At 47.3% G+C, this 230,686-nt stretch carries 161 protein-coding genes, 15 tRNA genes, 6 rRNA genes, 1 pseudogene and 1 riboswitch (2 of these 184 cut by a window edge); of the genes and pseudogenes, 135 read left to right on the top strand and 48 right to left on the bottom strand.

Features of this window, described 5'->3' with window-relative positions; all coding sequences use genetic code 11:
• From dusB to OCV37_RS13975, 8 genes are all read right to left on the bottom strand, one after another.
• Nucleotides 1-268: the beginning of a tRNA dihydrouridine synthase DusB gene (gene dusB / locus OCV37_RS14010; RefSeq protein ID WP_051680908.1), read on the bottom strand. It extends 653 nt beyond the left edge of the window; only the first 268 of its 921 coding nucleotides appear in the window; its start codon is at nucleotides 266-268; its stop codon lies off the left edge, out of view.
• 191 nt (nucleotides 269-459) lie between these two features.
• On the bottom strand, nucleotides 460-1,344 hold the full coding sequence (gene prmA, locus OCV37_RS14005; protein WP_038185963.1) for a 50S ribosomal protein L11 methyltransferase: 885 nt from the start codon (nucleotides 1,342-1,344) through the stop codon (nucleotides 460-462).
• Between the two features lie 133 nt (nucleotides 1,345-1,477).
• Nucleotides 1,478-2,824, bottom strand: coding sequence for an acetyl-CoA carboxylase biotin carboxylase subunit (gene accC / locus OCV37_RS14000; protein ID WP_038185966.1), 1,347 nt, complete (start codon nucleotides 2,822-2,824; stop codon nucleotides 1,478-1,480).
• A gap of 13 nt (nucleotides 2,825-2,837) precedes the next feature.
• Nucleotides 2,838-3,299: an acetyl-CoA carboxylase biotin carboxyl carrier protein gene (gene accB, locus OCV37_RS13995; protein WP_038185969.1), complete on the bottom strand. Its 462-nt coding sequence runs from the start codon at nucleotides 3,297-3,299 to the stop codon at nucleotides 2,838-2,840.
• Nucleotides 3,300-3,362: 63 nt separating this feature from the next.
• Nucleotides 3,363-3,812, bottom strand: coding sequence for a type II 3-dehydroquinate dehydratase (gene aroQ / locus OCV37_RS13990; RefSeq protein ID WP_038185972.1), 450 nt, complete (start codon nucleotides 3,810-3,812; stop codon nucleotides 3,363-3,365).
• Nucleotides 3,813-4,360: 548 nt separating this feature from the next.
• On the bottom strand, nucleotides 4,361-6,310 hold the full coding sequence (acs, locus tag OCV37_RS13985; RefSeq protein WP_038185975.1) for an acetate--CoA ligase: 1,950 nt from the start codon (nucleotides 6,308-6,310) through the stop codon (nucleotides 4,361-4,363).
• A 293-nt stretch (nucleotides 6,311-6,603) separates the two neighbouring features.
• A complete protein-coding gene (locus OCV37_RS13980) occupies nucleotides 6,604-7,227 on the bottom strand; it encodes a 3'-5' exonuclease (RefSeq protein WP_038185981.1) in 624 nt (207 codons plus the stop codon).
• Nucleotides 7,228-7,231: 4 nt separating this feature from the next.
• On the bottom strand, nucleotides 7,232-9,058 hold the full coding sequence (locus OCV37_RS13975; protein ID WP_038186095.1) for a DUF294 nucleotidyltransferase-like domain-containing protein: 1,827 nt from the start codon (nucleotides 9,056-9,058) through the stop codon (nucleotides 7,232-7,234).
• 397 nt (nucleotides 9,059-9,455) lie between these two features.
• Between OCV37_RS13975 and OCV37_RS13970 the strand changes: the two genes are divergently transcribed.
• Together OCV37_RS13970 and OCV37_RS13965 are read left to right on the top strand one after the other, a co-directional pair.
• On the top strand, nucleotides 9,456-10,631 hold the full coding sequence (locus OCV37_RS13970) for a 3-phenylpropionate MFS transporter (RefSeq protein WP_038185984.1): 1,176 nt from the start codon (nucleotides 9,456-9,458) through the stop codon (nucleotides 10,629-10,631).
• Between the two features lie 152 nt (nucleotides 10,632-10,783).
• Nucleotides 10,784-14,239 carry a PAS-domain containing protein gene (locus OCV37_RS13965; protein WP_038185987.1) on the top strand — a complete coding sequence of 1,152 codons (3,456 nt, stop codon included), beginning with the start codon at nucleotides 10,784-10,786 and terminating at the stop codon, nucleotides 14,237-14,239.
• A gap of 159 nt (nucleotides 14,240-14,398) precedes the next feature.
• On the opposite strand, the gene gppA is transcribed toward OCV37_RS13965, so the two are convergent.
• Both gppA and rhlB read right to left on the bottom strand, forming a co-directional pair.
• Entirely contained in the window at nucleotides 14,399-15,895 is a 1,497-nt protein-coding gene (gene gppA / locus OCV37_RS13960) for a guanosine-5'-triphosphate,3'-diphosphate diphosphatase (RefSeq protein WP_038185991.1), read from the bottom strand.
• A gap of 8 nt (nucleotides 15,896-15,903) precedes the next feature.
• Nucleotides 15,904-17,226, bottom strand: coding sequence for an ATP-dependent RNA helicase RhlB (gene rhlB / locus OCV37_RS13955; RefSeq protein ID WP_038185993.1), 1,323 nt, complete (start codon nucleotides 17,224-17,226; stop codon nucleotides 15,904-15,906).
• 112 nt (nucleotides 17,227-17,338) lie between these two features.
• On the opposite strand from rhlB, the gene trxA reads away from it, so the two are divergent.
• The 6 genes and pseudogenes from trxA (at nucleotide 17,339) to fre (ending at nucleotide 22,826) form a co-directional block, all read left to right on the top strand.
• Nucleotides 17,339-17,665: a thioredoxin TrxA gene (gene trxA / locus OCV37_RS13950; protein WP_038186096.1), complete on the top strand. Its 327-nt coding sequence runs from the start codon at nucleotides 17,339-17,341 to the stop codon at nucleotides 17,663-17,665.
• Between the two features lie 196 nt (nucleotides 17,666-17,861).
• Nucleotides 17,862-19,121 (top strand): transcription termination factor Rho, encoded by a 1,260-nt coding sequence (rho, locus tag OCV37_RS13945; protein WP_038185996.1) that lies wholly within the window; start codon nucleotides 17,862-17,864, stop codon nucleotides 19,119-19,121.
• Nucleotides 19,122-19,238: 117 nt separating this feature from the next.
• The gene (locus OCV37_RS13940; RefSeq protein WP_038185999.1) at nucleotides 19,239-20,225 is read left to right on the top strand and encodes a hypothetical protein; all 987 of its coding nucleotides are present in this window, start codon (nucleotides 19,239-19,241) and stop codon (nucleotides 20,223-20,225) included.
• A 136-nt stretch (nucleotides 20,226-20,361) separates the two neighbouring features.
• Nucleotides 20,362-21,810, top strand: a pseudogene (ubiD, locus tag OCV37_RS13935) (4-hydroxy-3-polyprenylbenzoate decarboxylase); the annotation flags it as partial.
• Between the two features lie 14 nt (nucleotides 21,811-21,824).
• The gene (locus tag OCV37_RS13930; RefSeq protein ID WP_038186004.1) at nucleotides 21,825-22,094 is read left to right on the top strand and encodes a 2Fe-2S iron-sulfur cluster-binding protein; all 270 of its coding nucleotides are present in this window, start codon (nucleotides 21,825-21,827) and stop codon (nucleotides 22,092-22,094) included.
• A 15-nt stretch (nucleotides 22,095-22,109) separates the two neighbouring features.
• The gene (gene fre / locus OCV37_RS13925; protein ID WP_038186008.1) at nucleotides 22,110-22,826 is read left to right on the top strand and encodes an NAD(P)H-flavin reductase; all 717 of its coding nucleotides are present in this window, start codon (nucleotides 22,110-22,112) and stop codon (nucleotides 22,824-22,826) included.
• A gap of 76 nt (nucleotides 22,827-22,902) precedes the next feature.
• Here the strand turns inward: fre and pssA are convergent, their stop codons facing one another.
• Nucleotides 22,903-24,243, bottom strand: coding sequence for a CDP-diacylglycerol--serine O-phosphatidyltransferase (gene pssA / locus OCV37_RS13920; RefSeq protein ID WP_038186011.1), 1,341 nt, complete (start codon nucleotides 24,241-24,243; stop codon nucleotides 22,903-22,905).
• Nucleotides 24,244-24,391: 148 nt separating this feature from the next.
• Nucleotides 24,392-24,832 (bottom strand): GNAT family N-acetyltransferase, encoded by a 441-nt coding sequence (locus OCV37_RS13915; protein ID WP_038186013.1) that lies wholly within the window; start codon nucleotides 24,830-24,832, stop codon nucleotides 24,392-24,394.
• Nucleotides 24,833-24,896: 64 nt separating this feature from the next.
• Between OCV37_RS13915 and murB the strand changes: the two genes are divergently transcribed.
• Nucleotides 24,897-25,943, top strand: a complete 1,047-nt coding sequence (gene murB / locus OCV37_RS13910) for a UDP-N-acetylmuramate dehydrogenase (RefSeq protein ID WP_038186015.1) — start codon at nucleotides 24,897-24,899, stop codon at nucleotides 25,941-25,943.
• Entirely contained in the window at nucleotides 25,940-26,908 is a 969-nt protein-coding gene (birA, locus tag OCV37_RS13905) for a bifunctional biotin--[acetyl-CoA-carboxylase] ligase/biotin operon repressor BirA (RefSeq protein WP_038186017.1), read from the top strand. The genes murB and birA overlap by 4 nt, the downstream gene beginning before the upstream one ends.
• A 3-nt stretch (nucleotides 26,909-26,911) precedes the next feature.
• Here birA and coaA read toward each other — a convergent pair whose 3' ends face one another.
• A complete protein-coding gene (coaA, locus tag OCV37_RS13900; RefSeq protein ID WP_038186098.1) occupies nucleotides 26,912-27,835 on the bottom strand; it encodes a type I pantothenate kinase in 924 nt (307 codons plus the stop codon).
• Between the two features lie 210 nt (nucleotides 27,836-28,045).
• Between coaA and OCV37_RS13895 the strand changes: the two genes are divergently transcribed.
• The 13 genes from OCV37_RS13895 (at nucleotide 28,046) to rpoC (ending at nucleotide 41,892) form a co-directional block, all read left to right on the top strand.
• Nucleotides 28,046-28,121: transfer RNA gene (locus tag OCV37_RS13895), tRNA-Thr, on the top strand.
• A gap of 38 nt (nucleotides 28,122-28,159) precedes the next feature.
• Nucleotides 28,160-28,244 (top strand) — tRNA-Tyr (locus OCV37_RS13890).
• A gap of 38 nt (nucleotides 28,245-28,282) precedes the next feature.
• Nucleotides 28,283-28,357, top strand: a tRNA-Gly gene (locus OCV37_RS13885).
• Nucleotides 28,358-28,369: 12 nt separating this feature from the next.
• Nucleotides 28,370-28,445: transfer RNA gene (locus OCV37_RS13880), tRNA-Thr, on the top strand.
• Between the two features lie 100 nt (nucleotides 28,446-28,545).
• A complete protein-coding gene (gene tuf / locus OCV37_RS13875) occupies nucleotides 28,546-29,730 on the top strand; it encodes an elongation factor Tu (RefSeq protein ID WP_038181313.1) in 1,185 nt (394 codons plus the stop codon).
• Between the two features lie 216 nt (nucleotides 29,731-29,946).
• Nucleotides 29,947-30,330 carry a preprotein translocase subunit SecE gene (secE, locus tag OCV37_RS13870; protein WP_021021756.1) on the top strand — a complete coding sequence of 128 codons (384 nt, stop codon included), beginning with the start codon at nucleotides 29,947-29,949 and terminating at the stop codon, nucleotides 30,328-30,330.
• A gap of 12 nt (nucleotides 30,331-30,342) precedes the next feature.
• Nucleotides 30,343-30,891: a transcription termination/antitermination protein NusG gene (gene nusG, locus OCV37_RS13865; RefSeq protein WP_001287510.1), complete on the top strand. Its 549-nt coding sequence runs from the start codon at nucleotides 30,343-30,345 to the stop codon at nucleotides 30,889-30,891.
• A 129-nt stretch (nucleotides 30,892-31,020) separates the two neighbouring features.
• Nucleotides 31,021-31,449 (top strand): 50S ribosomal protein L11, encoded by a 429-nt coding sequence (gene rplK, locus OCV37_RS13860; protein ID WP_038181318.1) that lies wholly within the window; start codon nucleotides 31,021-31,023, stop codon nucleotides 31,447-31,449.
• A gap of 4 nt (nucleotides 31,450-31,453) precedes the next feature.
• Entirely contained in the window at nucleotides 31,454-32,155 is a 702-nt protein-coding gene (gene rplA / locus OCV37_RS13855) for a 50S ribosomal protein L1 (RefSeq protein ID WP_038181321.1), read from the top strand.
• 264 nt (nucleotides 32,156-32,419) lie between these two features.
• On the top strand, nucleotides 32,420-32,911 hold the full coding sequence (gene rplJ / locus OCV37_RS13850) for a 50S ribosomal protein L10 (protein WP_038181327.1): 492 nt from the start codon (nucleotides 32,420-32,422) through the stop codon (nucleotides 32,909-32,911).
• A gap of 57 nt (nucleotides 32,912-32,968) precedes the next feature.
• Complete coding sequence (gene rplL / locus OCV37_RS13845) at nucleotides 32,969-33,340, top strand: 50S ribosomal protein L7/L12 (RefSeq protein WP_038181331.1); 372 nt, start codon at nucleotides 32,969-32,971, stop codon at nucleotides 33,338-33,340.
• 239 nt (nucleotides 33,341-33,579) lie between these two features.
• Entirely contained in the window at nucleotides 33,580-37,611 is a 4,032-nt protein-coding gene (gene rpoB / locus OCV37_RS13840) for a DNA-directed RNA polymerase subunit beta (RefSeq protein ID WP_038181332.1), read from the top strand.
• A gap of 78 nt (nucleotides 37,612-37,689) precedes the next feature.
• The gene (rpoC, locus tag OCV37_RS13835) at nucleotides 37,690-41,892 is read left to right on the top strand and encodes a DNA-directed RNA polymerase subunit beta' (RefSeq protein ID WP_038181335.1); all 4,203 of its coding nucleotides are present in this window, start codon (nucleotides 37,690-37,692) and stop codon (nucleotides 41,890-41,892) included.
• A gap of 107 nt (nucleotides 41,893-41,999) precedes the next feature.
• On the opposite strand, the gene OCV37_RS13830 is transcribed toward rpoC, so the two are convergent.
• Complete coding sequence (locus tag OCV37_RS13830; protein ID WP_038181337.1) at nucleotides 42,000-42,494, bottom strand: Rsd/AlgQ family anti-sigma factor; 495 nt, start codon at nucleotides 42,492-42,494, stop codon at nucleotides 42,000-42,002.
• Nucleotides 42,495-42,658: 164 nt separating this feature from the next.
• Here OCV37_RS13830 and nudC point away from each other — a divergent pair, with 164 nt between their 5' ends.
• The 3 genes from nudC (at nucleotide 42,659) to OCV37_RS13815 (ending at nucleotide 45,463) form a co-directional block, all read left to right on the top strand.
• On the top strand, nucleotides 42,659-43,438 hold the full coding sequence (gene nudC, locus OCV37_RS13825; RefSeq protein ID WP_038181340.1) for an NAD(+) diphosphatase: 780 nt from the start codon (nucleotides 42,659-42,661) through the stop codon (nucleotides 43,436-43,438).
• 247 nt (nucleotides 43,439-43,685) lie between these two features.
• Nucleotides 43,686-44,750, top strand: coding sequence for a uroporphyrinogen decarboxylase (hemE, locus tag OCV37_RS13820; RefSeq protein WP_038181343.1), 1,065 nt, complete (start codon nucleotides 43,686-43,688; stop codon nucleotides 44,748-44,750).
• Nucleotides 44,751-44,824: 74 nt separating this feature from the next.
• On the top strand, nucleotides 44,825-45,463 hold the full coding sequence (locus tag OCV37_RS13815; protein WP_038181364.1) for a TetR/AcrR family transcriptional regulator: 639 nt from the start codon (nucleotides 44,825-44,827) through the stop codon (nucleotides 45,461-45,463).
• A gap of 84 nt (nucleotides 45,464-45,547) precedes the next feature.
• Here OCV37_RS13815 and OCV37_RS13810 read toward each other — a convergent pair whose 3' ends face one another.
• From OCV37_RS13810 to rsgA, 6 genes are all read right to left on the bottom strand, one after another.
• The gene (locus OCV37_RS13810; RefSeq protein WP_245609123.1) at nucleotides 45,548-46,675 is read right to left on the bottom strand and encodes a murein hydrolase activator EnvC family protein; all 1,128 of its coding nucleotides are present in this window, start codon (nucleotides 46,673-46,675) and stop codon (nucleotides 45,548-45,550) included.
• A gap of 188 nt (nucleotides 46,676-46,863) precedes the next feature.
• Complete coding sequence (gene gpmM / locus OCV37_RS13805) at nucleotides 46,864-48,393, bottom strand: 2,3-bisphosphoglycerate-independent phosphoglycerate mutase (protein WP_038181345.1); 1,530 nt, start codon at nucleotides 48,391-48,393, stop codon at nucleotides 46,864-46,866.
• Between the two features lie 182 nt (nucleotides 48,394-48,575).
• Entirely contained in the window at nucleotides 48,576-49,457 is an 882-nt protein-coding gene (locus tag OCV37_RS13800) for a DMT family transporter (protein WP_038181348.1), read from the bottom strand.
• Between the two features lie 206 nt (nucleotides 49,458-49,663).
• Nucleotides 49,664-51,079 carry an SLC13 family permease gene (locus OCV37_RS13795; RefSeq protein ID WP_038181351.1) on the bottom strand — a complete coding sequence of 472 codons (1,416 nt, stop codon included), beginning with the start codon at nucleotides 51,077-51,079 and terminating at the stop codon, nucleotides 49,664-49,666.
• A gap of 231 nt (nucleotides 51,080-51,310) precedes the next feature.
• On the bottom strand, nucleotides 51,311-52,174 hold the full coding sequence (gene asd / locus OCV37_RS13790) for an archaetidylserine decarboxylase (protein ID WP_038181369.1): 864 nt from the start codon (nucleotides 52,172-52,174) through the stop codon (nucleotides 51,311-51,313).
• Between the two features lie 85 nt (nucleotides 52,175-52,259).
• Nucleotides 52,260-53,321 (bottom strand): small ribosomal subunit biogenesis GTPase RsgA, encoded by a 1,062-nt coding sequence (gene rsgA, locus OCV37_RS13785; RefSeq protein ID WP_038181353.1) that lies wholly within the window; start codon nucleotides 53,319-53,321, stop codon nucleotides 52,260-52,262.
• Between the two features lie 137 nt (nucleotides 53,322-53,458).
• Between rsgA and orn the strand changes: the two genes are divergently transcribed.
• From orn to OCV37_RS13755, 6 genes are all read left to right on the top strand, one after another.
• A complete protein-coding gene (gene orn, locus OCV37_RS13780) occupies nucleotides 53,459-54,004 on the top strand; it encodes an oligoribonuclease (RefSeq protein WP_038181357.1) in 546 nt (181 codons plus the stop codon).
• Nucleotides 54,005-54,147: 143 nt separating this feature from the next.
• A tRNA-Gly gene (locus OCV37_RS13775) sits at nucleotides 54,148-54,223 on the top strand.
• Between the two features lie 40 nt (nucleotides 54,224-54,263).
• A tRNA-Met gene (locus tag OCV37_RS13770) sits at nucleotides 54,264-54,340 on the top strand.
• A gap of 22 nt (nucleotides 54,341-54,362) precedes the next feature.
• Nucleotides 54,363-54,438, top strand: a tRNA-Gly gene (locus tag OCV37_RS13765).
• Nucleotides 54,439-54,474: 36 nt separating this feature from the next.
• Nucleotides 54,475-54,551, top strand: a tRNA-Met gene (locus OCV37_RS13760).
• Between the two features lie 22 nt (nucleotides 54,552-54,573).
• Nucleotides 54,574-54,649 (top strand) — tRNA-Gly (locus tag OCV37_RS13755).
• Between the two features lie 536 nt (nucleotides 54,650-55,185).
• Here OCV37_RS13755 and queG read toward each other — a convergent pair.
• Nucleotides 55,186-56,301: a tRNA epoxyqueuosine(34) reductase QueG gene (gene queG, locus OCV37_RS13750; RefSeq protein WP_038181262.1), complete on the bottom strand. Its 1,116-nt coding sequence runs from the start codon at nucleotides 56,299-56,301 to the stop codon at nucleotides 55,186-55,188.
• A 196-nt stretch (nucleotides 56,302-56,497) separates the two neighbouring features.
• Between queG and tsaE the strand changes: the two genes are divergently transcribed.
• From tsaE to OCV37_RS13705, 9 genes are all read left to right on the top strand, one after another.
• Nucleotides 56,498-56,959 (top strand): tRNA (adenosine(37)-N6)-threonylcarbamoyltransferase complex ATPase subunit type 1 TsaE, encoded by a 462-nt coding sequence (gene tsaE, locus OCV37_RS13745; protein ID WP_038181266.1) that lies wholly within the window; start codon nucleotides 56,498-56,500, stop codon nucleotides 56,957-56,959.
• Nucleotides 56,956-58,683 (top strand): N-acetylmuramoyl-L-alanine amidase, encoded by a 1,728-nt coding sequence (locus OCV37_RS13740; protein ID WP_038181269.1) that lies wholly within the window; start codon nucleotides 56,956-56,958, stop codon nucleotides 58,681-58,683. The genes tsaE and OCV37_RS13740 overlap by 4 nt, the downstream gene beginning before the upstream one ends.
• Before the next feature lie 4 nt (nucleotides 58,684-58,687).
• On the top strand, nucleotides 58,688-60,640 hold the full coding sequence (gene mutL / locus OCV37_RS13735) for a DNA mismatch repair endonuclease MutL (protein ID WP_038181273.1): 1,953 nt from the start codon (nucleotides 58,688-58,690) through the stop codon (nucleotides 60,638-60,640).
• Nucleotides 60,637-61,584 (top strand): tRNA (adenosine(37)-N6)-dimethylallyltransferase MiaA, encoded by a 948-nt coding sequence (gene miaA / locus OCV37_RS13730; protein ID WP_038181276.1) that lies wholly within the window; start codon nucleotides 60,637-60,639, stop codon nucleotides 61,582-61,584. Before mutL ends, miaA begins: the two co-directional genes overlap by 4 nt.
• A gap of 193 nt (nucleotides 61,585-61,777) precedes the next feature.
• Nucleotides 61,778-62,038, top strand: coding sequence for an RNA chaperone Hfq (gene hfq, locus OCV37_RS13725; RefSeq protein ID WP_021021730.1), 261 nt, complete (start codon nucleotides 61,778-61,780; stop codon nucleotides 62,036-62,038).
• A gap of 33 nt (nucleotides 62,039-62,071) precedes the next feature.
• Nucleotides 62,072-63,361 (top strand): ribosome rescue GTPase HflX, encoded by a 1,290-nt coding sequence (hflX, locus tag OCV37_RS13720; RefSeq protein ID WP_038181278.1) that lies wholly within the window; start codon nucleotides 62,072-62,074, stop codon nucleotides 63,359-63,361.
• A 45-nt stretch (nucleotides 63,362-63,406) separates the two neighbouring features.
• Nucleotides 63,407-64,606 (top strand): FtsH protease activity modulator HflK, encoded by a 1,200-nt coding sequence (gene hflK, locus OCV37_RS13715; protein WP_038181283.1) that lies wholly within the window; start codon nucleotides 63,407-63,409, stop codon nucleotides 64,604-64,606.
• 2 nt (nucleotides 64,607-64,608) lie between these two features.
• Nucleotides 64,609-65,589: a protease modulator HflC gene (hflC, locus tag OCV37_RS13710; protein ID WP_038181286.1), complete on the top strand. Its 981-nt coding sequence runs from the start codon at nucleotides 64,609-64,611 to the stop codon at nucleotides 65,587-65,589.
• A 57-nt stretch (nucleotides 65,590-65,646) separates the two neighbouring features.
• On the top strand, nucleotides 65,647-65,835 hold the full coding sequence (locus OCV37_RS13705; RefSeq protein ID WP_038181361.1) for a DUF2065 domain-containing protein: 189 nt from the start codon (nucleotides 65,647-65,649) through the stop codon (nucleotides 65,833-65,835).
• Nucleotides 65,836-65,867: 32 nt separating this feature from the next.
• Here the strand turns inward: OCV37_RS13705 and OCV37_RS13700 are convergent, their stop codons facing one another.
• Together OCV37_RS13700 and OCV37_RS13695 are read right to left on the bottom strand one after the other, a co-directional pair.
• On the bottom strand, nucleotides 65,868-66,095 hold the full coding sequence (locus tag OCV37_RS13700) for a SlyX family protein (protein WP_038181289.1): 228 nt from the start codon (nucleotides 66,093-66,095) through the stop codon (nucleotides 65,868-65,870).
• A gap of 4 nt (nucleotides 66,096-66,099) precedes the next feature.
• Complete coding sequence (locus tag OCV37_RS13695) at nucleotides 66,100-67,080, bottom strand: WD40 repeat domain-containing protein (RefSeq protein ID WP_038181292.1); 981 nt, start codon at nucleotides 67,078-67,080, stop codon at nucleotides 66,100-66,102.
• Nucleotides 67,081-67,218: 138 nt separating this feature from the next.
• On the opposite strand from OCV37_RS13695, the gene fkpA reads away from it, so the two are divergent.
• The 15 genes from fkpA (at nucleotide 67,219) to rplI (ending at nucleotide 77,198) form a co-directional block, all read left to right on the top strand.
• Entirely contained in the window at nucleotides 67,219-68,004 is a 786-nt protein-coding gene (gene fkpA / locus OCV37_RS13690) for an FKBP-type peptidyl-prolyl cis-trans isomerase (protein WP_038181295.1), read from the top strand.
• A 194-nt stretch (nucleotides 68,005-68,198) separates the two neighbouring features.
• A complete protein-coding gene (locus OCV37_RS13685; protein ID WP_038181297.1) occupies nucleotides 68,199-68,921 on the top strand; it encodes a helix-turn-helix transcriptional regulator in 723 nt (240 codons plus the stop codon).
• Nucleotides 68,918-69,313 (top strand): sulfurtransferase complex subunit TusD, encoded by a 396-nt coding sequence (gene tusD / locus OCV37_RS13680; protein ID WP_038181299.1) that lies wholly within the window; start codon nucleotides 68,918-68,920, stop codon nucleotides 69,311-69,313. Before OCV37_RS13685 ends, tusD begins: the two co-directional genes overlap by 4 nt.
• Entirely contained in the window at nucleotides 69,310-69,666 is a 357-nt protein-coding gene (gene tusC, locus OCV37_RS13675) for a sulfurtransferase complex subunit TusC (protein WP_038181301.1), read from the top strand. Before tusD ends, tusC begins: the two co-directional genes overlap by 4 nt.
• A gap of 8 nt (nucleotides 69,667-69,674) precedes the next feature.
• Nucleotides 69,675-69,950 carry a sulfurtransferase complex subunit TusB gene (gene tusB / locus OCV37_RS13670; protein WP_038181302.1) on the top strand — a complete coding sequence of 92 codons (276 nt, stop codon included), beginning with the start codon at nucleotides 69,675-69,677 and terminating at the stop codon, nucleotides 69,948-69,950.
• A gap of 135 nt (nucleotides 69,951-70,085) precedes the next feature.
• Nucleotides 70,086-70,460 carry a 30S ribosomal protein S12 gene (gene rpsL / locus OCV37_RS13665; RefSeq protein ID WP_038181303.1) on the top strand — a complete coding sequence of 125 codons (375 nt, stop codon included), beginning with the start codon at nucleotides 70,086-70,088 and terminating at the stop codon, nucleotides 70,458-70,460.
• A 111-nt stretch (nucleotides 70,461-70,571) separates the two neighbouring features.
• Entirely contained in the window at nucleotides 70,572-71,042 is a 471-nt protein-coding gene (gene rpsG / locus OCV37_RS13660) for a 30S ribosomal protein S7 (RefSeq protein WP_038181306.1), read from the top strand.
• A 75-nt stretch (nucleotides 71,043-71,117) separates the two neighbouring features.
• A complete protein-coding gene (fusA, locus tag OCV37_RS13655) occupies nucleotides 71,118-73,214 on the top strand; it encodes an elongation factor G (protein ID WP_038181309.1) in 2,097 nt (698 codons plus the stop codon).
• 134 nt (nucleotides 73,215-73,348) lie between these two features.
• Nucleotides 73,349-74,533, top strand: a complete 1,185-nt coding sequence (gene tuf, locus OCV37_RS13650; protein ID WP_038181313.1) for an elongation factor Tu — start codon at nucleotides 73,349-73,351, stop codon at nucleotides 74,531-74,533.
• A 296-nt stretch (nucleotides 74,534-74,829) separates the two neighbouring features.
• The gene (locus tag OCV37_RS13645; protein WP_084717550.1) at nucleotides 74,830-75,018 is read left to right on the top strand and encodes a (2Fe-2S)-binding protein; all 189 of its coding nucleotides are present in this window, start codon (nucleotides 74,830-74,832) and stop codon (nucleotides 75,016-75,018) included.
• A gap of 89 nt (nucleotides 75,019-75,107) precedes the next feature.
• Nucleotides 75,108-75,584: a bacterioferritin gene (bfr, locus tag OCV37_RS13640; RefSeq protein ID WP_038186018.1), complete on the top strand. Its 477-nt coding sequence runs from the start codon at nucleotides 75,108-75,110 to the stop codon at nucleotides 75,582-75,584.
• 196 nt (nucleotides 75,585-75,780) lie between these two features.
• On the top strand, nucleotides 75,781-76,161 hold the full coding sequence (gene rpsF / locus OCV37_RS13635) for a 30S ribosomal protein S6 (protein WP_038186020.1): 381 nt from the start codon (nucleotides 75,781-75,783) through the stop codon (nucleotides 76,159-76,161).
• 8 nt (nucleotides 76,162-76,169) lie between these two features.
• The gene (gene priB, locus OCV37_RS13630; RefSeq protein ID WP_074374473.1) at nucleotides 76,170-76,472 is read left to right on the top strand and encodes a primosomal replication protein N; all 303 of its coding nucleotides are present in this window, start codon (nucleotides 76,170-76,172) and stop codon (nucleotides 76,470-76,472) included.
• 15 nt (nucleotides 76,473-76,487) lie between these two features.
• Entirely contained in the window at nucleotides 76,488-76,715 is a 228-nt protein-coding gene (gene rpsR, locus OCV37_RS13625) for a 30S ribosomal protein S18 (RefSeq protein WP_000090471.1), read from the top strand.
• A gap of 33 nt (nucleotides 76,716-76,748) precedes the next feature.
• Nucleotides 76,749-77,198: a 50S ribosomal protein L9 gene (gene rplI / locus OCV37_RS13620; protein WP_038186024.1), complete on the top strand. Its 450-nt coding sequence runs from the start codon at nucleotides 76,749-76,751 to the stop codon at nucleotides 77,196-77,198.
• A gap of 85 nt (nucleotides 77,199-77,283) precedes the next feature.
• On the opposite strand, the gene OCV37_RS13615 is transcribed toward rplI, so the two are convergent.
• Entirely contained in the window at nucleotides 77,284-78,039 is a 756-nt protein-coding gene (locus tag OCV37_RS13615; RefSeq protein WP_051680899.1) for a DUF481 domain-containing protein, read from the bottom strand.
• A 157-nt stretch (nucleotides 78,040-78,196) separates the two neighbouring features.
• Here OCV37_RS13615 and OCV37_RS13610 point away from each other — a divergent pair, with 157 nt between their 5' ends.
• Nucleotides 78,197-79,609 (top strand): replicative DNA helicase, encoded by a 1,413-nt coding sequence (locus tag OCV37_RS13610; RefSeq protein WP_038186026.1) that lies wholly within the window; start codon nucleotides 78,197-78,199, stop codon nucleotides 79,607-79,609.
• A gap of 44 nt (nucleotides 79,610-79,653) precedes the next feature.
• On the opposite strand, the gene OCV37_RS13605 is transcribed toward OCV37_RS13610, so the two are convergent.
• On the bottom strand, nucleotides 79,654-80,073 hold the full coding sequence (locus OCV37_RS13605) for a secondary thiamine-phosphate synthase enzyme YjbQ (RefSeq protein WP_038186029.1): 420 nt from the start codon (nucleotides 80,071-80,073) through the stop codon (nucleotides 79,654-79,656).
• Nucleotides 80,074-80,382: 309 nt separating this feature from the next.
• Between OCV37_RS13605 and pgi the strand changes: the two genes are divergently transcribed.
• Nucleotides 80,383-82,032, top strand: a complete 1,650-nt coding sequence (gene pgi / locus OCV37_RS13600) for a glucose-6-phosphate isomerase (protein WP_038186032.1) — start codon at nucleotides 80,383-80,385, stop codon at nucleotides 82,030-82,032.
• An 80-nt stretch (nucleotides 82,033-82,112) separates the two neighbouring features.
• Here pgi and OCV37_RS13595 read toward each other — a convergent pair whose 3' ends face one another.
• Both OCV37_RS13595 and zur read right to left on the bottom strand, forming a co-directional pair.
• Nucleotides 82,113-82,574, bottom strand: coding sequence for a chemotaxis protein CheX (locus tag OCV37_RS13595; protein ID WP_038186035.1), 462 nt, complete (start codon nucleotides 82,572-82,574; stop codon nucleotides 82,113-82,115).
• On the bottom strand, nucleotides 82,564-83,046 hold the full coding sequence (zur, locus tag OCV37_RS13590; RefSeq protein ID WP_157635102.1) for a zinc uptake transcriptional repressor Zur: 483 nt from the start codon (nucleotides 83,044-83,046) through the stop codon (nucleotides 82,564-82,566). The genes OCV37_RS13595 and zur overlap by 11 nt, the downstream gene beginning before the upstream one ends.
• A 1,647-nt stretch (nucleotides 83,047-84,693) precedes the next feature.
• On the opposite strand from zur, the gene OCV37_RS13585 reads away from it, so the two are divergent.
• The 8 genes from OCV37_RS13585 (at nucleotide 84,694) to OCV37_RS13550 (ending at nucleotide 123,245) form a co-directional block, all read left to right on the top strand.
• On the top strand, nucleotides 84,694-97,506 hold the full coding sequence (locus tag OCV37_RS13585; RefSeq protein WP_261888099.1) for a non-ribosomal peptide synthetase: 12,813 nt from the start codon (nucleotides 84,694-84,696) through the stop codon (nucleotides 97,504-97,506).
• A gap of 15 nt (nucleotides 97,507-97,521) precedes the next feature.
• Nucleotides 97,522-110,424 carry a non-ribosomal peptide synthetase gene (locus tag OCV37_RS13580; protein ID WP_261888098.1) on the top strand — a complete coding sequence of 4,301 codons (12,903 nt, stop codon included), beginning with the start codon at nucleotides 97,522-97,524 and terminating at the stop codon, nucleotides 110,422-110,424.
• 2 nt (nucleotides 110,425-110,426) lie between these two features.
• A complete protein-coding gene (locus OCV37_RS13575; protein WP_261888097.1) occupies nucleotides 110,427-118,655 on the top strand; it encodes a non-ribosomal peptide synthetase in 8,229 nt (2,742 codons plus the stop codon).
• Between the two features lie 63 nt (nucleotides 118,656-118,718).
• Entirely contained in the window at nucleotides 118,719-120,422 is a 1,704-nt protein-coding gene (locus OCV37_RS13570; RefSeq protein ID WP_038186043.1) for a cyclic peptide export ABC transporter, read from the top strand.
• A 298-nt stretch (nucleotides 120,423-120,720) separates the two neighbouring features.
• Nucleotides 120,721-121,605, top strand: a complete 885-nt coding sequence (locus OCV37_RS13565; protein ID WP_169739388.1) for a fatty acid desaturase — start codon at nucleotides 120,721-120,723, stop codon at nucleotides 121,603-121,605.
• Nucleotides 121,605-122,213: a LysE/ArgO family amino acid transporter gene (locus OCV37_RS13560; protein ID WP_038186045.1), complete on the top strand. Its 609-nt coding sequence runs from the start codon at nucleotides 121,605-121,607 to the stop codon at nucleotides 122,211-122,213. The genes OCV37_RS13565 and OCV37_RS13560 overlap by 1 nt, the downstream gene beginning before the upstream one ends.
• Before the next feature lie 2 nt (nucleotides 122,214-122,215).
• Nucleotides 122,216-122,458 carry a 2Fe-2S iron-sulfur cluster-binding protein gene (locus OCV37_RS13555; protein ID WP_038186047.1) on the top strand — a complete coding sequence of 81 codons (243 nt, stop codon included), beginning with the start codon at nucleotides 122,216-122,218 and terminating at the stop codon, nucleotides 122,456-122,458.
• A 94-nt stretch (nucleotides 122,459-122,552) separates the two neighbouring features.
• The gene (locus tag OCV37_RS13550) at nucleotides 122,553-123,245 is read left to right on the top strand and encodes a B3/B4 domain-containing protein (protein ID WP_038186049.1); all 693 of its coding nucleotides are present in this window, start codon (nucleotides 122,553-122,555) and stop codon (nucleotides 123,243-123,245) included.
• 54 nt (nucleotides 123,246-123,299) lie between these two features.
• Here OCV37_RS13550 and OCV37_RS13545 read toward each other — a convergent pair whose 3' ends face one another.
• Nucleotides 123,300-124,268, bottom strand: coding sequence for a hypothetical protein (locus tag OCV37_RS13545; RefSeq protein WP_157635103.1), 969 nt, complete (start codon nucleotides 124,266-124,268; stop codon nucleotides 123,300-123,302).
• A 397-nt stretch (nucleotides 124,269-124,665) separates the two neighbouring features.
• Here OCV37_RS13545 and dusA point away from each other — a divergent pair, with 397 nt between their 5' ends.
• The 19 genes from dusA to OCV37_RS13450 all read left to right on the top strand — a co-directional run bounded on the left by dusA (nucleotide 124,666) and on the right by OCV37_RS13450 (nucleotide 144,553).
• Complete coding sequence (gene dusA, locus OCV37_RS13540; protein WP_038186052.1) at nucleotides 124,666-125,646, top strand: tRNA dihydrouridine(20/20a) synthase DusA; 981 nt, start codon at nucleotides 124,666-124,668, stop codon at nucleotides 125,644-125,646.
• 146 nt (nucleotides 125,647-125,792) lie between these two features.
• Nucleotides 125,793-125,990: an envelope stress response protein PspG gene (locus tag OCV37_RS13535; protein ID WP_038186053.1), complete on the top strand. Its 198-nt coding sequence runs from the start codon at nucleotides 125,793-125,795 to the stop codon at nucleotides 125,988-125,990.
• 135 nt (nucleotides 125,991-126,125) lie between these two features.
• Nucleotides 126,126-126,362: a hypothetical protein gene (locus tag OCV37_RS13530; RefSeq protein WP_038186055.1), complete on the top strand. Its 237-nt coding sequence runs from the start codon at nucleotides 126,126-126,128 to the stop codon at nucleotides 126,360-126,362.
• 104 nt (nucleotides 126,363-126,466) lie between these two features.
• Nucleotides 126,467-128,299 (top strand): assimilatory sulfite reductase (NADPH) flavoprotein subunit, encoded by a 1,833-nt coding sequence (locus OCV37_RS13525; protein WP_084717551.1) that lies wholly within the window; start codon nucleotides 126,467-126,469, stop codon nucleotides 128,297-128,299.
• The gene (gene cysI / locus OCV37_RS13520; RefSeq protein WP_038186062.1) at nucleotides 128,299-130,032 is read left to right on the top strand and encodes an assimilatory sulfite reductase (NADPH) hemoprotein subunit; all 1,734 of its coding nucleotides are present in this window, start codon (nucleotides 128,299-128,301) and stop codon (nucleotides 130,030-130,032) included. The genes OCV37_RS13525 and cysI overlap by 1 nt, the downstream gene beginning before the upstream one ends.
• Nucleotides 130,025-130,801 (top strand): phosphoadenylyl-sulfate reductase, encoded by a 777-nt coding sequence (locus tag OCV37_RS13515; protein ID WP_038186065.1) that lies wholly within the window; start codon nucleotides 130,025-130,027, stop codon nucleotides 130,799-130,801. The genes cysI and OCV37_RS13515 overlap by 8 nt, the downstream gene beginning before the upstream one ends.
• Before the next feature lie 586 nt (nucleotides 130,802-131,387).
• Nucleotides 131,388-132,929 (top strand): 16S ribosomal RNA (locus OCV37_RS13510).
• A gap of 184 nt (nucleotides 132,930-133,113) precedes the next feature.
• Nucleotides 133,114-133,190: transfer RNA gene (locus OCV37_RS13505), tRNA-Ile, on the top strand.
• Nucleotides 133,191-133,288: 98 nt separating this feature from the next.
• Nucleotides 133,289-133,364 (top strand) — tRNA-Ala (locus tag OCV37_RS13500).
• A gap of 435 nt (nucleotides 133,365-133,799) precedes the next feature.
• A 23S ribosomal RNA gene (locus OCV37_RS13495) occupies nucleotides 133,800-136,688 on the top strand.
• Nucleotides 136,689-136,773: 85 nt separating this feature from the next.
• Nucleotides 136,774-136,889 (top strand): 5S ribosomal RNA (gene rrf, locus OCV37_RS13490).
• Nucleotides 136,890-137,255: 366 nt separating this feature from the next.
• A 16S ribosomal RNA gene (locus tag OCV37_RS13485) occupies nucleotides 137,256-138,797 on the top strand.
• Nucleotides 138,798-138,899: 102 nt separating this feature from the next.
• Nucleotides 138,900-138,975: transfer RNA gene (locus OCV37_RS13480), tRNA-Glu, on the top strand.
• Nucleotides 138,976-138,992: 17 nt separating this feature from the next.
• Nucleotides 138,993-139,068, top strand: a tRNA-Lys gene (locus tag OCV37_RS13475).
• A 29-nt stretch (nucleotides 139,069-139,097) separates the two neighbouring features.
• Nucleotides 139,098-139,173, top strand: a tRNA-Val gene (locus OCV37_RS13470).
• Nucleotides 139,174-139,666: 493 nt separating this feature from the next.
• A 23S ribosomal RNA gene (locus OCV37_RS13465) occupies nucleotides 139,667-142,555 on the top strand.
• An 86-nt stretch (nucleotides 142,556-142,641) separates the two neighbouring features.
• A 5S ribosomal RNA gene (gene rrf, locus OCV37_RS13460) occupies nucleotides 142,642-142,757 on the top strand.
• The 16S, 23S and 5S rRNA genes sit together here with 6 tRNA genes alongside, the layout of an rRNA operon.
• 163 nt (nucleotides 142,758-142,920) lie before the next feature.
• Nucleotides 142,921-142,997 (top strand) — tRNA-Asp (locus OCV37_RS13455).
• A 617-nt stretch (nucleotides 142,998-143,614) separates the two neighbouring features.
• Complete coding sequence (locus tag OCV37_RS13450; protein WP_211252106.1) at nucleotides 143,615-144,553, top strand: phospholipase A; 939 nt, start codon at nucleotides 143,615-143,617, stop codon at nucleotides 144,551-144,553.
• A 68-nt stretch (nucleotides 144,554-144,621) separates the two neighbouring features.
• On the opposite strand, the gene OCV37_RS13445 is transcribed toward OCV37_RS13450, so the two are convergent.
• Nucleotides 144,622-145,938 (bottom strand): cation:proton antiporter, encoded by a 1,317-nt coding sequence (locus OCV37_RS13445; RefSeq protein WP_038185824.1) that lies wholly within the window; start codon nucleotides 145,936-145,938, stop codon nucleotides 144,622-144,624.
• Between the two features lie 191 nt (nucleotides 145,939-146,129).
• Here OCV37_RS13445 and metH point away from each other — a divergent pair, with 191 nt between their 5' ends.
• Together metH and OCV37_RS13435 are read left to right on the top strand one after the other, a co-directional pair.
• On the top strand, nucleotides 146,130-149,804 hold the full coding sequence (gene metH / locus OCV37_RS13440; protein WP_038185821.1) for a methionine synthase: 3,675 nt from the start codon (nucleotides 146,130-146,132) through the stop codon (nucleotides 149,802-149,804).
• A gap of 105 nt (nucleotides 149,805-149,909) precedes the next feature.
• On the top strand, nucleotides 149,910-150,527 hold the full coding sequence (locus OCV37_RS13435; RefSeq protein WP_051680889.1) for a TetR/AcrR family transcriptional regulator: 618 nt from the start codon (nucleotides 149,910-149,912) through the stop codon (nucleotides 150,525-150,527).
• A 50-nt stretch (nucleotides 150,528-150,577) separates the two neighbouring features.
• On the opposite strand, the gene OCV37_RS13430 is transcribed toward OCV37_RS13435, so the two are convergent.
• Both OCV37_RS13430 and OCV37_RS13425 read right to left on the bottom strand, forming a co-directional pair.
• Entirely contained in the window at nucleotides 150,578-151,828 is a 1,251-nt protein-coding gene (locus tag OCV37_RS13430; RefSeq protein WP_084717547.1) for an MFS transporter, read from the bottom strand.
• A 65-nt stretch (nucleotides 151,829-151,893) separates the two neighbouring features.
• Nucleotides 151,894-153,054, bottom strand: a complete 1,161-nt coding sequence (locus OCV37_RS13425) for a Glu/Leu/Phe/Val family dehydrogenase (protein WP_038185814.1) — start codon at nucleotides 153,052-153,054, stop codon at nucleotides 151,894-151,896.
• Between the two features lie 267 nt (nucleotides 153,055-153,321).
• Here OCV37_RS13425 and OCV37_RS13420 point away from each other — a divergent pair, with 267 nt between their 5' ends.
• Nucleotides 153,322-154,329, top strand: coding sequence for a C-terminal binding protein (locus tag OCV37_RS13420; protein ID WP_038185812.1), 1,008 nt, complete (start codon nucleotides 153,322-153,324; stop codon nucleotides 154,327-154,329).
• A 145-nt stretch (nucleotides 154,330-154,474) separates the two neighbouring features.
• Here OCV37_RS13420 and OCV37_RS13415 read toward each other — a convergent pair whose 3' ends face one another.
• Nucleotides 154,475-154,999, bottom strand: coding sequence for a single-stranded DNA-binding protein (locus OCV37_RS13415; protein ID WP_038185809.1), 525 nt, complete (start codon nucleotides 154,997-154,999; stop codon nucleotides 154,475-154,477).
• Between the two features lie 272 nt (nucleotides 155,000-155,271).
• Between OCV37_RS13415 and OCV37_RS13410 the strand changes: the two genes are divergently transcribed.
• From OCV37_RS13410 to OCV37_RS13395, 4 genes are all read left to right on the top strand, one after another.
• On the top strand, nucleotides 155,272-155,919 hold the full coding sequence (locus OCV37_RS13410) for a response regulator transcription factor (protein WP_038185867.1): 648 nt from the start codon (nucleotides 155,272-155,274) through the stop codon (nucleotides 155,917-155,919).
• 117 nt (nucleotides 155,920-156,036) lie between these two features.
• A complete protein-coding gene (gene galU / locus OCV37_RS13405) occupies nucleotides 156,037-156,924 on the top strand; it encodes a UTP--glucose-1-phosphate uridylyltransferase GalU (protein WP_038185806.1) in 888 nt (295 codons plus the stop codon).
• 154 nt (nucleotides 156,925-157,078) lie between these two features.
• Nucleotides 157,079-159,901, top strand: a complete 2,823-nt coding sequence (uvrA, locus tag OCV37_RS13400; RefSeq protein WP_038185804.1) for an excinuclease ABC subunit UvrA — start codon at nucleotides 157,079-157,081, stop codon at nucleotides 159,899-159,901.
• Between the two features lie 86 nt (nucleotides 159,902-159,987).
• Nucleotides 159,988-161,694, top strand: a complete 1,707-nt coding sequence (locus OCV37_RS13395) for a PglL family O-oligosaccharyltransferase (protein ID WP_038185801.1) — start codon at nucleotides 159,988-159,990, stop codon at nucleotides 161,692-161,694.
• A gap of 2 nt (nucleotides 161,695-161,696) precedes the next feature.
• On the opposite strand, the gene OCV37_RS13390 is transcribed toward OCV37_RS13395, so the two are convergent.
• Complete coding sequence (locus tag OCV37_RS13390; protein WP_038185799.1) at nucleotides 161,697-162,827, bottom strand: pyridoxal-phosphate-dependent aminotransferase family protein; 1,131 nt, start codon at nucleotides 162,825-162,827, stop codon at nucleotides 161,697-161,699.
• 186 nt (nucleotides 162,828-163,013) lie between these two features.
• Nucleotides 163,014-163,190: riboswitch (Lysine riboswitch) on the top strand.
• Nucleotides 163,191-163,301: 111 nt separating this feature from the next.
• On the opposite strand from OCV37_RS13390, the gene lysC reads away from it, so the two are divergent.
• The 33 genes from lysC to rraB all read left to right on the top strand — a co-directional run bounded on the left by lysC (nucleotide 163,302) and on the right by rraB (nucleotide 203,045).
• On the top strand, nucleotides 163,302-164,663 hold the full coding sequence (lysC, locus tag OCV37_RS13385) for a lysine-sensitive aspartokinase 3 (RefSeq protein WP_038185796.1): 1,362 nt from the start codon (nucleotides 163,302-163,304) through the stop codon (nucleotides 164,661-164,663).
• Nucleotides 164,664-164,942: 279 nt separating this feature from the next.
• Nucleotides 164,943-165,548 (top strand): 4Fe-4S dicluster domain-containing protein, encoded by a 606-nt coding sequence (locus tag OCV37_RS13380; protein ID WP_038185794.1) that lies wholly within the window; start codon nucleotides 164,943-164,945, stop codon nucleotides 165,546-165,548.
• 1 nt (nucleotide 165,549) lies between these two features.
• Nucleotides 165,550-167,583 carry a hydrogenase 4 subunit B gene (gene hyfB / locus OCV37_RS13375; RefSeq protein ID WP_038185791.1) on the top strand — a complete coding sequence of 678 codons (2,034 nt, stop codon included), beginning with the start codon at nucleotides 165,550-165,552 and terminating at the stop codon, nucleotides 167,581-167,583.
• Nucleotides 167,580-168,536, top strand: coding sequence for a respiratory chain complex I subunit 1 family protein (locus tag OCV37_RS13370; protein WP_390902266.1), 957 nt, complete (start codon nucleotides 167,580-167,582; stop codon nucleotides 168,534-168,536). Before hyfB ends, OCV37_RS13370 begins: the two co-directional genes overlap by 4 nt.
• Before the next feature lie 11 nt (nucleotides 168,537-168,547).
• Nucleotides 168,548-169,987 (top strand): hydrogenase 4 subunit D, encoded by a 1,440-nt coding sequence (locus tag OCV37_RS13365; protein ID WP_038185786.1) that lies wholly within the window; start codon nucleotides 168,548-168,550, stop codon nucleotides 169,985-169,987.
• Nucleotides 169,988-170,009: 22 nt separating this feature from the next.
• Complete coding sequence (gene hyfE / locus OCV37_RS13360) at nucleotides 170,010-170,645, top strand: hydrogenase 4 membrane subunit (protein ID WP_261888096.1); 636 nt, start codon at nucleotides 170,010-170,012, stop codon at nucleotides 170,643-170,645.
• 4 nt (nucleotides 170,646-170,649) lie between these two features.
• Nucleotides 170,650-172,254 (top strand): hydrogenase 4 subunit F, encoded by a 1,605-nt coding sequence (locus tag OCV37_RS13355; RefSeq protein ID WP_261888095.1) that lies wholly within the window; start codon nucleotides 170,650-170,652, stop codon nucleotides 172,252-172,254.
• 12 nt (nucleotides 172,255-172,266) lie between these two features.
• On the top strand, nucleotides 172,267-174,006 hold the full coding sequence (locus OCV37_RS13350; RefSeq protein WP_038185781.1) for a hydrogenase large subunit: 1,740 nt from the start codon (nucleotides 172,267-172,269) through the stop codon (nucleotides 174,004-174,006).
• A 7-nt stretch (nucleotides 174,007-174,013) separates the two neighbouring features.
• Complete coding sequence (locus OCV37_RS13345) at nucleotides 174,014-174,682, top strand: formate hydrogenlyase complex iron-sulfur subunit (RefSeq protein ID WP_084717545.1); 669 nt, start codon at nucleotides 174,014-174,016, stop codon at nucleotides 174,680-174,682.
• A gap of 47 nt (nucleotides 174,683-174,729) precedes the next feature.
• Nucleotides 174,730-175,497: an NADH-quinone oxidoreductase subunit B family protein gene (locus OCV37_RS13340; RefSeq protein ID WP_245609164.1), complete on the top strand. Its 768-nt coding sequence runs from the start codon at nucleotides 174,730-174,732 to the stop codon at nucleotides 175,495-175,497.
• A complete protein-coding gene (locus tag OCV37_RS13335; protein WP_038185777.1) occupies nucleotides 175,484-175,936 on the top strand; it encodes a formate hydrogenlyase maturation HycH family protein in 453 nt (150 codons plus the stop codon). The genes OCV37_RS13340 and OCV37_RS13335 overlap by 14 nt, the downstream gene beginning before the upstream one ends.
• Entirely contained in the window at nucleotides 175,933-176,391 is a 459-nt protein-coding gene (gene hycI, locus OCV37_RS13330; protein ID WP_038185773.1) for a hydrogenase maturation peptidase HycI, read from the top strand. Before OCV37_RS13335 ends, hycI begins: the two co-directional genes overlap by 4 nt.
• A gap of 239 nt (nucleotides 176,392-176,630) precedes the next feature.
• Nucleotides 176,631-177,179, top strand: a complete 549-nt coding sequence (locus OCV37_RS13325) for a 4Fe-4S dicluster domain-containing protein (protein ID WP_038185771.1) — start codon at nucleotides 176,631-176,633, stop codon at nucleotides 177,177-177,179.
• A gap of 43 nt (nucleotides 177,180-177,222) precedes the next feature.
• Nucleotides 177,223-179,367 (top strand): formate dehydrogenase subunit alpha, encoded by a 2,145-nt coding sequence (gene fdhF / locus OCV37_RS13320; RefSeq protein WP_038185858.1) that lies wholly within the window; start codon nucleotides 177,223-177,225, stop codon nucleotides 179,365-179,367.
• 90 nt (nucleotides 179,368-179,457) lie between these two features.
• Nucleotides 179,458-181,539: a sigma 54-interacting transcriptional regulator gene (locus OCV37_RS13315; RefSeq protein ID WP_038185768.1), complete on the top strand. Its 2,082-nt coding sequence runs from the start codon at nucleotides 179,458-179,460 to the stop codon at nucleotides 181,537-181,539.
• A gap of 14 nt (nucleotides 181,540-181,553) precedes the next feature.
• Nucleotides 181,554-182,381 carry a formate dehydrogenase accessory sulfurtransferase FdhD gene (fdhD, locus tag OCV37_RS13310; RefSeq protein WP_038185764.1) on the top strand — a complete coding sequence of 276 codons (828 nt, stop codon included), beginning with the start codon at nucleotides 181,554-181,556 and terminating at the stop codon, nucleotides 182,379-182,381.
• Nucleotides 182,382-182,420: 39 nt separating this feature from the next.
• A complete protein-coding gene (locus OCV37_RS13305; RefSeq protein ID WP_038185761.1) occupies nucleotides 182,421-182,999 on the top strand; it encodes a HupE/UreJ family protein in 579 nt (192 codons plus the stop codon).
• A 71-nt stretch (nucleotides 183,000-183,070) separates the two neighbouring features.
• The gene (hypF, locus tag OCV37_RS13300; protein ID WP_038185757.1) at nucleotides 183,071-185,350 is read left to right on the top strand and encodes a carbamoyltransferase HypF; all 2,280 of its coding nucleotides are present in this window, start codon (nucleotides 183,071-183,073) and stop codon (nucleotides 185,348-185,350) included.
• Nucleotides 185,351-185,417: 67 nt separating this feature from the next.
• Nucleotides 185,418-185,669 carry a HypC/HybG/HupF family hydrogenase formation chaperone gene (locus OCV37_RS13295; protein WP_038185754.1) on the top strand — a complete coding sequence of 84 codons (252 nt, stop codon included), beginning with the start codon at nucleotides 185,418-185,420 and terminating at the stop codon, nucleotides 185,667-185,669.
• Nucleotides 185,670-185,673: 4 nt separating this feature from the next.
• The gene (gene hypD / locus OCV37_RS13290) at nucleotides 185,674-186,837 is read left to right on the top strand and encodes a hydrogenase formation protein HypD (RefSeq protein ID WP_245609163.1); all 1,164 of its coding nucleotides are present in this window, start codon (nucleotides 185,674-185,676) and stop codon (nucleotides 186,835-186,837) included.
• Entirely contained in the window at nucleotides 186,834-187,835 is a 1,002-nt protein-coding gene (gene hypE / locus OCV37_RS13285) for a hydrogenase expression/formation protein HypE (RefSeq protein ID WP_038185748.1), read from the top strand. Before hypD ends, hypE begins: the two co-directional genes overlap by 4 nt.
• A 9-nt stretch (nucleotides 187,836-187,844) precedes the next feature.
• Entirely contained in the window at nucleotides 187,845-188,195 is a 351-nt protein-coding gene (gene hypA / locus OCV37_RS13280; protein ID WP_038185745.1) for a hydrogenase maturation nickel metallochaperone HypA, read from the top strand.
• The gene (hypB, locus tag OCV37_RS13275) at nucleotides 188,188-189,288 is read left to right on the top strand and encodes a hydrogenase nickel incorporation protein HypB (RefSeq protein WP_038185743.1); all 1,101 of its coding nucleotides are present in this window, start codon (nucleotides 188,188-188,190) and stop codon (nucleotides 189,286-189,288) included. The genes hypA and hypB overlap by 8 nt, the downstream gene beginning before the upstream one ends.
• A gap of 413 nt (nucleotides 189,289-189,701) precedes the next feature.
• Nucleotides 189,702-191,636 (top strand): RNase E specificity factor CsrD, encoded by a 1,935-nt coding sequence (gene csrD / locus OCV37_RS13270; RefSeq protein WP_390902294.1) that lies wholly within the window; start codon nucleotides 189,702-189,704, stop codon nucleotides 191,634-191,636.
• Between the two features lie 178 nt (nucleotides 191,637-191,814).
• The gene (locus OCV37_RS13265) at nucleotides 191,815-192,858 is read left to right on the top strand and encodes a rod shape-determining protein (RefSeq protein WP_038185732.1); all 1,044 of its coding nucleotides are present in this window, start codon (nucleotides 191,815-191,817) and stop codon (nucleotides 192,856-192,858) included.
• Between the two features lie 63 nt (nucleotides 192,859-192,921).
• Nucleotides 192,922-193,809 (top strand): rod shape-determining protein MreC, encoded by an 888-nt coding sequence (gene mreC, locus OCV37_RS13260; protein WP_038185729.1) that lies wholly within the window; start codon nucleotides 192,922-192,924, stop codon nucleotides 193,807-193,809.
• On the top strand, nucleotides 193,799-194,287 hold the full coding sequence (mreD, locus tag OCV37_RS13255) for a rod shape-determining protein MreD (RefSeq protein WP_038185726.1): 489 nt from the start codon (nucleotides 193,799-193,801) through the stop codon (nucleotides 194,285-194,287). The genes mreC and mreD overlap by 11 nt, the downstream gene beginning before the upstream one ends.
• Nucleotides 194,284-194,853 (top strand): Maf family protein, encoded by a 570-nt coding sequence (locus OCV37_RS13250; protein ID WP_038185722.1) that lies wholly within the window; start codon nucleotides 194,284-194,286, stop codon nucleotides 194,851-194,853. Before mreD ends, OCV37_RS13250 begins: the two co-directional genes overlap by 4 nt.
• Nucleotides 194,854-194,873: 20 nt before the next feature.
• Complete coding sequence (rng, locus tag OCV37_RS13245) at nucleotides 194,874-196,343, top strand: ribonuclease G (RefSeq protein ID WP_038185718.1); 1,470 nt, start codon at nucleotides 194,874-194,876, stop codon at nucleotides 196,341-196,343.
• 19 nt (nucleotides 196,344-196,362) lie between these two features.
• On the top strand, nucleotides 196,363-200,310 hold the full coding sequence (locus OCV37_RS13240) for a YhdP family protein (RefSeq protein ID WP_051680887.1): 3,948 nt from the start codon (nucleotides 196,363-196,365) through the stop codon (nucleotides 200,308-200,310).
• Nucleotides 200,307-201,140: a carbon-nitrogen hydrolase family protein gene (locus tag OCV37_RS13235; protein WP_038185715.1), complete on the top strand. Its 834-nt coding sequence runs from the start codon at nucleotides 200,307-200,309 to the stop codon at nucleotides 201,138-201,140. Before OCV37_RS13240 ends, OCV37_RS13235 begins: the two co-directional genes overlap by 4 nt.
• Entirely contained in the window at nucleotides 201,137-202,588 is a 1,452-nt protein-coding gene (gene tldD / locus OCV37_RS13230; protein ID WP_038185712.1) for a metalloprotease TldD, read from the top strand. The genes OCV37_RS13235 and tldD overlap by 4 nt, the downstream gene beginning before the upstream one ends.
• 37 nt (nucleotides 202,589-202,625) lie before the next feature.
• Nucleotides 202,626-203,045, top strand: a complete 420-nt coding sequence (gene rraB, locus OCV37_RS13225; RefSeq protein ID WP_038185709.1) for a ribonuclease E inhibitor RraB — start codon at nucleotides 202,626-202,628, stop codon at nucleotides 203,043-203,045.
• Between the two features lie 121 nt (nucleotides 203,046-203,166).
• Here rraB and OCV37_RS13220 read toward each other — a convergent pair whose 3' ends face one another.
• Nucleotides 203,167-204,090, bottom strand: a complete 924-nt coding sequence (locus tag OCV37_RS13220; RefSeq protein WP_038185706.1) for a DMT family transporter — start codon at nucleotides 204,088-204,090, stop codon at nucleotides 203,167-203,169.
• Between the two features lie 313 nt (nucleotides 204,091-204,403).
• Between OCV37_RS13220 and OCV37_RS13215 the strand changes: the two genes are divergently transcribed.
• The gene (locus tag OCV37_RS13215) at nucleotides 204,404-205,435 is read left to right on the top strand and encodes an iron-containing redox enzyme family protein (protein ID WP_038185704.1); all 1,032 of its coding nucleotides are present in this window, start codon (nucleotides 204,404-204,406) and stop codon (nucleotides 205,433-205,435) included.
• Between the two features lie 133 nt (nucleotides 205,436-205,568).
• Here the strand turns inward: OCV37_RS13215 and OCV37_RS13210 are convergent, their stop codons facing one another.
• From OCV37_RS13210 to OCV37_RS13170, 9 genes are all read right to left on the bottom strand, one after another.
• The gene (locus OCV37_RS13210; protein ID WP_051680886.1) at nucleotides 205,569-206,093 is read right to left on the bottom strand and encodes a carbapenem self-resistance protein CarG family protein; all 525 of its coding nucleotides are present in this window, start codon (nucleotides 206,091-206,093) and stop codon (nucleotides 205,569-205,571) included.
• Entirely contained in the window at nucleotides 206,090-206,950 is an 861-nt protein-coding gene (locus OCV37_RS13205; RefSeq protein ID WP_157635096.1) for a DMT family transporter, read from the bottom strand. The genes OCV37_RS13210 and OCV37_RS13205 overlap by 4 nt, the downstream gene beginning before the upstream one ends.
• 98 nt (nucleotides 206,951-207,048) lie before the next feature.
• On the bottom strand, nucleotides 207,049-207,888 hold the full coding sequence (locus tag OCV37_RS13200; RefSeq protein ID WP_038185701.1) for a formylglycine-generating enzyme family protein: 840 nt from the start codon (nucleotides 207,886-207,888) through the stop codon (nucleotides 207,049-207,051).
• Nucleotides 207,888-208,160 carry a 2Fe-2S iron-sulfur cluster-binding protein gene (locus OCV37_RS13195; protein WP_038185699.1) on the bottom strand — a complete coding sequence of 91 codons (273 nt, stop codon included), beginning with the start codon at nucleotides 208,158-208,160 and terminating at the stop codon, nucleotides 207,888-207,890. The genes OCV37_RS13200 and OCV37_RS13195 overlap by 1 nt, the downstream gene beginning before the upstream one ends.
• Nucleotides 208,161-208,871: 711 nt before the next feature.
• Entirely contained in the window at nucleotides 208,872-210,284 is a 1,413-nt protein-coding gene (gene uxaC, locus OCV37_RS13190; protein ID WP_038185698.1) for a glucuronate isomerase, read from the bottom strand.
• Nucleotides 210,284-211,759 (bottom strand): mannitol dehydrogenase family protein, encoded by a 1,476-nt coding sequence (locus tag OCV37_RS13185; protein ID WP_038185696.1) that lies wholly within the window; start codon nucleotides 211,757-211,759, stop codon nucleotides 210,284-210,286. The genes uxaC and OCV37_RS13185 overlap by 1 nt, the downstream gene beginning before the upstream one ends.
• A 12-nt stretch (nucleotides 211,760-211,771) precedes the next feature.
• Complete coding sequence (locus tag OCV37_RS13180; RefSeq protein ID WP_038185695.1) at nucleotides 211,772-214,147, bottom strand: glycoside hydrolase family 31 protein; 2,376 nt, start codon at nucleotides 214,145-214,147, stop codon at nucleotides 211,772-211,774.
• Nucleotides 214,148-214,222: 75 nt separating this feature from the next.
• Complete coding sequence (locus OCV37_RS13175; protein ID WP_038185694.1) at nucleotides 214,223-215,524, bottom strand: TRAP transporter large permease; 1,302 nt, start codon at nucleotides 215,522-215,524, stop codon at nucleotides 214,223-214,225.
• Between the two features lie 10 nt (nucleotides 215,525-215,534).
• Entirely contained in the window at nucleotides 215,535-216,062 is a 528-nt protein-coding gene (locus OCV37_RS13170; RefSeq protein WP_038185692.1) for a TRAP transporter small permease, read from the bottom strand.
• Nucleotides 216,063-216,378: 316 nt separating this feature from the next.
• On the opposite strand from OCV37_RS13170, the gene OCV37_RS13165 reads away from it, so the two are divergent.
• The 4 genes from OCV37_RS13165 to OCV37_RS13150 all read left to right on the top strand — a co-directional run bounded on the left by OCV37_RS13165 (nucleotide 216,379) and on the right by OCV37_RS13150 (nucleotide 220,497).
• Complete coding sequence (locus tag OCV37_RS13165; protein WP_038185689.1) at nucleotides 216,379-217,368, top strand: TRAP transporter substrate-binding protein; 990 nt, start codon at nucleotides 216,379-216,381, stop codon at nucleotides 217,366-217,368.
• 123 nt (nucleotides 217,369-217,491) lie between these two features.
• Nucleotides 217,492-218,259 (top strand): FCD domain-containing protein, encoded by a 768-nt coding sequence (locus tag OCV37_RS13160; RefSeq protein WP_157635095.1) that lies wholly within the window; start codon nucleotides 217,492-217,494, stop codon nucleotides 218,257-218,259.
• A gap of 95 nt (nucleotides 218,260-218,354) precedes the next feature.
• The gene (gene uxuA / locus OCV37_RS13155; RefSeq protein ID WP_038185687.1) at nucleotides 218,355-219,545 is read left to right on the top strand and encodes a mannonate dehydratase; all 1,191 of its coding nucleotides are present in this window, start codon (nucleotides 218,355-218,357) and stop codon (nucleotides 219,543-219,545) included.
• Nucleotides 219,546-219,693: 148 nt separating this feature from the next.
• Entirely contained in the window at nucleotides 219,694-220,497 is an 804-nt protein-coding gene (locus tag OCV37_RS13150) for a glycosyl hydrolase 2 galactose-binding domain-containing protein (RefSeq protein ID WP_038185683.1), read from the top strand.
• A 94-nt stretch (nucleotides 220,498-220,591) separates the two neighbouring features.
• Here the strand turns inward: OCV37_RS13150 and OCV37_RS13145 are convergent, their stop codons facing one another.
• From OCV37_RS13145 to argR, 4 genes are all read right to left on the bottom strand, one after another.
• Nucleotides 220,592-221,032: a universal stress protein gene (locus tag OCV37_RS13145; RefSeq protein ID WP_038185681.1), complete on the bottom strand. Its 441-nt coding sequence runs from the start codon at nucleotides 221,030-221,032 to the stop codon at nucleotides 220,592-220,594.
• A gap of 73 nt (nucleotides 221,033-221,105) precedes the next feature.
• A complete protein-coding gene (locus tag OCV37_RS13140; protein ID WP_038185678.1) occupies nucleotides 221,106-223,658 on the bottom strand; it encodes a TRAP transporter permease in 2,553 nt (850 codons plus the stop codon).
• A 182-nt stretch (nucleotides 223,659-223,840) separates the two neighbouring features.
• Nucleotides 223,841-224,812, bottom strand: a complete 972-nt coding sequence (locus OCV37_RS13135; protein ID WP_038185675.1) for a TAXI family TRAP transporter solute-binding subunit — start codon at nucleotides 224,810-224,812, stop codon at nucleotides 223,841-223,843.
• 336 nt (nucleotides 224,813-225,148) lie between these two features.
• Nucleotides 225,149-225,619, bottom strand: a complete 471-nt coding sequence (argR, locus tag OCV37_RS13130) for a transcriptional regulator ArgR (RefSeq protein WP_021019780.1) — start codon at nucleotides 225,617-225,619, stop codon at nucleotides 225,149-225,151.
• 386 nt (nucleotides 225,620-226,005) lie between these two features.
• On the opposite strand from argR, the gene mdh reads away from it, so the two are divergent.
• Nucleotides 226,006-226,941 (top strand): malate dehydrogenase, encoded by a 936-nt coding sequence (gene mdh / locus OCV37_RS13125; protein WP_038185673.1) that lies wholly within the window; start codon nucleotides 226,006-226,008, stop codon nucleotides 226,939-226,941.
• Between the two features lie 73 nt (nucleotides 226,942-227,014).
• On the opposite strand, the gene ispB is transcribed toward mdh, so the two are convergent.
• On the bottom strand, nucleotides 227,015-227,986 hold the full coding sequence (gene ispB / locus OCV37_RS13120) for an octaprenyl diphosphate synthase (protein WP_038185671.1): 972 nt from the start codon (nucleotides 227,984-227,986) through the stop codon (nucleotides 227,015-227,017).
• A 270-nt stretch (nucleotides 227,987-228,256) separates the two neighbouring features.
• Here ispB and rplU point away from each other — a divergent pair, with 270 nt between their 5' ends.
• The 4 genes from rplU to OCV37_RS13100 all read left to right on the top strand — a co-directional run.
• Entirely contained in the window at nucleotides 228,257-228,568 is a 312-nt protein-coding gene (rplU, locus tag OCV37_RS13115) for a 50S ribosomal protein L21 (RefSeq protein WP_021019783.1), read from the top strand.
• Nucleotides 228,569-228,584: 16 nt separating this feature from the next.
• The gene (gene rpmA / locus OCV37_RS13110) at nucleotides 228,585-228,842 is read left to right on the top strand and encodes a 50S ribosomal protein L27 (RefSeq protein ID WP_021019784.1); all 258 of its coding nucleotides are present in this window, start codon (nucleotides 228,585-228,587) and stop codon (nucleotides 228,840-228,842) included.
• A 183-nt stretch (nucleotides 228,843-229,025) separates the two neighbouring features.
• Complete coding sequence (cgtA, locus tag OCV37_RS13105; RefSeq protein ID WP_038185668.1) at nucleotides 229,026-230,198, top strand: Obg family GTPase CgtA; 1,173 nt, start codon at nucleotides 229,026-229,028, stop codon at nucleotides 230,196-230,198.
• 135 nt (nucleotides 230,199-230,333) lie between these two features.
• On the top strand, nucleotides 230,334-230,686 hold the beginning of the coding sequence (locus OCV37_RS13100) for a threonine/serine exporter family protein (protein WP_038185665.1). The gene runs 409 nt beyond the window's last position; only the first 353 of its 762 coding nucleotides appear in the window; it begins with the start codon at nucleotides 230,334-230,336; the stop codon falls past the right edge of the window.

Raw genomic sequence — 230,686 nt, 5'->3', positions numbered from 1 at the left:
TCACTTTCTTTGCCGGACAACCCATGTTGATATCGATAATTTGCGCACCGTTCTCAACACTGAATTGCGCAGCTTCTGCCATTAACTGCGGGTCGGAACCTGCGATCTGAACCGAACGAATCCCAGATTCGCCCTCATGGACCATGCGCTGTTTCGACTTTGACGTTTTCCACAGTGCCGGATTGGATGACATCATTTCACTGACCGCCATTCCCGCACCATAGCGAAGACATAACTCGCGGAAAGGTCGATCGGTAACACCAGCCATGGGGGCAACGATCAGACGATTCTTGAGTTGGTAGTTTCCGATTTTTAACACGTCATTACAGTTATAAGGCAGCAAGGGCGCGCATTTTACGCATTTTTTCGCGGTGTGAAAAGACTAATATTTGAGCATTTACAATTTGTTTTTGTAAATCGTCGATTTTTCAGTCAATTAGTCAGCCACATTCGCCGTGGTTATTTTTTTCGACCAGAAATTCGGCACCATTCGTTATTTTCAATAATGGGTTCGATATCAAACTGGTTGCGATAGAAGCTGGCAACATCTTCGGCCTGAGTTTCTAATACGCCTGACATTGCCAGTTGTCCACCCGGGCGAACCAGAGACTGAATCACCGGAGAAAGCTCTTTGAGCGGGCCGGCCAGAATATTGGCGACGACGATATCTGCACTGAGGTTATCGGGTTGATTCTGTGGCAGGTAGACCTCTAGCTGGTTTTCAACACCATTGCGCTGAGCGTTATCTTTGGAAGCGAGCAGGGCTTGTGGATCGATATCGACACCAATGACTTGTTTGGCACCTAACTTAATGGCTGCAATCGCCAGAATGCCGGAGCCGCAGCCGAAATCAATCACGGTTTTGCCAGTGAGATCCAGCCCTTCCAGCCATTCTAAACATAAGGCGGTTGTCGGGTGTGTACCGGTGCCGAAGGCCAATCCGGGATCAAGCATCACATTGACTGCGTCCGGGTCCGGGATCTCTTTCCAGCTCGGGCAGATCCACAGGCGGCTGCCGAATTTCATCGGATGGAAGTTATCCATCCATTCCCGTTCCCAGTCTTTATCTTCAATCTGTTCGACTTTATAAGAGAAATCGGCAGGAAGAAGTTGACTGTTTTTGATTTGTGCCACGATGGTATCGGTGTCTGCTTCTGCATCATACAACGCAAGCACATCGGTATCGCCCCAAAGACGAGTTTCTCCCGGAAGGGGTTCAAAGACGGGCGTGTCTTTCGCATCAAGAAACGTGACGGATAACGCGCCTGTCTCTTCCATCAACATATCACCGATGGTTTCGGCATTGTCGTTGTTGGCATTGAGTTTAATTTGAATCCAAGGCATGTGATTGACTCTTTCCGTGGGTTGAATGGCCGAGAGTGTAGCAGATATTCATGTTTTGAATAGGGCTTGCCTGCGCTGAACAAAAAAACCTCCCCGAAGGGAGGCTTAGACTTTTGCTCATCTGCCGAACGGATTAATGATTGATGCCGAGTTTTTTCTCCAGATAGTGGATATTGGCACCACCATGCTGGAAGTTCTCATCATTCATGATTTTCAATTGGAGCGGGATGTTGGTTTTGATCCCTTCCACAATCATTTCATTGAGGGCATTTTTCATCCGTGCGATCGCGACGTCACGGTTTTCACCGTAGGCGATCAGCTTACCGATCATCGAATCATAGTGCGCAGGCACGGTATAGCCAGAATAAATGTGGGATTCCCAACGAATTCCCATCCCGCCGGCTGCGTGGAAGCGCTCGATTTTGCCCGGTGACGGGAGAAAACGTTCCGGATCTTCGGCGTTGATACGACATTCAATTGCATGGCCGCGTAGCTTGATATCATCCTGTGTGAATGACAGAGGCTGACCAGCTGCAACACGCAGTTGTTCTTTAATTAGATCAACACCGGTGACCATTTCTGTAACCGGGTGCTCAACCTGAATCCGAGTGTTCATTTCAATGAAATAGAACTCACCGTTTTCGTAAAGGAATTCGAATGTACCCGCACCACGGTAGCCGATTTCAACACAGGCACGTGTACAACGTTCACCGATGTATTTCCGCATTTCTTCGGTAATTCCCGGTGCCGGTGCTTCTTCCACCACTTTCTGGTGACGGCGCTGCATTGAGCAGTCCCGTTCGCCCAAGTGGATCGCACCACCCTGACCGTCGGCAATGACCTGAACTTCAACGTGACGTGGGTTTTCCAGGAATTTCTCCATGTAAACCATATCGTTGTTGAAAGCGGCTTTTGCTTCGGTACGGGTCATTGTGATGGACTGAATCAATTCAGCTTCACTACGAACCACACGCATACCACGACCGCCACCGCCACCGGAGGCTTTAATGATCACCGGATAGCCGATGCGCTTAGCGATGGATTTGTTTTTCTCGACATCGTCCCCAAGCGGGCCGTCTGAACCTGGTACACAAGGCACGCCTGCTTTCTTCATTGAGGAGATCGCAGAGACTTTATCACCCATCAGGCGGATAGTTTCTGCTTTCGGGCCGACAAAAATAAAGCCTGATTTTTCAACTTGTTCAGCAAAATCTGCGTTTTCAGACAGGAAGCCATAGCCCGGGTGAATGGCAACTGCCCCCGTGATTTCTGCTGCTGAGATAATGCGTGGAATATTTAAGTAGCTATCAATACTACGTGCCGGTCCGATACAGATGGATTCATCAGCAAGTAAGACATGTTTGAGGTCTCGGTCGGCTGTTGAATGGACAGCGACCGTTTTGATCCCTAGCTCTTTACAGGCGCGAAGAATTCGGAGTGCAATTTCACCCCGGTTCGCGATGACAACTTTATCTAGCATAAAATGACCTCAATTATTCAATGATAACAAGAGGCTGATCGAACTCGACTGGCTGACCGTTCTCAACGAGGATTGCTTTGACGACACCGGCTTTATCCGATTCGATTTGGTTCATCATTTTCATGGCTTCAACGATACACAGGGGTTCGCCGACAGCGACTTTCTGGCCCACTTTCACAAAGGGTGCTGAATCCGGGCTCGGAGAGCTGTAGAAGGTTCCCACCATTGGTGACAGAACTTTGTGGCCAGTTGGTTGCGCGGCTTCTGCCGGAGTACTGGCGGCTTCTGCTACCGGTGCAGGGGCTGCAGGGGCTGGTGCAGCTGGTGCAGGGGCATATTGTGCATATTGAACTGGTGCAGCAGGTGCACTGTGACGGCTGATGCGTACCGATTCTTCACCTTCAGAAATTTCCAGCTCAGCAATGCCTGACTCTTCAACTAATTCGATAAGTTTTTTTATTTTACGAATATCCATTGTCTTTTCTCTTTGATCTTGTGAATAAGACAACCCGAACAACTGCCGCGGGATGTCGAGTGTTTATTTTGCCTGCAGTTTTGTCATTGCTGCCGACAACGCAAATTCATAGCCTTGTGCGCCTAAACCACAAATCACCCCCTCTGCCTTGTCTGACAGATAAGAGTGATGGCGGAAAGGTTCACGGGCATGAACGTTAGAAAGATGTACCTCAATAAAAGGAATATTGACCCCCAAAAGCGCATCCCGCAGTGCAACACTGGTATGGGTGAATGCGGCCGGGTTGATAATGATGAAGTCAATGTTCTCGTATGCCTGATGAATCGCTTCAATCAGTTCATACTCACGATTCGATTGTAGATGCTCGAGTGCAACACCCGCTTGATCGGCCTGTTGACGGAGTCGGTCAATAATCTGAGGCAGCGTTTGAGAACCGTAATGTGCCGGTTCACGCAGGCCCAGTAGATTCAGGTTGGGACCATTTAGCACAAGAATGCGTAATTTTGTCGTCATTGTGTCGTCATCTTACTCAATAATGAGGTCTTATTTACATATTCCCATATTTTAGGTTTTTTCACACAATTTTTTTTCAAGAAAATCAAAAAACGGTGAATTGCTCCTGATTATAGCTAATTCAACACAAATGGCAGCAAATTACTGGTCTAATCACCGTTTCGGATGGTGTGAGAGGTCGCTGAGCCCAAGGTTGATGCGCTTTGCGGAAAATTGACCATTATATCGTTATCGTTTTATGACCATAAAGATTTGAAATGGTTTTGTTGAAGCAACAATAAATGATCGGCTCCGGAGACGATACAGAGAACCGTTATATACAAGGGATAACTGCCAGAAGGCTTGATGACACGGCTCTTACGCTACGATCAATTCGGTATCCGTCAGGCAAAAGACGGTTGAATTGATAAATTGTGATGTTCGTTCAGATAAGCGGGGCTGAGGAGTGTTGGCCGATCTGCATCGCGGTTGTTTGGAATGATCTGAAAAAAGTGAAGCCATCGGGCGATGGCTTCACGGTTCAGGAACATTTGTATGAATTTCGGGGGTTAACTTAGTGCCGCTTTCTCTGCAATCAGTTTATCGACCACACTTGGATCGGCAAGTGTTGATGTATCGCCAAGATTACTGGTATCTCCGGTGGCTATCTTACGCAGAATGCGGCGCATGATTTTACCGGAACGGGTTTTCGGCAGGGCATCGGTCCAGTGCAGTACATCCGGTGTGGCAATCGGGCCAATCTCTTTGCGCACCCAGTCTTTGACTTCTTTATGCAATTCAGAAGAAGGGTAGATGCCATCATTGAGTGTAATGTAGGCATAAATCGCCTGACCTTTAATGTCGTGCGGAATCCCGACAACGGCAGCTTCTGCAATCTTATCGAATGCCACCAGCGCGGATTCGACTTCTGCGGTCCCCATGCGGTGACCGGAAACATTGAGGACATCATCGACCCGTCCGGTTATCCAGTAATAGCCGTCTTCATCGCGGCGGGCACCATCACCGGTGAAATACATGCCTTTAAAGGTGGAGAAATAGGTCTGTTCAAAGCGTTCATGATCGCCGTATACCGTACGCATTTGCCCCGGCCATGAGTCAAGAATGACCAGATTACCTTCGGCTGCACCGTCAATGACATTGCCGACATTATCGACCAGCGCGGGTTGAACACCGAAAAATGGTCGGGTGGCTGAGCCGGGTTTTAATGCCGTCGCTCCGGGAAGCGGTGTGATCAGAATACCGCCGGTTTCTGTCTGCCACCATGTATCAACGATCGGAGATTTTTCATTACCGATGGTCCGGTAATACCATTCCCACGCTTCCGGGTTAATCGGCTCGCCGACCGAGCCCATAATCCGCAAACTGTCGCGAGAGGTGCCGTCAATGGCTTCATTGCCTTTGGCCATCAGGGCGCGAATTGCCGTCGGTGCGGTGTAGAGAATATTGACCTGATGTTTATCGACCACCTGACTCATGCGGTTGGTATCCGGGTAGTTGGGCACGCCTTCAAATAAAATGGTTTTGGCACCATTGGCAAGCGGGCCGTAAACCAGATAGGTATGGCCGGTAATCCAGCCGACATCTGCGGTACACCAGAAAACTTCGCCGGGCTGATAGTCGAAAACATATTTAAAGGTCATGGTGGCATAAACCAGATAGCCGCCCGTGGTATGCAATACGCCTTTCGGTTTGCCGGTGGAGCCGGAGGTGTAAAGAATGAACAGTGGATCTTCTGCTTTCATCGCCTCTGGCGGGCAGTGCTCAGAGGCTTTTGCCGTGGCTTCGTGCCACCAGATATCCCGGTGATCATGCCAGTCGATATTGCCACCGGTGCGTTTGAGTACGACCACTTTGCTGATGGTTTTGACATCCGGGTTGGTGAGGGCTTCATCGACATTCTTTTTCAATGGCACCGCTCGTCCGCCCCGGACACCTTCATCGGCCGTAATCACCATTTTTGCATCAGAGTCGATGATCCGTCCGGCGAGAGCTTCCGGAGAGAAGCCACCGAAGACCACCGTATGGACCGCACCGATACGGGTACAAGCCAGCATCGCGACGGCAGCTTCCGGTACCATCGGCATGTAAAGACAGACGACGTCACCCTTACGGACGCCTTGATCTTTCAGGACATTGGCAAAACGACAGACTTCCTGATGAAGTTGATTGAATGTCAGGGTTTTATCGTCATTTGGGTTATCGCCTTCCCAGATGATTGCGACATCATCTCCGTGCGCTGCAAGGTGTCGGTCAATACAGTTGGCTGAGACATTCAGGGTTCCGTCTTCAAACCAGCGGATATCCACATGGCCGGTATCAAATGAGGTTTGTTTAACTTTGGTGTATGGGGTGATCCAGTCAACGATTTTGCCGTGTTCTCCCCAGAATCCTTCGGGGTCGCTCACTGAGCGTTGGTACATCGATAAGTAAGTGTCGTTATCCGCGTGGGTATGTTCTTTAATATTGTTCTTGACCGGATAAACATGAACATCACTCATAGCTTCTTCTCCTTTTGAATGCAGTGATCGCTCCGGTTCATCATGATTGATTGGGCTTGTGATAAAGATTTCCGGAGGATCTGAAATTCTTGTACCCAAATGAACTCGAACTCACCCGAACGGAGTGCTTTGCGGTTACCTAGGTGTAATAACTCTTGTTCAGATACCCCCATTGCACAATTAGACTTTAGGCTAAATGAGATCTGTGAGTAAAAAATCATTGTGATTCAAGGCGTCACATACGTTGGGAATACGGTCTGTGCCGCACCGTTTCGGACGGGAAATCACCGTGTTCAGGCGGAAGAGAAGGCTGGCAGATCTCCTTGCGTCAGGCGGACAAATACCAGAGCCGCAGAAAGCGCATCCTGCAAGGCGTCGTGTTTATTTTGCAGTGGCAGATCCAGATGATGACAAATGGCTTCCAGACTGAGGTCGCAATAGGCATTCGGCAGCATTTTTTCCAGTTGTTCATGATAGAGCTGACTCACTTCAATCAGGCGGTTTGGCAGCGGAAAACCCAGATGCTTCCGGCAGGCAATATCAAGAATGGTCTTATCATAACGGATGTGATAACCAACCAGTGGCCGGTTACCGATAAAGTCCAGCAACTGGATCAGCGCTTGTGCTTCGGTCAAACCATCACTGAGATCCTGATGCCGGATCTGGTGAATACGGACTGAGTCGGCACTCAATGTTCTGGGCGCACATAGTTTCACTTCAAACGACTGACTGGTCAGAATACGATTGCCGATAATTTTCGTCGCAGCAATGGACACCAATTCCGCCTGTTGTGGATTGAGACTGGTTGTTTCACAATCCAGTGAAACAAATTCCTGATGATCCGGGGGTAAAAACAGGCTCCGGTAAGGGGAATCTTTGAGTTTGTAGTACCAGTAACGGCGTGTGATTCGGTTCATGGGCTTATTCTCTGATTTGGTAGTGGTACGACAACCACTGCTTGAATTTTTTGACGATATGCAAGCTGTGACGCAATAAGTCCCGTTCGGTGCTGTCGAGCGATTTGATGTCCAGATGGTTATGACGTTCCGGTTGTTGAAGCTGCTGTCGGAGCCGGAGTTTAAAAAACAGTTTCAGCGCTTCACTCAGATTGTCGGCGGTCTGTTGTTCCAGCACGCGTTTTTGAGTCAGTGCTTCAATGCGCTTAAACGTATTTTGTTCAGTCATTCGATACTCAAGGCTCAGGGCGCGGATGCCGTGGACAATCGGAAAAATCCCGCCTTGCTTGATATCCAGTCCTGATTTGGAGGATTTGACGTTGCCGAATAAGGTCAGCGGCAGGGAGAAGTTGAGCGCCGGGCGGGTGAAGGCGGACAGGATCAGTTCTTGATCGGCCATCAGCCCGGAGAGATGCTCCCGAACGGGCTGTAACAGCGCCCGATTGCCGGCGACGGCCTGAGCATCCGCCATAATGGCAATATTCATAATTTGCTCGGGTTTAGCCTGCTCCACCCATCGGGAGAGTGACGCTTGCCAACCCTTCTGTGTTTTGACCCACTGCGGATTGTTGACCATCACTTTGCCCGGGCAGACCGGATAGCCGAGTTGGAGAAGTGTATGGCTCAGTTTGTCCATGACCCGCTGACAATCCGGCCAGTCAGTTTCATCTTTGAGGATCAACGCGTTGTCCTGATCGGTTTTAAGAATCTGTTCTCCGCGTCCCTCTGATCCTAACACCAGCAGGCAGCACTGTTGTTGCATTACCGGTGGCACCGTGAGTTCAAACGCTTTTTCAATAATCTGTTCATTAACGGCGGCAATCAGTTCCATCATAAAACGGGTTCTGATGCCGTTGCTGACAAGGTTTTCGACCAATTTGTGCTGTTGGTTGGAAGCGATAGTCAGCTCTTCGATACTGGATGCTCTGGCAATGCTCAGCGTCAGCACGTGAGAGTGGGTTGAGAAGGTGCTGAGAATCTGGGTCATATCCAGCATACCGACGGCTTGGTTGCCGTCACACACCATAATTCGCTTGATCCGGTTGCGAATCATCATCACCATTGCATTAAACAAAAATTCCCCGTCATTGACATGCAGTACCGGGAAGGTGGCGATCTGACCGACCGGTGTGTTGACTGGCTGAGCGTCTAATGTCAAGGCATGGAGCATATCCGTCCGGGTGACAATGGCATACCGATGTGCATGTGGGGTTTGCGTCAGTCGAACATCATGCGCCGGGAGTTGTACCAAGGCGGCATCACTGTTGTTATCTTTGAGCAGCCCGGTGACATCCGCGATGGTTTGTGCGGGGGTGACGATGATCGGCGGATGATAAATCTCCCGATCCACTTTGGTCAGGATAAATTCTGCGAGGTTCTGTTGCTGTTGCGCATTTTCGAGCAATGCCTGACGGGTGGCGAGATTACTGTCGAAATACGCGGCAAATTCCCCGTTCTGATGATAAAAATCGACAAAAACTGACTTAGGTAATTGATAGACCAGTGTATCTTCCAGTGCGACGTATTGATGTTTTACCGTTCCGTCAAGCAGGGCCCGGACATCGAAAATATCTTCGCTCGCATAATGGGCAAAGACTTCCTGACCATCTTCTGAACGCTCTTCCACCACCCCTTTGATGAGAATGTGCAGATATTGGCCACTCTCGCCGCGACGCAGCAAGATATCTCTTGACCGAAAGTAAGCGACATCCAGCGCAGAGAGCAACTGCTGCTGTTGCGCCGGGGTCAGGCGGTCAAACGGGGGAGACTGAAGATTGAACTTGTCCGGCATGGCAACCTTTCTGGTCGGGGGCATCTGATTTAATTTTGGCTGAAATCTGATTTGCCTCCAGACGACTTTGGTCTAATGCGACTCAATGGCTGAAGTGACATCACGCACAGGCGACCATATCGCGTTCGGAAGATATTCGGTTCAGGGAGCATTCGGTTCAGGGAGCATTCGGTTCAGGGGATATCGTGTTCAGGTATGACTGTCTTTAGGAAATATGGTCTTTAGGAAAAATGGTATTTAGTAAGCATTATTTTTAGGAAAATGGCATTGAGGGAACCGATATGAGGAAACAAAGAGTTGAGTAATATTCCCTTTTCCTGATATGGCATTCAAAGCATAATAGGCGCGGTTAGCTATCTATATCCGTCATCCATCGCTTTTGCATCAGTAGGTCGTTATGCTCAGTATTTCTCCGTTCCGCTGGATCTCTCAGTATTATTTCGGTTTTTTCTTTGTCTATGGCATCTATACGCCATTTTGGGCTTTGTGGCTTAAAAGTGAAGGTGTCGCCTCAACCGATATCGGACTTATTATGGGACTTGCGTTCGGAACCCGCTGTCTGGCCAATTTACTGGTGACGCCGAGAATCCACCGCGCTGACTGGTATGTGCCGATGCTGAGAGTGCTGACTCTATTGTCGATAGGCTTGATTGCGGCACATCTCTTTGCGGTGCCGCATTTACTGTGGATTGCGCTGGCAACAGTGCTGTTTAATGCCTTTTTTGGACCGATTATCCCGCTGTCGGACACGTTAGCGAACTACTACACCAATATGAAAATACTCGATTACGGTCGCACTCGCTTGTGGGGTTCCGTGGCGTTTATCGTCGGTTCGCTGGTGGTTGGCTGGATTGTTGCGCATTGGGGAAATGACTGGATTCTGTATACGGCTTTGTTGGGGATGAGTGCGACATTTTTAATCAGCCTGCGTGCGCCGAATCCCAAGCCGGTAACGCAAACCGAAACCGAGGTGGTACGGCCTAAACTGGTCGAACTCCTGAAAAACAAACAAGTACTGAAGTTTTTGGCGCTGGTGTCATTGATTCAGGGGAGTCACGCGGCTTATTACAGTTTTAGTTCGGTGTATTGGAAATCGGTCGGACATTCAGAAGAGATTATTGGTTACCTGTGGAGTCTGGGGGTTATCGCAGAGATCTGTATTTTTGCGCTGAGTCGCCGCCTTTTCGGGGCGTGGTCAATTCGCGCTATGTTTCTGCTCTCTTCTTGTGCGGTTGTCGTACGATGGGGGGTGACCGCTTGCACAACGCATCTTGTGGCACTGGTGTTTATTCAATTGCTCCACAGCCTGACATTTGCGGTCGCGCATCTGGCGACGATTCGTTACATTCAACAGGCGGTGCCGGAGAGAATGGTCGCATTACAGTCGTTGTATAATGCCATTCCTCTGGGGGCGGTGATTGCCCTGATGACGGCGATCAGCGGTTGGGGATTTGAGCACTGGGGCGCTCATATTTTCTGGGTGATGGCACTGATGGGGGTGATGGCGCTGTTTGTCCGGCTGGATCCGACGCCATCGGTGCGTCAGATAGATCTGGCGAAGCGTCCCTCCTGATAAAGGGCACCCAGGCTGGCTTTGAGCAAGGGAATCGGTCTCTGAGTGTGGATGGCGGTTCCCAAAATTAAGTCAATATCAGTGACTTAACCGGGCAAGACGTCTATCCTTGATCGAGCATTAATTAGGGCCTGATTACAAGGATCGTTCTCATGCAGTCATGGATTGTCATCCCGGTTTTATTTCTCTATTTAGGACTGCTGTTCTTTATCGCATGGTATGGCGACAAAAATCTCAATTGGCTGGCACGTTTCCGGCCTTGGATTTATAGCTTATCGATCGGGGTTTACTGTACATCGTGGACGTTCTACGGCACGGTCGGACAAGCCACCAATCATGCATGGTCTTTTTTACCCATCTATCTCGCACCCATTCTGGTCTTCGTGTTTGGCTGGCGGATCCTTGCCCGTCTGATGCTGATTGCCAAACGCGAACATATTACTTCTATTGCGGATTTTATCGCCGCACGTTATGGCAAATCTCAAGGGCTGGCTGTGGCTGCAACCTTGATTGCCGTGATCGGGATTCTGCCTTATATCGCCCTGCAACTCCGTGGTGTGACGATGGGAATTCATGTCGTCACGTCTGATTTTCCTTTTCCTGAGCAGTTGACTGAGAGTCATATTTCTTGGTTTGTTGTGGTGGCTCTGGCGGTGTTTACCATGTTGTTCGGGACCCGGCATATTGATAATACCGAACACCACCGCGGTATGATGATGGCAATTGCTTTTGAGTCGTTGGTTAAGCTGGTGGCTTTTTTGTGGGTCGGCTTATTTATTGTCTACGTCGGTTGGCATCAGACATCAATCGATTTGGGAGATATTGTGCTCGAATCAATGGTGATACCGCATTGGCCGACCCTGATTATTCATCTTGTGTTGACGATGCTGGCGATTATTTGCCTGCCCCGTCAGTTCCATACCATGGTGGTTGAGAATGAAAAACCGCAGGATCTCCATATGGCCCGGCGGATATTTCCGGTTTATCTGATTTTGATGGGGCTGTTTGTTCTGCCGATCTCATGGGTTGGTAAGGGGATGATGGATGTCAGTTTAGCGGACTCCTTTGTGATTAGTATCCCCAAGGCGGTTGATTCTGACTTGATGGCGATGATTGCATTTCTGGGGGGAACATCGGCTGCGACCGGGATGGTGATCGTCTCGACCATTGCACTGACAATTATGGTGTCTAATGATCTGGTGGTGCCTTTCTTACTTCGACGGATGCGGTTTTCCCATCAGGGACATCGTCATTTCTCCCGCTTGTTACTCAGAATTCGCCGCGGATTAATTTTAGTTTTACTGGCTTGTGCCTGGGGATTCTACCGCGTATTGGATGCGGTTCCTTCACTGTCTGCGATTGGTTTTCTTTCCTTTGCTGCGATTGCTCAGTTTGCTCCGGCATTGATTGGCGGGATTTACTGGCGTGATGGCAATAAAAAAGGCGTCTACGTCGGTTTGGCGGTCGGATTTTCACTCTGGCTGATTACCTTAATGGTTCAGACGCATTTGTTGGCCGGAGATGCGCAGTCTAACCCGCTGATTTGGCTGATTAGCCCTCCTGAGGCGATTGCCGGTTTAGGCATCTCAAGATCGGACTGGGGCATGATCCTCAGTGTTGTACTCAATGCACTCTGTTACTGGAATATTTCTATCATTACACGTCCGAGCCTGAGTGAGCGCTTACAGTCAGCGACCTTTGTCGGCACACCGTTTCCTGATAACGAAAATATGACGTTATACCAGAGCCGTGTTTCTGTCGCGGAACTGGAGATGTTGGTCGCCCGTTTTGTCGGGCGAGGGCGAATGAAGACGGCCTTCGAGCAATTCTGGGCTCAGCAACACAAGCGTTATTTACCCAACCAGCAGGCACCTGCGGCCCTGATTCGCCATGCAGAGCGGGTATTGGCTGGTGTGTTTGGTGCCTCTTCCGCGAAGTTAGTGCTTTCTTCGGCGTTGCAGGGAAAAAATATGCACCTCGAAGAGGTTGCCGCCATTGTCGATGAAGCATCAGAGCTGTATGACTTCAGCCGAAGCCTGCTGCAAGGAGCGATTGAGCATATTGGGCAAGGGTTGGCGGTGGTCGATAAGCAGTTACGTCTGGTCGCTTGGAATCAGCGCTATCTGGAGTTGTTTTCTTATCCGCCGGGGTTGATTCAGGTTGGCCGGCCGATTGCCGATATTATTCGTCATAACGCACGACAGGGATTGTGTGGGCCGGGCGACATTGAAACCCATGTCCGCAAGCGGGTCGATCATTTAGAGAAAGGGACCCGGCACACATCGTCGCGAGTCAGACCGGACGGGAGAGTGGTTGAAGTACAAGGCAATCCGATGCCCGGTGGTGGGTTTGTGATGAGTTTTACCGATATTACCGCATTCCGGGAAGCGGAAGATGCCCTCAAACAGGCCAATGAGTCGCTGGAAGAACGTGTACATCAACGAACGAAGGAGCTGGAAAAACTCAATCGCCAGTTGGTTCAGGAGACACAACGGGCGGAGCGCGAATCCCGTTCAAAATCCCGTTTTCTGGCTGCGGTCAGTCATGATTTGATGCAGCCGCTCAATGCGGCCCGGCTCTTTGCATCCTCTTTGTCGGAGATCGCCAGAGAAACCGAGGTACAGCGGCTCTCGGCACATATTGAAAGCGCACTCGGAGCGGCCGAAGAATTAATCGGGGATTTGCTGGATATTTCCAGACTCGAATCCGGCAAGCTGGATATCAATATTCACAGCTTTGCGATTCATGATGTATTGGTGAATTTGAATGCTGAGTTTCATGCGATTGCCAGACAGCAGGGGATCGATTTTACGATGGTGCCTTCATCGGTGGTCGTTCAGTCCGATCCGAAGTTGCTTCGCCGCATTATCCAAAACTTCCTGACCAATGCGTTCCGTTATGCACCGCATGGAAAAGTGGTACTCGGTATTCGTCATGTCGGTGAGAACATCCGGATTGAAGTCTGGGACAACGGGATCGGCATTGAGCCCGATAAGCAGCATGAAATTTTTGAAGAATTTAACCGCGGCGGACAAGTCCGTTCAGAGCAGGGGCTTGGTCTCGGATTGGCAATATCGAAAGGGATTGCTTATGTGTTGGGGCATGAAATCTCAATGCGTTCATGGCCCGGACATGGCAGTGTTTTTTCGTTATCCCTGCCGCGCTCACATCCCCGGGATGTCGCAGAAAAAGTCATGCCGGCTGCCAATGACATGACGGATTTGTCGCAAATTAAAGTGTTATGTGTCGATAATGAAGTGGATATTCTGGTGGGAATGTCTGACCTGTTGTCCCGGTGGGGATGTGATATCCGTACCTCAACCAACTTGGTCGAGAGCCTGAGAGCATTGGATGATGCATGGATTCCGGATGTTATCCTCTCTGATTACCGGTTGGATCTCGGGCGGACAGGGCTGGAAGTTCTGCAACAGTGTCGTTTACGTTTAGGTCGACAGTTTGAAGGTATTATTATCAGCGCTGATCGAACCCAAGAGATGATGGATGCGATTCAGTCAAATGGATTCAGCTTTTTACCGAAGCCAGTGAAACCTTTGAAATTACGGGCCGTTCTCAACCGTATCCGACAGCAAACCAGTACGCATGTGTGAGGTGGTGTGCCGGTCAGCGCAGGGGACGCGGATGATTCAGAGCCGGATGGCGGCACAGACCCGACCGGTTCGGTCGGGTCTGTGAGCGGGCGCTTTCTGTAAAGGCCTGTTTGTAAAATGGCTTACTGTGGACAGTAAAACCTGAAACCATTGAATATGTTAGGTGTGGGCGACGACTTCCAGTGGCCATCCCATATCGGTTTGTCGGTTGGCTTCGATTTCCAGCTCTGCTTTCGTCAGCGGGTTGGCATCGAGCCATTGGGCATCAAGAGATAATTGGAGAGCGTCTTCCGAGCATGTCAGCTTCACATGCGGTTCGAGCGCTGAATTGCGTCGATGACTGAGTAAAACGGCAAGACGTAACAGTCTGAGTAAGCGTTTACTACTGGCGCCTGAAAGAGCGTATTGTTCTGGCATTGAGGTGATATTGTCGCGATAACGACGAACCAGTTCACCTAGACAATAACGCTGCGCACGGGTAAAGCCGGGGAGTTCTGAATGCTGGATCAAATAAGCGCTGTGTTCTCCGCCTTTTTTATAATCTACCGCTAAACCAATTTCGTGTAACTGTGCCGCGGCTTTGAGCAGCATCTCGGCTTGTGGTTCAATAATCCATGCTGCACCACCGCACTGGTTAAACAATTTACTGGCGAGGTCGGAGACCTGAGTGGCGTATACCGTATCGATTTGATAGCGACTCTGAATGCTGTGGATTGTGCGCTCCCGGATATTATCCTGACGTAATCCATCAATCATTTCATAAACCAGACCTTCCCGAAGTGCTCCCCCTGCCAGCGTCATGGCTTCGATCTCGAATTCCTCAAATATGGCAATCAGGATGGACAGACCGCTTGGAAAGACCAGCGCTCTTTCCAATGTGAGCCCTTCGATTTCCAGTTCTTCGAGATGATCGGCCCGCATGGCCTGATTTTGTAAACGCTTCAGTTTGGCCAGTGTAATTACTTCGTCCATCCCCTGAGCCAGCATAATCTCTTGCAACGCTTGAACCGTACCACTTGCTCCGACACAGATGTCCCAGCCGATGGTTCGGTATTGTTGTAGGATCGGCGTTAGCGTCATCTTCGCTTTTGCGATGGCATGCTCAAAGTTTTCTTTAGAGAGCTGACGGTCTCTGAAGTGTTTTTCAAGCCAAGTGACACAGCCCATCTTTAAACTGGTTAAGGCTTTGGCCTCGAAACCTTCGCCAATAATCAGTTCGGTACTTGCTCCGCCGATATCGACCACGAATCGGCGTCCGCTTCCGCCCGAGGTATGGGCAACCCCTTTATAGATGGTGGCCGCTTCTTCTTCACCTGAAATGATTTCGATCGGATGTCCGAGTATCTGATTGGCCTGTCGCAAAAATACATCCACATTGATGGCTGTCCGCAGTGTTGCGGTACCGACAATACGAATATTTGCCGTGGGAATATCCTGTAACCGTTCTGCGAACAGACTCAGGCAATCCCAGCCTCGTTGCATTGCCTCCAGACTGAGAGCGTTGTTTTCATCCAGTCCGGCGGCAAGTCTCACTTTTCGTTTAATTTTGGCCATCGTCTGTATGCTGCCTTCAACATGCCGGACAATCAGCATGTGAAAGCTGTTTGATCCGAGATCGATGGCAGCATAGAGTGGTGAAGATACGGCTTGGCTCATAGATTCACTCAGCTATTTCTATTCGGGGTGTTGTTTTGTCGCGGACGTTTTCTGGATGAATGATTACCTCGTCCATTTTGTCGTCCTGATCTTGAACCCCCGGTATTGGTTCTTCTTGATGTTTTTGATGGTGCCAGTCTTAACGGACTGGGTAAATCAGTCAGTAATGCTGATGCATCATAATCAGAAACCGGAATAGAATGTTCGATATACGTTTCGATTCCCGGTAAGTTGATTGCGTATTCTTCGCAGGCGAAACTAATCGAATGACCACTCGCTCCTGCTCGACCCGTCCGCCCAATCCGGTGGACATAATCTTCACTGTCATCGGGTAAATCATAGTTAAACACGTGCGTCACTTGAGGGATATGGAGTCCTCGTGCAGCCACGTCGGTTGCAACTAAAATATCCAATTGACCCTGAGTAAACTGCTCCAGAATACGTTCGCGTTTTTTCTGCGGTACATCACCGGTCAGCAGTCCGACGCGATGACCATCGGCAGCCAGATGTCCCCAGACCCGTTCACATTTATGTTTGGTATTGGCAAAAATGATTGCTCTGTCTGGCCACTCTTCTTCAATGAGGGTTTGCAACAACGCCATTTTGTGCTCATTTGACGGATAAAACAGTTCTTCTTTAATCCGATGTCCGGTTTTCTGGGATGGTTCAACCACCACATGTTCCGGACTGTTCATGTGCTCAAATGCCAATTCCTGGACCCGATAAGAGAGAGTGGCAGAAAATAACATGTTCAGCCGATTCGCCGGTGGTGGCATACGACGGAACAGAAAACGAATATCTTTGATAAAACCAAGATCAAACATTCGATCCGCTTCATCGAGCACGACAACCTGAATATGGTTCAGATGAAAGACTTTTTGTTTGTAGAAATCGATAATCCGACCGGTAGTTCCGATAAGGATATCAACACCTTGTTGTAACTTGGACTGCTGTTTATCGTAACTTTCACCACCATAAGCCAGTGCGACTTTTAAGCCGGTACTTTGCACAAGTGGTTCTGCGTCGTTAAAAATTTGTATCGCTAACTCACGAGTTGGTGCCATAATAATTGCTCGTGGCTGAGTTGGCTCCCGCTCCTCTGGGGCAGGTGCTGTTAGCAGATGATTAAAGGTTGCAGTAAGAAACGCAAGCGTTTTACCAGTCCCTGTTTGGGCCTGGCCTGCAATGTCACGGCCGGAGAGCACTACCGGCAGCGCCAAGGCTTGGATCGGGGTACAATAATCAAACCCTTTTTGTTCCAAACCTGCTGTAACTTGAGGGGCTAACCCCAAGTCGGCGAATTTTTGCTCTGTGATATGCGTCTTTTTCATCACTATAGAATATCAGCTTAAGCTTGCAATACGGAAGTAAATACATTCCAATAGAGCATCAAAATTACTGGTTGTTATGCAACCGGTCCAAGAAAACACATTGGAGTTAAAGATGAGTGATAAGATTTTGCAGCTCACCGATGACGCGTTTGAAAGTAGTGTAATCAATGCTGAAGTCCCTGTGCTTGTTGATTTCTGGGCAGAATGGTGTGGTCCATGCAAAATGATTGCGCCGATTTTGGATGAAATTGCTAATGAGTACGAAGGTAAGCTCACGATCGCTAAATTAAATATCGATCAAAATGCGGGTACACCACCAAGATTCGGTATTCGTGGTATCCCAACATTACTACTGTTTAAAGATGGTAATGTCGCAGGAACAAAAGTTGGCGCGTTGTCAAAGACTCAGCTCAAAGAGTTTTTAGACGCCAATTTATAATGGCTGAAAACCGTACATAGAGATATGTACGGTTTTGCACATGGAAATAAAACAAAATCTAGACTAGTCTGATAAATAGTGCTAGGTTATCGCACACTAATGAATCATATGTTCACTTCTTGGTCAATCCTGAGGCCAAATCCATCTTAACACTACTAAACAGATCCTAATTTTGACTAAACAAGTATCCACCACAATGAATTTAACAGAATTAAAGAACAAACCTGTGTCTGAGCTCGTGCAGCTGGGTGAGAGCCTGGGGCTTGAAAACCTCGCGCGTTTAAGAAAACAAGACATTATCTTCTCTATTTTAAAAGCTCACGCAAAAAGTGGTGAAGACATCTTTGGTGATGGTGTATTAGAAATTCTCCAGGACGGCTTTGGTTTTTTGCGTAGTGCAGACAGCTCTTATCTGGCTGGACCTGACGACATTTATGTGTCACCGAGTCAGATTCGTCGTTTCAACCTGCGTACTGGTGATTCGATTGCCGGAAAGATTCGACCACCCAAAGAAGGTGAGCGCTACTTTGCGTTGCTGAAAGTTAATACAGTCAATGATGATAAACCGGATAACGCCAGAAATAAGATTCTGTTTGAAAACCTGACACCGCTGCATGCCAATGAACGAATGGTGATGGAGCGAGGCAATGGTTCAACTGAAGATATCACAGCGCGTGTTTTGGATTTAGCATCACCGATCGGTAAAGGTCAGCGTGGATTGATTGTTGCACCACCAAAGGCGGGTAAGACAATGCTGCTGCAAAACATTGCTCAAAGTATTGCTTACAACCATCCTGAGTGTATTTTGATGGTACTGTTGATTGACGAACGTCCGGAAGAAGTAACAGAAATGCAACGTCTGGTCAAAGGTGAAGTAGTTGCTTCTACGTTTGATGAACCGGCATCTCGCCACGTTCAGGTGGCAGAAATGGTGATTGAAAAGGCGAAACGTCTGGTTGAACATAAGAAAGATGTTGTGATCTTATTGGATTCAATTACACGTTTGGCTCGTGCATATAACACGGTCGTTCCTTCTTCGGGTAAAGTTCTGACAGGTGGTGTTGATGCGAATGCGCTCCATCGTCCGAAGCGTTTCTTTGGTGCGGCTCGTAATGTCGAAGAAGGCGGTAGTCTGACAATTATCGCGACAGCGCTGGTTGATACCGGTTCGAAGATGGATGAAGTCATCTATGAAGAGTTTAAAGGGACAGGGAATATGGAATTGCACCTGAACCGTAAAATTGCAGAGAAACGAGTGTTCCCCGCAATCGACTTCAACCGCTCAGGAACGCGCCGTGAAGAGTTACTGACCAAAACGGATGAATTACAAAAAATGTGGATTTTGCGCAAAATCGTTCACCCAATGGGAGAAACCGATGCGATGGAATGCCTCATTGATAAACTGGCGATGACAAAGACCAACGATGAGTTCTTTGATGCGATGAGACGTCAGTAACGAGTCTCAATGATTCGTGAGAATAGAGAAGCGCCACCGGAAACGGTGGCGCTTTTTCTTGCATTTCACAAAATATCCACCGAAAATGAAAATTAGATGTTACATGGAGGTTAATACATGCCACAAGGATCGTGGGTATCGCAACTCCTACTCTGTTGTTGTTTTATTTGCTTTTCGGTTTCTGCGCAATCACTGGATGAATCAAGTCGTAACCAACTGCTGCAGGCACCGACGATTCAGCACAAAGTTGCAGCATTCAAACAGCTGATTATCGATGACGAAATCGATTCACTCAATTTTGCTTTGCAACGGTTGGCCTTGCTACAACAAGAAGCCGTGCGCTTTTTGTTACTCCGGACGCTCGAACAAGAAAAAACGATCTTTTCTGCATCGGTTGAACGCTTTGTCGAACAACAGCGTTTGATTCCACCTGTTTATTATCTCACCAATCAAGGGGAAGGGTTCGAATTCTCTACGCCCGCATTTGATTATCCTTCTGTGGCCAGTCGCTTAGTGAAAACCTGGCAACAAGAAAAAGGGATCCTCGACTTTGTGATGAAGGTTGAACAACATGAGCTGTCTTTACCACAATGGTTATCCAAAAATAAACGCCAGTATCATGCCCGGGAATCTTTATTGATCCAGGAGTTGGGGAGCTTATCGGAGTCGGGGGTGGATTACTTGGTAAAGCAAGTCATTGATGCCAGTATTCGTAGCTGGTTACCTTCGACGCGAGTCATGGTCGCGTTGGCCCGGGCAAGTCAGAATCAAGATATCTATCGGTTATTGTGGTTAATGAAATCAGATGAATATTCTGAAGCAGAGTTGACCCGGCTATCTGGTCTGAATGATGACTTCTCTGTACAGCAAGTCATGGCTGCCAGCCATAACCCGAGTCTGAAAGCTCAGGCTATCGAGGCTTTAGTCCAACTCAATCCAATGCCAGAAACGGTCAAAACCTATTTGGTTCAGACATTGAGTCAGGAAGAGGCACCCTATGTCGCACAGATCTTGGTGAAAGCCGGGTATGGTAATTGGCTGGATGAGTTGTTAAAAGCAAACCGCCAGATGAAACTTCGTGTCCTGAGTCAGGCATTGAGATAGTCATACCAGATCGTCCGTTTGCGCGATTGTTTCATGGTTGTGCTACTCCAGAATATCAACAAATAGAAAAAAGAAAATTCAGAGTTGTTTCGTTTTTGTTATACTGCCTTGGATATCACATTCAGGCAGAAGTCTTATGATTTTTAAGGATTTACGCGATTTTATCGACTATTTAGAAAAGCATGGTCAATTGAAACGTATTCAACATCCGATTGACCCTCAGTATGAAATGACCGAAATCTGTGATCGAACTTTAAGAGCAGGTGGGCCTGCACTTTTATTTGAGAATCCAGTAGGTTATGACATGCCGGTGCTGGCAAATCTGTTTGGAACACCCCAACGCGTCGCGATGGGGATGGGACGAGTCGATGTCAGTGAGCTCCGTGAAATCGGTCAGTTGCTTGCTTATCTGAAAGAGCCTGAGCCTCCCAAAGGTTTTCGGGATGCGATCGATAAACTTCCGGTCTTTAAGCAAGTTTTGAATATGCCGGTTAAGCGTTTGAAAAAGGCCCCTTGTCAGGAAATTATCTGGCAAGGTGATGATGTTGATCTGGATAAAATTCCGGTGATGCGTTGTTGGCCGGGTGATGTCGCACCGCTATTGACCTGGGGATTGACGATTACCAAGGGGCCGACCAAAAAACGGCAGAACCTCGGCATTTACCGACAGCAGAAACTCAGTAAAAATAAAGTCATCATGCGGTGGTTTAAACATCGTGGTGGTGCATTAGATTTTCGGGATTGGCAGGTTGAGCATCCCGGAGAACCATTTCCGGTTTCTGTGGCTTTCGGTGCCGATCCGGCAACCATTCTCGGTGCGGTGACGCCAGTGCCCGACACACTTTCCGAATATGCATTTGCCGGATTGTTGAGAGGCAGTAAGACCGAAGTGGTTCAATCGATGAGTAATGATCTGGAAGTGCCTGCCAGTGCGGAAATTGTTCTCGAAGGGTATATTGATCCGAATGAATACGCAGACGAAGGACCTTATGGCGATCATACCGGCTATTTTAACGAAGTTGAGCGCCATCATGTCTTTACTGTGACCCATGTGACAATGAGAAAGCAGCCCATCTACCATAGTACCTATACGGGAAGACCACCGGATGAACCCGCTGTTCTCGGAGAAGCATTGAACGAGGTGTTCGTGCCGATTTTACAGAAGCAGTTTCCGGAAATCGTCGATTTTTATCTTCCTCCGGAAGGGTGTTCTTATCGGATGGCTGTGGTCACGATTAAGAAGCAGTATCCCGGTCATGCCAAGCGAGTCATGATGGGCGTGTGGTCTTTCTTGCGTCAATTTATGTATACCAAGTTTGTGATTGTCTGTGATGATGATATCAATGCGCGAGACTGGAAAGATGTCATTTGGGCAATTACCACACGCATGGACCCTGCCCGGGATACGACTCTGGTTGAAAATACCCCGATCGATTCTCTGGATTTTGCCTCTCCAGTGTCAGGGCTCGGCTCTAAAATGGGATTGGATGCAACCAATAAATGGGAAGGCGAGACGACCAGAGAGTGGGGGAAAGAGATCCGTAAAGATCCGGAAATTGTCAGCAAGATCGATGCGATCTGGGATGAGTTAGGAATCTTATGACCTTTACGGTACGTATGTTACCCGAAAATATTGAGTTTACCGTAGAACGGGGCCAAACCGTATTGGATGCGGCAATTGGTCAGCAAATTCCTTTCCCACATCGTTGTCGGGTCGGTGCGTGTGGGATGTGTTTGTGCAAAAAACTTTCGGGAGACGTTTCCTATCAACTCGAACCGATGCTGACGGAAGAAGAGCAGTCGCAGGGATGGATATTTTCCTGTCAGGCTTATGCTCAAAGTCATTTAGTCCTTACTTGGGATGAGTAAGGAAGAGGAATCACAATGATCATAACATGTAAAGTAAACTCAGTTCAGCCTTTAGCCAGTAATACATATCGTATTCTTCTCCAACCTGCGTCACCCGTTGATTTTCATGCGGGTCAGTACCTGATGGTCGTCATGGCAGAGGGAGATAAACGTCCGTTCTCAATTGCCAGTAGCCCATGCCGGGAAAGTGGCGAACTGGAATTACACATTGGGGCAGCGGAACATAACGCTTATGCCAGTGAAGTCGTTGATGCGATGAAGACCGCATTGCAGAACGATGGCGAGATCACGATCGATGTACCTCATGGGGATGCCTGGTTGAAAGAAGATACGACGCGTCCTTTATTACTGATTGCCGGTGGTACAGGGTTTAGTTATGTCCGTTCTATTCTGGACCATTGCCTGAACCAGAATATTCAGCGTGACATTTTTCTCTATTGGGGGGCAAAAGATGTTCTCCAGCTCTATGCATTAGACGAATTACGTGACTTAGCCTCTCAACATAGCAAACTCACGTTTATACCGGTTGTGGAGATATCAACTGATCCACAGTGGGACGGGAAAGTCGGTAATGTGTTGCAAGCGGTCAGTACGGATTTTGAATCACTGGAAGCATTTGATATTTATATCGCAGGCCGGTTTGATATGGCGGGTGCCGCTCGCGAACAGTTTACTCAAAATAAGCACGCGAAAAGTGAACGTATTTATGGCGATGCATTTGCGTTTATCTGAGCCTCACGGGTCAGCAGCGTATAAAAAGCCTCCGGATGGAGGCTTTTTAATGGGTGAAACAGAGGCTTGGAATCGTCTAAAGAATCTGTTTTAAGATTCGGTCGGCTTTTACCCGACGAATCCGTTTCAATAAGCGCTGAACTTCAGCCGGATAGTTCTCGAAGTCGTCTAACTGCTTATAAGTACAAACTAACTGTGTGTGCTGCAGGATATTGTCGAATTCACGTTCAAACTGCGTTTGCAGATGGGCATGATGATCCTGAATCAGAATGCCATTTTCCAGATCCAGTTTCCACGCTCTCGGATTCAGGTTGTTTCCGGTAATGAGCATATAACGTTTATCGACCCAGACGCCTTTCAAGTGAAAACTGTTGTCATCATGTTTCCACAAATGAATCGATAATTGTCGGCTGGCAATTCTGGCTTCATTCGATTTAGCAAAACGGCGCAGATTCAATTCATATAAGTAGGGTAATCCACCGATAGTCTTAAATGTCTCTTCTGGCGGGATATAAAAATCATTCGCGGTTTTGTCTCCGACGATAATATGAATTTTTACCCCACGCTTGAGAGCCTTTTTGACCTGATTGGCAATATTATTCGGGAAATTAAAATAAGGCGTACAGATCGTAATTTCTTCCTGCGCCTGAGCAATCAGGTGACTGATATATTGATTCAGACGATTACTTCGCTTACCAAGCCCAACCAATGGTGTCAGGCCAATCTGCTCCTGTGTAACAGGCTGATCCGGTACCTGATAGGTTGCTTGTGCCAACTGGGCTCGGAACTGGCGAATCAACGTTTTTAAATCTTTTGTTGCAGGACGTGACGGATTGGCCAGATTATTGACTGCCGGATGAGACAAGAGATGATCACAGATAAATTTGACCATCGCGTCGGCAAGATGTCGGCTGTGAAATGAGTGATAACGATCAAAACGATAACGATTTTGATAATGCAGATAAATGTTGTTCAGACTTGCACCACTGTAGATCACTTCATCATCGACGATGAAACCTTTGAGGTGGAGGACGCCAAACACTTCCCGTCCTCGGACCGGGATACCATACACAGGGATGGGATGTTCACTGTCTTGGGCAAATGATTCATACATCACCGCATTCCCCTGAGAATGCTTCGCACCGATCAGGCCTCGCTGAGCGCGGTGCCAGTCAACGCAAATCACAATATCGAGTTGAGGATTTCTTTGCTTGGCGGCATAAAGCTCAGAAAGAATTTCCTGACCGGCATCATCTGCTTCAAGGTAAAGTGCAACAATATAAATTCTGTGATTGGCCTGTCGAATCGCCTGAATTAAGTGATGCCGAAACTGTTCTGCGGAGTACAGGACTTGAAAATCTTTCGGCTCTAGCGCAATTGTGGGGAGCTGTTCGAATAGATTTCTACGAGCAATCATCGTGGATGCGGTACCTTCAATTCAAGTGGATGCGATATAGCAAAGCCCCGATACTATCAAATTCAATGAATGAATGGCTATATCTATGTCACGTCAGGCCGATCATTTCCGTTTGTCGGCATTGAGCAGAATCAGAAATAATCGTGTCTTATTCCTGAATAGGCGGACAATAGCGCATCGGTATGATATCTCTGCCTTGATGGTGATACCGTTGGTAGAGCGTGTTGATTTCTCCCGGCAGCGCCTGTGGTGCCTGAACCACAAAATGATGACTTTGATAAAAACTTTCTAAATGACGATAAGCAAAACAGAAGACATTGTGATTGAGAACATGGTCCTCGCAGAAGCTCAGTAACTGATGACCGATACCTTGAGAGCGCCGCTCTTTAGCGACTGTCATACCTGTTAACAGCTGAAATGAGGCACCGATATCACGAAAACGCACCACGGCACAGAATTGATTGGCAAGGCTCGCAGTATAAATGCTTTCATGACGTTTCGGTTTTGCTGTCGGGTAGTGCTGCTTATAAAAGCGTTGCACCAAAGGAAGTTTGAGTGGGTCTAACATTTCGAAAGATAAATGATCCATAGGATGTCTGAACGGTCATCATCTGATATAGAATAGTCGTAGTTTATGTGATTTAAAGAAAACCATGCAAATATATCTCAACGAAAATCTCAGTGCTTATCATACCTTTGGTATTCAACAGTCTTGTCAGGTGTTGGTTGTCGTCGACACGGTTGCAGAATTAATGGATGTCTATCGTCGTCCTGAATGGCAATCGTTGCCAAAAATTGTGCTCGGTAAAGGGAGTAATGTACTGTTTACCGAATTCTACCAAGGGGTTGTGATTATCAATCGTCTGCGTGGCATTGATGTCCGCGAAGATGAAAATCACTATTTCCTGCATGTTCAGGGAGGAGAAGACTGGCCTGAATTAGTCAAATGGAGTGTGTCACAACAACTGCCCGGGCTCGAAAATTTAGCCATGATTCCCGGATGTGCCGGGAGTGCGCCGATCCAGAATATCGGTGCCTATGGGATCGAATTTCAGGATGTGTGTGACTACGTTGATTATCTCTGTCTCAAGACTTTTCAAGTCATTCGCTTGAGTCGTGCTGAATGCTCATTTGGCTATCGTGACTCAATTTTCAAACATCGGCTCTACCAGCAGGCGGTTGTTGTCGGGATTGGACTCAAACTGGCGAAAGCGTGGCAGCCTCATCTGAAATATGGACCATTGCAACAACTGGCGGGCAATTGCTCTCCCACCGAAGTTTTTGACTGTATCTGTGATATCCGTACCCGTAAACTGCCCGATCCGAAACAGGTGGGTAATGCCGGTAGCTTTTTCAAAAACCCGGTGTTGACCGAAGCTCAGTTTCAAACGTTGGCCGCCAATTATCCGGATGTTGTGAGTTACCCTGCTTCGTCAGGTGTGAAAGTCGCCGCCGGTTGGTTGATCGATCAGTGTGGCCTGAAAGGTTTCCAAATCGGCGGGGCTGCGATTCACGAGCAACAGGCGTTGGTCCTGATTAATTGTCAGCACGCAACAGCATCGGATGTTATCCGGCTTGCAACCCATGTATACCGTTGTGTCCATGAAAAATACGGTGTCGCTTTGGAACACGAAGTGCGATTTATCGGACGCAGTAGCGAAGTTTATTTGGATATGTGGCTGAAGGAGCAACAGTCATGAAAGAACACCATGTCAAGCTGACTATTTTGTCAACCTTAGCCGATGGTGGTTTTCATTCAGGTGAAGCATTGGGGGCTGCTTTAGGGATTTCCCGGGCTGCAATCAGCAAACATATCCGGGGAATTCAGGCGTGGGGTGTTGATATATTTCGCGTTCAGGGAAAAGGTTATCAATTAGCCCAGCCAATGCAATTATTGGATCAACACTATATTCAGAGCCATGTTTCTACGCCTGTGCATTTGCAGCCGATCATTGACTCGACCAATCAGTATTTACTGGATCGTGTCGGGTCATTAACCTCCGGAACGGTTTGTCTTGCTGAATATCAGCAAAAAGGCCGGGGACGGCGGGGCAGACACTGGCTCTCTCCGTTTGGGGCCAACCTGTATTTCTCAATGTACTGGCGACTGGATGCCGGTATGGCTGCGGCGATGGGACTGAGTTTGGTGGTCGGGGTTGCCGTTGTCGACGCACTGAAAACGCTTGGTGTTGATGACATTAAACTGAAATGGCCCAATGATTTGTATTATCAGGATAAGAAACTGGCTGGTATTTTAGTCGAGGTTTCAGGGCAAGCCGGTGAAGCGGCGCATTTGATCATTGGGATGGGGATGAATTTATCTATGACGTCGCAGACGCAACAGATTGATCAACCCTGGAGTAGTCTGGCTCAGGTAATTGGCTACGAGCATATTGATCGTAATGCGTTGGCTGTGGCTTTAATTCAGTCCTGGGCTCAGGCGCTGGAGACCTACGAGAGAGAAGGCATGACGAATTTCGTTGAAAGATGGAATCAGGTCGATAACTTCATTGGTCGTCCCGTTAAACTATTAATGGGAGAGCGTGTGATTACCGGGATTGAACGTGGTATTAATGCCCATGGCGCCGTGTTATTGGAAACAGAGCAGGGCATTGAAAGTTATGTCGGCGGGGAGATCTCTCTACGTAGTAATGAGCCCCACTAAAAGCTATTGTCGCAGCAAAATTTCTTCAACAGTGTGGTTGATGCCCTTACGTAGGATCAACTGCGCTCTTTCCCGCGTTGGTAGAATGTTTTCCTGCAAGTTTTTCCCATTGATCGCCTGCCAGATATTTCTCGCGATAGAATGAGCTTCCGACTCACTCAGTTTTGTATAGTGACTGAAGTAGGAGCCCGGCCTTTTAAAGGCACCATGGCGAAACTTCATGAAGCGTTCGATATACCATTTTTCAATCAGAGACGATTCAGCGTCGACATAGATAGAGAAATCGAGAAAATCTGAAATAAAAACACGGTGTGGTGCGTGAGGATAATCCATCCCACTTTGCAGAACATTAAGGCCTTCAATCAGCAAAATATCGGGTGCATGAACCGTTTTTAATTCCTCGGTAATATCATAGGTGAGGTGAGAATATACCGGCGCTGTAACATTTTTCTTGCCCGATTTGACATCGGAAACAAATTGCACCAAGCGTTTAATATCATAGGACTCGGGGAATCCTTTTTTCTGCATGATGCCTTTTTCTAACAGCACTTCATTTGGATAAAGGAATCCGTCGGTGGTAATCAGCTCAACTTTAGGGTGATTTTCCCAGCGAGATAAGAGGGCTCGTAGCAATCTGGCGGTGGTACTTTTGCCAACCGCGACGCTGCCTGCGATACCAATAATAAAAGGTGGCGCAATATCGGTATGGCCCAAAAATTGGTTTAAAACAGTATTACGACTCTGTCTTGCTGCCACATACAAGTTTAATAAACGCGCTAAAGGTAAGTAGATTTCAACAGCTTCCTTCATACTTAATGATTCGTTGATACCTTGTAGTTCAACTAAATCATCTTCTGACAAAGTCATGGGAACGGAATTACGTAGATCCGACCACTGGCGTCTGTCGAATGAGAGATAAGGATCCATAATCTTTCCAATGGTTGAAATCGGATAAAAGAGCAACATACCTCAAGAAGAAGATAAAGCAACACAGAATGGCGATATATTTCTTCAGTTTCGACGAAAACTGTTTGAAAAAACAACAAATAGATAAAAACCAGATAAATTTGTATTTTTTTTTCTTGAAACACTTGCAAGCAAAGAAATCATTCAATAGAATTCGCCCCACTTATGTGCGCCGACTTAGCTCAGTAGGTAGAGCAACTGACTTGTAATCAGTAGGTCGCCAGTTCGATTCCGGCAGTCGGCACCATCTTCTTATTCAGTATAGATGAGAAGATTTGAAAATCTGGAGGGGTTCCCGAGTGGCCAAAGGGAGCAGACTGTAAATCTGCCGGCACTGCCTTCGATGGTTCGAATCCGTCCCCCTCCACCATATTCTTAAGGAAATAGCTCTTAGGGTTAAATACGTGTGCGGGCATCGTATAATGGCTATTACCTCAGCCTTCCAAGCTGATGATGCGGGTTCGATTCCCGCTGCCCGCTCCAACCTTTCCGAGTGCTGATATAGCTCAGTCGGTAGAGCGCACCCTTGGTAAGGGTGAGGTCCCCAGTTCAAATCTGGGTATCAGCACCACTCTAAGCAATTATTTCCTTTTGTTATATACTTTACTACCAGTAAATTTTGGTTGCGTGGTCATGAAAGCCACCTTAATCCGTACCTAGAGGGACAACTGATGTCTAAAGAAAAATTTGAACGTACGAAACCGCACGTAAACGTTGGTACTATCGGCCACGTTGACCACGGTAAAACAACATTAACAGCAGCAATCTGTACAGTACTTTCTAAAGTATACGGCGGAGCAGCACGTGACTTTGCGTCAATCGATAACGCCCCAGAAGAGCGTGAGCGCGGCATCACGATCTCTACTTCACACGTAGAGTATGATACACCGACACGTCACTACGCACACGTAGACTGTCCTGGACACGCGGACTATGTTAAAAACATGATCACCGGTGCAGCACAGATGGACGGTGGTATCCTAGTTGTTGCTGCGACAGATGGCCCAATGCCACAAACTCGTGAGCACATTCTCTTAGGCCGTCAGGTTGGTATTCCTTACATCATCGTTTTCATGAACAAATGTGACATGGTTGATGATGAAGAGCTGCTAGAACTTGTAGAAATGGAAGTTCGTGAACTGCTTTCAGAATACGATTTCCCAGGAGATGACCTACCAGTTATCCAAGGTTCAGCACTGGGTGCACTGAACGGTGAAGAGCAGTGGGAGAAGAAGATTGTTGAGTTGGCAGAAGCTCTTGACAGCTACATCCCAGAGCCAGAGCGTGTGATCGACCAAGCATTCCTGCTGCCAATCGAAGATGTATTCTCAATCCAAGGCCGTGGTACAGTTGTGACAGGTCGTGTAGAGCAGGGAATCATCCGAGTTGGTGACGAAGTTGAAATCATTGGTGTGAAAGATACGACGAAGACAACATGTACAGGTGTAGAGATGTTCCGTAAGCTGCTTGACGAAGGTCGTGCAGGTGAGAACGTTGGTGTGTTGCTCCGTGGAACGAAGCGTGACGAAGTAGAACGTGGTCAGGTACTGGCTAAACCAGGTTCAATCACGCCACACACGAAATTCGAATCAGAAGTATACGTGTTGTCAAAAGATGAAGGTGGTCGTCATACGCCATTCTTCAAAGGTTATCGTCCACAGTTCTACTTCCGTACAACGGACGTTACAGGTAGCATCGAGTTGCCAGCAGGCGTAGAGATGGTTATGCCAGGCGATAACATTCAGATGACTGTTGAACTGATTGCGCCAATCGCGATGGACGAAGGTCTACGTTTTGCGATCCGTGAAGGTGGCCGTACAGTTGGCGCTGGTGTTGTAGCAAAAATCATTGCATAATGATTTGACTCCGCACTAGTAAAAAGGGCATCATTTGATGCCCTTTTTCTGCACTGAAGATTTATTTTGACGGTTTGTTAGTCAAAAGTAAAAGGTTTGAAACAGAGAAATTGTCTTTGTTTCTGAAAATAGGCATCGAACGCTTATTTTTGTTAGTTAGCCCTGCAACAGTGGGGTTTATTGTCGTCTATATTTAGATTTGTGACAGGTTGGGTTATGAAAGCAAATCATGCTGAAACTCCTGAGAGCTCAAATGCAGCAGATAAACTGAAATGGTTGATCGCGATTGTTCTGTTGGCTGCCGCTGTTGTGGGTAACTCCTTTTATGGTGAAACGGTTTCTGTCGTTATTCGTTCTGCTGGTGTTATTGTCTTAATTGCTGCCGCATTAGGTATTGCAGCGATTACCGTGAAAGGTAAAGAAGCGGTGAGCTTCGCGCGAGAAGCGCGGATGGAAATTCGCAAAGTAATATGGCCTACACGTCAGGAAACCGTACAAACCACATTAATTGTGTTGGCTGTCTGTGTTGTGATGGCTTTAGCTCTATGGGGCATTGACGGTATTATGGTTCGCCTTGTTGCATTTGCGACTGGAGTATAGAGGGTTTAATTCATGAGTGAAGCTCCCAAAAAACGCTGGTATGTTGTTCAAGCCTTTTCTGGCTTTGAAGGACGCGTGGCACAGTCACTGCGGGAACATATCAAAATGCATGGTATGGAAGAGTTGTTTGGTGAAGTATTAGTACCAACGGAAGAAGTCGTCGAAATGCGTGCCGGTCAGCGCCGCAAAAGTGAAAGAAAATTCTTCCCGGGTTATGTGCTTGTCCAGATGATCATGAATGATGAATCCTGGCACTTAGTGCGTAGTGTCCCTCGGGTCATGGGATTTATTGGCGGGACGTCTGATCGTCCGGCACCGATTACCGATAAAGAAGCTGATGCGATATTGAATCGCTTAGAGAAAGCGAGCGAAGCGCCACGGCCGAAAACGATGTTTGAAGCCGGTGAAGTTGTTCGGGTTAACGATGGACCATTTGCTGACTTCAACGGTACTGTTGAAGAGGTTGATTACGAGAAGAGCCGTTTGAAAGTCTCTGTCTCTATATTTGGTCGAGCAACGCCTGTTGAGCTTGAATTTGGTCAGGTTGAAAAACTAGATTAAAAAACCATCTTTTTAGACTTGTTTAAGGCGCGAAATTTGACTATAATTTCGCGCCTTTTTACAGGTCTTCACTAGAAACGGGGAGCTGATCAGTCGATTAGCGTTAGTACCCATTATGTAGGAAATATCATGGCTAAGAAAGTTGAAGCTTATATCAAGCTGCAAGTTGCAGCAGGTATGGCAAACCCAAGTCCACCAGTTGGTCCAGCACTGGGTCAGCGTGGTGTTAACATCATGGAATTCTGTAAAGCGTTTAACGCAAAAACAGAATCTGTCGAGAAAGGTCTTCCGATTCCAGTTGTTATCACTGTATACAGTGACCGTTCTTTCACTTTTGAAACGAAAACACCACCAGCAGCGGTTCTGCTGAAGAAAGCAGCCGGCATCAAGTCTGGTTCTGGTCGTCCGAATACAGAAAAAGTGGGTACAATCACTGACGCGCAAATTCAGGAAATCGCAGAAACAAAAGCTGCGGATATGACTGGTGCAGATATCGAAGCAATGAAGCGTTCTATCGCGGGTACTGCTCGTTCAATGGGTCTAGTGGTAGAGGGTTAATATCATGGCAAAACTAACTAAGCGTATGCGTACTATCCGCGAAAAAGTGGATGTGACTAAAGAGTATGATATCAACGAAGCAGTTGCATTGCTGAAAGAACTGGCAACCGCGAAATTTGTTGAATCAGTTGATGTTGCTGTGAACCTGGGTATCGATGCTCGTAAATCTGACCAGAACGTTCGTGGTGCAACTGTTCTGCCTCATGGTACTGGCCGTGAAGTCCGTGTTGCTGTTTTCACTCAAGGTGCAAACGCTGACGCAGCAAAAGAAGCGGGTGCTGATCTGGTTGGTATGGAAGATCTTGCTGAGCAAGTGAAAAAAGGCGAACTGAACTTTGACGTTGTTGTTGCATCTCCAGATGCAATGCGTGTTGTCGGTCAGTTAGGGACTATTCTTGGTCCTCGCGGTCTGATGCCAAACCCTAAAGTTGGTACTGTAACTCCTAACGTTGCTGAAGCGGTTAAGAACGCGAAGGCTGGTCAGGTTCGTTACCGTAATGACAAAAATGGGATCATCCATACAACAATCGGTAAAGTTTCTTTTGACGCAGAACAGCTGAAAGAAAACTTAGAAGCACTGATTGTTGCACTGAAAAAAGCAAAACCATCAACTTCTAAAGGCTCTTACGTGAAGAAAGTTAGTCTTTCTACAACGATGGGCGCTGGTGTTGCTATTGATCAGGCAACTTTAAGCACTCAAGCTTAATCTATTTGCTAAGGCGTAAAATTTATGTATAATTTTGCGCCTAATATTTGTGGTTGGGGCTGAACCTTGGTTCTTTGAACTATAATCCAGTCTCCGTCCAAGACCGTAGGCGTCGTCTCTGACGGCTTAATCAAACCTACGTAGATGGTGCCCGAACTGACGAAAGCTCTATTTTTATAACTTTCTTCTTGGACTGCACCTAAAAAGCTCTCACTGTTGATAAAAATGGTGAGTGGTGTAACGACAACCAGGAGTAAATCCAAGATGGCTTTAAATCTTCAAGACAAAAAAGCAATTGTTGCTGAAGTCAACGAAGCAGCCAGTGGTGCACTTTCTGCAGTTGTTGCTGATTCTCGTGGTGTTGAAGTAAGTGCGATGACTTCTCTGCGTAAACAGGCTCGTGAAGCCGGTGTTTATGTGAGAGTTGTTCGTAACACACTAGCACGCCGCGCAGTTGAAGGCACAGACTACGAATGTCTGAAAGATGTATTCGTAGGTCCTACTTTGATCGGTTTCTCTACTGAGCACCCAGGTGCCGCAGCACGTCTTTTTAAAGACTTTGCGAAAGAGAATAAAGATTTTGAGATCAAAGCAGCTGCATTCGAAGGTTCTATCGCTGATGTCGAAGTACTCGCAACGCTACCAACTTACGACGAAGCTATTGCACGTCTGATGATGTGCATGAAAGAAGCTTCTGCTGGCAAGTTGGCACGTACTATCGCTGCTATCCGCGACCAAAAACAAGAAGCTGCATAAGGCTTGCTTTTTACTGGTTGCTTATTAAACTAATTGTTGACTTAGAAGAGAATTGTTATGTCTATTACTAACGAGCAAATCCTAGACGCTATTGCAGAAATGTCTGTAATGCAAGTTGTTGAACTAATCGAAGCAATGGAAGAGAAATTTGGTGTTTCTGCTGCCGCTGCTGTTGTTGCTGGTGGCGCTGCTGCTGGTGGTGAAGCTGCTGCTGAACAAACTGAATTTAACGTTATCCTAGCTTCTGCTGGCGCGAACAAAGTTGCTGTAATCAAAGCAGTTCGTGGCGCAACTGGTCTGGGTCTGAAAGAAGCGAAAGCTCTTGTTGACGGCGCTCCAGCTCCGATCAAAGAAGGCATTGAGAAAGCAGAAGCTGAAGCTCTTAAAGCACAACTTGAAGAAGCTGGTGCAACTGTTGAGCTTAAGTAATTCTTACTTAATCGCTTAGCCGAAAGGCTAATGGCTGGTGGTTTATTGACCACCGGCCTTTTTGCGCTGTAGGGTGTCGATGAATTTTCCTACTGTTTAGTCATTCGACATCCGTGCAAAAAACGTTTATCTCAACGTGGTTAAACGTCACTACAGTAAACAGTTAGTTAGTCACTGCCGTTTCCCTTTAATGTAAAGGCGGGCAGTTTGGGTCACTTATCAGCGAGCTGAGGAACCCCATGGTTTACTCCTATACCGAGAAAAAGCGCATCCGCAAGGACTTTGGTACTCGTCCACAAGTGTTGGACATTCCATACCTGCTATCGATCCAGCTCGATTCGTTCGATAAATTTATCGAACAGGATCCTGAAGGACAATATGGTCTAGAGGCTGCTTTTCGTTCTGTGTTTCCTATCCAGAGCTATAATGGCAACTCTGAGCTGCAATACGTTAGCTACCGTCTTGGTGAGCCAGTTTTTGATGTTAAAGAATGTCAAATTCGTGGTGTAACTTATTCAAAACCTCTGCGTGTAAAATTGCGCTTGGTTATTTTTGATAAAGACGCACCGGCCGGTACTGTCAAAGATATTAAAGAACAAGAAGTCTACATGGGTGAGATTCCACTCATGACGGATAATGGTACTTTTGTAATTAATGGTACCGAGAGGGTTATCGTATCCCAGCTGCACCGAAGCCCCGGCGTGTTCTTCGACAGCGATAAGGGTAAGACCCACTCATCTGGAAAAGTTCTCTATAACGCACGTATCATTCCTTACCGTGGTTCGTGGCTTGATTTCGAATTCGATCCGAAAGACAACCTGTATGTTCGTATCGACCGTCGTCGCAAACTACCAGCTTCTATTATTCTGCGTGCGTTAGGTAAAACAACAGAAGAGATTCTGGATATTTTCTTCGAAAAAATTCATTTCGAAGTGAAAGATCAAACGCTGATGATGGCTTTGATTCCTGAACGTTTACGTGGTGAAACTGCCAGCTTTGATATCGAAGCAAACGGAAAGGTTTATATCGAAAAAGGACGTCGCGTTACTGCGCGTCATATTCGTCAGCTGGAAAAAGACGCCGTTGAATTTATCGAAGTTCCTGTCGAATATATTGTCGGCAAGGTTGCAGCGAAAGATTATGTCAATGAAGCGACAGGAGAGCTGATTGTTGCAGCCAACCAAGAGCTAAGTCTTGAAGCGTTAGCGAATCTCTCTCAAGCAGGTTACAAGCAGATTGAGGTTCTATATACAAATGACCTTGATCACGGCTCATTTATGTCGGATACATTGCGTATCGACAGCACCTCTGATCGTATTTCAGCGCTGGTTGAAATCTATCGAATGATGCGCCCTGGTGAGCCACCAACAAAAGAAGCGGCAGAAACTCTGTTTGAAAGTCTGTTCTTCTCTGAAGATCGTTATGATCTTTCAACGGTTGGACGGATGAAGTTCAACAGTTCTATTGAAAGAGATGATGCAGAAGATCTCGGTACGCTTGACGAATTTGATATCATCGAAGTGATGAAAAAACTGATCGCGATCCGTAATGGTATCGGTGAAGTTGATGATATTGACCATTTGGGCAACCGTCGTATTCGTAGCGTCGGTGAAATGGCAGAGAACCAATTCCGTGTTGGTCTTGTTCGTGTTGAGCGTGCGGTCAAAGAGCGTTTAAGTCTGGGTGATCTAGACAACGTGATGCCACAAGATCTGATCAATGCCAAACCAATTTCGGCAGCAGTGAAAGAATTCTTCGGCTCTTCTCAGCTTTCTCAGTTTATGGACCAGAACAACCCATTGTCGGAAGTGACGCATAAGCGTCGTATTTCTGCATTAGGTCCCGGCGGTCTGACGCGTGAGCGTGCAGGCTTTGAAGTGCGAGACGTTCACGTGACGCACTACGGTCGTTTATGTCCAATTGAAACGCCAGAAGGACCAAACATCGGTCTGATCAACTCATTATCTGCGTTTGCACGCTGTAATGAGTATGGCTTCCTTGAAACACCTTACCGCCGTGTTGTTGATGGTGTGGTAACGGATGAAGTCGAATACTTATCTGCAATCGAAGAAGGTCAATTTGTTATTGCTCAGGCAAACGCAAAACTGACTGACGAAAGTACTTTTGCTGATGAATTGATCACGGCTCGCCAGAAAGGTGAATCAGGTTTGCACCCGCGTGAACACGTCAACTATATGGACGTTGCGACAAACCAGGTTGTTTCGATTGCGGCATCATTAATTCCATTCCTTGAGCACGATGATGCGAACCGTGCCTTGATGGGTGCGAACATGCAACGTCAAGCAGTACCAACTCTGCGCGCTGATAAGCCGTTGGTCGGTACCGGTATTGAACGTAATGTTGCTGTCGATTCTGGTGTGACTGCTGTTGCGAAACGTGGCGGACATGTTCAGTCAGTTGATGCATCGCGTATTGTTATCAAAGTCAATGAAGATGAATTGATTCCGGGCGAAGCGGGTATTGATATCTATAACCTGACCAAATATACGCGCTCTAACCAAAACACATGTATTAACCAGCGTCCTTGTGTGATGCCGGGTGAACCTGTGGCACGTGGCGATGTGCTTGCTGATGGTCCTTCAACCGATCTTGGTGAACTTGCTCTTGGGCAAAATATGCGTATCGCATTCATGCCTTGGAACGGTTATAACTTCGAAGACTCGATCCTTGTTTCTGAGCGTGTTGTTCAGGAAGACCGGTTCACAACGATTCACATTCAGGAGCTTTCCTGTGTGGCTCGTGATACTAAGTTAGGTGCGGAAGAGATTACTGCTGATATTCCAAACGTTGGTGAAGCGGCACTGTCTAAACTCGATGAGTCTGGCATTGTCTACATCGGTGCGGAAGTGAAAGGCGGCGATATTCTGGTTGGTAAAGTCACGCCAAAAGGTGAGACACAACTGACACCGGAAGAGAAGCTCCTGCGTGCGATCTTTGGTGAAAAAGCATCTGATGTGAAAGATACATCATTGCGTGTACCAAACTCTGTTTCAGGAACGGTTATTGACGTTCAAGTCTTCACTCGTGATGGCGTTGAAAAAGATAAGCGTGCACTTGAAATCGAACAGATGCAGTTAAAAGAAGCTAAAAAAGATCTGACAGAAGAGTTCCAAATTCTGGAAGGTGGCTTGCTTGCCCGTGTTAAATCGGTTCTGTTGTCTGGCGGTTATTCTGAAGCAAAACTTGATTCTATTGAGCGCAAGAGATGGCTGGAACAAACTCTGGAAGATGATGAGCTTCAGTCACAACTTGAACAGCTTGCAGAACAGTGGGATGAGCTAAAAGCTGATTTCGATAAGAAATTTGAAGCGAAGCGTCGCAAGATCACACAAGGTGATGATCTCGCCCCTGGTGTTCTGAAAATCGTCAAAGTTTATTTAGCGGTCAAACGTCGTATTCAGCCTGGTGATAAAATGGCTGGTCGTCATGGTAACAAGGGTGTTATTTCAAAAATTAACCCTGTAGAAGACATGCCATATGACGAAAATGGTCGTCCTGTTGATATCGTACTGAACCCACTGGGTGTACCATCTCGGATGAACATCGGTCAGATTCTTGAAGTTCACTTAGGTGCCGCTGCAAAAGGAATCGGTGACAAGATCAACCAGATGGTGAAAGAGCAGCAAGAGATTGCCAAACTGCGTGAGTTCTTGCAGGAAGTTTATACATTAGGTAATGACATTCGTCAGAAAGTGGATATTTCAGCCCTTTCAGATGATGACGTTCGTACTTTAGCGAATAACTTACGTAATGGTCTTCCAGTTGCAACGCCGGTATTCGACGGTGCGACAGAGCCAGAAATCAAGCAACTGCTGAAGTTGGCAGATCTGCCTGAGTCTGGACAGTTGACATTGTTTGATGGTCGTACCGGTGATGCTTTCGAGCGTCCGGTTACTGTCGGCTACATGTACATGCTGAAACTGAACCACTTGGTTGACGATAAGATGCATGCACGTTCAACCGGTTCTTACAGCCTGGTAACTCAGCAACCACTTGGTGGTAAAGCTCAGTTCGGTGGTCAGCGATTCGGTGAGATGGAAGTGTGGGCACTGGAAGCTTATGGTGCTGCTTATACACTTCAAGAAATGCTGACGGTGAAATCTGATGACGTGAATGGTCGGACGAAGATGTATAAAAACATCGTTGACGGCAATCACAGCATGGAACCGGGTATGCCAGAATCATTCAACGTATTGTTGAAAGAGATTCGCTCACTGGGTATCAACATTGAGCTAGAAGACGAAGAGTAATTCTGTTCTGAATCAGAATAGAGTTATCTGGTAGAAAGGCGCGACCTAGCGCCTTTTAACTCCTTACAGGAGCTGATTGTGAAAGACTTATTAAACTTTCTGAAAGCACAGCACAAGACCGAAGAATTTGATGCAATCAAAATCGGTCTTTCTTCACCGGATATGATTCGTTCATGGTCATTTGGTGAAGTGAAAAAACCTGAAACTATCAACTACCGGACGTTCAAACCGGAGCGTGACGGTTTGTTTTGTGCGCGTATTTTTGGTCCGGTAAAAGACTATGAGTGTCTTTGCGGAAAGTACAAGCGTTTGAAACACCGTGGTGTGATTTGTGAAAAATGTGGCGTTGAAGTCACGCAGACTAAAGTTCGTCGTGACCGGATGGGACACATTGAACTGGCGTCTCCAGTTGCGCACATCTGGTTTTTGAAATCGCTTCCGTCTCGTATCGGCCTCTTGATGGATATGCCGCTGCGTGATATTGAGCGTGTTCTTTATTTTGAAATGTATGTCGTTACCGAACCCGGTATGACTGATCTGGAAAAAGGTCAGTTACTGACTGAAGAAGAATATCTGGATCGTCTGGAAGAGTGGGGCGACGAATTTACAGCGAAAATGGGCGCTGAAGCCATTAAGGACCTGTTGGGTTCAATGGATATGCACCATGAAGCTGAAGTGATGCGTGAAGAGTTAAATACAACAAACTCTGAAACAAAACGTAAAAAAGTGACAAAGCGTTTGAAGCTGGTTGAAGCATTTATTGCTTCAGGAAACAATCCTGAGTGGATGATTCTGACCGTGCTGCCTGTTTTGCCACCGGATTTACGTCCTTTGGTTCCTTTGGATGGTGGCCGTTTTGCGACCTCTGATCTGAACGATTTATATCGCCGAGTGATCAACCGTAACAACCGTTTGAAGCGTCTGCTTGAACTTGCAGCGCCGGATATTATTGTCCGTAACGAAAAACGGATGCTACAGGAGTCTGTTGACGCATTGTTAGATAACGGACGTCGTGGACGTGCGATTACCGGTTCGAACAAGCGCCCGCTGAAATCGCTTGCGGATATGATCAAAGGTAAACAAGGTCGTTTCCGTCAGAACCTGCTGGGTAAACGTGTTGACTACTCTGGTCGTTCTGTTATCACCGTTGGTCCATACCTGCGTTTACATCAGTGTGGTCTGCCGAAGAAAATGGCTTTGGAACTGTTTAAACCATTTATTTACAGCAAGTTAGAGACTCGTGGCCTTGCAACGACGATCAAAGCTGCGAAGAAAATGGTTGAGCGTGAAGAGCCGGTCGTATGGGATATTCTCGATGAAGTCATTCGTGAACACCCAGTCCTACTGAACCGTGCGCCAACACTTCACCGTTTGGGTATTCAGGCATTTGAACCTGTTCTGATCGAAGGAAAAGCGATCCAGCTACACCCACTGGTGTGTGCGGCATATAACGCTGACTTCGATGGTGACCAAATGGCGGTTCACGTACCATTGACTCTCGAAGCTCAGCTTGAAGCGCGTACATTGATGATGTCAACCAACAACATCCTGTCGCCAGCATCAGGTGATCCAATTATCGTTCCATCACAGGACGTTGTTTTGGGTCTCTACTATATGACGCGTGAGAAGATTAATGCGCCGGGTGAGGGCATGTACCTTGCTGGTCCTGCAGAAGCAGAGAAAGCATACCGTACTAAATCTGCGGCACTTCATGCGCGTGTAAAAGTCCGCATCACTGAAACTGTTCGTGATGAAGACGGCCATGAAACGACAGAAACCAAAATGGTTGATACGACCATCGGTCGTGCGATGTTGTGGCAAATTGTACCGAGAGGTCTGCCATTTAGCATTGTGAACCAAAAACTAGGCAAAAAGCAGATTTCGAATCTGTTGAATGAGGCCTACCGTAAACTGGGTCTGAAAGATACGGTTATCTTTGCTGACCAGATTATGTATACCGGTTTTGCTTATGCAGCGCTGTCTGGTGTTTCTGTTGGTATCGATGATATGGTTGTACCACCAGCAAAATACACTGAGATCTCTGAAGCTGAAGAAGAAGTTCGTGAAATTCAGGAACAATTCCAGTCTGGTCTTGTAACTGCCGGTGAACGTTATAACAAAGTGATCGATATCTGGGCTTCAACCAATGATCGTGTTGCAAAAGCCATGATGGAAAACTTGTCTTCTGAAACCGTACTTAACCGTGATGGTGAAGAAGAGAAGCAAGAGTCATTTAACAGTATTTATATGATGGCTGACTCCGGTGCCCGGGGTTCTGCTGCTCAGATTCGTCAGTTGGCGGGGATGCGTGGTCTGATGGCTCGTCCGGATGGTTCGATCATCGAAACACCGATCACAGCGAACTTTAAAGAGGGTCTGAACGTTCTTCAGTACTTTATCTCAACGCACGGTGCTCGTAAGGGTCTGGCGGATACAGCACTGAAAACGGCGAACTCAGGTTATCTGACTCGTCGTCTGGTTGACGTAGCACAAGATGTTGTTGTTACTGAGCATGACTGTGGCACACACGAAGGTGTCGAGATGATGCCGCATATCGAAGGTGGTGATGTTAAAGTTGCTTTGACTGAGCTAGCCCTTGGACGTGTTGTTGCTGACGATGTGCTCAAGCCTGGTACGGAAGAGATTCTGATTCCTCGTAACACATTGATCGACGAAAAATGGTGTCAGATCATCGATGAAAACTCAGTGGATCAATTGAGAGTTCGTTCGGTTGTTACTTGTGATTCTGACTTCGGTTGTTGTGCTCAGTGTTATGGTCGTGATCTTGCTCGCGGTCACTTGGTTAACCAAGGTGAATCTGTTGGGGTTATCGCAGCTCAGTCTATCGGTGAGCCGGGTACTCAGTTAACGATGCGTACGTTCCACATCGGTGGTGCAGCATCAACAGCAGCGGCCGAAAACAGCATTCAGACGAAGAACAAAGGTTCTGTGAAACTGAATAATGCGAAATTCGTAACCAACAAAAACGGTAAGCTTGTTATCACTTCTCGTGCGACTGAACTGACGATTATCGATGAGTTCGGCCGGACAAAAGAGAAACACAAACTACCTTATGGTTCTTTGTTGAGCAAAGCTGACGGTGACTTAGTTGACACGGGTGAAGTGGTTGCAAACTGGGAAGCTCACACCATGCCAATCATTACCGAAGTATCGGGTCGTGTTCAATATGTGGACATGATTGATGGTGTAACGGTTTCTCGTCAAATGGATGACTTAACCGGTCTGTCTTCAAGTGAAGTCACAGAAGCGGCTGCCCGTCCTTCTGCCGGTAAAGATATGCGTCCAGCAATCAAACTGGTTGATGAGCAAGGCCGTGATGTGATGATTCCTGGTACAGATATGCCAGCACAGTACTTCCTGCCGGGTAAAGCAATTGTCAACCTAGAAGATGGTGCGGAAGTGGGTGTCGGTGATACGCTGGCTCGTATTCCTCAGAAATCTGGCGGTAACCGGGATATTACCGGTGGTCTGCCTCGGGTTGCGGATCTGTTTGAAGCTCGTAAACCAAAAGAACCTGCGATTCTGGCTGAACACACGGGTACAGTATCATTCGGTAAAGAAACCAAAGGTAAGCGTCGTTTGATCATCACACGTGAAGGTGGGGATACTTATGAGGAAATGATTCCTAAGCATCGTCAGCTTAATGTATTTGAAGGTGAGAAAGTCGAACGTGGTGATGTGATTGCCGATGGTCCTGAGTCTCCACATGATATCTTGCGCTTGCGTGGTATCCATGCTGTGACACAGTACATTGCGAATGAAGTTCAGGAAGTTTATCGCTTACAAGGCGTTAAAATCAATGACAAGCACATTGAGACAATCGTTCGCCAGATGCTACGTAAATGTACCATCACTTTTGCTGGTGACTCTGAGTTCCTCGCAGGAGAACAGGTTGAGTACTCTCAGGTGAAAATTGCCAACCGTCAATTGGTTGCCGAAGGTAAAGAACCTGCACGTTACGAACGCGAACTGTTAGGAATTACCAAAGCATCTTTGGCTACGGAATCGTTCATCTCTGCTGCGTCGTTCCAGGAAACGACTCGCGTTCTGACAGAAGCTGCAGTTTCTGGTAAACGTGATGACTTACGTGGTCTGAAAGAGAACGTTATTGTTGGTCGATTGATCCCAGCAGGTACTGGTTTTGCTTACCATCAGGAACGTCATGCAAGACGTGATGCACAGAAAGAAGGTCCATCTGCTGAACAGGCAACGGACAACTTAGCTGCATTGCTGAATGCGGGTTTCTCTTCTGATGAGTAATCATTAAACAGCACCTAAAAAGGCGCCTTCTGGCGCCTTTTTTATGTCTGTTGATTTAGTGTCGGTGCATGCTGAGTGACGGGTTAGTCACTCGATTGCTCAAGAACTCATGCTCCGGGAGGAACGGATAAGCTATCGGCAATCATCTGGATCAGTTCATCCTCAAGCTCAAATCGTGCCTCTAAAGTTTCCCCCAAATGAGATAAATCGCGGTCAAAATTTTCCAGATGCTCATCGTCTTTAATATCTAAATACTTATCTGCAAAATTGAGCAGGGGATCGGTTGTATCAACAATTGAAAAATAAGTTTGATTGATCTCGTCCGTCGCGGTAAACCCAGTTGATTCCCACTTGGCTTTGACAGTATCGTAGATCTTAAAGTGCCCTGTAGAAATATAATCGACCAGTTTTCGGCAAAACTCGTGAATATCATTGGCTGATGGGAGTTCACTGAGAGCCGCTTTAGAAGTACAGGGCTGCAATGAGGCAAGTTTACAATATTTTACGAGCAACATTTGTCGGGAATCTAGCCATTGATCAATAACATCACTGGAACCTCCCCATTGCTCTTGTATTCTCTTGAATTTTTTAAGCATGGCCATGCCCTCATGATCTGCTCCCCGTGGGGAGAACCTGCTTTGGCAGTTGTGCTCAGAGGCACAATATCTTATTCATACGAGAGGGTTATAACATGGTACACTTCCCACTCTGGTATGAAACTAGATTGCCAGTAAAATAGTCAGACTGCAAGGATATAGGAGCGATCATGTTAGAAAATAGTGAAGTCGGAAACGCTTACTGGTGTGTTGTTTCTGGAAGTGAACTTTGGACTGTAGATAATATGCTGCCCTTTGGAACTGCAGATGATTGGTCTCTCCCTGAAGATCAAGCTGTTAAGATTGCAGACTATGACGGACACCCTGTTTTTTGGTTGAATGAAGCAGACTTGGAGCAGCGTTTGCCAATGTCATCGCTGAGAACCTTACTCAATGTCTCTGAATCATTGTTTCTTGCCGCAAGTAAGGCAGTCCAGTATGGGCACATGACACAAACACAACGGTTTTGTGCACAATGTGGAGGACGAAATTACTTTCATCACCACGAGTTAGCAATGCAATGCCATGAGTGCCGGACGATTCATTATCCACGCATTTTTCCCTGTATCATTGTTGCAGTTCGTCGTGATAATCAAATCCTGTTGGCGCAACATGCCCGCCATCAGGGAGGGATGTATACGGTGATTGCCGGATTTGTTGAGGCCGGAGAGACATTGGAACAGACGGTTGCCCGTGAAGTCTTTGAAGAGACGGGCATCCAAGTGAAGAATATTCGCTATTTCGGCAGCCAGCCATGGGCTTTCCCTTCAAGTATGATGGTTGCTTTTTTAGCAGACTATGCATCAGGGACGATTCAGATCGATGAGCATGAAATTAGTCATGCGAACTGGTTTTCTCCACAAGATATACCGGAGATTGCGCCGAAAGGGACAATTGCCAGAGCGCTGATAGAACAGACACTAGCGGATATTCATTCGGTCAGTGTCTGATCAAAATGATAAAAAAAACCTCCGTATAGACGGAGGGGTAAGTAAGATGTCGTTATGAGATGTTGAGTAGCAAGTACTCTATTTATTATTATTAATAATTTTCATTGTTAAACAAATTTTTAACACTTAAGCTCAATTGTTGCAAACAATCTGATTTTCTTTTCTTCTGGAACATGATCTTGCTTGCAAAGAATTAAAAAATTTATCTGATATAAGAAGCGATAAAGCCCTGATTGGAAGATTAAAAATGACTGAATTAAAGAATGACCGTTATCTGCGTGCGTTATTGAGGCAGCCCGTTGATCGAACGCCTATATGGATGATGCGCCAGGCAGGGCGCTATCTGCCTGAGTACCGTGAAGTAAGAGCTCAGGCCGGGGATTTTATGACTTTATGTAAAAATCCTGAATTGGCCTCAGAAGTCACGTTGCAACCGCTACGTCGTTTCTCTCTCGATGCCGCAATCCTGTTTTCTGATATTTTAACTATTCCAGATGCGATGGGGCTCGGGCTCTATTTTGAAGCAGGTGAAGGGCCCAAGTTTAAGCATCCGATTCAACGCCGGGCAGATATCGATAAAATTGGCATCCCAGATCCTGAACATGAGCTGCAATATGTGATGAATGCGGTTCGACAGATCCGTCATGATTTACAGGGCGAGGTCCCTCTAATCGGGTTTTCCGGTAGTCCTTGGACACTTGCGACCTATATGGTAGAAGGTGGCAGTTCAAAGGCGTTTACCAAAATCAAGAAGATGATGTACGCTGAGCCAGAGACGTTGCATGCATTACTCGATAAACTTGCTGAAAGCGTCATCCTATACCTGAATGCTCAAATTAAAGCGGGTGCACAGTCTGTCATGGTGTTTGATACATGGGGCGGTGTACTGACCCCGCGTGATTATCGTGATTTTTCGCTTCAATATATGCATAAAATCGTCGATGGTTTGATCAAAGAAAATGATGGTTATAAAGTGCCTGTCACGCTTTTTACGAAAAATGGCGGGATGTGGCTGGAACAAATTGCTGCAACGGGTTGTGATGCGATTGGACTTGACTGGACAATCAATATTGAAGATGCCAAAGCCCGGGTTGGCGAACAAGTTGCTTTGCAGGGGAATATGGACCCTTCAATGCTGTACGCGCCAGCGCAGCGAATTCGGGATGAGGTGGCACAAATTCTGGCAGGATTTGGTCAGGGCAGTGGTCATGTGTTCAATTTAGGGCATGGAATTCACTTAGATGTGCCGCCTGAAAATGTTGATATTTTTGTGAATGCTGTTCATGAGTTGTCAGCGACTTACCACAAATAGTCTCAACTCATTATGGGGTACTTCGTGCGGTGCCATGATGAAAACGTGTGGAACTTGGTCAGATTATGTCTGGTATGAAAACGAAAGATCGAATTATTTTTGCAGCGCTGGAGCTTTTCAACGAACAGGGCGAACGTACGGTAACAACAAATCATATTGCCGCTCACATCCAAATCAGCCCGGGGAATTTGTATTATCATTTCCGGAATAAGCAGGAGATTGTCAGAGCGATTTTTGAGCTTTATTCCCATGAACTACTTGAGCGCTTTGCTCCGCCTCATGGGCATAAAGAGAGCCTGTCACTTCTGAAACATTATTTGGATTCTATTTTTACACTGATGTGGAAATATCGTTTTTTCTACGCCAATTTGCCGGAAATTCTCCAAAGAGATGAGATGCTACATGGCTCTTATATTCGTGTGCAGGAAAAACTAAGACATAATTTGGTGAGTATTGTCAATCGGTTCATCGAGATCGAATTGCTTGATATACCTGAGCCTGAGATGGAATCTTTTGTAACGACACTCCATATGATTACTGCAAACTGGTTGAGTTATCGCGCTGCGATGTCACAAAAAGCGCAAGTGACCGAAGAAGTGATTCATCAAGGTATGTTACATGTGATTGCGGTGGTCAAGCCGAGAGCGACAATCGGTGGTGCAGAACAGTTACAGATTCTGGAAGAGGGTGTCAGAGCCATGCATACGGAATAAAGGCCAATTCTATATTGCTTGAGAATCCACAGTGCTGGTGATAAAGACAGCCCTGTGGATTTTTTATCGTGTGGCAAACGTATTTTATTGCAACCAACGCAGTGGATTCGAAGCCTTACTATTTCGACGGACTTCAAAATAGAGTGAAGGAACGGGTTGTCCGCCGGTATCGCCGGCCAGAGCGATCGTTTCTCCTGCGGTCACCTTATCCCCTTCTTTTTTGAGCAGTGTTTGGTTGAAACCATACAGTGTCATATCGCCTTGGCCATGGTCGATTAAGACAACAAGCCCGTATCCTCGTAGATAATCAGAAAAAACGACACTCCCGGGATAAACCGCTTTGACCGGTTGCCCGTATGCGGCATTAATGACAATACCTTTCCAGTTGATCTGACCCGTTTGATGGGTGCCGAAACGGTGCAATAACTTCCCTTGGATTGGCCAAGGAAGTTTTCCTCTCTGTCGAGAAAATCCATCCATTGGGACTTGGTTACGTTTAGCCGCTTTCGCGATTTCTGCTTTCAGTCTGGATTCATTGCGTTGTAATTCCGCCAGATAATTTTTATCACTGGATATTCGTGAACGGATTTTATTCACTGTATTTTTGCGATCGCGCTGGGTTTGTTGCAGTTGATTCCGCTTCTGAGTCTGTTGGGAGAGAAGTGATTGAATCTGTGCCTGTTCTTGTGTGAGTTGTTGTTCATGTTGATGCAACTGCTGCTTTGTTTGTTCTAATTGGTTGATCATCTCTGAACGGGCTTTTGCCAGATGCTGGTAGTACTGGCTCATACGATCTTCATCTGCATCATCTTTCAACAGACCGGATAAATGATTTGACTGCCGCGTGATGTAATAAGTATGCAGCAGTTGTTTCAGTCGTTCTGACTGTGCTTTCTGCTGTTGTGCCAGTGCTGTCATGCGCTCTTTCAATTGGTTCAGATTGTGCGTTGAACGTTTGAGCTGGATCTGAGTCTGGGAGATTTGTTTTTCTAATGAAACGATCTCCAGCTCTTGACCTTTCAGCGTGTTTTGTAAGTTATCCAGCTGTTTCGTCTGAGAATCAAGTGACTGCTGCTGTCGGGATATTTCATTTTTAACCCCTTGTAACTCTTGCTTTGATGCGGCAGTGCTACAAAAGGGGAATAACAGCGTGATGAGTAAAATACTAATATGACGCGGCTTCAAATAACGCGAAAATGTGAAAAATCGAATCGTCAAAAACGGCACCATGCTCTTGTATTATGTTTCATTGAAGAAGATGTTCTTCAGTATACAGAAACAATGAAGCGCCTCGACACTGAAATGTAAAAAACTTTCTCTGGCTCTAAAAATAACAGCCCTATATGTACATACAGGGCTGTTGTTTTTCATTTTCCGGTTTGAGTCTAAAGCATCAACACTTAAAACAAGACTTTCCCGGACATTTCGGCAGGAATTTCCATCTCGGTCAGAGCAAGCATGGTTGGCGCCAAATCTGACAGTTTCCCATTGTCTTTGAGCTGGATGTCTTGATTACCGACATAGATAAGTGGCACCGGCAGATTGGTATGTGCTGTATGTGTTCCGCCGGTTTCCGGGTTGACCATCATCTCAGCATTACCATGGTCTGCAGTAATGAGCAGTTGCCCATCGACTTCTTTGATGGCTTCAACCACTCGACCAATACATTTATCGACAGCTTCACAAGCTTGAACCGCTGCATCGTAAACGCCAGTATGACCAACCATATCGCCATTCGGATAATTACAGATGATGGCGTCGTATTTACCAGAGCGGATTGCGGCGACCAATTTGTCGGTTAGTTCTTCTGAACTCATTTCAGGCTGTAGATCGTAAGTCGCAACTTTTGGTGAAGCAACGAGTTGACGTTCTTCGCCTTCAAATTCGGTTTCGACACCGCCGTTGAAGAAGAAAGTTACGTGGGCATATTTCTCAGTCTCAGAAATCCGGAGCTGAGTTTTTCCTGATTTAGACAACCATTCGCCATAGGTATTGGTTAAAGATTCAGGTGGATAAGCACAGTTAAGTGGGATGTCTGCTGCGTATTGCGTCAGCATCACAAATTCAGCTGCCGGGAATTTCTCCCGTTCAAAACCGGCAAAATCAGCGACAAACGTCCGTGTGATTTCACGCGCACGGTCAGCACGATAGTTCATGAAGATTACCGTATCACCATCTTCAATTGCCGCTGATGCTTCTCCGTCAGCCTGAATAACAGTCGCCTGAACAAACTCATCGTTTTCTTCACGGCTATAGGCAGCTTCAAGACCGGCTACTGCACTAGCATAAGTGAATTCACTTTTTGCCTGCGTGAGCAGGTCATAAGCTTTTTGGACGCGATCCCAGTTATTGTCACGATCCATAGCATAGTAGCGTCCGACTAAGGAAGCTATCCGGCCTTTGCCGAGTTTTGCAAAGAGTTCGTCAAAGCGTTTAAGTGAATCTTCAGCACTGCGTGGCGGTGTGTCACGTCCGTCAAGGAAACAGTGCAGGTAAATCTTCTCTGCACCACGATCCGCGGCCAGTTCAACAGCTGCATAGATATGATCTTCGTGTGAGTGAACACCACCCGGAGACATCAGGCCCATCAGATGAACCGCTTTTCCTGCCGCAACAGCTTTATCAATTGCAGCGACCAGTGTCTCATTGGTCTGGAACTCGCCGTCGGCAATCGCTTTGGTAATCCGAGTCAAATCTTGGTAAACAATCCGTCCGGCACCAATATTGGTATGACCGACTTCTGAATTTCCCATTTGACCATCGGGCAGACCCACATCCAGACCGGAAGCTGAGATCAGGGTATTCGGGTTGTTTGCAACCAGACTATCTAGTACCGGGGTTTTCGCGTTGTTAATCGCGTTACTTGCGTTGTCTTCACGGTAACCCCAACCGTCAAGAATGACCAGAGCCATTGGCTTCTTTGATGACATAGTGATGACCTCGTCAAATATTGAAATCTAAATGAAAAACTAACGTAATTTTACTACATTTTATCCAGTGTGATGAGGGTTAAGATCAATGATTCTCCCTATCAATTCAATCCATAGTACCTTACCGATAATAAATCACACTATTTTATTTTGTTGTTTTTATACTGCCAGAGTGCAACGTATCAGTATACTAACATGCCAGTCCCGAGAACGGCGATGATAGCTCCGACCCAAGCAAACCGGTTCGGACGTTGTTTGGTATAAAACCATAAGATCGGTAGTAACATAATGGGTGTCGTTGATGAAAGTAACGCAACCATTCCCACGTTCCCTTCCCGAAGTGCGTATAGAATCAGGGTCATTCCCAGAGCCATCGCAAGGAAAGCATTGAGTAGTGTTGTAGAAAATATTTTACTATTCATGGCTTGGGTCGGTCTTGCGATCCGCGCGCCGGATAGAAATAAAACACCGTGTGCAATGAATGCTGAAATCATCCGTAGTGCAGATGCAGCAACCGGATCAACCGATGTTTGCATCACCGGTTTGGCCAATATTCCCCCGAGAGCCTGACAGAACGCCGCCAGTAACCCCAGTGCGACTGCGATCCAGACATTACCATGAACCATCTCGAGGGTACCTGGCTGGGATTTACGGAAGAATATGGCAATGATAACCCCACTAAACACAAGTGCTGAACCGAGTAGTTCTCCGGAGGTCATGGTTTCCTGAAACAGGAAGTAGCCGAGAATGGCAGAAAATACGGCATGACACGAAAAAAGTAGACCGGCCTGTCTCGGTCCCATTCGGTTCAGACAGGCAAATAATGCGGTGTCACCGATGAAGATGCCAATGAAACCGGATAGCATCATCGGAATCATATGCGTCGATTCGACAGTGGCCCATCCGTGATTAAACCAGGCAAACAGTCCCAGCATGAGAGAAGTGCAACCCATACGCCAGCGACTATAGGAAAAGGTCCCCAGATGTCGTGCCGGGGTCACTGAAAGTATACCGGCGATAGCCCATAAAAAAGCAGCAGCAAGTGCTAACCACTCGTAACCCATAGATATCTCTCTGCGTGTCGAAACTTGTCAAACAGCGCATCAATATGCCTGAAGCAGATGTGAAAACAAAGTAGTTTATACGGGTTATTTTGACGCCTTTTTAAGGGGTTGGAGAGGGGGAAGGGATGAACTGACGTGTTACTCGGCAAGATAAGTAACACGCCTTGGTTGGGGAGCTTGCCATGTCCTGATGAGGCAGTTGTCGTTCAGGTGAGTATCCAAACTGCAGTATAGACGATCAGCAAGCCAATCATGCCAATGAGTGTGCCGGTTTTCGCCATATCTTTACTTTCAATTAAACCCGTCGAGTAAGCCAATGAGTTGGGTGGTGTAGACACGGGCAGAATCATCCCTAGTGAGGCGGAAAATGCAACCACTACGAGCAATCCTTGTAATCCCCCGATGGTTTGCAGACTCGTCATCGAGCTGCCAATCGCCGCCGCGATAGGCATTAATAAATTCGCGGTTGCCGTATTGGACATAAAATTGGCCATCAGCCAGCAGACCAGCGATAACGAAATCACCACGGACATGGGCGATAGATTTTGATAATTGATTGAATGGGCTAATGCTTTGGCGAGCCCAGTTTCTTCTAAACCAATCCCGATTGCGATTCCCCCGGCGACCAGCCAGAGTACATCCCAGTTAATCTGTTTCAGTTCCTCTTTCCCCATAATTCCCGTCAAGGTGAAGACCGCCAGTGGAATAATCGCAACCACATAGGTATTCATGCCATGGAGGGATGTGGTCATCCACAATAAAATGGTGACCGCGAAAGTGATATAAACGGTCATTGCTCGCCATGTTGTTTTAAATTGTCCCTCCAGATTCAGTATCAGATGGCTTTGCGACGATGGAAAAAATTTTTGCAGTAAAAACCATGCAATAGTCATCTGTATCAACACGAATGGCATCCCCATGAGCAGCCAAGACAGAAAGCTGATGCTATTTTCTCCGGTTAGGTATTGCAGTGCGATTGCATTGGGTGGGGTACCGATTGGTGTCGCGATTCCTCCGGTATTGGCCGCGATTGGAATACAAAGTACCAACGCTTTGATGCCTTTATCTCCCGGTTGGGCAGATGCCACTATCGGCCCCAGTAGTGCCAGCATCATGACCGTTGTCGCTGTATTGGACATAAACATCGAAAAACAGGCCGTGATGAGCATCAGACCGAGCATAATGAATTTGGGCTGAGTTCCGAATGGTCTGAGTAGTACACGGGCTAGATTATTGTCGAGTTCATATTTCGAGGCTGCAATCGCCAGTGCAAATCCTCCCATAAATAAAATGATGATCGGTGAAGAAAAAGCACTGAATATATCGGTATAAGGAATCAGCTCACCAAACGCATGGCCTTCCGGCGGTTTACGGAACCAATGTAAGCCCTTATTTGAAATCATAATGAGTTCAAGCGTGATGATGAGAATTGAGGTGGCGAAAACAGGGACGGGTTCCAGAATCCACAATAGGGCCGCCAATAGGAAAATTGCGAGCAGTCGATGCTGAATCAAGGTCATTTCCGGAATTGGAATCGCATCAATCGGTATCCAGAGCAGAATGAGCGGTGGAAGAAAGCAGAGAAGTAATTTGGTGAGTTTGTTGAGATCGATATTTTTCATAAACGACACCCATATTTGGAATCTACGCATTAGGATAATTTATAGACGGATATCGGTCTTAGAGAGAGTTAATATTTTTTGAGACTCAGCGCCTGAGGATGTGATCCAACGTTGACTAGGAGAGAAAATATATGGATGACCGTTAAGCTGGTTTGGGCTGAATCGTTGAGTCGCTTAGAAAATGCGGTTGTTGAGTCTCAGTTAAGTGATTTAACTGAGACCTGAGGAAGATTACTGTGATTTTCGGTGCGCATAGATACCGCCCATTAGGGTGGGCAGTGTAACATCCATCGCATCATCAAAACGGATTTGATCTTTTGCAAATAAATTGATGACGGTAGAGCCGAGTTTAAATCGTCCCATTTCCTGACCTTTTTTCAGATGAACCGCTGTGTGCCCTTCCGATGGATAATCCCAACGATAAATCGAATTTCCTCGTGGTGGTGTGATACAGCCATCCCAAACACACTCAATGCTGCCGACGATGGTCGCACCAACCAGAACCTGAGCTAAAGGACCAAATGGTGTATCAAAAATACAAACCACACGCTCATTACGTGCGAACAGATTCGGGACATTTTCTGCCGTGAGTGGGTTGACCGAAAATAAATCGCCCGGGATGTAAATCATTTGTCGCAATGTACCATCACAGGGCATGTGAACACGGTGATAATCACGGGGTGATAAATATAAGGTCGCGAACCCACCACCCGTGAATTGCTCTGCCAACGCCGGGTCGCCGCCAAGGAGTTCAAGTGCCGAGTATGTATGACCTTTTGCTTGAATGAGTTGGCCGTCCATGATGGGCCCGAATTGACTGATACAAGCATCCGCAGGATAGACTAATATATCGTCGCCTTCGGTGATGGGTCTGGCTTCAGGTTTCAATTCACGGACAAAGAAGTCATTAAAGGTTTTGAAATGAGACGGCTCAGTGTGCAAGGCCTCATGCATGTTGACGCGATAGTGTTTGATAAACCAGCGGATGACTGAAGTCGTCAGAATTCCGGCCTTTGCGGAAGCAAGTTTTCCCATCAGGCGTGTTAACGCATGTTGAGGTAACCAGTATTGTAATCCAATTTTAAATTTATCCATGGTTTTCATCCGGTCTCAGAGACTCCATATCAATTAAACGGCGGCATGTTACTGAATATCTGTCAGGATGTCAGTAGTCACGATTTTACAGATCCGCTTTTTTATTTCTTGAATACTGTCGATTGGCTTTATGCTCGTTCATGCTTTCCAGAATTCGGTGATAGTTTTCGTAGCGAATCTCACTAATTTCACCGTTTTCTACCGCTTCACGAATAATACAGCCGGGGTCATCATCATGTTTACAGTCACGGAATTTACACCCGCCTAAATACGGACGGAATTCAACATAAGCTTGCGTGACTTCTTCAGGGGTTAAATGCCAGAGTCCGAATTCTCGAACCCCGGGAGAATCGATCAAGTCACCGCCAGTCGGAATATGATAAAGTCTTGCTGTCGTGGTGGTGTGCTGTCCCAATCCGGAATTGGCAGACACATCACCTTCTTCAATCACCGTGTCCAGATTCGGTAGAATGGCATTGACGAGGCTGGACTTACCGACGCCGGACTGACCGACAAACACATTGATTTTGTCTTTCAGGCAGGATTCAAGTTGTTCGAGCCCTTCTCCTGTTTTCCGGCTGACGAACAGAGACGGGTAGCCCAACTGTTCATACGTTGTCATCCAATCTTGAAATTCCAGCTTCTCTTCAGCGTCGAGCAAATCAACTTTATTTAAGACCAAAAGCGGTTGAATGTTCAGGGTTTCCGCAACGATCAAGTATCGATCGATGATGTTCAGTGATAGTTCAGGAAGCACAGAAGAGACAATAATGATTTGATCAATATTGGCGGCGACCGGTTTTAAACCATCATAGTAATCAGGACGGGTCAGAATTGAATGTCTCGGTTCGACGGCTTCAACCACACCGGAAATACCAGCCATGATATCGAGCCCCGCACGCCAGATGACTTGATCGCCGGAGACTAAGGTTTCGATGCCCCGACGCAAGTTACAGCGATGAATTTCCCGGGTTTGTAAATCCTCAATATCGGCATGTTGACCAAAGCGGCTGATCACGAGTCCCTGCTTGGCAGCACCGAGCATCGATTCATCCCATTCCACGGTCGTCTCTTGTTTTAAGCGTTTTGTCTGGTTATGCCGGACACGACGAACTTGCCCTTTCGTTAATTTTTTCTTTTTGCCCACAATATTACTTTCACTGTGTTAAAGCTGAGTGATAAGAACCACTGATTCGCTGATAGCATCACTGGTTCAAACTATCTCACCGCGTATAATTTGGGTATAGTACATTTTTTATTATCAAACCTATACAGGTAAGTGTAATGGCTTTAAATGATCAAAATCTGATTTGGATTGATTTAGAGATGACAGGTCTCGATCCGGAAGTACACAAGATTATTGAAATTGCCACGATTGTGACCGATAGCGAATTGAACATTCTGGCTGAAGGGCCGGTACTCGCGATTCATCAATCAGAACAGGAACTGTCCAAAATGGATGAATGGTGTGTGACTACACATACCCAAAGTGGTTTGGTTGAACGGGTCCGGCAAAGTCAGGTGAGTGAAGCTGAAGCGGTCCGATTGACGATCGCGTTTTTAGAACAGTGGGTTCCCAAAGGAAAATCGCCAATCTGTGGAAACAGTATTGGTCAGGATCGTCGTTTTCTGGTGAAGTATATGCCAGAGTTGGAAGCTTATTTTCACTATCGTTATCTCGATGTGAGCACACTGAAAGAACTCACCAAGCGCTGGCAGCCAGACATTTTGGATGGATTTCAGAAAAAAGGTAGTCATCTGGCGCTCGATGATATCCGAGAATCTATTGCCGAATTGCAATACTACCGGAAAACAATATTGACGATTTGAATGATTTGAGAGCATGACAATGCGATATTGTTCGCTTTTTCTGCAATCTCAAAAAAAACTTAACTTTTTTAAATGAAAAGCTTGCATCACAAAAAAATGCTCTTATAATTCGCAGCCCTGAACGACGTAAAGCGTTGTTTTGTGCGACACTAGCTCAGTTGGTAGAGCGCAACCTTGCCAAGGTTGAGGTCACGGGTTCGAACCCCGTGTGTCGCTCCAGAATTTGTATTATTGCTTGAGTAATAATATCGATCATGGACGCGGGATGGAGCAGCTTGGTAGCTCGTCGGGCTCATAACCCGAAGGTCGTCGGTTCAAATCCGGCTCCCGCAACCAATTTTTATATAGTAAAGAATATGCGACACTAGCTCAGTTGGTAGAGCGCAACCTTGCCAAGGTTGAGGTCACGGGTTCGAACCCCGTGTGTCGCTCCAGATTTCATATTATCGCTTGAGCGGTAATATCACGGACGCGGGATGGAGCAGCTTGGTAGCTCGTCGGGCTCATAACCCGAAGGTCGTCGGTTCAAATCCGGCTCCCGCAACCATTTTTAATTTAGTAAAGAACATGCGACACTAGCTCAGTTGGTAGAGCGCAACCTTGCCAAGGTTGAGGTCACGGGTTCGAACCCCGTGTGTCGCTCCAGTTCAATGGATACTAAATTTTATCACGCTCTTTCTTCATGCTGCGAAGCATAAACTCCTTACAAAAATATCCAGTCAAACAGGGTCTCTTAAAGTACGCCTGTTTTTGCCCAATCTGTACACTGATGAACCCTGATGAAATCAGTGCTGCACATGCGATTCCTAATTTTCGCTAACAGAGTTATCCACAAAATATTTCTTGTGGATAAGTCGGTGGGTAATCTGTTTTTGATGAGTCGGAGAAAGGAGATAGCAAAAGATCTTGTAAAATGACTGAGTTATAGTTGGAAATGCTTATTGTTTTAACTATATGTTTTTTAATAACTTTAGCGGTTGTCTTTCATCACGCTCAGTATTTAAAGTTGATCTTTTGTATGATATGCATTGATCCTTGTCATATCTTTGTAATGTGGTTAACTCTTCCGATAACAAACAAAAAAAGTGAAAGTGAAAGTTTTTTCCACATCAAAATATTTGGGCATCATGTCAAAAAAAGTTGTAATTTTTTCTAAGTGAATCGCTTGACGAGGCAGTGTATCAGGCGTCTCTGGGCAATCCCTTCTGAATAATACGAATCAGCCGCTCATGCTGCCGATTTTGTTCTTGCCGTTGTTTCTGTTGATGTTGCTCTAACGACCAACGGATATGGACATCCAATAATTCTGTTTCCCCCAGCCGCTTTTCTAAGGCTAGCACAATCTGTTCAGAGTAGGGGGCATTCCCCATGGCGATAGCAATATTTCTTAACCATTGTTGGTGACCGATTCGTCGAATCGCGGAACCTTCGGTATTTTGTAAGAAAGTTTCTTCCTCCCATGCAAACAGCTCAACCAAATCAGGGTGAGAAAATACATCTCTACGATGAAAGTCTGGCTGACTGGTGAGATGAGCTGAACGATTCCATGGGCAAACCAACTGACAATCATCACATCCATAAATACGATTTCCAATGGCCTTACGAAACTCAAGCGGAATGACGCCCGAAAACTCAATGGTGAGATATGAAATGCAGCGTCTTGCGTCAACAACACCATCAGCAACGATAGCACCCGTCGGGCAAGAAGTAATACAAGATCGACAAGTACCACATTGGTTCTGGCTGGGCTGATCAACCGGTAGTGGAATATCAACCAGGAGTTCTCCAAGGAAAAACCATGAACCTGCATCCTGATCCAGAATCAGTGAGTGTTTGCCCGTCCAGCCTAGTCCGGCTTTTTGAGCAAGAGGACGTTCCAGAATCGGGGCTGAATCAACAAAAGGCCGATCATTGAGTTCGCCGACTTCCTGTCTGATTTTATCCCCGAGCTTTTTCAGCTGTTTCCTCACCAGCTTATGATAATCACGTCCCAGCGCATAGCGACTAATATAGGCATGTGTCGGTGTATCCAGATTACTGGCAAAGTGAGCTTGTGGTGGTAAGTAATTCATCCGCACGCTGATAACGCGGATGGTTCCCGGATGAAGTTCTTGAGGTCTTGCTCGCAACATCCCGTGACGAGCCATCCAGTCCATTTCTCCGTGATATCCGGCATCGAGCCAGCGTTGCAGTTCTGCCTCATGTTCAGTGAGATCAACATCACAGATACCGACTTTTTCAAATCCAAGCGCCTGAGCCCAGATTTTGATTTTGTCTGCTAATGCCTGATAGTCCATGACGTTCACTCGGTAAAATGGGACAAGGATCTTAACGGATCCATATAGGCAGATCCAGTGAGTGGGCCGGTGAATTATGGAGAGAGTCAGAAACGTTTTTTCCAATCCCTTACAGAAGAATACTTGTCTCTTGATTCCAACCCAGTTTACTATCGGAGACCCTAAATGAATTTGTTAACAATAAGAGATCGAATTGATGAAGACGAAGACACTGTTATTAAAGGATGAGACTGAAACCGTTAGACTGGGCAGTCATCTTGCTTTGATATGTTCTCGTCAAACAACGTTCTATTTGCATGGTGATTTAGGGGCAGGGAAAACAACATTTTGCAGAGGGTTTATTCAAGCGTTAGGACATCAGGGGAATGTGAAGAGCCCGACTTACACTTTGGTCGAGCCATACCAACTCGATCGATGGCAAGTCTATCACTTTGATCTCTATCGTCTGGCTGATCCTGAAGAGTTGGAGTTTATGGGGATCCGAGATTATTTTTCCCCGGATGCAATTTGTCTGGTTGAGTGGCCGGAAAAGGGCGCCGGCTTATTACCCTCGGCTGATATAGAAATAGAGATTCGCTATGACGGAGAGAGCAGGGTTGCTGTTCTGTCTGCAAACAGTGAATATGGACGAACGTTACTGAATCAGTTGGAGTTATGAGAAACGTTAAGTACCTTTATTCTTTTATTTTTGTCTTTTTGGGGTTCGTAACCTTATCTGTTAGCCAGTTTGCGCAGGCGAATTCAATTCAAGGGATTCGAGTTTGGCCCTCTCCGGATGAAACACGTGTTGTTATCGACCTGACTGAAGAAGCTCATTACAGCTATTTCACGTTGAGCCACCCTCATCGGCTGGTGGTTGACCTGCTGGATACGGGCGTTCGGGCTAAGCTTCCGGTCTCAGTCAGTGACAGTGATGTGTTGAAAAAAATCAGAAAGAGTTCTCCGCCAAAGTCGGGGACTTATCGTCTGGTGTTTGAGCTCAAGAAAAAAGTCTCACCACAAATATTTAAACTGGCTCCCACGCCAAAACAGGAATATGGGCATCGTTTGGTGATTGACTTGCCTCATGATGAATCGAGTTCAAATTCAGGTACATCCTCTTCCTCTTCTTCGGCTGCTCAGGTCGCGAAAGATGCATCTCAGTATCAAGGAAATGCCGATATTGTCGTTGCAATTGATGCCGGACACGGCGGGGAAGACCCCGGTTCTATCGGGCCAAAGGGCAAGTACGAGAAAAATGTCACATTAAGTGTCGCGAAAAAGCTGGCTGCTCAGTTGAATGCTGTTCCTGGTATGAAAGCTGTCCTGACCCGTAAAGGGGATTATTTTGTCAATCTCAACCGACGGTCTGAGATTGCCAGAAAGAATAAAGCTCATCTGTTGATTTCCATTCATGCGGATGCTTTTACGTCTCCGCAGCCCAGAGGGGCTTCAGTTTTTGTGCTGAATACTCGTCGTGCCAATACCGAAATTGCCAAATGGGTCGAAGATCATGAACGACAATCTGAGTTACTCGGTGGGGCCGGGCAAGTCTTAGCGAAGAGAAATAACGACAAAAACATTAGTCAGACGCTGTTGGATTTGCAATTTAGTCATTCTCAGAAAGAAGGTTATACCGTTGCCAAAGATATCTTGAAAGAGTTAGGGAAGGTTGCCCGGTTACATAAAAAGACACCGGTCAATGCCAGTCTCGCGGTACTGAAATCTCCGGATATTCCGTCTGTTCTGGTTGAAACGGGCTTCATTTCTAACCCGATAGAGGAAAGACTACTATTTCAGAGTAGCCACCAGAATAAGCTTTCAGAAGCGATCGCTAAAGCGGTTGTCAACTATTTTGAAGACCGGCCACCGGAAGGGACATTGTTTGCCAGCCGTAAAAAAGCCAGAAAACATGTAGTGCAGGCGGGAGAATCTTTATCCGTAATCGCCCAGAAATATGGGGTGACCACCGAGACATTAAAACGTGAGAATCACTTACGTTCATCGACATTGAAGGTGGGACAGGCTCTTATCATTCCAAGTAGTCATACGAATCCGATTGTGGTGCCTGAAATTAAAAACCCGGTTGAAACGGAAGTGATTACTCACACTGTTAAATCCGGCGAATATTTAGGGGCGATTGCCAATAAATATAAAGTGAGCGTTGATGCGATACGTCAAGAGAATCGACTTCGCTCATCGGTGTTACATGTCGGACAAAAGCTAAAAATTACGGTAAGTCTGAAAGACAAGCCATTGCGCAAACACCAAGTCAAACGAGGTGAGTATTTGAGCCAGATTGCTAAAGACTATGGTGTGAGTGTTGACAGTATCCGTCAGGCAAACCAATTACATTCTGACCAGTTAGCCATTAAACAGATACTCATTATTCCTAATAGATAATCCTATGACGATAAAAATTTTACCTGCTCGGCTGGCAAACCAGATTGCGGCCGGAGAAGTTGTTGAGAGACCTGCCTCAGTCGTAAAAGAGTTGGTTGAAAATAGTCTGGATTCCGGCGCTACCCGAATTGATGTTGATATTGAGAAAGGTGGGGCGAAGCTGATTCGTGTCAGAGATAACGGGCATGGCATTGAAAAAGATGAACTGACGTTGGCACTCAGCCGTCACGCAACCTCGAAAATTCATACGCTCGATGATCTGGAAGCGATTATCAGTCTGGGATTTCGGGGCGAAGCTCTTGCCAGTATCAGCTCCGTTTCTCGTCTGTCGTTAACATCGCGTCCGGTCACACAGGATGAGGCGTGGCTGGCTTACAGTGAAGGCCGGGATATGGCGGTGCAATTACAACCGGCTGCCCATCCGATTGGAACAACGGTTGAAGTTTTGGATCTGTTTTTTAATACGCCAGCCAGAAGAAAATTTTTACGGACAGAAAAAACCGAATTTACTCATATTGAGGAAGTGCTCAAGCGGATTGCATTAAGTCGCTTTGATGTCACTATTTTTCTGAAACATAATGGCAAAATGGTACGTCAGTACCGAGCTGCACAGACAGAACAACAAAAAGAAAAACGCATTGCTGCAGTCTGTGGCCAGCCATTTGTCCGGCATATGTTAAAGGTTGAGCTTGAGCATCAAGGCCTGATATTACATGGATGGATCTCGACCCCAGAAGGGGCGAGACAACAAAGTGACTTGCAATACTGCTATGTCAACGGTCGCATGATGAAAGATAAATTGATCAATCATGCCATCCGCCAGAGTTACGAAAGGAGTCTGAACCCAGATCAGTATGCGGCCTACGTGCTGTACATTGAGTTAGATCCAAGACAGGTTGATGTCAACGTCCATCCGGCAAAACATGAAGTGCGTTTTCATCAGGCCCGTCTGGTTCATGATTTTATCTATCAGGCGATCAGCAGTGCACTTGCACAAGGGCAACACATTGATGAACCTGAAGTCAGTCGATCTGCATTTCATCATCAGAATCCGGATGATACGTCAGAACCGGCTAAGCTTTCACCGCAATTACTGAATGCGATTGATAATACCCCTTCTTACCCGGGAAGAGCGAGTTCAGGTCACGCTCGTGATAGTATCCGGGAAAATACGTCTACCCAGCTTTGGCAGCCGCAAAACCGTCGCTCGGTTTCTGCTGCGGGCGGGGGAATTTCAGACCAGCGGCATCAAACCAAAGCGACTTCCCTGAAAGAGGCGAAAATCTATCAGCAATTGATGAGCGTCTCCCACGATGTATCTGATGAGTCATCATCTCCGGCAGAGCAACATGATATTCCGCAAGTGTCTGATCGTATGGAGAGCGGCGCAGTCATGGCATTGGGAAAGGCGGTTGCCGTGATTCAAGGGCAGTTTCTATTAATGAGTTCCGGGACGTCTTGCTGTATGGTTGCACTTGCGAGAGCCAATCACTTGAAACTGCAAAAACAGTTGGATGCAACTTCCCAACCACGTAAAGGCCAACCGCTTTTAGTCCCCCTGTCTTTGAAATTAACGCATGAGCAGTTATCTTGCGCGATATCGTGTCAGGATGTTTTTTTGCGACTCGGTATCGAGCTGAAAAAGCGTTCAACAGATACCCTCATGGTGATGAGTGTTCCGCAACCGCTTCGGCAACAGAATTTGCAGCAATTAATTCCAGATCTGGTATCTTACGCCTCTTGTTTAAACCCGAACGATCCATCTGCAGCGTTAGCCTGTATGACTGAATGGCTCGCTGATTATGCGAATACCGTTCAGAGTGACTACACTTTGTCACAAGCCATTCAGCTCATTGCTGAAGTTGAGCAGCTTTATTTTGAGCAATTGCCTTTAGATGACAGAGCATTTGTTCGACCCGTGGATTTTTCGGCAACGATTACAGCATTTAACTCATGAGCCAACAAAGACCTCTGGCCTTATTTTTAATGGGGCCTACCGCGTCAGGAAAAACTGACTTAGCTATCCGGTTATGTCAGCATTTTCCAATTGAAATTATTAGTGTGGATTCCGCATTGATTTACCGGGGAATGGATATAGGGACAGCAAAGCCTACGGCAGCAGAGTTGGCACTGGCACCCCATCGGCTAATCGATATTCTGGACCCGGAAATGGCCTATTCTGCGGCTGATTTTCGTCGGGATGCGCTTCAGCATATGCATGACATTGTGCAAAGCGGTAAGATCCCGCTCTTGGTCGGTGGCACGATGCTTTATTTTAAAGCGTTACTTGAAGGATTATCTCCCTTACCGGCCGCCGATGCCGAGATTCGACGGCAGATTGAACAAGAAGCTGCCGATTTGGGATGGTCGGTACTTCACCAACAATTGGCTGAGATTGATCCGGAATCGGCTGCGCGGATTCACCCCAATGATCCGCAACGGTTGTCCAGAGCATTAGAAGTTCATCGAATTTCTGGAAAAACTTTAACAGAATTGACGCGAACAAAAGGAGAAGTGCTACCATTTGATGTGGTACAGTTCGCGATTGCGCCTCAGGAACGCTCCGAGCTTCATCGGCGAATTGAAATTCGTTTCAGCAAGATGATTGAAGCCGGATTTGAAGATGAGGTCAAAGCGTTATATGCTCGTCAAGAGCTCCATGCGGATTTGCCTTCTATTCGTTGTGTCGGTTATCGGCAGATGTGGGAGTATTTAGACGGAAGCTGTTCGCTTGATGAAGCAATTTATCGTGGTATATGTGCCACTCGTCAATTAGCCAAACGCCAGATCACATGGCTTCGTAGCTGGAATGATCTGACTTGGCTGGATAGCGAGAATATTGAACAAGCGTATGAAATTATATCGAATTCGATAGCTTCTTATCGAGTACGCTGTGTATAATGTGATCGTTTTTGTGTCGTACATCCTTGTACATCCTTTATGGACATGTCACTTGAAATTTTGGTCCAGAAGCGCCATAACTTGAGTGTCTCAGGATGTTACTTTATTCGTTTAGCTCGGATGCAAAGGCTGCACAAAGCTTGGTGTACCACTAGCTAAATAATTAATACAAATAGAAAATAAGGAAAATAAAATGGCTAAGGGGCAATCTCTACAAGACCCATTCTTAAATGCATTACGTCGCGAGCGTATTCCTGTATCCATTTATTTGGTTAATGGTATTAAACTGCAGGGACAGATCGAATCGTTTGATCAGTTTGTCATTCTGTTGAAAAACACAGTGAATCAGATGGTCTATAAGCACGCTATTTCAACGGTTGTTCCAGCCCGTGCGGTAAGCCATCATGGTGATCGTCCTGCTAACGAGCGTTCATCAGATAAATCGGACGATTAATCATATACAAATATCTTATAAGGAGTTGATAGCTTGTTTGACCGTTATGAAGCCGGTGAGCGAGCCGTACTTGTTCATATCAACTTTACGCAAGAAGGGGAGTGGGAAGATCTCAGTGAATGTGAAATGCTGGTTAGTTCCGCTGGAGTCACGACACTACAAGTGATCACAGGTAGTCGTCAGGCTCCACACCCCAAGTACTACGTCGGTGAGGGTAAAGCTCAGGAAATTGCACAAGCGGTAATACAAACTGAAGCAGACGTTGTCATCTTCAACCATGCCCTTTCTCCTGCCCAAGAGCGCAATCTTGAAAAGTTGTGTCAATGTCGAGTGATTGATCGTACCGGATTGATCCTGGATATCTTTGCTCAGCGAGCACGAACCCATGAAGGGAAGCTTCAGGTCGAATTGGCTCAGCTTCGTCATTTGTCTACACGGCTTGTCCGGGGGTGGACACACCTTGAACGCCAGAAAGGCGGGATTGGTCTTCGTGGGCCCGGAGAAACGCAGTTAGAAACCGACCGACGTTTATTGCGTGAACGAATTAAAGCGATATTACGTCGCTTAGAAAAAGTTGCGAAGCAGCGAGAACAAGGGCGTAGAGCGCGTAACCGAGCTGAAGTACCGACGATATCTCTCGTTGGTTATACGAATGCTGGTAAATCGACACTATTTAACCGCATTACCGAAGCCGGTGTTTATGCTGCCGATCAGTTATTTGCCACATTGGATCCCACATTACGCAGAATTCAACTTGAAGATGTGGGTAATGCAATTTTGGCCGATACAGTAGGATTTATTCGTCATTTGCCCCACGATTTAGTGGCCGCTTTTAAAGCAACATTACAAGAAACTCAAGAAGCTGACATTTTGTTACATGTTGTAGATGCAAGTGATGAGCGTTTTCGCGACAATATAAGAGCTGTCGATGATGTACTTGCTGAAATTGAAGCAGATGAAGTTCCGGTTCTGTTGGTGATGAACAAGATCGACAATATGGAAAGTCAGCAACCCAGAATTGAACGAGATGATGAAGGCATCCCTCGGGTCGTTTGGGTTTCAGCAATGGAAGGACTTGGTATTGAGTTACTTTTCCAAGCGCTGACAGAACGGTTAGCCGGACAAATCGTTCAATATCAACTGTGTATCCCACCTGAACATCAGGGGCGCATGCGCAGCATCTTCTTCAAGAATCGGTCAATTTTGCAGGAATCATATGATCAACAAGGAAATTTATTAATTTCTATTCGTATGCAACAGGCGGATTGGTCTAGACTAGAAAAAAGAGAACACGCAGTTTTGTGTGACTTTATAGTTACTTAAAGGACTGCTACAGTATAACGTCATATCAAATGATGGAGATTACTAATGGCGTGGAATGAGCCTGGTAATAACGGTAATGGTAATAATGACCGTGACAAAGATCCGTGGGGCAATAAAGACCATGGTGATCGTGGTGGACGTGATCAGGGACCACCGGATCTGGATGAAGTCTTCAATAAATTGAGCCAAAAGATTAGCGGTAAATTTGGTAAGAAAGGAGGCGGTAACGGCAATAAAGGTTCCTCTTTTCCCGGTGGTGGTTCTATTGGATTTGGAATCATTGCTGTTATTGCTGTTGCAATTTGGTTTTTCTCCGGATTTTATACTATCGGTGAAGCCGAACGCGGCGTTTTACTGAGATTGGGTAAGTTTGATCACATCGTCAGTCCTGGTTTGAACTGGCGGGCCCGCTTTATTGATGAAGTGGAACCTGTCAATGTGCAGGCTATCCGTTCGTTACGGGCAACCGGTCTGATGCTGACAAAAGATGAGAATGTGGTCACCGTTGCGATGGATATTCAGTATCGGGTAGCCGATCCGTACAAATATCTCTATCAAGTCACAAGTGCTGACGATAGTTTACGTCAGGCAACGGACTCGGCATTGCGTGCCGTCATTGGTGACTCATTGATGGATAGCATTCTGACCAGTGGTCGTCAGCAGATTCGTGAAACGACTCAAAACACATTAAACGACATCATTAAGAAATATGATATGGGCTTAACGATTGTTGATGTGAACTTCCAGTCTGCACGTCCACCGGAGCAAGTTAAAGATGCATTTGATGACGCCATCGCAGCCCGAGAAGATGAAGAGCGTTTCATTCGTGAAGCGGAAGCCTATAAGAATGAGGTACTTCCTAAAGCAACCGGTCGTGCTGAGCGTCTGAAGAAAGAAGCGCAAGGGTATAGCGAGCGAGTGTTGAATGAAGCTTATGGTCAGGTTGCTCAGTTTGCCAAGCTCCTGCCTGAATATAAGGCTGCGCCAGAAGTGACAAGAAATCGTTTGTATATTGATACTATGCAGGCTGTCTATTCTCATTCATCGAAAGTTCTGATTGATTCGAAGTCGAGTGGTAATTTGCTCTATCTGCCAATTGATAAATTGTCAGGGAAGGGGGAAACGCAAACCAAGAGAGATTTGAAGTCATCCCCACTTTATGATCATATCGAACTTGAATCTCAGAAAAGTGATAATCAAGATGATGCTCAGTCACGCACTGGTTCACGACAAGGGAGATACTAAGAATGCGTAAGTTAATAATCCCTGTATTGGTGCTCCTTCTGATCGTTTTCCTCATGTCTGTGTTCGTCATTCATGAAGGAGAACGCGGTATTGTCGTTCGCTTTGGACGCGTTTTAAAAGATGGTGAAATTGCCCGTATCTATGATCCAGGCCTGCATTTTAAAATGCCTTTATTTGACCGGGTAAAAGTGCTTGAAGCCCGAATCCAGACCATGGATGGACGTTCTGACCGCTTTGTGACGGCCGAGAAAAAAGATGTCATTATCGATTCTTATGTGAAATGGCGGATTCAGGATTTTGGTACTTATTATCTGGCAACGGGAGGCGGGAGTTCTTTAACGGCTGAAGCGTTGTTGGAGAGAAAGGTAACGGACGTATTACGTTCGGAGATCGGTTCTCGAGAGATCAAACAGATCGTATCCGGTCCGCTGGATGATAATAATGTTTTACCTGACAGCGAGAATGCAGACGTCGTGACAACGGAAGCAGCAAAAGAAGCTTTGAAAATTGATGGTCAGCGTGACCAGATTATGGAAGAAGTTTTGCTGAGTACCCGTGAAAGTGCGATGAAAGATTTAGGTGTTTACGTTGTTGATTTTCGGATGAAAAAGATCAACTTGCCAGATGAAATCAGTGAGTCGATTTATAAACGGATGAGAGCGGAACGTGAGTCAGTCGCTCGTAAACACCGTTCTCAAGGCCGTGAGAAAGCGGAAATCATCAAGGCTCAGGCAGAGCTTGAGGTAGCAACGATTCTGGCTGAGGCCGATAAAACGGCTCGTGTAACCCGTGGTGAAGCAGATGCGAAAGCTGCTAAAATTTATGCGGATTCATACAGTCAAGATCCTGAGTTCTTTACTTTCCTGCGTTCTTTAAAGGCTTATGAAGAGTCTTTCAACCAGAAAAGTGATATTTTGGTGCTTGATCCGGACAGTGAGTTTTTCCGTTATATGAAAAACTCAAAAGGTAAAAATACAAAATAAGAACCAAGCATAGTATAAAGGCTCCTTTCGGAGCCTTTATTTATGGAATCAAATTTTATGTCGCATTCAATATGGTTAGCCGTCGGTTTATTGCTGATTGCTGAAGGACTTGGTCCATTACTGACGCCCGATGGCTGGCGCCGCATGATCTCCCAGTTAAGCCAACAACCCAATTCTTTGCTACGACGAATCGGCGGTTGCCTCGTTGTTGCCGGGATTGTGATTGTCTATTTTTATCTGTATTAGATAACTCAGGTGTTGGCTTATTATTGGTTAAGTCAATAATGGGGTGGCGGGGTCTCTTGGGATTGATCTGCAACCGGTGATTCGCCAACGTTTTTGAGCTTTCCGGCAATGAACTTCATTTGATCCTGCATCCGGGAAATCGTTTGCTGCTGCTGGCTGAGTGCTTGATTGAGTGCCTCAACAGTATCTTCCTGAAATGCCAACTGGCACTCCAAATCATTGATTCGAGCTTCTAGTCGTTCTATTTCTGCGGCGGCCATTTTATTACTCATTCAGTTCCCAAGCTTCTGCAATACCAGCTGAGTTTGCTGATATGACACGATGCTGTTGATCAAAGGCCACATCATACACGACAGAACGTGGTGGTGGATCTACTTTTGGCGGTTCCGTTGAAAATTTAGCAAGTTGTTTACCGCTTTGTGTATCCCAGACGGCAACATAGCCGGAAGGCGTCCCGGTAATGAGCTGTGCCCCATCATCAGAAAATCGAACGGTAGAAAATATAAGTTGTCTGGCAAAACTGTGGAGATGGGATACTTCTTGACCTGAATGTAAATCCCACACTCTGGCCTCATTTCCGCCATCGGATGTAAATGCAAACTTGCCGTCTCTCTGCAATGCGACCCGCACAACACGTTGTTCATGTTCAAACTTTCTTAGTATTTGACCTGATTTTGTATCCCATAGATAAGCCTGATAGTCGTTACCGCCGGTTAGGGCAAAACGTCCATTGGGGGATAATGCAACAGAGTTCACTTTCTCGTGATGTGCAAGGAACTCCATGCGTCTTCCGCTGACTAAGTCCACGTAAATGGCTTTTCCATTGGATAGACCCATAAGAACTTGTTCTCCATCTTTTGAGAGATCAATATCTCTGATGAGTCCGTCTGAAATAGACCAGAGCCCTTTAGACTGTGTCCAAGCTAAGTCCCAGACCGCGAAGTTATTCTGTCCGGCTGTAACGGCATAGCGATCGTTGTCTGAAATTCTAATTTTGGTCACAGTGCTATTTTGTTGATCGAGGGAGCCAAGTAGCGCGAGCCGCTTGTTTTCGGAAAGATCCCAGAGCTGGAGCTGATTTTTTTGAGAATAGGTCAGAGCAAAGCGACCATCTCGACTTAGGCCGAAAGCCGTTGCGCCTTCTGGGGTGATCTCCCATTTTTGAACAGGAGATGTGAAGAAAAAGCACCCATTTAACGTCACACTGACAATTAACATGAATAGATAAAGGGAAAATATTCGCATCAGTCTGAATTTCCATTGAGAGTTAAAGACATTCGAATCACATCACGTTATATTTATATAACAATGTGTTGCTCATCAGTTTTAGTCAAGAAATTATGAGTAATTACAAAAGGTTTGCCCACGTATTTGGAGAATTGAATGAAATCATTGTTAAAAGTATCGTTTCTTGCGGCCGCTGTAATACTTGCAGCTGGTTGCCAAGATAAAGAAAAACAAGAAACTCAAGCTGCAACTCAAGATGCAGCTAAACCAGCAGCGGTCCAGTTTAAGTCAGATGATGAAAAAGCAGCGTATGCTATCGGTGTCTCTTTTGCTAATTATCTGAATACAAGTCTTGAAAAGCCGAAAGAATATGGCATTACTCTGGACAAAGATATCGTGCTGCAAGGGATTCAAAATGCCTTCGCTGATAAATCAGCGATGACAGATGAAGATGCTCGTAAAGCATTGGAAGATTTCGATAAACGGCTAAATACATTGGCAACAACAAAAGCCAAAGAGAAAGCTGAAGCGAACAAAAAAGCCGGTGATGATTTCCGTGCCAAATTTGAAAAACAAGATGGTGTGAAGAAAACCAAGTCAGGACTGTTGTATCAAGTGATCACAAAAGGGACTGGTGAGACACCAAAAGCGACCGATACAGTTCAAGTCCATTATAAAGGGACATTGATCGATGGGACTCAGTTCGATAGCTCTTATGATCGTGGTGAACCTGCTACATTCCCGCTGGACCGTGTCATTCCCGGTTGGACGGAAGGTGTTCAGCTGATGAAAGTTGGCGCTAAATACAAGTTTGTCATTCCACCTGAACTGGCTTATGGCGACAGAGATACTCCGTCGATTCCTGCTGATTCAACCCTGGTGTTTGAAGTTGAGTTGTTGAAAGTTGAAAAAGCGGATGCCGCTAAGAAGACGAGTAAATAACAAGCAGTCATGGTGAAATAGCCGTTCTGAACAATTTATATGATGAAAGAGGTCTGATTATTCGGGCCTCTTTTTTTCGTGTGATGGATATAAATTTGTCTTAAATCAGTTGTTGATACGATAGCTTAGCAATACTTTAAAATTTTCTGATAAACTTACATTCATTTGTTGATATTTTTGAAGGCTGGGACAAAGTGGCGACGACAGAGACACTCAATGCTGACATGTTACTGGAAATTGAATCTGTGCATGTAAAACCGTTTACAGAGCATGATCAAATCATTCTCCGTTCTTATGAGGCTATTGTAGATGGTCTGGCAAGCCTAATCGGCCCTTTTTGTGAAATCGTATTACATTCACTGGAAGACTTGAATACATCTGCGATCAAAATCGCCAATGGTGAGAATACCGGTCGTCAGGTCGGTTCACCGATTACAGATTTAGCGTTAAAAATGCTGAAAGATATTGAAGGGTCTGAACGGAATTTTTCCCGCTCTTACTTTACCCGGGCAAAAGGTGGTGTATTAATGAAATCCATCACAATTGCGATTCGTAACGGTGATAATCGCGTGATTGGATTGTTGTGCATTAACGTGAATCTCGATGCGCCATTTTCCCAGATTCTGCAGTCATTTATGCCTAATCAAGATGCACAGGATGCGGCATCATCTGTCAATTTTGCCAGTGATGTTGAAGAATTGGTTGATCAGACCGTTGAGCGGACGATCGAAGAAATCAATGCGGATAAATCCGTGTCGAATAATACCAAGAATCGACAGATTGTGATGGCTTTATACGATAAAGGCATCTTTGATATTAAAGACGCGATCAATCGTGTTGCTGATCGTCTGAACATATCGAAACATACCGTGTACCTTTATATTCGTCAGCGTAAAACAGAGGACGATGAAAAGTGAGTGCTCTGACTTACACATTGGTTGTCAATGGACCACTGTACGGTACCCAGTCAGCCCGGAGTGCCTATCAGTTTGCACGCGCTTTACTCCAGAAAGGTCATACGCTGGTGAGCGTGTTTTTCTATCAGGACGGCGTGACGAACGGGACTTCATTATCTGTCCCAGCCAATGATGAGTTTGACCTGGCCAAAGCTTGGCAAAGTTTAGCGAAAGAACATTGTGTCAGTCTTGAAACTTGTGTCGCAGCTGCTTTGAGGCGAGGGATTTTGAGTGAAAAGGAAGCGACCCAACATTGTGTTTTTAAAGATAATCTGGCAGACGAGTTTGTGCAGGCCGGTCTTGGGAGCTTAGCCGAGGCCATGTTGACACAAGATAGGATCATACAATTTTGAATCGTTTGATTTATGTTTTTCAGCACGCACCTCATGGTCGAAGTTCCGGAAGAGAAGGTGTGGATGCGCTGTTAGCAGCCTCTGCTTATAGTGAAAACATTGCTGTCGTTTTCATTGGGGATGGTGTGCTGCAACTTCTTCAGGGGCAAGAAACAGACGAGATTCTCAGCAAAAACTATGCACCGATGCTCAAATTACTCGATTTGTACGACATCGATCAGGTCTTTGTGTCTCAGAGGGCATTAACCCAACGAGGTGTGACACAAGATGATTTGATCATCCCTGTGACGGTTGTGCAGGACGACACACTGACAGAAATATTGCATCAGGCCGATAAAATTTTGAGTTTTTGAGAAATATTATGCTCCATGTGATAAAAACAGATACCGCATTAAAACAAGTAACTCCCTACTATTCAGCGCAAGATGTTCTCCTTCTGATTGAAGACGCCGTATATGCTGCAAATCCGCTGCACTATGCATTCGAATGGTTGGCAGGAAAAACGGTATTTGTGCTAGAAGCCGATGTAAAAGCTCGAGGGATTTATCATCGGGTCAGTCCTTTGGCAACGATCATCGACTATTTGGGATTTGTTGAATTGACGGAACAACACCACACCACAATGACTTGGGAATAACTTTTCCTGCCTGCCTAAAAAAAAACTGTATATTTCTTGACACATCTAGCCGCGGTGCATAGAATTTTGCGTCCCTATTTGTATAGGGCATAGATTTTTCACAAAGCTTACTTTCAGTAAATCAGGAGCTAGTTAATGGCAACTATTAACCAGTTGGTTCGCAAACCTCGTGTGAAGCAAGTTGCAAAAAGCAACGTGCCAGCACTAGAAGCGTGCCCACAAAAACGTGGTGTATGTACTCGTGTATACACTACTACACCAAAAAAACCTAACTCAGCACTTCGTAAAGTATGTCGTGTACGTTTAACTAACGGTTTTGAAGTTACTTCATATATCGGTGGTGAAGGTCACAACCTACAAGAGCACAGTGTTGTGTTGATCCGTGGTGGTCGTGTTAAAGACCTTCCGGGTGTTCGTTACCACACTGTTCGTGGCGCACTTGACTGTGCGGGCGTTAATGACCGTAAACAAGGTCGTTCTAAGTACGGTGTGAAGCGTCCTAAATCTTAATGTTTCTCTGTTGAAATAAGCGTTAAGTAAGGCCAAACACTAATTTAAATATTAATTTTTGAAGAAACTGAAAAGTTTTGGATAACCTGAAGAAGACAACGGAGAATATCCATGCCACGTCGTCGCGTAATTGGTCAGCGTAAGATCCTTCCAGATCCGAAGTTCAAGTCTGAACTGCTGGCAAAATTCGTCAACATCCTTATGGTTGACGGAAAAAAATCAGTTGCAGAAAAGATTGTTTACACTGCATTAGATACTATGGCTGAGAAATCTGGTAAAGATCACTTAGCTGTATTCGAAGAAGCTCTTGAAAATGTTCGTCCAGCGGTTGAGGTTAAATCTCGTCGTGTGGGTGGTTCAACTTACCAAGTGCCTGTAGAAGTTCGTCCGGTTCGCCGTAACGCACTTGCTATGCGTTGGTTGGTTGAAGCTGCGCGTAAGCGTGGTGAGAAATCTATGGCTGCTCGTCTGGCTGCTGAAATGCTGGATGCTGCAGAAAACAAAGGCTCTGCGGTTAAGAAACGTGAAGACGTTCACCGTATGGCTGAAGCAAACAAAGCGTTTGCTCATTACCGTTGGTAATACCTCCTGTACTGCGGGGATACCCGCAGTACTTTTCTATTTTCTAAGGTCCACCTTAGTTAAGAGGATACAACCGTGGCTCGTAAAACTCCTATCGAGCGCTACCGTAACATCGGTATATGTGCTCATGTAGACGCAGGAAAAACAACCACTACTGAGCGTATTCTGTTCTACACCGGCCTGTCTCATAAAATCGGCGAAGTTCACGATGGTGCAGCAACCATGGACTGGATGGAGCAAGAGCAGGAACGCGGTATCACCATTACTTCTGCAGCAACGACCACATTCTGGCGTGGTATGCAGGCGCAATTCCCCGATCATCGCATCAATATTATCGATACTCCCGGACACGTTGACTTTACGATTGAAGTTGAGCGTTCTCTTCGTGTACTTGATGGTGCTGTGGTCGTTTTTTGTGGTGCCTCTGGTGTTGAACCTCAGTCTGAAACAGTATGGCGTCAGGCGGATAAATATCATGTTCCGAGATTAGTTTTCGTGAACAAGATGGACCGTGCTGGTGCAGATTTCTTGCGTGTGGTAAATCAAATTAAAGATCGACTAGGCGCAACACCTGTACCGATTCAGTTAAATATCGGTGCAGAAGATGAATTTAAAGGTGTTATTGACCTATTCAAAATGAAAGCCATCAACTGGAATGATGAAGATCAGGGCATGACTTTCACTTATGAGGATATCCCGGCGGATATGCTCGAACTGGCTGAAGAATGGCGTAGCCATATGGTGGAATCTGCCGCTGAAGCCAATGAAGAATTGATGGACAAATACCTTGAAGAGGGCGAGTTAAGCGAAGACGAGATTAAACTTGGTTTGCGGACTCGGACTCTGAATAATGAAATTGTTCTGGCGACTTGCGGTAGTGCATTTAAAAACAAAGGGGTTCAGGCTGTTCTGGATGCCGTCATCGAATTTTTACCATCACCTATTGATGTTCCATCAATTAAAGGTGTTGATGATCATGAAAATGAGATTGAGCGCCATGCCGATGATACTGAACCGTTTTCAGCACTTGCATTTAAGATCGCAACGGACCCATTTGTGGGTACTTTGACCTTCGTTCGGGTTTATTCCGGTGTATTAAATTCTGGTGATGCAGTTTATAACTCGGTCAAACAAAAGCGTGAACGGGTTGGACGTATCGTTCAGATGCATTCAAACAAACGTGAAGAAGTCAAAGAAGTTCGTGCCGGTGATATTGCTGCCGCGATTGGCTTGAAAGACGTCACCACTGGTGACACGCTTTGCGATCAGAATCATAAGGTTATTCTGGAACGCATGGAGTTCCCAGAACCGGTGATTCAAATCGCTGTAGAGCCACGCTCTAAAGCGGATCAGGAAAAGATGGGGATTGCGCTAGGAAAACTGGCGGCTGAAGATCCATCATTCCGCGTTGAAACTGATGCTGAAACGGGTCAGACTCTGATATCTGGTATGGGTGAACTTCACTTGGATATCATTGTTGACCGGATGAAGCGTGAGTTTAGCGTGGATTGCAACGTGGGCAAACCTCAGGTTGCTTATCGTGAAACCATTCGTGGTCGAACGGAAGTCGAAGGCAAGTTTGTTCGTCAGTCTGGTGGACGTGGTCAATATGGTCATGTATGGCTGAAAATTGAGCCCTCAGAACCGGGTGAAGGTTTTGTCTTTGTTGACGAAATTGTGGGTGGGGCAATTCCGAAGGAATTCATTAATCCAGTCGCAAAAGGTATCGAGGAACAAATGAATAACGGTGTGCTCGCTGGTTATCCTGTCTTGGATATCAAAGCAACACTGTTTGATGGTTCATTCCACGATGTCGATTCAAGTGAGATGGCGTTTAAGATCGCTGGCTCAATGGCATTCAAGAAAGGTGCGCTGCAAGCAAACCCAGTGATTCTTGAACCGCTGATGAAAGTTGAAGTAACTACACCAGAAGATTGGATGGGGGATGTCGTCGGTGATTTGAACCGTCGTCGTGGTCTCATTGAAGGTATGGATGATGGCCCTGCGGGACTGAAAATTATTCATGCCAAAGTACCACTTTCTGAGATGTTTGGTTACGCAACAGACCTGCGTTCTGCGACTCAAGGCCGCGCTTCGTATTCGATGGAATTCTCTGAATACGCAGAAGTGCCGAAAAACATTGCTGATGCAATTGTCGCTGAGCGTGGTTAACCTTTATTTGTCGCAAATAGTGGTTAATAACGAATCTATTGCGTTGACGTACGTTGACGCATAAAATAGCAATTTCTGGCGCACTTTAAGTGTACGTTACTTAGAGTGAATCATAACTAGGAAGGAACACGATCGTGTCTAAAGAAAAATTTGAACGTACGAAACCGCACGTAAACGTTGGTACTATCGGCCACGTTGACCACGGTAAAACAACATTAACAGCAGCAATCTGTACAGTACTTTCTAAAGTATACGGCGGAGCAGCACGTGACTTTGCGTCAATCGATAACGCCCCAGAAGAGCGTGAGCGCGGCATCACGATCTCTACTTCACACGTAGAGTACGATACACCGACACGTCACTACGCACACGTAGACTGTCCTGGACACGCGGACTATGTTAAAAACATGATCACCGGTGCAGCACAGATGGACGGTGGTATCCTAGTTGTTGCTGCGACAGATGGCCCAATGCCACAAACTCGTGAGCACATTCTCTTAGGCCGTCAGGTTGGTATTCCTTACATCATCGTTTTCATGAACAAATGTGACATGGTTGATGATGAAGAGCTGCTAGAACTTGTAGAAATGGAAGTTCGTGAACTGCTTTCAGAATACGATTTCCCAGGAGATGACCTACCAGTTATCCAAGGTTCAGCACTGGGTGCACTGAACGGTGAAGAGCAGTGGGAGAAGAAGATTGTTGAGTTGGCAGAAGCTCTTGACAGCTACATCCCAGAGCCAGAGCGTGTGATCGACCAAGCATTCCTGCTGCCAATCGAAGATGTATTCTCAATCCAAGGCCGTGGTACAGTTGTGACAGGTCGTGTAGAGCAGGGAATCATCCGAGTTGGTGACGAAGTTGAAATCATTGGTGTGAAAGATACGACGAAGACAACATGTACAGGTGTAGAGATGTTCCGTAAGCTGCTTGACGAAGGTCGTGCAGGTGAGAACGTTGGTGTGTTGCTCCGTGGAACGAAGCGTGACGAAGTAGAACGTGGTCAGGTACTGGCTAAACCAGGTTCAATCACGCCACACACGAAATTCGAATCAGAAGTATACGTGTTGTCAAAAGATGAAGGTGGTCGTCATACGCCATTCTTCAAAGGTTATCGTCCACAGTTCTACTTCCGTACAACGGACGTTACAGGTAGCATCGAGTTGCCAGCAGGCGTAGAGATGGTTATGCCAGGCGATAACATTCAGATGACAGTTGAACTGATTGCGCCAATCGCGATGGACGAAGGTCTACGTTTTGCGATCCGTGAAGGTGGCCGTACAGTTGGCGCTGGTGTTGTAGCAAAAATCATCGCATAATGATTTGAGCTCGATACGAGTTAGAAAAAGGGAAACCAATGGTTTCCCTTTTTTACTGTTATTGTCCCGGACGAAAACAGGCTGGTATAAACATAGAATAACCCCATCCGAGAATAGTACTAGGTCACGGTTCAAAGCAGTGACATCTAATCTTCCTTTGCGAAAATATTGCCATTCACAGTGACTCTCCGCCAACATCGTGTTCTATCGTTATAAAAGACTGAAATTCAGATATGGAAATAGTAACGATTATCGTTTATATTTGTATTGTGTTTTCCATATAGTGTTGTGCCGTTATGATTGTTTGTCTTTGTCATTCTGTTTCTGATAAAAAACTGCGACAGCTCGTTCTTGAAGAGGGTATCAGTGATATGAAAGGAATTCGGCGCTGTACTGCACTAGGGAGTCAATGCGGAAAGTGTGTTCGTCACGCTAAGGATATATTGAACGAAACGGTTGCATCGCAGTATAAACAAGTGAGTTAGTTAAAACTAATCGTCTGTTTTTACAGATTAAAAATTGACACTTCTCTATTGGGTTGTAAAGTTAATAGACTCAAAGAGGAGATTTTGTCATGAAAGGCGATCCAGTAATTATTCAACATCTGAACAAAATTCTGGCCAATGAGCTGATTGCAATCAACCAGTATTTTCTACATGCTCGAATGTATAAAGATTGGGGACTCAAACAGCTGGCAGACAAAGAGTATCATGAGTCTATCGATGAGATGAAACATGCTGATCATTTGATTGAGCGGATACTATTCTTAGAAGGGCTCCCAAACCTGCAGGATTTGGGAAAACTTATGATTGGTGAAGATACCAAAGAAATGCTCGAGTGTGATCTTAAATTAGAGATGACCGCGATTCCTGATTTGAAAGAGGCGATAGCTTACGCTGAAAACATCCGCGATTATGTTTCCAGAGATCTGTTTCTCGATATCCTGGCTGATGAAGAAGAACATGTTGACTGGCTTGAAACCCAGCTTGGTTTAATTGAAATGACTGGGTTAGAAAACTATCTTCAAGCACAGTTTGTTGATGAAGATTAATCGGATGAATAGCTAGGACGAGCCATCGGCTCGTCCTTTGTTTTATGGTACTTCTGTCTCACATTTCTCTTGCTAATACTGCTTCCTTTCTGTACTATTCGTCCTCTTAAATTCCTGGTCACTTACTTTATCGTTCCTTGCTTCCTCTGGACGACCGGGCCAATTGTGGAAGCTGAATAATCCGTAAGGAGCAAACATGCGTCATTACGAAATCGTATTCATGGTGCACCCAGATCAAAGCGAGCAAGTTGCTGGCATGATCGAGCGTTACACTGGTTCTATCACTGAAGCTGGCGGTACAATTCACCGTCTAGAAGATTGGGGACGTCGTCAACTTGCATACCCAATTAATAAACTGCACAAAGCTCACTATGTTCTGATGAATGTAGAAGCTGAGCAGTCAGTTGTTGATGAACTGGAAACTGCTTTCCGTTTTAACGATGCAGTTCTGCGTAACATGATTATGCGTACTAAGTCAGCTGTAACTGAACCATCAATCATGCTGAAAGCTCGTGAAGAGCGTTCTAAGCGTGATGAAGTGAGATCAGAAGACAACAATGCAGAGGCTGCTGAGTAATTGAATCTATGACCAATCGAATGGAACTTAGCGGTACGATTGTCAAGCATCCCATTCGAAGCCAGAGTCCGTCAGGCATCGAACATTGTCGCTTTTGGTTAGAGCATCGTTCGGTTGCTGTTGAAGCGGATTTACCTAGACAGGTTTATTGTCGAATGCCCGTCGTGGTTAGTGGTCAGAGGTCACAGTCTTTCACTCACAACTTAGTACAGGGCAGCAGTATCAAGGTAAGTGGTTTTGTCACTTATCAGACCGACCGGAATGGTGTTGGAAAATTGGTACTTCATGCTCAAGAGATTACTCAAATTTAGATCAGGAGATAGCCCATGGCTCGTTTCTTCCGTCGTCGTAAATTCTGCCGTTTTACTGCAGAAGGCGTCCAAGAGATTGATTACAAAGATGTAGCAACTCTTAAAAACTATATTACTGAAGCTGGTAAAATCGTACCAAGCCGTATCACTGGTACTAGCGCTAAATATCAGCGTCAGCTAGCTCGTGCTATTAAGCGTGCTCGCTACCTAGCTCTATTGCCATACACTGACAAGCATCAGTAATCGGCACCGTTTATTAAGAAAGAGGATTAAACAATGCAAGTTATTCTACTTGATAAAATCGGTAACCTAGGTGGTCTTGGTGATACAGTCAACGTAAAATCTGGTTATGCTCGTAACTTTCTTATCCCTCAAGGTAAAGCAGTTATGGCAACTAAAGCAAACGTTGAGATGTTTGAGCACCGTCGTGCCGAATTAGAAGCCCAAGTTGCTGAGCAACTGGCTGCTGCACAATCACGCGCGGACAAAGTAAACGCTCTGGAAGCGGTTGTGATTGCATCAAAATCTGGCGAAGAAGGTAAACTGTTCGGTTCTATCGGTACTCGCGATATTGCTGATGCAGTAACTGCTGCTGGTGTTCAAGTGAGCAAGAGTGAAGTTCGTCTTCCTGAAGGTGCTCTACGTAACGTCGGTGAGTATGACATCAGCATTCAACTTCATTCTGAAGTGTTTGCAGAAGTTAAACTACAGGTTGTTGCTGAATAATTTTCCAGCCGTTTCCGTATAAAAACACCAGCTTAGGCTGGTGTTTTTTTATGTCTTTAGAAACCGGATAATGCTGTTTCGGTGTTCAAAAATGGTAGACCACATTGATCGATGTTGCACTGTCCGCTTTTTTAAGGCTATCTGGAACACGTGAGTGATAGGAGCGCGAGTAATCGAGCTTTAAGGCGAGATTTTGGGTGATATCATTGGTCAGACTGACATTGGTGGTCATGAGTGTGTTGCTGTCACCGGAGACGACAGTAATATCGCTGCCTAGTGTCACGGTTTTTGTCAAACTCCAGTCGATTCTGGCATTTCCTCGAACAATGGGTTCCCTGACTGTTTCCGGGAAAATCAGGTCTTTAGAACTAAGTTCGTCGAGGTTCGGCTTTTGATACCGATAACCGGGACCCAGCTCAAGCTCAATGGTGAGTTGATCGGTATGTGTCAATTGATAACCGTAACCTGCCGAGAAGGTATAGTCCTTAAAATAAGCACTGTATTTGGAATCAATTCCGTTAAAACTTCCATACACATAACCTTTCGGGCTGACTTTGTAGTCGGACTGGAGCGTATAAGTGGATTTTCTCTTGTATTCACCACCATATTTATCCAGTCGGTAAAACTCCCATTTGCCTGTCGTCCGGTGTCTTCCTTCGGTATATTCAGCCAATATATTCACATTGAGCGATTCTGTATTGGTATTACCTGAATGCCTCTGGTAGCCGAGCTCGACCTGCCCCTGAAGCGGAGAAGGCAACTCTTGCTCTTTTGATTCTTCTTCTGCATGAACAGTACTGATAACACAAAGACTGAAGGGTATCAGCCAACACCTAAACACACGAGACCTCTAAAGACTGACCATTATTAAGCTAGGAACAATACTAGAGTGAATCACTTGGTCAATAGTCAGTTCTGGGTTAATTCTGCATGAGATAATTACAAATACGATATTCTCGTTATAATGGGCACACTTTGTCGAGCTATTGAGAAAAGTCATGGTTAATACCAAGTTTGAAAACAGAAATCGTAAGCAAACTGACGCCCAAGTTGAAGGTATCAAAATGCCTCCCCATTCACTGGAAGCGGAGCAATCCGTTCTGGGAGGATTACTACTGGATAATGAGCGGTGGGACACCGTGGCCGAACGTGTCGTGACCAGTGACTTTTTCAGCCGTCCACATCGTTTGATCTTTGATGGGATTAAATCGATTCTGGAAGGGGGCAAACCGCTGGATCTGATTACACTCTCTGAGTTTCTGGAACAACGTGAACAACTGGAAGATGTCGGTGGTTTTGCCTACCTGACCGACCTGGCTAAAAATACGCCGAGTGCTGCAAATATTAATGCATATGCAGATATTGTGGCTGAGCGAGCTTTGGTACGTAACCTCATTGGGGTTGCGAATGAAATTGCTGATGCCGGCTATGATCCGCAGGGCCGCAGTTCAGAGGATCTGTTGGACTTTGCGGAAAGTAAAGTTTTTGCCATTGCAGAGTCTCGGACCAATGAAAATGAAGGCCCGCAAAATGTCGATTCGATTTTAGAGAAAACGTTAGAGAGAATCGAAATTTTGTATAAAAGCCCTCAGGATGGTGTTACGGGGGTGAATACCGGTTTTACTGATTTGAACAAAAAGACGGCTGGTTTGCAGCCCTCAGACTTAATTATTGTCGCTGCGCGTCCATCAATGGGGAAAACAACCTTCGCGATGAACTTGTGTGAAAATGCGGCGATGGAGCAAGATAAACCCGTTTTAATTTTTTCTCTGGAGATGCCTTCTGAGCAGATCATGATGCGGATGCTGGCGTCTTTATCTCGTGTCGATCAAACCAAGATTCGAACCGGTAATCTGGATGATGAGGATTGGGCCAGAATTTCGTCCACCATGGGAATTCTCATGGAAAAGAAAAATATGTTCATTGATGACAGCTCGGGCCTGACCCCCACTGAACTTCGTTCACGAGCACGCCGGGTTGCACGGGAGCATGGCGGATTATCACTCATCATGGTTGACTACCTGCAATTGATGCGGGTTCCGGCGCTGTCCGATAACCGGACGCTGGAAATTGCAGAAATCTCTCGCTCCCTGAAAGCATTGGCGAAAGAGTTAAATGTCCCTGTGGTCGCTCTGTCTCAGTTAAACCGCTCGCTGGAGCAACGGGCAGACAAACGACCGGTTAACTCGGATCTGAGGGAATCGGGGTCTATCGAGCAGGATGCCGACTTGATTATGTTTATTTACCGTGATGAAGTCTATCATCCGGATAGTGCCATGAAAGGCACCGCTGAAATCATTCTCGGTAAGCAACGGAATGGTCCGATTGGTTCGGTACGCTTAACATTTCAGGGGCAATATTCCCGTTTTGATAACTACGCAGGGCCTGCATTTGATTTTGATGATGAGTGATGATTTTCACTCATCAAGCTGATCGTTCAGATAAAAGACGACGGTTATTCTCCTGAGATGGTTGCAATAAGCTTGCGCTGTCCGCCATGATTTCTATGTTCCCCCAAATAGATTCCCTGCCAGATTCCCATTGCCAGCTCTCCCTGAGTAATCGGGATCGTCAGGCTTGCCCCCAGCGTGGATGATTTTATATGAGCGGGCATGTCATCATCCCCTTCATAGGTGTGTCGATAGTATGGTGCTCTTTCTGGAATACTGCGGTTAAAGTGGGCTTCCATATCATCCCGAACCGTCGGATCCGCGTTTTCATTAATACTTAAACTGGCTGATGTATGCTGAATAAACAAATGGAGCAGACCGACAGAAATCGACTGAAGTTGGGGGAGTTGTTCGACCACTTCGTCTGTAATCAGATGAAATCCTCGTTGTTTCTCCTGAAGATAGATGATGGTTTGTGACCACATTGTAAGCACCTGTTAGAACGATTGTTAATTTCACGCGTGTCTGTATAGTGGGATGTTTCTAGTTACCGTACAATCACTTTTTTGTACCAATGGAATAAAAATTGACTCGTCTGATTTGAGCTAAAACATAATTTCGCTCTGAAAATTAAGTATAATCAGCGAATCGGATACAAATCGAAATATAGCTGTGACCTTGTTAGGTGTATTGGTGCGCATGCTGCAATTGGTTTGTTTTTTGTCTTTGGAATTCTGTAACGATCGCTCATGCTGCTCGGCAGAATAGGACCTATTAAATTCGGGATAGATACCATGCTAAAAAATATCAACCCAACAGAAACACAGGCCTGGAAAGCACTGTCTGCTCATTTTGAATCAATGAAAGGTGTCGACTTAAAAACACTTTTCAGCCAAGACAGTCAGCGCTTTGAAACGTTCTCTCTACGTTTTGGCGATGATATTCTGGTCGATTATTCTAAAAACCTCATCAATGAAGAGACGCTGAAACTCTTATTGGCGCTGGCAGAAGAAACAGACCTGAAAAGCGCAATGGAAGCGATGTTCAGTGGTGAAAAAATTAACCGGACAGAAGACCGGTCTGTGTTGCATGTAGCGTTGCGGAATCGTTCCAATACACCAATTTATTCAGATGGTGAAGACGTGATGCCGGCAGTCAATGCTGTGCTGGAGAAAATGAAGCACTTCTCCGAACGGATTATTTCCGGTGAGTGGAAAGGGTATACCGGCAAGGCAATCACGGATGTTGTGAACATCGGTATCGGCGGTTCTGATTTAGGACCATATATGGTTACGGAAGCTCTGAAGCCATATAAAAATCACCTGAATATGCATTTTGTCTCTAATGTTGACGGCACACATATCGTTGAAGTGCTCAAGCAGGTTAATCCAGAAACAACATTATTCCTCGTTGCGTCTAAAACATTTACGACTCAGGAAACAATGACCAATGCGCACACCGCACGTGATTGGTTCCTTGCCGAAGCAAAAGATGAATCTCAAGTCGCGAAGCACTTTGCAGCACTTTCAACCAATGCTGAAGCCGTTGCTGCTTTTGGGATTGATACCGACAATATGTTCGAGTTCTGGAACTGGGTTGGTGGCCGTTATTCTTTATGGTCTGCCATTGGCTTGTCGATCATTTTGGGGATTGGTTTTGATAACTTTGTCGAATTACTTGCTGGTGCCCATGAAGTCGATCAGGCATTCGTATCGACACCGTTTGAGAAAAATATCCCGGTATTATTGGCACTGATTGGTATTTGGTACAACAACTTCTACGGTGCTGAGTCGGAAGCAATTCTGCCTTATGATCAGTATATGCACCGTTTTGCGGCCTATTTCCAGCAGGGGAATATGGAATCGAATGGTAAATATGTCGATCGTAATGGTCAGCCGGTTGATTATCAGACCGGGCCGATTATCTGGGGTGAACCGGGTACCAATGGTCAACATGCTTTCTATCAGTTGATTCACCAAGGTACAAAAATGATTCCTTGTGATTTTATTGCCCCAGCGGTTTCACATAATCCGACATCGGATCATCATCCGAAACTGTTGTCTAACTTCTTCGCACAAACAGAAGCTTTGGCGTTTGGTAAAACCAAAGAACAAGTGGAAGCTGAATTCATTGCCGCTGGCAAAACCGCAGAGGAAGTCGCTGAACTTGTTCCGTTTAAAGTATTTGAAGGGAATCGTCCGACGAACTCCATCTTGGTGAAGCAAATCACTCCGCGTGTACTGGGTCAGTTGATTGCCATCTATGAACATAAGATCTTCACACAGGGAGCAATCTGGAACATCTTCACTTTTGATCAGTGGGGTGTTGAACTCGGTAAGCAACTAGCCAATGCAATTTTGCCTGAGTTGGAAAGTGATGAGCAAGTGACATCTCATGACAGTTCAACCAATGGACTGATTAATGCGTATAAAGCCCTTCGTTAAGACGAACATTTAGCGTGATATAAAAGTAAACAGGAGCTGGCAAAACCAGCTCCTGTTTTTACATCGGTATGAATCGAAAACTACTCGAAGCAGATCTCGATAAATGCATTTCCCCAAGTCGAGGTGAAAGGCATGATAATAATTGCCCCTTCGCACTTGTGACGAATCGTGTGGCCACGACCTGATACGACAACCGGCGTTGCCATATTGAAATCGAAGCCACTTTCAGCGAGGATTCTTTTAGCTCCGCCTGTCACCATATTGGTGATTTCACCCACCATATCCGTCACTTCTTCATTCAAGCCATTCGGGCGTTCGCCCAACATGTTTTGCATGATTTCCAGTGCGAGGCTTTCATCAAAAGTAATCGACATCGATCCCCGGGTTTGATCGCCAACCATCCCGATCAGTCCCGAAATATCACCTCGAGCAATTTCATCTTTTTTTACTCTTGGCTTTTGAGGTTTCAATTCAAGTGAAGCCATGGTTTTTAACACGTTCATCAGAGACGCTAAAAACGGATTTACAAACTCAGCGCGCATAATCTTTTACTGTTTCTCTCTTTGTTTCTGAGGAGCACGTTTGGCAAATACCATGAGATTCAATGACATGGTTTGTAATCTTAAATCCGTGCTTCTCTGCATTATGTTCCAGAGATAAGACCAATGTCTCATCCTGAAGTTCGGTCACATCACTACATTGTTTGCAGATTAAAAGATGTGAGAAGTGTTTATGTGCATTACAAGAGCAACATGAAATGTAGCTGTTGGTTGACTCTACACGGTGGATAAAGCCCTGTCCCATCAGAAAATCGAGCGCCCGATAAACGGTCGGTGGTTTTGCCTGAGGTTCACTTTGCTGTAACGCTTCAAGCAGCTCATAGGCACTGGATGCCTTTCTACTGGAACAGATAAGCTCAAACACTCGCTTACGTTGAGATGTCAACCGGACACCTCTTGCGGCACATATCTCTTCTATCTGTTTAGTTAAATTGTGGTCCAAATTCATCACCATAACCACTGGAGTCTTTTAATAATATACTATTTCAACTGTAATATCGTTCAACTTTTCTAATATTTCCTAGTGTAACAGCTATTATCCTGTCAGTAGAGCAAGATTCTCTCAGATGTGTTTGAGACATCGTTATTCAGGTAAAAGGAATGAGCTATCTGACTCCCTCCTTTATACCGTATATCTGGGTTCATAGTTTTGTCCGTGATCCAATTTATTTAAAAGCACTGTGTCGTTTTGTACCTATCAGAAGCAGAAGGCAAATTTTCAGATGCCTTTCTGGTGGCGAATACCTTTCCCTGAGTGATGTGGTTGTGCGGTTTGCCTGAACGAGACGTAAAGAGAGATGGTTTCAGATGATAATGTATTTTAATTCATATGCGAACATTGATTATTGTTGTCCGTTCACTCGTAGAGTATGGCATATAAGTTCGGTCTGAAACTGAAAAGTTTTTATTAGATAAAAGATGATTCTATTTTTATATTGATCATATTTAATATTGTTGTTTTTAATGGGGTGGAATTAATAATATTCACTCGTATCAGTATGTTGTTTTTATATGTATGTTTTATGAATTTTTTACGAAATAACATATAAAACAAATTTCACTTATCTAGTTTTTTTCGAGTTTTTACACTAATTACGTTGGTGGTATTGATGTGTTTTTAAAATGTATCTACCGAGATGGTTCTTTTTTGTTGTCATATTAAATATGATTTTTGTCATTATCTGATTTTATTTTAAACAATGAGCAAAAAATAAGCTTTAACCTTTCTCTCTCATTCAATGATTCGATGGGTTTATATTTGAAATATCTCGGTGGATATCATGAAAAATATGAAAAATCGGTAATTATATTTGAAGGTGATCAAGTTTTTAAAAAATAATCTTTGTTTCAGTTGAGAATTACGAAATGTGAGATACGGCAATCATAGAAGCTAAACCATTTTATATGTTGATTTTTTGTTTCATGTTGGTTTTTTGTTTTTCTTTAGTGTTGATTTTGTTTATTTAATTCTTATTTTTGATCTGGTTAGACCATAAGTTGAAGTATAATTCTTTTATATTCATAAATTATAAATCGTTGGGTTCTTATCTATCTATTTGTTTTTAAAGGGTTGAGATGGTTTTTGTGTCAGTTTGTCTTCATCGGTGTGATTTGCGTTCAGTTAAAATTTTTTTGCATTTTATTATGTAAATCTATCATTAATAATTTGTGGATAATTTTGGTTTTTGAACGGTGTGTTTTAAGTTGAAAAATATCTTTTTGATTGTTTTATTATTATATCATGATGATTATGATTGTTTTTAAAGGATAGGTTCTTGTTATTTCTTATTGGCTTTGACCAAATTATGGAGTTTTTAGTTCATCCCAATGGTGTCAGAATAATATAACTTGATTGTCAGAGAATGAATGAGGTAATTTGGGCTGTAAATGTCATCATTAGGTCAAATTCATTTTAAATTATAAAAGTAAAGAGAAAAGCATAATTAAATAATACATTTATCATTAATTGATTGTCACTTTTGATTACGTCATATCTAGCATATATGAGGTTTTAGTATCTGGTATTACATATATCAGGTGCACTTTGTCTTATGCGTAAAATACAAATAATAAAAAAATAACAAATGAAGGTTGGTGCTATATGAATACGAATACTCGCGAAGCAAGTAAGCAAAATTCTCTTCTCCATACTCCGTCAAATGTATCTTCTCCTTTACCACTCTCGACACCACAGAAAGGAATCTGGTTCGCCCAGCATATTGTGAATCATATCGGACCCCGAGTATTCAAAGTGGCCGGATATCTGGACCTGCCGGGTAACATTCATCCAGAGATGATGGAATCTGCGGTAAGGCAAGGTGTCGGGGAAGCCGACACATTCCATATCAAAGCCGGTTACTATCAAGAAGAATTACAACAAACAGTTGAGTATTTTGGGGATTGGGAACTGCCTTTCATTGATTTTTCTCAGGAAGCGGATGCCGATGCTTTAGCGATGACATGGATGGAGAAACGGCTTGACCATCCGGTCTCCGCTGGCGACAGAACACTCCTGTTTGAGTTTGCTTTGCTAAAAGTTCATGCCGAACAATATTATCTTTATTGTAGTGCCGACCATATAACCACTGACGGATATGGTTTTATGATGCTGGTGGGGCGTTTTGCCGAAATATATTCTGCATTACATGCCGGTCAGGCGGTGCCAGAGAGTCAGCTATTAGGGATTGAGGCCTTGTTGGAGGCTGAAAACACGTATCGTGATTCAACGGGGTTTGTACGTGACCGCGAATTCTGGCTGAACTATATGGCGCAGATTCAGGCGTATCAGCCAGTTTGTCTGGCAGGGCAGAGTACTTCGTGTTCTCAGGTACTCAGTGAGCGTAAGCAGATCCCCCTTGATATCTATGAACGTTTACTTGGTGTTGCCGAACATTACAAGACGACACTGGCAACACTGATCACCGCACTGACCTCCGTTTATCTCCACCTGATGACCGGAGAGTCGTCCATGCTGCTCGGTTTTACACATCGTGGAAGAATGGGGCGGACATTACGTAGAACCACAGGTCTTGCTGTCAATATTTTGCCGTTGGGGGTACAGATCGATACAGAGACCACATTGAGTCAACTGCTGGAACAAGTTGCTCTCCATGTCGGCAAAACATCACGTCATTCTCGCTATTACAGTGAGGATCTGCGTCAAGAATTGAAACACGGAGACAATCAAGGCTGGTACAGCACCGTACTGAATTTCGTGCCTTCTGAATACGAACTGTTTTTCGGGGATGTCTCTGCAACGGTGGTCAATACCGCGATTGGTCCGGTTGACGATCTGTCGTTTACATTTTATGACCGAGGGCCGCAGCAAGGGTTGACCCTGTATCTCAATGCGAACCATGACTTGTATGAAAGGCATGAAATTCAGCGTCATTTGAGTCGTCTGGAATCCTTTTTGAGTGAATGTGTTCGTGCCGAATCTGATATGACTTACCCGGCACGTCTGAGTGTGCTGTCTCAGGATGAACGTGATTTAGTGCTCGATACTTTTAACCAGACAGCGATGGCATATCCTGAGCAAGCGTGCCTTCATCACTTATTTGAAACGCAAGTGATTCAAACCCCGGATGCAACGGCTGTCATTTCAGAGGATGAGACCCTGAGCTATGCCGCACTGAATACCCAAGCCAATCAGTTAGCGCATCGCCTGATTAGACTCGGTGTGACCCCTGGCTGTTACGTGGCGGTAATGGTTGAGCGTCGTTGCTCTATGGTCTCGGCATTACTGGCGACGCTAAAAGCGGGCGGGACTTATGTTCCGCTCGATCCGCTGTTTCCGTCTGAGCGGTTGCAATACATGATCGCCAATAGCCGTCCGGTGGTACTGATTACCGATGGTACTGTCGATGTCGAACAGATATTTGCTGAGCGGGCAGCACAGTTGAAAGTCTTGGATCTCAGTCAGGAAGTGCTGAGTGATGAGGCGGCTGATAACCCAGTGATTGCGTCCCTGACCAGTGAGCATCTGGCCTATGTCATTTATACCTCCGGTTCGACCGGGCTACCGAAGGGCGTGATGGTGCCGCATCGCGGTGTGGTCAATTTCTTGATCAGCCAGCAGCAGCAACATGCAGTGAGCTCCAATGACCGGTTACTGGCGATCACCACCATTTCATTTGATATACACGTTCTTGAAATTTACCTGCCACTTATCAGTGGTGCCACTTTACATTTGGCTGATAAAGCCTTGTCGCGAGACGGTGAAGCGTTAGCGGCTTACCTCGACAGCCAAGATATCACCATTTTTCAGGCAACACCGGCGACATGGAAACTCTTACTGGCTGCAAGCTGGCAAGGTTCCCCGCGATTAAGTGGGCTGATCGGTGGCGAATCATTTTCAAAAATACTGGCCGATGAGCTACTTCATCGTGTCGGCCGGTTGTGGAATATGTACGGTCCGACGGAGACAACTGTCTGGTCGACAACACATCCACTGAGCCTGACGGACGATGGGGTACTGATTGGGCAACCCATTGGCAATACCCGGATTTATATTCTCGATCAGCACCATAACCCCGTGCCTGTCGGTGTCAGTGGTGAAATTTATATTGCCGGAGCCGGGGTGACAGCCGGGTATCTCAACCGGGAAGACCTGACCGCAGAGCGGTTTATCCCTGATCCGTTTGTGACCGAAACCGGAGCGTTGATGTATCAAACCGGAGACTTAGGGCGTTGGGACAGTCAAGGGCGTATCACCTGTTTAGGCCGGAGTGATTTTCAGGTCAAGATCCGGGGCTTCCGCATCGAGCTGGGTGAAATTGAATCGCTGATGCAAGGGTATGACGGGATTGCTGATGCCGTCGTGACAGCACCGACCATGGCTGATGGTGAGCCGCGTTTGGTGGGGTATTATGTGGCTGAAGATTCGACGCAATCCGGGGAAACATTTGAGGAAGGTTTAAAGGCTGAATTACGGCGTCGTCTGCCGGATTATATGGTGCCGGGGCTCTATGTTGTAATGGATACCTTCCCGCTGACACCGAGCGGTAAGGTGGATCGAAAAGCGTTACCCGCAGTTGATGAATCAGTACTTCCGCGGCAGACGTATGAAGCACCCGAAGGTGAAATTGAAACCAAACTGGCCGAAATTTGGTCGGATCTTTTGGGGGTTACCCCGGTCGGGCGTCATGACAATTTCTTCGAACTCGGCGGTTATTCGTTGGTTGCGATGCAATTGATTTCTCGGATTCGTCAGCAATTTCAGGTTGAACTGGCATTAGCCACAGTATTCAGCCAACCGATGCTATCTGCATTGGCCCGTACGCTTGAAAAGGCCTCTCCGACGCCAGTGAAAACCAGCATTGAACCATTAGGCAGCGATGTCATTCCCCCCTTATCGCTTGCACAGCGGCGGTTATGGCTTTTATCTCAAATTGATGATGTGGCAACAACCGCGTATTTGATGGTCGGGCGGTTTACCTTGCGGGGGCAATTGGATATCGGGGCTTTGCAACAAGCGCTTGATCACCTGATCTCCCGCCATCACATTTTACGGACATGTATTGATATCCGTGATGGCGAGCCGGTGCAGAAAATTCTGCCGGAAGGGCAACGGATGATGCTCACCCAGATCGAGGCACATGATGTTCAAGCGATTGCATCATTTGCCACAGATATGGATTTATCTGCCGGGCCACTATTTCAGGGGCAATTGATCGCGATTGATACAGAGACACATATTTTGCGTCTGGCGATGCATCACATGATTACCGACGGTTGGTCGATCAACCTCTTAATGCGAGAAGTTAGTCAGCTTTATCGTGCTTTGGTTGAAAATACTCCCAACCCATTGCCACCGTTAACGATTCAGTATGGTGATTATGCTGCATGGCAACAACAGAACATACAGGATGAACTGCTGCAACAGCAGAGCGAGTATTGGGTAGAACAGCTACGCGGGATCCCTGAATGTCTGACATTACCGACCGATCGTGCGCGTCCTGCCAAACAGTCCTTTGATGGTGCCGAAATAAAATGCGTGCTGGATAAAGAATTAACCACAGCACTGCAAACATTAAGCCGGGCGCATGGTTGTACGCTTTACATGACCTTATTGGCTGGCTGGTCGGTATTAATGGGACGCCTCGCCAATCAGGAGGATGTGGTGATCGGCTCTCCGATCGCGGGCCGGAACCGCGCTGAACTGGAGCAACTGATCGGTATGTTCGTCAATACGCAGGCGATGCGGATCGATCTGTCTGCCAACCCGAACACGATGGATCTGCTGGCACAGGTCAAAACCACAGCGCTGGCAGCGCAGGCACATCAGGACATCCCGTTTGAGCAGGTGGTGGAATCTGTGGCACCGCAACGAAGCTTAGCTCATTCTCCGATTTTCCAAGTGATGTTCGCTTTACAGAATGTCCCTGATGGCAATTTGCAGTTACCCGGTTTGTCGATTTCAGCGGTGGAAGCCGAAGTGTCAACTGTCCAGTTTGATTTAAATCTCTTTGTCTATCCGTCAGGTGATCAGCTTGAGGTGACACTCCACTATGCCACGGCACTGTTTGATGCCGCCACAGTGGAGCGTTATCTCGGCTACTGGCAAGCGTTGTTACAGCAGATGATAGCGGCACCGACACAAGCGGTCGGCTCCTTGAATATCCTTACGGACGCTGAACGTGACTTGGTGCTCAATCAGTTCAACCAAACGGAGACTACATTCCCCGATGATACCTGCCTGCATACCCTGATTGAAGCGCAGGTGGCGCGCAGCCCGGATGCAACCGCCGTTATCTTCGAAGACCAGACTCTCAGTTACGCCGAACTGAATGCCCGGGCCAACCAACTGGCGCACTGGCTGATTGAGCAGGGTGTGCGTCCTGACAGCCGGGTCGCAGTGTGTCTGGAACGAAGCTGTGAGCTGGTGGTTTCCCTGCTGGCGATTCTCAAAGCGGGCGGTGCCTATGTGCCGCTTGACCCGGGGTATCCGACCGAGCGGCTCACTTATATGTTGTCCGACAGTGCGCCGGTGGCTTTGCTGACCACAGGTGCATTGCGCGATGTATTGGGCGAAATCCCGGCCAGTACCCGTCTGGTGGATTTAGCCTCAGTAGTGCAGCCGTGGCTGGATTGCCCGCAGACCAACCCTGAAGTGGCGGAGCTGACCAATCGTCATCTGGCGTACATCATTTACACCTCCGGCTCCACCGGTTTACCCAAAGGGGTGATGAATGAGCACCGTGGCGTGGTCAACCGTCTGGACTGGATGCAACAAGACTACGGCTTTGGCAGTGATGATGTGGTGTTGCAGAAAACCCCGTTCAGTTTTGATGTGTCGGTGTGGGAGTTCTTCTGTCCGTTATGGTCGGGAGCGACGCTGTTAATGGCCAAGCCGGAAGGACACAAAGACCCGGATTACCTGAAATCCCTTATCACCCGTCAAGGGGTGACCATCCTGCACTTTGTGCCGCCGATGTTGCAGAGCTTCCTTGAGGTGGTGAGTCCCAATGATTGTCCGAGTCTGCGGCTGGTGTTCTGTAGTGGAGAAGCCCTGCCAGCGGAAGCGATTCGTAAGAGCTATGCGCGTTTACCACAGATTGAATTACATAACCTGTATGGTCCGACGGAAGCGGCGGTGGATGTTACTGCGTGGCACTGTCCGCGGCAACTGGAAGGTGACCGGGTTTCGATTGGTCATCCGGTGGCAAATACCCGGATGTATGTGCTCGACAGTGCCGGTCATCCGGTTCCGGTCGGTGTTGAAGGGGAGTTGTACATTGGCGGAGTGCAGGTGGCCCGCGGCTATCTGAACCGCGATGAGCTGACCGCAGAGCGGTTTGTTGCCAATCCGTACGACAACACCTATCCGGTGATGTACCGCACCGGTGATGTGGGTTGCTGGTTAGCGGACGGGACGATTGAGTATCGGGGCCGTAATGATGACCAGGTGAAAATCCGCGGTTTCCGGATTGAGCTGGGTGAAATCAGCTCGGCGTTACAAAGCTGCACGGGGGTGCAGGATGCGGTGGTGATTGCCCGAGCCTTTGGCGAGAGCGGCGACAAACAGCTTGTCGGTTACTATACCGCGGCGAATCAAGACGCGGTGCCGGATGTGGCGACGTTGAAAGCTGAATTGTCTGAGCGTTTACCGGCACATATGGTACCGGCCGTGAATGTTTTGATTGATGCGATGCCATTGACGCCGAACGGCAAAGTGAACCGTAAGGCGCTGCCTGCGCCGGATATCGACTCGGTGGTGCGGCACGAATATCAGGCACCGGTGGGCGATGCCGAGGAAAAACTGGCGGCGATTTGGTCTGAGTTACTGGGCGTTGAGCAAGTGGGCCGTGCCGATAACTTCTTTGAGCTGGGCGGTCACTCTTTGCTGGCAGTACGGATGGCGGAGCGGCTGCGTCAGCAAGGGTATCAGCTCGTGATCCGTCATCTGTTCTCTCAAATTACATTGGCAGAGCTGGCTGAAACCTTGATCGTGCAAGCGGCGGGTGCCGAGAGCGAGATTCCAGCGAACCGGATCCCGGCCAATTGCCAACATATCACCCCGGAGATGTTACCGTTGGTGTCTCTGGATCAGAAGGCCATCGATGTGATAGGTCAGACCGTCGATGGCGGTGTAACCAACATTCAGGATATTTATCCATTGGCTCCGCTCCAGGAGGGTATTTTGTTCCATCATCTGTTGGAACAACAAGGCGATCCTTACGTGACGCGGGTGGTGCAAAGCTTCCAGAATGAAGCGGATATCACAACCTTTATTACGGCGCTGCAACATGTCATTCAGCGGCATGATATTTTGCGCACGGCGGTGGTCTGGGATGGTCTGGAAACGCCGGTTCAGGTGGTCTGGCGTAAAGCGCCGGTGGTTTTACATGCTCTTGCGGCAGACGAACTGGATGATGCTGATAAGGTGGATAATGTCGCCGTCCGGTTGTGCCAGCACTTTGACCCGGCTCATACCCGGATGGATATTCAGCGGGCACCGATGATTGAGGCTTACAAAGTGGCCGATCCGGCGCAAGAGCGTTGGTTACTGTGCTTCCTGCTACATCACTTGTGTAATGACCACACCACGCTGGAGCTCCTGATTGAAGAGGTGCAGGCCTATATCAGCGGCCGTGAAGCGGAGCTGCCAAAGCCGTTGCCGTTCCGTAACTTTGTTGCCCAAACCACACTCAATGCCAATCAAGAGGCACATCTGAATTATTTCCGCACGTTGCTGGGTGATGTGGATGAGCCCTGTGATCCGTTTGGGTTGCAGGCTGCCGGTGATGATGCGCATGTCGAAGCAACCCATGTGGTGATTACTGATGATGTCGCACAGACGATCCGTGTACTCTCCCGGCGTTTCAGTATCAGCCCGGCAGCACTGTTCCATCTGGCGTGGGGGGTTGTGGTTCAGCGTGCTACCGGACAGGATGATGTGGTTTTCGGCACGGTATTATTCGGTCGGATGGCCGGCGGTGACGGGGCGGATCGGGTGTTGGGCATGTTCCTCAATACTTTACCACTGCGCCTCGCGTTAGCCGATACCTCAGTTGAATCAGCACTGATGCAGACTCAGCAACGGTTGGCTGAATTACTCGAACATGAACATACCTCGCTCGCGCTGGCACAGCAATGCAGTGGTTTGAGCAATCACACCCCGCTGTTCAGTTCGCTGCTCAACTACCGTTATCAAGGTGGCAGTGCTCAAACGGCTGCAGATCAAGAGACATTGGGCACTCTTGAAGTCGCAGCTGAAAATACCAACTATCCGTTAACGGTGGCGGTCAACGATATTGTCGACGGCGGATTCTCGTTAGATATCCATATCAGTCCGCGCCTCAGTGGCGAGCGGGTCGGCTCAATGTTGACGGTCGCTTTGGCCGAACTGGTGGGGGCTCTGTCTGTACCGTCTGATCAACCCGTCAGCCAACTCAATATTCTTGCCGATGCTGAACGTGACTTGGTGCTCAATCAGTTCAACCAAACGGAGACTACATTCCCGGACGATACCTGCCTGCATACCCTGATTGAAGCGCAGGTGGCGCGCAACCCGGATGCAACCGCCGTTATCTTCGAAGAGCAGACCCTCAGTTACGCCGAACTGAATGCCCGGGCCAACCAACTGGCCCACTGGCTGATTGAGCAGGGTGTGCGTCCTGACAGCCGGGTCGCAGTGTGTCTGGAACGAAGCTGTGAGCTGGTGGTTTCCCTGCTGGCGATTCTCAAAGCGGGCGGTGCTTATGTGCCGCTTGACCCGGGGTATCCGACCGAGCGGCTCACTTATATGTTGTCCGACAGTGCGCCGGTGGCTTTGCTGACCACAGGTGCATTGCGCGATGTATTGGGCGAAATCCCGGCCAGTACCCGTCTGGTGGATTTAGCCTCAGTAGTGCAGCCGTGGCTGGATTGCCCGCAGACCAACCCTGAAGTGGCGGAGCTGACCAATCGTCATCTGGCGTACATCATTTACACCTCCGGCTCCACTGGTTTACCCAAAGGGGTGATGAACGAGCACCGTGGTGTGGTCAACCGGCTGTACTGGATGCAACAAGACTACGGCTTTGGTAGTGATGATGTGGTGTTGCAGAAAACCCCGTTCAGTTTTGATGTCTCGGTGTGGGAGTTCTTCTGTCCGTTATGGTCGGGTGCAACCCTGTTGATGGCCAAGCCGGAAGGACACAAAGACCCTGATTACCTGAAATCTCTTATCACCCGTCAAGGGGTGACCATCCTGCACTTTGTACCGCCGATGTTGCAGAGCTTCCTTGAGGTGGTGAGTCCCAATGATTGTCCGACTCTGCGGCTGGTGTTCTGTAGTGGAGAAGCGCTGCCGGCGGAAGCGATTCGTAAGAGCTATGCGCGTTTACCACAGATTGAATTACATAACCTGTATGGTCCGACGGAAGCGGCGGTGGATGTCACCGCATGGCACTGTCCGCGACAACTGGAAGGTGACCGGGTGTCGATTGGTCATCCGGTAGCAAATACCCGGATGTATGTACTCGACAGTGCCGGTCATCCGGTTCCGGTCGGTGTTGAAGGGGAGTTGTACATTGGCGGAGTGCAGGTGGCCCGCGGCTATCTGAACCGCGATGAGCTGACCGCAGAGCGGTTTGTTGCCAATCCGTACGACAACACCTATCCGGTGATGTACCGCACCGGTGATGTCGGTTGCTGGTTAGCGGACGGGACGATTGAGTATCGGGGCCGTAATGATGACCAGGTGAAAATCCGTGGTTTCCGGATTGAGCTGGGTGAAATCAGCTCGGCGTTACAAAGCTGCACGGGTGTGCAGGATGCGGTGGTGATTGCCCGAGCCTTTGGCGAGAGCGGCGACAAACAGCTTGTCGGTTACTACACTGCGGCGAATCAAGACGCGGTGCCGGATGTGGCGGCGTTGAAAGCTGAATTGTCTGAGCGTTTACCGGCACATATGGTACCGGCCGTGAATGTTTTGATTGATGCGATGCCATTGACGCCGAACGGCAAAGTGAACCGTAAGGCGCTGCCTGCGCCGGATATCGATTCAGTGGTGCGGCACGAATATCAGGCACCGATGGGCGATGCCGAGGAAAAACTGGCGGCGATTTGGTCTGAGTTACTGGGCGTCGAGCAAGTGGGCCGTGCCGATAACTTCTTTGAGCTGGGCGGTCACTCTTTGCTGGCAGTGCGGATGGTGTCTCGGGTACGCGAACAGCTCGGGCGTGAATTATCACTGGCGACGCTGTTCTCTCATGCGACCTTACATGAAGTCGCTGCTCAGCTTGATGAGGCGCAAGGTGCGACATTACCTGCGATTACCCCGTTGGCTGAAGGACAAGCGATTCCCTTGTCACTGGCACAGAAACGGTTGTGGTTCTTATCTCAGATGGATCCTGATGCGGTCTCTGCGTATGTGATCACCGGCGGGGTGCGATTGGAAGGGCCGTTAAATATTGATGCATTACAGCGAGCACTGAATCGAATTGTTGCCCGTCATGCGCCATTACGGACACATTTTGCTGATCTCGATGGCGTGCCTGTACAGATGATTGGCAAAACCTGGCATGAGTTTCCAATGAGCTGGCTGGATGGTGAATCATTAATTGATGAATTGTCGCCATTCCTGCCCCAATTTGATTTAACCCAAGGCCCGTTAGTTCAGGGACAACTGATCCGTATCCATGAACACGAGCATTGGCTGCGGATTGCGATGCACCATATGATTGCTGATGGCTGGTCGATTGGGGTGCTGACGCGTGAACTGTCGGCATTGTATCGTGCATTTACTCAGGGACAACCCGATCCATTGCCACCGTTACGCATTCAGTATGGCGACTATGCGGCTTGGCAGCAGACCCATTTACAGGGCGAAGTGTTGCAACGTCAGCAACAGTATTGGACCGAACAACTCCGTGATATTCCTGACTGCTTAACCTTGCCGATGGATCGGCCTCGTCCGGTGACTCAGGATTATTCGGGGGCTGCAATTCCGGTCTGTTTCGATGCATCACTGACGGCATCTTTACGTGAGTTCAGCCAGCGACACCGTAGTACGCTCTACATGACCTTGCTGGCCGGCTGGTCTGTGGTGATGAGCCGTCTTGCCGGGCAGGACGATATTGTGGTGGGTTCTCCGGTTGCCGGACGGACACAAACCGAGCTGGAAGATTTGATCGGAATGTTTGTCAATACTCAGGCACTACGAGTCAATCTGAGTGAGCAGCCGGATAGTGTGACATTGCTGAACCAGATCAAAACCACTTCGTTACAGGCTCAGGCACATCAGGATATTCCGTTTGAGCAGGTGGTTGAAGCGGTTGCTCCGACACGAAGTCTTGCTTACAGCCCCATTTTTCAGGTGCTGTTTGCCTTACAAAACTTACCGGAAGAACGGATTGAGCTCGATGGGATGTGTCTGTCGTTATTAGCGGAAGAATCCAGTCGTGCTCAGTTTGATCTCAGCCTGATCGTTCATGAATCAGCGGATCGCATTGAAGGGACGCTGAATTATGCAACGGCATTATTTGAACCGGAAACGGTACAGCGTTACCTCAGTTACTGGATCACCCTGTTAGAAAACATGGTGCGTCAGCCTGAGCAACCGGTGACCGCACTAGCGATGCTCACAGAAAGTGAGCAGCAACACATGCTGCACCACTTGAATCAGACTCACAACGCCTATCCGTCCGATTGTGGTATTCATACGTTGTTCAGTCGACAGGCCAGTGAAACCCCTGATGCTATTGCTGTCATCGCGGCAGAAGAAGGGTGGCGTTATGCGCAGGTTAATGCCCGGGCCAATGCATTGGCACACCGGCTACAAACCTTGGGTGTGACGCCCGGACAGCGGGTTGCGATCTGCTTACCCCGTTCGGCCGCTCTGGTGGTGGCAGAACTGGCAATTCTCAAATGTGGCGGGGTCTATGTACCGCTCGATCCGGCGGCACCGGCAGAGCGACTGGACTATGTGCTCCGCGACAGTGGGGCAACGATTGTGCTCGCAGAAGCCGGTACGGCGGATGATTATCCGTCGCTGCACGTCTTAGAGATGACACCGTCGCTGCTTAATGAAACCCGTGATGAACCAGTCTCGGTATCTGTCAACGGGGATGCGCCGGCCTATGTGATGTACACGTCCGGCTCAACCGGTCAGCCGAAAGGAGTTGTCGTCCCTCATCGCGGGATTGCCCGTCTGGTGCTGAACAATGGTTATATGGCGGTACAACCGTCAGACCGGGTGGCATTCGCGGCTAACCCGGCCTTTGATGCGACCACGCTCGAAGTCTGGGCACCGCTGCTCAATGGCGCTGCGGTGGTGGTGATTGAGCAGGAAACGTTACTCGATGTGGCGGCCTTTGCCCAAGCGTTGAGTGCCCATCAGGTCAGTATTCTGTGGCTGACGGTCGGCTTGTTCAATCAGTATGCGCAAGGTTTAAAAGCCGTGTTACCAAGCCTGCGTTATCTGCTGGTGGGCGGCGATGCCCTTGACCCGGCAGTGATTCGTCGGGTGCTGGCAGAGAGTGCACCACAACATCTGCTCAACGGTTACGGCCCGACAGAAACCACGACTTTTGCCTTAACTCATGAAATCACGGCTGTCGATGCCGATGCGGTGAGCATTCCGCTGGGTCGTCCGATAGGTAACACCCAAGTGTATCTGCTTAACGCGCACGGTCAGCCGGTGCCACAAGGGGTGGTCGGTGAGCTGCATATCGGTGGTCACGGGGTTGCGTTGGGGTATCTCAATCAGGATGAGCTGACGGCCGAGCGGTTTATCCCGGACCCGTATGCCCCGGGCCCGAATGCGCGGATGTACCGGACAGGAGACTTAGGTTATTTGCGAGCGGACGGAACCATTGAGTTTGTCGGCCGGAATGATTTTCAGGTCAAGGTGAGGGGTTTCCGGATTGAGCTGGGCGAGATTGAGTCGGCGCTGGTGTCATGTGGTGTGGCGTCAGCGGTGGTGATTGCGACGGGTGATTCGGCTTCGAAACGACTGGTGGCGTATTTCACCCCGGGTGATGAAGCATTGACGGCCAGTGATCTGAAATCGCGTTTGGCGAGTCATTTACCGGATTACATGGTCCCGGCGGCTTATGTTGCGCTGGCAGAGATGCCGCTGACGGCCAACGGTAAGGTGGACCGTAAAGCCCTGCCTGAGCCGGATGAAAGCGCCTTAGTTCGTCGCGAGTATGAAGCGCCGTTAGGTGAGCTCGAAGAAATGGTGGCCGACATTTGGCAATCCTTACTGGATGTGGCAGCCGTCGGTCGTCAGGACAGCTTCTTTGAATTAGGCGGTCACTCACTGCTGGCGGCCCAATTAATTTCAAGAATTCGTCAGGAACTGGACTTGGAAGTGCCATTGGTTGAGCTTTTCTCTCATCCCACATTAGCCGCCTTCAGTCAACGTGTGGCTTATATCGGTCTTGCTGAGTTTGATGTCAGCGATTTAATGGATTTAGCAGAATAATGGGAGACATACATCATGAGTACAAATGATGATTTGGGTGCATCAATGAAAAATTTGTCTGGCGATGACGTCGTCAAATTATTTGAGCTGGCAAAAGCCCGCGGCCTGAAACGGAAAAAGAAAGACAAGCCTGCAGCGATTGAGCCGGTGCCCCGTTCTCCCGAAGGGGAACCGTTAGCACTGGCACAGCGCCGCATCTGGTTTTTATCTGCAATGGAACAGCGTGCATCCGACGCTTACATTATTAACGGGGCCTTTCGACTGAAAGGTCAGCTTGATGTCGCCATCTTGCGGGAAACACTGGATCAGATGGTTTCCCGTCATGAAGCGCTCAGAACAATTTTCACGACTCAGGATGGTCAGCCTTTGCAGCGGATTATGCCTGCAGATTCGGGGTTTTTACTGGAGGAAATCCCTCTCGAACAAGCGAATCTGGTTGATCTCTCACAACCTTATCTGCCCCATTTTGATTTATCGACAGGCCCCTTGGTGAGGGCGGAATTAGTCCATGTTCAGTCACATGAATATGTGCTGCGTGTGGCACTACATCATGCTATTGCCGATGGGTGGTCGATGAGCGTGTTTATTCGGGAAGTGGGTATTTTATATGCCGCCTTGTGTCAGGGGCGCAGTAACCCGCTGCCACCGTTACCGATTCAGTTTGCCGATTATGCGCACTGGCAACAGGCTTTGGCTGAATCCGTGATTCCGCGTCAACGGGAGTACTGGGTTGAGCAATTAAAAGATGCACCCGAGTGTCTGGCGCTCAGAACTGATTTTCCACGTCCGGCAGAACAAAATCATGCCGGGGACAGTGTGAATTTCACGTTAGATCGCACCTTAACTGCCGCCCTGAAAGCACTGGGACAGCGTCATGATACCACGTTGTTTATGACGCTATTTGCCAGTTGGGCGACGTTAATGAGCCGTCTGGCCAGTCAGGATGATGTGGTGATCGGTGCACCGGTCGCCGGGCGTAATCGCACTGAGTTGGAAGGCCTGATCGGGATGTTTGTGAATACACAGGCCTTACGGGTGGACTTAAGTCAACAACCCGATACTCCGGCGTTACTGGCACAAGTGAAAGCCACAGCACTGGCGGCACAGTCGAATCAGGATATACCGTTTGAGCAAGTGGTTGAAGCGGTGCTGACCAACCGTCATCCGGCGTATACACCGCTGTTTCAGGTGATTTTCGCATTACAGAATTTGCCAGACTCGACCTTGACGCTGCCCGATATTTCTCTCGCGCCTGAAGAGGAACCGTTTCAAACCGCGAAGTTTGACTTAAGTCTGCTACTCAGTGAGTCGGGGGACACCCTGTCCGGTTATCTCAATTATGCAACCGCTCTGTTTGAAAAAGCGACGATTGAACGTTATCTCGGTTATTGGATTCGCTTATTGCAAGGCATGGTTGAGCAGCCCGATTTACCCGTGACAGCTCTGCCGATTTTGGGTGAGGATGAATTCCAAACGGTCATTCATCAATACAATCAGACCCATTATGCTTATCCCGCCAAAGAAGGGATTCACACCCTGTTTGCGCGACAGGCCCGGCTCTCTCCTGAGGCGATTGCGGTGGTCACTGACGAAGGTCAATGGTCATACGCGATGTTAGATGCCCGGGCAAATGCGCTGGCAAATCGATTGCAAACTCTTGGTATTCAGGCCGGGCAGCGCGTCGCGATTCTGCTGCCGCGCTCCGCGGCTTTGATTCAGGCTGAGCTGGCAATTCTCAAAGTCGGAGCCGTGTATGTGCCGCTTGACCCGGCCGCCCCGGCAGACCGACGGGATTATGTATTACATGATAGTGAAGTCACCGTCTTGATTGCTGAGCCCGGTACGGCTGGCGATTATCCATCGTTGCAGGTTGTGGAGATGACTGATGCCCTGATTGAGGAGACTCGCGATGAAACTGTGTCTGTGTCGGTCAGTGGTGAGGCTCCGGCTTATGTGATGTACACCTCTGGCTCAACAGGACAGCCCAAAGGCGTTGTCGTATCCCACAGAGGGATTTCACGACTGGTGATCAATAATGGTTATATGACGGTGCGCACCGCTGACCGTTTTTCGTTTGCAGCCAACCCTGCCTTTGATGCGACCACCTTTGAAGTGTGGGCTCCGCTGCTCAATGGCGCGACGGTGGTGGTCATTGACCAGGAGACGTTACTGAATGTTCAGGCGCTTGAGCAGGCATTGCTCAATCACCAAGTCAGCGTGTTGTGGATGACGATTGGCTTGTTCAATCAGTATGCACAAGATTTAAAAACGGTGTTACCGGGACTACGCTATCTACTATTTGGCGGGGATTCACCTGATCCAATGGTGATCCGACGCGTGCTGTCCGAGGGAGCGCCACAGCATGTGGTGCACTGCTATGGTCCGACAGAAACTACCACCTTTGCTGCAACACATGAAGTGATCGCCGTCGATGAGGATGCCGTGAACATCCCGCTTGGCTATCCGATTGGCAATACACAGATATATCTGCTGAACAGTCAGGGACAACCTGTCCCACAAGGCGTGGTCGGTGAATTATATATCGGTGGTGACGGGGTCGCATTAGGGTATCTCAATCAAGATGAGTTGACCGCTGAACGTTTTATTCCAGATCCATACTCACCGCAGCCAAATGCACGGATGTATAAAACCGGTGATTTAGGTTACAGACACCCGGACGGCACGATCGAATTTATCGGCCGGAACGATTTTCAGGTCAAGATTCGCGGATTCCGGATTGAATTGGGTGAAATCGAAGTCGCATTGATCTCAAGTGGTGCTGATAGTGCGGTTGTACTTGCCCAAGGTTCGGATGCCGGTTCGAAACGTCTTGTCGCTTATTTTACGACACAAGATCAGCAGGTCACGGCCGCCGAACTGAAATCGCGATTAGCTGAGCGTTTGCCCGATTACATGGTGCCGAAAGCATATGTTGCACTGGATAAAATGCCGATCAACGCTAACGGTAAAGTTGACCGTAAAGCTCTGCCTGAGCCGGATGAAAGTGCTTTTGTCCGTCAGGCGTTTGCCGCGCCCGAAGGTGTCGTTGAATCCACTTTGGCTGATATTTGGTCTGCGTTACTCGGTGTAGAACTCGTAGGGCGGGATGATAACTTCTTCGAACTCGGCGGACAGTCGTTACTGGCGGTACAAATGATCGAGCGGTTACGTCAGCAGGGCTATCAGATGGTGATTCGGGATCTGTTTGCCCGGCCGACAATGGCTGCACTGGCAGAAACACTGGTTGTACTAAACCCGGCTCAGCAGCATGACATTCCGCCCAATCTCATTCCGGTGGATTGTCAGCACATTACCCCGGAGATGTTACCGTTGGTGACACTGAACCAGTCAGAGATCGATCTGATCAGTGAGACTGTGGCTGGCGGTGCGGCCAATATTCAAGATATTTATCCGCTGGCACCACTTCAGGAGGGGATCTTATTCCACCATTTACTGGCCGAACAAGGTGACCCATACATTACCCGGTTTATTCAAAGTTTCAGGAATGAAGCGGAAATCGAGACGTTCATGAGCGCACTGCAGCAGGTGGTGCAGCGCCATGACATTTTGCGCACCGCCGTCGTTTGGGATGGCCTGAATATGCCCGTCCAGGTGGTGTGGCGTGAAGCTCCGGTGGTACTGAAAACCCTTGATGCTTCTCAGCTTGAGCACGTTGCACAGACCGATGATGTGGCCGAGGCGTTGAGCCGTCATTTTGACCCGGCTCGTACCCGGATGGATATTCAGCGCGCGCCGATGATTGAAATCTATCAAGTCGCAGATCCGGCGCAAGACCGTTGGTTGCTGTGCTTTTTATTCCACCATCTGTGTAATGACCACACCACGCTGGAATTACTGGTTGAAGAGGTGCAGTCTTACGTGACGGGGCAGGAAGCGCTGCTGCCTAAGCCGCTACCGTTCCGTAATTTTGTCGCGCAAACCACGCTGAAGCAGTCTGACCGCGATGACCATTTGCGTTATTTCCAAGCGTTGCTGGGTGACCTTGATGAACCTTGTGTACCATTCGGACTACAGACACAAAGTGAGCTGGAAGAAGGCGTTCACGTCGCGATTGAGCCGCATCTGGCGCAGCAGTTGCGTGTGCTGGCGCGTCAGAAAGGCCTGAGTCCGGCTGCGTTATTCCACCTCGCATGGGGATTAGTGGTGCGTATGGCCACGGGGCAGGATGATGTGGTTTTCGGCACCGTGCTGTTCGGTCGTATGGCTGGTGGGGAAGGGGCTGATCGCGTGCTCGGGATGTTCCTCAATACCCTGCCGTTACGGCTTTCTTTTGCCGGAGCATCGGCTGAATCGGCACTGAGCCAGACTCAACAACGGTTGGGTGAATTACTCGAACATGAGCATACTTCATTAGCTTTGGCTCAGCAGTGTAGTGGCCTGAGCAATCAGACGCCATTATTCAGCTCGCTGCTCAACTACCGCCATCAAGGCGGCAGTGCACAGCATACCGAAGAGACCGATGCGCTGGGTTCGGTGGTTTTCGCTGCTGAAAATACCAACTATCCGTTAACGGTGGCGGTGAACGATATTATCAACGGCGGATTTTCGTTAGATATTCACGTCAGTCGGCGCATCGGTGGCGAGCGGATCGGCGCGATGATCGTGACTGCACTGCACGGGTTGGTGAGCACACTGATGACCCAGCCCGATACATCCGTTAGTCAATTGGATCTTTTACCTGTTGATGAACGTGACAATGTACTGAACCGCTTTAACCAGACCGCAATGCCATATCCTGAGCAAGCGTGTCTTCACCAGTTATTCGAAAAGCAAGCCGAGCAGAGCCCTGATGCACTGGCTGTGGTCTCGGGCGATGACTCCTTAAGCTATGCCGCGCTGAATACTCAGGCCAATCAGTTAGCCCATCGCCTGATTGCACTCGGAGTCACTCCGGGCAGTTATGTTGCGGTGATGGTCGAGCGTAGTTGTGCCATGGTCACGACTTTACTGGCAACGCTCAAAGCGGGCGGGGCTTATGTGCCGCTTGACCCGTTGTTCCCGTCCGAGCGGCTACAATACATGGTGGCCGACAGTCGCCCGGTGGTACTGATTACCGACGGGACGGTTGATATTGCCGCGACATTCGGTGCGCAGGCATCGCAGTTACAGGTACTGGCGCTCAATCGGGAATCATTGGCGGATGAGCCGACAGATAACCCGGTGGTTCCGACCCTGACCAGCAACCATCTGGCGTATGTGATTTACACCTCCGGCTCAACCGGACAACCGAAAGGGGTGATGGTACCGCATCGCTCGGTGGTCAACTTCCTGACCAGTCAGCAGCAACAGCATCAGGTCAGCGGGGATGATCGCTTACTGGCGGTCACCACGATTTCATTTGATATTCATGTGCTGGAAATCTACCTGCCGCTCTTAAGTGGTGCCGCACTGCATCTGGCGGACAAAGCATTGTCACGGGACGGTGAAGCGCTGGCAGCTTATCTGGATAATCAGGATATCACGCTGTTTCAGGCGACGCCGGCAACGTGGAAGCTGTTGTTGGCGGCTGGCTGGCAGGGCTCTCAACGGTTAAGCGGTCTGATTGGCGGCGAGTCATTCTCGAAAGTTTTGGCGGATGAGATTCTCACTCGCGTCGCTCGGCTATGGAATATGTATGGCCCGACAGAGACCACCGTCTGGTCTGCGACACATCCGTTGAGTTTAACGGATGAGGGGGTATTGATAGGCAAACCGATTGGCAACACCCGGATTTATATTTTGGATGCGTCTCACCAGCCAGTGCCTGTCGGAGTCAGTGGAGAGATTTATATTGCGGGTGCAGGGGTAACGGACGGGTATCTTAACCGTGATGATTTAACCGCAGAGCGGTTTATCCCTGACCCGTTTGTGACTGAATCTGGCGAGCTGATGTACCAAACCGGTGATTTGGGTCGCTGGGACAGTGAAGGCCGGATTACCTGTTTAGGCCGGAGTGATTTTCAGGTCAAAATCCGGGGATTCCGAATTGAGCTGGGAGAAATTGAATCCCTGATGCAGGGATATAACGGGATCGCAGATGCGGTGGTTGCTGCACCGGTGATGGCCGACGGTGAGCCCCGGTTAGTGGGTTACTATGTGGCAGAAGCAGGTGTGGCAGAAGCAGGTGTGGCAGCAGGTGCGCAATCCGGAGAGGATTTCGAGGACGGTTTAAAAGCTGAATTACAGCGACGTTTACCGGATTACATGGTACCGGGGATATATATAGCGTTGGATGCATTCCCGCTGACCCCGAATGGCAAGGTAGACCGCAAAGCATTACCTGAAGTCGATGCTTCGTCGCTGCCGCGCCGCACGTATGAAGCACCGCAGGGAGATGTTGAAGTCAAGCTGGCTGAGATTTGGTCTGAGTTATTGGGGGTTGAGCAAGTCGGTCGTCATGACGACTTCTTCGCACTCGGCGGACACTCCTTGATCGCTATCCAGCTGGTGTCTCGGATCCGCGTTGCGCTTGGATTTGAAATATCGCTCACGACACTGTTTACCCATTCGGTATTGTCTGAGCTCGCTGCCATATTGCAAGACGGTCACCTTGCGTCTGCACAGCAGCACTTACCCACGATTACGCCACACTCAGATCAGCAAACACCGCCGTTGTCGTTGGCACAACAACGGTTATGGTTCTTGTCACAGATGAATCCGGCAGCATCATCAGCTTATGTCATTGCCGGGGGAACCAGACTATGCGGTCAATTAGATGTTGCAGCACTTCAGCAGGCGCTGGATCGAATTGTGGCCCGGCATGAAATTCTACGCACGCATTTCACAGAATGTGACGGGCTGGCAACTCAGGTGGTCGAATCTGAAGCGGTTGGTTTTCCACTGGTGATAGCAACCCAAACTGACGCCCCGTTCCAACCGCAATTCAGCCTCGACAGCGGACGCCTGCTACAGGGGCAACTGATTCGTGTCAGTGATGAAGAACATTGGTTGCGAATTGCGATGCACCACATGATTTCCGATGGTTGGTCGGTTAACGTTTTCATCCGGGAACTGGGGGAACTGTATAATGCCTTTACCCACGGTGCTGCGGATCCGTTGCCAGCGCTAACCATTCAGTATGGTGATTTTGCAGCATGGCAACAGCGCTACCTGCAAGGAGACGTTCTGCAACAGCAACAAGCCTATTGGATGCAGCAGTTGCAGGGCATTCCTGACTGTCTGACCTTACCGACGGATCGCAGCAGACCGGCTTATCAGTCTTATGCCGGCGCAGTCATTCCGGTTCAGCTTGATCAGGCAATCACCGACGGGCTCAAAGATTTGAGTCGTCGTCATGGCTGTACACTGTACATGACGTTACTCGCGAGCTGGTCTGCCTTGATGGGACGTCTCGCCAGTCAGGATGATGTGGTGATCGGCACGCCGATTGCCGGACGTACCCGTGCCGAAGTCGAACCTTTGATCGGTATGTTCGTCAATACACAGGCGATCCGGGTTGATCTGTCTGATCGTCCGAACGCGATTGATCTGCTGGCGCAGGTCAAAACCACCACACTGGCAGCACAGGCGCATCAGGACATTCCGTTCGAGCAGGTGGTGGAATCGGTCGCGCCAACGAGAAACATGTCTCATCCGCCCCTGTTCCAAGTGATGCTGAGTTTGCAAAATACCCCTCAAGAGGCGCAAGCGCTGTCTGGCGTCACACTCTCGTTACTGGAAACAGAACGTCGGACCGCGCAGTTTGATCTGACATTGGATCTCTTTGAAATGGATGGTCAGCTTTCCGGAACGCTGAACTACGCCACAGCACTATTTGATGCCGCCACAGTGGAGCGTTATCTCGGCTACTGGCAAGCGTTGTTGCAGCAGATGATAGCGGCACCGACACAAGCGGTCGGCTCCCTGAATATCCTTACGGACGCAGAACGTGACTTGGTGCTCAATCAGTTCAACCAAACGGAGACTACATTCCCGGACGATACCTGCCTGCATACCCTGATTGAAGCGCAGGTGGCGCGCAGCCCGGATGCAACCGCCGTTATCTTCGAAGAGCAGACCCTCAGTTACGCCGATCTGAATACCCGGGCCAACCAACTGGCCCACTGGCTGATTGAGCAGGGCGTGCGTCCCGACAGCCGGGTGGCAGTGTGTCTGGAGCGCAGTTGTGAGCTGGTGGTGTCCTTGCTGGCGATTCTCAAAGCGGGCGGGGCGTATGTGCCGCTTGACCCGGGGTATCCGGCGGAGCGGCTGACCTATATGTTGTCCGACAGTGCGCCGGTGGCTTTACTGACCACAGGCTCACTGCGTGATGTGTTGGGTGAAATCCCGGCCAGTACCCGTCTGGTGGACTTAGCCTCGGCAGTGCAGCCGTGGCTGGATTGCCCGCAGACCAACCCGGAAGTTGCCGGGCTGACCAATCGTCATCTGGCGTACATCATTTACACCTCCGGCTCCACCGGTTTACCCAAAGGGGTGATGAATGAGCACCGTAGTGTGGTCAACCGTCTGGACTGGATGCAACAAGACTACGGCTTTGGCAGTGATGATGTGGTGTTGCAGAAAACCCCGTTCAGTTTTGATGTGTCGGTATGGGAATTCTTCTGTCCGTTGTGGTCGGGAGCGACGCTGTTAATGGCCAAGCCCGAAGGACACAAAGACCCGGATTACCTGAAATCCCTTATCACCCGTCAAGGGGTGACCATCCTGCACTTTGTACCGCCGATGTTGCAGAGCTTCCTTGAGGTGGTGACACCGGGTGATTGTCCGAGTCTGCGGCTGGTGTTCTGTAGTGGAGAAGCCCTGCCGGCTGAAGCGATTCGTAAGAGCTATGCGCGTCTGCCACAGATTGAATTACATAACCTGTATGGTCCGACGGAAGCGGCGGTGGATGTCACCGCATGGCACTGTCCACGACAACTGGAAGGTGACCGGGTGTCGATTGGTCATCCGGTGGCAAATACCCGGATGTATGTGCTCGACAGTGCCGGTCATCCGGTCCCGGTCGGGGTTGAAGGGGAGTTGTACATTGGCGGGGTACAGGTGGCCCGCGGCTATCTGAACCGCGATGAGCTGACCGCAGAGCGGTTTGTTGCCAATCCATATGATTCTGATTATCCGGTGATGTACCGCACCGGTGATGTCGGTTGCTGGTTAGCGGACGGGACGATTGAGTATCGGGGCCGTAATGATGACCAGGTGAAAATCCGCGGTTTCCGGATTGAGCTGGGTGAAATCAGCTCGGCGTTACAAAGCTGCACGGGTGTGCAGGATGCGGTGGTGATTGCCCGGGTCTTTGGCGAGAGCGGCGACAAACAGCTTGTCGGTTACTACACCGCGGCGAATCAAGACGCGGTGCCGGATGTGGCGGCGTTGAAAGCTGAATTGTCTGAGCGTTTACCGGCACATATGGTACCGGCCGTGAATGTTTTGATTGATGCGATGCCATTGACGCCGAACGGCAAAGTGAACCGTAAGGCGCTGCCTGCGCCGGATATCGACTCGGTGGTGCGGCACGAATATCAGGCACCGGTGGGCGATGCCGAGGAAAAACTGGCGGCGATTTGGTCTGAGTTACTGGGCGTTGAGCAAGTGGGCCGTGCCGATAACTTCTTTGAGCTGGGCGGTCACTCTTTGCTGGCAGTACGGATGGTGTCTCGGGTACGCGAACAGCTCGGGCGTGAATTATCACTGGTGACGCTGTTCTCTCATGCGACTTTACAGGAGATGGCGGCACTGCTTGATAACGCGGCGCGGGTCTCATTACCTGCAATTACGCCATTACCTGAAGGACAAGCGATTCCCTTGTCACTGGCACAGAAACGGCTGTGGTTCTTATCTCAGATGGATACACAAGCGACAGCAGCTTATACCGTGCCAAGAAGTGTCCGTTTGCAAGGCAAGCTGGATGCGGATGCATTACAACGGGCGTTGGATCAGATTGTCGCCCGGCACTCGGCACTACGAACCCATTTTGTTTTAGTGGATGGTGAACCCGTGCAAGTGGTCAGTGCACCGACGGTTGGTTTCACGCTCACTTATCTGGATGGGGAAGGCGTGATGGATGAGCTGGCACCTTTTTCACCGACATTCGATCTTACTCAGGGGCCTTTGATTCAAGGGCAACTGATTCGTGTTGCTGATCAGGAGCATTGGTTACGGATTGTGATGCATCACATGATTACCGATGGCTGGTCGATGGATATTTTTCATACCGAACTGGCAGCACTGTATACCGCAAATTGTCATGGTCAGTCGGCCTCTCTGGCTCCTTTGGCCATCCAGTATGGTGACTATGCGGCATGGCAGCAGACCCATTTACAGGGTGAGGTATTGCAACGTCAGCAACAGTATTGGACCGAACAACTCCGTGATATCCCGGATTGTCTGACATTGCCAACTGATCATCCCCGCCCGGCGCATCAGGATTACCGGGGGGCAAGTGTGCCGGTAACGCTCAGTCAGGATCTGACCGAACAGTTACGTCAATTGAGTCAGCAGCATGGCTGTACACTTTATATGACTTTGCTGGCCGGATGGTCCGTTGCGATGAGCCGTCTTGCCGGTCAGGAGGATGTCGTGATTGGTTCGCCCGTCGCCGGACGAACGCAAAGCGAACTGGAAAGTTTGATCGGCATGTTTGTCAACAGTATGGCAATGCGGATTCAACTGACCGAACAACTTAATACCCCAGCATTACTGGCACAAGTCAAAGAGACCGCACTGGCCGCACAAGCGAATCAGGATATGCCATTCGAACAAGTGGTTGAGGCGGTTGCTCCGGCACGACGTTTATCTCATGCGCCGGTGTTCCAAGTGATGTTTGCCTTGCAAAATACACCAGCAAGTCAAATACAACTACCAACGCTGACACTGGCGGCTCTCGAAAGTGAAATATCAACCGCCCAGTTTGATCTGAGCCTTGAAGTTCATGAATACGACGGTGGGCTGCGCGGCTATCTGACCTACGCAACCGCCTTGTTTGAGCCGGAAACAGTGCAGCGCTACCTCAGCTACTGGATCACCCTGCTAGAAGGGATGGTGCGTCAGCCGACGTTGCCGGTCACCGCCCTGCCGATGCTGACCCATCATGAACAGTTACATCTGCTGCAACATGTGAACCAGACCCACCATGATTACCCGTCCGATTGTGGTATTCATACGTTGTTCAGCCAACAGGCCAGTGAAACCCCAGAGGCGATTGCGGTGCTCACCCAGACGGGTTCATGGCGATATGCCGAGTTAGAGGCGCGTGCGAATGCACTGGCGCATCAATTGCGAACCCTTGGGGTGACTGCCGGTCAGCACGTGGCAATCTGTCTGCCGCGTTCTGCAACCCTGATCGCCGCCGAACTGGCGGTTTTGAAATGTGGTGGTGTGTATGTGCCTTTAGATCCGAATGCACCGGCAGAACGCCTGCGCTATGTACTGGATGATTGTGGCGCCGGCGTCCTGATTACTGCATCAGAAAACAGTGCGGCCAACCTGCCACTCACCGTCTTAGCGCTGAATGAATCACGATTGGAGCAACTGCTGAGTGAGTCTCAGGATGAGCCGGTAAGCACTGTGGTCGCCGGGGATTCTCCGGCCTATGTGATGTACACGTCCGGTTCAACCGGTCAGCCGAAAGGAGTGGTCGTCCCTCATCGCGGGATTGCCCGTCTGGTGCTGAACAATGGTTATATGGCGGTGCAACCGTCAGACCGGGTGGCATTCGCGGCTAACCCGGCCTTTGATGCGACCACGCTCGAAGTCTGGGCACCGCTGCTCAATGGCGCTGCGGTGGTGGTGATTGAGCAGGAGACGTTACTCGATGTGGCAGTCTTTGCCCAAGCGTTGAGTGCCCATCAGGTCAGTATTCTGTGGCTGACGGTCGGCTTGTTCAATCAGTATGCGCAAGGTTTAAAAGCCGTGTTACCAAGCCTGCGTTATCTGCTGGTGGGCGGCGATGCCCTTGACCCGGCAGTGATTCGTCGGGTGCTGGCAGAAAGTGCACCACAACATCTGCTCAACGGTTATGGCCCGACAGAAACCACGACTTTTGCCTTAACTCATGAAATCACGGCTGTCGATGCCGATGCGGTGAGCATTCCGCTGGGTCGTCCGATAGGTAACACCCAAGTGTATCTGCTTAACGCGCACGGTCAGCCGGTGCCACAAGGGGTGGTCGGTGAGCTGCATATCGGTGGTCACGGGGTTGCGTTGGGGTATCTCAATCAGGATGAGCTGACGGCCGAGCGGTTTATCCCGGACCCGTATGCCCCGGGCCCGAATGCGCGGATGTACCGGACAGGAGACTTAGGTTATTTGCGAGCGGACGGAACCATTGAGTTCGTTGGCCGGAATGATTTTCAGGTCAAGGTGAGGGGTTTCCGGATTGAGCTGGGCGAGATTGAGTCGGCGCTGGTGTCATGTGGTGTGGCATCAGCGGTGGTGATTGCGACGGGTGATTCGGCTTCGAAACGACTGGTGGCCTATTTCACCCCGGGTGATGAAGCATTGACGGCCAGTGATCTGAAATCGCGTTTGGCGAGTCATTTACCGGATTACATGGTCCCGGCGGCTTATGTTGCGCTGGCAGAGATGCCGCTGACGGCCAACGGTAAGGTGGACCGTAAAGCCCTGCCTGAGCCGGATGAAACGGCTTTTGTCGTACAGCAATATGAAGCGCCGAAGAATGCTATGGAGACGACGCTGGCAGAGATCTGGAGTCAGTTACTCAATGTTGAACGGGTTGGTCGCCACGATGATTTCTTTGAACTGGGGGGACACTCGTTGTTAGCGGTGCGGCTGATTTCAGAGATACAACATCGTCTTCGGATTGAGGTGACGATTACCGAACTGTTTGAGCACTCGGTGCTCTCTGCGTTAGCGATGAAGCTGGCTTATATCAAACTTTCTGCTTTTGCATCACAAGACATCGAAAATGTGGCGCAGCGTTTAGCCAAAGGGAAGAAATAATCATGACAGATACACGTTTTTCTATCGATGAATTGTCACCGGAAGAAATGATGGCAATTCTGGAACAACTTGAACAGGACGGCTCATCACAGACGACGCTTCCCGGGCAAGATATGATCGTGGCTGCCGATGAGAATCAACGGGAATTTCCGCTTTCGCTGGCTCAGCAGCGGTTATGGGTCATGTCTCAGATGGATTCAGCGACGACGGCTGCTTATGTAATTGCCGCCGGATTACGTATTGAAGGGCCGCTGGACATGACGGCCTTAACTCAGGCCTTGGATCAACTGGTCGTTCGCCATGCGGCTTTACGCACCCATATTGAGGTGCGTGACGGTCAGCCGATGCAAATGATTGCGCCACCAGAGTGTGGTTTTCCGTTAGAGATCTGCCATCACCGGACGGGTGAGCCTGAACTGGCTTATGCCGCGCCCGAGTTTGATTTGACTCGCGGACCATTGGTACAAGGACGGTTAATTCGTCAGCAAGAGAATGATCATACGCTGTATATCATGATGCATCATATTGTTGCTGATGGCTGGTCGATGGGAATCCTGACCGAAGAGTTAAGTGTGCTATACCGTGCCTATCGAGAAGATGGGGCGGATCCGCTGCCGCATCCGATGATTCAGTTCGGTGATTATGCCCAGTGGCAGCAGGACCATATTCAGGGTGAGGTGCTTGAGCAACAACAGCAATATTGGATGTCTCACTTGCAAGGCGCACCTGAACTACTGGCACTGCCAACCGATCGTCCCCGGCCAGAACAGCGGGACTATCTCGGTGACAATGTGCCTATCACTTTGGATGCCGAGCTGACCGCAGGCCTGAGGGCTCTCAGTCAGCGTTATGGCTGTACGTTATATATGACGTTGTTTGCCAGTTGGTCGGTGCTGATGGGACGTTTAGCCGGACAAGATGATGTGGTGATCGGCACGCCGGTTGCCGGCCGGACTCGTAAAGAAGTCAGCCATCTGGTTGGGATGTTCGTGAATACTCAGGCGCTGCGGGTTGATTTATCACAACCGTTAAGTACCGAAGCATTACTGGCTCAGGTGAAAGCTACGTCACTGGCAGCCCAGTCCAATCAGGATATTCCGTTTGAGCAAGTGGTTGAGGCTGTTGCACCGCAGCGCAGTCTGTCTTATTCACCAGTATTTCAGGTGCTGTTTACCCTGCAGAATCAGCCACATACAGAAGTTGAAATGGACGAAATGCGCCTGTCGCATATTGATGTGCCAGATAACTCGGCGAAAGTCGATTTAGCGTTGATTATGACCGAATGTGATGACCATCTGTCCGGTACACTCAACTATGCGACTGCGCTGTTTGATTCCGCGACCATCGAACGCTATTTCAGTTACTGGAAATGCCTGTTACACGGCATGCTCGCAGAGCGTGATGCCGATGTCCGAACGTTACCGATTTTGCCGCAATCCGAGCGGGAATACCTGCTCAAAACGTTAAATCAGACGGCGATGGATTTTCCCGGCGATGCTTGTATTCATCAGCTGTTTGAATCGTTTGCTGATGAAACGCCGGATGCCACCGCCTTGGTCACAGAATGTGAATCGCTGACCTATGGTCAGCTCAATGCTCAGGCTAACCAACTGGCGCACTGGTTGATTGAACAAGGTGTTCGTCCCGATAGCCGGGTCGCGATTTCCTTACCCCGGAGTGCTGATCTGTTGATGGCGATGTTAGCCACCATGAAAGCCGGCGGGGTCTATGTGCCGATGGATCCCAATTATCCTGACGGGCGTCTGACCCATATGCTGACCGACAGTGCACCGCAGGTATTAATCACGAATGACGATGTGCGGCCGCGTCTCGGAGAGATTGCGTCGGACTGCACGGTGGTTGATCTAGAGGCACACCGTCATCTCTGGGCTGATTATGCGACAACCAATATCGATGCTGCCGCGCTGGGTCTGACAGCACAACATCTGGCTTATATCATTTATACCTCGGGTTCGACCGGTAAACCGAAAGGAGTGATGATTGCCCATCAAGGGCTATGCAATGTGTCATACGCGCAACGAAAGATGCTTGAAGTCGGCCAAGAGAGCCGGGTACTCCAGTTTGGATCAATCAGTTTTGATGCCAGCTTGTTTGAAATGGTATTGGGGATCTGCTCGGGCGCGGCGTTACATTTTGCCGGCCCCGATCAGCCACTCGGCGAAGCATTACTGACAATTCTCAAATCTCGTCGGATTACTCATGCGCCACTCCCGCCGGCGGCATTGGCGAGTTTGCGTACCGATGTTCCGTTACCGGATTTAAAAATGCTGCTGACCGCCGGTGAAGCGGTTACCCGCAGCGTGATTGAACCTTGGCTGACGGAAGGACGTTTAGTCTATAACGGGTATGGCCCGACTGAAACCACTATTTGGGGGACGACGTGTGCCTTACATCAGGGATTTGACGGTCAGCCACCGATTGGATTACCGCGACCCAACGGTACGATTTATATCCTTGATGCCCGGGGTGAACCGGTGCCGCTTGGGGTCACCGGTGAAATTTATATTGGCGGAACCGGGATTGCCCGCGGTTATCTCAATCGCCCTGAACTGACCGAAGAACGTTTCTTGCCTGATCCATTTTCGAGCCAACCCGGTGCGCGGATGTATCGTACCGGTGACTTAGGCTGCTGGAAGCAAGACGGACTGATTCACTATCAGGGACGCTGTGATAATCAGGTCAAGATCCGGGGCTATCGGATTGAACTGGGCGAAATTGAAACCGCATTACACCGCTGTCGCGGTATTCAGGATGCTGTTGTTATCGCGCAAAAAGATCAGCGGGGTAATCAACGTTTGGTCGGCTATTACACACAAGCTACCGGAGAAAAGGTTGACTTGGTTGCGCTGAAATCCCGACTGCATGAGACATTGCCGGATTACATGATTCCGTCTGCTTATATGTGTCTGGCTCAGTTACCCCTGACACCGAATGGTAAAGTGGATCATAAAGCCTTGCCCGCAGCCGATGAAAGTGCCTTTGCTCACCGGACCTATGAAGCACCACAAACGGCCGTGGAGCAGTTACTTGCCGCCATTTGGGGGGATTTATTAGGGATTGAGAAAATCGGTCGTCAGGATCATTTCTTTGAACTGGGTGGTCATTCCCTGTTGTCGGTTCAACTGATTGAGCAGTTACGTCAGCGTGGGTATCACCTGAGTGTCAAAGCCTTGTTTAATCATCCGACACTGGCCGAACTCGCCACTGTACTGAGCGAGGATATGACACCACCGACGGCGCGCATCACAGAGAATTTAATTCCTGAGGGATGCACACAAATTTTGCCGGAAATGTTGCCGCTGACGGAATTAACAGTCGCAGAAATCGAGGTGATTACCGCGAGCGTTGCCGGCGGAGCAGCGAATATTCAGGATATTTACCCACTCGCCCCGTTGCAGGAAGGCATTCTGTATCACCATATCCTGCAAAAAGATCGTGATCCTTATATTACGCCGGTGATTCTCACGTTTGATCAGCAATCGCGGATGACGGATTTTCTCAATGCGTTACAGGCTGTGATTCAGCGCCACGATATTTTACGGACCGGCATCGTCTGGGACGGACTGCGTGAAGCTCAGCAGGTGGTTTGGCGCAAAGCGCCGCTTGCGATGCATGAACTTCAGGCTGAGCAATTGCTGCCTCTGGCTGCTGAAGAAAATATAACCGACTGCGGCGCAGAAATATCGCACGATATCGTCCGGCAATTACAGACTCATTTTGCTCCGTCCCGTGTACAGATGGATGTCTCTCAAGCCCCGATGTTGGCTGTCTATTATGTTGCAGACCCGGCTCAGGAACGGTGGGTAATGTGTCTGCTTCAGCACCATTTGTGTATGGATCACACCACACTGGAACTGGTGATTGAAGAAGTTCAGGCGCATTTGCTCGGGCAGGAACATGCGCTGCCCCGGCCAATCCCATTCCGTAATTTTGTTGCTCAGGCTCGCCGTGAGTTGAGTCAGCAGACATATGTTGATTATTTCCGGGCGCAATTAGCCGATATCGAAGTTCCCTCTGCGCCGTTTGATTTGCTGGAGACACAGAGCCACGGTGGTGAGATAGAATCGCTCCGGCATCCGGTCAGTGACCAACTGGCACAGCAAATTCGTGTACAGGCGCGTCACTATGGCGTCAGTGCAGCCAGCCTGTTCCATCTGGCTTGGGGATTAGTCGTGCGTGCAACTACTGGCCGGGATGAGGTGGTCTTTGGCACCGTCTTGTTCGGTCGGATGGCCGGTGGTGACGGTGCAGATCGTGCGTTGGGGATGTTTCTCAATACCTTACCGCTGCGCCTGTCTCTGGCCGAGATGGCGGTTGAGGACGCCGTTGTCAATACTCATCAGCGACTGGCTGAATTACTTAACTATGAACATGCGCCGTTATCTCAGGTGCAGCAATGCAGTGGGGTCAGCGCGCCAGCGCCGTTATTCACGTCATTATTAAATTACCGTTATCAGGGCGGTAGTGCGCAAACCGGAACCGATAGCGTACAGTCGGCCTCTGCCTGGCATGGAATTGAGATGGTTGCCAATGAAGAGCGGACCAACTACCCGGTCGGCCTGTCGGTCGATGATCTGGCGGGGCAGGGCTTCAGTCTGGATTTCAAAGTCGATGCGCGTATCGGTGCCGGGCGGTTGGCGGTGATGGTTGAGCAAACGCTGACCGCATTGATGACCGCGTTAACGGATGACCCGGCACGTCCGGTCAGCCAGTTAGCGGTTCTGCCTCACGCTGAACAAAACTTGGTGCTCAATCAGTTCAACCAAACGGAGACTACATTCCCGGACGATACCTGCCTGCATACCCTGATTGAAGCGCAGGTGGCGCGCAGCCCGGATGCAACCGCCGTTATCTTCGAAGACCAGACTCTCAGTTACGCCGAGCTGAATGCCCGGGCCAACCAACTGGCCCACTGGCTGATTGAGCAGGGCGTGCGTCCTGACAGCCGGGTGGCAGTGTGTCTGGAACGAAGCTGTGAGCTGGTGGTGTCCTTGCTGGCGATTCTTAAAGCGGGCGGTGCCTATGTGCCGCTTGACCCGGGTTATCCGACTGAGCGGCTGACCTATATGTTATCCGACAGTGCGCCGGTCGCTTTGCTGACCACGGGGGCATTGCGCGACGTGTTGGGAGAAATCCCGACGACTACGCGTTTGGTCGATTTAGCCTCAGTGGTGCAGCCGTGGGAGGACTGCCCGCAGACCAACCCGGAAGTGGCGGAGCTGACCAATCGTCATCTGGCGTACATCATTTACACCTCCGGCTCCACCGGTTTACCCAAAGGGGTGATGAACGAGCACCGTGGCGTGGTCAACCGTCTGGACTGGATGCAACAAGACTACGGCTTTGGCAGTGATGATGTGGTGTTGCAGAAAACCCCGTTCAGTTTTGATGTGTCGGTGTGGGAGTTCTTCTGTCCGTTGTGGTCGGGAGCGACGCTGTTAATGGCCAAGCCGGAAGGACACAAAGACCCGGATTACCTGAAATCCCTAATCACCCGTCAAGGGGTGACCATCTTGCACTTTGTGCCACCGATGTTGCAGAGCTTCCTTGAGGTGGTGACACCGGGTGATTGTCCGAGTCTGCGGCTGGTGTTCTGTAGTGGTGAAGCGCTGCCGGCAGAAGCGATTCGTAAGAGCTATGCGCGACTGCCACAGATTGAATTACATAACCTGTATGGTCCGACGGAAGCGGCGGTGGATGTCACCGCATGGCACTGTCCGCGACAACTGGAAGGTGACCGGGTGTCAATCGGTCATCCGGTAGCGAATACCCGGATGTATGTGCTCGACAGTGCCGGTCATCCGGTCCCGGTCGGGGTTGAAGGGGAGTTGTACATTGGCGGGGTGCAGGTGGCCCGCGGCTATCTGAACCGCGATGAGCTGACCGCAGAGCGGTTTGTTGCCAATCCGTACGACAACACTTATCCGGTGATGTACCGCACCGGTGATGTCGGTTGCTGGTTAGCGGACGGGACGATTGAGTATCGGGGTCGTAATGATGACCAGGTGAAAATCCGCGGTTTCCGGATTGAGCTGGGTGAAATCAGCTCGGCATTACAAAGCTGCACGGGTGTACAGGATGCGGTGGTGATTGCCCGAGCCTTTGGCGAGAGCGGCGACAAACAGCTTGTCGGTTACTACACTGCGGTGAATCAAGACGCGGTGCCGGATGTGGCGGCGTTGAAAGCTGAATTGTCTGAGCGTTTACCGGCACATATGGTACCGGCCGTGTATGTCTTGATTGATGCGATGCCATTGACGCCGAACGGCAAAGTGAACCGTAAGGCGCTGCCTGCGCCGGATATCGACTCGGTGGTGCGGCATGAATATCAGGCACCGATGGGCGATGCCGAGGAAAAACTGGCGGCGATTTGGTCTGAGTTACTGGGCGTCGAGCAAGTGGGCCGTGCCGATAACTTCTTTGAGCTGGGCGGTCACTCTTTGCTGGCAGTACGGATGGTCGGAGAAGCCCAACGACAGGGCATCGCTTTGGATTTGGCAACCTTGATGACCATGCCTGTTTTGCATCAACTGGCAGCAACCGTGGGCGAGTCTCAGGATTCGGCGGTGCAAACAGCGGCTAATCCGGCGTTACCCGATCAAGTCATCCCATTCCGCACGACAGGGAAACAGTTGCCGCTGTTTATCGTGCCCGAATTCAGCGGAGAGTTGTTATACGGAACGGCATTGACCGCGAATATCGATCCGGATGTCCCCGTCTATGGCCTCTCAGCTCCGGATCGGATGCAGCCATCACTGAAAACCTATCAGCGCATGGCAGAACGTTATGTCCGCATGATCCGCCGGACGCAGCCCCAAGGGCCATACCGTCTGTTCGGCTGGTCTTCCGGCGGGGTATTGGCTTATGAGATCGCCGCGCAATTACTGGGACAGGATCAGCATGTTGAATTTATAGGCCTGTTAGATAGTTGGGTTCCGGGAATGATTGAACAACCGATACAGAGCGATGATGAGATGATCGCCGCGCTGAGTCATAATATGGTTGCGTATCTTGCCGGCCAAATGCACGGTGTACCGGTTGAACTGCCGCAGCAAGATCACTGGCGGGACTATTATCAAATCGGATGTGCCAAGGGATATCTCCCTCAAGTGTGGACAGAAACGTACTTTCATCAGATGTTGATTCACCAGAAAGACTTCCTCCGGGCGGAATATCAGCCATTGCCTTTACCGCTGTATATCGACCTAATCGCGACAGAGCCGTCACGGGCCATCGAGCCATTACTGGGATGGTCGCAGGTATTGCCCGCGGAGAATATCCACTGTGTCACTGTGCCCGGAACCCATTATGAGTTAATGAATGCCCCTTATATTGCAGATGTCGGTGGCGCGATTTCACAGGCTATTCACCGTCGTACCGAGTTTTACCGGCACAACCCAAGACAGCTTTTGTCTGATGAATCGCCAGTGATGAAACTACAAAACGGCCAACCGGGAAAACCGCAGGTCGTGTGTATCCCCGGCGCCGGAGATAATGTGTTCTCCTTTGTTGATTTTGTTCAGACCATGCCATCTGACTGGACGGTTCTGGCGATTCAACCTCGGGGATTATGGGGGGGCGGTATTCCGCACAGCAGTGTTGAAGCGGCTGCATCTTTCTATCTTGATGCATTGCGGGAGCTGTCGGGAGAGCAAGAACTGCATATTGTCGGACACTCATTTGGCGGCTGGGTTGCTTTAGCGCTGGTGACTCAGATGGAAGCGCAGGGGATCGCTGTACGCTCATTGACTATCGCTGATTCCCGGGTACCACAGCGTTCATATCATCAGGAATATAGTGATCTGCAAGCCTTGATTCGACTGATTGAGTTATTTGAAATGCGAGGCTGTTCACTTGATCTGAATGAAGCGACGCTGGCATCGCTGTCTTATCATGAACGGTTGACGGTGACGTTAAGTCGTTTGATTGACAACGGACAACTGCCGAAAAATACCCGCAACAGTGATTTTGCCGCGATTTATCGCTCGTTTGCGACACAGATTCGGATCTGGTTTACACCGGAGATTTTACCGCAAACCCCGACCACGCTGGTGATCGCGCAAGGTTCATCACCGGAACGTTTGACGGGATGGCAAACCCTGATGCCTGAAGCAACCGTATTACACAGTCAAGGCAACCATATGACATTATTAAAGCAACCCAACGTTCAGTTATTGACTGATGCGGTACAGGGTAAGACTGCTATTTAACTGAAGATGTTGTGGCCGCTGTATTCGATAGCGCAGTCACATTCAAACAGATGAGGAATTGAGATGTTTAAATCCATTTTAAGTCGTTTTAAATGGCAGGTTTTTGCGGCAACTGTGCTGAGTGTCGTTGGTGCGTTAGCCGGAATTATGATGCTGAGAATCATCACCGCGCAGGTTAGCCTGATTGGTGCCGGAAAAGCGCCCGGCCCGCACGCGTTTTTGATTTTTGTCGGTGTGGTGGCAACGGTGTTGTTATTTAGCCTCGCATCCCGTTATCTGCTGGCAAAATTGAGTGCCCGGGTGGTGTATGAGTTTCGGGATTCACTGGCGAAGCGGCTGCTTTCAACATCCTATGCGATGCTGGAACAGATTGGCGGGCACCGCGTGATGGCGGCGATGAAAACCGATGCGGCGAAGTTATCTGACGGGCTGTTAATGTTACCCGGTTTTATCTACAGCTTGGTGACGGTGATGCTGTGTCTCGGATATATGGTGTATACCTCATGGGAACTGTTCTCGGTGGTCTTCGTGTTGATCGCACTGATTGTGGTGATTGCCAAGTTCTTCCTGAAACGCGGATTTCATCATTACATGCTGCTGCGTGAGTATGAAGATGACATGTTCAGTGGTCTGAAAACTTTGGTGGACGGGATTAAAGAGCTGAGTATCAATGCTAACCGGCGTCGTTTTACTTACAATCAGATTCTTGAACCGAACTTTAAAGCGATTCGTGAGCGGAGCGTTAAAGTGTCGGTGATCTTTACCATGATGGGGAGTATGGCTTCAACGCTGGTTTTCTTCGTGATTGGGATCATCGTCTTCGGCAGTCGGGTTTACTTCCCCAACGTGCCATTGGAAGTGATCGTGACGTTTGTATTAACCATTCTGTATATGGTTAATCCATTGCAGGGGGTGATTGATTCGATGAGCCGCTTCAGTGACTGTTCCAGTTCTTACCGGAATATTGAAAGTCTCGATCTGGCAGAGTTGGATGATTTCCATCGTACCACTGACGGGGAGAAAAAACCGCAGGCGGAACCTGAGTCGTGGCAGCGTCTGACCGTCCGGGATCTGATGTTTCAATATCAGTCCGAGGATGATGAATATTCGTTCCATGTCGGTCCGGTCAATGCTGAGTTTCACCGTGGTGAGGCGATTTTCCTCACCGGTGGCAATGGCAGTGGGAAATCAACCTTCGCTAAATTGCTGGTCGGATTGTATCGTCCGAACCAAGGGACAATTCAGCTGGACGATAAAGTGGTCTCGGAAGCGATTGATACCCACGAGTATCAGCAGATGTTTTCGACTATCTTCTCGGATTTCCATTTATTCGAGCACGTGCTGAACAGTGAGGGCGAACCGGAAAGTGATGAAGTGATCCAAAAATATCTGGCTGATCTGGAGCTGACCAGCAAAGTGACCTCCAAAGACGGTAAGTTATCTTCGGTGGCGATGTCTCAGGGGCAGAAAAAGCGCCTCGCATTATTGATGTCCTATATCGAAGATACACCGATTTGCCTGTATGACGAATGGGCGGCAGATCAAGACCCGCGTTTCCGCGAGATCTTTTATACCCGGATCATTCCCGAACTGAAACGTCAGAACAAATTGGTGTTGGTGATCAGCCATGATGACCGGTATTTCCACCTTGCTGATCAGTTGATTAAGTTCGAAAGCGGCAATATTGTCGAGAATATCACCGCGAATCAGACTCCAATTGATGCCGTGGCAGCAGAAGAAAATGAACTGATGTCAATATCGTTTTGATACCAAAAGTAAATGGAACCGAAATGATTCAGGGTGGCAGTTATTGCCGCCCTGAATATATTGAGGCCCGGTAAACCGCGTTTTTGTAACATGAACGATTCACCGTCTCTTTTCCCACGAATAACCGGTCCAGTTCGTCGAGACTGAAAGGTTATCAATATGCATCAAATGTTACTCAGTGGTATTGAAATTGTAATGGTTTCACTTTAGTATTTTTCGGATTACGCAATTGTTTGCATTTTAAGTCACAAACATAATGATTTTTATAGATAAATTAATTCAAGGCTGGGGAACGGTGATGTCAATTCACGAAAGCTCACTTACCGATGACGAATATAGCGAGTTTTTGAATCGCTACTTCAAACCATCGGTCATTCAGTTTGTGGGGCGCTCTTTGCTGTCAACTCTGATTGCTTTTATTCTTACTGTCAGTGCTGCTATTTATTGGCATGAGAATCAGATGACGACATGGATCCTAGCGGTGGTTGCCGTGGTTTCATTCGCGGTTCATCTTCGGTTTCAGGAAAATTTAGTCCATAGCGGCAGCCATTACTGTGTGAGCCATAATCCCGTCGCCAATGACCTGTTGGTGAATATTTTCGCTGGCTTACAAGTCGCTCAGCAGGTAAAAGCTTACCGGTTGAGTCACTCGATGCACCATACTTATTTCGGTTCAGACAATGATCCGTGCAAAGCACGTTATGAAAATCAGCACCGACCATTGCGTAATATGCTGTCAATGACACTCAGCTTTTATCAACAGATTAACGCCAATAAAATTGCTGTGCTCATGACAGTTCTCTATTACACCGGTCTCTATGCTCTGGTTGTACAAACTGTTTCCGTTGAGATTGCAACAAGGTTGCTGATGTTGGTTCTCATGGCCTTCTTTTTGGTCTTACCTGTGATCCGTTACATTGCTGAGATGGCAGAGCACGATTATGCCTTATCTGATTCTGAATTCGGTTCTACGTTCAATAACTTATCTGTAGTTGACCGGTGGTTGTTTCACCCGGCTGCGGATGGTTATCATCTGTTGCACCATCTTTATCCCGCCATCCCGTTTTGGCAGCACAAAAAAGCCCACAGATTCTTAATGGAGCGAGATGAGCAGTATGTCAACGGGCACCACAAAACATCAACAGTTGAAAAGTTTAGGTTATTCATCGGAGAAAAAAGCTAATGGACGCATTTGTTGCAGGAATTACTTTAGGCTTTAGCCTGATTTTAGCGATTGGTTCACAGAATGCTTTTGTACTGAAGCAAGGTTTAAAGCAGCAATATGTCTTCTCTATCTGTGCGGTTTGTGCCTTATCAGATGCGATTCTTATTACCATCGGTGTGTATGGGATGACAACAATAGTGTCATTCGTCCCCAAGTTTTCTTTGTTTGCTAAATATTTTGGGATTACTTTTCTGCTGTTTTATGGCATCCAAAACCTGCGCTCAGCCATTTGGCATAGCGGATCATCTATGACCGGTGAGGGCGCGGATAGTTTGCCATTCGCCAAAGTCATTCTGACCTGTTTAGCGTTTACATGGCTTAATCCACATGTTTATCTCGATACGGTGCTTTTGATTGGGTCTGTATCAACCAACTATGCGGAACAACAGTTCTTTTTTACTGTGGGCGCCGTGCTCGCCTCATTCATTTTCTTCTTTATGCTGGGTTTCGGCGCAAGATTGCTGACGCCGATATTTTCCAAACCCATGTATTGGCGTGTGCTCGACGGCATTATTGGTATCTTTATGCTGTCTATCGCCTATAAACTGATGTTAATGGATATATAACAATGTTCGGACTATTCAAAAAAATACAGGTTGATATCGATGGCACAACCTATCCGGCAGCTAAGAATTCAACCCTGCTTCGGGTATGCCTGAGTCATGGCATCAATATTCAGTATAAATGTCAGAGTGGTGTCTGTGGCAAATGTGCCGTCATTGAACATACCAGTCAAGGCGATATCCCCACGCTTGCATGTCAGAAGGTTATTTCGCCCAGTGAGACCGGGCGATTCAGTACGATTCGATAAGAGAGTAAACCGAGTTATCAACGCCAGTGATAGCATACTGGCGTGATGATTTGTCAACCACTGATATCCTATTTGTTACCCAAGGAATGATTGCATGATCACCGTTGTCCCGCATATTGATCCACGTATTGCTCATATCACGCCAAATTTCAGGGCCTTGAGTATTTCAGTCAAAGGCACTGAGATTCAAAATCCTCAATATGCCGTACAGGTTTTGCAACAGGCATGTCAATGTGTCATGGAGAATGATCATGCATGGGCTGAGTCCCATATCAATGCTTGGGGAGCGGTGTTTCGTCAATTTGGTGCTAAGCCGAATAAAACCCCATGTTCTGCTGCGGCGCTACGTAAGCGAGTATTAAAGCAGGGGGAGATACCGAGCATCGCTCCGATCGTGGATATCTACAATGCAATTAGCATTCAATATGCGATCCCGGTTGGCGGAGAGAATCTGGATGCCTACCAAGGTACACCGACACTCACCATTGCCGATGGCACTGAAGCCTTTGAAACCATCAAGGATGGGGCTCCCATTGTTGAAAGTCCGGATGCCGGAGAAATCATCTGGCGGGATGATATCGGTGTCACTTGCCGGCGCTGGAACTGGCGACAAGGACTCAGGACTCGCATTGAGTCAGAGACACGCAATATGTGGTTCATTTTAGAGAGCTTACCTGAAATGCCGTTGGACTGTTTACAACAAGCCGGAGCAGAGATGATAAAGCACTTACAGATACTGATGCCGGATGCGATGATTCAACACCATATGGCGTCTGTGGCTGGGTGAGATGTAAGGCTTCGTTGTTGCGAAGCCTTACATTTAGCTGGAAATATTTATGTGTTAGATGCAATAGAAACCGAAAGGTAATTCGACTTTTGTTTTTCCTACAGGGCATTCACCTCTTTTTTCCGCTTCTTTTTCAATAACTTCTGCTACTGCTTTTTCAAAGTCGGAAAGATTGCTACTCACATGAAGGACTTTTCCACCAGAAAGTGAAGACAGTTTTTCCGCAGTACTTGCTGAGTCTGAAGCTAAATTTGATTTATTTTCAGGTAAAAGTGACTCTAATTGTCCACTAAATCCCTGTAATTGATTGGAGCGTTCGATGAGTTCCATAAGTTGCTCATGAGTCGAACTTTGTGCAGATTTATGTTTTGCTGCAACGAGTGGATCTGGTGTCACTGTATAAATAGCGGGTAACTCCGAATAGGCAAGTACCATATCTATAAAGGATGCCGGTTTATTGACAACACCTTTATAGGGGTAGTTATCTTCAGCTGTCGGGTCATTATGGTAGACCAGAGGTGATGTAAAATGAATAACGATTTTTGTTACATCTGGGTCATTACTCCACCCCATCTTTTGTGGCTTGATATCACCTAGATCATCGTAGCTACCGTTACCATTCAAGTCTCGACCTGTTCCTTTGATGGCCTGATATACGGCTTCCAACTGAGATTCTTTTGCATCACCACCTGATCCAGACCTTAACGCTTTTAAACTCAATAAGATATCTTGTGTTTCATGTGTGAGCGGATGAACCATCTTGTAAGCGTAATCCCCCGAAGTGCCATAGGGAGACATTGGGAAGTCGACATGAGCCGCTAACCCAAAACGTGTCTCAGGATCTTCGTATAAGAACGGAGCAAATACCTTGCTTTCCATATTTCTCTGCCATGTCGGTAATAAAGCGCCTGTACTACCACTAGTATCGATTATCAACACAACATCGGTTGCTGAATTTGCCGTCTGAGTTGTGAACAGACTTAAACTGCATATCATGCCTGCTAGTAAAGTTTTTATTTTCATCGTATTCACCTAATCCTAACCAATGATTATCTTGTTTATTCAATATAAATTAGAGAGGACACATATCAATAATATTATTAAATGTGTTTCATATATAGTAGTGAGCATTCGTCTATAGTCAAACTGGTCAGTATGTTTGTTTTCTAGCCTTTGATATTCATCGCAGAGAGCGATAGTTTCCTGCTCTTCGTGGTCATATGGCAGACGTAAGCTGATTAGCATTGATGCGATAGCTGCTGCTGGCTATAATTCGCGCCACAAAGAACCCCTTTAGGGGACTTCTCATGTTTTTCATCCATTCACCAGTGTTAAAATCGGCTCAAAATGGGCGGGATATATTGCAATGCCCTTAATTGGTTTTTGCTGTAATTTTTTTATACTTAAGGAGTTTTACAATATGTATCCATCTTGCCGTTTCTCCGTCGCCCCCATGCTCGACTGGACTGATCGTCACTGTCGCTACTTCCATCGATTGCTGACTTCGCAGGCGCTGTTATATACCGAGATGGTGACGACGGGGGCGATTATTCATGGCAAAGGCGATTTTCTGGCTTATAACCATGAGGAGCATCCGGTTGCCTTACAATTGGGTGGTTCGAATCCACAGGATCTGGCGACTTGTGCAAAACTGGCGGCTGAACGTGGCTATGATGAGATTAATCTCAATGTCGGTTGTCCGTCAGATCGCGTCCAGAATGGACGGTTCGGGGCGTGTCTGATGGTTGAGCCCCAGTTGGTTGCTGAATGCGTGGCTGCGATGAAAGCTGAAGTTGATATCCCGGTGACCGTGAAAACAAGAATCGGTATTGATGAGCAGGACTCTTATCAGTTTCTGACCGATTTCGTCACAATTGTTGCTGAACAAGGTGGCTGCGAACAGTTTACGATTCATGCACGTAAAGCATGGTTGAATGGTCTGAGCCCAAAAGAGAACCGGGAAATTCCCCCGTTAGATTATCCCAGAGCCTATCAATTGAAACGAGATTTCCCCCATTTACAGATTGCCGTTAATGGTGGCATCAAGAGCCTTGAAGAAACGAAAGAACATCTTACACAACTCGATGGGGTGATGATTGGTCGTGAAGTATATCAGAACCCATATCTGCTGGCCGAAGTGGATCAACAGATTTTTGGTCTGAAAACGCCGGTGAAAAAGCGCTCTCAGGTTGTCGAAGAGATGTATCCGTATATTGACTCGCAATTATCGCAAGGTGCTTATCTCGGTCACATCTCTCGCCATATGATCGGGCTGTTTCAGAATATGCCGGGTGCCCGGCAATGGCGTCGTTATATTAGTGAAAATGCGCATAAGAAAGGCGCAGGAATCGAAGTAATTCAAACAGCACTATTGAAAATCCCTGAATCTTTAAATGTGTAAATTTGACCTGAGATTCGTCAGATTGACCAATTGTCGGTGAACGATTTGGCATAGGGTGATGTGAATAGTCGGAAAATCAGCGAGTTCAGACGGTGCTGAGTTGGCCTGATTTCTGCTTATTGATAGGAAAACGAAGGAGAATCATAATGATTGAAGTGCTGTATTTGCTGATTTTTGCTGGGGTGTTATTTTTTACCGGTGTGACGCTGTTTGGTGTGATGTTGTCGATTGGGGTGTCATTCTTGTTTATTTTGGCATTTGGCATGTTCGCTATCTTTATTAAGATGCTGCCTTGGTTACTTATGATCATGCTTGGCATTTGGCTGTTGAAAAAATTCGCATAGTTCATATTTTATTCAGTTATCAATATCTGTTTCTATATTTTATTTCCTTATAATTATCGGGAAAAGCTTAACTTTTCGAGTATCATCTTCCATGATGAAATGAGCATGTTGAGGAGTAAGGTGGAGAAATAAAAGATGACGCTTGAAGCCCTGAGAGCCCTTTATCTGGACAATCTTCTGGTTGAAGCGATTGTCGAGCCTTGTTCTGACAATGGCATGTGGATGGTTGAATTCAAACATACCAATGACAGTTTGATTATTTTAACGGATGAAGAAGGCGAAGAGTGCCACTACATCGATTCTGATCTGGCCTCTAAATCCGCGATGGAGGTTGGTTTTCGAAATGTCAGGGTTGAATCGTTAGATTTATAGTCGTTCTTACTCCCAAAAGTTATAAAACATTCTCTTCTATTCTTTCTTGTTATTAGTGAGCTTGGTTACTCTATCGTCATGCAATGAATAGGGAAGTCGTGACGATGTCTTCAGCGAATAACAATAGTTCTAATAATAGTGGTTTATTATCAAGCCCACTTAACGATATGCAGCTCGGTCAGTTGCAACAGACAGTTTCACAGTTGTCACCACAGCAATTAGCCTGGGTGAGCGGATATTTCTGGGGATTGAGTCAGTCTCAGGCGGGAAATCCTTCTGGTGCGGCTGCTTTATCACCGCTCGCGGCTGCAAAACCTGCCGATAAACTTACCATCATTTATGCTTCTCAGACGGGGAATGCCAAGGGTGTTGCAGAAGCGTTGGAGCATGAAGCTCAAGCGCAGGGACTCCCGGTACAGATTTTTGATGCCAGTGACTATAAAGGGAAAGATCTCGCCAAAGAAACCTATGTGGTGATCGTGGCTTCGACCAATGGCGAGGGAGAAGCTCCGGATAATGCTCTTGAGCTACATGAATTTTTGCAGTCGAAAAAAGCACCGAAACTGCCGAATCTTCAATATGGTGTTATTGCTCTGGGGGACTCTAGTTATGAGTTTTTCTGTCAGACGGGTAAAGACTTCGATGCGTTTCTCTCCAAATTAGGGGCTAAACCGTTTTTGGCACGATTGGACTGCGATGTGGACTACGATGCGCCAGCGGCTGAATGGCGTCAGAAAGCATTGGATATTCTCAAAGATTCAATGTCGGAAGGGCAGGCAGAGGTCGTGCAGTTACCGATTCAATCTGCGAGTAGTGCTTCCGCCGAATATACGAAGTTGAAACCATATACCGCTACGCTGCTGACCAATCAGAAAATTACCGGACGTGATTCAGGCAAAGATGTTCGTCATATTGAGATTGATCTCGAAGGTTCCGGGATTACTTATCAACCGGGCGATGCTCTCGGGGTTTGGTATGAAAATGATGCGGCGTTATCTAGCCAGATTCTGAGCTGTGTCGGACTTTCCGGTGTGGAGAGTGTTGAAGTCGATGGTGAAAGTATTTCCATTCACAGTGCGTTAATTCATCAGTTTGAAATCACATCGTCCAATCCTCAGTTTATTACTCGCGTGGCAGAGATCTCTGAATCGATATTCTTAAAAGAACTGGTCGCAGACAAAGAGAAATTACGTGAGTATTCCGCACAAACCCAAATTATCGACATATTAAAACAAGCTGCGGTGAAGCTATCAGCAGATGAGCTGGTGGGATTATTACGTCGTTTGACCCCGCGTCTTTATTCGATTGCATCGAGTCAGACTGAAGTCGATGACGAAGTTCATCTGACGGTTGGTGTGGTTGAATATGATCAAGAGGGTGAAGCGCGTCAGGGCGGAGCCTCCGGATTTTTGACGCATCGTCTTGAAGAAGGCGAAAACGTCAAAGTTTTCATTGAACATAATAATAACTTCAAACTTCCTCAGGATGATAATACGGCGATCATTATGATTGGTCCGGGAACGGGGATTGCGCCATTCAGAAGTTTTATTCAGGAAAGAGATAACCGGGGAGCTTCAGGCCAGAATTGGTTGTTCTTTGGTGACCGGACGTTTACGCAGGACTTTCTCTATCAGGTCGAATGGCAGAAATATTTGAAATCGGGTGCTTTGACTCAGATGGATGTTGCTTTTAGCCGTGATCAGGCAGAAAAAGTCTATGTTCAACATCGTATTCTGGAAAAAGCCGAACAACTTTGGGATTGGCTACAAAATGGCGCTTATCTTTACGTCTGTGGTGATGCTACCCATATGGCAAAAGATGTACACGAAGCCTTCATTACCATTGCTGAACAACAAGGTGGTTTGGCGCGTGAACAAGCCGAAGAATATATTAATGAATTGCGTAAAGCGAAGCGTTATCAAAGGGATGTCTACTAATGAGTACGAATCAAGAAACCAAAAACCAAGAAGTCTTAGGACAAGATCTGGGGCCATTGTCTGATAACGAGCGCTTGAAAAGAGAAAGTAACTTTTTACGCGGGACGATCACACAAGATCTTCAGGATCCATTAACTGGCGGGTTTACGGCGGATAACTTCCAGTTGATTCGTTTTCACGGAATGTATCAGCAAGATGATCGTGATATTCGGGCTGAGCGGACCAAGCAGAAGCTGGAACCATTACATAATGTCATGTTGCGTGCCCGGATGCCCGGAGGGATTATTCAGCCGCAACAATGGCTCGCTATCGATAAATTTGCTACCGAACACACCCTGTATGGCAGTATTCGTTTGACGACTCGGCAAACCTTCCAGTTTCATGGGGTGCTCAAACCTAAAATCAAGCTGATGCATCAGACGCTCAATCAAATCGGGATCGATTCGATTGCCACAGCCGGTGATGTAAACCGCAATGTATTGTGTACGTCGAATCCGGTTGAATCTGAGCTTCACCAGGAAGCTTATGAGTGGGCGAAGAAGATCAGTGAACATTTGTTGCCGAAAACTCGCGCTTATGCCGAAATCTGGCTCGATGGTGAAAAGCTGGAAACGACAGATGAAGAACCGATTCTGGGCAGCAACTACTTACCTCGGAAGTTTAAAACAACCGTAGTGATTCCACCGCACAATGATATCGATGTACACGCCAATGATTTAAATTTTGTGGCGATCGCGGAAGCTGGCAAGTTGATTGGATTCAATGTGCTGGTGGGTGGTGGTCTAGCGATGACGCATGGGGATACATCAACTTATCCTCGTCGTGCTGATGATTTTGGCTTCATTCCGCTGGAAAATACACTGGATGTCGCCGCCGCTGTCGTTTCGACGCAGAGAGATTGGGGAAACCGTTCTAACCGGAAGAACGCGAAGACCAAGTACACTCTCGACCGTGTCGGCATTGATGTCTTTAAGTCCGAAGTTGAAAAACGGGCCGGAGTCAATTTTGCTGACAGCCGACCTTATGAATTCACCAGCCGTGGTGATCGGATCGGATGGGTTGAAGGGATAGATGGTAAATTCCACCTGACCCTCTTCATTGAGAATGGTCGGTTACTGGATTATCCGGGTAAGCCATTAAAAACTGGTGTTGCTGAAATTGCCAAAATTCACCAAGGTGATTTTCGTATGACGGCCAATCAAAATCTGATTATTGCAGGTGTAACCGCCGAACAAAAAGAGCAGATTGAATTAATCGCCAGAGCTCATGGTCTGATGGATGATGGAGTCAGTGAGCAACGTAAAAACTCAATGGCGTGCGTATCATTTCCAACATGTCCGCTCGCAATGGCGGAAGCTGAGCGATTCTTACCTGCATTTGTGACAGACGTTGAAGGCATTCTGGAAAAACATCAGTTAGGCAAAGATGAAAATATCATTCTCCGGGTGACGGGGTGCCCGAACGGATGCGGTCGCGCCATGCTTGCTGAAATCGGGCTGGTTGGTAAAGCTCCCGGACGCTATAACTTGCACCTCGGTGGAAACCGAGCCGGGACTCGTATCCCGAAAATGTACAAAGAAAATATTACGGAGCAACAAATATTAGCAGAGATCGACCAGCTGGTCGCTCGCTGGTCGAAAGAACGCCATGAAGGTGAATACTTCGGTGACTTTGTGATTCGTAGTGGAATCATTGAAGAAGTCGTGGTTTCAAAGAGGGATTTCTATGCCTGATAGTGTGCTATATCGGCCACAGCTTTCTGAGTTACTCAATATGACCAAAGTGGAGCAATCGCTTCACTTGGCTGAATTGAATGGCTATCTGGAAAGTTTGTCGGCGCAAGAACGAATCATCTGGGCGTTTGAGAACTTACAAGGAACATTTGCAGTCTCTTCTAGTTTTGGGATTCAAGCTGCATTGATGTTACATATGGTTTCTCAAGTCAAACATGATGTTCCGGTCATTCTCACCGATACGGGATACATGTTTCCCGAAACGTATCAGTTTATTGACCTGCTGACGGAAAAGTTGAACCTGAACCTGAAGATATATCGCGCCGAACATACACCTGCCTGGCAGGAAGCGCGGTACGGGAAATTATGGGAGCAGGATGTTGAAGGTATTGAACAGTATAACCGCCTCAACAAAGTGGAGCCGATGAGAAGAGCGCTTCGAGAATTGGAAGTAGGGACTTGGTTCTCCGGATTACGTCGCGAGCAGTCAAAATCTCGTGCTAATCTGCCGGTATTGGCAGTCCAAAATGGTGTATTTAAGTTCTTGCCGGTTATCGACTGGACGAATAAAGAGGTCCACTACTATCTAAAAGAGTATGACTTGCCTTACCACCCATTATGGGATGAGGGGTATCTCTCCGTCGGTGATGTACACACAACCCGAAAATGGGAACCGGGGATGGCAGAAGAAGAAACGCGTTTCTTTGGTTTAAAAAGAGAATGCGGTCTTCATGAAGATGATGGTGAAGCCGATGGTTCTGGCATTTAATCCTCACTCAATCCAAAAAGCTGCGATTTGCAGCTTTTTTTGTCTCTCACCCAAGTCAAAAAGGATAAATCTGTGGATAAGTTGTGATTTATCTTTGAGTAAATAGGTATAAATAAGCCATTGAAGGATTATTCATCGATTAGCAGTTATTTTTACATTTTTTGCAAAAAAAGACTTGCGGATGTGAACGGGATCTCTATAATGCGCACTCGTTGACAGGCAAGGCTTCTACGGAATTTGAGCCAAGTTAACAAGGTTATCAAAATTGCTGGTAAAATCTGAAAAAAGTGTTTGACACCAAGATTTATCTCGCTAGAATGACCGCCTCTTCAAACGGAGAACGTTGTGAAGAAAGCTCTTTAACAATATAGACCAATCAATCTGTGTGGGCACTCGTCGATAAATATCCAAAAAGATTTTATCAATGAATCGAGTGACCAAATCAAGTTGGATACAGGCAACTGTCATTCAACAAGAGCACAGTCAATTCAACATTACTTATGTAATGTCACTTTTTGCTTCTGCTTTTAAAGCAGAGACAAAAAGCAGTATTCATTGAGCCGACACTTTGGTGTCACCAAAACTTTAATTGAAGAGTTTGATCATGGCTCAGATTGAACGCTGGCGGCAGGCCTAACACATGCAAGTCGAGCGGAAACGAGAGAAAGCTTGCTTTCTCGTCGTCGAGCGGCGGACGGGTGAGTAAAGCCTGGGAAATTGCCCTGATGTGGGGGATAACCATTGGAAACGATGGCTAATACCGCATGATGTCTACGGACCAAAGAGGGGGACCTTCGGGCCTCTCGCGTCAGGATATGCCCAGGTGGGATTAGCTAGTTGGTGAGGTAATGGCTCACCAAGGCGACGATCCCTAGCTGGTCTGAGAGGATGATCAGCCACACTGGAACTGAGACACGGTCCAGACTCCTACGGGAGGCAGCAGTGGGGAATATTGCACAATGGGCGCAAGCCTGATGCAGCCATGCCGCGTGTATGAAGAAGGCCTTCGGGTTGTAAAGTACTTTCAGCAGTGAGGAAGGATGTAGTTTTAACAGAGCTGCATTTTGACGTTAGCTGCAGAAGAAGCACCGGCTAACTCCGTGCCAGCAGCCGCGGTAATACGGAGGGTGCGAGCGTTAATCGGAATTACTGGGCGTAAAGCGCATGCAGGTGGTCTGTTAAGTCAGATGTGAAAGCCCGGGGCTTAACCCCGGAGTTGCATTTGAAACTGGCAGGCTAGAGTACTGTAGAGGGGGGTAGAATTTCAGGTGTAGCGGTGAAATGCGTAGAGATCTGAAGGAATACCGGTGGCGAAGGCGGCCCCCTGGACAGATACTGACACTCAGATGCGAAAGCGTGGGGAGCAAACAGGATTAGATACCCTGGTAGTCCACGCCGTAAACGATGTCTACTTGGAGGTTGTGACCTAGAGTCGTGGCTTTCGGAGCTAACGCGTTAAGTAGACCGCCTGGGGAGTACGGTCGCAAGATTAAAACTCAAATGAATTGACGGGGGCCCGCACAAGCGGTGGAGCATGTGGTTTAATTCGATGCAACGCGAAGAACCTTACCTACTCTTGACATCCAGAGAAGCCGGAAGAGATTCTGGTGTGCCTTCGGGAGCTCTGAGACAGGTGCTGCATGGCTGTCGTCAGCTCGTGTTGTGAAATGTTGGGTTAAGTCCCGCAACGAGCGCAACCCTTATCCTTGATTGCCAGCACTTCGGGTGGGAACTTCAGGGAGACTGCCGGTGATAAACCGGAGGAAGGTGGGGACGACGTCAAGTCATCATGGCCCTTACGAGTAGGGCTACACACGTGCTACAATGGCATATACAGAGGGCGGCTAACTTGCGAGAGTGTGCGAATCCCAAAAAGTATGTCGTAGTCCGGATTGGAGTCTGCAACTCGACTCCATGAAGTCGGAATCGCTAGTAATCGTAGATCAGAATGCTACGGTGAATACGTTCCCGGGCCTTGTACACACCGCCCGTCACACCATGGGAGTGGGCTGCAAAAGAAGCAGGTAGTTTAACCTTCGGGAGGACGCTTGCCACTTTGTGGTTCATGACTGGGGTGAAGTCGTAACAAGGTAGCGCTAGGGGAACCTGGCGCTGGATCACCTCCTTACGTAAAGATATTTTGGATGAGTGTCCACACAGATTGATTTGGTTTATAAGCAAAGAGAAATTGCACCGTGGTTTTTCTGAGTTCAAGGAAGGCAATTGACGAGGGAAGGCGTTTACATCAGTAAATAACTGACCGAGGATAAGCAGTCTGACGCAGAAGTCAGGGAAAGCACACAGCAAGAGATGGGTCTGTAGCTCAGGTGGTTAGAGCGTTCGCCTGATAAGCGAGAGGTCGGTGGTTCAAGTCCACTCAGACCCACCAAAATCATTTTCTTCTGCGTTAGATTGTTCGTTGCATATTGATATATGCGGCCTCACAATCTGCCTTGAATAAAAAGATTTGAAGAAATATCTCAAGATGGGGCTATAGCTCAGCTGGGAGAGCGCCTGCCTTGCACGCAGGAGGTCTGCGGTTCGATCCCGCATAGCTCCACCATCTTTAAGGGTTTTTAATGAAGAATCTTTAAACATGGTTTTGTCGATACAAAATCATTGCTCTTTAACAATTTGGAAAGCTGACAAAATAATGTTTGTTTCTTTGGAAACAGATGATTATTTGTAAAAGTTCTCAATACTTTCTCGAAAGAGAAAGACCAACACAATCAAGTGTTCTTGGGAATACACAGGCAACTGTGTGTTCAAATTGAGTCCGGCAAAACCAAGTCACACACTCATGTATAAAATATTGTGTGACACCTAATTAGTTGATGATATCAACCCTTAGGTTTTTGCGCTGAGGATTTTTGCCTGAGACAAGGCAGCAAGAAGGATGTCGCAGGGCGCTATCGTCTGATAGCAACCAAGCAGCCTTCGATGCTAACGCCGTATTCAGGGAAAAAGACCAAGCAAAAAAGACTTCTTCGGGTTGTATGGTTAAGTAATTAAGCGTACACGGTGGATGCCTTGGCAGTCAGAGGCGATGAAGGACGTACTAACTTGCGATAAGCGCAGATGAGGCAGTAAGAGCCACTTGAGTCTGCGATTTCCGAATGGGGAAACCCAACTGCAGCAGCAGTTATCATTAACTGAATTCATAGGTTAATGAGGCGAACCGGGAGAACTGAAACATCTAAGTACCCCGAGGAAAAGAAATCAACCGAGATTCCGAAAGTAGCGGCGAGCGAAATCGGACTAGCCCTTAAGCTTTGATAACGTTAGGTGAAGTGTCTGGAAAGGCACGCAATAGAGGGTGATAGCCCCGTAACCGAAGGCGTTATGAGAGTGAAAACGAGTAAGGCGGGACACGTGATATCCTGTCTGAAGATGGGGGGACCATCCTCCAAGGCTAAATACTCCTGACTGACCGATAGTGAACCAGTACCGTGAGGGAAAGGCGAAAAGAACCCCTGTGAGGGGAGTGAAATAGAACCTGAAACCGTGTACGTACAAGCAGTAGGAGCCTCCTTTGTGGGGTGACTGCGTACCTTTTGTATAATGGGTCAGCGACTTATATTCAGTGGCAAGGTTAACCGATTAGGGGAGCCGTAGCGAAAGCGAGTGTTAACTGCGCGTTTAGTCTCTGGATATAGACCCGAAACCGAGTGATCTAGCCATGGGCAGGTTGAAGGTTGAGTAACATCAACTGGAGGACCGAACCGACTAATGTTGAAAAATTAGCGGATGACTTGTGGCTAGGGGTGAAAGGCCAATCAAACTCGGAGATAGCTGGTTCTCCCCGAAAGCTATTTAGGTAGCGCCTCGGACGAATACTACTGGGGGTAGAGCACTGTTAAGGCTAGGGGGTCATCCCGACTTACCAACCCTTTGCAAACTCCGAATACCAGTAAGTACTATCCGGGAGACACACGGCGGGTGCTAACGTCCGTCGTGGAGAGGGAAACAACCCAGACCGCCAGCTAAGGTCCCAAATTACAGCTAAGTGGGAAACGATGTGGGAAGGCTCAGACAGCTAGGATGTTGGCTTAGAAGCAGCCATCATTTAAAGAAAGCGTAATAGCTCACTAGTCGAGTCGGCCTGCGCGGAAGATGTAACGGGGCTAAGCTGTAAACCGAAGCTGCGGCAATGTACTTTTGTATATTGGGTAGGGGAGCGTTCTGTAAGCCGTTGAAGGTGGATTGTAAAGTCTGCTGGAGGTATCAGAAGTGCGAATGCTGACATGAGTAACGACAAAGGGGGTGAAAAACCCCCTCGCCGGAAGACCAAGGGTTCCTGTCCAACGTTAATCGGGGCAGGGTGAGTCGACCCCTAAGGCGAGGCCGAAAGGCGTAGTCGATGGGAAACGGGTTAATATTCCCGTACTTGTTGTGAATGCGATGGGGGGACGGAGAAGGCTAGGTGGGCCTGGCGACGGTCGTCCAGGTTCAAGTGCGTAGGCTGTAGAGTTAGGCAAATCCGGCTCTACGATAGGCTGAGACACGATGTCGAGTCACCAAGGTGATGAAGTCATTGATGCCATGCTTCCGGGAAAAGCCTCTAAGCTTCAGTTCACAAGAAATCGTACCCCAAACCGACACAGGTGGTCGGGTAGAGAATACCAAGGCGCTTGAGAGAACTCGGGTGAAGGAACTAGGCAAAATGGTACCGTAACTTCGGGAGAAGGTACGCTCTTGCTGGTGAAGTCCCTTGCGGATGGAGCTGATGAGAGTCGCAGATACCAGGTGGCTGCAACTGTTTATTAAAAACACAGCACTGTGCAAAATCGTAAGATGACGTATACGGTGTGACGCCTGCCCGGTGCCGGAAGGTTAATTGATGGGGTTAGCTTAGGCGAAGCTCTTGATCGAAGCCCCGGTAAACGGCGGCCGTAACTATAACGGTCCTAAGGTAGCGAAATTCCTTGTCGGGTAAGTTCCGACCTGCACGAATGGCGTAATGATGGCCACGCTGTCTCCACCCGAGACTCAGTGAAATTGAAATCGCTGTGAAGATGCAGTGTACCCGCGGCTAGACGGAAAGACCCCGTGAACCTTTACTACAGCTTGGCACTGAACATTGAGCCTACATGTGTAGGATAGGTGGGAGGCTTTGAAGCAGTCACGCTAGTGATTGTGGAGCCGACCTTGAAATACCACCCTTGTATGTTTGATGTTCTAACTTGGCCCCATTATCTGGGGTGAGGACAGTGCCTGGTGGGTAGTTTGACTGGGGCGGTCTCCTCCCAAAGTGTAACGGAGGAGCACGAAGGTGGGCTAATCACGGTTGGACATCGTGAGGTTAGTGCAATGGCATAAGCCCGCTTAACTGCGAGAGTGACGGCTCGAGCAGGTGCGAAAGCAGGTCATAGTGATCCGGTGGTTCTGAATGGAAGGGCCATCGCTCAACGGATAAAAGGTACTCCGGGGATAACAGGCTGATACCGCCCAAGAGTTCATATCGACGGCGGTGTTTGGCACCTCGATGTCGGCTCATCACATCCTGGGGCTGAAGTCGGTCCCAAGGGTATGGCTGTTCGCCATTTAAAGTGGTACGCGAGCTGGGTTTAGAACGTCGTGAGACAGTTCGGTCCCTATCTGCCGTGGGCGTTGGAGAATTGAAAGGGGCTGCTCCTAGTACGAGAGGACCGGAGTGGACGAACCTCTGGTGTTCGGGTTGTGATGCCAATCGCATTGCCCGGTAGCTAAGTTCGGAATCGATAACCGCTGAAAGCATCTAAGCGGGAAGCGAGCCTTGAGATGAGTTCTCCCTGGCGCTTCAAGCGTCCTGAAGGGTTGTTCGAGACTAGAACGTTGATAGGCAGGGTGTGTAAGCGCTGTGAGGCGTTGAGCTAACCTGTACTAATTGCCCGTGAGACTTAACCATACAACACCGAAGGGGTTTTGTGGCTCATTAAGAACGATTGATTGTGTAGAGAACAGAAAGACGGCTTTCCGAATTGAAGAATTTGCTTGGCGACCATAGCGTTTTGGACCCACCTGATTCCATGCCGAACTCAGTCGTGAAACGAAACAGCGCCGATGGTAGTGTGGGGTCTCCCCATGTGAGAGTAGGACATCGCCAGGCTTTAATTTGCGTTACTTGCTTCGTCAAGAAGCAGGTCACCATAAAGCTTTTGAAAGATGAAAGTTTTATGTTGACTTTCAACGTGGGAAGCGTATTATACGCGTCCTGCCTAAGTGCTAAAGCACTGAAAGCAAAGCTCTTTAACAATATAGACCAATCAATCTGTGTGGGCACTCGTCGATAAATATCCAAAAAGATTTTATCAATGAATCGAGTGACCAAATCAAGTTGGATACAGGCAACTGTCATTCAATAAGAGCACAGTCAATTCAACATTACTTATGTAATGTCACTTTTTGCTTCTGCTTTTAAAGCAGAGACAAAAAGCAGTATTCATTGAGCCGACACATCGTGTCACCAAAACTTTAATTGAAGAGTTTGATCATGGCTCAGATTGAACGCTGGCGGCAGGCCTAACACATGCAAGTCGAGCGGAAACGAGAGAAAGCTTGCTTTCTCGTCGTCGAGCGGCGGACGGGTGAGTAAAGCCTGGGAAATTGCCCTGATGTGGGGGATAACCATTGGAAACGATGGCTAATACCGCATGATGTCTACGGACCAAAGAGGGGGACCTTCGGGCCTCTCGCGTCAGGATATGCCCAGGTGGGATTAGCTAGTTGGTGGGGTAATGGCTCACCAAGGCGACGATCCCTAGCTGGTCTGAGAGGATGATCAGCCACACTGGAACTGAGACACGGTCCAGACTCCTACGGGAGGCAGCAGTGGGGAATATTGCACAATGGGCGCAAGCCTGATGCAGCCATGCCGCGTGTATGAAGAAGGCCTTCGGGTTGTAAAGTACTTTCAGCAGTGAGGAAGGATGTAGTTTTAACAGAGCTGCATTTTGACGTTAGCTGCAGAAGAAGCACCGGCTAACTCCGTGCCAGCAGCCGCGGTAATACGGAGGGTGCGAGCGTTAATCGGAATTACTGGGCGTAAAGCGCATGCAGGTGGTCTGTTAAGTCAGATGTGAAAGCCCGGGGCTTAACCCCGGAGTTGCATTTGAAACTGGCAGGCTAGAGTACTGTAGAGGGGGGTAGAATTTCAGGTGTAGCGGTGAAATGCGTAGAGATCTGAAGGAATACCGGTGGCGAAGGCGGCCCCCTGGACAGATACTGACACTCAGATGCGAAAGCGTGGGGAGCAAACAGGATTAGATACCCTGGTAGTCCACGCCGTAAACGATGTCTACTTGGAGGTTGTGACCTAGAGTCGTGGCTTTCGGAGCTAACGCGTTAAGTAGACCGCCTGGGGAGTACGGTCGCAAGATTAAAACTCAAATGAATTGACGGGGGCCCGCACAAGCGGTGGAGCATGTGGTTTAATTCGATGCAACGCGAAGAACCTTACCTACTCTTGACATCCAGAGAAGCCGGAAGAGATTCTGGTGTGCCTTCGGGAGCTCTGAGACAGGTGCTGCATGGCTGTCGTCAGCTCGTGTTGTGAAATGTTGGGTTAAGTCCCGCAACGAGCGCAACCCTTATCCTTGATTGCCAGCACTTCGGGTGGGAACTTCAGGGAGACTGCCGGTGATAAACCGGAGGAAGGTGGGGACGACGTCAAGTCATCATGGCCCTTACGAGTAGGGCTACACACGTGCTACAATGGCATATACAGAGGGCGGCTAACTTGCGAGAGTGTGCGAATCCCAAAAAGTATGTCGTAGTCCGGATTGGAGTCTGCAACTCGACTCCATGAAGTCGGAATCGCTAGTAATCGTAGATCAGAATGCTACGGTGAATACGTTCCCGGGCCTTGTACACACCGCCCGTCACACCATGGGAGTGGGCTGCAAAAGAAGCAGGTAGTTTAACCTTCGGGAGGACGCTTGCCACTTTGTGGTTCATGACTGGGGTGAAGTCGTAACAAGGTAGCGCTAGGGGAACCTGGCGCTGGATCACCTCCTTACGTAAAGATATTTTGGATGAGTGTCCACACAGATTGATTTGGTTTATAACAGAGCGCGTTGCGATGTGATTTTTCGGATGAAAGGTCATTAAGCAAGACAATGTCCCGTTCGTCTAGAGGCCTAGGACACCGCCCTTTCACGGCGGTAACAGGGGTTCGACTCCCCTACGGGATACCACTTCTTTTGAGAAGTCCGGGTCGTTAGCTCAGCTGGTAGAGCAGTTGGCTTTTAACCAATTGGTCACAGGTTCGAATCCTGTACGACCCACCATTTTCCTCTTTTGAGGGACGCCTGAAAGTGGGCGATTAGCTCAGTTGGGAGAGCACCTGCCTTACAAGCAGGGGGTCACTGGTTCGAACCCGGTATCGCCCACCACTTTCTAACTATTTTTGGCTCAGCAAACTCAGACCAGCGGTTTAACCGATGTGGTGCGATGTTGTGGCGCTGAAAGTCATTAGAAAGTGTGGCTTGAATGCTCAAGCGTACATTTTGCTCTTTAACAATTTGGAAAGCTGACAAAATAATGTTTGTTTCTTTGGAAACAGATAATTATTTGTAAAAGTTCTCAATACTTTCTCGAAAGAGAAAGACCAACACAATCAAGTGTTCTTGGGAATACACAGGCAACTGTGTATTCAAATTGAGTCCGGCAAAACCAAGTCACACACTCATGTATAAAATATTGTGTGACACCTAATTAGTTGATGATATCAACCCTTAGGTTTTTGCGCTGAGGATTTTTGCCTGAGACAAGGCAGCAAGAAGGATGTCGCAGGGCGCTATCGTCTGATAGCAACCAAGCAGCCTTCGATGCTAACGCCGTATTCAGGGAAAAAGACCAAGCAAAAAAGACTTCTTCGGGTTGTATGGTTAAGTAATTAAGCGTACACGGTGGATGCCTTGGCAGTCAGAGGCGATGAAGGACGTACTAACTTGCGATAAGCGCAGATGAGGCAGTAAGAGCCACTTGAGTCTGCGATTTCCGAATGGGGAAACCCAACTGCAGCAGCAGTTATCATTAACTGAATTCATAGGTTAATGAGGCGAACCGGGAGAACTGAAACATCTAAGTACCCCGAGGAAAAGAAATCAACCGAGATTCCGAAAGTAGCGGCGAGCGAAATCGGACTAGCCCTTAAGCTTTGATAACGTTAGGTGAAGTGTCTGGAAAGGCACGCAATAGAGGGTGATAGCCCCGTAACCGAAGGCGTTATGAGAGTGAAAACGAGTAAGGCGGGACACGTGATATCCTGTCTGAAGATGGGGGGACCATCCTCCAAGGCTAAATACTCCTGACTGACCGATAGTGAACCAGTACCGTGAGGGAAAGGCGAAAAGAACCCCTGTGAGGGGAGTGAAATAGAACCTGAAACCGTGTACGTACAAGCAGTAGGAGCCTCCTTTGTGGGGTGACTGCGTACCTTTTGTATAATGGGTCAGCGACTTATATTCAGTGGCAAGGTTAACCGATTAGGGGAGCCGTAGCGAAAGCGAGTGTTAACTGCGCGTTTAGTCTCTGGATATAGACCCGAAACCGAGTGATCTAGCCATGGGCAGGTTGAAGGTTGAGTAACATCAACTGGAGGACCGAACCGACTAATGTTGAAAAATTAGCGGATGACTTGTGGCTAGGGGTGAAAGGCCAATCAAACTCGGAGATAGCTGGTTCTCCCCGAAAGCTATTTAGGTAGCGCCTCGGACGAATACTACTGGGGGTAGAGCACTGTTAAGGCTAGGGGGTCATCCCGACTTACCAACCCTTTGCAAACTCCGAATACCAGTAAGTACTATCCGGGAGACACACGGCGGGTGCTAACGTCCGTCGTGGAGAGGGAAACAACCCAGACCGCCAGCTAAGGTCCCAAATTACAGCTAAGTGGGAAACGATGTGGGAAGGCTCAGACAGCTAGGATGTTGGCTTAGAAGCAGCCATCATTTAAAGAAAGCGTAATAGCTCACTAGTCGAGTCGGCCTGCGCGGAAGATGTAACGGGGCTAAGCTGTAAACCGAAGCTGCGGCAATGTACTTTTGTATATTGGGTAGGGGAGCGTTCTGTAAGCCGTTGAAGGTGGATTGTAAAGTCTGCTGGAGGTATCAGAAGTGCGAATGCTGACATGAGTAACGACAAAGGGGGTGAAAAACCCCCTCGCCGGAAGACCAAGGGTTCCTGTCCAACGTTAATCGGGGCAGGGTGAGTCGACCCCTAAGGCGAGGCCGAAAGGCGTAGTCGATGGGAAACGGGTTAATATTCCCGTACTTGTTGTGAATGCGATGGGGGGACGGAGAAGGCTAGGTGGGCCTGGCGACGGTCGTCCAGGTTCAAGTGCGTAGGCTGTAGAGTTAGGCAAATCCGGCTCTACGATAGGCTGAGACACGATGTCGAGTCACCAAGGTGATGAAGTCATTGATGCCATGCTTCCGGGAAAAGCCTCTAAGCTTCAGTTCACAAGAAATCGTACCCCAAACCGACACAGGTGGTCGGGTAGAGAATACCAAGGCGCTTGAGAGAACTCGGGTGAAGGAACTAGGCAAAATGGTACCGTAACTTCGGGAGAAGGTACGCTCTTGCTGGTGAAGTCCCTTGCGGATGGAGCTGATGAGAGTCGCAGATACCAGGTGGCTGCAACTGTTTATTAAAAACACAGCACTGTGCAAAATCGTAAGATGACGTATACGGTGTGACGCCTGCCCGGTGCCGGAAGGTTAATTGATGGGGTTAGCTTAGGCGAAGCTCTTGATCGAAGCCCCGGTAAACGGCGGCCGTAACTATAACGGTCCTAAGGTAGCGAAATTCCTTGTCGGGTAAGTTCCGACCTGCACGAATGGCGTAATGATGGCCACGCTGTCTCCACCCGAGACTCAGTGAAATTGAAATCGCTGTGAAGATGCAGTGTACCCGCGGCTAGACGGAAAGACCCCGTGAACCTTTACTACAGCTTGGCACTGAACATTGAGCCTACATGTGTAGGATAGGTGGGAGGCTTTGAAGCAGTCACGCTAGTGATTGTGGAGCCGACCTTGAAATACCACCCTTGTATGTTTGATGTTCTAACTTGGCCCCATTATCTGGGGTGAGGACAGTGCCTGGTGGGTAGTTTGACTGGGGCGGTCTCCTCCCAAAGTGTAACGGAGGAGCACGAAGGTGGGCTAATCACGGTTGGACATCGTGAGGTTAGTGCAATGGCATAAGCCCGCTTAACTGCGAGAGTGACGGCTCGAGCAGGTGCGAAAGCAGGTCATAGTGATCCGGTGGTTCTGAATGGAAGGGCCATCGCTCAACGGATAAAAGGTACTCCGGGGATAACAGGCTGATACCGCCCAAGAGTTCATATCGACGGCGGTGTTTGGCACCTCGATGTCGGCTCATCACATCCTGGGGCTGAAGTCGGTCCCAAGGGTATGGCTGTTCGCCATTTAAAGTGGTACGCGAGCTGGGTTTAGAACGTCGTGAGACAGTTCGGTCCCTATCTGCCGTGGGCGTTGGAGAATTGAAAGGGGCTGCTCCTAGTACGAGAGGACCGGAGTGGACGAACCTCTGGTGTTCGGGTTGTGATGCCAATCGCATTGCCCGGTAGCTAAGTTCGGAATCGATAACCGCTGAAAGCATCTAAGCGGGAAGCGAGCCTTGAGATGAGTTCTCCCTGGCGCTTCAAGCGTCCTGAAGGGTTGTTCGAGACTAGAACGTTGATAGGCAGGGTGTGTAAGCGCTGTGAGGCGTTGAGCTAACCTGTACTAATTGCCCGTGAGACTTAACCATACAACACCGAAGGGGTTTTGTGGCTCAATAAGAACAAATTGATTGTGTAGAGAACAGAAAGACGGCTTTCCGAATTGAAGAATTTGCTTGGCGACCATAGCGTTTTGGACCCACCTGATTCCATGCCGAACTCAGTCGTGAAACGAAACAGCGCCGATGGTAGTGTGGGGTTTCCCCATGTGAGAGTAGGACATCGCCAGGCTTTATTTGTTTATCTTGGTTTTTGTTTGCATCTTTTGATGCCTGCGATACTCACATACTGATGTATGCTGCGTTTCTCAGCTCAAAATCTGCTGCACACTTCCCAAGATAACCTAAATAAAGCGGTTGATTATAAGACTTTATTTAGAGAAAAATACCTCAGTGGAGCGGTAGTTCAGTTGGTTAGAATACCGGCCTGTCACGCCGGGGGTCGCGGGTTCGAGTCCCGTCCGCTCCGCCACTTGTTTAAGACCTCAGCAGTAATGCTGGGGTTTTTTCGTATCTGGCGGTGAGATATATCATTATTGTGATTGGCCGGTCAGGTGGCACGGTCGTTCAGTGGGTTGGCTTTCGTTTTAAAAGAGGCGGTCTGCCACGCTGCCGTGAGGCCATCGTGGGTTCGAGTCCCGTCCGTTTATCCGTTTAGCAATGGCCACTTGTTTAAGACCTCAGCAGCGATGCTGGGGTTTTGTCGTTTCTGGCGGTGAGATATATCATCATTGTGATTGGCCGGTCAGGTGGTACGGTCGTTCAGTGGGTGGTTTTGTTTTTAAAAGAGTCGGTCTGTCACGCTGCCGTGAGGCCATCGCGGGTTCGAGTCCCGTCCGCTCCGCCACTTGTTTAAGACCTCAGCAGCGATGCTGGGGTTTTTTTGTATCTGGCGGTGAGATATATCATTATTGTGATTGGCAGGTCAGGTGGTACGGTCGTTCAGTGGGTGGTTTTGTTTTTAAAAGAGGCGGTCTGCCACGTTGGAATCTGTTCAGTTTCTTGCAAATGCAATTGAGCTTAACGGTATTGTTTTATTGTTAAATAATGTTAGTTTATTTGTTGATTTGGCTGGAGAGATAATGATTCATGGCAAAAATGTATGGCTGTTTTAAATATTCATTTCTGATGTCTTTAGGGCTTGGTGGTTATTGTCACGCCCTTCAAGCCGCAGAAGAGCAAGATAATGTGAGTGATGAGTCTTTAATCGAGCAAAGGGTAGCTGAAGAAAAATCCGTAGAGAATAAAGAGTTTGTCATTATTCCACATAAAGAAAACTACATACTCCCTATCACATATAACCCACATCCGAATAGTGCCCCTTTTTCAGATGTCGATACCTTTAATCATCAGCCTCTGGATAAATATGAGGCTAAATTTCAGATTAGTTTTAAAATGCCGATATCCAGTCACCTCATTGGTGATACGGGGGACCTTTATTTTGCGTACACCAATCAATCTTGGTGGCAAGTTTATAATCGGGGTAGTTCATCACCATTTCGTGAAATCGTTCATGAGCCAGAACTCTTTATGCAGTTTGATAATGACTGGAAGATTGGTAATTTGACCAACTCTTTATGGTTATTCGGGATTAATCATCAGTCTAATGGTCAATCAGGATCGTTATCAAGAAGTTGGAATCGAGTGTATGGTCAGATGGTATTTGATGATGGAGGTCCGCTGGCTTTGAGCTTAAAAGCATGGTGGCGGATTCCTGAGCGGGATAAGACTTCTCCCACGGATACATCAGGAGATGATAATCCAGATATCCGGCATTATATGGGTAACTTTGAATTGGTTTCTCTGTATGGTGTCGGTCAACATCGGTTTACTCTACTCTTACGAGATAATTTGGAGAAAGATAATCGCGGTGCATTACGTTTGAGTTGGAGTTATCCCATATTAAAAGAAGCGAATAACCTAAGATTTTATATGCAATACTTTAATGGTTATGGTGAAAGTTTGGTGGATTACAATGTCCATACTCAGCGTATCGGGATCGGCATTGCACTGAATGATCTGCTGTAATGGCTGTCTTTAAATCTCTATTTCATTTTTAAGATGGTTCACGTTTGTGAACCATCTTTTTTAATCGATTAAGCTTGATTTTCCTCAGCTTGAGCAGCTTCTTCTATTTCCTTATCGAGTTCTGCCTTTTTGGCTTTTTCAACCATTGGAGTAATGGTTGAGCCCTGAACCAAAATTGAGAACACAACAACGGCGTAAGTCATGACCAGAATAATTTCTTTCACATCAATCAGCTTTTCTGGAATGATCAGGACGCCGGATGGAATGGAGAGTGCCATCGCTAAGGCTAATCCACCACGAAGCCCGCCCCAAGTTAGTATTCTGATAGACCACTGATTGTACTGACGGTAGCGTTTGAAGCCGATATAGGATACATAAACACTCAAATAACGAGCTAACAGTACCAATGGGATAGCAATCGCCATCATGATCCAGTCTTCTTCGTGGAATTCAAACAGAAGCATCGACATCCCGATTAAAAGGAAAAGCACGCCGTTAAGGAACTCATCAACCAGCTCCCAGAAATGATCCAAATGCTCTTCACTTTCTTTGGAAAAGCCTATAAAGCGTGTCCAGTTGCCGATCATAATACCTGATACAACCATGGCTAGAGGGCCGGAGACATGAAGGATCTCAGCGAATGCATAGCCGGCTGTGGGAATACCAATCGTAAGTAACAACTCCATCGAATGGTCATCGGTGGCGCTGATCAGATAATGAAAGATAATTCCCAGAACAAAACCATAGGCAATCCCCCCAATCGCTTCTTGCATAAACAATTGGGAAACACTAATGATAGTCGGTGGCTCTGAACCAAAAGCAATGGTAAAGATAGTCACGAAAATGACTAAGCCGAAGCCATCATTAAATAAGGATTCGCCTTCAATTTGAGTTGATATTCTTTTCGGAGCATTGAGTTTTTTGACAATGGCGAGTACGGCGATAGGGTCAGTCGGAGAAATCAGAGCACCGAACAGTAAACAGTAAACTAGATCAAACTGAATACCAATCAATTGACAAATACCGTATAAAGCGAAGCCGATAAAGAAAGTCGAGAAAAGTGTGGCACCAAGAGCAAGTACAGTGATCTCCCATTTTTGGTCTCTTAAGTTCGGCAGCTTGATTCCAAGACCTCCGGCAAAAAGGAGAAAGCCTAAAATTCCTTTGAGAAGAAAATTTTCAAAGTTGATACTACTCATGGTTGTTGCCGCAATTTGCGTCAAATGGAACCAATTATTCTGACCAGCAATTAAGATCAGTAAAGAAAGCAGCATTGAGCCAGCAGTAATGGCGATAGTTGTTTGCATCCTGCTTATTTTACTGTTTAAAAAAGCAATCAACATTGCAGCAGCAGCAAGAAAGCATAGTGTATGGTAGACCGACATGTTTTTCTCTTCACATCTTGAAAACGGAGTTTGAAATTTTCCTTTGATGTCGGACAAATAGCAATCACTTTTTCTGGTAATGCGGTGATCTCTTTTCGGGATGAAATGTTCTATTATATAACCGTATGGACGTCTAGATTTCTAGTGATTGTGTGGTAGGATGAACAAAAAGTAAGGGATAGGGCAGTCGCGTGAGTCGTATAAAGCATCAGATAGCAGAACAGCTTCAAAAACGTATTTTATTGATCGATGGTGGCATGGGCACCATGATTCAGGGATACAACTTACAAGAAGAGGATTATCGCGGTGAACGTTTTGCTGATTGGCACTGCGATGTGAAAGGGAATAACGATCTGCTGGTATTGACTCAACCCGATTTAATTAAAGAAATTCATTCGAGTTATCTTGAAGCGGGTGCTGATATCCTTGAAACCAATACATTTAATGCAACCGCGATCGCCATGGCTGACTATGATATGCAGTCATACAGTGAAGCGATAAATTTTGCGGCCGCTCAGCTTGCCAGAGAAGTTGCCGATCAATGGACCGCTAAAACACCGGAGCGCCCTCGTTATGTCGCCGGTGTACTCGGCCCGACCAATCGAACATGTTCTATTTCTCCTGACGTCAATGATCCGGGCTTTCGTAATGTGACGTTTGATGGCTTGGTCAATGCTTATTCTGAATCGACACGCGCTTTGATTAAGGGCGGTGTTGATCTGATCATGCTGGAGACGATCTTTGATACGTTAAATGCTAAAGCCTGTGCTTTTGCCGTTGAGAGCGTGTTTGATGAATTAAATATAACTTTGCCTGTTATGATCTCCGGGACCATTACCGATGCCTCAGGCCGAACCCTGTCCGGCCAGACCACTGAAGCTTTTTATAACTCATTGCGCCATGTGCAGCCCTTATCGTTTGGGTTGAATTGTGCACTCGGTCCCGACGAATTGCGTCCTTACGTTGCAGAACTGTCTCGTATTTCTGAATCTTATGTCTCTGCTCACCCCAACGCTGGATTGCCCAATGCTTTCGGTGAATATGATCTGTCTCCTGAAGAAATGGCTGAACATATCGGTGAATGGGCCCGGGCTGGTTTTCTTAACATAGTCGGCGGCTGTTGTGGAACGACCCCCGAGCATATCCGCCATATCGCTTTAGCGGTAGATGGCGTGCAACCCCGTGCTTTACCGAAGATCCCTGTCGCATGTCGCCTGTCGGGATTAGAGCCTCTCCTGATCGAGAAGGAAACCTTGTTTGTCAATGTGGGCGAGCGGACTAATGTAACCGGCTCTGCCCGGTTTAAACGACTGATTAAAGAAGAGCTGTACGATGAAGCTCTGGATGTGGCGCGACAGCAAGTTGAGAATGGTGCCCAGATTATTGATATCAATATGGATGAAGGCATGCTCGATGCCGAAGCCTGTATGGTCCGTTTTTTAAATTTGTGTGCTTCAGAGCCTGAGATTTCCAAAGTGCCGGTTATGGTTGACTCCTCAAAATGGGAAGTCATCGAAGCTGGTCTAAAATGTATTCAAGGTAAAGGGATTGTGAACTCTATTTCCTTGAAAGAAGGAAAAGAGAAGTTTGTTCATCAGGCTAAATTGATTCGTCGTTATGGTGCTGCCGTTGTGGTCATGGCATTTGATGAAGTCGGGCAAGCGGATACCCGTGAACGGAAAATTGAAATTTGTACCAAGGCTTACCGGATACTGGTTGATGAGGTCGGTTTCCCGCCGGAAGATATTATTTTTGACCCCAATATTTTTGCGGTGGCAACCGGGATTGACGAGCATAACAACTATGCGGTTGATTTTATCAACGCTGTCGGGGATATCAAAAGAGAGCTACCTTATGCGATGGTTTCCGGTGGCGTATCCAACGTTTCTTTCTCATTCCGCGGCAATAACTATGTGCGGGAAGCCATTCATGCTGTATTCCTTTATCACTGTTTTAAGAATGGGATGGATATGGGGATCGTCAATGCCGGGCAGCTCGAGATCTATGACAATGTTCCTGAAAAGCTACGGAATGCGGTTGAAGATGTCGTCCTTAACCGCAGAGACGATAGTACGGAGCGTTTACTGGAAATTGCAGAAGCGTATCGAGAAAATGCGGTGGGCAAAGCGGAAGATGCATCGGCATTAGAGTGGCGGACATGGCCGGTCTCTAAGCGTCTTGAGCATGCATTAGTCAAAGGGATTACTGAGTTCATTACTGAAGATACAGAAGAAGCAAGACAACAGGCATCAAAGCCATTAGAGGTCATCGAAGGCCCACTCATGGATGGTATGAATGTCGTTGGTGATTTGTTTGGCGAAGGGAAAATGTTTCTTCCTCAGGTGGTTAAATCGGCACGGGTGATGAAACAGGCGGTTGCTTATCTTGAACCCTATATCAATGCGGAGAAACAAGCCGGAAGTACCAATGGGAAAATATTACTGGCAACCGTCAAGGGCGACGTGCACGATATCGGCAAGAATATTGTTGGTGTCGTGCTGCAGTGTAACAACTACGAAATCATCGATCTCGGGGTGATGGTTCCTTGTGAGCAGATACTCAAAGTTGCCAAAGAAAAACAGGTTGACATTGTTGGTTTATCAGGATTAATTACCCCGTCTTTAGATGAGATGGTTCATGTTGCCAAAGAGATGGAACGTCAGGGATTTGAGCTGCCGCTATTGATTGGCGGTGCCACCACATCGAAGGCACATACTGCGGTTAAAATCGAGCAAAACTATCATCAGCCGGTGGTTTATGTAAACAATGCTTCCCGGGCTGTGGGGGTTTGTACCTCTCTGCTATCGGATGAATTACGGCCGGCATTTGTCGAGAAGCTGAATATTGATTATGAACGGACCCGGGAACAACATGCCCGAAAAACGCCCCGGACTCGCCCGATCACATTAGAAGAAGCGCAAGCAAACCGTGTTGCGATTGATTGGGATCATTACACCCCGCCCGTTCCCCTGCAAAGTGGGGTTCATGTCTTTGATGATTTTGATATTGCTACACTGCGTCGATATATCGACTGGACACCTTTTTTCATGACTTGGTCACTGATGGGGAAATATCCGGCGATTCTGGATCATGAAGAGGTCGGTGAAGAAGCGCGCCGTCTGTTTAAAGATGCCAATGAATTTCTGGATCGTGTCGAGCGTGAAGGCCTGATGAAAGCCCGGGGAATTTGTGCATTGTTCCCGGCAGCGAGTGTCGGGGATGATATTGAAGTTTATCGGGATGAATCGCGTCAGGAAGTCACGCACCGGTTACACCACTTACGACAGCAAACCCAAAAGCCAAAAGGGTATAACTATTGTCTGTCTGACTACATTGCACCAAAGAGTTGTGGAAAAAAAGACTGGATCGGTGCTTTTGCGGTGACTGGTGGTATTGGTGAACGAGAACTTGCTGATGCGTATAAAGCGCAAGGGGATGATTACAATGCCATCATGGTTCAGGCCGTTGCCGACCGTTTGGCAGAAGCCTTTGCCGAATATCTCCATGAACGGGTTCGTAAAGAGATTTGGGGATATGCAGCGGATGAGCGTTTGACCAATGATGATCTCATTCGGGAAAAATATCAGGGTATCAGGCCAGCTCCCGGTTATCCTGCTTGTCCGGAACATACGGAAAAAGCCACCATCTGGGACATGCTCCAAGTCGAAGAAAAGATCGGGATGTCTTTGACAACCAGTTATGCAATGTGGCCCGGTGCCTCTGTATCCGGTTGGTATTTCTCTCATCCTGATTCGCGGTATTTCGCTGTGGCAGGGATTCAGGAAGATCAACTGCTGAGTTATGCGCAACGAAAAGGCTGGGGGCGTGAAGAAGCCGAAAAATGGCTGGCTCCGAATATGGAGTAGTTGTTTAGGTCATTACAACCTTATTTAGAGTATTATGCTCAATTCAGTGGCTAGGTTTGAAATTGCAAAAGAATTCTCTTTTATATAATGAATAAGACCTAATATATGCAACAAAAGAAATTTGAACGTTATGAAGCAGATGAACGGAAAAGTTCACTGATCAAAAGTACGTTGAGCTGCTTGAAGTCAGATGGTTATGCTGGACTATCTGTCCGCAAAATCACACGTGAAGCCAATGTATCACAAGGAATGATCAACCATCATTTTGGCTCTATCGATGCACTTGTTATTCATGCTTACGACACGATTTCGAATGAATTTTTTGAGCAAACAAATGCTCTCCTTGATTCTCACGAAGGGAGCGCATCAGAAAAACTCACAATTTTCTTTCGCTCATATATCTCTGAAGATAACTTAGACCCTGATTTAATGAAGGCATGGTTAGTCTTTTGGAGTTTAATCCGAAACTCCTCAGATATGGCTAATACATATGAATATGTTAATGATAAAGTTGAGACGTTATTAAATGGTTTGCTACTCGATATTAGTCGGGAAGAAGGTCTTGATATAACGGATGTATCTTTAGCATCTCAGAGTCTCATCGCATTATTAGATGGTGTTTGGGTCAGAACTTGTTTATCTCAAAAATGTTTACCACCAGAAAATACAATGAAGATTTTTATGAAATGGTTAGATGCATATAAACTGGGAGTCTTCTCATAAAAGAAAGCCATCCTATATGGAATGGATGGCTTTCTTGACTCACTTTTAAATTATGCGCTAACGAGGCTTTTTGCAACGAGTTGATTTCTTTTAATAAGAACGCCAGCTAAGATTAATCCTAACAAAGACATTCCTCCCAAAAAGCTAAATATCATGCTGTAGCCACTATTACCGTAAGTATCAAGCCAGTGACCAAACATCGTTGAAAGGAACAGGTCCGGCGTATAACCGATAATTGAAGCAATACCAATCGCTGTACCGGCAACTTTCATTGGTATTCCTGCCTCACGAACAATAGAGAAAACGAGACCGTAAAGCATAAGACCAAAAGCGCCGGGGAGAAGTGTATAAATACTAATCGAGAATGCACTCATTGTTGCAGGTAAAAACATGACGCCAATGAATGTACCGGCGAGCAGTGCAAATAAAACAACAAAAAGTTTAGATGTTGAGTTAAATACTTTGTCAGCTAAGTACCCACCGAAAGGAGCAATTAAGTAGAATAAGTAGCTTCTGATGATAGAGAATACGCCTGAATCTTCTACTGATATACCAACAACATTTGTAAGATATGGATTGAAGTAAGTCGTACTACTGAAAATGGAATAACCAGTAAAAACAATAATAGAAAAACACCACAGCATTGGGTCTTTTAATAATTCTTTTACGTGAGAAAAATTAATTTTGTCGTCGCTTGATGTTTGATGCATTTCATCAGATTTATCCTTGAGTACGACAAACACCAATACTCCTGACAACAGAATACACCCTGACATGACAATGACTGCGTAAAAGAGGCTTTGTTTTGGATCTAGACCAAATGATGCCGCTTTCAAGGCTAATCCATTGATTGCCGCACCAGCCAAGCCATTGCCTGCATAATAGAGACCATATAGCCTGGCTTGTTCAGTACTATCACCAACCATACTTATCGCTTTTAATAGTGATGTCCAAAAGACAAATGCAGTTGTAATCGCAAACAAGAACCAGATAACCAAAGCCATGCTGTATGACATCGTGTAGGCGTAAATTCCGCCTAGAATTGCAGTTCCAAACAGTGAATAACTAATGGCCTTTCTGGGTGATATTCTGTCGGTCAGAATTCCGCCTGGAATATAAGTTAACATGCCGCCCAAAGCATACATTGTAATTAGAAAACCCGATTGCATATTATTGATATTCATGACTGCTATCTGTGTATCGTAAAATACATATTTCAGATAGGGGAGGGTGTAAATGGCCCCTCCTGCAAGTGATAAGACTAGAATCGTAAAATATTTATACAGCTTATTATTCATCATTATTCTCAATCATCCATGTTAAGAAATATTGAAAGCCTAATTTAAATGGTATTACAGGTCATGATTCAACGAACCACTGGAATATCAGGGAAAGTTGATGGTTCCGGCCTAAATAACTCTTTAGCGACTTCTCGGGTTGTTTTGCCACTCGTCAGAGCTTTTTCAAACACTTTACGTGTCTGACGTCTAATGATGCTCATGGTGTCTTCAGCAATTGCTTCTGGTTCTGGTTTCACCAGACCGAATACGACGACTTCATAAATGCGGATTCCCCCCATATTGGTAATGAAATCAACACATATATCTACGCCCTTTTCAGCAAGAATCTTATCTGCCTCTGGCGTGACAGGGATATTTGCCGCCTCAACAATCAACGATGCTTTGACTTTATGTGCATTATCTTTATTGATCACATCTTCCAAAGCAGCGGGAACGAGAATGTCGCAGTCAATATCAAGCCATTCAACGTTATCGTGAATACGATATGAAGGTTCAAAACTATCCGGATTAAGCTCTCCTTTAGGTTTACGAGTCTTAATGAGTTCTTTGACATTCAGTCCATTTTCACAAGTCACCAAGCAGTTCGCATCCGCAATACCAACTACTTTATAACCCCAATTATCGAGACAATTCGCCATGCTGGCACCTGCACAACCAAAGCCTTGTAACACAACCCGACTACCTTCCGGCACCTTACCTTTTAGCTTCCATGCTTCGTCTAGCGCTGCTGCACTACCATAACCCGTGATCATGTCGTACATTAAGAAACCATCGTATTTCATAGAACAAACATCATCATGGTCTTTGATGCGCTGCTGTTGTAATGGGTCACGACGCATAGCTTGTGTTTGCGGAAGTCCAATACCAATTTCATCTAGAATTTCTAGTACATCGTTATAATCTACACCGAGGTCGCCACCAATAGACACGCCACTGTTGATGTATGGACTCATTGCCTTAAGGTATCGTCTCAGTACTTCTTTTGCATCAGGCGCTTTATAGTCATAAGCGATGCCGCCCTTACACCCGCCCGTCGTCAAAGATTCACAAGCTTTGTATTTGTAACCCATGGCCGTCGCTAATCGCACTACTTCTTCTGCGGTAACCGTGGGGTGCATCCGCGTGCCACCGCCACAATAATTATTGACGAAGTTATATGCACAGAGCCATCCTTTTGCATCCGTTTCTGTGTCATTCCATTCTACTAAAATATACGGCTTACTCATTTAATATATCCCTATTTATAATTAAACAATAACTAATCAAGTGATAAAGTTTTATTAAGCCTACTACGCTATTATACGATCGTTCAATAATATTTTTGATTATTTTAATAATAATTTAAAGTATGGTTAATTTGGTGCATTGAACCATTTTGGGGCACCTAAATAGGGCGATTTAAATAAAATTATTTTTCTTGATGAAGGGGTTGTACGATCGTATAGTTGTTTGTATCAGTAACGATTAATACTATGAAATGGTGAGGGCTAGTTTTGAAAATTGTCATATCCGATTATAAAGCATCACTTAATTTTGATACCAGTTTTGCTGTTAATTATTTAAAAGGCAGGCTAGGAGATGATATAGAAGTTATTGTTTATGAATATAATGGAGATAAAAATGAGTTAATTGACATATTAAAAGATGCAGATGCATTGATAACGGGTTATTTAGAAATTAATCGGGACATTGTGCAAAGCCTGAATGACCTGAAAATTATTTCCATAATGGCTACGGGGTTCAATTTTATTGATATTCAACAAGCGAGTCATTCACGTATAGGTGTTGCGGTTAACCAAGAATATTGTACTCAAGAGGTATCAGAGCATGTTATGTCATTATTACTGGCATTAAATAGAAAGTTAAAACACTATACAAATGATGTAGATAGGAAAGGTATTTTTGATTATGGAACCACGAATAATCTAATCCGATTAGATGGCTCAACATTAGGTATTTTTGGTCTGGGAAAAATTGGTCGCTCTGTTGCGAAAAAAGCACAAGCTTTCGGAATTAAGGTGATTGCATATGATCCCTTTATTTCTGAGGCGTTGGCGAATGAATGCAATGTAAAATTATTGCCAATTGATGAAGTGTTATCGAATGCCGACAATATTAGTATTAATATGTTACAAACGGATGAAAATATAGGTTTTTTTGATCTGGAAAAATTTAAAAAAATGTCCAAAAACCCATATATTATTAATGTGTCAAGAGGGACATTAATTAATGAGGATGATTTAGTTGAAGCGCTAGACAAAGAATTAATAAAAGGGGCTGGTCTTGATGTTTTAGTCTCTGAATCACCGGTTCTAGACGATCATCCATTGGTTCAACGTGATAATGTCATTATAACCCCACATAGTGCATTTTATTCGGATACATCGATTATTGAATGCCAGAGAATCGCCTGTGATAATGTGATTCATTATTTGAATAGGAATTTTGATAAAATGTTCAGGCTTATCAATGGTCCATTTTTACATGAAAATAATTATTGAATTTAATGCGTTATATTTATACGCACTATCAGGTCGTTTTACTTGATTTTATTTCAATATTCTCGAATCCATATTGATTTTTAAGTCAATAAAAAAGCCGCTCAAGGCGGCCTTTCTTTTTCAATATTGCAATATATGTCTTTCGTTAGAACGGAATGTCATCATCGAAATCCATAGGTGGCTCATTGTACTGTGGCTGTGGTGACGATTGTTGCTGAGGCTGATGAGCTGCTTGGGACTGAGGCTGTTGCGGTTGTCCCCAACCACTATTTTGTTGTTGAGACTGCATTCCGGACTGAGCCTGACCACCAGAGCCTTGACGACCACCCAGCATTTGCATTACACCGTTAAACCCTTGAACGACGACTTCGGTTGTATAACGCTCCTGACCACTTTGATCTTGCCATTTGCGCGTTTGTAGCTGCCCTTCAATGTATACCTGAGAACCTTTGCGTAGGTATTCTCCTGCAACTTCTGCCAATTTTCCGAACAGGGCAACACGATGCCACTCGGTTTTTTCTCTTTGTTCACCTGTTGTCTTATCGCGCCATGTTTCCGACGTCGCAATAGTGATGTTCGCAACTGCACCGCCACTTGGCATATAACGAACTTCAGGATCACTTCCAAGGTTCCCAACTAATATAACTTTGTTTACTCCACGGCTTGCCATGCTTTGCTCCGTCATCTCATGATGTATCTATTCAGCGCATAGGATACCACGCTTGATAAAGGTCTCAACTCCCTTACTGAATTCTGATCGCAATTCATCAAAAAGTCTCGGAAATCACACCATTTTTTTCAATACCACTCGATTTTTTTAAAACTGATAGACTTCATATTTTCAATACTATAAGAAGTTATACGATAAACAATTGATTGAATTAGAAGAGTTTTTTTCGTTCTGGCATGTTGTTCGATATTCCATCAGACATCGATAAACCTATGAAAAGACCAAATTACAGCCGAATGCTTTATATCCTTTATCCGGATGATCAGGAACCTGCAACGTTCTACGATGAAATCGAAATTGCACTAGGACAGATACTGCCGAAAATTCAACCCCGGCAATTTATGCTGTCTCATCAGGCTGATCGGCACAAAATACTCTTGTTTGATTATCAACAAAAAGAAGTCTTGCTATCTCGTTTGAATATGCACAATGAACTGGATTTATGCCTCGAAACCGTTGTGATCAATGTTGAGAAACGCCCGAGAACAGAAGAACTGCTCCAGTTAGGTAATCTGAAGGGACTCTTTTATCGTAGTGATCCGATTGAACTGATCATTGCTGCGCTGCGTGAGATCCGAGAAGGACAAATCTATTTACCGCGACATATTTGTGGTCAGCTTCTTCATTACTACCGACATCTTTTTAACAATAAGAATATTAGTGCTGCGATATCTCTGACCTCCAGAGAGTTGGAGATCCTACGCTGTCTTAAAACAGGTGCCACGAATACACAAATCGCAGATAACCTGTTTATTAGTGAGTTCACAGTCAAGTCACATCTGTATCAGATTTTTAAGAAAATTTCAGTGAAAAATCGAACTCAAGCCACAACATGGGCAAGACAAAATCTAGTCTCATAAATGAGTCAGTAGTATGATTTGACCGTATCTTTTCAATCCCAAATCACCTTGCAATGTAAGTCGTGGTACAGTGAATGAAGTTGATGGAAAACCTGAATACAACAAGGTAACGATAATATGATTAAAAAATGTCTATTCCCAGCAGCTGGCTATGGAACTCGTTTTTTGCCCGCAACAAAATCTATGCCGAAGGAAATGATGCCGGTCGTCAATAAACCTTTGATTGAGTATGGTGTTGATGAAGCGATTCAGGCTGGCATGAACGGGATGTGTATTGTGACCGGGAGAGGAAAGCACTCGATCATGGATCATTTTGATATGAACTATGAATTGGAGCACCAGATCAAAGGAACCAACAAAGAAAAATTGCTTGTCGATATTCGTAAAATTATCGAAACCACAAATTTTACTTATATTCGCCAGCGTGAAATGAAAGGGTTGGGACATGCCATTCTGACCGGCCGCGAACTTGTTGGCGATGAACCGTTTGCCGTTGTCCTTGCTGATGACTTGTGCGTGAGTGACGGAGATGGTGTGCTTGCCCAAATGGTTGCGTTATTTAAACAATTCCGCTGCTCAATTGTTGCTGTGCAGGAAGTCCCGGAAGATGAAACCCATAAATACGGTGTGATTGCCGGTGAAATGATCAAAGACGATCTGTTCCGGGTGGATGATATGGTTGAAAAACCAGAAGCGGGCACGGCACCAAGTAATCTGGCTATTATTGGCCGCTATATTCTGACGCCTGACATTTTTGACTTAATCGAACAGACTGAACCCGGTAAAGGCGGAGAAATCCAAATTACTGATGCTTTATTGAAACAGGCAAAAGCCGGATGCGTGCTGGCCTATAAATTTAAAGGGCATCGTTTCGATTGCGGTAGTGTTGAAGGTTATATTGAAGCCACCAACTACTGCTTCGAACACCTTTATCAGAAGAATTCAGATAAAGTTGAACTCAATAAACATTCAACGCAGAAAGGTGAACAAGCGATTTCAGCTTGATGCGGTGACTCGTCAGGATGAGCGCATTCTGCGCTCATCCTTTGCTTAAACCCTTTCTTTTATCCGTGCACTGTTTTTTTATACAGTAACACTTTGCTCATATCTGACTCTATGTAATACTAAGTTATTGCCACATGTTACCAGAGCATAGAAGATGGATAGTATTGACGTTCGGGGCGCTCGTACCCACAATTTAAAAAATATCAGTCTGACACTTCCGCGTGACAAACTCATCGTTGTCACCGGGTTATCGGGTTCAGGAAAGTCTTCCCTCGCTTTTGACACCTTATATGCTGAGGGGCAAAGGCGCTATGTTGAATCACTGTCGGCCTATGCCCGACAATTTCTGTCTTTAATGGAAAAACCGGATGTTGATCATATTGAAGGTTTATCTCCGGCAATCTCCATTGAACAGAAATCAACCTCACATAATCCGCGTTCAACTGTCGGGACGATCACCGAAATCTATGATTATCTGCGCCTGCTTTATGCTCGTGTCGGAGAGCCCCGGTGTCCGGAGCATCATACTCCTTTGGCTGCACAGACGATTAGCCAGATGGTTGATAAAGTGCTTGAGTTGCCGGAAGGCACAAGAATGATGTTGCTTTCTCCGATTGTCAAAGAACGGAAAGGTGAACATGTTAAAACGCTGGCAAATCTGGCAGCCCAAGGCTTTATCCGCGCCCGAATCGATGGTGAAATCAGTGATCTCTCCGATCCGCCGACATTAGAGCTGCATAAAAAGCATACGATTGAAGTGATTGTTGACCGTTTTAAAGTCCGATCCGATTTGCAGCAGCGTTTGGCTGAGTCTTTTGAAACTGCATTAGAATTGTCTGGTGGCATTGCAGTCGTCGCTTCGATGGATGAGGTTGGCGATGAAGTTGTATTCTCCTCTAATTTTGCCTGTTCACACTGTGGTTATAGTATGCAGGAACTGGAGCCACGACTCTTCTCATTTAATAATCCAGCCGGTGCTTGTCACTCCTGCGATGGTCTAGGGGTGCAACAATATTTTGATCCATCCCGGGTGGTGCAGAATAAAAGTCTCAGTTTGGCAAACGGAGCGATTCGTGGCTGGGACAAAAAGAATTTCTACTACTTTCAAATGCTGACGTCACTTGCTGAGCATTATCATTTTGATTTGACCACACCCTTCGAGAAGCTACCGAAGAAAATTCAAAATGTCATTCTGCAAGGTTCGGGGACACAGTCGATCGAGTTTAAGTATGTTAATGATCGCGGTGATACCCGGATCAAATCTCACCCTTTTGAGGGGATTTTAAGCAATCTGGAAAGGCGATATCGAGAGACTGAATCGAACTCTGTCCGGGAAGAATTGGTCAAATTTATCTCAACCAAACCCTGTGCCAGTTGTCATGGAACCCGGCTTCGGGAAGAAGCTCGTCATGTGTTTGTCAATGAGACCACGCTGCCAGAGGTTGTAGAACTGAGTATTGCCGAAGCGCTGGATTTCTTTGAATCGTTGCAACTGACCGGGCAAAAAGCACAAATTGCAGAAAAGGTCATGAAAGAGATCAATGACCGGCTCCAGTTTCTGGTCAATGTCGGCCTGAACTATCTTAATCTTTCCCGAAGCGCTGAAACGTTGTCTGGTGGAGAGGCGCAACGAATTCGCTTAGCGAGCCAAATCGGAGCGGGGCTGGTCGGGGTGATGTATGTTCTGGATGAACCTTCGATTGGATTACATCAACGGGATAACGAAAGGTTACTACAAACATTGACGCACCTGCGTGATTTGGGCAATACCGTGATTGTTGTCGAACATGATGAAGATGCCATTCGGATGGCTGACTACATTGTTGATATTGGTCCCGGGGCCGGGGTGCATGGCGGGCACATTGTCGCGCAAGGCAATGTCGAGGAAGTGATTGCGACACCAGATTCATTGACCGGTCAATATTTGAGCGGGGAAAAATCAATTGCTATTCCTGCACACAGAACGCCTTTTGATGCGAAGAAGGTGGTCGAAGTCTCTGGTGCCAGCGGCAATAACCTTAAAGATGTAACGTTGACGATCCCGGTTGGATTGTTTACTTGTGTCACCGGCGTTTCGGGGTCAGGCAAATCGACCCTGATCAATGACACCTTCTATAAAATAGCCCATATTGAACTCAATGGTGCCAGTGTGACAGAGCCGGCACCTTACAAAAAAATCAAAGGACTTGATCAACTTGATAAAGTCATTGATATCGACCAAAGCCCGATTGGCCGGACACCGCGCTCTAATCCGGCAACGTATACCGGAATCTTTACCCCGATTCGGGAGTTATTTGCCGGAACACAAGAGTCTCGTTCCAGAGGTTATAAACCGGGACGGTTTAGTTTTAATGTCCGGGGTGGACGTTGTGAAGCGTGTCAGGGCGATGGGGTCATTAAAGTGGAAATGCACTTCCTGCCCGATGTTTATGTACCGTGTGATATCTGTAAAGGAAAACGTTATAACCGAGAGACGTTGGAAGTGAAATATAAAGGCAAAACCATTGATGAAGTGCTTGAAATGACAGTGGAAGACGCCAGAACTTTCTTTGACCCGGTTCCCGTGATTGCCAGAAAGTTACAGACATTGATGGATGTCGGACTGTCATACATTCGTTTAGGTCAGGCTGCGACCACGTTATCCGGCGGCGAAGCGCAACGGGTCAAGCTGGCCAGAGAGCTTTCTAAGCGAGATACGGGGAAAACGTTGTATATCCTAGATGAGCCGACAACCGGGCTGCACTTCCACGATATTCAGCAATTGCTGACAGTTCTTCATCGCTTGAGAGATCATGGCAATACCGTTGTGGTGATTGAACATAACTTAGATGTGATCAAAACGGCAGACTGGATCGTTGATCTGGGGCCTGAAGGCGGGCAGGGCGGTGGTGAAATCATTGCGCAGGGTACGCCGGAGGAAGTGTCCCAAGTTACCGGTTCTCATACCGCACGTTTTCTCAAACCTATGTTAGAATAACCTCCATCATACTTCCTGTAGGGAGACGAAGTGTACCGGCGTCTTAACGTGGTTATATCGTCTCCCCCCACAACATGAATGAGACTATGGCGATATTGATCGTACGGGGAACACGGCTTGAGCCGCCCCCGGTAAAACTTCCTTTAAATCGGCCTTTTTTATTTGTTCTCGGGATGCTATACCTCATTTTTCTGCATGTTCCGAGTGGCCTGAATATTCGTGTTGGGTTAACACCGATATTTAATATGATGACTTGGTTTTGGGTCAGTATGGCGATTTCAGTCGGTTTGTTTCAAGTGATCAGAGCCGGGAAAATCCGATATTCAAAACTAACGTTAGGATTATTGGTCTGCTGTTTATTGCTGACATTACCGCTGTTTTATGACCGGGCCTCTGTCTCGCTTGCCATGCCTCGAGTGATCGCTTTATGGGGCGGATTTTTTCTCTTTGCAGTGCTTCAGCAGTTCCGTTTCAGTAATAAACATAAACATCGACTCATCTGGTTGATCGTGCTGTCGGTATTGGTTGAATGCGGAGTGGCTTATTATCAGTTATGTGTTGAACCGAGCCGAGTGCCATTGGGCGTCTTTCCTACGGTCAATACATTCGCAACATATATTGCAACCGGTCTTTTGGCTTCCGGGTATCTGCTTTCCCGGCATTTAAAAAAGTATCAGGCCCAATTTAGCATAGCCAGCCTGCTCTATATCATGCCGTTACTCTGTATGCCGTTATTGGTGCTACTCCGCTCGGTTACGGGATGGGGAGTGACGTTGATCGGTATGGTGATGATTTTTCCTTATCTGTATCGGTTTGCCAGTCGGAAAAGACTGTGGGGGTGGAGCGTCTCTATGATGCTTGGTCTGTTGCTCGGCTTTATTCTGATTCAGGCGCTCTACACAACACCATTTAATGCTCAGTCTATCAATCGGTTATCTCCCTTATCGGACAGTCTGTCTCAGACCATCGATATGTTTATCGAGAAACCGTTTACGGGATATGGCTACGGGCACTTTGAAGAAGAATATGTCCTTTATAGTGCCCGCCAACATCAATTGAATCCCAATTATCCATCCCCTTTGGCTGGCTTATCTCATCCGCATAATGAAGTACTTTATTGGGGGATCGAAGGTGGGCTGTTGCCCATTTTCGCCATTACTTTGGCGGCTTTATTCGTGCTGGGGCGCATCTATGGTGCGAAACCTAAAACTCGTCTTGCGACACTCTCGCTACTGTTTCCGATAGCCATGGTGAGTCAGGTCGATGAGGTGTTCAGCCTGTCGGCGATTCACTGGATTACATTAATTATTCTCTTGTTTTGGGTCGATCAACGGGTTGCAAAATATCGTAGTGTGTCTGTTCACCGTGTCACGATGCGAGGACTCAATGGAATTGGCATCATTGTTCCTCTTTTAGCACTGCTTTACTGTGGTGCATTTCTCCGGGCACAGAGCTTACTCAAGCAATACAAGCAGGGGCAAGCTATCTCACGGCAGGCACAAATGTATCTGCCGTTAGTCTGGCAAGATCAATTGATACAAGCGCAGCTGATTGATCTGCTGAAGCAAAAGAATACAGAGCAACACCGGCAGCAGTTGAGTGCTTATGTTCCTTGGCTGCTTGAGTTGATCCAGCGGCAGCCAAGGCCGGCATACTATCAGTTACTGATGGCGTTATATCAGCATATCGGAGATCTGAACCGTGCGGAGCAATCACGTATCGAAGCTGAGTTTTTATTTCCTCAGTATCCTTTCACATTATCTGACAACACAGAGTTTGCTGATCCCGGGTGATTTTATTTTTGGCCCTGAGTGAGCGCATCTTCCAATGCTTTCAGACAAAGTGCGATATTTTCGGATCGGGCGCTATATCCCATGAGCCCGATTCGCCATGCATTCCCGGCAAACTGTCCCAGTCCTGCACCGATTTCCAAATTATACTGACGCAGTAAATATCCTCTGACCCACTCATCGTCAATCCCTTCAGGAATGCGGACCGTATTTAATTGGGGAAGGCGTTCTGATTCTGCCACGACAAACGTCAGCCCCAGTTGTTCCAGCCCTTGTTTCAGTTGTTGATGCATCTGCTGGTGGCGTTGCCATGCGGCCGTCAGAGACTCTTCCTGCAACAAGACCAGTGATTCATGAAGCGCATATAAGGTATTGACGGGGGCGGTGTGGTGGTAACTGCGTTTTTGTTGCCCGCTCCAGTAGCCCATGACCAAGGTTTGATCGAGAAACCAGCTTTGGACCGGCGTTTTCCGGGCTTTGATGGCTTCAATGGCAGCCGGAGAAAAGGTCAGGGGGGAGAGACCGGGCACACAGGAAAGACATTTCTGGCTGCCGGAGTAAACCGCGTCTAATTGCCATTCATCTACCGCTAAAGGCACGCCACCTAACGCCGTCACGGTATCGGCGATGGTTAACAAACCGTATCGTTTTGCCAAATGACCTAATGCTTTGGCGTCACTGAGCGCACCGGTTGACGTCTCTGCATGGACAAATGCTAGTACTTTCGCATCCGGGTGTGCCTGAATTGCCTGTTCGACTTTTTCAACAGAGACACTTTCTCCCCATGCGTTGTCTACCACGACTGCGTTGGCGCCACAGCGCACCACATTCTCCCGCATCCGTTCGCCAAAGACGCCATTGCGACAGACGATAACCTTATCTCCCGGTTCCAGTAAATTGACGAAACAGGCTTCCATTCCGGCACTGCCGGGGGCTGAAATAGCAATCGTAAATTCATTTTCGGTCTGAAATGCATATTGTAAGAGAGACTTCAATTCATCCATCATTTGAATAAATAACGGGTCAAGGTGTCCGATTGTCGGCCGGCTTAAGGCCTGTAAAACCCGGGGATGAATATCAGACGGGCCAGGGCCCATGAGTGTTCTTTGTGGTGGAAAAAAACTTTGTACAGTCACAAGCTGACTCCTTTCATTGACACTTACTGGCAAGTGCTCAGGCTAACGCTTATCCGTCAGGAAAGCTATCCGACACAAGTCTAGTCGAGTATTTTTCTGTGGACTGAGTATTTGGGTAAAAAATGACCAGTTTCATTCAATTTGTCATTGACATTGATAGGACAAAAACGTTCAATACCTAAGCTATCAAGCAGAAGAGGAGCACTGCCCAGGCAGGTATTTTGTGGAGCCTCAACTCCAAGACAGAATATTCAGGGGGAGTAGTGCCGAGACAGTCCATCGTTGTGGATTTGGATTGTCGGGTGAATGGGCTGAATCCCATCAACTGTCATCAGTGCTAACTGGTGAAGAGCTTCTGAGGTCTACTTTCATCGAATCGCCTCTATTTTTGCTCTAGAAATACTCTCTTCGAACATTGGACGTTGGTTACCCAACACAACATTTTTTATTTTAGGAAGTCGTGGGAGAAATACTGTGAGTGCACTCAATGTCGCCAAGTTTGGCGGAACAAGCGTGGCAAACTTCGAAGCAATGAGTCGTTGTGCTGCCGTCATCGAAAGTAATCCGGACACCAAGCTTGTTGTCAGTAGTGCCTGTTCTGGTGTGACAAATCTGCTGGTTGAACTGGCCAACGGTGTTCAGGATGCAGAAAGACGGACATCTATTTTAGAGCAATTATCTGACATCCATTTTTCAATCATTGAATCGTTACAAGAGCAGGACGCCGTTAAAGAAGCGGTTCAGGCGATTCTTGATACGGTAACGAGTCTCGCGGATGCTGCATCTTTCCAGACCAGCAGTAAGCTGACCGATCATTTGGTTGCCTGTGGTGAACTCATCTCGACGCATATTCTGACTCAGGTTCTCAAAGAACGGGGTATCGATGCTGTCAGATTTGATATTCGCGATGTATTACGCACAGATGATTATTATGGCCGGGCTGAACCACAAATCGAAGTGACGGCCTCTCAAGCGAAAGAGAAACTGGCACCTTTATGTCAAAAACATCTGGTAGTAACGCAGGGATTCATCGGTTCTGACGAACAGGGGAATACCACGACCTTGGGACGTGGTGGAAGTGACTATTCAGCAGCCCTGATTGCGGAAGCGGTACAGGCATCCGGACTGGAAATCTGGACGGATGTTCCCGGAATTTATACCACTGACCCCCGCATTGTGCCGAACGCGGCTCCGATTCCTGAAATTAGCTTCAATGAAGCCTCAGAAATGGCGAATTTTGGCGCAAAAATTCTGCATCCTTCTACATTACTGCCTGCGTTGCGACACGGTATTCCGGTCTTTGTCGGCTCATCGAAAGAGCCGGAGAAAGGCGGTACCTGGATTCGGAAACGTGTTGAAAACTCACCTTATTTCCGGGCCCTTGCATTGCGAGCCAATCAGACAATGGTGACCATTCGCAGTGCCAAAATGTTCCACGCTTATGGCTTTCTGGCCAAGGTTTTTGAAATTCTGGCCAAGCATAAAATCTCGGTTGATTTGATTACAACCTCAGAGATCAGTGTGTCCATCACGCTGGATAAGACGGATACGGCTGGTGGCGCACCTGAGCTTCCTGCGGCTGCCCGGGCTGAGCTGGAAGAACTCGCTCATATTGAAGTCGAACGCAATCTGAGTCTGGTCGCTTTAATTGGTAACCATATGGAGACCAAGGGATATGCCAAAGAAGTTTTCAGTACCCTCGGCGATTATAATATGCGTATGATTTGCTATGGTGCCAGTGATCATAATCTGTGTTTTCTGGTTGATGCCGATGACGCAAAAAGTGTGATTCAGAAGCTGCATCAGGATCTGTTTGAGCCGCAAAATAACGGGTAAAATAATCGACGAACAAGCAAGAAAATGCAGAAGAGGTTGGCAGTGCCAACCTCTTTTTTTTTGTGATTTTTTCGTTCAGTCTGAGGTTGTCTTTGGTTCGTCAATAGTGTCGACACCCAGTGTCGAGAGTGATTGATTTTGTGATGCACTACTTGCGAGAATGATGAATTTTAAAGTAAGTAAGTTTTTAATTTGTTGATTTTTATAAAATAAAAATAAAATCATACAAATGGCATGGTTATTGCCCCTGAGTTGATTATTTAGCTGTCAGGGAATGCTATGAAAAAATTTGTAGTTGCCGATCCTAAGAAGTGTATCGGATGCCAAACATGCATGGCGGCCTGTTCTGATGTTCACCAGAAAGTCGGATTGCAAAGTCACCCGCGTTTGACCGTGGTGAAAAATAACGACACAACGGTTCCGGTTATGTGCCGTCATTGTGAAGACGCGCCGTGTGCAACGGTTTGTCCGGTTCAGGCGATCACCAAAGAAGCAGACCGTATCTTTCTCAATGAATCCATTTGCGTCGGATGTACCTTGTGTGCTGTCGCTTGTCCGTTCGGTGCGATCGCACTTGATGGCAGTCGCCCTGTTGACCATGCCAATAGTTATGACACCTATATACCGTCCACGCCGCGTTCCAGTAATCCATCGACTTCTGTACCTCGGACATTTGGTCATGATCTCTTGGCTTGGGAACCGGGTGTGAAAAGTATTGCGGTGAAATGTGATTTGTGTGAATTCAGAGAAGATGGTCCCGCCTGTATGGAAGTCTGTCCGACCGGAGCAATTGTGTTGGTGAGTGAAGAAGCCACAGAACGTGCCCGCAAGATCAAGAGAGCAGTGACTGCCAACAGCTCACTGACTGTGGATATGGAGAAATAACATGATGAGTCCTTTATCGCTGTTGGTCTTATCGATGGGGTGTTATCTCATCGCCTGCGTCATGGCCTTGTTTGGCTGTTCTCGACGGGAATCTTTATCTGTGTCTCTGGCGAGTCTATGTTCGGTAATTGGCGGTATCATCGGCGTGATCAGCGCCGGATACGCGCTCATCAGCCACCAAGTGTGGCAAGCGCAACTTTTCAGCCCTTTTCCTTTTGCGCAACTACTCATCCGTTTTGACGGACTGGCGGCATTTATGGTGATGGTGATTTCGCTGATTGTGATTGCTGCTTCCATATACGGCTTACATTACATGAAAGAGTATCTGGGCAAAGGGGCTTGGGGGATCAGCCTTTTCCTCAACCTATTTGTTGCTTCGATGGTTGCGTTAGTTGTGGCAGATAACGCATTTTACTTCATTGTATTCTTTGAAATGATGTCACTGGCGTCTTACTTTCTGGTGTTGGTTGAGCAGAGTGAAAAAAGCATTCGTGCCGGTCTGCAGTATTTCCTGATTGCCCATGCCGGTTCGGTGCTCATCATGATCGCCTTCTTTATGCTTTACCGGGCCGCCGGAACCCTGAATTTCACCGATTTTTCCCATCTGTCTTTACCTGAATGGGAGTCATCCGTGATCTTCTTACTGGCATTCTTTGGTTTTGGGGCGAAGGCCGGGATGATCACATTACATAGCTGGTTACCTCAGGCGCACCCTGCAGCGCCGTCTCATGCCTCCGCACTGATGTCGGGGGTGATGGTTAAAATTGGGGTGTTTGGCATCATTAAAGTGGGGCTCGTTTTTCTCGGTGGTGCAGAAATTTGGTGGGGATATCTGGTGCTCGCCTTTGGCGCCTTTTCTTCTGTTCTCGGGGTGATGTATGCACTGGCGGAGCATGATATCAAACGCTTGCTCGCCTATCACACCGTGGAGAACGTCGGCATTATTCTTATGGGGGTCGGGGTCGCGATGATTGGCACTGCATCCGGCCATCCTGTTCTCGCCGCTCTAGGTTTGTTGGGCGGGCTTTATCACCTGCTCAATCATGCCGTGTTCAAGGGGCTGCTCTTCCTTGGTGCCGGCTCGGTCATTTCTCAGGTGCATACCAAAGATATGGAAAGCATGGGAGGACTCGGTAAGTTGATGCCTTATACCGCCATCACTTTCCTGATTGGTACGATGGCGATTTCTGCATTACCGCCACTCAATGGGTTTGTCAGTGAATGGTTCATTTATCAGTCTTTATTCCAGATGAGTCAGCAACATCATGTCTTTATGGTCACCGCAGGGCTCGGTGCCGTTGTGATGCTGGCAATCACCGGGGCTTTGGCATGTATGTGTTTTGTGAAAGTCTATGGGATTTGTTTTACCGGTGCGCCGCGGAGCAACATCGGCAGTCAGGCTCGTGAAGTCGGATGGTCGATGCTGGTCGGCACGGGTTTTCTGGCGTTGTTATGTATTGTTCTCGGTGTCGGATCCCCGTGGATTTCACCTTATATTTCTGACGTTGCGACTCATACCTTGGCAATTACCCCAATCGATGTGCAGCAGGGGATGGCACTCCATCCGGTCTCAACCACACAGGCAATTCTTTCGACACCGGTCATTACGATCAGTTTGATTGTGTTGTTGATCGTGCCAATGCTGGTGTTGTCTCTGTTTAAAAAACACCGCCTCGGACGACGCCATCAAGGTGATCCATGGGCATGTGGATATGCTTATGAACAACGAATGACCGTGTCTGCAAGCGGATTTACGCAACCGCTGCGTTATATGTTCTCTCCGGTCTATCGATTGCGGATCGCGCTTGATCCCTCAGGATGGATGAAACGAACTTACCAGCGAGCTTTGATTTCCGCAGCGGCGGTTGAGCCGGTATTTGACCGTTTCTTGGTGCGGCCTTGTTGTGATGCCGCTTTGACGCTCGGAGGCTGGGGGAGAAAGCTACAGGGCGGAGATTTCCGCATCTACTGTCTCTACATTGTGATAGCACTGATTGTGTTACTTATTATTCCGTTTGAATCAGGAGTGAAATGATGCCTGAACTACATATGCCTGAGATAAGCTGGATGGCGCTTGCGTTTGGTCAGGCTTTATTCATGCTGCTTTTGACACCGCTGGCGACCGGATTTTCACGGGTAATCAGAGCCAGAATTCACTCCCGACGTGGCCCGGGGTTGTTGCAGGATTACCGGGATATGGCCAAGTTACTGCGCCGTCAGCCGGTTGCGCCGGAGAATGCCGGTGGCATTTTCTGGGCAATGCCGTGGATTCTGATTGTCACCATGTTATTGATTGCAATGGCTTTACCGACACTGACACAGGTGTCGCCATTTCCGATCTCCGGTGATGTCATTACCGATATCTATCTGCTGGCGATTTTTCGGTTCTTTTTTGCTTTAGCCGGGATTGATGCCAATAGCATGTTTGGCGGTATCGGGAGTAGTCGCGAACTGACATTGGGGGTGTTGGTCGAGCCGGTGTTAATGCTGGCTATTTTCCTGATGGCTTTGATGGTGGGATCGACCGATTTGGGATACATCAGTCAGGGCATGTTAACCGCCAGTTTCAATCAGCCGATTCCGGTGATTCTGGCGGGGGCTGCCTGCGCGTTTGCCGTATTTATTGAAATGGGAAAACTGCCGTTTGATGCCGCTGAAGCTGAGCAAGAACTTCAGGAAGGCCCGGTGAGTGAATACTCCGGTTCGGGACTTGCGATGGTCAAGTTGGGGCTGGGGCTCAAGCAACTGGTCGTTGCGCAGTTATTTCTGGCGATATTCTTTCCGTGGGGCAAGGCTGCTGAACTAACGTTGACGGCATTGGTCCTCGCGGGGGTGATTCTGTTGCTCAAGCTCATTGTGGTTTTCTTTTTGGCAGCATTGGTTGAAAACAGTATGGCTCGCGTCCGTTTTCTGAATACTCACCGGCTGACTTGGTCTGCCTTTGCTTGTGCTGTTTTAGCACTCGCATTTTATATGATTCGATTGTGAGGGATTAAACGATGGAAATCATTGGATTACTCACTATTGGGCTGCCTTTTCTCGGGGCAATCTTCATTCTGTTTGCCTCTGAGCAGTCTGCAAAGTGGATCTGTCAGTGTTTTGCTGTACTGGCGACATTAGGAACGTGGGGATTGTCTTATCTCTTTTTCTCAACCGCTGGTGAAGCGGTTTCGTTGCCATTGTTGCATGTCGGCCATGTTCTTATTTTTGGTCTGGTTTTCGATAAAGTCAGTACCCTGATTGCTGTTGCTGTGGTCGGATTAGGGTTGATCGTGGCGGTCTATTCTCTCGGGTATATGAGTGCCGGGAACAAAGAACACGCTCAACATGGTGCGAAACGATATTATGTGTTTCTGTTGATCTTTATCGGTGCGATGGCAGGGCTGGTCTTCTCTTCAACCATTCTGGGACAGCTGCTGTTCTTTGAAATTACCGGAGCTTGTTCTTGGTCTCTGATCGGTTATTACCAGACCCCACTGGCATTTCGTTCTGCCCTGAAAGCTTTACTGGTTACGCACATTGCTTCCTTGGGATTATTTATCGCTGCGGCAACGATGTTTGTCCAGACGGGAACATTTGAACTGACCGCTATTGCAGGCTTGACCCCTGTCGCCAAAATGGTGGTGCTGTTTGGTATTATGTTTGCCGCATGGGGCAAATCGGCGCAACTACCGATGCACATGTGGCTTCCCGATGCAATGAATGCACCGACGCCCATAAGTGCTTATTTACATGCTGCTTCGATGGTGAAAGTGGGCGTTTACATTTTTGCCCGTAGTATTCTGTCTGCCGGAACGATCCCTGAAATCGTCGGAATTGTCGGGATTGTCGGCGCGATGATCACCATGATCTACGGTTTCCTGATGTACTTACCGCAAAAAGATATGAAGCGTCTGCTGGCTTACTCGACGATCACACAGTTAGCGTATATTTTTCTGGCGCTCTCGATGGCTGCACTGGGGTCATCGCTGGCACTGGAAAGCGGGGTGGCTTACATCTTCAACCATGCTTTTGCTAAATGTCTGTTCTTCTTTGTTGCTGGGTCATTCAGCTATGCCTGCGGCACCCGAATGCTGCCTCAACTGAAAGGTGTTATTCGCAAATCACCGCTATTAGGCATTGGCTTTTGTATTGCTGCAATGGCAATCGCCGGCGTTCCGCCATTCAATGGTTTTTTCAGTAAGTTTCCATTGTTTGAAGCCGGTTTTCATCTGTCTGCGACCTATGCCTGGTTAACTCCGCTGTTGATTCTGGCACTGATTGAGTCTATCGCAACATTTGGTTGGCTGTTGTATTGGTTTGGCCGCACCATTATCGGTGAGCCTTCTGAGGCGGTTGAGCGGATGTCTCCCTTACCCGGTTCAATGAAAATAACGTTAGTTGTATTAATCGCAATGTCGGTGATATCGAGTGTGATTGCTTCAACATGGCTTCAATAGGAGATGCATAATGGATGATCTCATGATGAATAATCTGGCCGGATTGTTAGTCATCACGTCCTATTTTGTGGTGATTGCCCGTCAGGCTAGAACTGCATCTTGGCTCTATGCCTGTCAGTCTTTGGTGTTGGTCCTGCTCTTTGTGGTTATCGCCGACCATTATGGTGCGAGAGATTTATATCTTTGGTCGATGACCGCTTTTATTTCAAAAGTCGTGCTGTTACCGACGATTTTATATATCCAATTAAGAAAAATGCGGGATGCTGCGGCTGAACAGCCCTTATTTCACCCGGCGTTAATCGCTGTTTTCGTCGCGGTGATTAGTTTGGTTTGTCTCTATATCATTCAGCCCGTGGCGCTGCCGATGGTTCAACCACTCAAACCTGTCCTCGCTGTATCGCTGGCTCATTTCTTTATCGGGCTGCTTTGTATTATCACGCAAAGAAACATTCTCAAGCAGCTGTTCGGTTATTGCCTGATGGAGAATGGCTCATCACTGATGCTGGCACTGGTTGCTCACCGGGCGCCGCATTTATTGGAAATCGGAATTACGATTGACGCGATCTTTGCGGTGATTGTGATGGTGATTCTGGCCCGGTTAATTTTTCGCAAACTCAATACGCTGGATGTGAAACAACTGACTGTACTGAAAGGGTAATTGTATGATGTCTGTAAATAATCTATTTCCGTACTTGCTTGGCATTCCCTTCATTGCAGCGATGATTGCTTTTGTTTGTATTGCGCTGCGGGACCAGTTCCGACAATTATCGGTGGTGATTCATCTGGTCAGTGTGGTAGCAACTTGGGGCATCAGTTGGGGAATGGCTGCCGAAGTGTTCGAGCATGGTGCGATTTTTTCCGCCGGACATTGGCTAATGCTTGATGGATTATCAGCACTGTTTCTTGCTGTGCTTGGGTTGGTGGCATTGTGTACCGGGATTCATGCCGTCGGGTATATCGGACATGAGCATCAGCACGGTGAATTGTCAGGTAAGCAAGTCTCACTGTTCTATGGACTCTTCAATCTGTTTCTGGCAACCATGCTGATTGCTTTAACCGCTAATAATATCATGATGATGTGGGTCGCAATTGAAGCAACCACCGTGAGTTCGGTCTTTCTGGTCGGCTTATATTATCAGCGTTCCTCACTGGAAGCGGCCTGGAAATACATCATGTTGTGTAGTGTCGGGGTCGCATTTGGCCTGTTTGGGACCGTGATGACTTATGCCAATGCTGTCGCCGTATTCGATGCACCGGAGCAGGCATTGCTATGGACGACACTGCGGGATCACGCCCATTTGCTTGATCCGCGACTGATGCAAATTGCCTTTATCTTTATCGTGATTGGCTTTGGGACCAAAACCGGTTTATTTCCGATGCATACGTGGTTACCGGATGCGCACTCAGAAGCACCCAGCCCGGTTTCCGGATTACTTTCAGCAGGGCTATTAAACTGTGCACTGCTGATCATTATGCGTCATTTCACACTTAGTTCGATTGTGCTCGGCAGTGACTTTGCCCGCTCTCTGATGCTCGGATTCGGGGTGCTCTCTGTGGGCGTCGCGGCTCTCTTCATTCTGGTTCAGAAAGATATCAAGCGCTTATTGGCTTACTCCAGTGTTGAAAATATGGGATTAATCGCTTTCGCAATTGGGCTCGGTCCGCTGGGTATCTTCGCTGCGCTTTTGCATATGATGAATCACAGCCTTGGTAAAACACTGATGTTTTGTGGGGCCGGTAATATCATGCTCAAGTATGGCACCCGGGACATGAATACCATCAAAGGTGTGGTCCGGATCGCCCCATGGACCGGTATTCTGTTTGGCGCCGGAGCACTCGCACTTGGCGGCGTGCCGCCATTTAATCTTTTCGTCAGTGAATTTTTGATTATCTGTTCCGGGTTGTATGCACAACATCCGGTGTTAATCCTCATTTTACTTTTACTACTAACGCTGGTGCTGGCCGGATTTGCCCGGATGGTTGCCGGATGCGTTATGGGCGCGGCACCTGAGCATGTTGAATCAGGTGAAGTGAATTATCTGACGGTGTGTCCGCTGGTGGTGCTGATTGTGCTGATGGTTGTGATGGGGACTCATATTCCGAACACGATTCTTCACGGGGTCGAGCAAGCAACCCAAATCGTGATTAATCAACCCAATGAATCTCTCCTTGAAACATTAAATCTTCCTTGGCAACAAGGCGTGGCACACCTTTCTTCAAGCAGTGACGGTTTATCGGCTGTTGCACTGAATGAATCGATCAACTAGAGGCCTTATGACATGGATCAATTGAACAGAAATACGCAATATCAGATCGGTAAGTGCTATGTCGATGGGGTGCGTCAACATTTTCCTGCGGCAATTCAGGATGAAGCCTGGCAAGCTGACAATCAGGTGACGTTGACCGTAAAAATGACCTCGTTGGTTGAAGTGATGAAATGGCTCTACTATGACCAAGGCGGATGGTTGTCGGTTTCTTTTGGTAATGATGAACGGACACTCAACGGCTGTTTCGGTGTTTATCATGCTTTATCGATGGAAGGTGACGTCAAAAGCTGGGTGATTGTGAAAGTTCTGGTGAACGCCAATGATCAGGAATTTATCTCGATCACACCAGAGATCCCCGCAGCCGTGTGGGGAGAGCGCGAAATCCGCGATATGTTCGGTCTGCGCCCGATTGGTTTGCCGGACGAACGTCGGCTGGTGCTTCCAGATGACTGGCCGGAAGATTTGCACCCATTGCGTAAAGATGCGATGGATTACCGTCAGCGTCCGCAACCGACAACTGATACAGAAAACTATCCGTTTATCAATGAACTGGGCGGGGATACAGATCGGATCGTTCCCGTCGGGCCTTTGCATATCACCAGTGATGAACCCGGCCACTTTCGCTTATTTGTGGATGGTGAAGACATCATCGATGCTGACTATCGGATGTTCTATGTTCACCGGGGGATGGAAAAGTTAGCTGAGACGCGGATGGGCTATCATGAAGTGGGCTTCCTTGCGGATCGGGTGTGTGGCATCTGCGGTTTTACCCATAGCGTCGGTTATAACAACTCTGTTGAGACCGCTCTGAATATCGAAGTCCCGGCGCGTGGCAAGATGATTCGGACCGTATTACTGGAAGTCGAGCGTCTGCATAGTCATCTACTCAATATCGGCCTGTCCAGCCACTTTGTCGGATTTGATTCCGGTTTCATGCAATTTTTCCGTGTGCGTGAAAAAACGATGGAACTTGCCGAGTTGCTGACCGGTGCCAGAAAAACCTACGGCATGAACCTGATTGGCGGAGTACGGCGTGATTTTCTCAAAGAACAGCGCACCAAAGGCATTGCCATGATTCGGGAAGTTCGCCAGTCGTTTACCGAATTAGTCGATGTGCTGCTTTTAACGCCGAATATTGACAGCCGGATCGCCGGTGTCGGTGTCCTTGCCAAAGATATTGCCCGTGATTTTAGTCCGGTTGGCCCGCTGGTGCGTGGCAGTGGATTTGCGCGCGACGCCCGGGTTGTGCACGGTCAGTCGCTGGAATCTTACGGACAGGTACCGATCGGGTTACACCATTTTGACAGTGGGGATGTTCAGGCTCGTTTGCTGATTCGAATTCGCGAAGTGTTTGACTCGCTGAATATTGCTGAATTTGGATTAGATCATCTCCCCGAGGGCGCGATCTTGACTGAAGACTTTCAGTATGTCCCTCATCGGTTTGCTTTGGGATTTACCGAAGCCCCTCGTGGTGAAAATATCCACTGGAGTATGACCGGAGATAACCAAAAGTTATTCCGCTGGCGCTGCCGGGCTGCAACTTATGCCAACTGGCCGACGCTGCGTTATATGCTGCGGGGGAATACGGTTGCTGATGCGCCACTGATTATCGGCAGTCTCGATCCCTGTTACTCCTGTACGGATCGCGTCACTATTATTGATACCAAGAAAAAACGGTCTCAGACCGTACCGTATAAAACGATTGAGCAGTATAGCATCAATCGCAAAAACTCTCCCCTGAAATCCATGTGAGGTTGTGATGTTAAAACTATTCAAAACAGTTTTAAAAACCGGCGATGCAACGGCGAAGTATCCTTTTGCGCCGTATGAAGTCAGCACGGATTTTCGGGGCAAACCAGAACTGGATGCCGCACAGTGTATTGCATGTGGTGCCTGCATGAGAGCTTGTCCTGCCAATGCGTTAGTCATGGAGACCGATGAACAGCTGGGCATTCGGCGCTGGGAGCTTTCTCTGGCGCGTTGCATCTATTGCGGACGCTGCGAAGAAGTGTGTCCGACGCATGCGTTGGTCTTGTCACAACAGTTTGAACTGGCTGTGACCAATAAAGCAGATTTGTATGAACAGGCCGAGTTTGAGCTGGTTAATTGCCGGGAATGTGATCGCCCCTTCATCGCTAAAAAACTATTCGATTATGTTATGGAGATGCTTCAGCACGCCGGGTTGAGTGGTGAGTCGCTGGCCATGCGTCGTCATCAGTTGGAAAGCTGCCCTGAATGCCGACGTCAGGCCAATATGCTTGATGGTCAGAATCTGGCATGTAATCGCTATGTGACTGCCGGGCAGATCCCGGTGACACAGATATCTGCCAGCCATCGTCCGGATCCCGGAATGCCAGAGAACGATGATGCTGCGAACGAGATGTCTAATATCAAGCACGCCGATATGAATCGTGAGGAGGTCCAGTGAAAGGTATTCAGCCATTATCAGGCGTTCATCATACGCAGACACAGCCTGTGGAAGTGACCCCTGAACATCAAGCCTTAAAGCAAACATTGCTGAAGCAGATCAAACGGTCAGCCTATGTTTATCGGGTCGATTGCGGGGGCTGCAATGGTTGTGAAATTGAGATTTTTGCAGCCACAACACCAGTTTATGATACCGAACGATTCGGTATCAAAGTCGTTGCCAGCCCTCGTCATGCGGATATTCTGCTCTTTACCGGTGCGGTGACGCGTGCGATGCGAGCCCCGGCTTTACGGGCTTATGATGCTGCCCCTGATCCGAAGATTGTCGTGTCGTACGGTGCCTGTGGCTGTGACGGTGGCATTTTTCATGATCTCTATTGTGTCTGGGGCGGGACCGATAAGATCGTCCCGGTGGATGTTTATATCCCCGGTTGTCCGCCCACCCCTGCGGCTACGCTGTATGGCTTCGCTGTCGCTTTAGGATTACTTGAGCAAAAAATGCATGCCAAACATCATGATGCCGAGGCCGAACCTGCCAGTTTGCGTCATACCGGTATTCCACAGGATATCCGGGTGATGATCGAACGGGAAGCCCGTTTGTTAGCCGGTTATCGTCAGGGCAACCGTATTGCGGATGAGCTGATGTCTGTGCTGGCCGGGTGTCATGCCGACAATGTGGATGCGCAGATTCAAGCCTATCTTCATCAGCATAACGATCCTCGGTTGACGGAAATTGTCGAAACGCTCATGCGCTCGGTGATGAAACAACTGGTTGGCGATGAGCAGCAAGGAGGGACCTGTCATGGCTGTGGCTGAACGGCAAACCGAGAAGCATTCGAGACATTTAAAAGAGCGGGTGCGCTTTTATCGGTTAACGCGCAAGTTTGTTGATGAAAAAGAGGTGCCTCAAGAAGCCCAACAGATTATGTACTACAGTCTGGCGATTGGGCACCACCTTGGCATTGTCGATTGTCTCCAGTCCGATATGGATTGCCACGGTGAAGAATATCTGGCGTGGATTGAGGGATTACCTCAAGACAGCGAGGCCTACCGGAAGATGATAGGTTTCCTCAAATTTGGAGAGATTACGATTTTTCCGGAGCACATTCACATGCTGGCGCTGGCATTCCGGCAAATCAACCCCGCAACACAGTCTGAGATATCACAGCGTTTGACCGCAGGCTTGATCGAGATTCTCAATGCGATTCATCGGGAGCCGACGATGTATTTGATGATTCGGGGGACGGTGCAATGAGTCGACAAATCTTGTTGACGGTCGGTAATACCATGATGGGGGATGACGGAGCAGGTCCGCTACTGGCTAAGCGCTGTCTGGAACACCCCATTGATGGTTGGGAGGTATTAGAAGGCGGCACCATGCCAGAAGATACCTTGCATCTGATTCGTCACATCAAGCCTGAGCGCGTTCTGGTCGTTGATGCGGCTGATTTTGGTGAAAAGGCCGGGGAGATTCGCATTATTGATCCCGATACGATTGCCGAGATGTTTATGGTTTCCACCCATAGTTTACCGCTTAATTTTTTAATCGATGAACTGAAAACTTTTATCCCTCATGTGACATTCATCGGGATTCAGCCCGCGATTGTGGCATTTGCGGCACCGATGACCGATATGGTCAGAGATGCTGTCGACACGGTCTATCAATCTTTACATCAATGGCATGACGATATGGCATTTAGCCATTGTTAATCAGTGATGGCAAAAGTGTCGAAACTCGACACTTTTGTCGATGAGCGATCGGGTAAAGAGGCTCGTTGTACTGCCCGATTGAGTTTGTTTTTAAATTTATCATTTATTTATTCTTATAAATCATTGGATTAAATGATTTCAAATAGTAACTCCCGGATTGGCACGTCTTGTGCCTGTAATGATTAACCACCCCCAGAGTCTGAAGATACTCTGTTGTATTGACACAAAAAGGATACAGCATGAATCGATTTGTTTTTGCTGACGCCAATAAGTGTATTGGTTGTCGAACCTGTGAGATTGCATGTGCAGTTGCTCATCAGGATGAGTCATCGGGTACTTTAAGTGGGACTGAGGACTTTACGCCACGGTTGCAACTGGTGAAAAATGCAGAAGTCTCCGTGCCTGTGATGTGTCGTCAGTGTGACGATGCCCCGTGTGCGCAAGTTTGCCCGAATCATGCCATTGTTCATGAAGATGGCTACGTGAAGGTCATTCAGTCCCGTTGTATTGGCTGCAAGACTTGTGTGATTGCCTGTCCGTATGGCGCGATGAGTGTCATGACCCGGATGAAAAATACCGTGTCTGAACATGCTGCGCTCTTCCAGAAACAAGTGCCTCAATCTCAAGCGCTGAAGTGTGATTTGTGTTCCCACCGGGAAGCAGGACCCGCTTGTGTTCAGGTTTGTCCGACAGAGGCCATTCGTTTGATTGCGCCTGAATCACTGCAACAAACCAGCCAACAGAAACGAGAAGCGGCAGCGAGTCAGGCTTCTGTCATTTCGGCTTGAAGCGAAATGAGAATGGAATATCGGGGATAGTGAGAAAATTATGATCGAAAAAAAATTAGTCGTGTGCCCCTACTGCGGTACAGGATGTAAGTTGAACCTGCTGGTTGAAAACAACAAGGTGGTTGGTGCAGAGCCAGCCAATGGTCGTACTAACGAAGGTCAGTTGTGTTTAAAAGGATACTATGGGTGGGATTTCCTGAATGACACCCAACTGCTGACACCACGGTTGAAACAGCCGATGATTCGTCGCACGAGAAATGACAAGCTTGAAGCCGTCTCGTGGGATGAAGCACTAGATTTTGCCGTCGAGAAGTTGTCAGCTATCAAAGAGAAATATGGTCCCGACGCCATTATGACTACAGGTTCGGCCCGGGGGCCGGGTAACGAATCGAACTATGTGATGCAAAAATTTGCCCGGGCAGTGATTGGTACAAACAATGTTGACCACTGTGCACGCGTTTGTCACGCACCATCGGTTGCCGGGCTGGAATCCGTGGTGGGCAATGGCGCAATGAGTAATGCCATTCCTGAAATCGAGGAAGCAAAGTGTCTGCTGATTTTTGGCTACAACGTTGCTGATTCTCATCCGGTGATTGCGAAACGTATTTTTAAAGCGCGTGAAAACGGCGCTAAAGTGATTGTCTGTGACCCGCGTAAGATCGAATCTGTCCGGGTTGCTGACCAATGGCTGCCGTTGAAAAACGGTTCTAACATGGCTGTCGTCAATGCGTTGGCTTATACGCTGATTGATGAAAATCTCTATGATAAATCTTATGTGCAAAATTATACCGAAGGGTTTGATGAGTTCCGTAAGATTGTGATGGACTATGCACCTGAAAAAGTTGAGCACCTGACCGGACTGAAAGCCGCAGAAGTTCGACAAGCGGCCCGGACTTATGCCAAGTCTTCCGGTTCAATGATTTTATGGGGTATGGGTGTCACTCAGTTTGGTCAGGCGGTTGATGTCGTGCGCGGTTTGGCCGGACTGGCGTTAATGACCGGTAACTTTGGTCGTCGTGGTGTGGGTTGTGGTCCGGTTCGGGGACAGAATAATGTTCAGGGAACCTGTGATTTAGGGATGTTACCGCATCAATTCCCAGGCTATCAGCCGGTGACTGATGATAAGATCCGTGAGAAATTTGAGCAGGCTTGGGGAGTGAAGTTATCCGCTAAGCCCGGTTATCGGATGACAGAAGTCGGCCATAAAGTGGCAGATGGTTCTTGTAAAGCGTTCTACATTTTTGGCGAAGACCCTGCACAGACTGAAGCCGATCTGAATGCGATGCGGGAGACCATGCGCCAGTTAGAGCTGGTGATTGTCCAAGATATCTTTATGACCAAAACCGCTGAAATGGCTGATATTATTTTCCCATCCACCAGCTGGGGAGAACATGAAGGGGTTTATACCAGTGCTGACCGCGGATTCCAGCGTTTCTACAAAGCGGTGACCCCGCCTGAAGGCGTTAAACCTGACTGGGAAATCTTCAGTCTGTTAGCCACGCGGATGGGTTATCCGATGCATTACGAAAATACTCAGGAAATCTGGGATGAAATGCGCGCGCTGACACCACTGTTTGCCGGGGTTACCTACGAAAAAATGGCAGGACTGAAATCAGTGATGTGGCCGTGCCCGACCGAAGATCACCCCGGTACATCATTCCTGTTTGAAGGCAATAAGTTTGCGACCCCGTCTGGCAAAGGCAAGTTTATCGGTGCGCCTTGGCGTCCGCCGTTGGAACAAACCGATGCCGAGTACCCGTTGGTGCTTTCCACCGTCCGGGAAGTGGGCCACTATTCATGTCGATCTATGACCGGGAACTGTAAAGCCTTATCTACACTGGCTGATGAACCGGGATATGTCCAAATGAATCCACTTGATGCCAAGCAGCGAGGTATTACGGATCAGCAGTTAGTCTGGGTTTCCTCCCGGCGCGGTAAAGTGATTACGCGCGCGAATGTCTCTGAACGGGTGAATGTCGGTGCGGTTTACATGACCTATCAGTGGTGGGTGGGTGCCTGTAATGAGCTGACGATTGAGCATGTCGATCCGATTTCGAGTACACCTGAGTTTAAGTATTGTGCCGTCAAAGTTGAAGCGATTGAGGATCAGGCATGGGCAGAGAACCACGTTCAGTCTGAATATAGTCAAATGAAAGCGCGACTTAAATCACATGTTGCATATGCGTGATTAGATCAATATCGGCTCTTTAGGTCAGTGTACAATGTTCTGTATGTATTCATCTGGTGTAAAGAGCCTTTGATTGAGTCGTGACTGATTATGAATAGAATTGCTCAAGAGTTGATGAACTTTTCACAAGCCATGCTATCGATTCACGATATGTCGGACTTGTTGAAATTTCTAAATGACGATGAATGTTCATTTCTGCAAGTCGAGCGGATGAACATTATCCTTCACCGAGACGTTGCTGATGAAGTGAGCCTGTATTATGTGGACACTCACCGGCAAGTTCAGCATGAGATCTTTCATCCTCAAGAGATCGGTTTATATCACCCGTCGTATGAGGATGGCTTTTATGAAATCGATGGTGAAGGATTTTCTTACTACTATCCACATGCGGCTGAACACCCGGCTTACCGACAAATCGAGCATTACTGCAAAATGCCGTTGAATACGGTTAATCAACAATTGGGTGTCATTGAGTTCATCAATCCTAAGCTGAGTAATATGGAGGATGGTGAAAAGCAGTTTCGGATGGTCAGTAGTATTCTCGTCTCTTTCATTGCTCATATTGTCGAGCATGAATTAGCATCCAATATGGCTCAGCAACTCAGTCATGAGCGAGATAACTACCATATTCTGGTGGACGTCACGAATGCGGTGATCAGCCAAAATAGTAAAGAAACACTACTCAACTCTTTGCTGCGGTGCCTGAACCAACATTTTGCCATGCATCATCTGGCGCTGATCGAACCCTATCAAGGGCATTATATCCAGTACACCAGTGACTTGAGTCAGGGAGACATTCATCATCATTGTCATTTTTTTAGTGATGACAGTGCGTTTCAGAACACGAAAGAGCCTTATTCCCCGGTATTAATTCAGGACGATGATTTAAGGCCATTATTTTTTCAGAAGAATGCCATCGAGTTTGCCGAAGATATTGAGCAACTGATCGTGATTCCTATGGTATTCCGGACCAATCGCGTCGGATATATTGCCTATATGCGCCATAAGAGAGAGCAAGACATTGCTCTCGATCTCGATTTATTGCAGCAAATTGCGGCCCGGGTCGCGATGGCTATGCATAGCTTAAGTGTGCATGAGACACATACCAAAGTGCTGCCGCAAAGTGAATATATTTCGATCGAATCCAAGGATGAGAAGCAGCGTATTTTTGACGATATCATCAGCCAGAGTGAGGCGATGAATCGGGTACTTGATCAGGTGGCGATGGTCGCTGATTGCGATAGCACGGTGTTGATTCTCGGGGAGACCGGAACGGGCAAAGAATTAATTGCCCGGGCGATTCATAAGATGAGCCGGCGTAGTCAGAAACGGATGGTGAAAATGAATTGTGCCGCTGTGCCGGAAGGTTTATTTGAGAGTGAACTTTTCGGCCATGAGCGTGGTGCATTTACCGGCGCGGTCCATCAACGGGTGGGGCGGTTTGAACAGGCGCATCAAGGCACTCTGTTTCTGGATGAAATCGGTGATATGCCATTAGAGTTGCAACCGAAGCTGTTGCGGGTATTGCAGGAAAATGAAATTGAACGGGTCGGGAAAAATCAGCTGATTCAGGTTGATGTGCGGATTGTGGTGGCAACCAATGCTGATTTACTGTCGATGGTGCAGGAAAAAACCTTCCGTAATGACCTGTATTATCGGCTGAATATATTTCCGATAGAAATCCCGCCGCTCCGCGAGCGGCCGGAAGACATCCCTTTATTGGTGAAGCACTTTACGCGTGTCATTGCTAAGCAGATGGGCAAAGAGATTTCCGCGATCACCAATGAAACCATGCGGGCACTGACTGCGTTTGCCTGGCCCGGTAATGTCAGACAGTTACGTAACTTTATCGAGCGATCCGTGATTTTAACCCGCGGAGATGTGCTCAATGCGCCACTGGATGAATTAGTTAAATTAGGTCTCGAAGTGCCGAAAGCCGAATCACAGCTACAGGGCGATGGTTCGGAGGTTTACCCAGAGAAAAAAGATACGATTGAAATGAATCGTGATACGGTGATTCAGGCGCTGAAAGAAAGTAATGGGATTGTTGCCGGCGCGCGTGGCGCGGCTGCAAAGCTCGGTTTAAAAAGAACAACATTGCTGTCACGAATGCAACGGATGGGGATTAGCAGCAAGGACTATTTGCCTGAGACTGAATCCACCTCGTCATGAATCAGGATTGCTCTATGAATGAATCTTTCACGGTACAGAATATTGATTCTGTCAGTCATAAAAAAATTGTGCGTTATCGGCAGAATAGTCGGTGTCATCTGGTGGATGATGTCTTGATTCAAGAAGTGCCGGTTGCTTTGGAATATAACGGGGTGGCTTATACCGTTATGATGTGTACCCCCAGAGATCTCGATATGTTTGCCGTCGGATTTTCGCTGACCGAGGGCATCATTGATCATGACCGGGATATTCATGATATCAACATCCAGATGAGTCCGGATGGGATCACGCTGTCGATTGATATTGCGAATCGCTGTGTCAATCGTCTGCAGGAAAAGCGGCGGACGATGGCCGGGATGACCGGATGCGGTCTCTGTGGTACGGATCAGTTAACTCATGTTTGTCGGATACAAACACCACTGGAAAGCCATACCTCCTTTCATTTGCAAAAACTCGATGCGGTTTTACACCAGCTAAAACAGCGTCAGCAGCTCAATCAACTGACGGGCTCTTGTCACGCAGCCGCCTATCTGAATACGCATGGCGAGCTTGAAGCGTTATTTGAAGATGTCGGACGGCATATTGCGCTCGACAAATTGATCGGTTGGGTCAGCAAGCATCATAAACAGAAAGGCGTGGTCTTGGTCACGAGTCGCGCCAGCTTTGAAATGGTGCAAAAAGCGGCAGCCGGTGGTGTTGAGATTTTATGTGCCATTTCAGCTGCAACCGACATGGCGGTGGATTTAGCGGAGCGTCTCAATGTGACGTTGTGTGGTTATTGCCGCCCCGGACAAGCCAATATTTATACACACGCAGAAAGGATTCTCGGGTTGAATCAATAGTTGGGAATGTATTTCGTTTTGAGAGAAAAGAGATAAAACATGAAAATAAAGAATTTGTTCCTCGGGTTAATGGTTTTGTTTTCTCCACTGGCATTGGCGCATCCCGGCCACGGTGGTGATCATGGTTTTGAAAGTGGCATCCTGCATCCGCTGACTGGTGTCGATCATCTCAGTGTGATGATCAGTGTTGGTGTTCTGGCGGCTTTATTTGGGGGAAGAAGTCGTTGGCAGATGCCACTTTCTTTCATCGCATTGATGATCGTTGGTGGAATTTTAGGGGTCTCCGGTTTGATTGTACCGGGGGTTGAACTGTACATCGCGCTCAGTGTCGTTGTGATGGGGCTGTTGCTGTGGCGGAGTGTGCAAATTTCTCATCAGTGGGTGACGGTTTTAGTCATGGCATTTGCCGTATTTCACGGGATGGCGCATGGTGCAGAGATGCCATTCAATAGCCATGCATTGGCGTATTTCAGCGGCTTCGTCCTGTCGACTTTTCTGCTACATATGACGGGGATTGCGCTGGGGAGTGCTGTGTTGCGTTTTTCCGCCAGTGGCCGGTTGGTCAAAATGCTCGGCGCGATTGTCGCAATACTCGGCGGTTCGTTTCTGCTGTCTTAATGTTGTCTGAATTGATTTGGTGATGTGTCTTCAGTGGCTGAACTGCTGAAGACCACTAGGCTGGTTGTGCCATGAATGAACGATATTTTATTTGTGTTTCTGGCGTTGTGCAGGGGGTTGGTTTCCGTCCCTTTGTCTATCAGTTGGCAACTCAGCACCATCTGTCCGGATGGGTGATGAATAGTTCTGAAGGGGTTAAAATTGATGTGCAAGGGCGCAAAGATGCGCTTGATTTGTTTGTTCTGGCATTGAGTGAGCGCCCGCCACATCTTGCCCGAGTGGATGAAGTCACCTGCACGCCACAGCAGTTACAGCCCTCCCGGGGATTTTTAATTCATCCGAGTCAACAGGCAGCTAAGGTTGCGGTTCGTATTGCGCCGGATCAGTCCGTCTGCCCTGAATGTTTGGCTGAAATGAAATCGCCGCATTCACCTTATTATCATTATCCGTTTATCAACTGCACACATTGTGGTCCCCGCTATTCCATCATCGAACAACTCCCTTATGACCGGGTCAACACCACTATGAAAGGGTTTGATTTCTGCCCGTCATGTCGGCAGGCCTATCAGGATCCAAGTAATCGCCGTTATCATGCCCAGCCCACCAGTTGCCACCACTGTGGCCCGGAGATGACGCTGCGTGATGCGCGAGGGACACTGACCACACAACCCGAAACCGTATTTGTACAAGCGGCTGAGATACTCAGCCGGGGTGGGGTGATTGCCGTCAAAGGCGTCGGTGGTTTTCATCTGGTGTGTGATGCAACGTCATCTGCAAGTGTAATGAAATTGCGACACATGAAGCATCGGCAGCGTAAACCCTTTGCGGTGATGGTTGATGGGGTTGAAACGGCGACACAGTATGTCACGGGGGAACCCGCCGAATGGCAGGCATTGACCGCCAGTGCCGCACCGATTGTGCTGATGCATCGCCGTGTACATCCTGATCTTGTCCCGGAAGTCGCGTGTGACAGTCCTTATTTAGGTGTCATGCTTCCTTCTACGCCGTTACATCATCTGCTGTTTGAACAGTATCGTTGTTACCGAAGTGAGCCCATTCTTGTGATGACCAGCGGTAATCTGTCCGGGATGCCACTGATCACTGATGGCGACGATATGTTGCATTTGTTTGGCGAGGCGCTGGATGGTGTGCTGGACCATAACCGTCCGATTGCCAACCCATGTGACGATAGTATTGTGCATTACGCAGGAAGCGCCATGCGGGTGTTGCGGATGGCAAGAGGTTATGGCCCCTTCAGTGGGCATCATGATTATCAGGGAGCACCGATTGTGGCGGTAGGCGCTCAGCAAAAATCCACGATTGCTATGGCTTGTCCCGGACAGTTGATGCTGTCTCCTTATATCGGTGATCTGGATGATCCCGATACCCAGCAACGTCATGAAAAGACGATCTCATTATTTCAACATCTATACCAGTGTGAACCTGCCCATTGGGTATGTGACTATCATCCGGGTTATGTTGCGACTCGGTTTGCTGAACGGCAGTCAGGTCAGTTATTGCAGGTACAGCATCATCATGCGCATATTCTGGCGGTGATGGCGGAATATCGGCTGACCGGCCCGGTATTAGGGTTTGCGTTTGACGGCACCGGCATGGGTGATGATGACAGCGTGTGGGGTGGTGAAGTATTACTGGCTGATACACAAGGGTATCAGCGATGTGGCTATTTGCGCCCTTTCCGCCTGATCGGCGGTGAGCAGGCCATTCGTGAACCGGCCCGGATTCTGTTGGCAATGCTACTGGCATGTTATTCATTGCAGGAGATCCAGTCGCTGGAATTACCGGCTTTTCAGCAATGGGATGATCGCGACTTCTCGAATCTGCATCAATTGTGGCTGTCTGGCCGGCATTCTCCCTGGTGTTCTTCCGTCGGGCGACTGTTTGATGCGTGGGCCTGTCTAGGGGGATTGCTCGAACGCCCTGATTTTGACGGCGAAAGCGGCTTAAAGGTTGAAGCGGCAGCAATGAAATCCGGGCAAACAAAGACCCCCTGGGAAATGCACTGGATGGGTGAGGCCGCGATACTGGATTGGGCACCGCTGCTTACACAGTGTATTACTGCAAGAATCTGGCGGAATGACGCGGTTGTTTCGGCCGCCTGCATCGGGCTGATTGAAGCATTAGCCGGGGCGATTCAACAGATGGCCCGCCGTTATCCGGCGCTGCCGGTCATTGTCAGTGGCGGGGTGTTTCAAAACCGATTGTTGATGGATGTCTTGTGGCAGAACTGGGACCAAACCAAACAGCCGCTTTATAGCGGCACAATGATCCCGACCAATGATAGCGGGATAGCAATGGGACAGCTCTGGTATGGCATGCACCAGTGCTGAGTAATCAGAATGATCCGACGGTGAAGCCTTTGGCGCTGAGATGTCGGACTGCAAAGAGTAATGCGTGATGTGTTTATGTATTCCCGCGAGTGTTGTCAGCGTTGATCAACAGCAGATGACCGCCGTTGTTGATACTTTAGGTGTCGCACGAGAAGTTAGCACTCACTTGATATCAGAGCCGATTCAGGTTGGTGACCACTTACTGATTCATGTGGGGTTTGCGATCAGTAAGATTGATCAGCAAGAAGCCAAGGAGAGCTTACAAACTTATCGTGACCTGATCAGTCAGGTTGGTTCTGATGACATGTGGCTTGGGTGAAGCAATGAATAATGAAATGAGTGTGACCGATTCGGTGCGAACTTTATATCAGGGCTTCCGGGAGCCGGCCGTGATTCGTGGTCTGGCAGAGCAGATTCGCCAGAAAGCGTGTCACTTGACCGAGCCTCTGTACATGATGGAAGTGTGTGGCGGACACACGCACACCATTATGAAATACGGAATTCAGCAGTTACTTCCGGAGAATTTACATTTTGTCCACGGGCCGGGATGCCCGGTCTGTATCATGCCGAAAGAGCGTATTGATCATGCCATTATACTGGCGCAGACCGAAGGCGTCATTTTGGTCACTTTGGGAGATATGATTCGGGTACCGGGCTCTCGTTTGTCTTTGGCCGAATGCCGGGCTAACGGTGGGTCGGTCGTGCCGATCTATGACCCGATGGATGTGCTTGAAATCGCCCGCCAGAATCCGCAACACAAAGTGGTCTATTTCGCAATTGGCTTTGAAACCACTACCCCGATGACGGCGGTTCTGGTCCAGCAGGCACAGCGCTTACATCTCACCAACCTCTGTTTTCATATCAATCATGTACTGGTGCCACCGGCAATGGAAGCCGTGATGGCCGATTCACAGACGCGGGTGAATGCATTTCTTGGTCCGTCTCATGTCAGCGTGATTACCGGTGCAAAGATTTATCAGCCGATTGTGCAGCATTATCAAATCCCGGTGGTGGTGGCCGGCTTTGAGCCGGCCGATGTGCTGGAGTCAGTACTGATGTTGGTTGAACTGGCCCTGAATGGCCAGCCTGATTTGCAGACGCAATATACGCGAGCTGTCTCATTTGACGGCAATGCCGTTGCTCAGGCATGTATCACCGATATTTTTGAAGTCCGGTCTGCCTTCAACTGGCGTGGATTGGGGAATATTCCGCAATCGGCCCTGAAGCTCCGGGAACAATATGCCGACATGGATGCCGAAGTGCTATTTGAGTCGTTGTTGCCACAGACTCCGGTGGCAGACCATAAAGCATGCCGTTGTGGCGATATTTTACGCGGGCTGGCCAGCCCTCCTGATTGCAAAGTGTTCGGCAAAGCCTGTCAGCCGAGCCGGCCAATGGGCAGTTGTATGGTGAGTTCGGAAGGGGCCTGTAATGCTTATTATCGCTATGCTGGTGTTGATACTGAACCACAGGAGTCACGTGAATGAAAAAACAGCAGACCGTTCAATTGAGTCATGGTGGTGGTGGCGTCGAGATGAACCAGCTGATTCGGCACTTGTTTTGGCAGCGTTTCGACAACGAGATTCTCAATCAGGCAGAAGATGCCGCAACCCTGAGTATGCCGTCCCCGCTCGCCATGACTACCGACAGCTTCACCGTCGCGCCGCATTTTTTTGCCGGGGGGAATATCGGAACCCTTGCCGTTGCCGGCACCTGTAATGATTTGGCGATGGTCGCAGCGAAACCAACGTATCTGAGTTGTAGTTTTATCATTGAGGAAGGGACGCCAATCTGTGAACTAGAGGCGATTGTCGATGCGATGGCGACAGAGCTTACGGTGGCTGAAGCTCAGATTGTTTGTGGTGATACCAAAGTTGTCCCCAGAGGTGCGGCAGATAAGGTGTTCATCAACACCACCGGCATCGGTGCAATCCAAAAAGCTGATGTCTCGGCACATAGGATTATGGCGGGTGATGTGATTTTGGTGTCCCGGGATATTGGTTGTCATGGTGCCTGCATTCTTGCCGCCAGAGAATCATTACGGCTTGCTCATCCGATCATCAGTGACTGTGCCGTATTGTGGCCGGTGGTTGAGGCGTTGTTAGCTGACTCAATCGACATTCATGCGATGCGTGATGCAACGCGGGGCGGTCTCTCTGCGGTGTTCAATGAATGGTGCCAGAGTTGTGGATTACAACTGGCGATTCAGGAAGCACAGATTCCGGTGGATGATGCTGTGCGGGGGATCTGTGAATTGTGTGGCTTTGAACCCTGTGATTTGGCCAATGAAGGGACGTTTGTGATCGCTGTCCCTGCCACGCAGGCACAGCGTACACTGGATATTTTGCATCAGTTTAACGCCCATGCAGCCGTGATCGGTGAAGCCGTTTCCTTATCGCCGGCAAAACCAGTGCTGCACAGCGCTTGGGGAAGTCGGCGTTATCTCGACTTTCCTGCCGGTGAGCTGTTACCGCGAATTTGTTAGGAGCGAACCATGCACGAATTGTCTTTGAGTCTGAAAACCATTGATCTGGTTGTCGAACACGCCCGTCAGCGACAATCTTCCCGGATCACTGCCGTGACCTTGGGGATCGGGGTGCTGTCTTGTATTGAACCGGATGCGTTATTAACAGGCTTACAGTTTGCGAGTCGCGAAACGGTCGCGGAAGGGGCGCAATTTTTAGTCGAGATGATTCCGGCCACCGCCTGGTGTGAATCGTGTCAACAACATGTTGATATTGACAGCCATTATACCGGCTGTCCGTTGTGTCATTCGTATCAGCTGATCGTGGCAACCGGACAAGAATTAAAAATTAAATCGATAGAGGTAGAATCTTATGTGTAGTGTTTGCGGTTGTGGCGAAAGCCATTTGGATGAGCATCATCATGACCATCATGACCATCATGACCATCATGACCATCATGACCATCATGACCATCATGACCATCATGACCATCATGACCATCACCATCCTCATCCCCATGCTGAACCGTCAATCGGTCAGCCGATGGTCATTCACCATCATTACAATCATCAGGGCGATGTTCACCATCATATTCACTACCATATTCATCAGGACCAATTATCAGCAGCGGTGCATCACTCTGCTGAGCCTCATCACCATCATGAACCACACTCTCATCAAGCTCATCATCATGAAGCACACCACCATGAAACGCATAACCACGACGCGCCTCACCAACCGACGGTGACGGCGCAAGGTGATCTTCACTATGGTCAGGGAGCTGCCCAAACGCATGTCACGGGCGTGTCTCAGCGTCAGTTAATCCATCTGGAACAAGATATTTTGAGTCAGAATGATCAAATCGCTGATGAAAACCGGGCCCATTTTCAAGCACAGGGACAACTGGTTCTGAACCTGATGTCGAGCCCGGGATCCGGCAAGACGACGTTACTGGTCGAAACATTGAAGCAGTTGCAGTCAAGTTATTCATGTGCGGTGATTGAAGGGGATCAACAGACCAGTCAGGACGCCAACCGGATCCGGGCAACCGCTGTTCCCGCCATTCAAGTCAATACTGGCAAAGGCTGTCATCTCGATGCTCAGATGATCCACCGTGCATATCATCAGTTAGACATGCAAACATCCGGGATCTTGTTTATTGAAAATGTCGGCAATTTAGTTTGTCCGGCGAGCTTTGATCTGGGAGAGCAACATAAGGTCACGATTCTGTCGGTTACCGAAGGGGAAGATAAACCGTTAAAATATCCTAATATGTTTGCTGCATCGCAGTTGATGCTGGTGAATAAAATCGATCTGCTGGACTACGTTGATTTTGATATTGAGGCCTGTATTGCCAATGCGCGCCAGATCAATCCGAACATTCAAGTGATCAAGATTTCTGCCACTACCGGTGAGGGCATGTCAGCTTGGATTGATTGGCTCACACAGCAACAGAAGCAACTTGTATCCTGACTGTGCGTTGGCTGATACGTTACATTATTGGAGGGAGGTCTCAAATTTGCGTTGATCCTTATTGATCAGGGTAGATCGGATAAAACCCTTGATTACGGCTGATATCTTCATGAAATGGGGAAACTTATCGGAGAAAAGGAAAGAACAGGCAGAACAAAACCGAGCTTGTACGGAGAAAGTGAATAAAGGCGTTCTTTTGGATACTTCGGTTCAGGTATATATTGTTGTCCAGAGGATGGTCAATATTTCCTGTTATTTTTGATTGTGTTATGCGATTCGCCGTCATGTGACATGATTTCGTTGTATCCTGAATGAACTGCCATTCAACTTTTCGATGAATATAAAAGGATTTGATATTCATGAGATATACGCCAACGCTCAAGCTGAGCACCCGACTGGTTGCGGTGGTCACGATGATTGTGACCGGGGCGATTTTCATCTTATTTATTGGCGGAACCCTTTCTTTTCAGCGCTTGGGGCATGAATATCTCAATCACTACCTCTACGGTGTGGTTGAAGTCATTGATAAAGAGATGGAAGAGCCTGATGCTGCTTATTCCATGCAGCGCTGGGTTCCCAAGTTACTGCATGCCAGTAATATTGTTGAAATGACCCTCACGTCGAAAGCCGGCGTTGTGTACCGATTTAAAGATACCACCTCTTCGATTGAGGAGAGTCGGCTGTATCATGCTCATTTTGGTCTGAAACGCAATCAGGATTACACCTTACACTTTAAAGTGGTTCCGCCCTATATCGGTTTTACCTACTCGTTCAGTGCCATGTGGTCGACAACTTTCGCGGTGATTTTGATTGTCGTGTGTCTGTTGAGAGGCGTGAAATGGTTACAGGCGCAATTACTCGGCTCTGAATTACTTGAAGAACGGGGCAGAATGATTCTGGCCGGACAAGTAGAGCGTTATGCGAAAGGAGATGAAAGAGAGTGGCCTTATACGGCGAGTGAAGCGCTCGATCGACTGATTGAAGAGCTGCAAGATGCCCGTCAGGAGCGGAGTCGTTTTGATACATTTATCCGGACGCAGACGTTCTTGGATCAATTGACAGGCGCTGCCAACCGGGTGTTATTTGATAGCAAACTGGAGGCGGCCTTACTCGAAAATGATGCGCGTGGCGGAGTCGTCATGCTACAGCTCGAAGAGCTGGACGGGCTGGATAAATCAGAATTCGATCATTTGGTTGTTCAGGTCGGGGAATGTATTTCGAATGTGATCCAACGTTATCCGGATGCGATTCTGTCGCGTTATTATGATGCGGTTTTCTCGGTATTCATTCCCCATCAAAATTCAAAAGAGGTGGCTCAAGTCGCTGCCCAATGTTTGAAAGGAATTGAACGGCTGAGTCTGCCACTGCCAATGGCGCCGAATAACTGGTGCCATATCGGTGTCACGATGTACACCGAAGGCGAACAATGGGGAAGAATTATTGATGAGGTGGAAACCGCATTAAAAACAGCCCAGTTGGAAGGCATCAATGCGTGGAGCCGATTTAACAAGGTCAAATCGGCCGATGACGAAAGAGGAAATGTCCGCTGGCGTAGTTTGTTTGAACATAACCTGACTGAAGAGAAAATCTGTTTGTTCAAACAAGACTGCTACGTCATCTCGCGTCAAAAGCAACTCTCTGTGGCCCATCGCGAACTCTTTGTCAGAATCCCTGAGCCGGGGCAGGGATTTATGAAAACATCGCGATTTATCTCAGCCATTGTGACGGTCGGGTTCGAGGCGGTGCTGGATCGGGTGACCTGCCAGCGGGTGATACGGTTTTTGCGTGAAGAAGGGACAGGGACTGACGTTTATTCGATTAATCTGTATGTGACGTCCTTTGCGCAGCGGTCACATTTTATCTGGTTCAGAAATTTGCTGATGCAACTGCCTCGAGAATACCGTCAGCGGCTCTGTTTTGAGTTTACGGAAAGTCATTTAGTGAAGCACCTTGACTATATGCGACCCGTGTTAAAAATGATTGCTGCATTCAATTGTCAGATTGTCGTCGGACAGGTCGGACGTACGATTGTTAGTACGCACTATGTCAAAGAATTCAAAATTGACTATCTCAAACTGCATCGTAGTCTGGTAAAAGGGATTGAACGGCGCTCCGAGAATCAGCTGTTTGTTCGAAGTATGGTCGGGGTTTGTCGTGGTGCAGACACTCAGATTATCGCCGTCGGTGTTGAATCGGAAGGTGAATGGCGCATACTTCAGTCTTTGGGCATTAGTGGTGTTCAGGGACGGTTATTTGATATCGAATCTCAATGGATTCCCAAGCCGCGGGTCACCAATGTGAAGCCCGGCAAACGGAAACGCTGGAAAACGAAACACGTTCAGCGCTGACAGAATCAGCGAAGATTGGGTGCAATTTCAGACTGAATCTTCGCTCTGAGTAAGAAATCTGTTAGAAATTGCGTGTTTCTGTCCATGTTTCGGTGTCAATATCTTGCTGTGACAGCAAGGCATTGGTACATTTAACGGAATTTTAATCTTCAATTTTCTTGCAGGATGAACGAAGAATATGTTTAAGAAACTTCGTGGCATGTTTTCAAACGACTTATCGATTGATTTAGGGACTGCCAACACGCTTATATACGTTAAAGGACAAGGTATTGTTCTTGACGAGCCTTCCGTTGTCGCAATTCGCCAAGATAAAGGGCGTGGTGGTCGTAGTGTCGCTGCCGTCGGGCATGCGGCAAAACAGATGCTGGGACGAACGCCGGGAAATATTTCCGCAATCCGCCCGATGAAAGATGGAGTCATTGCTGATTTCTACGTCACAGAGAAAATGTTGCAAACTTTTATCAAACAAGTCCATGACAATAGTTTCCTTAAACCAAGCCCTCGGGTGCTGATTTGTGTCCCTTGTGGTTCGACTCAGGTTGAACGACGTGCGATCAAAGAATCGGCGGAAGGTGCCGGTGCCCGCGAAGTTTATCTGATTGATGAACCGATGGCGGCTGCGATTGGTGCAGGGCTTCGTGTGTCAGAACCGACTGGTTCGATGGTAGTTGATATCGGTGGTGGTACCACTGAAGTCGCGGTTATTTCTCTCAATGGCGTCGTTTATTCGTCTTCCGTACGGATTGGCGGTGACCGGTTTGATGAAGCGATTATCAATTATGTCCGTCGTAACTACGGCAGTTTGATTGGTGAAGCGACAGCTGAAAAAATTAAACATGAAATTGGGACGGCTTATCCGGGAGATGATGTCCGGGAAATCGAAGTTCGTGGCCGTAATCTGGCTGAAGGCGTGCCGCGTAGTTTCACGCTGAACTCGAATGAAATTCTGGAAGCGCTTCAGGAACCTCTTACCGGTATCGTTTCTGCTGTCATGATTGCATTAGAGCAATGTCCACCGGAACTCGCATCTGATATTTCTGAAAATGGGATGGTACTGACGGGTGGCGGAGCATTGCTAAAAGATCTTGATCGTCTGCTGACTGAAGAAACGGGTATCCCCGTTGTCGTTGCCGATGATCCACTGACATGTGTTGCCCGAGGCGGTGGTAAAGCGCTAGAAATGATTGACATGCATGGCGGTGATTTATTTAGTGAAGAGTAGTGCCATCTTTATCTTTGGGTCATTGTTTGAGATGAAGAGACGCTGCAAAACGGGATTGTCATCATGAAGCCAATTTTTGGGCGAGGTCCATCTCTTTCGCTACGTCTTTTTTTTGCCGTTGTTTTATCAGCCAGCCTCATGCTGGCTGATAGTCGTTTAAATACTTTTTCTCACGTCCGTTATTTTCTCAACAGTTTCGTTGCGCCGATTCAGTATGCTGCGGACCTGCCTCGGGTTTTATTTGACGGTTTGTACGAGCGGATGCAGAGTCATCGGACGCTGTTGGAATCCAATCAACGTCTGAAACAAGAAGTGTTGACGCTCAGAAGTGATTTGATTTTGTTCAATCAGTACAAAGAAGAAAATCAGCGCTTAAGAAAATTACTGGGATCTTCTTTTGTCCGGGATGAACGAAAGATGGTCACGGAAGTCATGGCGGTCGATACCTCACCTTATACCCATCAAGTTGTGATTGATAAAGGCCGCACCGATGGCGTTTATGAAGGCCAACCCGTTATTAATGAAAAAGGTATTGTCGGTCAGGTGACGTTTGTCGCCGCGCATAACAGCCGGGTACTGTTGTTGATCGATTCAAATAGTGCCATTCCGGTTCAGGATCTACGCAATGATATTCGGGTGATCGCTTCCGGGAATGGTCAGTCGGAATATATTCAACTGGAGCATATTCCGAGTAGTACCGATATCGAAGTCGGGGATTTATTGGCATCTTCAGGATTGGGTGGCATTTATCCCGAAGGTTATCCTGTCGCGAGAGTGGCCAAAGTGGATAAAGACACACGTCGCGAGTTCGCGGTGATTGAAGCTACGCCCGTGGTTGATTTTGATCGCTTGCGTTATTTGTTGCTGGTCTGGCCCAATGAGGATCGGCAAGAGAAAGCCCGCCAGTCTTTAACGGATTCTTTGGATAAGGAGGCGCAACATGGCCAGTAATGTTCTGAAAGGGCATGTTGTGATCTGGATATCTTTCTTTTGTGCACTCGTTTTGCAGACGATTCCATGGCCGGGGGCGCTGGAACTGTTTCGTCCTTCCTGGATTTTATTGATTCTCTGTTACTGGGTTCTCGCGTTACCCCATCGTGTTAATGTCGGAACTGCTTTGATACTTGGGCTACTCTGGGACTTGATTCTCGGATCGACCTTGGGGATCCGTGGCATGATGTTGTCTATTATTGTGTATATTGTTGCAATGAATTTTTTGATTCTGCGGAATATGGCATTGTGGCAGCAGGCGATTGTGATTGGATTACTGACGATTGCACTCGATTTTATGGTTCTGGGCGGGGAGTTTTTGTTCCGGCCCGTTGAGTTCAATCCACTCTCGTTATGGGGCGGAATCATTAGCTGCATCTTATGGCCGTGGCTTTTCCTATTGCTGAGACGCGTGAGACGCTATTGGAATATTCGATGAGTGAGCGGACACTTTATCTTGCGTCTGCCTCGCCGAGACGAAAAGAACTCCTGACGCAGTTAGGTTATGCGTTCGACATTATTTTACCTGAGGTCGTAGAAGAGCATCAGGCTCATGAATCAGCGCAAGCCTATGTGTCGAGATTATCCCGGGATAAAGCAATCGCAGGTTTGCAGATGGTCATGTCTGAGGGAGCGGTTGTTTTAGGGGCTGATACGATTGTTGTGGTCGATCAGCACATTCTCGAAAAGCCTGACAATTTTACACATGCCCGGCAAATGCTCTTGCAGCTTTCCGGGAGAAACCATCAGGTTATGACCGCAGTGACGGTGACCGATGCCCAACAAACACACACGATAGTTGTCACCACAGAGGTATGGTTTAAATCGTTGTCAGATGAAGAAATAGAACATTATTGGCAATCGGGTGAACCGGGTGATAAAGCTGGCAGTTATGGCATTCAGGGATTGGGTGGAAAATTTGTAACTCGGATTGAAGGTAGTTATTTTGCCGTTGTCGGACTACCACTATTTGAAACTGACCAGCTCTTGCATAAATTTTTATAAAATCAAATTGAGGTGCGCTCATGAGTGCAGAGTTGTTGTTGAATGTAACTCCGAGTGAGAGTCGCGTGGCGATGATAGAGGGTGGCGTCCTTCAGGAAATCCATATCGAACGGGATGCAAAACGCGGTATCGTCGGAAATATTTATAAAGGAAAAGTGAGTCGGGTATTACCCGGGATGCAGGCTGCATTTGTGGATATCGGTCTGGATAAGGCTGCTTTTCTGCATGCTTCGGATATTGTTCCTCACACTGAATGTGTGGCGGAAAATGAGAAGCAGCAGTTTCAGGTGCGCGATATCTCTGAGCTGGTCCGTCAGGGACAAGATATCGTTGTACAAGTTGTCAAAGATCCGCTCGGAACCAAAGGCGCTCGTCTGACGACCGATATCACGTTACCTTCCCGGTATCTGGTCTTTATGCCCGGCGCAAGCCACGTCGGTGTTTCCCAACGAATTGAAAGTGAATGCGAGAGAGAGCGTCTCAAGAGTATTGTCGCAAATTATTGCGATGAGCTGGGGGGCTTTATTATTCGTACGGCTGCCGAAGGCGCTGATGAGAAAGAACTGTCTCAGGATGCGGCTTTTCTCAAGCGCTTGTGGAGCAAAATCATGGAGCGGCGGGCAAAGTATAAAACGCGGACCACGCTTTATGGCGAACTGGGATTATCACAGCGTATTCTCAGAGATTTTGTCGGCACTGAACTCACTAAAATTCTGGTGGATTCTCGTCTGGAGTTTGAAAATCTCAAAGAGTTTACCTCTGAATATGTACCGGAACTGACCGAGAAACTGGTGTTGTATGAAGGTGATAAACCCATTTTCGATATGTACGACACCGAGAATGAAATCCAGCGTTCTCTGGAGCGTAAGGTCGAACTGAAATCCGGCGGTTATCTGATCATCGATCAAACCGAAGCCATGACCACCATTGATATCAATACGGGGGCGTTTGTTGGTCGCCGTAATCTGGAAGAGACGATTTTCAACACCAATATTGAAGCCACCCAAGCGATTGCCCGTCAACTTCGGTTACGCAATCTGGGCGGCATTATTATTATTGATTTCATTGATATGGTCTCAGAAGAGCACCGGGGCCGTGTGTTGGCTTCTTTAGAGACGGCGCTGAGTAAAGATCGGGTCAAAACCAATATTAATGGCTTCACCCATTTAGGGTTGGTTGAGATGACACGTAAGAGAACGCGGGAAAGTATTGAACATGTCTTGTGTTCGACTTGTCCAACATGTGAAGGTCGCGGACAAGTCAAAACTGTTGAAACCGTTTGCTTTGAAATTTTGCGTGAAATTACCCGGGTGAACCGTGCGTATGATGCAGATAATTTTGTCGTATATGCTTCGCCAGCCGTCGCTGATTCTTTACAAGGGGATGAGTCTCATGCGTTGGCAGAACTTGAAGTCTTCATTGGTAAACAGGTGCGGATCCAAGCGGAACCTTTGTATATCCAAGAACAGTTTGATGTTGTCATGATGTGACGTAACTGAGTAGAGTATTGTGCGTTTTATAGTTTCTCGTCTTGTACGGACATCACTATGGCTTTTATTGAGCCTATTGGTTTTGCTTGCGATTCTGATTTCAGCGTTGAGGCTGGCGTTACCTCATATGAATCAGTATCAAATACCGATGACTGAATGGTTGAACCGTCAGGCTGAAATTCAATTTTCAGTCAAAGATATCCAAGGATTCTGGCGTAATCGTCACCCTTCTCTTTCTTTGACGGGCTTCCAGGCACATTTACCTGATACATCGAATATTCATTTTGCAGCCGATCGGGTCGATATTGAGTTCGATTTATTTAAATCACTGCTGCAGTGGCAGCCGGTGATTGCTAATTTAGTGATTCACCAGTCAAAGCTCGATATCAGTTCGGTTGATCTGTTTCAACAGCAGTCTCCCCATAACTCCCGTGATCGGGATGAGCAAGAAAAGATCCAACAGGAAACGATTCGTCAGCTGGACAATATCTTTCTACGGCAGCTGGATGGCTTCTCGGTTGTGGACTCGACCATTCGTTATCGGTCGCTTGCGGGTGATATCCGGCAGTTGGAGATTGCCAAACTGAAATGGCAGAACAATGGTCGTCGCCATCAGGCCCAAGGCGTGGTGAGTGTCACCAATACCGGTATTAACTCCCTTTCTGTTCGTGCGGACTTTGAAGATTTTGACTCATTTCACGACATTTCTGGCCAGTTTTATGTCAGTTCAGACAATATCAGTATTGGTCCATGGCTAAGTCAGTACCTGAAAAAAGAGACGGGTTTTCATCGTGGTCAGGTGAGCTTCAATGGCTGGCTGACCCTCGAACACAATACTCCGAAAGACGGTTATGTGCAGGTTCATCCTTCTGATCTGTTCTGGTCGGATTCAGCGAATAAACATCCGGATTCAGCAAGCGGAAAACAGCACCATTTGCATATGCAGGAAGGGATATTCCGGCTGATTCCCAAGCAAGACGGTATGGTGATTCAAGCTCAGTCGGTGGTATTACAAACGGATGAGACACAGTGGCCGGAACTTAACTTTTTGATGAAATGGCAGCCCGATCACTGGCTGATGAATATTGGCGAGATCAATATTGGTTCATTGGTGCCGTTGATCAAACGTATGCCTTTGTCCAAGCAAATACAGGATATGTTGGCACAACTGAAACCACAAGGTACGTTGCATGATATTCGCTTAGCCGGTGATATGCAGGGCATCCGACAATATTCTGCGCAACTGTCCAAAGGGGCGATTCAGCAATGGTCTTTGTTACCGGAAGTTCACCATCTTCAGGCGAGTATCCGTGGCACGACCGACAAAGCTGTGATTCGAGCCCATCTGGATGATGACACACTCCCTTACGGAGATGTGTTTCAGGCACCGTTAATTATCCAAAAAGGTCAGGTCAATTTAGTCTGGCAATCGACTGCCGATGGTTGGTCGCTATGGTCAGATCACGTCGCTGTACGCACGCCTGATTTACAGACTGTCGGTCAATTTAAACTGGATTTTTTCCATGATCAGAGTCCGTTACTGTCACTGTACACCGAAGTCGATCTCTTTCAGGCCGGAGAAACGTGGCGTTATTTGCCGGTCCGTGCATTAGGCGACGAATTGACCGATTATCTGTCGACTGCGATTCAGGGCGGGGAAGTCAAGACGGCAAAAATCTTGTGGTACGGGCGTTTAGATGACTTCCCTTATCAGCGAAATGACGGCATTTTTCAGGCTTGGGTCGGATTAAAAAATGCCCGGTTCAGTTACGATACTGCATGGCCACCTTTAACGGATCTACAGCTTAACTTACTGTTTCAGAATGAATCGATGTATCTGGATTCAAGACAAGCGCATCTGATGGATGTGAATGCTCGACGCATTACCGGGCGGATTCCGCTTTTAACCGATTCAGGCCATATTGAAATTGAAGCAAGAGCCGAAGCTCAAGGCAACGCGTTGCGTGATTTCATGACATCGACTCCGTTGGTTAATTCGGTCGGTGCGGCATTAACCACAGTACAGGTCAACGGTAAGATCCAATCTGAATTTCAGCTCAATATTCCTTTTGAAAGCGATCAGGAGCCGAGAGCATGGGGATGGGCAGATCTCAAGAATAATGAGGTTGACATTCAATCCCCCTCGCTTGATTTGCGCAAAGTATCCGGACGGATTCGTTTCGATAATGATGTCGTGACGGCTTCCGCCTTGCAGGGCGAAATGCTTGGTCAACCAGTTTCATTGGATTTCCAGGGAGAAAGCGGCAGCAAAGGGTACAATGTTCATATTGATACGGTTGGTGATTGGGAAGTGACGCCCTTGGCATCTTATGTCGGTCAAAAATGGATTGCACCGCTTTCCGGCCATGCTGCATGGGGAATGGGGATTGATATTCAGCTCAATGACATTGGTTTCTCTTATCAGGCCAATCTGAATACGGATTTGAAATCAATTGCCAGTCAGTATCCTTATCCGTTGAATAAAAAGGCTCAGCAACAGGGAAAAGCGGTATTACAGATTTCCGGTAATCAGGAAACGATCAGTGCCCGGCTTCAACTGCCTCAGGCTAAGTATCAGACGGAAATCGATGTCACCCAATCCGAGCCGGTGCTTACGGCAACCAACCTGATTTTAGGGAATGGCAGCTTTAAAGTGAGCCCGATTGTCGGACATTCAGCCACAATCCGTTTGGATCACTTCGATCTCGATCAATGGATTGGATTGTTGACCGATGAAGCGACGTCCACCGGCGCACCGAAAGCCAGCACCAATCAAGCCATGTCAATGCCGGCGCTTCCGATACCGGATCATATCGAAATGCAGGTGAAAGATCTGACGCTGGCGACACTGGAATGGCATGATGTGGATTTTCTGGCCCGCCATAAAAGTTTTGGCTGGCGTATGAATGTCCAGAGTCAGGAAGTGCAGGGGAAAGCCAATTATATTGCTCCCTATGATTTGAGTGTGGCGTTGGATCAACTGCATCTCTACATTCCTGCGTTGGAAAAGCGCAAAGAGCACGATTCGTTATTTATTGATGAATCCCGTCCAAATGAACGTCTCATTACCCGTTTTGATCGTCAGTTTCATCAGCTGATGCCCAACCTGACTTTGGTGATCCAAGATTTCTGGTTTCAGGGGTATAAAGTTGGTCGTTTGAACATGGATTTCCAACGCCACGGGAAAGAACTGTTATGGAAGAATATTGATATCGTCAGTGGCAGTAATGAAATTCATGCCAATGGCCAGTGGACACTGGATGGGAAACAGTCCCATACTGTGCTAAACATGGATCTGAAAGGTGATAACAATAGTGACCTGATGGAGCGGTTTGGTATCTCTTCGGGGATTCAGAATGCACCGTTCTCGATCAAGACACAATTGGCATGGGACGGCGCACCCTGGGCCGCTCAAATCGATACTCTCAAAGGTTCGGTCAGCTCAAAACTGGGTAAAGGCATTATCTCCGATGTCAGTGGTGCGGCCCGTTTCCTTGGGTTGTTTAGTTTAGATTCCATTATTCGTAAGATGCAGCTCGATTTCAGTGATGTGTTTGATCAGGGAATGGCATTTGACTCTATTGAAGGAAGCGGCGAAATATCACAGGGCGTGTTCGTCACCAATAATATTGAGATGGATGCTTTGGCCGGCAATATGAGTATTAAAGGTCTCGTTGACCTGAATGCCAATAACATCGATGCGGAAGTTCATTTTGTGCCGGATGTCACTTCTGGCATACCGGTTCTCAGTGCTTTTGCCGTGAATCCTGTGACAGCACTTTATGTGCTGGCAATTACGACGGTAATTTCCCCGGTGGTTGAGGTATTTACCGAGGTCAATTATGAAGTGAAAGGGCCGATTGATAAACCTGTGGTCAAAGAGATCTCCCGGAGTAAAGGTGAATTCAAACTACCGGAAAAATTACGCGAAGAAGCACAGCAACGTCAACAAGGAGCGACCCAATGAGCCGAGTCGGTTTAATTCAGATGACATCCGGACCTGATCCGGAGCACAACATTCGATGGATTGAAGCACAGGTGGAAGCGTTATCTGGGCAGGGTGCTGAGTGGATAGTGACACCTGAAAATGCCATCGTTTTCGGCTCCAAACAGGATTATCATCATCATGCTGAGGTCTTGGGGGGCGGTCCTTTACAGGATGCTTTGAGCCGAATTGCCAAAACGTTTTCAGTTTGGCTGATTATTGGTAGCTTTCCGGTGAGAACGCCACAGGGTGTAACGACGACGCTGCTGGTATATTCCTCTGACGGTCAGCGCGTCACATCTTATGATAAGCTGCATATGTTTGACGTTGATGTTGCGGATGGTCATCAGCATTATCGTGAGTCGGATACCTTTCTTGCCGGCTCAGAAGTTCGGCTGGCGTCAACACCGTTTGGTGAGTTGGGGCTTTCGATTTGTTATGATGTGCGGTTCCCTCATCTCTACGCCATGCTACGCCAGCAGGGCGCCCAGATTATCTTAGTACCGGCCGCATTTACTGCAGTGACCGGATGGGCTCACTGGGAGATTCTCCTGAGGGCCCGAGCGATTGAAACCCAATGTTGGGTGGTTGCTGTCAATCAGTGTGGTGTTCATGAGGGGGGCCGGGAGACTTGGGGACATTCAATGGTCATTAACCCTTGGGGCGAGATCGTGGCAAGTCTGGCGCAAAGCGCCGCGACATTAGTCGTTGATCTTGATCTTGATTTGTTAGCTCAGGTGAGAACCTCAATGCCAGTATTATCTCATACACGATTTAGCAATCAGTTTTTGGAACAGAAGAGCGAATTATGACAATTGAACATATAGAAAAAGCACTGCTTCATCCGACCGGGCTTTCTGAACAATTCATAGAGCAAACCTTGTCGAATATGATGGTCCGGCAGATCGATTATGCGGATCTGTATTTTCAGTCCAGTTGGCATGAATCGCTGGTTCTGGAAGATGGGCTGATTAAAGACGGATCTTTCAATATTGATCGGGGCGTTGGTGTCCGTGCGGTCAGTGGTGAAAAAACGGGTTTTGCCTATTCAGATCAGTTAACGGAAGAGGCGCTACAGCAGAGCGCAGTTGCTGCAAGAGGAATTGCTCAACAAGGGCAAACCGGGCAGCAGCGGATCCGACCATTTTCCCGCAAAAATTCCCAAGATTATTATGGTATGGATAATCCGCTGGATAGCTGGCAGAAACAACAGAAGACTGAATTGCTGAAAGCATTAGATGCTTATATCCGTACCAAAGAACCGTTGGTTCAAGAAGTCTCGATCAGTTTGAGTGGTGTCTATGAACAAGTCTTGGTTGCCGCCACGGATGGTACATACGCCGGTGATACGCGCCCGTTAGTCAGACTGTCAATCAGTGTACTGGCACAAAAAGGCGACCGACGTGAGCGAGGCAGTGCCGGCGGCGGTGGCCGGGTCGGTTATGACTATTTTCTCACCGAGCGTGACGGTATGGCTGTCGCCTATGAATTTGCGGATGAAGCGATTCGTCAGGCATTAGTTAATCTGGAAGCTGTTGCTGCCCCTGCCGGGACGATGCCAGTGGTTCTCGGGGCCGGTTGGCCGGGCGTATTATTACATGAAGCTGTCGGGCATGGGCTTGAAGGCGATTTTAACCGCAAAGGATCTTCCGTATTTTCCGGTAAGATCGGGCAGAAAGTCACCTCGGATCTTTGTACCATCGTTGATGACGGCACGTTAAAAGATCGCCGCGGATCCTTGAATATTGATGATGAAGGGGTTCAGGGGCAGTATAATGTCCTGATCGAAAATGGTGTGCTGAAAGGCTATATGCAAGATAAACTCAATGCACGCCTGATGGGAATGGCACCGACCGGCAATGGCCGCCGGGAGTCTTATGCGCATCTGCCGATGCCTCGGATGACCAATACCTATATGCTTCCCGGTCAGCATACACCGGAAGAAATTATTTCAACGGTTGAGAAAGGCGTGTATGCCCCAAACTTTGGTGGTGGTCAGGTGGATATTACCTCCGGAAAGTTTGTGTTTTCGGCATCTGAAGCCTATTTGATCGAAAACGGCAAAATCACACGCCCCATCAAAGGGGCAACATTGATCGGTTCCGGGATTGAAGCGATGCAACAAGTCTCGATGGTCGGCAATGATTTACAAATTGATAAAGGGGTTGGCGTGTGTGGTAAATCCGGACAAAGTTTACCGGTCGGTGTCGGGCAACCAACCTTAAAACTCGATGCAATTACTGTTGGTGGGACGGATTAATCATCAATATTTTTCAATATCAAGCTGGAGTATGAACATGTCCCATGAAGACGATTATGTTTCTGTTGAGTCGTTGATCGAATTACAGAAAGAAGATACCCGAGAAATTATTGCGGCACTCCTTGAAGATGGCAGTGACCCTGAAGCGCTCTATGAGATTGAACATCACCTGTTTGCGGAGACATTTGAGCAGCTTGAAAAAGCCGCTGTTGAAGCGTTTAAAATGGGATTTGAGGTGTTGGAAGCCGAAGAAGTTGAAGACGAAGAAGACGGGCAAATGCTGTTTTGCTGCGATGCAACCATGCAGTCAGCCCTGAATGCCGAAGCCATTGATGAGCAGGCTGAAAAATTAATCCATCTGGCGGAGAAATTCGACATTATCTATGATGGTTGGGGGACGTATTACGAAGGGGAAGATGCCCTTTATCCTGACGATGATGAAGATGATGACGAATAAGAAAGACCAATAAGAATAGAAAGCCAGCGAGTGATCGCTGGTTTTTTTTGTGGTCTGGTTTGGCTATTCAAAGAAGGCCTTGAGGTATTTGCGGATCGCACATCTGCGAATGCTAAATTGATCATTTATGCTCAAGCGGGGAGGTCAGACTCGATTTTGGTTTGAGTTTTTTTGAACAAAACCAGATTCCAACCCCAATGAGCAACGCACTGACAATATGGTAACTCTTTAATTGAACGTCCAGAAAAACGATACTGAATATACCGCCTGATAAAGGGATGATATGCGTGTAGATTTCTCCTCTTGTCGCGCCGATCTCTCCGATACCTTTGTTCCAAAAGACATAAGATAACCAAGACGGAAAGAGTACTAAATACAGCAGACCAGCCAGAAAACTACCATGAGTATAGGCTGATAGACTGATAGGAGATTGAGTCGTGGTGTAGTACCAGACAATTGGTACTAAGATGACTGCGCCTGTAAAAGAGCTGACAGTGACGAAAGCATTACTGGGGATCGTTTTGTCTTTTAGCCGTAAGAAAGAACAATAAAATGCCCAGCTTAAGGCCGACCCCATAGCCCATAGATCACCGGTATTGATATGATGGAAGATTCGAGTATCGCTCACATTGCCTTTCATCACTAAAAAGAAAACGCCAAATGTACTCAAAATAACACCCAGAATATTATTCAATGTAATTTTATCTCTGAATATGACGCCATTGATAATTAACACAATCCCCGGTGTCGCTGACATATATATTGCAGCATTCAATGATGTAGTGGTTTGTAGTCCGATATAGAGTGTTAGTGGAAACAGAACCTGCCCAAAAACAGAAAGAAATATTATTGCAATAAAACAGTTTCTTATCTTGTTTAAATTGTTTTTAACTTGGTTGAAATACAAAAATCCAAGTAATATCGCAGTGAGTAACCATCGTGCTTCAGTCATAACAATCGGGTCTGCTTGGGCAACGAGTATATGACCAACAACATAATTACCACCCCAAAACATGGCAGCAAGGATTAATAAAAAATATGGCATTACAATATCCATTTAAATAATTATTAATATACAACAGGGGACAGTTGTGTATTGGTGACTATAGTCACATAATTCATTTGTTGTAATATTGTTTACTTTCACAGTTGGTTCTCATTAATCAGACGAAATATAAATATTATTTTTAATATCATTTTTTATTTGTATATTATCTTCTGTTTTAATGAGTTGTTAGGTAATGTTTACTATTTGTAATAACGTGATTGTATTGATTTAAATCAATGTTTTTAATATATTTTTGGTTTTTATTGAACACTATTTTGTGTAATTTAATAAGAATGAAAGGGATTTTATTATGTTCAATAAGATGCAAGTTGAATCATCATTTTCAAATGATGAATTTGGGATAACAAATAAGTTTCAAATGTTTATAAATGGCGTTTCTATTGATAATCATGAAAGGGATAGTTTGCTAAATGTAATTGATGACCTTGTTATAAAAGCTTTTGTTGATGGTGATAATACAGCACAAAAAATTGTCCAAAATATATTATTCATGATCTATCAAATTAATCTCGTTCATCCGCTCTCTGAGCCAGCTAAAATGCAATACGATCCTTTAGTTTGTACGCTTAGAATGAAAATTGAATCAAAGTGGTTGGAACATGAATTTTCTAATTCTCCTACGATGACTTATTCTGCTACAGATAGCAGCTTTGGCGAATATTTGAAATCTGTATGGACAAATCATATCGCTTCGCATCATGAACTTTTCGACTTCTTGGAAAAGAAATCGACTAAAGAACAATTGATTCTCTTTCTCAAAAGCGACAGTGCTCTAAACTTAATCTTCTTTGATCTCGTTGCATACACGCTTATTGGTGCCGAGCAGAATACCCGGGGTACGATTAGTGAGAATTTGTGGGATGAAGTCGGTCACGGTGATAACTTTTATACTCATGTCAACCTATATAAAGATGTTCTCAGTCGTCAAGATATTCAGCTACCGACAAACCATTATGTGGATTTGTATGATGAAGCTGGATTAGCGGGTCATAATGCATTTATGCTTGGGGGAATTAATCGTAAGCACTATTATAAGTTGTTAGGCGTTATGGCGATGACTGAGGTGCTTGACCCACCGCAATACATGAAGTTAGTTAAAGGCTGTTACCGATTAGGTTTACTCAGTGGCGATGTACACTATTACAATGAACATATCACCGTTGATATTAAGCATGGTGACGATTGGTTGTACAAAGTGATTGACGTCATTGTTGACGCTTACCCTGATGCAAAACAGGATTTTTATCAAGGTAGCTTGCTTCGCTTGCAAACGGCAGAACGTTACTATGATCAACTATTGAATAAAATCAAAAAGATATAATATTTAAGATATATTGTATCGGAATTATTCATGCCACATCACAATCAATGATGACGAAACTCATCAATGATCATATTCTGTTGCGTTAGTGATTAAAAGAAGCCTTGCTTGCAAGGCTTTCTTTCTTGTTCGGCTATTCAAAACATGTTTTGGGGCACTCGCGGATCGCTACATCTGCTGACATGTATTTATTTTTGCTTATTTTTTCCCCGACTTGGGTCCAGCCATATAGCGCAATTCCCGGGTGTTCCAGATTCTTTTCAATTTGATAGCGTTTGAATTTGAAGAACTGTTTTAAATGGGGCGAGTCTCCGGATTTAACTGCAACCACCAGATAGACCTGCTTTGATGTTTTGATAAAACCGAAACTCCTCACCAACACATTGGAAACCGAGACATTGATACCAAAGAGTGTGAACCGGTCACCTGCCGGTGTCGGTACAATCGAGTAGGTTGCATCGTTATTCTTGATATAAACCGAGAGGGTCGGATCCGGATGAGATGTGTTGTTATCAAACCTTGCATAAAAAACAGCATCGGGGATGCCATCAGCGTTTAAATCTATCTGGTTCAAGCCACTGTTTAACTCGAAGAAAGTGGCTGAAGAGTAAGCATATAAAGGAGATAAGAGCAGTACAATTAAGTATAGACATCTCATTTGTTGGCCGCCTCTTTTTGGGTTGCTAAATGAGTGCGGTTGATCATATAGGTATATAAGCTAGGAATCGCCAAACCTGCAAATGAGATGATAATTCCGGTGATTTGGTATTGATCAGGAATGAAACCGGTAAACATAGCGAAGATAGTGGCAAAAACCGGAATTAAGTTAAAAAATAATGAGGACTCGGTGGGGCCGATTTTTCTCACGGAGTGAACCCACAAGAGGTGAGGAATGCAGGTTGTAAATATCGCCATATATAGAATGAGCCCCCAAGCCTGAGTGTTTATTTCTGTCAATACGCGGAACAAGTTCAGATGAGATGAGCTCAGTAAGACAATACAAATTGAGCCAAAAAACATCACCACGAATGTTAACTGAAGTGGCTCGATTTGAGATCTGATTTTTGTGGAAAAAATGGTATAGACGCTCCAAGAAAGTGTGCCGACAAAAATGATTAAATCGCCTTTAATCATCAGCCAGCTATGATCCAGTGGTGAACCAATCACCAGAAAAACCCCAAGCATACAGAGTAAAAGCGCGATGACGTGAGAGAGATTGACTCGCTCTATGTGAAAGCGACTGGCAATAAATAAGGTCATCAATGGTGAAAGAGACACAATAAGTGACGCATGGATCGGTGATGTGTCGTTAAGCCCATAAAAAAGTCCCAGATTAAACCCTGCAATACCGAGTATCCCAAGGAAAAAGAGAAACATATAGTTTTTTAATGACATTGATGTGGCCGATTGCCGTCTGAAAAGGCAGACCCCGCCAAGAATCATCGTACTCAACACAAAACGAATCGAGAGTAACGCTAATGTGTCCACTTGCTGTAGTGCGATTTTTATCACCACAAAATTGCTTCCCCATAGGATGACAGCAATCAGGACGCCAATATAATATCGGTAGGCATGATTCAAAATAGATTTCTCACAGTGTCTGTCTCGGGAGTTTAAGGCTGGAAGGCATATCTCACTAACCGGAATCCTAAGTCAGGTCTTTTATGATGACGGGAATGGATATCGCAATTTGCCAGAGAGTCATCGCTGATAATAAAACTCCCACCACAGTAGTAGTAAAGGATGTTGTTACCATCGAGATTAAAGGCTTCTCCGGTCCATTCTGCGACATTACCGGACATATCAAACAGATTCAGTTCATTGGGTTGTTTCTGTCCGACAATATAGGGAATTTCTTGTTGTGATAAATCATCCGTTGGAAACCACCCGACCGTATCTGGTTGATCTGAGCCCGCGAATCGTGTTCCATAAGTCTGACTTTTTAATGCTTCTTGTCCCCCCCGAGCCGCAATTTGCCACTCAAAAATACTGGGAAGGCGATAACCAGAAGCGGAGTCATCCACGATGACAATCCCATCTTTGGGGCGTTCAAATATGGGATTATTATTTTTGTCTAAATAATAAGGAGTAAGCTTGGAATAACGGCTGAGCATATTTGAGAAAATAACCGCATCCCACCATGATACATTCGCAGCAGCTATGTTTGATTCTTCTTGATTTATTTTTCTAATGGTTTCCCCTTGAACTAAATGATTTTGAATTGCCCAGTTTTTAATCTGATCAAGTAATGAGCGTGTGACTTCAGTTTGCATGATATAGAAAGACTTTATCGTCACATTCGTATGTTTTTCATATGGCTGTTGACCAAAAACATCACCCACATAATAGTCTCCGGCTTGAACCAATGACTCTTTGAATTTAGGTATGTTATCAGTGGATGAAAAAACAGAAAAATTGATGGAATAAAGACATAAAAATAAAAAGTAACGCATCAATTAATAACCTCTATTTCAATTGGGGTTAGGGGGGTTGAACAGCAAGCTAAAATATAGCTGTCTTTTATTTCTGTTCGAGAGATTCCCCCTGAATGGTCCATATTAACTTGCCCTTTCTTTAATAACACTTTACAACGGCCGCAGAAACTAGCTCGGCAATTGTAGTGTAAATCAATGCCAAATTTCAGTGCGGTGTCTAATATAGGGTTTTCTTTATCAAGTGGAAACTCAATTATTTCTTTGTTGATGATACATTTGTTAATTTTCATTGTTATCTCTTGTCATCTAATTGGTTTAAATTTGATGGTGTTTTTTTATGTATATGAAAAGTATGGGTTTAACTATTTTTTATCATCGTAATGATATGTAAATAGCCATATTGTTTTTTTATCCAATTGATTTATATGTGCGTTTTTTAATGTTAAATTATCATTTGTTTTGTTACATTTTATGTAATTTTTCATTCGGTTAATATATGCTTATGAATCTTTTAATTAATTTTTAATGGGTGAAGTTGTTTTTAATAATATCGAAGTGTTATTTTGTTCTTTATGTAATTGTGTTATTTGTTACTCATTTTATCGTTTTATTACTCAACTATTTCATGATGGAGTCTTGGTACATAACCATCGAATTTGGTTCTAAAGGTGGTGATATTGTTTTCAGCGTCGTAGCCATATGCTCTGGTCCTAATACACTCAGTCCTACAGAGCCATCTGAGGAATGTGGAGGTTTGACTGGAAGGACGGTATTATCGATACGGTGGGGAGAATAGATCCTCAATGAGGAAGAGTCTTTCTACACAAGGATAAATAAAGGAATGAATCAGCGTGCTGCGCTATTGGAGCTCAAAAGCCTTGCAATAGCAAGGCTTGTTCCGTTTCAGATATTTTCTGTCAGGCCAGCGCGTTGTTGGTTGAGAAAAGCAAGCCACCTGAATGTACCGTTCACCAATGATGGCAAGATGCTTGATGATTCGGTTAATCCCGCGCTTCAAAATAGCGTTTTGCATTGCCAAAACAGATGTTTTCAACCATCGGGCCGAGTAGCGAGAAATCATTCGGCATTTCACCATTTTCAACCCAGTTGCCTAACATGTTGCACAGAATTCGTCGGAAATACTCATGTCGGGTATAAGAGAGGAAACTGCGTGAATCGGTCAGCATACCGACAAACTGGCTGAGTAACCCAAGTTGTGACAGTTGCTCTATCTGGCGCTGCATCCCGTCTTTCTGGTCGTTAAACCACCAGCCCGAACCAAACTGGATTTTGCCGGCAATCCCGCCGCCCTGAAAGTTACCAATCATGGTCGCCATCATTTCGTTATCTCTCGGATTGAGGCAATACAAAATGGTTCGGGGCAGGGCGTTGAGCTGATCCATCTCATCCAAGAGGTGAGCCAGTTCGAATGCAAACGGGCGATCACCGATGGAATCGAAACCCGAATCCGGGCCGAGCCGGGTAAACATCCGACTATTATTGTTGCGCTGTGCGCCAATGTGGTACTGCATTACCCAGCCAAGCGCGGCATAGCGCTGGCCCAGCCAGACGAGTACAGCCGTTGAAAATTGAGCACATTCCAATTCAGAGAGCGTTTCACCATTGCAGCGACGTGTCAGCAGTCTATCGAGGACTTTTTCATCTGGAATGGGCGCATAGCGCATCGTGTCGATACCGTGGTCTGCCGCACGGCAACCGTGGGCATCGAAATGAGCCAGACGTTTATCGAGAGCGTTCTGTAAGTCACTAAAGTGTTCAATATTGATATCTGCGACTTCACCGAGCTTGTGGATGTAGTCTGCGAACCCATCTTGCTCAATTTTAAATACTTTGTCGGGACGCCAGCTCGGGCAGACAGCAACATCAAAATCGCGATCCTGCGCAATGGTTTGATGGTGTTTGAGTGAATCGATCGGATCATCGGTGGTCCCGACCATGACGACATTCATTTGCTGCATAATTCCCCGGGCGGAGAATGCCGGTGTTGCCAGTTGCTCGTTACACTGCTCCCAGACTGACTGTGCCGTTTGAGGGCCGAGTAAGGTATGGGTGATGCCAAATGGACGGCGCAATTCGAGATGCGTCCAGTGGTAGAGCGGATTGCCCAAGGTTTGTGGCACGGTAGCCGCCCAAGCGAGATATTTGTCGTAGTCGCTGGCATTACCGGTAATCTGCTGCTCAGCGATACCGGCAGAGCGCATGGCTCGCCATTTGTAGTGATCTCCGGCTAGCCAGATTTGGGTCAGGTTATCGAATTGACGATCACTGGCAACCTCCGCCGGACTTAAGTGACAGTGATAATCATAGATGGGTTGATGACTGGCGTATTCATGATAGAGACGACGCGCTGTTTCTGTCTTCAGCAGAAAGTCTTCATCCATAAAATGTTTCATTATGCTTCTCCTGACAGTGCTGCGACCGTTGCGCGTGCACCATGCTCCAATAATGATTGATAAGCGCGGCTGACCGCTTCGATGACTTGTGGGTTTTGACCCAGCTCTCGAGGAAAGATTGCCGTCACACCGAGTAAGGCCGGGACCACGGATACATTGAGTCCATGTTGATCGCAGATTTCACGGAGTTGCTTGGCCATCGGATCGCGTACATCAATCTCCTTGCCGTGTTCATCGACACCGGCAACATAACGCATCCAGCCTGCAATGCCGGTTGCGATCCACGAAAAATCACTGCCATGTTGAAGATGATATCTCAGACTATGGCCGAGACGCTGTGGAATTTTCTGACTGCCGTCCATCGCAATTTGCCAAGTGCGGTGCTTGAGGCTTGGGTTGCTGAAACGTTCAATCAGCTGGGTGGCATAGGCTGTCAGGTCGGTGCCTTGCGGCATATTGAGTGATGGAGCCTGCGCTTTAAGCATCATGTCGAAAGCAGCCTGACGGTAGCCTGCATCTGTCATCGTGTCAGAGATATGCTCATAGCCACCGAGGTAGCCGAGATAAGCAAGAAACGAATGGCTTCCGTTGAGCATTCTCAGTTTCATCTCCTCATAGGGGACGACATCGTCAACAAACTCTGCGCCCGCCACATCCCATTCGGGACGCCCGGCAGCGAAGTTATCTTCAATCACCCATTGACGGAATGGCTCACAGGCAATCGCACACGGATCAGAGCAGCCCAGTAATGTCGCAATTTCATCGAGCGTGTCCGCAGTTGCTGCCGGAACAATGCGATCGACCATGGTACAAGGGAAAGTCGCATGGGTTTCGATCCAGAGACGAAGCTGAGGATCAAGTTGTTGGGCAAATTCAAGCACTGCTGCTTTGGCGACATGCCCGTTTTCCTGGATGTTATCGCATGACATGACCGTAAAAGGCGACAATCCGCGCTCACGCCGTCTTCTCAGTGCTTCAACAATATATCCCAATGCGGATTTTGGCGTGTTCGGGGTTTTTAAATCCTGCTGAATCAGTGAGTTATTTAAATCTAACTGACCGGTTGCCGGATCGATACAGTAGCCTTTCTCGGTGATGGTCATCGAGACGATTGCCACTTGCGGTTCCGCCATTTTCTCCAGTACCGCTTCAATACTGTCCAACTTCGGATGACATGACTCGGTCACGGCACCGATCACTTTGACTGTCGTTTTCTGAGCCCCTTTTTCTGCGACGGTATAGCAGTGATCCTGATGACGCAGGGCAGTGATCAAATCTTCACTGGTAAAGAGACTGACTTCGCAGATCCCCCAGTCGCTGGCGGTTTTTTGTAACATTTCATGGGTAAAAAGTGCCTGATGGGCGCGGTGGAATGCGCCGAATCCTAAGTGAACGATGCGCGTTACCAGACGGCTGCGATCATAGGTCGGTAAAGATACGCCTGAATTCAGTTGTGTATTCGCAATAGTCTTCATGTTGCTCTCTTCTCAGATTGAAATACGATGCCGGTTTTCAGTCACTTGACCGTTGACGATCAGTTGTCGGTGCTCTGTTATCGGTAGTTGAATCTCGACTTGGTCGTAATCCGGTTGAAAATCACCAGATTTAGAGACGGAGACCTGAACTGTTTTGGCATCGGTTGTCACAGCGACAGACAACTCGGCATACTGACCATCCTGATAGGCATAACTTTCTCCGTCATCATCAAAAATGGTTTGGGAGAAATGATGGACCCCTTGCGCAGGGAAAACCAACAGGACACGTTGTTTGTCATGTTGCGTGTTGGCGAGCCCCACTTCCGGGTTGAGTGGCAACACGCAACCGGCTTTAACCAAGAGTGGAATCGTTTCTAACGCAGCGGGTAGGGTGACGGTTTGTCCGGCGCTGAACCACTGATGGGTATAGAAGTCATACCATCCCAGCAGATTGTCCGGCAGATAAACTTCACGCTGGCGTTGGTTAGGTTCAACCACCGAGGCAACCAGCAGAGACTGACCGAGCATGAAGTCATCATTTTCCACCCAAGTCTGAGCATCATGTTCATGGTCGAGGAAGGTCGGACGCAGCATGGGTTGATGGTCATGGTGCGCGAGCCACAGGGCATCATAAAGATAAGGCATCAGTTGATAACGCAATGCCATGGCTTGACGAATAATGGGGATGACTTCCGGGTACATCCACGGTTCATTGACCGTTCCGTCATCATTCCATGAGTGAATGGTAAAGCGCGGATGCATCACACCATTTTGGACCCAACGAACAAAGAGTTCAGGATCGGGCTTATCACCGGAGAAACCACCGACATCATGACCCATGTTGTACAAACCCGATAAGCTCATGCCCAAGCCCATTTTGATGTTGTATTTGAGGCTCGTCCAATTGGTCCGGTTGTCTCCGCTCCAGGTCTGGACATATCGGTTCATGCCGGGACATCCTGAACGGGAGATCAGATAAGGCCGTAATTGTGGGGCGAATTCTCGCTGGGCATGGTACGACGCCTTCATCATCAACAGCGGTTGCAACGGTCTGATTAAGCTTACCGGAATCGGATTGCCAAACCCGCAACAGCGCGCATCGCGATCCCATATTTCATATTCATTGTTGTCGTTCCACGTTGCGTCGATGCCTTTCTCAAGTAGTTGTGTTGTCACATTATTTTTCCACCAATCTACCGTTTTCGGGTTGGTAAAATCGAGGTGAGATCCCTCGGCATCCCAGAAAACGGAGATTTCCGGTGTGTCGCTTTCCGAATCCTGAATAAACAGCCCTTGCTGTCTGACATCCTGATACATCGGGTGATCATGCAGTAAACAGGGTTTGATGTTTGCCGCAAGATTCAAGCCATGCTGGTGGAAGTAGTCCGACATCGCGTTCGGGTTAGGAACTTTGTCGTGATTCCAGTGAAAGACATAACGCTTATCGCCAATCGAGGTATAGCCTGACGAGAGTTGGAAAGAGTCGCACGGGATCTGATGGGCTGCGCACTGATCAACAAAGCTCTCCAGCAGTTCTTGTGCATTCGGCTCGTCGGTATAACGCATGGTCGAACCGCTGTAACCTAAACTCCACTTCGGGCCGAAGATGGTACCGCCGGTTAATTTGACGAACGAGCGGGTCACGTCAATGACTTGCGGGCCAAGAATAAAGTAGAAATCCAGATCCCCGTCTTCGGCGCGATAGCTGCGGTATTTGACGTGATAGTTGTCGAGCTCATTGCCCAAGTCGAACCAGCAACTGGCAAGGTTATCGTAGAACAGACCGTAGCTGACATTGTGTGGGGTGCGGGTGATGTAAAACGGGATGTGCTTATAAAGCGGGTCGGTTGAGCTGGCATTGTATCCCATCGCATCAAGGTTACGCATTTCAAAGCGACGGCCTTCACGGTTGAGGTCGCCGGTCTTTTCTCCGAGGCCAAAGTAATGCTCGTTATCGCCCCGATGCATGAAGTGGGCGATCCCTTCGCTACTTGTCGCAAGCTGAATCGCCCCGGTTTTACGATCATGGGCAAGGGGATGCCAGTCATTCTGCGCACGATAATGCCAGTGTAGCTGTAATGGTTGTGTGATGGTTAGCTTCAGTTTATCCGTTGCGATTTCCACCGAATTTTCATCGTGTTTTAACTGATAATCGGGCAGAGAATAGCCTTGCGTCGATATTCTTGCCCGGCCATGCCAGTCAATATCATCAGCGGCAGGGGAAACGGTCCAGGTTCTGTCGAGGCGTAAACTTTCATTTTTTTTGACTAACACGCGAAAGATATCGGGCTCGAGGACAAAAATATGCAGGGTATGCTTGGTATCACAACGAAGGATCACTTCGTTCCCCTGAGCAGAATCCCATTGCCAATGTTTTAATGTTTTCATGATTGAGTCCTTACACCGGGGCGTCCTCACAGTTCGCCCCCAAGAATATGTCCGCTCCTAAGAATACAAGCGAGATTAATAGCCGAGGAAGGCTTGGGGCAGCGCTAAACTGATTTCCGGAATATAGGTGACCAGCATCAGCGCAAGCACTAAAACGGCATAGAAAGGCAGCAACGGTTTGATGACTTTATCGATTTTCACTTTCCCTACCGAGCAACCGATGAATAGGGCACTACCGACCGGTGGTGTACAGATACCGATACAGAGGTTAAATGTCATCATGATCCCGAAGTGAACCGGATCCATGCCGAGATCCATCGCAATCGGCAGAAAGATCGGGGTGAAAATCAACAGGGCCGGGGTCATATCCATAAAGACCCCGACGATTAACAGAATCAGGTTGATAATCAGCAGGACGACCATCGGATTTTCGGATACATTCATCAGTGCATCACTGATCATGTAAGGGATATCAGCATTGGCCATCGCCCAGGACATCCCCATTGAGGCACCGATCAAGAGCAGTACAATCGAGGTGGTGATCACCGACTCCAAAATAATCGCCGGAATTTGTCTCAGGGTGACTTCACGATAGAACACCACCGCCAGCAACAGCGTATAAACCACTGCAATGGCAGAAGCTTCCGTCGCGGTAAAAATACCGCCGATAATGCCGCCCATAATGATGACAATCAGACCAAGGCTTGGCAGGGCATCAAGTGTTCTTTGCAGTACCATTCGCCCGCTGGGTTTTTCGGAGACCGGATAGTTGCGTTTTTTCGCAATAATTGCCGCGACAATCATGAGACCTAACCCCATGATCAGGCCGGGGATGTAACCTGCGAGAAACAAGGCGCCAATCGATGTTCCGCCGGAAATTAATGAGTAAACGATAAAGGTGTTACTGGGCGGAATCAGTAATCCGGTCGGGCAGGAGGTAATATTGACGGCTGCGGAATACGCCGGGTCATAGCCCTCTTTCTTTTGCAGTGGAGACATGGTGCCACCGACCGCCGCCGCAGAGGCGACCGCTGAACCTGAAATCGAGCCAAACATCATATTGGCGAGTACATTGACGTGGGCTAATGAACCCGGTAACTGACCGCCCAATACTTTGGCAAAATTAATCAGCCGCAGCGCAATGCCGCCCTGATTCATGATATTCCCGGCCAGAATGAAGAACGGAATCGCTAACAGAGAGAAGCTGTCCAGACCTGAAGCCAGTTTTTGTGAAATGACCGCAATCGCGGCATCAAAAGGGAGCGAAAGCATCACGGTCAGCAGTGATGAAATTGCAATACCAAATGAAATCGGGACTCCTAATCCCAAAAAAATAAAGAAGGTACCAAACAGAACAATGATAATTTGCCAATCCATGAGTCAGTTCCTATTTTAATTGGTTAGCCACAGAATCCACTTTATGTGACTTACTGCACATCAGGGTTCTCAGGTTGGTCAAAAAGTCCGTTGACAGATAAATCAACATGAAGATGCCGCTGAGGGGAATCGCCGCGTAAACGTATCCCATTTCGAGGTTGAGTGCCGGTGATACCTGACCGGTTTCCAGCACGTGTAGCATCAGCTTTCCTCCCCCGTAAACCATGATCACGCTGACAAAAATCAGGCTAATTGCATTAATGACAAGACGAAGAATACTGAGCTTAGCCGGTTTGTTCTCTAAAAGTTGTTCAAGTAATTCAATGGCTAAATGGCGTTTTTGCCCCAAGGTATATGCGGCTCCCATCAGGCCGACCCATATAAAAAGAAAGCGAGCAAGCTCGTCTGTGGTTGTACTGGGTGTGTTCAACACATACCGAGAGAAAACTTGCCAGACGACGCAAATCACGAGGACGCTGGATAAGCCGATGCAAAACAGCGACAGCCCTCGGTTAATGACGCCTATTAACTTGTCCATAATGACTCCTGGTAAACCAATTTTTGTTATATAAGCATGTAGGGGGTAATTATTTTCCTTAAAATCGCTTGGCATTAGAGCATGCCATACAAAAACAGCCTGTGATCGAACTCTCATTAACATTTGGTCTGAACAGTTGTGGTCGTTTTTTATGAAGTTGGTCAACCAATATAAAGTTTTTTATTGAAATTGGTCTGCATTGGCAGCTAACTTAATAGTGACCTACTGAAGATGAGATGAATAAGACATGGATTGCTCATCCGATAATCTGAAAGATAACGCATGAAAATAACATCACTCTAAAATGGAGAACATTATGCGGTTGAATAAAAAAACGCTGTCTACCCTGATGGCCTGTGTGGCGGCTGCTTCAATTTCTTTTACGGCATCAGCGACCACCATTCTAAAACTGAGCCATAACCAAGATAGAAATCACCCGGTCCATAAATCGATGCAATATATGGCAGAAAAAGTGAAAGAGTACACGCACGGTGAGGTGAAAATTCGTATCTATCCGAACGGCCAGTTAGGGACCCAACGTGAGTCGATGGAGCTGCTGCAAAATGGTGCTTTGGATATCGCTAAATCCAATGCGAGTGAGCTGGAATCATTTGAGCCAGCCTATGGCGCATTTAACATCCCTTACATTTTCCATGATCGCGACCACTTTTATCGCGTCCTGACCGGCAAGGTTGGTGACGATATCTTAAATGCATCAAAAGGAAAGGGATTCATTGGGTTAACTTACTATGATGGCGGTGCTCGCAGCTTCTACGCGAAGAAACCGATCAAGTCGCCTGCTGATCTGAAAGGCATGAAAATCCGCGTTCAACCGAGCCCTACAGCCGTCAACATGATTAAACTCATGGGCGGTTCACCCACACCGTTGGCTTATGGTGAATTGTACACAGCCCTGCAACAAGGCGTGGTTGATGGTGCTGAAAACAACGAAACGGCGCTGACCAACTCTCGTCATGGTGAAGTCGCGAAATTTTTCAGCATGGATGAACATACCATGATTCCGGATGTATTGGTTATCAGTGAAGAATCCTGGAATAAACTCACACCGGATCAACAAGTTGCTATTCGTAAAGCAGCGAAAGAGTCAATGATGTACCACAAAGATCTGTGGACCAAAATGATTGCCGAGGCGCAAGAAAAAGCGAAATCAGCAATGGGTGTTTCTTTCGTGAAGGTTGAGAAGCAGCCGTTTATCGATGCGGTTAAACCCATGCATGATGAAGCATTGCAGAATCAAGCGATTGCAAAATACGTGAAAGAAATTGATGCACTGGCAGCCGATTAAGCCAGACCACCAATGGTTGACCAATCTATATTGGTCAACCGATCTTTAGCATGCGATATCGTTGCATCCAGATCCAACAATACCTGTACCCCATACTAACGGAAGTGAACTAAGCGAGAGCATATGGGTATTCAAACCAACTTGAGTGTTCGTGTTGATATGATTGATCCACAGCGTCTTTATCAGAAAATCGGCCTTGGATTACAAAAACGGATTGCGTCCGGAGAATTCGGTCTCGGCGATCGGCTGCCGCCTGAACGGGAGATCGCTGAGGAGCTTGACGTGAGTCGTTCCGTCGTTCGCGAAGCCATTATCATGTTAGAACTGCAAGGGTTGGTTGAAGTCCGTAAAGGATCAGGGGTTTATGTCATTAAACTGCCGGACACATTACAAGAGCAGGAGCCAGCGTTAAATCGCAGTAGCGATGTCGGTCCGTTTGAATTGTTACAGGCACGACAAGTGCTGGAAAGTCAGATTGCAAGTTTTTCGGCATCCAACGTTACCAAGAATGATATTTCGCGTCTGCGTTACTATCTGGATCAAGAGCGCGTCAGTCTGGAAAATGATACCGAGGATTACGAATATGATCGGCTATTCCACCTGACGATCGCTGAAGCCTCTCAAAATAGTGTCCTGAGTGACATCATTCACGACTTGTGGGAGCGGCGCAATGATAGTCCCATGTGGCAGCAACTGCATTCACGTATTAAGAGCAATACTTACCGTTGTCAATGGCTGGAGGATCACGAGCGGATCTTACTGGCATTACAAAAGCGGGATCCGGACGGTGCCAGACAAGCGATGTGGCAGCATATCGAAAATGTAAAGCAGACGTTGTTTCAATTATCCGATATGGATGATCCGTTATTTGACGGTTATCTGTTTCGCTAATGCTTGGTAGAGCCATGCTGCCTTGATACTACATGGCTCAACAGTCAATCACGAAAAAATGAATCACTAAAAAACGAACAACTGGGAAACAAATTATGGAACAAACTTGGCGTTGGTACGGCCCAAGCGATCCTGTGTCTTTAGATGATATTAAACAAGCAGGCGCCACGGGAATTGTAACCGCATTGCATCATATTCCGAATGGTGAAGTCTGGTGTAAAGAGGAGATCCTCAAGCGCAAAGCGCTGTTGGAACAGAAAGGGTTTAACTGGTCTGTTGTTGAAAGTGTCCCGGTCCATGAAGAGATCAAGACGCGTACCGGTCGCTATGAACAGTGGATTGAAAATTACAAACAGTCACTGATTAACCTTGCTGAATGCGGCATCGATACGGTGTGCTATAACTTTATGCCGGTTCTTGACTGGACACGTACCGATCTGGAGTATCAGTTACCTGACGGGTCGAAAGCACTGCGTTTTGATCAGATTGAATTTGCAGCATTTGAACTGTTCATTCTTAAACGTCCGGGGGCAGAGGCTGATTACACCGCTGCGGAGCAAGTTGAGGCAAAAGCCCGTTTCGAACAGATGTCTCAGGCACAAATTGAGAAATTAACCGCGAATATTATCGCCGGTTTACCCGGTGCTGAAGAAGGATATACGTTAGAAGAGTTTCAGGCGCGTCTTGACACCTATCAAGGCATTGACAGAGAAAAACTGCGTGAACACATGGTGTTATTCCTTCAGGCATTGATACCAACTTGTGAGCAGTATGGTCTGAAGCTTGCTGTCCATCCCGATGATCCGCCGCGTCCGATCCTTGGTTTACCCCGGATTGTGTCCACCATTGAAGATATTGAAGCGCTGACGACGGCGGTGCCAAGCCCGATGAATGGAATCACCATGTGTACCGGCTCTTATGGGGTTCGCGGAGACAATGATCTGGTACGGATGATCGAAACCTATGGTGACCGGATTTATTTCACTCACTTACGCTCAACCTTACGTGAGGAGGGCAATCCGATGAGTTTCCATGAAGCCGCACATTTAGATGGTGATGTGGACATGTACAACGTGATTAATGCGCTGCTGAAAGAAGAATACCGACGCGAAATGCAAGGGGACGAGCGCCGTATTCCGATGCGCCCTGACCATGGCCATCAGATGATTGATGATTTGAAAAAGCAAACTAATCCGGGCTATTCCTGTATCGGTCGTTTGAAAGGACTGGCCGAGATTCGCGGGGTTGAACTTGCTTTGAAACGTGCATTTTATACCCGTAAATAAATGATTGCTCGGTACCTGATGACGTTCTTTGCCGTTGATTCATTTAGCCGCTGCTGAGCGGCTTTTTTTATGGACCGGGATTTGATTCTTTCAAAATCGTCGTGACTCTGGGACAATGTAAAAATTGATCCAGAACAAATTGTGGCACATGAAATACTCATTAGCAGGTTACTGGCAGCTGTCTCCGCTGACTGATCTCACCGTTCCCCAGGACGATATCTGTTTTCCCGCACCGCTGAGTGATGTTCTTCCGGTGACGCTGTCTGAAACGGAGATTGCAGCACAAGAATGGCACCTCATGCATGACATTGAAGTCGATGATGATCTATTGAGTTATGCCGGTATTGATTTAGTTCTGGAGGGCATTGATCACCATGCTGAAGTTCGCCTCAACGGGGTTGCACTGTTTGACTGTGATGGATTGTCATCTGTTTATCGCAAAGATATCAAATCATTACTTCAACCCGGTCGGAACCGGTTTGAGATTTTATTCCTCGAACCGGATGATGATCTTTTACTTGATGATGATGTACCACATCCGCTCTGTTTTCTGGGAAAAGAGCCCGTTCGTCATTATGACTCACGCGTCGGTATCTGGCGGGAACCCTATTTACAGTGCATCCGCCACGTCAGATTGACCCATTTGACAACGGAACAGGTCTGGCATCACGGTGGTGGCTGTGAACTGTTGGTGCATATCTATTTTGAAATGTTAAAACCCGGGCTGGTGTCAGCCGTGATTAAATTTGACGGGATGAGTTATCAGATTCCGATTGATATGCGAAGTCATCTGGCCAGTGCTGTTTTTCAGGTTGAGGCACCACGTTATTTTAATCCCGAACATCCGGATCCACAGGATTTATATCGATTAACCGTTCAACTGGACGGGCAGGAAGAAAGCTGCCAAATCGGTTTAAGTGAAGGGATCTGTGTGACTCACTTTCCACTGTAACGGTCACATCACTGTTCAACCCATCAGCCATTGAAAAAGGTGCCGGTTCTGAATCGGCACCTTTGGTGTATTCTTTTGTTTAATGATGTTGAGATTAGTACTCTTGAGGTTTGACAACCAAGACGTGAATGGGAGAGTTCTGTACCACTTTACTGGCGACTGAGCCCAAGACCACCTTATCAATTCTGGAGCGTTTGTGGCTTGGCATGATAATCAGATCACTGCCCAGTTTTTCGGCATAATCCAAAATCGTGCTGTACGGTTTGCCTTCAGCGATATGGAGGTGGTAGACCACTTCTTCATCAATATGCGCTTCCGCAAAAGCTTTGAGCTGTGCTCTGACGTCCGCTTTCATCTTGGCTGCTGCATCTTTAGGGAAATAGGTTGAAACCATTGACATGTGAATGCCGGGCAGCACATTGAGCAAATGGATTTCCGCATTGGAATGCTTGGCATGCCAGACCGCGATTTCTACCGCTTTATCGGCAAAGCCTTGTTCATTTAAATCAACAGGTACAAGAATATGTTTGTACATGGGTATATCACCTCTCTAGCCAGAATCGGGGCCATTATATGCCTGACCGGTGTCAGGCATATTGATTTGGCATCTATTTTGATGATCTGATCCGACGTTTTTGATTCCAGATCAATAATAATGTGAGCAAGAGTGCCGGAATGAATACCCATTCTTTCATCGGACGTTCAGATTCGACAATGATTGAGTCAATCTTCCAGTCAAAATCAATCCCGGACGCTTCTGCCGGACTCCCGAACTCAACCATATCGACGTTCATTTCTTTTCCTTTCTCGGTCAACATCAAGCCCATCGAGCTGACCCGTTCTTCGGCTGTTTTGGCGCGCTCATCGAATGGCAGCCGCACTGTTTTAGTGACATGTTCGCCATTCATTTTGTCGCCTGAGACAACCAACTCCAGTGCTTCACCGGGATGGAGTTTGTCCGTGATCTGATAAATATCAGTGCCCGGATACATTTCATGTTCAGGATAGATCATGTCCCACCAAAATCCCGGCCGGAAGAACGAGAATGTCAGGACGAGCAGTAACACGGTTTCCCACCATTTATTTTTGGTAAACCACCAGCCCTGCGTTGCTGCAGAGAATAGCAGCATGGCGGTAATCGCTGAGAAAATGGTTAGCATTAAATGCCACCAAGTATCAATCCCAATCAATAGCAGTTGGGTATTGAAGACGAACATGAACGGTAAGATGGCCGTCCGGATATCATAGGTAAAGCCCTGAATACCGGTACGGATCGGGTCGGATTTGGCAATGGCAGCGGCAGCGAAAGCGGCTAGCCCCACCGGCGGCGTATCATCCGCCAGAATCCCGAAATAGAACACAAACAGGTGAACTGCGATCAAAGGAATGATCAAACCGTGTTGTGCCCCGAGCGTTACAATGACTGGCGCCATCAGCGTTGAGACCACAATATAGTTTGCCGTGGTCGGTAGCCCCATTCCCAGCACCAGACTGATCACCGCCGTGAAGATCAACATCATGATCACGCTGCCACCGGAAATGAACTCAACAAAGTCAGTCATGACCAGTCCGATCCCGGTTAAAGTGACCACGCCAACGACCGTTCCCGCCGCCGCTGTTGCGACGCCAATACCAATCATATTGCGCGCACCGCTGGCCAGACTTTCAAAGAAATCATCCAAACCGGCTTTGGCTTGTGTGGCGATATCATCGGTTTTGTTCATGAAGGCCATTAAAGGACGCTGGGTCAGCAAAATGAAGATCATAAACACGGTAGCCCAGAAAGCCGATAGTCCCGGAGAGAAGCGTTCAACGGTCAAACACCACACCAAAACCACAATCGGCAGCAGGAAGTGCAGACCTGATTTGAGGGTCGGGCCGGGTTCGGGGACTTCGTTGAGTTCTTCATTGATATCAACAGTCTGATCCATATGGCGAGACGATATTTTGACCAAACCAATATAGGCGGCAAGTAGCGCGAGGGTCACGATCGGTGTTGCCGCTGAGCCAAAGGCATCTTTAGTCCAGCCGACGCCGTAATAGACAATGGCGCTGATGGCACCGAGTGCCAGAATGGTGCCGGTAAAAGACAGCACACTCTGCAGCAGGGTGACGGTTTTACGCCGCGGTAGTCCTTCCATACCAGCTTTACAGGCTTCGAGATGGACAATATAAATCAGGGCGATATAAGAGATGATCGCTGGCAGCGCCGCGGCTTTGATCACTTCCACATAAGAAATGCCGACATACTCGACCATCAGGAAAGCGGCTGCACCCATGATCGGTGGTGTCAGCTGACCATTGGTTGACGCGGCGACTTCGACAGCGCCGGCTTTGGTGCCCGGAAAGCCAACGCGTTTCATCAACGGAATGGTAAATGTTCCGGTGGTGACGACATTGGCAATCGAAGAGCCGGAAACCAGTCCGGATAATCCGGAAGCAACAACTGCGGCTTTAGCCGGCCCGCCCCGCATGTGTCCCAGCAACGAGAATGCGACTTTGATGAAGTAGGCACCGGCACCAGCTCTTTCGAGCATCGCACCGAACAACACAAACAGAAATACAAATGAAGTGGAAACGCCTAAAGCAACGCCGAAGACCCCTTCGGTGGTAAGCCAGAGGTGAGACATTGCTTTATTTAAACTTGCGCCTTTGTGTGCAATGACATCCGGCATATAGGGGCCGGCGAAGGTATATGCGAGAAATACCATTGCCACCATCATGAGTGGTGGCCCTAAAGCCCGGCGTGTGGCTTCAAGAAGCAGCACCATACCGATGACTGAGACAACCACGTCAACGGTTGTCGGTGCCCCGGAACGTCCGGCCAGTGCTTCATAGAAAAGGTAAATATAAGCGGCGGAGAAGCTTCCCAGCAATGCCAGGATCCAGTCAATCAGGGGAATATGATCCCGGGATGAATTCTTCATAGCCGGATAGGCGGTGAATGCAAGGAAGATTGCAAACATCAGATGAATTGAACGCGCCTGTGTGTCGTTGAGAACGCCAAAATCAAAAATGAATGGCAGCGGGGATGCATACCAAAGCTGGAAGAGGGACCAACAGACCGGAACAACCCAGAGAATCCGGCCTGCAAGGCCCTTGGGATTGCGAGCACCTGTATCTGCCTGTGCCACCATGTCCTGCACATTTGCCTGCGTCATGTACGTTATCCTTATTATTGATGGTCTAATTGATGAAGTTACACCATGACTTTCACACTTGCGGAAAGTCAGAAAAAAGATATTGCGAAATTAAAATAAGTGATTGATGCAATACCAAAATACAAAATGAGGAGGCGTTTGGCCTCCTCATCATTTATCAGCGTGTTAGCTTGAGGAGTTTTTTATTTGATTAAGCCAACTTCTTTATAATATTTGACTGCACCCGGATGGAGCGGAATCGAAATCCCGGCTTTGACCATGTCTTCTTTTTTCAGGTGAGCAAATGCCGGATGAAGTCTTTTGAATGTGTCAAAGTTTTCAAATACAGCTTTGGCAACGTTATAAGCAACTTTATCGGGGACATCCGCACTGGTAACCAGTGTTGCCGCGACACCGAAGCTTTTTACGTCCTGATCGGTTCCCCGATACATCCCGGCGGGGACATCGGTATAAGTATAGTAAGGGTTTTCTGCTACGATCTTATCAATTTCCGGACCGGTTACAGGGACAAGTTTCGCATCACACGATGTGGTTGCTTCTTTAATCGAACCATTCGGGTGACCGACAACGTAGATAAACGCATCAATTTTATTATCACACAGCGCTTGAGAACGCTCTGAACCTTTCAACTCAGACGTGAGTTTAAAGCTATCTGTTGTCCAGCCCATTTTATCCATGATCACTTGCATCGTGGCACGATCACCGGAACCGGGGTTACCGATGTTGACACGTTTGCCTTTTAAATCTTTGATATTATTGATGTGGGCGTCGCTACGGGCAATGACGTTAAATGGTTCTGTATGAAGAGAGAACATTGCGCGTAGTTTCTTGTAAGGACCTTGTTCGGCAAATTTACTGGTTCCGTTGTAGCCGTGATACTGCCAATCAGACTGCACGATACCAAAATCAAGTTCGCCGGAACGAATTGTATTGACGTTATAAATGGAGCCACCCGTTGATTCAACGGAGCAACGAATATCGTGTTCCTTGCGATCTTTATTCACGAGTTTACAGATGGCACCACCTGTTGGGTAATATACACCGGTGACCGATCCTGTTCCTATCGTAATGAATTCTTGCGCCTGGACGACTGTGCTGGCACCGATAGCAGCAGCTGCAATCGCGCTAAGTTTCATAATTTTATTCAATACCATGAATATTCCTTCCTTTTTGCTTGTTGTCTCTCAGTGAATATAGACTGAAGAGGGTTCCTATTGAAGAAACAGCAACTTTTCAATGCCTCGAAAAGTGGGCCGATAATATCAAAAAATTGGCACAGAATTGCAATATTGTTAATGAAAATTATACATATGATAAAAATATCAGAGAAATGTTTGGTAAGCAGTGAAAGAATTGGTCTGTTGAATCAATAGGTTAAATATGAGAAAAATCAAACACTAGAGATGTCAAAGGTGTGATGTTAATCACAATTCAGGCTTCTGCAAACCGGATATTGTTCTTTTTATCACTAGTGTTTTATGCTGCAAAAATTATCCGAAATACTCAAAAAGTTCGCACACAGAATGGTGTAACTCTTCAACAGAAATTTGACGGGTCGGGGTAATAAAAATGGTATCGTCTCCGGCGACAACGCCAAGAATGCCTTCAGATTTACCGAGTGAATCCAATAAGCGGGCAATCAGTTGTGCGGCACCGGGACCTGTATGAATAACGACTAAGGCCGGATTATAATCGATATCCAGCACAAGTTCGCGCAAAGAACTCGAGACGGTGGGAACGCCCAATTCAGCCGGCAGACAGTACACCATTTCCATTTTGGCGTTGCGAGTCCGGACTGCGCCGAATTTTGTTAACATCCGAGAGACTTTGGATTGGTTGATGTTCTCAAATCCTTCACTGCGTAGCGCTTCGACAATATCACTTTGAGAGCCAAAACGTTCTTCTTTCAGTAACGCTTTAAATGAGCGAACTAACAGATCTTGTTTATCTACGTTTTTCATAATTTACTTAGCAAAGGCCTTGTGCCAATGAGTGGCATGGACCCCATGGTTATCAAAATTTACTACACAAGGTGACGTATCCCTCATGTATCCTTTGAATATTTTCGCATAGTTATGCACAATGCTCCAACTGATTTAAAAGTCTGTGTCAAGAATCAGTTGTAAGTGATTTGGTATAAATGGATATATAAAGCATAACGTATTGTATAAACGATAAGAAAATTGTGGGTAACGCTTGCTCAGGCGAATGCTCCATACTGGTTCTTGCGTCACTTCGCAAAGCTAGCGCGAGTCAATTGTAATCAAGTTGTAATTGCTATAGCTTTTCCAGTTGCATAATTACCCTACAAAAGAAATATCGAAAGAACGCTCAAGGAGAATTACAAATGAAAGTCGCTGTTATTGGTGCCGCTGGTGGTATCGGTCAGGCCCTTGCTCTGTTATTGAAGAATCATCTACCTGCTGGTTCTGATCTTGCCCTTTACGATATCGCACCGGTGACACCCGGTGTGGCAAAAGATCTCAGTCACATTCCTACGCCTGTTTCAATCAATGGCTACTCAGGAGAAGATCCTACACCAGCGCTTGAAGGTGCGGATGTAGTGCTGATTTCTGCTGGGGTCGCTCGTAAACCGGGGATGGATCGCTCGGATCTGTTTAATGTGAATGCCGGGATCGTCAAATCGCTGGCTGAAAAAATTGCAGTTGTTTGTCCTGAAGCATGTGTTGGGATCATTACCAATCCTGTCAATACAACGGTTCCGATTGCTGCTGAAGTGCTGAAAAAAGCGGGTGTTTATAATAAGCGTAAGTTGTTTGGTATCACGACGCTGGATGTGATCCGCTCAGAAACATTCGTCAGTGAATTAAAAGGAAAAAATCCACTGGATGTTAATGTCCCTGTCATTGGCGGGCATTCTGGTGTGACTATTCTGCCTTTGCTCTCTCAGGTCAAAGATGTCACTTTCTCTGATGAAGAAGTGGCTGCTTTAACACATCGTATTCAAAACGCAGGGACGGAAGTGGTGGAAGCCAAAGCCGGTGGCGGTAGTGCAACATTATCGATGGGGCAGGCTGCTTGCCGTTTTGGTCTGTCTCTGGTGAAAGCACTTCAGGGCGAAGCGAATGTTATTGAATGCGCTTATATTGAAAGCGATGGCGGACATGCGCCTTTCTTTGCTCAACCCGTCAGATTAGGCAAAAATGGTATCGAAGAAGTACTGAGTTATGGTGAATTGAGTTCGTTTGAACAACAAGCACTGGAAGGTATGTTGGATACATTGAATGGCGACATTCAACTGGGTGTTGATTTCGCGTCATAATGATCATCATCCGAGATATCGGTCTGAATAAAAAAGCTGGCTTCGCCAGCTTTTTTTACAATCGTTGAACGTTCTATTTGGTTCGGTGAACGGCGAGGTTCGCCAGTGAAATCAACGCTTCTTTGTATTCACTGTCAGGAATGATACTCAGTGCCTGAATCGCTTTGTCAGCCTCTTCCTGAGCTTTCTGCTGGGTGTAAGTGAGAGAGCCGGTTTGTTCCAGAATCTCAAGGATTGCTTCAAGGTGATCCAGACCATTTGATTTTTCGATTGCATCCCGGATCATCTGAACTTGCTCGGGATTTCCGGTACGCATCGCATGCAGCAATGGGATCGTGGGTTTGCCTTCTGCAAGATCATCCCCGACATTCTTGCCCATTTCGTCACCATCTGATGTGTAATCCATCAAATCATCAATCAGTTGAAAGGCTGTCCCCAGATAGCGTCCATAATCCTGAAGTGCTTTTTCTATATCTGAGCCGGCATCGCTAAGGATCGCACCAATCTGAGTCGCTGCTTCAAACAAACGGGCGGTTTTGGAATAGATCACCTGCATATAATTGTCTTCGGTGATATCCGGATCATTGCAGTTGATCAACTGCTGAACTTCACCTTCAGCAATAACATTAACGGCATGACTCATCAGTTCTAATACCCGGAATGAGCCGAGTTGGGTCATCATTTGGAATGAACGCGTATAAATGTAGTCACCGACCAATACACTGGCAGCATTGCCAAACGTTGCGTTAGCTGTGGCCTTACCCCGTCTCATATCAGACTCATCGACCACATCGTCGTGAAGTAATGTCGCTGTGTGTATGAACTCAATAAACGCTGCCGCTTTGGTATGCGCATCACCGGTATATCCCAGAGCGCGGGCCGAGAGTACAGCCAGCAGGGGACGAAGGCGTTTACCGCCACTATTGATGAGGTAAAAGCCAAGCTGATTGATCAATGAAACATCAGAATTGAGTTGGGCAAGAATGGTCTCATTCACTTTTGCCATATCATCGGCAGTGAGTGCTTGGATAGCTTTAAAATCCATTGTAAATCCGGCTGAAGTTCAATATTTGTAAGGAAGTCATATTCTTTGAATCCGTCCATAATACACTAAAAAATAGGGATGAATACATGCTATAATGCTTGGCTCGAGAGAGTTTTGTCCGATGAGTTGTTTTTCGCCAATTTTTTAAAAATAGCGCTTGTTTTAAAAACGGCATTCGCGTAGAATCTGCGCCCTATTGATGATTAGTTTAGCGCACACCCAAAATTACTCAAATAGTAGGATGGCTGTGCGGAAAGAGCGGAGTAAAATATGTACGCTGTTTTCCAGTCTGGTGGTAAACAACACCGAGTAAGCGAAGGTCAAACACTTCGTTTAGAGAAATTAGACGTTGAAACTGGCGCAACTGTTGAATTTGATAAAGTTCTTCTGGTTGCTAACGGTGAAGAAATCACTGTTGGTGCGCCTCTTGTTGATGGCGGAAAAGTAACTGCAGAAGTTGTACAACACGGTCGTGGCGATAAAGTAAAAATCGTTAAGTTCCGTCGTCGTAAGCATTCTCGCAAGCAACAAGGTCATCGCCAGTGGTTCACAGAAGTGAAAATCACTGCTATCAACGCTTAAGTAGGAGAGTTTAACAATGGCACACAAAAAAGCTGGTGGTTCTACTCGTAACGGCCGCGATTCAGAAAGTAAACGTCTTGGTGTAAAACGTTTTGGTGGTGAATCTGTATTGGCAGGTAACATCATCGTTCGCCAACGTGGAACAAAATTCCATGCTGGAACTAACGTAGGTATCGGTAAAGACCATACGCTTTTCGCTTTATCTGACGGTAAAGTGAAATTTGAAGTAAAAGGTTCTAAAAACCGTAAGTTCGTTAGTATCGAAGCTGAATAATTTTAGTTTCCTGATGAATTTAAAAGCCCTGCCATTTGGTGGGGTTTTTTGTTTATTTAGAGTCTGTATGGATCCAAGGCGATCCGCTTAAAGAATGTTATAAATGATTTGCTTGGAGTTCTGCTAAAGTTTATAGCAATGGTATCCGGGTAATATTGCAACGCAAATCATGCGGAGTGAAAAATGAAATTCGTTGATGAAGCTGTCGTAAAGGTTCAGGCGGGTGATGGTGGCAATGGCATTGTCAGCTTCTGGCGTGAGAAATTCGTCACGAAAGGTGGCCCTGATGGTGGCGACGGCGGTGATGGTGGGGATATTTATATCCTTGCTGATGAGAACTTAAATACACTGATTGATTACCGCTTTCAGCGCTTCTATGACGCCGAACGTGGTGAAAATGGACGTGGCGGAAACTGTACGGGGAAACGTGGTAAAGACAAAGTGCTTCGTGTACCTGTCGGGACTCGTGCTGTCGATATCCATACCAATGAAGTGATTGGTGAAGTCGCTGAGCATGGTAAAAAGCTGATGGTTGCCAAAGGTGGCTGGCACGGCTTAGGGAATACCCGTTTCAAGTCTTCAGTCAATCGTGCCCCGAGACAGAAAACCATGGGAACGAAAGGTGAAGTACGGGAGATTCGTTTAGAGCTGCTCCTGCTGGCTGACGTTGGCATGCTGGGTTTACCCAATGCCGGTAAATCGACGTTCATTCGTGCCGTCTCGGCTGCGAAACCGAAGGTGGCAGATTATCCGTTTACGACTCTGATTCCTAGTCTTGGGGTCGTGAGTGTTGTCCCTGAAAAGAGTTTTGTTGTTGCCGATATTCCGGGGCTGATCGAAGGCGCTGCGGATGGTGCCGGGCTGGGGATTCGATTCCTGAAACATCTCGAGCGCTGTCGGGTATTGCTGCATATGATCGATTTGTTGCCGGTTGATCAAAGTGATCCGGCTGAAAACGCCAGAATCATTGTTGATGAATTGAGCCAATACAATGACAAGTTGTCACAAAAGCCGCGTTGGTTGGTATTTAACAAAGTTGATCTACTCCCTGAAGATGAAGCTGATCAGATTATTCAGTCTGTACTGGATGAGCTGGAATGGGAAGATGAATATTTTCGGATCTCTGCCATTAATAAGCAGGGGACGCGTGAACTCTGTATGAAGCTGGCTGACTTTATGGAATCTTTGCCAAAAGAAACGTCAGAACGCACTGAAGAAGAAAAAGTCGAATTTATGTGGGATGACTACCACCAGTCGGCGATGAATAGTTCAGATGTGATTACAGAAGAATGGGACGATGAAGATTGGGATGACGATGACGATGACGACGGTCATGTGATCTACGTTCGGGACTAATCAATGCATTTAATTTTTTAAACCGCGATTTTTATTGCGGTTTTTTTTGTCTAAATCATTTTTCAATATACAATTTTCGGGCAAACTCTGAGTTTTGTATGCGATTGACGAATGGATTAGATTAGGAATGGAATCATGACATCGAAACAGAGAGCCGTCTCTCGCTTGATTGCTCAGGCGGGACAGATGCTGTTAGCTCATGGTGCAGAGAGCACTTTAGTTGCGGATATCATGAGACGAATGGGGATAGCCAGTCACATGGATGAAGTCGAAGTTGCTCTGACGGCGAATTCACTGGTGGTAACCACCGTTTATCACGCGCACTGTATTACGACGGCACGTCGCTGTCAGGATCGAGGGATCAACATGAAGGTTGTGACTGATATTCAACGTATTTGTATCATGATGGAAAAAGGTATTGTTGATTATCAGCTTGCGCAACAAAAACTAAATCGGATCACGCCACAGCGGTATAATCGTTGGTTGGT

Source organism: Vibrio rhizosphaerae, assembly GCF_024347095.1.
In the GTDB taxonomy this organism is placed as follows: Bacteria; Pseudomonadota; Gammaproteobacteria; order Enterobacterales; family Vibrionaceae; genus Vibrio; species Vibrio rhizosphaerae.
This window is presented reverse-complemented; position numbering and strand designations above follow the sequence as displayed.

What these genes read in the sequence shown, in the direction of transcription:
- prmA (WP_038185963.1), bottom strand. Translation starts at nt 1,344, where the DNA reads ATGCCTTGGATTCAAATTAAACTCAATGCCAACAACGACAATGCCGAA.
- accC (WP_038185966.1), bottom strand. Translation starts at nt 2,824, where the DNA reads ATGCTAGATAAAGTTGTCATCGCGAACCGGGGTGAAATTGCACTCCGA.
- accB (WP_038185969.1), bottom strand. Translation starts at nt 3,299, where the DNA reads ATGGATATTCGTAAAATAAAAAAACTTATCGAATTAGTTGAAGAGTCA.
- aroQ (WP_038185972.1), bottom strand. Translation starts at nt 3,812, where the DNA reads ATGACGACAAAATTACGCATTCTTGTGCTAAATGGTCCCAACCTGAAT.
- acs (WP_038185975.1), bottom strand. Translation starts at nt 6,310, where the DNA reads ATGAGTGATGTTCATGTTTATCCGGTCAAGAACAATATTAAAGAACAT.
- OCV37_RS13980 (WP_038185981.1), bottom strand. Translation starts at nt 7,227, where the DNA reads ATGAACCGAATCACACGCCGTTACTGGTACTACAAACTCAAAGATTCC.
- OCV37_RS13975 (WP_038186095.1), bottom strand. Translation starts at nt 9,058, where the DNA reads ATGCCGGACAAGTTCAATCTTCAGTCTCCCCCGTTTGACCGCCTGACC.
- OCV37_RS13970 (WP_038185984.1), top strand. Translation starts at nt 9,456, where the DNA reads ATGCTCAGTATTTCTCCGTTCCGCTGGATCTCTCAGTATTATTTCGGT.
- OCV37_RS13965 (WP_038185987.1), top strand. Translation starts at nt 10,784, where the DNA reads ATGCAGTCATGGATTGTCATCCCGGTTTTATTTCTCTATTTAGGACTG.
- gppA (WP_038185991.1), bottom strand. Translation starts at nt 15,895, where the DNA reads ATGAGCCAAGCCGTATCTTCACCACTCTATGCTGCCATCGATCTCGGA.
- rhlB (WP_038185993.1), bottom strand. Translation starts at nt 17,226, where the DNA reads ATGAAAAAGACGCATATCACAGAGCAAAAATTCGCCGACTTGGGGTTA.
- trxA (WP_038186096.1), top strand. Translation starts at nt 17,339, where the DNA reads ATGAGTGATAAGATTTTGCAGCTCACCGATGACGCGTTTGAAAGTAGT.
- rho (WP_038185996.1), top strand. Translation starts at nt 17,862, where the DNA reads ATGAATTTAACAGAATTAAAGAACAAACCTGTGTCTGAGCTCGTGCAG.
- OCV37_RS13940 (WP_038185999.1), top strand. Translation starts at nt 19,239, where the DNA reads ATGCCACAAGGATCGTGGGTATCGCAACTCCTACTCTGTTGTTGTTTT.
- OCV37_RS13930 (WP_038186004.1), top strand. Translation starts at nt 21,825, where the DNA reads ATGACCTTTACGGTACGTATGTTACCCGAAAATATTGAGTTTACCGTA.
- fre (WP_038186008.1), top strand. Translation starts at nt 22,110, where the DNA reads ATGATCATAACATGTAAAGTAAACTCAGTTCAGCCTTTAGCCAGTAAT.
- pssA (WP_038186011.1), bottom strand. Translation starts at nt 24,243, where the DNA reads ATGATTGCTCGTAGAAATCTATTCGAACAGCTCCCCACAATTGCGCTA.
- OCV37_RS13915 (WP_038186013.1), bottom strand. Translation starts at nt 24,832, where the DNA reads ATGGATCATTTATCTTTCGAAATGTTAGACCCACTCAAACTTCCTTTG.
- murB (WP_038186015.1), top strand. Translation starts at nt 24,897, where the DNA reads ATGCAAATATATCTCAACGAAAATCTCAGTGCTTATCATACCTTTGGT.
- birA (WP_038186017.1), top strand. Translation starts at nt 25,940, where the DNA reads ATGAAAGAACACCATGTCAAGCTGACTATTTTGTCAACCTTAGCCGAT.
- coaA (WP_038186098.1), bottom strand. Translation starts at nt 27,835, where the DNA reads ATGGATCCTTATCTCTCATTCGACAGACGCCAGTGGTCGGATCTACGT.
- tuf (WP_038181313.1), top strand. Translation starts at nt 28,546, where the DNA reads ATGTCTAAAGAAAAATTTGAACGTACGAAACCGCACGTAAACGTTGGT.
- secE (WP_021021756.1), top strand. Translation starts at nt 29,947, where the DNA reads ATGAAAGCAAATCATGCTGAAACTCCTGAGAGCTCAAATGCAGCAGAT.
- nusG (WP_001287510.1), top strand. Translation starts at nt 30,343, where the DNA reads ATGAGTGAAGCTCCCAAAAAACGCTGGTATGTTGTTCAAGCCTTTTCT.
- rplK (WP_038181318.1), top strand. Translation starts at nt 31,021, where the DNA reads ATGGCTAAGAAAGTTGAAGCTTATATCAAGCTGCAAGTTGCAGCAGGT.
- rplA (WP_038181321.1), top strand. Translation starts at nt 31,454, where the DNA reads ATGGCAAAACTAACTAAGCGTATGCGTACTATCCGCGAAAAAGTGGAT.
- rplJ (WP_038181327.1), top strand. Translation starts at nt 32,420, where the DNA reads ATGGCTTTAAATCTTCAAGACAAAAAAGCAATTGTTGCTGAAGTCAAC.
- rplL (WP_038181331.1), top strand. Translation starts at nt 32,969, where the DNA reads ATGTCTATTACTAACGAGCAAATCCTAGACGCTATTGCAGAAATGTCT.
- rpoB (WP_038181332.1), top strand. Translation starts at nt 33,580, where the DNA reads ATGGTTTACTCCTATACCGAGAAAAAGCGCATCCGCAAGGACTTTGGT.
- OCV37_RS13830 (WP_038181337.1), bottom strand. Translation starts at nt 42,494, where the DNA reads ATGGCCATGCTTAAAAAATTCAAGAGAATACAAGAGCAATGGGGAGGT.
- nudC (WP_038181340.1), top strand. Translation starts at nt 42,659, where the DNA reads ATGTTAGAAAATAGTGAAGTCGGAAACGCTTACTGGTGTGTTGTTTCT.
- hemE (WP_038181343.1), top strand. Translation starts at nt 43,686, where the DNA reads ATGACTGAATTAAAGAATGACCGTTATCTGCGTGCGTTATTGAGGCAG.
- OCV37_RS13815 (WP_038181364.1), top strand. Translation starts at nt 44,825, where the DNA reads ATGAAAACGAAAGATCGAATTATTTTTGCAGCGCTGGAGCTTTTCAAC.
- gpmM (WP_038181345.1), bottom strand. Translation starts at nt 48,393, where the DNA reads ATGTCATCAAAGAAGCCAATGGCTCTGGTCATTCTTGACGGTTGGGGT.
- OCV37_RS13800 (WP_038181348.1), bottom strand. Translation starts at nt 49,457, where the DNA reads ATGGGTTACGAGTGGTTAGCACTTGCTGCTGCTTTTTTATGGGCTATC.
- OCV37_RS13795 (WP_038181351.1), bottom strand. Translation starts at nt 51,079, where the DNA reads ATGAAAAATATCGATCTCAACAAACTCACCAAATTACTTCTCTGCTTT.
- asd (WP_038181369.1), bottom strand. Translation starts at nt 52,174, where the DNA reads ATGGATAAATTTAAAATTGGATTACAATACTGGTTACCTCAACATGCG.
- orn (WP_038181357.1), top strand. Translation starts at nt 53,459, where the DNA reads ATGGCTTTAAATGATCAAAATCTGATTTGGATTGATTTAGAGATGACA.
- queG (WP_038181262.1), bottom strand. Translation starts at nt 56,301, where the DNA reads ATGGACTATCAGGCATTAGCAGACAAAATCAAAATCTGGGCTCAGGCG.
- tsaE (WP_038181266.1), top strand. Translation starts at nt 56,498, where the DNA reads ATGAAGACGAAGACACTGTTATTAAAGGATGAGACTGAAACCGTTAGA.
- OCV37_RS13740 (WP_038181269.1), top strand. Translation starts at nt 56,956, where the DNA reads ATGAGAAACGTTAAGTACCTTTATTCTTTTATTTTTGTCTTTTTGGGG.
- mutL (WP_038181273.1), top strand. Translation starts at nt 58,688, where the DNA reads ATGACGATAAAAATTTTACCTGCTCGGCTGGCAAACCAGATTGCGGCC.
- miaA (WP_038181276.1), top strand. Translation starts at nt 60,637, where the DNA reads ATGAGCCAACAAAGACCTCTGGCCTTATTTTTAATGGGGCCTACCGCG.
- hfq (WP_021021730.1), top strand. Translation starts at nt 61,778, where the DNA reads ATGGCTAAGGGGCAATCTCTACAAGACCCATTCTTAAATGCATTACGT.
- hflK (WP_038181283.1), top strand. Translation starts at nt 63,407, where the DNA reads ATGGCGTGGAATGAGCCTGGTAATAACGGTAATGGTAATAATGACCGT.
- hflC (WP_038181286.1), top strand. Translation starts at nt 64,609, where the DNA reads ATGCGTAAGTTAATAATCCCTGTATTGGTGCTCCTTCTGATCGTTTTC.
- OCV37_RS13705 (WP_038181361.1), top strand. Translation starts at nt 65,647, where the DNA reads ATGTCGCATTCAATATGGTTAGCCGTCGGTTTATTGCTGATTGCTGAA.
- OCV37_RS13700 (WP_038181289.1), bottom strand. Translation starts at nt 66,095, where the DNA reads ATGGCCGCCGCAGAAATAGAACGACTAGAAGCTCGAATCAATGATTTG.
- OCV37_RS13695 (WP_038181292.1), bottom strand. Translation starts at nt 67,080, where the DNA reads ATGCGAATATTTTCCCTTTATCTATTCATGTTAATTGTCAGTGTGACG.
- fkpA (WP_038181295.1), top strand. Translation starts at nt 67,219, where the DNA reads ATGAAATCATTGTTAAAAGTATCGTTTCTTGCGGCCGCTGTAATACTT.
- tusB (WP_038181302.1), top strand. Translation starts at nt 69,675, where the DNA reads ATGCTCCATGTGATAAAAACAGATACCGCATTAAAACAAGTAACTCCC.
- rpsL (WP_038181303.1), top strand. Translation starts at nt 70,086, where the DNA reads ATGGCAACTATTAACCAGTTGGTTCGCAAACCTCGTGTGAAGCAAGTT.
- rpsG (WP_038181306.1), top strand. Translation starts at nt 70,572, where the DNA reads ATGCCACGTCGTCGCGTAATTGGTCAGCGTAAGATCCTTCCAGATCCG.
- OCV37_RS13645 (WP_084717550.1), top strand. Translation starts at nt 74,830, where the DNA reads ATGATTGTTTGTCTTTGTCATTCTGTTTCTGATAAAAAACTGCGACAG.
- bfr (WP_038186018.1), top strand. Translation starts at nt 75,108, where the DNA reads ATGAAAGGCGATCCAGTAATTATTCAACATCTGAACAAAATTCTGGCC.
- rpsF (WP_038186020.1), top strand. Translation starts at nt 75,781, where the DNA reads ATGCGTCATTACGAAATCGTATTCATGGTGCACCCAGATCAAAGCGAG.
- priB (WP_074374473.1), top strand. Translation starts at nt 76,170, where the DNA reads ATGACCAATCGAATGGAACTTAGCGGTACGATTGTCAAGCATCCCATT.
- rpsR (WP_000090471.1), top strand. Translation starts at nt 76,488, where the DNA reads ATGGCTCGTTTCTTCCGTCGTCGTAAATTCTGCCGTTTTACTGCAGAA.
- rplI (WP_038186024.1), top strand. Translation starts at nt 76,749, where the DNA reads ATGCAAGTTATTCTACTTGATAAAATCGGTAACCTAGGTGGTCTTGGT.
- OCV37_RS13610 (WP_038186026.1), top strand. Translation starts at nt 78,197, where the DNA reads ATGGTTAATACCAAGTTTGAAAACAGAAATCGTAAGCAAACTGACGCC.
- OCV37_RS13605 (WP_038186029.1), bottom strand. Translation starts at nt 80,073, where the DNA reads ATGTGGTCACAAACCATCATCTATCTTCAGGAGAAACAACGAGGATTT.
- pgi (WP_038186032.1), top strand. Translation starts at nt 80,383, where the DNA reads ATGCTAAAAAATATCAACCCAACAGAAACACAGGCCTGGAAAGCACTG.
- OCV37_RS13595 (WP_038186035.1), bottom strand. Translation starts at nt 82,574, where the DNA reads ATGCGCGCTGAGTTTGTAAATCCGTTTTTAGCGTCTCTGATGAACGTG.
- zur (WP_157635102.1), bottom strand. Translation starts at nt 83,046, where the DNA reads ATGGTGATGAATTTGGACCACAATTTAACTAAACAGATAGAAGAGATA.
- OCV37_RS13585 (WP_261888099.1), top strand. Translation starts at nt 84,694, where the DNA reads ATGAATACGAATACTCGCGAAGCAAGTAAGCAAAATTCTCTTCTCCAT.
- OCV37_RS13580 (WP_261888098.1), top strand. Translation starts at nt 97,522, where the DNA reads ATGAGTACAAATGATGATTTGGGTGCATCAATGAAAAATTTGTCTGGC.
- OCV37_RS13575 (WP_261888097.1), top strand. Translation starts at nt 110,427, where the DNA reads ATGACAGATACACGTTTTTCTATCGATGAATTGTCACCGGAAGAAATG.
- OCV37_RS13570 (WP_038186043.1), top strand. Translation starts at nt 118,719, where the DNA reads ATGTTTAAATCCATTTTAAGTCGTTTTAAATGGCAGGTTTTTGCGGCA.
- OCV37_RS13565 (WP_169739388.1), top strand. Translation starts at nt 120,721, where the DNA reads ATGTCAATTCACGAAAGCTCACTTACCGATGACGAATATAGCGAGTTT.
- OCV37_RS13560 (WP_038186045.1), top strand. Translation starts at nt 121,605, where the DNA reads ATGGACGCATTTGTTGCAGGAATTACTTTAGGCTTTAGCCTGATTTTA.
- OCV37_RS13555 (WP_038186047.1), top strand. Translation starts at nt 122,216, where the DNA reads ATGTTCGGACTATTCAAAAAAATACAGGTTGATATCGATGGCACAACC.
- OCV37_RS13550 (WP_038186049.1), top strand. Translation starts at nt 122,553, where the DNA reads ATGATCACCGTTGTCCCGCATATTGATCCACGTATTGCTCATATCACG.
- OCV37_RS13545 (WP_157635103.1), bottom strand. Translation starts at nt 124,268, where the DNA reads ATGAAAATAAAAACTTTACTAGCAGGCATGATATGCAGTTTAAGTCTG.
- dusA (WP_038186052.1), top strand. Translation starts at nt 124,666, where the DNA reads ATGTATCCATCTTGCCGTTTCTCCGTCGCCCCCATGCTCGACTGGACT.
- OCV37_RS13535 (WP_038186053.1), top strand. Translation starts at nt 125,793, where the DNA reads ATGATTGAAGTGCTGTATTTGCTGATTTTTGCTGGGGTGTTATTTTTT.
- OCV37_RS13530 (WP_038186055.1), top strand. Translation starts at nt 126,126, where the DNA reads ATGACGCTTGAAGCCCTGAGAGCCCTTTATCTGGACAATCTTCTGGTT.
- OCV37_RS13525 (WP_084717551.1), top strand. Translation starts at nt 126,467, where the DNA reads ATGTCTTCAGCGAATAACAATAGTTCTAATAATAGTGGTTTATTATCA.
- cysI (WP_038186062.1), top strand. Translation starts at nt 128,299, where the DNA reads ATGAGTACGAATCAAGAAACCAAAAACCAAGAAGTCTTAGGACAAGAT.
- OCV37_RS13515 (WP_038186065.1), top strand. Translation starts at nt 130,025, where the DNA reads ATGCCTGATAGTGTGCTATATCGGCCACAGCTTTCTGAGTTACTCAAT.
- OCV37_RS13450 (WP_211252106.1), top strand. Translation starts at nt 143,615, where the DNA reads ATGGCAAAAATGTATGGCTGTTTTAAATATTCATTTCTGATGTCTTTA.
- OCV37_RS13445 (WP_038185824.1), bottom strand. Translation starts at nt 145,938, where the DNA reads ATGTCGGTCTACCATACACTATGCTTTCTTGCTGCTGCTGCAATGTTG.
- OCV37_RS13435 (WP_051680889.1), top strand. Translation starts at nt 149,910, where the DNA reads ATGCAACAAAAGAAATTTGAACGTTATGAAGCAGATGAACGGAAAAGT.
- OCV37_RS13430 (WP_084717547.1), bottom strand. Translation starts at nt 151,828, where the DNA reads ATGATGAATAATAAGCTGTATAAATATTTTACGATTCTAGTCTTATCA.
- OCV37_RS13425 (WP_038185814.1), bottom strand. Translation starts at nt 153,054, where the DNA reads ATGAGTAAGCCGTATATTTTAGTAGAATGGAATGACACAGAAACGGAT.
- OCV37_RS13415 (WP_038185809.1), bottom strand. Translation starts at nt 154,999, where the DNA reads ATGGCAAGCCGTGGAGTAAACAAAGTTATATTAGTTGGGAACCTTGGA.
- OCV37_RS13410 (WP_038185867.1), top strand. Translation starts at nt 155,272, where the DNA reads ATGAAAAGACCAAATTACAGCCGAATGCTTTATATCCTTTATCCGGAT.
- galU (WP_038185806.1), top strand. Translation starts at nt 156,037, where the DNA reads ATGATTAAAAAATGTCTATTCCCAGCAGCTGGCTATGGAACTCGTTTT.
- uvrA (WP_038185804.1), top strand. Translation starts at nt 157,079, where the DNA reads ATGGATAGTATTGACGTTCGGGGCGCTCGTACCCACAATTTAAAAAAT.
- OCV37_RS13395 (WP_038185801.1), top strand. Translation starts at nt 159,988, where the DNA reads ATGGCGATATTGATCGTACGGGGAACACGGCTTGAGCCGCCCCCGGTA.
- OCV37_RS13380 (WP_038185794.1), top strand. Translation starts at nt 164,943, where the DNA reads ATGAAAAAATTTGTAGTTGCCGATCCTAAGAAGTGTATCGGATGCCAA.
- hyfB (WP_038185791.1), top strand. Translation starts at nt 165,550, where the DNA reads ATGATGAGTCCTTTATCGCTGTTGGTCTTATCGATGGGGTGTTATCTC.
- OCV37_RS13370 (WP_390902266.1), top strand. Translation starts at nt 167,580, where the DNA reads ATGATGCCTGAACTACATATGCCTGAGATAAGCTGGATGGCGCTTGCG.
- OCV37_RS13365 (WP_038185786.1), top strand. Translation starts at nt 168,548, where the DNA reads ATGGAAATCATTGGATTACTCACTATTGGGCTGCCTTTTCTCGGGGCA.
- hyfE (WP_261888096.1), top strand. Translation starts at nt 170,010, where the DNA reads ATGATGAATAATCTGGCCGGATTGTTAGTCATCACGTCCTATTTTGTG.
- OCV37_RS13355 (WP_261888095.1), top strand. Translation starts at nt 170,650, where the DNA reads ATGATGTCTGTAAATAATCTATTTCCGTACTTGCTTGGCATTCCCTTC.
- OCV37_RS13350 (WP_038185781.1), top strand. Translation starts at nt 172,267, where the DNA reads ATGGATCAATTGAACAGAAATACGCAATATCAGATCGGTAAGTGCTAT.
- OCV37_RS13345 (WP_084717545.1), top strand. Translation starts at nt 174,014, where the DNA reads ATGTTAAAACTATTCAAAACAGTTTTAAAAACCGGCGATGCAACGGCG.
- OCV37_RS13335 (WP_038185777.1), top strand. Translation starts at nt 175,484, where the DNA reads ATGGCTGTGGCTGAACGGCAAACCGAGAAGCATTCGAGACATTTAAAA.
- hycI (WP_038185773.1), top strand. Translation starts at nt 175,933, where the DNA reads ATGAGTCGACAAATCTTGTTGACGGTCGGTAATACCATGATGGGGGAT.
- OCV37_RS13325 (WP_038185771.1), top strand. Translation starts at nt 176,631, where the DNA reads ATGAATCGATTTGTTTTTGCTGACGCCAATAAGTGTATTGGTTGTCGA.
- OCV37_RS13315 (WP_038185768.1), top strand. Translation starts at nt 179,458, where the DNA reads ATGAATAGAATTGCTCAAGAGTTGATGAACTTTTCACAAGCCATGCTA.
- fdhD (WP_038185764.1), top strand. Translation starts at nt 181,554, where the DNA reads ATGAATGAATCTTTCACGGTACAGAATATTGATTCTGTCAGTCATAAA.
- OCV37_RS13305 (WP_038185761.1), top strand. Translation starts at nt 182,421, where the DNA reads ATGAAAATAAAGAATTTGTTCCTCGGGTTAATGGTTTTGTTTTCTCCA.
- hypF (WP_038185757.1), top strand. Translation starts at nt 183,071, where the DNA reads ATGAATGAACGATATTTTATTTGTGTTTCTGGCGTTGTGCAGGGGGTT.
- OCV37_RS13295 (WP_038185754.1), top strand. Translation starts at nt 185,418, where the DNA reads ATGTGTTTATGTATTCCCGCGAGTGTTGTCAGCGTTGATCAACAGCAG.
- hypD (WP_245609163.1), top strand. Translation starts at nt 185,674, where the DNA reads ATGAATAATGAAATGAGTGTGACCGATTCGGTGCGAACTTTATATCAG.
- hypE (WP_038185748.1), top strand. Translation starts at nt 186,834, where the DNA reads ATGAAAAAACAGCAGACCGTTCAATTGAGTCATGGTGGTGGTGGCGTC.
- hypA (WP_038185745.1), top strand. Translation starts at nt 187,845, where the DNA reads ATGCACGAATTGTCTTTGAGTCTGAAAACCATTGATCTGGTTGTCGAA.
- hypB (WP_038185743.1), top strand. Translation starts at nt 188,188, where the DNA reads ATGTGTAGTGTTTGCGGTTGTGGCGAAAGCCATTTGGATGAGCATCAT.
- csrD (WP_390902294.1), top strand. Translation starts at nt 189,702, where the DNA reads ATGATTGTGACCGGGGCGATTTTCATCTTATTTATTGGCGGAACCCTT.
- OCV37_RS13265 (WP_038185732.1), top strand. Translation starts at nt 191,815, where the DNA reads ATGTTTAAGAAACTTCGTGGCATGTTTTCAAACGACTTATCGATTGAT.
- mreC (WP_038185729.1), top strand. Translation starts at nt 192,922, where the DNA reads ATGAAGCCAATTTTTGGGCGAGGTCCATCTCTTTCGCTACGTCTTTTT.
- mreD (WP_038185726.1), top strand. Translation starts at nt 193,799, where the DNA reads ATGGCCAGTAATGTTCTGAAAGGGCATGTTGTGATCTGGATATCTTTC.
- OCV37_RS13250 (WP_038185722.1), top strand. Translation starts at nt 194,284, where the DNA reads ATGAGTGAGCGGACACTTTATCTTGCGTCTGCCTCGCCGAGACGAAAA.
- rng (WP_038185718.1), top strand. Translation starts at nt 194,874, where the DNA reads ATGAGTGCAGAGTTGTTGTTGAATGTAACTCCGAGTGAGAGTCGCGTG.
- OCV37_RS13235 (WP_038185715.1), top strand. Translation starts at nt 200,307, where the DNA reads ATGAGCCGAGTCGGTTTAATTCAGATGACATCCGGACCTGATCCGGAG.
- tldD (WP_038185712.1), top strand. Translation starts at nt 201,137, where the DNA reads ATGACAATTGAACATATAGAAAAAGCACTGCTTCATCCGACCGGGCTT.
- rraB (WP_038185709.1), top strand. Translation starts at nt 202,626, where the DNA reads ATGTCCCATGAAGACGATTATGTTTCTGTTGAGTCGTTGATCGAATTA.
- OCV37_RS13220 (WP_038185706.1), bottom strand. Translation starts at nt 204,090, where the DNA reads ATGCCATATTTTTTATTAATCCTTGCTGCCATGTTTTGGGGTGGTAAT.
- OCV37_RS13215 (WP_038185704.1), top strand. Translation starts at nt 204,404, where the DNA reads ATGTTCAATAAGATGCAAGTTGAATCATCATTTTCAAATGATGAATTT.
- OCV37_RS13210 (WP_051680886.1), bottom strand. Translation starts at nt 206,093, where the DNA reads ATGAGATGTCTATACTTAATTGTACTGCTCTTATCTCCTTTATATGCT.
- OCV37_RS13200 (WP_038185701.1), bottom strand. Translation starts at nt 207,888, where the DNA reads ATGCGTTACTTTTTATTTTTATGTCTTTATTCCATCAATTTTTCTGTT.
- OCV37_RS13195 (WP_038185699.1), bottom strand. Translation starts at nt 208,160, where the DNA reads ATGAAAATTAACAAATGTATCATCAACAAAGAAATAATTGAGTTTCCA.
- uxaC (WP_038185698.1), bottom strand. Translation starts at nt 210,284, where the DNA reads ATGAAACATTTTATGGATGAAGACTTTCTGCTGAAGACAGAAACAGCG.
- OCV37_RS13185 (WP_038185696.1), bottom strand. Translation starts at nt 211,759, where the DNA reads ATGAAGACTATTGCGAATACACAACTGAATTCAGGCGTATCTTTACCG.
- OCV37_RS13180 (WP_038185695.1), bottom strand. Translation starts at nt 214,147, where the DNA reads ATGAAAACATTAAAACATTGGCAATGGGATTCTGCTCAGGGGAACGAA.
- OCV37_RS13175 (WP_038185694.1), bottom strand. Translation starts at nt 215,524, where the DNA reads ATGGATTGGCAAATTATCATTGTTCTGTTTGGTACCTTCTTTATTTTT.
- OCV37_RS13170 (WP_038185692.1), bottom strand. Translation starts at nt 216,062, where the DNA reads ATGGACAAGTTAATAGGCGTCATTAACCGAGGGCTGTCGCTGTTTTGC.
- OCV37_RS13165 (WP_038185689.1), top strand. Translation starts at nt 216,379, where the DNA reads ATGCGGTTGAATAAAAAAACGCTGTCTACCCTGATGGCCTGTGTGGCG.
- OCV37_RS13160 (WP_157635095.1), top strand. Translation starts at nt 217,492, where the DNA reads ATGGGTATTCAAACCAACTTGAGTGTTCGTGTTGATATGATTGATCCA.
- uxuA (WP_038185687.1), top strand. Translation starts at nt 218,355, where the DNA reads ATGGAACAAACTTGGCGTTGGTACGGCCCAAGCGATCCTGTGTCTTTA.
- OCV37_RS13150 (WP_038185683.1), top strand. Translation starts at nt 219,694, where the DNA reads ATGAAATACTCATTAGCAGGTTACTGGCAGCTGTCTCCGCTGACTGAT.
- OCV37_RS13145 (WP_038185681.1), bottom strand. Translation starts at nt 221,032, where the DNA reads ATGTACAAACATATTCTTGTACCTGTTGATTTAAATGAACAAGGCTTT.
- OCV37_RS13140 (WP_038185678.1), bottom strand. Translation starts at nt 223,658, where the DNA reads ATGACGCAGGCAAATGTGCAGGACATGGTGGCACAGGCAGATACAGGT.
- OCV37_RS13135 (WP_038185675.1), bottom strand. Translation starts at nt 224,812, where the DNA reads ATGGTATTGAATAAAATTATGAAACTTAGCGCGATTGCAGCTGCTGCT.
- argR (WP_021019780.1), bottom strand. Translation starts at nt 225,619, where the DNA reads ATGAAAAACGTAGATAAACAAGATCTGTTAGTTCGCTCATTTAAAGCG.
- mdh (WP_038185673.1), top strand. Translation starts at nt 226,006, where the DNA reads ATGAAAGTCGCTGTTATTGGTGCCGCTGGTGGTATCGGTCAGGCCCTT.
- ispB (WP_038185671.1), bottom strand. Translation starts at nt 227,986, where the DNA reads ATGGATTTTAAAGCTATCCAAGCACTCACTGCCGATGATATGGCAAAA.
- rplU (WP_021019783.1), top strand. Translation starts at nt 228,257, where the DNA reads ATGTACGCTGTTTTCCAGTCTGGTGGTAAACAACACCGAGTAAGCGAA.
- rpmA (WP_021019784.1), top strand. Translation starts at nt 228,585, where the DNA reads ATGGCACACAAAAAAGCTGGTGGTTCTACTCGTAACGGCCGCGATTCA.
- cgtA (WP_038185668.1), top strand. Translation starts at nt 229,026, where the DNA reads ATGAAATTCGTTGATGAAGCTGTCGTAAAGGTTCAGGCGGGTGATGGT.